At 71.1% G+C, this 230,686-nt stretch carries 196 protein-coding genes, 6 tRNA genes and 2 rRNA genes (1 of these 204 cut by a window edge); 152 read left to right on the forward strand and 52 right to left on the reverse strand.

Features of this window, described 5'->3' with window-relative positions:
• Positions 1–1,820: ribosomal RNA gene (locus LX12_RS00005) — 23S ribosomal RNA — on the forward strand; the annotation flags it as partial.
• A 96-nt stretch (positions 1,821–1,916) separates the two neighbouring features.
• Positions 1,917–2,033, forward strand: a 5S ribosomal RNA gene (gene rrf / locus LX12_RS00010).
• A 69-nt stretch (positions 2,034–2,102) separates the two neighbouring features.
• Here the strand turns inward: rrf and LX12_RS00015 are convergent.
• Entirely contained in the window at positions 2,103–2,678 is a 576-nt protein-coding gene (locus tag LX12_RS00015) for an NUDIX domain-containing protein (RefSeq protein WP_253652477.1), read from the reverse strand.
• Between the two features lie 18 nt (positions 2,679–2,696).
• Between LX12_RS00015 and nucS the strand changes: the two genes are divergently transcribed.
• Together nucS and LX12_RS00025 are read left to right on the forward strand one after the other, a co-directional pair.
• Entirely contained in the window at positions 2,697–3,380 is a 684-nt protein-coding gene (gene nucS / locus LX12_RS00020) for an endonuclease NucS (protein WP_253652478.1), read from the forward strand.
• 2 nt (positions 3,381–3,382) lie between these two features.
• Complete coding sequence (locus tag LX12_RS00025) at positions 3,383–3,670, forward strand: Rv1322 family protein (RefSeq protein WP_372504881.1); 288 nt, start codon at positions 3,383–3,385, stop codon at positions 3,668–3,670.
• A gap of 6 nt (positions 3,671–3,676) precedes the next feature.
• Here LX12_RS00025 and LX12_RS00030 read toward each other — a convergent pair whose 3' ends face one another.
• The gene (locus LX12_RS00030; protein WP_253652480.1) at positions 3,677–4,693 is read right to left on the reverse strand and encodes a hypothetical protein; all 1,017 of its coding nucleotides are present in this window, start codon (positions 4,691–4,693) and stop codon (positions 3,677–3,679) included.
• A gap of 54 nt (positions 4,694–4,747) precedes the next feature.
• Positions 4,748–5,233, reverse strand: coding sequence for a methylmalonyl-CoA epimerase (gene mce / locus LX12_RS00035; protein WP_253652481.1), 486 nt, complete (start codon positions 5,231–5,233; stop codon positions 4,748–4,750).
• 107 nt (positions 5,234–5,340) lie between these two features.
• Here mce and LX12_RS00040 point away from each other — a divergent pair, with 107 nt between their 5' ends.
• From LX12_RS00040 to LX12_RS00060, 5 genes are read left to right on the forward strand one after another with little or no spacing between them, the layout of a single operon-like run.
• Positions 5,341–6,528, forward strand: a complete 1,188-nt coding sequence (locus LX12_RS00040) for an acetyl-CoA C-acetyltransferase (protein ID WP_253652482.1) — start codon at positions 5,341–5,343, stop codon at positions 6,526–6,528.
• Between the two features lie 57 nt (positions 6,529–6,585).
• Positions 6,586–6,951, forward strand: coding sequence for a DUF3817 domain-containing protein (locus tag LX12_RS00045; protein ID WP_372504882.1), 366 nt, complete (start codon positions 6,586–6,588; stop codon positions 6,949–6,951).
• 10 nt (positions 6,952–6,961) lie between these two features.
• A complete protein-coding gene (locus tag LX12_RS00050; RefSeq protein ID WP_253652484.1) occupies positions 6,962–7,267 on the forward strand; it encodes an MTH1187 family thiamine-binding protein in 306 nt (101 codons plus the stop codon).
• Complete coding sequence (locus tag LX12_RS00055; RefSeq protein WP_253652485.1) at positions 7,264–8,529, forward strand: MFS transporter; 1,266 nt, start codon at positions 7,264–7,266, stop codon at positions 8,527–8,529. Before LX12_RS00050 ends, LX12_RS00055 begins: the two co-directional genes overlap by 4 nt.
• Before the next feature lie 50 nt (positions 8,530–8,579).
• Positions 8,580–9,497, forward strand: coding sequence for a tetratricopeptide repeat protein (locus LX12_RS00060; RefSeq protein WP_253653106.1), 918 nt, complete (start codon positions 8,580–8,582; stop codon positions 9,495–9,497).
• 15 nt (positions 9,498–9,512) lie between these two features.
• On the opposite strand, the gene glgB is transcribed toward LX12_RS00060, so the two are convergent.
• The 4 genes from glgB to LX12_RS00080 all read right to left on the reverse strand — a co-directional run bounded on the left by glgB (position 9,513) and on the right by LX12_RS00080 (position 17,268).
• Entirely contained in the window at positions 9,513–11,729 is a 2,217-nt protein-coding gene (gene glgB, locus LX12_RS00065) for a 1,4-alpha-glucan branching protein GlgB (RefSeq protein WP_253652486.1), read from the reverse strand.
• On the reverse strand, positions 11,726–13,744 hold the full coding sequence (locus tag LX12_RS00070; protein WP_253652487.1) for an alpha-1,4-glucan--maltose-1-phosphate maltosyltransferase: 2,019 nt from the start codon (positions 13,742–13,744) through the stop codon (positions 11,726–11,728). Before LX12_RS00070 ends, glgB begins: the two co-directional genes overlap by 4 nt.
• A gap of 120 nt (positions 13,745–13,864) precedes the next feature.
• Entirely contained in the window at positions 13,865–15,967 is a 2,103-nt protein-coding gene (locus LX12_RS00075; protein WP_253652488.1) for an ATP-dependent DNA helicase, read from the reverse strand.
• Entirely contained in the window at positions 15,964–17,268 is a 1,305-nt protein-coding gene (locus LX12_RS00080) for a nicotinate phosphoribosyltransferase (RefSeq protein ID WP_253653107.1), read from the reverse strand. Before LX12_RS00080 ends, LX12_RS00075 begins: the two co-directional genes overlap by 4 nt.
• A 38-nt stretch (positions 17,269–17,306) precedes the next feature.
• Between LX12_RS00080 and clpS the strand changes: the two genes are divergently transcribed.
• The 8 genes from clpS (at position 17,307) to LX12_RS00120 (ending at position 23,212) form a co-directional block, all read left to right on the forward strand.
• The gene (clpS, locus tag LX12_RS00085) at positions 17,307–17,687 is read left to right on the forward strand and encodes an ATP-dependent Clp protease adapter ClpS (protein WP_253653108.1); all 381 of its coding nucleotides are present in this window, start codon (positions 17,307–17,309) and stop codon (positions 17,685–17,687) included.
• A 3-nt stretch (positions 17,688–17,690) separates the two neighbouring features.
• Positions 17,691–18,275: an oxidative stress transcriptional regulator AosR gene (gene aosR, locus LX12_RS00090; protein WP_253652489.1), complete on the forward strand. Its 585-nt coding sequence runs from the start codon at positions 17,691–17,693 to the stop codon at positions 18,273–18,275.
• Positions 18,276–18,288: 13 nt separating this feature from the next.
• The gene (locus LX12_RS00095; protein WP_372504883.1) at positions 18,289–19,362 is read left to right on the forward strand and encodes a P1 family peptidase; all 1,074 of its coding nucleotides are present in this window, start codon (positions 18,289–18,291) and stop codon (positions 19,360–19,362) included.
• Between the two features lie 72 nt (positions 19,363–19,434).
• Positions 19,435–20,112, forward strand: a complete 678-nt coding sequence (locus tag LX12_RS00100; protein WP_372504884.1) for a rhomboid family intramembrane serine protease — start codon at positions 19,435–19,437, stop codon at positions 20,110–20,112.
• Positions 20,109–20,915: a glutamate racemase gene (gene murI / locus LX12_RS00105; protein ID WP_253652491.1), complete on the forward strand. Its 807-nt coding sequence runs from the start codon at positions 20,109–20,111 to the stop codon at positions 20,913–20,915. Before LX12_RS00100 ends, murI begins: the two co-directional genes overlap by 4 nt.
• 70 nt (positions 20,916–20,985) lie before the next feature.
• Complete coding sequence (locus LX12_RS00110) at positions 20,986–21,747, forward strand: cyclic nucleotide-degrading phosphodiesterase (RefSeq protein WP_253652492.1); 762 nt, start codon at positions 20,986–20,988, stop codon at positions 21,745–21,747.
• A 68-nt stretch (positions 21,748–21,815) separates the two neighbouring features.
• Positions 21,816–22,565 (forward strand): ribonuclease PH, encoded by a 750-nt coding sequence (rph, locus tag LX12_RS00115; protein ID WP_253652493.1) that lies wholly within the window; start codon positions 21,816–21,818, stop codon positions 22,563–22,565.
• Positions 22,562–23,212: a non-canonical purine NTP pyrophosphatase gene (locus LX12_RS00120; RefSeq protein ID WP_253652494.1), complete on the forward strand. Its 651-nt coding sequence runs from the start codon at positions 22,562–22,564 to the stop codon at positions 23,210–23,212. Before rph ends, LX12_RS00120 begins: the two co-directional genes overlap by 4 nt.
• A 19-nt stretch (positions 23,213–23,231) precedes the next feature.
• On the opposite strand, the gene LX12_RS00125 is transcribed toward LX12_RS00120, so the two are convergent.
• Positions 23,232–23,588 (reverse strand): DUF3817 domain-containing protein, encoded by a 357-nt coding sequence (locus LX12_RS00125; RefSeq protein WP_253652495.1) that lies wholly within the window; start codon positions 23,586–23,588, stop codon positions 23,232–23,234.
• A 31-nt stretch (positions 23,589–23,619) separates the two neighbouring features.
• Positions 23,620–24,033 (reverse strand): transcriptional regulator, encoded by a 414-nt coding sequence (locus tag LX12_RS00130; RefSeq protein WP_253652496.1) that lies wholly within the window; start codon positions 24,031–24,033, stop codon positions 23,620–23,622.
• Between the two features lie 60 nt (positions 24,034–24,093).
• On the opposite strand from LX12_RS00130, the gene LX12_RS00135 reads away from it, so the two are divergent.
• From LX12_RS00135 to LX12_RS00145, 3 genes are all read left to right on the forward strand, one after another.
• Positions 24,094–24,175 (forward strand) — tRNA-Leu (locus LX12_RS00135).
• A 148-nt stretch (positions 24,176–24,323) separates the two neighbouring features.
• Positions 24,324–25,820, forward strand: a complete 1,497-nt coding sequence (locus LX12_RS00140) for a flavin-containing monooxygenase (protein WP_253652497.1) — start codon at positions 24,324–24,326, stop codon at positions 25,818–25,820.
• 9 nt (positions 25,821–25,829) lie between these two features.
• Positions 25,830–26,729, forward strand: a complete 900-nt coding sequence (locus tag LX12_RS00145) for an alpha/beta fold hydrolase (protein ID WP_253652498.1) — start codon at positions 25,830–25,832, stop codon at positions 26,727–26,729.
• 18 nt (positions 26,730–26,747) lie between these two features.
• Here LX12_RS00145 and LX12_RS00150 read toward each other — a convergent pair whose 3' ends face one another.
• The 4 genes from LX12_RS00150 to LX12_RS00165 are packed head-to-tail and all read right to left on the reverse strand — an operon-like array spanning position 26,748 to position 29,989.
• Positions 26,748–27,068: a putative quinol monooxygenase gene (locus LX12_RS00150; protein WP_253652499.1), complete on the reverse strand. Its 321-nt coding sequence runs from the start codon at positions 27,066–27,068 to the stop codon at positions 26,748–26,750.
• A 49-nt stretch (positions 27,069–27,117) separates the two neighbouring features.
• Positions 27,118–28,143, reverse strand: a complete 1,026-nt coding sequence (locus tag LX12_RS00155) for an NAD(P)-dependent alcohol dehydrogenase (protein ID WP_253653110.1) — start codon at positions 28,141–28,143, stop codon at positions 27,118–27,120.
• Between the two features lie 41 nt (positions 28,144–28,184).
• Positions 28,185–28,952 (reverse strand): metal-sulfur cluster assembly factor, encoded by a 768-nt coding sequence (locus LX12_RS00160; RefSeq protein WP_253652500.1) that lies wholly within the window; start codon positions 28,950–28,952, stop codon positions 28,185–28,187.
• Entirely contained in the window at positions 28,949–29,989 is a 1,041-nt protein-coding gene (locus LX12_RS00165; RefSeq protein WP_253652501.1) for an amidohydrolase family protein, read from the reverse strand. The genes LX12_RS00160 and LX12_RS00165 overlap by 4 nt, the downstream gene beginning before the upstream one ends.
• A gap of 200 nt (positions 29,990–30,189) precedes the next feature.
• Here LX12_RS00165 and LX12_RS22120 point away from each other — a divergent pair, with 200 nt between their 5' ends.
• On the forward strand, positions 30,190–31,656 hold the full coding sequence (locus LX12_RS22120) for an AAA-type ATPase lid domain-containing protein (RefSeq protein WP_253652502.1): 1,467 nt from the start codon (positions 30,190–30,192) through the stop codon (positions 31,654–31,656).
• 64 nt (positions 31,657–31,720) lie between these two features.
• On the opposite strand, the gene LX12_RS00175 is transcribed toward LX12_RS22120, so the two are convergent.
• Complete coding sequence (locus LX12_RS00175) at positions 31,721–33,508, reverse strand: AMP-dependent synthetase/ligase (RefSeq protein WP_253652503.1); 1,788 nt, start codon at positions 33,506–33,508, stop codon at positions 31,721–31,723.
• A gap of 347 nt (positions 33,509–33,855) precedes the next feature.
• On the opposite strand from LX12_RS00175, the gene LX12_RS00180 reads away from it, so the two are divergent.
• From LX12_RS00180 to LX12_RS00190, 3 genes are all read left to right on the forward strand, one after another.
• Complete coding sequence (locus LX12_RS00180; RefSeq protein WP_253652504.1) at positions 33,856–35,550, forward strand: DEAD/DEAH box helicase; 1,695 nt, start codon at positions 33,856–33,858, stop codon at positions 35,548–35,550.
• Positions 35,551–35,682: 132 nt separating this feature from the next.
• Positions 35,683–36,018: a rhodanese-like domain-containing protein gene (locus tag LX12_RS00185; RefSeq protein ID WP_253652505.1), complete on the forward strand. Its 336-nt coding sequence runs from the start codon at positions 35,683–35,685 to the stop codon at positions 36,016–36,018.
• 175 nt (positions 36,019–36,193) lie between these two features.
• Positions 36,194–40,363, forward strand: a complete 4,170-nt coding sequence (locus LX12_RS00190) for a PDDEXK-like endonuclease domain-containing protein (protein WP_253652506.1) — start codon at positions 36,194–36,196, stop codon at positions 40,361–40,363.
• Positions 40,364–40,371: 8 nt separating this feature from the next.
• On the opposite strand, the gene LX12_RS00195 is transcribed toward LX12_RS00190, so the two are convergent.
• Positions 40,372–40,788 carry an HIT family protein gene (locus LX12_RS00195; protein ID WP_253652507.1) on the reverse strand — a complete coding sequence of 139 codons (417 nt, stop codon included), beginning with the start codon at positions 40,786–40,788 and terminating at the stop codon, positions 40,372–40,374.
• A gap of 850 nt (positions 40,789–41,638) precedes the next feature.
• Between LX12_RS00195 and LX12_RS00200 the strand changes: the two genes are divergently transcribed.
• Positions 41,639–50,857 (forward strand): type I polyketide synthase, encoded by a 9,219-nt coding sequence (locus LX12_RS00200; RefSeq protein WP_253652508.1) that lies wholly within the window; start codon positions 41,639–41,641, stop codon positions 50,855–50,857.
• A complete protein-coding gene (gene acpS, locus LX12_RS00205) occupies positions 50,854–51,255 on the forward strand; it encodes a holo-ACP synthase AcpS (RefSeq protein WP_253652509.1) in 402 nt (133 codons plus the stop codon). The genes LX12_RS00200 and acpS overlap by 4 nt, the downstream gene beginning before the upstream one ends.
• Before the next feature lie 17 nt (positions 51,256–51,272).
• On the opposite strand, the gene LX12_RS00210 is transcribed toward acpS, so the two are convergent.
• Together LX12_RS00210 and bcp are read right to left on the reverse strand one after the other, a co-directional pair.
• Complete coding sequence (locus LX12_RS00210; protein ID WP_253652510.1) at positions 51,273–51,899, reverse strand: TetR/AcrR family transcriptional regulator; 627 nt, start codon at positions 51,897–51,899, stop codon at positions 51,273–51,275.
• An 11-nt stretch (positions 51,900–51,910) separates the two neighbouring features.
• Entirely contained in the window at positions 51,911–52,381 is a 471-nt protein-coding gene (gene bcp, locus LX12_RS00215) for a thioredoxin-dependent thiol peroxidase (protein WP_253652511.1), read from the reverse strand.
• A gap of 185 nt (positions 52,382–52,566) precedes the next feature.
• On the opposite strand from bcp, the gene LX12_RS00220 reads away from it, so the two are divergent.
• A complete protein-coding gene (locus LX12_RS00220; protein WP_253652512.1) occupies positions 52,567–52,788 on the forward strand; it encodes a DUF3618 domain-containing protein in 222 nt (73 codons plus the stop codon).
• Between the two features lie 2 nt (positions 52,789–52,790).
• On the opposite strand, the gene LX12_RS00225 is transcribed toward LX12_RS00220, so the two are convergent.
• Positions 52,791–53,441: a TetR/AcrR family transcriptional regulator gene (locus LX12_RS00225; protein ID WP_253652513.1), complete on the reverse strand. Its 651-nt coding sequence runs from the start codon at positions 53,439–53,441 to the stop codon at positions 52,791–52,793.
• A gap of 118 nt (positions 53,442–53,559) precedes the next feature.
• Between LX12_RS00225 and LX12_RS00230 the strand changes: the two genes are divergently transcribed.
• The gene (locus LX12_RS00230) at positions 53,560–54,891 is read left to right on the forward strand and encodes a cytochrome P450 (protein WP_253652514.1); all 1,332 of its coding nucleotides are present in this window, start codon (positions 53,560–53,562) and stop codon (positions 54,889–54,891) included.
• On the opposite strand, the gene LX12_RS22325 is transcribed toward LX12_RS00230, so the two are convergent.
• Positions 54,837–56,093, reverse strand: coding sequence for a hypothetical protein (locus LX12_RS22325; RefSeq protein WP_253652515.1), 1,257 nt, complete (start codon positions 56,091–56,093; stop codon positions 54,837–54,839). The genes LX12_RS00230 and LX12_RS22325 overlap by 55 nt on opposite strands.
• 108 nt (positions 56,094–56,201) lie before the next feature.
• Here LX12_RS22325 and LX12_RS00240 point away from each other — a divergent pair.
• From LX12_RS00240 to LX12_RS00260, 5 genes are all read left to right on the forward strand, one after another.
• A tRNA-Lys gene (locus tag LX12_RS00240) sits at positions 56,202–56,274 on the forward strand.
• Between the two features lie 220 nt (positions 56,275–56,494).
• Positions 56,495–57,724: a L,D-transpeptidase gene (locus LX12_RS00245; RefSeq protein ID WP_253652516.1), complete on the forward strand. Its 1,230-nt coding sequence runs from the start codon at positions 56,495–56,497 to the stop codon at positions 57,722–57,724.
• 112 nt (positions 57,725–57,836) lie between these two features.
• Positions 57,837–58,979: an acyl-CoA dehydrogenase family protein gene (locus LX12_RS00250; protein WP_253652517.1), complete on the forward strand. Its 1,143-nt coding sequence runs from the start codon at positions 57,837–57,839 to the stop codon at positions 58,977–58,979.
• 68 nt (positions 58,980–59,047) lie between these two features.
• Positions 59,048–59,503, forward strand: coding sequence for a MarR family winged helix-turn-helix transcriptional regulator (locus tag LX12_RS00255; protein ID WP_253652518.1), 456 nt, complete (start codon positions 59,048–59,050; stop codon positions 59,501–59,503).
• A 40-nt stretch (positions 59,504–59,543) separates the two neighbouring features.
• The gene (locus LX12_RS00260; RefSeq protein ID WP_253652519.1) at positions 59,544–61,604 is read left to right on the forward strand and encodes an MMPL family transporter; all 2,061 of its coding nucleotides are present in this window, start codon (positions 59,544–59,546) and stop codon (positions 61,602–61,604) included.
• Positions 61,605–61,662: 58 nt separating this feature from the next.
• On the opposite strand, the gene LX12_RS00265 is transcribed toward LX12_RS00260, so the two are convergent.
• Both LX12_RS00265 and orn read right to left on the reverse strand, forming a co-directional pair.
• Positions 61,663–61,735 (reverse strand) — tRNA-His (locus LX12_RS00265).
• Positions 61,736–61,819: 84 nt separating this feature from the next.
• Complete coding sequence (orn, locus tag LX12_RS00270; protein WP_253652520.1) at positions 61,820–62,419, reverse strand: oligoribonuclease; 600 nt, start codon at positions 62,417–62,419, stop codon at positions 61,820–61,822.
• A 75-nt stretch (positions 62,420–62,494) separates the two neighbouring features.
• On the opposite strand from orn, the gene LX12_RS00275 reads away from it, so the two are divergent.
• Positions 62,495–64,069 carry a helicase HerA-like domain-containing protein gene (locus LX12_RS00275; protein WP_253652521.1) on the forward strand — a complete coding sequence of 525 codons (1,575 nt, stop codon included), beginning with the start codon at positions 62,495–62,497 and terminating at the stop codon, positions 64,067–64,069.
• 3 nt (positions 64,070–64,072) lie between these two features.
• Here the strand turns inward: LX12_RS00275 and cmrA are convergent, their stop codons facing one another.
• The 3 genes from cmrA to LX12_RS00290 are packed head-to-tail and all read right to left on the reverse strand — an operon-like array spanning position 64,073 to position 67,509.
• Entirely contained in the window at positions 64,073–64,876 is an 804-nt protein-coding gene (cmrA, locus tag LX12_RS00280; RefSeq protein ID WP_253652522.1) for a mycolate reductase, read from the reverse strand.
• A gap of 21 nt (positions 64,877–64,897) precedes the next feature.
• A complete protein-coding gene (locus LX12_RS00285; RefSeq protein ID WP_253652523.1) occupies positions 64,898–66,925 on the reverse strand; it encodes an NADPH-dependent 2,4-dienoyl-CoA reductase in 2,028 nt (675 codons plus the stop codon).
• Positions 66,922–67,509 carry a PadR family transcriptional regulator gene (locus LX12_RS00290; RefSeq protein ID WP_253652524.1) on the reverse strand — a complete coding sequence of 196 codons (588 nt, stop codon included), beginning with the start codon at positions 67,507–67,509 and terminating at the stop codon, positions 66,922–66,924. Before LX12_RS00290 ends, LX12_RS00285 begins: the two co-directional genes overlap by 4 nt.
• A gap of 81 nt (positions 67,510–67,590) precedes the next feature.
• Between LX12_RS00290 and LX12_RS00295 the strand changes: the two genes are divergently transcribed.
• Positions 67,591–68,130 (forward strand): DinB family protein, encoded by a 540-nt coding sequence (locus LX12_RS00295; RefSeq protein ID WP_253652525.1) that lies wholly within the window; start codon positions 67,591–67,593, stop codon positions 68,128–68,130.
• A gap of 49 nt (positions 68,131–68,179) precedes the next feature.
• Positions 68,180–68,779, forward strand: coding sequence for a DUF1707 SHOCT-like domain-containing protein (locus LX12_RS00300; RefSeq protein WP_253652526.1), 600 nt, complete (start codon positions 68,180–68,182; stop codon positions 68,777–68,779).
• A 12-nt stretch (positions 68,780–68,791) separates the two neighbouring features.
• Here the strand turns inward: LX12_RS00300 and LX12_RS00305 are convergent.
• Positions 68,792–68,865: transfer RNA gene (locus tag LX12_RS00305), tRNA-Arg, on the reverse strand.
• 134 nt (positions 68,866–68,999) lie between these two features.
• On the opposite strand from LX12_RS00305, the gene LX12_RS00310 reads away from it, so the two are divergent.
• The 5 genes from LX12_RS00310 to LX12_RS00330 all read left to right on the forward strand — a co-directional run bounded on the left by LX12_RS00310 (position 69,000) and on the right by LX12_RS00330 (position 78,727).
• On the forward strand, positions 69,000–71,039 hold the full coding sequence (locus LX12_RS00310) for a bifunctional copper resistance protein CopD/cytochrome c oxidase assembly protein (RefSeq protein ID WP_253652527.1): 2,040 nt from the start codon (positions 69,000–69,002) through the stop codon (positions 71,037–71,039).
• Positions 71,040–71,210: 171 nt separating this feature from the next.
• Positions 71,211–72,884: an energy-dependent translational throttle protein EttA gene (gene ettA / locus LX12_RS00315; protein WP_253652528.1), complete on the forward strand. Its 1,674-nt coding sequence runs from the start codon at positions 71,211–71,213 to the stop codon at positions 72,882–72,884.
• Positions 72,885–72,921: 37 nt separating this feature from the next.
• Positions 72,922–77,565 carry an NAD-glutamate dehydrogenase gene (locus LX12_RS00320; protein WP_253652529.1) on the forward strand — a complete coding sequence of 1,548 codons (4,644 nt, stop codon included), beginning with the start codon at positions 72,922–72,924 and terminating at the stop codon, positions 77,563–77,565.
• A complete protein-coding gene (locus tag LX12_RS00325; protein ID WP_253652530.1) occupies positions 77,562–78,014 on the forward strand; it encodes an acyl-CoA thioesterase in 453 nt (150 codons plus the stop codon). The genes LX12_RS00320 and LX12_RS00325 overlap by 4 nt, the downstream gene beginning before the upstream one ends.
• On the forward strand, positions 78,011–78,727 hold the full coding sequence (locus tag LX12_RS00330; protein ID WP_253652531.1) for a DUF8185 domain-containing protein: 717 nt from the start codon (positions 78,011–78,013) through the stop codon (positions 78,725–78,727). The genes LX12_RS00325 and LX12_RS00330 overlap by 4 nt, the downstream gene beginning before the upstream one ends.
• Positions 78,728–78,948: 221 nt before the next feature.
• Here the strand turns inward: LX12_RS00330 and LX12_RS00335 are convergent, their stop codons facing one another.
• Positions 78,949–80,559, reverse strand: a complete 1,611-nt coding sequence (locus LX12_RS00335) for a glycoside hydrolase family 13 protein (protein ID WP_372504911.1) — start codon at positions 80,557–80,559, stop codon at positions 78,949–78,951.
• A 224-nt stretch (positions 80,560–80,783) separates the two neighbouring features.
• A complete protein-coding gene (locus LX12_RS00340) occupies positions 80,784–81,179 on the reverse strand; it encodes a globin (RefSeq protein WP_372504885.1) in 396 nt (131 codons plus the stop codon).
• A 306-nt stretch (positions 81,180–81,485) separates the two neighbouring features.
• On the opposite strand from LX12_RS00340, the gene LX12_RS00345 reads away from it, so the two are divergent.
• The 3 genes from LX12_RS00345 (at position 81,486) to LX12_RS00355 (ending at position 82,856) form a co-directional block, all read left to right on the forward strand.
• Entirely contained in the window at positions 81,486–82,022 is a 537-nt protein-coding gene (locus tag LX12_RS00345; protein ID WP_253653111.1) for an HNH endonuclease, read from the forward strand.
• A 119-nt stretch (positions 82,023–82,141) separates the two neighbouring features.
• Positions 82,142–82,396: an aa3-type cytochrome oxidase subunit CtaJ gene (gene ctaJ, locus LX12_RS00350; RefSeq protein ID WP_253652534.1), complete on the forward strand. Its 255-nt coding sequence runs from the start codon at positions 82,142–82,144 to the stop codon at positions 82,394–82,396.
• Positions 82,383–82,856, forward strand: coding sequence for a DUF5130 domain-containing protein (locus LX12_RS00355; protein WP_253652535.1), 474 nt, complete (start codon positions 82,383–82,385; stop codon positions 82,854–82,856). Before ctaJ ends, LX12_RS00355 begins: the two co-directional genes overlap by 14 nt.
• Positions 82,857–82,928: 72 nt before the next feature.
• On the opposite strand, the gene pepN is transcribed toward LX12_RS00355, so the two are convergent.
• The gene (pepN, locus tag LX12_RS00360) at positions 82,929–85,514 is read right to left on the reverse strand and encodes an aminopeptidase N (protein WP_253652536.1); all 2,586 of its coding nucleotides are present in this window, start codon (positions 85,512–85,514) and stop codon (positions 82,929–82,931) included.
• Between the two features lie 165 nt (positions 85,515–85,679).
• On the opposite strand from pepN, the gene LX12_RS00365 reads away from it, so the two are divergent.
• From LX12_RS00365 to sthA, 5 genes are all read left to right on the forward strand, one after another.
• Entirely contained in the window at positions 85,680–86,324 is a 645-nt protein-coding gene (locus LX12_RS00365; protein WP_253652537.1) for a DsbA family protein, read from the forward strand.
• Positions 86,325–86,393: 69 nt separating this feature from the next.
• Positions 86,394–86,867: a ribose-5-phosphate isomerase gene (locus LX12_RS00370; protein WP_253653112.1), complete on the forward strand. Its 474-nt coding sequence runs from the start codon at positions 86,394–86,396 to the stop codon at positions 86,865–86,867.
• 25 nt (positions 86,868–86,892) lie between these two features.
• Entirely contained in the window at positions 86,893–87,687 is a 795-nt protein-coding gene (locus tag LX12_RS00375; protein ID WP_253652538.1) for an Fpg/Nei family DNA glycosylase, read from the forward strand.
• Between the two features lie 70 nt (positions 87,688–87,757).
• The gene (locus LX12_RS00380; protein ID WP_253652539.1) at positions 87,758–88,663 is read left to right on the forward strand and encodes a PE-PPE domain-containing protein; all 906 of its coding nucleotides are present in this window, start codon (positions 87,758–87,760) and stop codon (positions 88,661–88,663) included.
• 44 nt (positions 88,664–88,707) lie between these two features.
• Positions 88,708–90,141: a Si-specific NAD(P)(+) transhydrogenase gene (sthA, locus tag LX12_RS00385; RefSeq protein ID WP_253653113.1), complete on the forward strand. Its 1,434-nt coding sequence runs from the start codon at positions 88,708–88,710 to the stop codon at positions 90,139–90,141.
• 60 nt (positions 90,142–90,201) lie between these two features.
• Here the strand turns inward: sthA and LX12_RS00390 are convergent, their stop codons facing one another.
• Positions 90,202–90,906 (reverse strand): L,D-transpeptidase, encoded by a 705-nt coding sequence (locus tag LX12_RS00390; RefSeq protein ID WP_253652540.1) that lies wholly within the window; start codon positions 90,904–90,906, stop codon positions 90,202–90,204.
• A gap of 314 nt (positions 90,907–91,220) precedes the next feature.
• Here LX12_RS00390 and LX12_RS00395 point away from each other — a divergent pair.
• The 6 genes from LX12_RS00395 (at position 91,221) to clpX (ending at position 95,944) form a co-directional block, all read left to right on the forward strand.
• Positions 91,221–91,294: transfer RNA gene (locus tag LX12_RS00395), tRNA-Gly, on the forward strand.
• Between the two features lie 41 nt (positions 91,295–91,335).
• Positions 91,336–91,409: transfer RNA gene (locus LX12_RS00400), tRNA-Pro, on the forward strand.
• A gap of 97 nt (positions 91,410–91,506) precedes the next feature.
• Entirely contained in the window at positions 91,507–92,868 is a 1,362-nt protein-coding gene (tig, locus tag LX12_RS00405; protein ID WP_253652541.1) for a trigger factor, read from the forward strand.
• 151 nt (positions 92,869–93,019) lie between these two features.
• Positions 93,020–93,631, forward strand: a complete 612-nt coding sequence (locus LX12_RS00410; protein WP_372504886.1) for an ATP-dependent Clp protease proteolytic subunit — start codon at positions 93,020–93,022, stop codon at positions 93,629–93,631.
• A gap of 80 nt (positions 93,632–93,711) precedes the next feature.
• The gene (locus tag LX12_RS00415) at positions 93,712–94,377 is read left to right on the forward strand and encodes an ATP-dependent Clp protease proteolytic subunit (protein ID WP_253653115.1); all 666 of its coding nucleotides are present in this window, start codon (positions 93,712–93,714) and stop codon (positions 94,375–94,377) included.
• Between the two features lie 286 nt (positions 94,378–94,663).
• Positions 94,664–95,944, forward strand: coding sequence for an ATP-dependent Clp protease ATP-binding subunit ClpX (clpX, locus tag LX12_RS00420; RefSeq protein WP_253652542.1), 1,281 nt, complete (start codon positions 94,664–94,666; stop codon positions 95,942–95,944).
• A 3-nt stretch (positions 95,945–95,947) separates the two neighbouring features.
• Here the strand turns inward: clpX and fdhD are convergent, their stop codons facing one another.
• Together fdhD and LX12_RS00430 are read right to left on the reverse strand one after the other, a co-directional pair.
• Positions 95,948–96,757, reverse strand: a complete 810-nt coding sequence (gene fdhD / locus LX12_RS00425) for a formate dehydrogenase accessory sulfurtransferase FdhD (RefSeq protein WP_253652543.1) — start codon at positions 96,755–96,757, stop codon at positions 95,948–95,950.
• A complete protein-coding gene (locus LX12_RS00430; protein ID WP_253652544.1) occupies positions 96,757–99,120 on the reverse strand; it encodes an FdhF/YdeP family oxidoreductase in 2,364 nt (787 codons plus the stop codon). Before LX12_RS00430 ends, fdhD begins: the two co-directional genes overlap by 1 nt.
• 50 nt (positions 99,121–99,170) lie before the next feature.
• Here LX12_RS00430 and mobA point away from each other — a divergent pair, with 50 nt between their 5' ends.
• The 11 genes from mobA (at position 99,171) to proB (ending at position 112,539) form a co-directional block, all read left to right on the forward strand.
• Entirely contained in the window at positions 99,171–99,776 is a 606-nt protein-coding gene (gene mobA, locus LX12_RS00435) for a molybdenum cofactor guanylyltransferase (RefSeq protein WP_253652545.1), read from the forward strand.
• 45 nt (positions 99,777–99,821) lie between these two features.
• The gene (locus LX12_RS00440) at positions 99,822–102,470 is read left to right on the forward strand and encodes a valine--tRNA ligase (protein ID WP_253653116.1); all 2,649 of its coding nucleotides are present in this window, start codon (positions 99,822–99,824) and stop codon (positions 102,468–102,470) included.
• Positions 102,467–103,885 (forward strand): bifunctional tetrahydrofolate synthase/dihydrofolate synthase, encoded by a 1,419-nt coding sequence (gene folC, locus LX12_RS00445; RefSeq protein WP_253652546.1) that lies wholly within the window; start codon positions 102,467–102,469, stop codon positions 103,883–103,885. Before LX12_RS00440 ends, folC begins: the two co-directional genes overlap by 4 nt.
• Positions 103,882–104,322 (forward strand): DUF4233 domain-containing protein, encoded by a 441-nt coding sequence (locus LX12_RS00450; RefSeq protein WP_253652547.1) that lies wholly within the window; start codon positions 103,882–103,884, stop codon positions 104,320–104,322. The genes folC and LX12_RS00450 overlap by 4 nt, the downstream gene beginning before the upstream one ends.
• A gap of 115 nt (positions 104,323–104,437) precedes the next feature.
• Positions 104,438–104,854 carry a hypothetical protein gene (locus tag LX12_RS00455; protein ID WP_253652548.1) on the forward strand — a complete coding sequence of 139 codons (417 nt, stop codon included), beginning with the start codon at positions 104,438–104,440 and terminating at the stop codon, positions 104,852–104,854.
• A gap of 38 nt (positions 104,855–104,892) precedes the next feature.
• The gene (gene ndk, locus LX12_RS00460) at positions 104,893–105,306 is read left to right on the forward strand and encodes a nucleoside-diphosphate kinase (RefSeq protein WP_253652549.1); all 414 of its coding nucleotides are present in this window, start codon (positions 104,893–104,895) and stop codon (positions 105,304–105,306) included.
• Positions 105,307–105,701: 395 nt separating this feature from the next.
• Positions 105,702–108,944: a translation initiation factor IF-2 N-terminal domain-containing protein gene (locus tag LX12_RS00465; protein ID WP_253652550.1), complete on the forward strand. Its 3,243-nt coding sequence runs from the start codon at positions 105,702–105,704 to the stop codon at positions 108,942–108,944.
• A gap of 270 nt (positions 108,945–109,214) precedes the next feature.
• On the forward strand, positions 109,215–109,526 hold the full coding sequence (rplU, locus tag LX12_RS00470) for a 50S ribosomal protein L21 (RefSeq protein ID WP_253652551.1): 312 nt from the start codon (positions 109,215–109,217) through the stop codon (positions 109,524–109,526).
• Between the two features lie 36 nt (positions 109,527–109,562).
• A complete protein-coding gene (rpmA, locus tag LX12_RS00475; protein WP_253652552.1) occupies positions 109,563–109,826 on the forward strand; it encodes a 50S ribosomal protein L27 in 264 nt (87 codons plus the stop codon).
• 105 nt (positions 109,827–109,931) lie between these two features.
• A complete protein-coding gene (gene obgE, locus LX12_RS00480; RefSeq protein WP_253652553.1) occupies positions 109,932–111,413 on the forward strand; it encodes a GTPase ObgE in 1,482 nt (493 codons plus the stop codon).
• The gene (gene proB / locus LX12_RS00485) at positions 111,400–112,539 is read left to right on the forward strand and encodes a glutamate 5-kinase (RefSeq protein ID WP_253652554.1); all 1,140 of its coding nucleotides are present in this window, start codon (positions 111,400–111,402) and stop codon (positions 112,537–112,539) included. The genes obgE and proB overlap by 14 nt, the downstream gene beginning before the upstream one ends.
• Here proB and LX12_RS00490 read toward each other — a convergent pair.
• The 5 genes from LX12_RS00490 to ectA form a co-directional block, all read right to left on the reverse strand.
• Positions 112,492–113,472 (reverse strand): Sir2 family NAD-dependent protein deacetylase, encoded by a 981-nt coding sequence (locus tag LX12_RS00490; RefSeq protein ID WP_253652555.1) that lies wholly within the window; start codon positions 113,470–113,472, stop codon positions 112,492–112,494. The two genes, proB and LX12_RS00490, sit on opposite strands and share 48 nt — an antisense overlap.
• A gap of 489 nt (positions 113,473–113,961) precedes the next feature.
• Positions 113,962–114,879 (reverse strand): D-isomer specific 2-hydroxyacid dehydrogenase family protein, encoded by a 918-nt coding sequence (locus LX12_RS00495; RefSeq protein ID WP_253652556.1) that lies wholly within the window; start codon positions 114,877–114,879, stop codon positions 113,962–113,964.
• 13 nt (positions 114,880–114,892) lie between these two features.
• Entirely contained in the window at positions 114,893–115,291 is a 399-nt protein-coding gene (locus tag LX12_RS00500; RefSeq protein WP_253652557.1) for an ectoine synthase, read from the reverse strand.
• A 46-nt stretch (positions 115,292–115,337) separates the two neighbouring features.
• Positions 115,338–116,594, reverse strand: coding sequence for a diaminobutyrate--2-oxoglutarate transaminase (gene ectB, locus LX12_RS00505; protein ID WP_253652558.1), 1,257 nt, complete (start codon positions 116,592–116,594; stop codon positions 115,338–115,340).
• A 178-nt stretch (positions 116,595–116,772) separates the two neighbouring features.
• Positions 116,773–117,291, reverse strand: coding sequence for a diaminobutyrate acetyltransferase (gene ectA, locus LX12_RS00510; RefSeq protein WP_253652559.1), 519 nt, complete (start codon positions 117,289–117,291; stop codon positions 116,773–116,775).
• A 167-nt stretch (positions 117,292–117,458) separates the two neighbouring features.
• Here ectA and rsmD point away from each other — a divergent pair, with 167 nt between their 5' ends.
• The 30 genes from rsmD to LX12_RS00660 all read left to right on the forward strand — a co-directional run bounded on the left by rsmD (position 117,459) and on the right by LX12_RS00660 (position 148,691).
• On the forward strand, positions 117,459–118,016 hold the full coding sequence (rsmD, locus tag LX12_RS00515) for a 16S rRNA (guanine(966)-N(2))-methyltransferase RsmD (RefSeq protein ID WP_253652560.1): 558 nt from the start codon (positions 117,459–117,461) through the stop codon (positions 118,014–118,016).
• Between the two features lie 6 nt (positions 118,017–118,022).
• The gene (gene coaD, locus LX12_RS00520; RefSeq protein ID WP_253652561.1) at positions 118,023–118,496 is read left to right on the forward strand and encodes a pantetheine-phosphate adenylyltransferase; all 474 of its coding nucleotides are present in this window, start codon (positions 118,023–118,025) and stop codon (positions 118,494–118,496) included.
• 117 nt (positions 118,497–118,613) lie between these two features.
• Entirely contained in the window at positions 118,614–119,396 is a 783-nt protein-coding gene (locus LX12_RS00525; RefSeq protein ID WP_253652562.1) for a DivIVA domain-containing protein, read from the forward strand.
• A 119-nt stretch (positions 119,397–119,515) separates the two neighbouring features.
• Entirely contained in the window at positions 119,516–120,097 is a 582-nt protein-coding gene (locus LX12_RS00530; protein WP_253653117.1) for a YceD family protein, read from the forward strand.
• On the forward strand, positions 120,094–120,876 hold the full coding sequence (gene rnc / locus LX12_RS00535; protein WP_253652563.1) for a ribonuclease III: 783 nt from the start codon (positions 120,094–120,096) through the stop codon (positions 120,874–120,876). Before LX12_RS00530 ends, rnc begins: the two co-directional genes overlap by 4 nt.
• 1 nt (position 120,877) lies before the next feature.
• Positions 120,878–121,771, forward strand: coding sequence for a bifunctional DNA-formamidopyrimidine glycosylase/DNA-(apurinic or apyrimidinic site) lyase (gene mutM, locus LX12_RS00540; RefSeq protein ID WP_253652564.1), 894 nt, complete (start codon positions 120,878–120,880; stop codon positions 121,769–121,771).
• Positions 121,772–122,054: 283 nt separating this feature from the next.
• Positions 122,055–122,153, forward strand: a complete 99-nt coding sequence (locus LX12_RS22135; protein WP_253652565.1) for a potassium-transporting ATPase subunit F — start codon at positions 122,055–122,057, stop codon at positions 122,151–122,153.
• A 7-nt stretch (positions 122,154–122,160) separates the two neighbouring features.
• Positions 122,161–123,846: a potassium-transporting ATPase subunit KdpA gene (kdpA, locus tag LX12_RS00550; protein ID WP_253652566.1), complete on the forward strand. Its 1,686-nt coding sequence runs from the start codon at positions 122,161–122,163 to the stop codon at positions 123,844–123,846.
• Between the two features lie 41 nt (positions 123,847–123,887).
• Positions 123,888–125,927, forward strand: a complete 2,040-nt coding sequence (gene kdpB / locus LX12_RS00555; RefSeq protein WP_253653118.1) for a potassium-transporting ATPase subunit KdpB — start codon at positions 123,888–123,890, stop codon at positions 125,925–125,927.
• Entirely contained in the window at positions 125,927–126,556 is a 630-nt protein-coding gene (locus LX12_RS00560) for a potassium-transporting ATPase subunit C (RefSeq protein WP_253652567.1), read from the forward strand. Before kdpB ends, LX12_RS00560 begins: the two co-directional genes overlap by 1 nt.
• A 6-nt stretch (positions 126,557–126,562) precedes the next feature.
• Positions 126,563–129,250, forward strand: a complete 2,688-nt coding sequence (locus tag LX12_RS00565; RefSeq protein WP_372504887.1) for a DUF4118 domain-containing protein — start codon at positions 126,563–126,565, stop codon at positions 129,248–129,250.
• Complete coding sequence (locus tag LX12_RS00570) at positions 129,228–129,935, forward strand: response regulator (protein ID WP_308213947.1); 708 nt, start codon at positions 129,228–129,230, stop codon at positions 129,933–129,935. Before LX12_RS00565 ends, LX12_RS00570 begins: the two co-directional genes overlap by 23 nt.
• Before the next feature lie 58 nt (positions 129,936–129,993).
• Positions 129,994–130,428, forward strand: coding sequence for an OsmC family protein (locus LX12_RS00575; RefSeq protein ID WP_253652569.1), 435 nt, complete (start codon positions 129,994–129,996; stop codon positions 130,426–130,428).
• Positions 130,425–130,712 carry an acylphosphatase gene (locus tag LX12_RS00580; protein WP_253652570.1) on the forward strand — a complete coding sequence of 96 codons (288 nt, stop codon included), beginning with the start codon at positions 130,425–130,427 and terminating at the stop codon, positions 130,710–130,712. Before LX12_RS00575 ends, LX12_RS00580 begins: the two co-directional genes overlap by 4 nt.
• A gap of 63 nt (positions 130,713–130,775) precedes the next feature.
• Positions 130,776–134,390 (forward strand): chromosome segregation protein SMC, encoded by a 3,615-nt coding sequence (gene smc / locus LX12_RS00585; RefSeq protein ID WP_253652571.1) that lies wholly within the window; start codon positions 130,776–130,778, stop codon positions 134,388–134,390.
• 86 nt (positions 134,391–134,476) lie between these two features.
• Positions 134,477–135,901 carry a signal recognition particle-docking protein FtsY gene (gene ftsY, locus LX12_RS00590; RefSeq protein WP_253652572.1) on the forward strand — a complete coding sequence of 475 codons (1,425 nt, stop codon included), beginning with the start codon at positions 134,477–134,479 and terminating at the stop codon, positions 135,899–135,901.
• Positions 135,902–136,122: 221 nt separating this feature from the next.
• Positions 136,123–137,505, forward strand: coding sequence for an ammonium transporter (locus tag LX12_RS00595; RefSeq protein ID WP_253653120.1), 1,383 nt, complete (start codon positions 136,123–136,125; stop codon positions 137,503–137,505).
• Between the two features lie 4 nt (positions 137,506–137,509).
• Entirely contained in the window at positions 137,510–137,848 is a 339-nt protein-coding gene (locus LX12_RS00600) for a P-II family nitrogen regulator (RefSeq protein WP_253652573.1), read from the forward strand.
• A 15-nt stretch (positions 137,849–137,863) separates the two neighbouring features.
• Positions 137,864–140,428, forward strand: a complete 2,565-nt coding sequence (locus LX12_RS00605; protein ID WP_253652574.1) for a [protein-PII] uridylyltransferase — start codon at positions 137,864–137,866, stop codon at positions 140,426–140,428.
• Positions 140,429–140,465: 37 nt separating this feature from the next.
• Positions 140,466–142,013 carry a signal recognition particle protein gene (gene ffh, locus LX12_RS00610; protein ID WP_253652575.1) on the forward strand — a complete coding sequence of 516 codons (1,548 nt, stop codon included), beginning with the start codon at positions 140,466–140,468 and terminating at the stop codon, positions 142,011–142,013.
• Positions 142,014–142,024: 11 nt separating this feature from the next.
• Complete coding sequence (locus LX12_RS00615) at positions 142,025–143,110, forward strand: amidohydrolase family protein (RefSeq protein ID WP_253652576.1); 1,086 nt, start codon at positions 142,025–142,027, stop codon at positions 143,108–143,110.
• Between the two features lie 171 nt (positions 143,111–143,281).
• Positions 143,282–143,728, forward strand: a complete 447-nt coding sequence (gene rpsP, locus LX12_RS00620; protein WP_253652577.1) for a 30S ribosomal protein S16 — start codon at positions 143,282–143,284, stop codon at positions 143,726–143,728.
• On the forward strand, positions 143,725–143,967 hold the full coding sequence (locus LX12_RS00625) for an RNA-binding protein (RefSeq protein WP_253652578.1): 243 nt from the start codon (positions 143,725–143,727) through the stop codon (positions 143,965–143,967). Before rpsP ends, LX12_RS00625 begins: the two co-directional genes overlap by 4 nt.
• 14 nt (positions 143,968–143,981) lie before the next feature.
• A complete protein-coding gene (gene rimM, locus LX12_RS00630; protein WP_253652579.1) occupies positions 143,982–144,503 on the forward strand; it encodes a ribosome maturation factor RimM in 522 nt (173 codons plus the stop codon).
• Positions 144,504–144,544: 41 nt separating this feature from the next.
• Positions 144,545–145,255, forward strand: coding sequence for a tRNA (guanosine(37)-N1)-methyltransferase TrmD (gene trmD / locus LX12_RS00635; RefSeq protein ID WP_253653121.1), 711 nt, complete (start codon positions 144,545–144,547; stop codon positions 145,253–145,255).
• 9 nt (positions 145,256–145,264) lie between these two features.
• Entirely contained in the window at positions 145,265–146,128 is an 864-nt protein-coding gene (locus tag LX12_RS00640) for a hypothetical protein (RefSeq protein WP_253652580.1), read from the forward strand.
• A gap of 236 nt (positions 146,129–146,364) precedes the next feature.
• Positions 146,365–146,706, forward strand: a complete 342-nt coding sequence (gene rplS, locus LX12_RS00645; RefSeq protein ID WP_253652581.1) for a 50S ribosomal protein L19 — start codon at positions 146,365–146,367, stop codon at positions 146,704–146,706.
• A 69-nt stretch (positions 146,707–146,775) separates the two neighbouring features.
• On the forward strand, positions 146,776–147,657 hold the full coding sequence (lepB, locus tag LX12_RS00650; protein ID WP_253652582.1) for a signal peptidase I: 882 nt from the start codon (positions 146,776–146,778) through the stop codon (positions 147,655–147,657).
• Between the two features lie 50 nt (positions 147,658–147,707).
• Positions 147,708–148,358, forward strand: coding sequence for a ribonuclease HII (locus tag LX12_RS00655; protein ID WP_253652583.1), 651 nt, complete (start codon positions 147,708–147,710; stop codon positions 148,356–148,358).
• A 9-nt stretch (positions 148,359–148,367) separates the two neighbouring features.
• A complete protein-coding gene (locus LX12_RS00660; protein ID WP_253652584.1) occupies positions 148,368–148,691 on the forward strand; it encodes a DUF2469 domain-containing protein in 324 nt (107 codons plus the stop codon).
• On the opposite strand, the gene LX12_RS00665 is transcribed toward LX12_RS00660, so the two are convergent.
• Positions 148,657–150,405 carry an MFS transporter gene (locus LX12_RS00665; RefSeq protein WP_253652585.1) on the reverse strand — a complete coding sequence of 583 codons (1,749 nt, stop codon included), beginning with the start codon at positions 150,403–150,405 and terminating at the stop codon, positions 148,657–148,659. The genes LX12_RS00660 and LX12_RS00665 overlap by 35 nt on opposite strands.
• A 6-nt stretch (positions 150,406–150,411) precedes the next feature.
• Positions 150,412–151,836, reverse strand: coding sequence for a condensation domain-containing protein (locus LX12_RS00670; RefSeq protein ID WP_253652586.1), 1,425 nt, complete (start codon positions 151,834–151,836; stop codon positions 150,412–150,414).
• A 375-nt stretch (positions 151,837–152,211) separates the two neighbouring features.
• Between LX12_RS00670 and LX12_RS00675 the strand changes: the two genes are divergently transcribed.
• From LX12_RS00675 to LX12_RS00700, 6 genes are all read left to right on the forward strand, one after another.
• Positions 152,212–153,240: an alpha/beta hydrolase gene (locus LX12_RS00675; RefSeq protein WP_372504888.1), complete on the forward strand. Its 1,029-nt coding sequence runs from the start codon at positions 152,212–152,214 to the stop codon at positions 153,238–153,240.
• Positions 153,241–153,331: 91 nt separating this feature from the next.
• Positions 153,332–153,709 carry a YraN family protein gene (locus LX12_RS00680; RefSeq protein ID WP_253652587.1) on the forward strand — a complete coding sequence of 126 codons (378 nt, stop codon included), beginning with the start codon at positions 153,332–153,334 and terminating at the stop codon, positions 153,707–153,709.
• The gene (locus LX12_RS00685) at positions 153,706–155,226 is read left to right on the forward strand and encodes a YifB family Mg chelatase-like AAA ATPase (RefSeq protein ID WP_253652588.1); all 1,521 of its coding nucleotides are present in this window, start codon (positions 153,706–153,708) and stop codon (positions 155,224–155,226) included. Before LX12_RS00680 ends, LX12_RS00685 begins: the two co-directional genes overlap by 4 nt.
• Positions 155,223–156,416 (forward strand): DNA-processing protein DprA, encoded by a 1,194-nt coding sequence (gene dprA, locus LX12_RS00690; RefSeq protein WP_253652589.1) that lies wholly within the window; start codon positions 155,223–155,225, stop codon positions 156,414–156,416. The genes LX12_RS00685 and dprA overlap by 4 nt, the downstream gene beginning before the upstream one ends.
• A 59-nt stretch (positions 156,417–156,475) precedes the next feature.
• Positions 156,476–157,321 (forward strand): siderophore-interacting protein, encoded by an 846-nt coding sequence (locus LX12_RS00695; RefSeq protein ID WP_253652590.1) that lies wholly within the window; start codon positions 156,476–156,478, stop codon positions 157,319–157,321.
• 99 nt (positions 157,322–157,420) lie between these two features.
• Positions 157,421–158,314, forward strand: coding sequence for a tyrosine recombinase XerC (locus LX12_RS00700; RefSeq protein ID WP_253652591.1), 894 nt, complete (start codon positions 157,421–157,423; stop codon positions 158,312–158,314).
• A 22-nt stretch (positions 158,315–158,336) separates the two neighbouring features.
• On the opposite strand, the gene LX12_RS00705 is transcribed toward LX12_RS00700, so the two are convergent.
• Entirely contained in the window at positions 158,337–158,837 is a 501-nt protein-coding gene (locus tag LX12_RS00705; RefSeq protein ID WP_253652592.1) for a M23 family metallopeptidase, read from the reverse strand.
• Between the two features lie 275 nt (positions 158,838–159,112).
• On the opposite strand from LX12_RS00705, the gene rpsB reads away from it, so the two are divergent.
• The 5 genes from rpsB (at position 159,113) to LX12_RS00730 (ending at position 163,286) form a co-directional block, all read left to right on the forward strand.
• Positions 159,113–159,958, forward strand: coding sequence for a 30S ribosomal protein S2 (gene rpsB / locus LX12_RS00710; protein ID WP_253652593.1), 846 nt, complete (start codon positions 159,113–159,115; stop codon positions 159,956–159,958).
• Positions 159,959–160,041: 83 nt separating this feature from the next.
• Complete coding sequence (gene tsf / locus LX12_RS00715; RefSeq protein ID WP_253652594.1) at positions 160,042–160,866, forward strand: translation elongation factor Ts; 825 nt, start codon at positions 160,042–160,044, stop codon at positions 160,864–160,866.
• A 144-nt stretch (positions 160,867–161,010) separates the two neighbouring features.
• Positions 161,011–161,760, forward strand: a complete 750-nt coding sequence (pyrH, locus tag LX12_RS00720) for a UMP kinase (protein WP_253652595.1) — start codon at positions 161,011–161,013, stop codon at positions 161,758–161,760.
• A 63-nt stretch (positions 161,761–161,823) separates the two neighbouring features.
• Entirely contained in the window at positions 161,824–162,381 is a 558-nt protein-coding gene (gene frr / locus LX12_RS00725; protein ID WP_253652596.1) for a ribosome recycling factor, read from the forward strand.
• A gap of 23 nt (positions 162,382–162,404) precedes the next feature.
• A complete protein-coding gene (locus LX12_RS00730) occupies positions 162,405–163,286 on the forward strand; it encodes a phosphatidate cytidylyltransferase (protein ID WP_253653123.1) in 882 nt (293 codons plus the stop codon).
• A 37-nt stretch (positions 163,287–163,323) separates the two neighbouring features.
• On the opposite strand, the gene LX12_RS00735 is transcribed toward LX12_RS00730, so the two are convergent.
• Positions 163,324–163,683 carry a LapA family protein gene (locus LX12_RS00735; protein WP_253652597.1) on the reverse strand — a complete coding sequence of 120 codons (360 nt, stop codon included), beginning with the start codon at positions 163,681–163,683 and terminating at the stop codon, positions 163,324–163,326.
• A gap of 129 nt (positions 163,684–163,812) precedes the next feature.
• On the opposite strand from LX12_RS00735, the gene rlmN reads away from it, so the two are divergent.
• Entirely contained in the window at positions 163,813–164,922 is a 1,110-nt protein-coding gene (gene rlmN / locus LX12_RS00740) for a dual-specificity RNA methyltransferase RlmN (protein WP_253652598.1), read from the forward strand.
• Positions 164,923–164,962: 40 nt separating this feature from the next.
• On the opposite strand, the gene LX12_RS00745 is transcribed toward rlmN, so the two are convergent.
• Positions 164,963–165,256, reverse strand: coding sequence for a DUF2631 domain-containing protein (locus LX12_RS00745; RefSeq protein ID WP_253652599.1), 294 nt, complete (start codon positions 165,254–165,256; stop codon positions 164,963–164,965).
• Between the two features lie 144 nt (positions 165,257–165,400).
• Here LX12_RS00745 and dxr point away from each other — a divergent pair, with 144 nt between their 5' ends.
• The 9 genes from dxr to LX12_RS00790 all read left to right on the forward strand — a co-directional run bounded on the left by dxr (position 165,401) and on the right by LX12_RS00790 (position 176,607).
• Complete coding sequence (dxr, locus tag LX12_RS00750; RefSeq protein WP_253653124.1) at positions 165,401–166,570, forward strand: 1-deoxy-D-xylulose-5-phosphate reductoisomerase; 1,170 nt, start codon at positions 165,401–165,403, stop codon at positions 166,568–166,570.
• A 53-nt stretch (positions 166,571–166,623) separates the two neighbouring features.
• A complete protein-coding gene (locus tag LX12_RS00755; protein ID WP_253652600.1) occupies positions 166,624–167,838 on the forward strand; it encodes a M50 family metallopeptidase in 1,215 nt (404 codons plus the stop codon).
• 11 nt (positions 167,839–167,849) lie between these two features.
• Positions 167,850–169,031, forward strand: coding sequence for a flavodoxin-dependent (E)-4-hydroxy-3-methylbut-2-enyl-diphosphate synthase (ispG, locus tag LX12_RS00760; RefSeq protein ID WP_253652601.1), 1,182 nt, complete (start codon positions 167,850–167,852; stop codon positions 169,029–169,031).
• A gap of 87 nt (positions 169,032–169,118) precedes the next feature.
• Entirely contained in the window at positions 169,119–169,955 is an 837-nt protein-coding gene (locus LX12_RS00765; RefSeq protein ID WP_253652602.1) for a GNAT family N-acetyltransferase, read from the forward strand.
• Between the two features lie 81 nt (positions 169,956–170,036).
• Positions 170,037–171,878: a penicillin-binding transpeptidase domain-containing protein gene (locus tag LX12_RS00770; RefSeq protein ID WP_253652603.1), complete on the forward strand. Its 1,842-nt coding sequence runs from the start codon at positions 170,037–170,039 to the stop codon at positions 171,876–171,878.
• A 142-nt stretch (positions 171,879–172,020) separates the two neighbouring features.
• Positions 172,021–172,884, forward strand: a complete 864-nt coding sequence (gene map / locus LX12_RS00775) for a type I methionyl aminopeptidase (RefSeq protein WP_253652604.1) — start codon at positions 172,021–172,023, stop codon at positions 172,882–172,884.
• A gap of 4 nt (positions 172,885–172,888) precedes the next feature.
• Complete coding sequence (locus tag LX12_RS00780) at positions 172,889–174,436, forward strand: cobyric acid synthase (RefSeq protein WP_253652605.1); 1,548 nt, start codon at positions 172,889–172,891, stop codon at positions 174,434–174,436.
• 10 nt (positions 174,437–174,446) lie between these two features.
• The gene (locus LX12_RS00785) at positions 174,447–175,271 is read left to right on the forward strand and encodes an alpha/beta fold hydrolase (RefSeq protein WP_253652606.1); all 825 of its coding nucleotides are present in this window, start codon (positions 174,447–174,449) and stop codon (positions 175,269–175,271) included.
• 10 nt (positions 175,272–175,281) lie between these two features.
• A complete protein-coding gene (locus LX12_RS00790) occupies positions 175,282–176,607 on the forward strand; it encodes a carboxylesterase family protein (protein ID WP_253652607.1) in 1,326 nt (441 codons plus the stop codon).
• 9 nt (positions 176,608–176,616) lie between these two features.
• Here the strand turns inward: LX12_RS00790 and LX12_RS00795 are convergent, their stop codons facing one another.
• Together LX12_RS00795 and LX12_RS00800 are read right to left on the reverse strand one after the other, a co-directional pair.
• Positions 176,617–178,002 (reverse strand): mycothione reductase, encoded by a 1,386-nt coding sequence (locus LX12_RS00795; protein WP_253652608.1) that lies wholly within the window; start codon positions 178,000–178,002, stop codon positions 176,617–176,619.
• The gene (locus LX12_RS00800) at positions 177,999–179,084 is read right to left on the reverse strand and encodes an alpha/beta hydrolase (protein ID WP_372504889.1); all 1,086 of its coding nucleotides are present in this window, start codon (positions 179,082–179,084) and stop codon (positions 177,999–178,001) included. The genes LX12_RS00795 and LX12_RS00800 overlap by 4 nt, the downstream gene beginning before the upstream one ends.
• Positions 179,085–179,352: 268 nt before the next feature.
• Between LX12_RS00800 and mqo the strand changes: the two genes are divergently transcribed.
• The 7 genes from mqo (at position 179,353) to LX12_RS00835 (ending at position 188,366) form a co-directional block, all read left to right on the forward strand.
• On the forward strand, positions 179,353–180,897 hold the full coding sequence (gene mqo / locus LX12_RS00805; protein WP_253652609.1) for a malate dehydrogenase (quinone): 1,545 nt from the start codon (positions 179,353–179,355) through the stop codon (positions 180,895–180,897).
• A 14-nt stretch (positions 180,898–180,911) separates the two neighbouring features.
• Complete coding sequence (locus LX12_RS00810; protein WP_253652610.1) at positions 180,912–181,382, forward strand: GNAT family N-acetyltransferase; 471 nt, start codon at positions 180,912–180,914, stop codon at positions 181,380–181,382.
• The gene (locus tag LX12_RS00815) at positions 181,379–183,469 is read left to right on the forward strand and encodes a VWA domain-containing protein (protein ID WP_253652611.1); all 2,091 of its coding nucleotides are present in this window, start codon (positions 181,379–181,381) and stop codon (positions 183,467–183,469) included. The genes LX12_RS00810 and LX12_RS00815 overlap by 4 nt, the downstream gene beginning before the upstream one ends.
• Before the next feature lie 18 nt (positions 183,470–183,487).
• A complete protein-coding gene (cobO, locus tag LX12_RS00820) occupies positions 183,488–184,105 on the forward strand; it encodes a cob(I)yrinic acid a,c-diamide adenosyltransferase (RefSeq protein WP_253652612.1) in 618 nt (205 codons plus the stop codon).
• On the forward strand, positions 184,102–185,526 hold the full coding sequence (locus LX12_RS00825; RefSeq protein ID WP_253652613.1) for a cobyrinic acid a,c-diamide synthase CobB: 1,425 nt from the start codon (positions 184,102–184,104) through the stop codon (positions 185,524–185,526). Before cobO ends, LX12_RS00825 begins: the two co-directional genes overlap by 4 nt.
• Positions 185,523–186,782, forward strand: a complete 1,260-nt coding sequence (cobA, locus tag LX12_RS00830; protein WP_253652614.1) for a uroporphyrinogen-III C-methyltransferase — start codon at positions 185,523–185,525, stop codon at positions 186,780–186,782. The genes LX12_RS00825 and cobA overlap by 4 nt, the downstream gene beginning before the upstream one ends.
• Positions 186,783–186,935: 153 nt before the next feature.
• Positions 186,936–188,366, forward strand: a complete 1,431-nt coding sequence (locus LX12_RS00835; protein WP_253653126.1) for an MFS transporter — start codon at positions 186,936–186,938, stop codon at positions 188,364–188,366.
• On the opposite strand, the gene yaaA is transcribed toward LX12_RS00835, so the two are convergent.
• The gene (yaaA, locus tag LX12_RS00840) at positions 188,356–189,099 is read right to left on the reverse strand and encodes a peroxide stress protein YaaA (RefSeq protein WP_253652615.1); all 744 of its coding nucleotides are present in this window, start codon (positions 189,097–189,099) and stop codon (positions 188,356–188,358) included. The two genes, LX12_RS00835 and yaaA, sit on opposite strands and share 11 nt — an antisense overlap.
• A gap of 97 nt (positions 189,100–189,196) precedes the next feature.
• Here yaaA and LX12_RS00845 point away from each other — a divergent pair, with 97 nt between their 5' ends.
• Positions 189,197–190,918, forward strand: coding sequence for a proline--tRNA ligase (locus LX12_RS00845; RefSeq protein ID WP_253653127.1), 1,722 nt, complete (start codon positions 189,197–189,199; stop codon positions 190,916–190,918).
• A 6-nt stretch (positions 190,919–190,924) separates the two neighbouring features.
• On the opposite strand, the gene LX12_RS00850 is transcribed toward LX12_RS00845, so the two are convergent.
• Positions 190,925–191,359 carry a ferritin-like domain-containing protein gene (locus LX12_RS00850; RefSeq protein WP_253652616.1) on the reverse strand — a complete coding sequence of 145 codons (435 nt, stop codon included), beginning with the start codon at positions 191,357–191,359 and terminating at the stop codon, positions 190,925–190,927.
• Positions 191,356–191,904, reverse strand: a complete 549-nt coding sequence (locus tag LX12_RS00855) for a hypothetical protein (protein WP_253652617.1) — start codon at positions 191,902–191,904, stop codon at positions 191,356–191,358. Before LX12_RS00855 ends, LX12_RS00850 begins: the two co-directional genes overlap by 4 nt.
• Positions 191,905–192,115: 211 nt before the next feature.
• Between LX12_RS00855 and rimP the strand changes: the two genes are divergently transcribed.
• From rimP to truB, 10 genes are all read left to right on the forward strand, one after another.
• Positions 192,116–192,736: a ribosome maturation factor RimP gene (gene rimP, locus LX12_RS00860; protein WP_253652618.1), complete on the forward strand. Its 621-nt coding sequence runs from the start codon at positions 192,116–192,118 to the stop codon at positions 192,734–192,736.
• Positions 192,733–193,767, forward strand: a complete 1,035-nt coding sequence (nusA, locus tag LX12_RS00865; RefSeq protein WP_253652619.1) for a transcription termination factor NusA — start codon at positions 192,733–192,735, stop codon at positions 193,765–193,767. The genes rimP and nusA overlap by 4 nt, the downstream gene beginning before the upstream one ends.
• Before the next feature lie 63 nt (positions 193,768–193,830).
• A complete protein-coding gene (locus tag LX12_RS00870) occupies positions 193,831–194,214 on the forward strand; it encodes a YlxR family protein (protein WP_253652620.1) in 384 nt (127 codons plus the stop codon).
• A 103-nt stretch (positions 194,215–194,317) separates the two neighbouring features.
• A complete protein-coding gene (gene infB, locus LX12_RS00875; RefSeq protein WP_253652621.1) occupies positions 194,318–197,134 on the forward strand; it encodes a translation initiation factor IF-2 in 2,817 nt (938 codons plus the stop codon).
• A gap of 117 nt (positions 197,135–197,251) precedes the next feature.
• Complete coding sequence (gene rbfA / locus LX12_RS00880; RefSeq protein WP_253652622.1) at positions 197,252–197,758, forward strand: 30S ribosome-binding factor RbfA; 507 nt, start codon at positions 197,252–197,254, stop codon at positions 197,756–197,758.
• Positions 197,759–197,822: 64 nt separating this feature from the next.
• Positions 197,823–198,782 (forward strand): DHH family phosphoesterase, encoded by a 960-nt coding sequence (locus LX12_RS00885; protein ID WP_253652623.1) that lies wholly within the window; start codon positions 197,823–197,825, stop codon positions 198,780–198,782.
• Entirely contained in the window at positions 198,779–200,122 is a 1,344-nt protein-coding gene (locus LX12_RS00890) for an MATE family efflux transporter (RefSeq protein WP_308213948.1), read from the forward strand. Before LX12_RS00885 ends, LX12_RS00890 begins: the two co-directional genes overlap by 4 nt.
• Positions 200,123–200,132: 10 nt before the next feature.
• Positions 200,133–201,116, forward strand: coding sequence for a metallophosphoesterase family protein (locus LX12_RS00895; protein ID WP_253652624.1), 984 nt, complete (start codon positions 200,133–200,135; stop codon positions 201,114–201,116).
• Positions 201,113–201,766, forward strand: a complete 654-nt coding sequence (locus LX12_RS00900) for a 4'-phosphopantetheinyl transferase family protein (protein WP_308213949.1) — start codon at positions 201,113–201,115, stop codon at positions 201,764–201,766. The genes LX12_RS00895 and LX12_RS00900 overlap by 4 nt, the downstream gene beginning before the upstream one ends.
• Positions 201,763–202,683 carry a tRNA pseudouridine(55) synthase TruB gene (truB, locus tag LX12_RS00905; protein ID WP_253652625.1) on the forward strand — a complete coding sequence of 307 codons (921 nt, stop codon included), beginning with the start codon at positions 201,763–201,765 and terminating at the stop codon, positions 202,681–202,683. Before LX12_RS00900 ends, truB begins: the two co-directional genes overlap by 4 nt.
• 25 nt (positions 202,684–202,708) lie before the next feature.
• On the opposite strand, the gene LX12_RS00910 is transcribed toward truB, so the two are convergent.
• Entirely contained in the window at positions 202,709–203,446 is a 738-nt protein-coding gene (locus tag LX12_RS00910; RefSeq protein WP_372504890.1) for a metal-dependent transcriptional regulator, read from the reverse strand.
• A gap of 92 nt (positions 203,447–203,538) precedes the next feature.
• On the opposite strand from LX12_RS00910, the gene LX12_RS00915 reads away from it, so the two are divergent.
• The 5 genes from LX12_RS00915 (at position 203,539) to LX12_RS00935 (ending at position 211,599) form a co-directional block, all read left to right on the forward strand.
• A complete protein-coding gene (locus LX12_RS00915; RefSeq protein ID WP_253652626.1) occupies positions 203,539–204,516 on the forward strand; it encodes a bifunctional riboflavin kinase/FAD synthetase in 978 nt (325 codons plus the stop codon).
• Between the two features lie 146 nt (positions 204,517–204,662).
• Entirely contained in the window at positions 204,663–204,932 is a 270-nt protein-coding gene (rpsO, locus tag LX12_RS00920) for a 30S ribosomal protein S15 (protein WP_253652627.1), read from the forward strand.
• Positions 204,933–205,311: 379 nt separating this feature from the next.
• On the forward strand, positions 205,312–207,573 hold the full coding sequence (locus tag LX12_RS00925) for a polyribonucleotide nucleotidyltransferase (protein ID WP_253652628.1): 2,262 nt from the start codon (positions 205,312–205,314) through the stop codon (positions 207,571–207,573).
• Positions 207,570–208,892, forward strand: coding sequence for a M16 family metallopeptidase (locus tag LX12_RS00930; RefSeq protein ID WP_253653131.1), 1,323 nt, complete (start codon positions 207,570–207,572; stop codon positions 208,890–208,892). Before LX12_RS00925 ends, LX12_RS00930 begins: the two co-directional genes overlap by 4 nt.
• Positions 208,893–209,079: 187 nt before the next feature.
• Complete coding sequence (locus LX12_RS00935) at positions 209,080–211,599, forward strand: AMP-binding protein (protein WP_308213950.1); 2,520 nt, start codon at positions 209,080–209,082, stop codon at positions 211,597–211,599.
• A gap of 12 nt (positions 211,600–211,611) precedes the next feature.
• Here the strand turns inward: LX12_RS00935 and LX12_RS00940 are convergent, their stop codons facing one another.
• The gene (locus LX12_RS00940; protein WP_253652630.1) at positions 211,612–213,117 is read right to left on the reverse strand and encodes an amino acid permease; all 1,506 of its coding nucleotides are present in this window, start codon (positions 213,115–213,117) and stop codon (positions 211,612–211,614) included.
• A gap of 509 nt (positions 213,118–213,626) precedes the next feature.
• Here LX12_RS00940 and LX12_RS00945 point away from each other — a divergent pair.
• Entirely contained in the window at positions 213,627–215,108 is a 1,482-nt protein-coding gene (locus tag LX12_RS00945; RefSeq protein WP_372504912.1) for a DUF294 nucleotidyltransferase-like domain-containing protein, read from the forward strand.
• 5 nt (positions 215,109–215,113) lie between these two features.
• On the opposite strand, the gene ald is transcribed toward LX12_RS00945, so the two are convergent.
• Positions 215,114–216,214 (reverse strand): alanine dehydrogenase, encoded by a 1,101-nt coding sequence (ald, locus tag LX12_RS00950; protein ID WP_253652632.1) that lies wholly within the window; start codon positions 216,212–216,214, stop codon positions 215,114–215,116.
• A 151-nt stretch (positions 216,215–216,365) separates the two neighbouring features.
• Between ald and LX12_RS00955 the strand changes: the two genes are divergently transcribed.
• Entirely contained in the window at positions 216,366–216,857 is a 492-nt protein-coding gene (locus tag LX12_RS00955) for an Lrp/AsnC family transcriptional regulator (protein WP_253652633.1), read from the forward strand.
• Positions 216,858–216,859: 2 nt separating this feature from the next.
• Here the strand turns inward: LX12_RS00955 and LX12_RS00960 are convergent, their stop codons facing one another.
• Both LX12_RS00960 and LX12_RS00965 read right to left on the reverse strand, forming a co-directional pair.
• A complete protein-coding gene (locus LX12_RS00960) occupies positions 216,860–218,038 on the reverse strand; it encodes an NAD(P)/FAD-dependent oxidoreductase (RefSeq protein WP_253652634.1) in 1,179 nt (392 codons plus the stop codon).
• A complete protein-coding gene (locus LX12_RS00965; RefSeq protein ID WP_253652635.1) occupies positions 218,035–218,424 on the reverse strand; it encodes a bifunctional 3-phenylpropionate/cinnamic acid dioxygenase ferredoxin subunit in 390 nt (129 codons plus the stop codon). Before LX12_RS00965 ends, LX12_RS00960 begins: the two co-directional genes overlap by 4 nt.
• 122 nt (positions 218,425–218,546) lie before the next feature.
• Here LX12_RS00965 and LX12_RS00970 point away from each other — a divergent pair, with 122 nt between their 5' ends.
• The 10 genes from LX12_RS00970 (at position 218,547) to LX12_RS01015 (ending at position 230,618) form a co-directional block, all read left to right on the forward strand.
• Positions 218,547–219,320, forward strand: coding sequence for an IclR family transcriptional regulator (locus LX12_RS00970; protein ID WP_253652636.1), 774 nt, complete (start codon positions 218,547–218,549; stop codon positions 219,318–219,320).
• A 110-nt stretch (positions 219,321–219,430) separates the two neighbouring features.
• On the forward strand, positions 219,431–221,911 hold the full coding sequence (locus tag LX12_RS00975; RefSeq protein ID WP_253652637.1) for a GcvT family protein: 2,481 nt from the start codon (positions 219,431–219,433) through the stop codon (positions 221,909–221,911).
• A complete protein-coding gene (gene solA, locus LX12_RS00980) occupies positions 221,908–223,089 on the forward strand; it encodes an N-methyl-L-tryptophan oxidase (protein ID WP_253652638.1) in 1,182 nt (393 codons plus the stop codon). The genes LX12_RS00975 and solA overlap by 4 nt, the downstream gene beginning before the upstream one ends.
• The gene (locus tag LX12_RS00985; RefSeq protein WP_253652639.1) at positions 223,086–224,225 is read left to right on the forward strand and encodes an aromatic ring-hydroxylating oxygenase subunit alpha; all 1,140 of its coding nucleotides are present in this window, start codon (positions 223,086–223,088) and stop codon (positions 224,223–224,225) included. Before solA ends, LX12_RS00985 begins: the two co-directional genes overlap by 4 nt.
• 8 nt (positions 224,226–224,233) lie before the next feature.
• Positions 224,234–225,742 (forward strand): aldehyde dehydrogenase family protein, encoded by a 1,509-nt coding sequence (locus tag LX12_RS00990; protein ID WP_253653132.1) that lies wholly within the window; start codon positions 224,234–224,236, stop codon positions 225,740–225,742.
• Positions 225,739–227,289, forward strand: a complete 1,551-nt coding sequence (locus LX12_RS00995; protein ID WP_253652640.1) for an APC family permease — start codon at positions 225,739–225,741, stop codon at positions 227,287–227,289. Before LX12_RS00990 ends, LX12_RS00995 begins: the two co-directional genes overlap by 4 nt.
• Positions 227,290–227,293: 4 nt before the next feature.
• Positions 227,294–228,871 carry a GMC family oxidoreductase gene (locus LX12_RS01000; protein WP_253652641.1) on the forward strand — a complete coding sequence of 526 codons (1,578 nt, stop codon included), beginning with the start codon at positions 227,294–227,296 and terminating at the stop codon, positions 228,869–228,871.
• Between the two features lie 48 nt (positions 228,872–228,919).
• Positions 228,920–229,672: a 4-hydroxy-tetrahydrodipicolinate reductase gene (gene dapB, locus LX12_RS01005; protein WP_253652642.1), complete on the forward strand. Its 753-nt coding sequence runs from the start codon at positions 228,920–228,922 to the stop codon at positions 229,670–229,672.
• Positions 229,669–230,169, forward strand: a complete 501-nt coding sequence (locus tag LX12_RS01010) for a hypothetical protein (protein ID WP_372504913.1) — start codon at positions 229,669–229,671, stop codon at positions 230,167–230,169. The genes dapB and LX12_RS01010 overlap by 4 nt, the downstream gene beginning before the upstream one ends.
• Positions 230,166–230,618 (forward strand): flavodoxin family protein, encoded by a 453-nt coding sequence (locus LX12_RS01015; protein WP_253652644.1) that lies wholly within the window; start codon positions 230,166–230,168, stop codon positions 230,616–230,618. The genes LX12_RS01010 and LX12_RS01015 overlap by 4 nt, the downstream gene beginning before the upstream one ends.
• Before the next feature lie 7 nt (positions 230,619–230,625).
• Here LX12_RS01015 and LX12_RS01020 read toward each other — a convergent pair whose 3' ends face one another.
• Positions 230,626–230,686: the final stretch of a hypothetical protein gene (locus LX12_RS01020; RefSeq protein WP_253652645.1), read on the reverse strand. It continues 368 nt past the right edge of the window; the window shows 61 of its 429 coding nt (coding positions 369–429); its start codon lies off the right edge, out of view; the stop codon is at positions 230,626–230,628.

The raw sequence follows: 230,686 nt of genomic DNA on the forward strand, positions 1-230,686 counted from the left end.
TGGGTAGGGGAGCGTCCTGCATCCGTGGAAGCGCCGGAGTGATCCAGGTGTGGAGGGTGTGGGAGTGAGAATGCAGGCATGAGTAGCGAAAGAAGAGTGAGAAACTCTTCCGCCGGATGACCAAGGGTTCCTGGGCCAGGCTAATCCGCCCAGGGTGAGTCGGGACCTAAGGCGAGGCCGACAGGCGTAGTCGATGGACAACGGGTTGATATTCCCGTACCCGTGTTCGTAGCGTCCATGCTGAATCACATGTACTAACCATCCAAAACCACCGAGAAGACCTTCGGGTCTCGAGTGTGGGGCTGCATGGGACCTTGTGTGGTAGTAGGCAAGCGATGGGGTGACGCAGGAAGGTAGTGGGGCCAGTCAGTGGTTGTACTGGTGTAAGCCTGTAGGGCGAGACATAGGCAAATCCGTGTCTCATACGAGCCTGAGAGGTGATGCGTAGCCGTTTGAGGCGAATTCCATGATCCTATGCTGCCGAGAAAAGCCTCTAGCGAGTTGGAACACGGCCCGTACCCCAAACCAACACAGGTGGTCAGGTAGAGAATACTAAGGCGATCGAGAGAACTGTGGTTAAGGAACTCGGCAAAATGCCCCCGTAACTTCGGGAGAAGGGGGACCACTGCTGGTGACCCATGTACGTGGTGAGCTGGTGGTGGTCGCAGAGACCAGAGAGAAGCGACTGTTTACTAAAAACACAGGTCCGTGCGAAGTCGTAAGACGATGTATACGGACTGACGCCTGCCCGGTGCTGGAAGGTTAAGAGGACCGGTTAATCACTTCGGTGGTGAAGCTGAGAATTTAAGCCCCAGTAAACGGCGGTGGTAACTATAACCATCCTAAGGTAGCGAAATTCCTTGTCGGGTAAGTTCCGACCTGCACGAATGGCGTAACGACTTCTCTGCTGTCTCAACCACAGACTCGGCGAAATTGCAGTACGAGTAAAGATGCTCGTTACGCGCGGCAGGACGAAAAGACCCCGGGACCTTCACTATAGCTTGGTATTGGTGTTCGGTTCGGTTTGTGTAGGATAGGTGGGAGACTGTGAAACCCGCACGCCAGTGTGGGTGGAGTCGTTGTTGAAATACCACTCTGATCGTATTGGATACCTCAACCTCGGACCATGATCTGGTTCAGGGACAGTGCCTGGTGGGTAGTTTAACTGGGGCGGTTGCCTCCCAAAATGTAACGGAGGCGCCCAAAGGTTCCCTCAGCCTGGTTGGCAATCAGGTGTTGAGTGCAAGTGCACAAGGGAGCTTGACTGTGAGACGGACATGTCGAGCAGGGACGAAAGTCGGGACTAGTGATCCGGCACCGGCATGTGGAAGCGGTGTCGCTCAACGGATAAAAGGTACCCCGGGGATAACAGGCTGATCTTCCCCAAGAGTCCATATCGACGGGATGGTTTGGCACCTCGATGTCGGCTCGTCGCATCCTGGGGCTGGAGTAGGTCCCAAGGGTTGGGCTGTTCGCCCATTAAAGCGGCACGCGAGCTGGGTTTAGAACGTCGTGAGACAGTTCGGTCTCTATCCGCCGCGCGCGTAAGAAACTTGAGGAAACCTGTCCCTAGTACGAGAGGACCGGGACGGACGAACCTCTGGTGTGCCAGTTGTTCCACCAGGAGCACCGCTGGTTAGCTACGTTCGGAAGGGATAACCGCTGAAAGCATCTAAGCGGGAAGCCTGTTCCAAGATGAGGTTTCTCACCACCTTTGCGTGGTTAAGGCCCCCCACAGACCATGGGGTTGATAGGCCAGAACTGGAAGCCCAGTAATGGGTGCAGGTGACTGGTACTAATCGGCCGAGGACTTACAACAACAACAATCTATAAGGCGTGTTTCGCATCCACTGTGCAATATCTGAAACAACACACACGACGTGGTTGATAAACAAACCCGTGTGGTTTCACAGAGTTACGGCGGCCATAGCGGAGGGGAAACGCCCGGCCCCATTCCGAACCCGGAAGCTAAGCCCTCCAGCGCCGATGGTACTGCACCCTAACCAGTGTGGGAGAGTAGGACACCGCCGAACACAACATCCCACGATGCCCCCGCCTCACGGCGGGGGCATCGTGCTTTCTCGACCATTTCGCGTCGCGATTCACAGCCCGAGAGCCAGCAGGACGCCCCAGCCGGCGACCGATTGCGCGTCGACGATCCGACCGCCGACGATGCCGTCGAGGATCTCCTGCCTCGACCACCACGCCCACGTCATGTCGCCTTCGGTGACGTCCCGGGACTCGGCTCCGTCGGACAGATTCTCCGCGAGGACGATCGTCGTGCGCTGGGACGTGAAGCCCGGTGCGACGTCCAGGACGGCGAGGACACGGGTGGAGCCGGCCTCGAGCCCGGTCTCTTCCCGCAGTTCGCGACGTCCGGTCGCACGGGCGTCGGCGTCGTCGATATCGGCGGTGCCGGCGGGGAACTCCCACCGACGCGCGCCCAGCGGATACCGGTACTGCTCGACGAGACAGAAGCGCTCCTCGTTGTCGATGACCTGCCGAGCGATCACGACGACTCCCGGGGCGCGGTGGACGACCCCGTAGATGCCCTCGCTCCCGTCCCCCCGCCGCACGACGTCCTCGGTGACCGTCATCCACGCGTTCCGATACGTCTCTCGGCCGCGCACGCGTTGGACGTCGGCCGGGCGGGTGTCGCGTCGGGGTGCGGGTGTCACGCCACTAGGGTGACATCCGTGCGCTTGGTGATCGCGGAATGTCAGGTCGACTACGTGGGACGCCTGACGGCTCACCTGCCCCGGGCGAAACGGTTGCTGCTCATCAAGAACGACGGCTCGGTCAGCGTGCACGCCGACGATCGCGCCTACAAGCCGTTGAACTGGATGAGCCCGCCGTGTCGCCTCGTGGAGCATCCCGCTCCCGAGGACAGTGACGCGCACGCCCTGTGGGTCGTGACGAACAAGGCCGGCGAGGAGCTCCGCATCCTGCTCGGGGAGGTCGAGCACGACTCCGCCCATGACCTGGGCATCGATCCCGGACTGGTGAAGGACGGAGTCGAGGCCCATCTGCAGGAGCTGCTCGCCGAGCACGTCGAGACGTTCGGCCCCGGCTACACCCTCGTCCGCCGCGAGTACATGACAGCGATCGGTCCGGTCGACCTGCTCTGTCGGGACCCTGCCGGCGGCACGGTGGCGGTGGAGGTGAAGCGACGGGGGGAGATCGACGGCGTCGAACAACTGACCCGGTACCTCGAGCTGCTCAACCGGGACACGACCCTCGCCCCGGTGCAGGGGGTCTTCGCGGCGCAGATCATCAAGCCGCAGGCGCGCACGCTCGCCGAGGACCGTGGCATCCGCTGTGTGACCGTCGACTACGACGCCCTCCGGGGCATCGAGAGCACCGAGTTCCGGTTGTTCTAGGCATGCCCCGTCGCAACCGTCGCCCGAGCGTCGCCCCCCGAGGGCTCTCGGGCGGCATGGCACGGACCGAGCGTGGCCCCGACGGTCTCGACCGTGATCACCACGTCCGCACGATCACCGGGGACCGCGCGACGAAGCCCTACCGGTGTCCGGGCTGCAACCAGGTGATCACCCCGGGCACGGCCCACATCGTGGCGTGGCCCACCGACGACCGTGACGGCGACGACCGTCGGCACTGGCACACCGGGTGCTGGCGGGGACGGACGGCGCGGACCGGCTACCGCCGCTGAGGCCGTTCAGGACCGCGTGATCTGGGCGTCCTCCGACAGCCCCTTGTTCAGGAGGTCGGTGCTGTCCAGTTCGACGAGGTCCTCCTCGCCGTCGAGTTCGGCGAGCAGGCGGGGGAGTTCGTCGAGCTGCGAGCGCACCTCGGAGAGCTGCGCGAGCATGCGGCTGCGGAGCTGACGAGCGCTCTGGACGAGCTCGGCCGACCGCGTGACCCGCTCGGTCGCGAGGGAGTGCGAGCGTGCGAGGAGCCGGTCGGACTCGGCGCGGGCGTTGTCGATGAGCTCGCGTGCCGTCGCCTCCGACGACAGCTCCAACTCCTTGACCGCCTGTACCGCCTTGTCGCGGCGGGCGGCCATCGTGACGTCGAAGTCCTCCTGGGTCCGCTCGCGGTCCCGGCGGGCCTGCGCGTCGAGTTCCTCGGCCTCGGCGCGCGCGTTCGCGACGATCCGCTCGGCCTCCTTCTTCGCCGCGGCCATCGTCGACGCGTGCTCGGATTCCATGGCCGCGGTGCGCTCGGCGATGAACGTGGCGTTCTCGTCGTGGGCGGTGCGGGCGTCGGCCTCGAGCCGGGCCGCCTCGCCCCGCAGTCGCTGCGACTCGACCTTCGCCGCGGCCAGCTGCGCGTTGGCCTCCTCCGAGGCGTCCTCCCGCAGCTGCGCCGCCTCCTGGCGGGCGACGGACAGGATCTCGGCGGCCTCGGACTGGGCGTTGGCGCGCATCTCCGAGGCCTCGTCGGCCGCTAGCTGGAGCATCCGGGAGATGCGGTCGCTCATGCCCTGTGCGGTGGTCACCGGCACCGACAGCGAGTCGACCTCGCGACGGAGCTGCTCGATCTCGTCGCGCGCGTCGTCGAGGTGCTCGGCGAGCTCGCGGGCGTTGGCGGCCGCGGCATCACGGTCGGCGGCGATGACCCGCAACTCCGCGTCGGACCGGGCGAAGAACTCCGCCACCTGGTCGCGGTCGTACCCGCGCATGGCGATGGCGAACGGGAGTCCGTGCGATGAGCCCTGATCGTGTTCCGGCATGTCGCGTAGCTTACTTGGCCCGTCCGAGGCCGCGGCGGGTCCGCCGCGCGGCGATCAGTGCACGTCGGCGGGCGGTTCCACCAGCTCGAGCAGCACGCCACCCGCGTCCTTCGGGTGCACGAAATTGATGCGCGAACCCGCGGTGCCGCGGCGCGGCTCGGGGTACAGGACGCGCAGGCCCTTCGCGGTGAGCCGCGCGACGACCTCGTCGACGTCGGTCACCCGCACGGCCAGTTGCTGCAGCCCCGGGCCGTTGCGGTCGAGGAACTTCGCGATCGTCGACGACTCGTCGAGCGGGGCGAGCAACTGGATCTGGGCCGCGCGGGTCGCTCCGGCGTCGGCCGGGCCGACCATCGCCTCGACGACTCCCTGCTCGTCGTTCGTCTCCTGGTGCAGACAGACGAACCCGAGGGTGTCGGCGTACCACGCCTTCGCGGCGTCGAGGTCGGCGACGGCGATGCCGACGTGATCGATCGCGGTCACCAGATCGCCGAGGTCGGCGGTCGCGACGGAGGCGGGAGTGGATGCACTGGTCGACATGCTGTGACGGTATCCTAAGCACCGAGCGATCGCTCGGGCCGGGCTGAGCCCGCGGCCCGGTCACGCCGTCGCGCACCACACGCCGAACCAGAACGAAGAGGTCCCCCATGTCGTCGGTCATCGTCGCCGGAGCCCGCACACCCGTCGGTCGCCTCATGGGCGCATTCAAGGACACCAGCGCCGTCGACCTCGGTGCCACCGCCATCCGCGGTGCCCTCGACAAGGCGGGCGTCCCGGCGTCGGCGGTCGAGTACGTGATAATGGGGCAGGTCCTCACCGCGGGGGTCGGCCAGATGCCCGCCCGTCAGACCGCCATCAAGGCCGGGATCGGATGGGACGTCGCGGCCCTGACGATCAACAAGATGTGCCTGTCGGGGATCGACGCGATCGCACTGGCCGACCAGCTCATCCGTGCCGGCGAGTTCGACTGCATCGTCGCCGGGGGCCAGGAGTCGATGTCGCAGGCACCGCACCTGCTGCCCGGCAGCCGGGGCGGGTTCAAGTACGGCAACACCGAGTTGGTCGACCACATGGCCTTCGACGGTCTGTTCGACCCGTTCACCGACCAGCCGATGGGCGCGCTGACCGAACAGACCAACGACGTCATCACCTTCACCCGCGAGCAGCAGGACGAGTTCGCCGCGCGGTCCCACCAGCGCGCGGCCGCGGCGTGGAAGAACGGCGTCTTCGCCGACGAGGTCGTCCCGGTCAGCATCCCGCAGCGCAAGGGCGACCCCGTCGAGGTGACCGAGGACGAGGGCATCCGCGCGGACACCACCACCGACTCCCTCTCGCGTCTGCGTCCCGCGTTCCGCAAGGACGGCACCATCACCGCGGGCAACTCGTCGCAGATCTCCGACGGCGCCGCCGCGGTGGTCGTGATGAGCAAGGAGAAGGCGACCGAACTGGGCCTGAGCTGGCTCGCCGAGATCGGCGCGCACGGCGTCGTCGCCGGCCCCGACTCTTCCCTGCAGGCACAGCCGGCCAACGCCATCGAGAAGGCGTGCGCCCGCGCCGGCATCACGCCGTCCGACCTCGATCTCGTGGAGATCAACGAGGCCTTCGCCGCGGTCGGCCTGGCCTCCACCCAGCAGCTCGGCATCGACCCCGAGAAGGTCAACGTCAACGGCGGTGCCATCGCCATCGGCCACCCGATCGGCATCTCGGGCGCACGCATCGCCCTGCACCTGGCCCTGGAGCTGCAGCGCCGCGGGGGCGGCACCGGCGCGGCCGCGCTGTGCGGCGCCGGCGGACAGGGCGACGCCCTGATCCTCACGGTCCCCGCGCAGTCCTGACGTCCACGCCGTGACCTCTACTACCTGTAGTAGTAGGGGCGCGGTGCGTCGGGCACAATGGTCCCCATGAGTTCCGTCCTGGACCCCCGCATCGTCGCCCGCGTGTTCCGTGTCGTGGCGATCCTCGAGGCCATCTCCTGGTTGGCCCTGCTGATCGCGATGTACTTCAAGTGGGTCGAGGGCCACACCGAGGCCGTCGCGGTGCCGGGCATGGTCCACGGGATCGTCTTCGTCGTCTTCGTGGTCGTGTCGATCGTGACCGCGCGGGTGCTGCGCTGGACGGTGCCGACCACCCTGTGGGCGCTGTTCTCCAGCATCCCGCCGTTCGGCACCCTGGTCTTCGAGATCTGGGCGCAGCGCACCGGCCGCCTCGAGCGCGACGGTGACCGCGGTGCCGTTGCCAACCGCGCCGCATCCGTGTGACCGTTACCGGGTGATCGTCGCCTTCAGCCTCGCCCCGTCCGGAGGATCCGCGGTCGCCGACGACGGCAGCATGAGCGCCGCCGTCGCCGAGGCGGTGCGCGTGGTCCGCGCCTCCGGGGTCACGCATCAGACGACGGCGATGTTCACCTACCTCGAGGGCGACTGGGACGAGGTGATGGCCGTCGTCAAGGACGCGACCGACGCCGTGCTCGCGATCGCACCCCGGGTCTCGCTCGTCCTCAAGGCCGACATCCGACCCGGTCACGAGGACCAGTTGACCGCGAAGGTCCGCCGGGTCGACGAGCACCTGGCGTGACCGTGCCGGCGGGCGGCCGGTCGGAGGCGGGCGCGGCGGCCTCGCCGTCGATCCCGTGGGCGTCGCGTCGCCGCGCGGTGTCCACCGTCTTCTTCGTCAACGGGCTGCTGGCCGCGATGTGGGTCGCGCACATCCCCGTCATCTCCGACGCCACCGGTGTCGACCACGGCACGCTCGGAGCGTTGTTGCTGCTGCTCGGCGGATGCGCGTTCCTCGGGATGCAGGTGTGCGGTCCGATCATCGACCGTCACGGGTCGCGAGCCGTCATCCTCGTCGCGGCGGCGACTCTCGCCGTGGCCGCACTGCTGCCGGTCCTCGCGTCCACCACCTGGCAGTTGGCACTCGCGCTCGCGCTGTTCGGTCTCGCGAACGGCTCGATCGACGTGGGCATGAACGCCCACGCCGTCGTCGTCGAGCAGGACCGGGGACGCCCCGTCATGTCGTCGTTCCACGGTTTCTTCTCGCTCGGCGGACTCGTCGGGTCCGGGATCGTGGCCGTCGGACTGTTCCTCGGCGTCCCCGTCGTCCTCACGGTGGCGGTGGTCGCCGTCGGATCGGTCGTGGGCGTCGCCGTCATCCGCCCGTCGTTGACGCGCGGGCGGCACCGGACCGACGACGCGGGACGCGACCACGAGGCCGGGTCGCGCTTCCCGGCCGGGATCCGGGGACGGATCGTCCTCATGGCCGCGGTGGCGTTCGCGCTGATGCTCGCCGAGGGGACCGCCTACGACTGGAGTGCGCTGCACACGACCGAGCGCTTCGGCGTCGGTGACGGCGTGGGGGCGCTGGCGTTCGGGGCGTTCAGCGCGACGATGCTCGTCGGACGGTTCCTCGCCGACCGCGTCACGGCCCGGTTCGGGGCGGTCGCCGTGGTGCGCGGCGGTGCTGCGACCGCGGCGCTGGGGATGGCCGTCGTGATCGCGGCGCCCGCGCCGGCCGTCGGGATCCTCGGGTGGGCGGTGTTCGGTATCGGCGTGGCCGGCGGCGTCCCGCAGCTGTTCACCGCGGCCGGGAACGTGACCGCCCAGCCCAGTGGCCGGGTGATCTCGACGGTGGTCGGGTGCGGCTACCTGGGGATGCTCGCCGGGCCGGCGGTCGTCGGGTTCGTCAGCCGCGCGACCACATTGGGCACCGCGCTGTGGGTCGCGGTGGCCGCGATGGCGTTCGGCTGCGTGGCCGCGGGTGTGGTGCGCGCGGGCGGTGGTCGCGGTGCCCGGCGGCGTGGAGACACACCGGCGGTCCGTGCCAGACTGGACGCGTGAGCCGACCTCAGAACCGCGCGCAGGCAGGCGCGCTCGCCCGGGCCGCGGCCATGTCCGGGGCCGTCGACCTCTCCGGTCTCAAGGAACGCGCCGACGCCGAACGCTCGCGCGCCGCGGCGCCACCACGGACCCCCGCCGCCCCCGCGGGACAGGAGACGTCCGCCCCCGGCGCGGTCCCGCCGATCGTCGAGATCACCGAGGCGACGTTCGAGTCCGAGGTCATCGCCCGGTCCGACCAGGTGCTCGTCCTCGTCGACCTGTGGGCGACGTGGTGCGGACCCTGCAAGCAGCTCTCGCCGATCCTCGAGCGACTCGCCCAGCAGGCCGACGGCAGGTGGATCCTCGCGACCGTCGACGTCGACGCCAACCCGCGCATCGCGCAGGCGTTCGGCGTCCAGTCGATCCCGACCGTCGTCGCCATCGCCGCGGGCCAGCCCGTGTCGGCGTTCCAGGGCGTGCAGCCCGAGGCGCAGATCTCGGCGTGGATCGACGAGATCCTGGGCAAGGTGGGGGACCGCCTGACCGGTCTCCCGTCGACGGGTGAGGCGCCGGTGGAGGAACCCGGGGACCCGAGGATGGAGGCGGCCGGCGCGCTCCTCGACGAGGGTGACTTCGACGGTGCGCTCGAGGCCTATCGTGCGCTCGCGCAGGAGGATCCGTCGAACCTCGAGGCTGCCTCGGCCGCGCGCAACATCGAGTTCGTCGTCCGGGCGCGAGCCCACGACCCCGCCGTGGTCGACTCCGCGGCCCCGGGTGACGTCGACGCCGCGCTGGCCGCGGCCGACGTGCTGCTGCTGAACCAGCAGCCCGAGGACGCCTTCGACCGGATCATCGACGTCGTCCGGGTGACCTCGGGCGACGACCGCGCGCGGGCACGCGAACGCCTGCTGTCGTTGTTCGAGCTCTTCGACCCGGCCGAGACGTTCGTCGTCGCGGCACGCCGCAAGCTCGCCAGCGCGCTGTTCTGACCCGTCTGGGTGTCGTCAGACCTCCGGGACGAACCAGACCGCACCGTTGGCGGGCAACGTCATCCGTGCCGAGGCGGGACGTCCGTGCCACGACTCGTCGGCGGCGGTGACGGACCCGAGGTTGCCCTCTCCCGACCCGCTGTAGTGCGGGGAGTCGGTGTTGAGGATCTCGCGCCACACGCCCGCCTGTGGCAGGCCGATGCGGTAGTCGGTGCGGGTGGTCCCGGAGAAGTTGTAGACCGCGGCCAGGACGCTGCCGTCGCTGCCGAACCGCAGGAAGCTGATGACGTTGCCGGCGGTGTCGTTCGCGTCGATCCACGAGTAGCCGTTGGGCGTCGTGTCCTGGCTGTAGAGGGCGGGGGTGGCCCGGTAGACCGCGTTGAGATCGGCGACGAGCGCGGCGATGCCGGCGTGCAGCTCGCCCTCCCACCCCGAACGCTGATCCCAGTCGAGCGAGCGCGACTCCGACCACTCGCCGCTCTGTCCGAAGTCCTGGCCCATGAACAACAGCTGCTTGCCGGGGTGTGCCCACATGTAGGCCAACGCGACCCGGACGCCGGCGGCCTTGGTGCGGGAGTCGCCGGGCATCCGTGACCACAGCGTGCCCTTGCCGTGCACGACCTCGTCGTGACTGATGGGCAGGATGAAGTTCTCGCTCCAGGCGTACATCAGCGAGAACGTGATCTCGTGGTGGTGATGGCTGCGGTGCACCTGGTCCCGGCCGAGGTAGCCGAGGGTGTCGTGCATCCAGCCCATGTTCCACTTCATCGTGAAACCCAGTCCGCCGAGCGTGGTGTCGCGGGTGACGCCGGGCCACGACGTCGACTCCTCGGCGGCGGTGACGACGCCGGGGAACGTCTTGTGGACGGTGGCGTTCATCTCCTGCAGGAACTGGACCGCCTCGAGGTTCTCGCGGCCGCCGTGGACGTTCGGCGTCCAGCCGCCGTCGGGTCGGGAGTAGTCGAGGTAGAGCATCGACGCGACGGCGTCGACGCGCAGCCCGTCGATGTGGAACTGGTCGAACCAGTAGAGCGCGTTCGCGACGAGGAAGTTGCGGACCTCGTTGCGGCCGAAGTCGAAGACGTAGGTGCCCCAGTCGAGTTGCTCACCGCGCCGGGGGTCGGCGTGCTCGTAGAGCGGGCTGCCGTCGAACCGGGCCAGTGCCCATTCGTCCTTGGGGAAGTGGGCGGGCACCCAGTCGACGATGACGCCGATCCCGCGGGCGTGCAGCGTGTCGACGAAGGCCCGGAAGTCGTCGGGCGTACCGAATCTCGACGTCGGCGCGTAGTACGACGTGACCTGGTAGCCCCACGATCCACCGAAGGGGTGCTCGGCGACGGGCAGCAGCTCGACGTGCGTGTAGCCCATCTGCTCGACGTAGTCGCCGAGTTCGACGGCGAGCTGTCGGTAGTCGAGCCCCGTCCGCCACGACCCGAGGTGCACCTCGTAGACGCTCATCGGTTCGTCGGTCGGGACGAGCCCGGCCCGACGGGCGATCCAGTCGTCGTCGGCCCAGGCGTGCGTGGTGTCGTCGACGACCGACGCGGTCGCCGGGGGGACCTCGGTGCGCCGGGCCATCGGGTCGGCCTTTTCCCGCCACGCGCCGTCGCGGCCGGTGACGCGGAACTTGTACCGGGTGCCCACACCGACGTCGGGGACGAACACCTCCCAGACACCGCTCGACCCGAGTGACCGCATCGGCGTCGAGCGGCCCCGCCACCCGTCGAACGACCCGATCACGGTGACCCCGATGGCGTCGGGTGCCCACACCGAGAACGACGTCCCGGTGACCGTGCCGTCGGGGGTGTCGTAGCTGCGCAGGTGCGCGCCCAGGATGTCCCACAGGCGTTCGTGGCGTCCCTCGGCGAACAGGTGCAGGTCGAGTTCGCCGAGCGTCGGCAGGAAGCGGTAGCCGTCGGCGACGACGTACTCGGTCGTGGTGCCGTCCGGCCCGGGGTAGACGACGCGGTAGCGGTAGTCGATCAGGTCCACGATGTCGACGAGGCCGACGAAGACTCCGTCGGCCTGGTGCTCGAGCGGGTGGTCGACGCCACCGATCACCGCGGTCACCGACAGCGCGTCGGGCCGGATGGTCCGCAGGACGGTGCCCCCCGCGACGGGGTGCGCGCCGAGGACGGCGTGCGGGTCGTGGTGGGTGCCCGTCGCGAGGCGGTGCACGTCCGACCCGGGAACCCGTGGATCGGGGCGGTCCGTGCTGTCGGTCGTGGTCACCCCTGCACCTCCTCGGACGGCAGTCGGTACGACAGCCGGGTCGCTGTCGCGGCGTCGACGGGCGGCAGCGCGACGATGTGCGCGACCGCGCGCCACGGCTCCAGCCGGACGTAGTTCGCCTGGCCCCAGTGGAAGTGTTCGCCGGTGACCTCGTCGACACCGGAGAACCGGTCGTTCCAGTCCTGACCGATGGCCGGCATGTCCAGCCAGAGCGTGGACTCCTCGGCCCCGAACGGGTTGAGGTTCACGACGACCACGACGCGGTCGCCGGTCATCGGGTCGATCTTGGAGTAGGCGATGATCGCGTCGTTGTCGACGTGGTGGAACGTGATGTTCCGCAGCTGCTGCAGCGCGGGATGGCGACGCCGGATCAGGTTCAGCGCGGTCAACCAGGGCTCGAGCGACTCACCGCGCGACGACGCGGCCTTGAAGTCGCGGGGACGGAGCTCGTACTTCTCGGAGTCGAGGTACTCCTCGCTGCCCTCGCGCACCGGCTGCGACTCGTAGAGCTCGTAGCCCGAGTAGACGCCCCAGGTCGGCGACATCGTCGCGGCGAGTGCGGCGCGCAGTGCGAACATGCCCGGTCCGCCGGTCTGCAGGCTCGCGTGCAGGATGTCGGGGGTGTTGACGAAGAGGTTGGGACGTCCCTCGTCGGCGTGGTCGGCGATCTCCCGACCGAACTCGGTGAGCTCCCACTTGGCCGTCCGCCAGGTGAAGTAGGTGTAGCTCTGGGTGAACCCGAGCTTGGCGAGACCGTAGAGGCGCGCCGGGCGGGTGAACGCCTCGGAGAGGAACAGCACGTCGCGGTCGCGCTTCTTGACCTCGGCAATGAGCCACTCCCAGAAGTCCGGCGGCTTGGTGTGCGGGTTGTCGACCCGGAAGACCTTGACCCCCACCGACACCCAGTGCAGGACGACGGCGAGGACCGCGCGGTAGATGCCGGCACGGTCGTTGTCGAAGTTCAGCGGATAGATGTCCTGGTACTTCTTCGGCGGGTTCTCCGCGTAGGCGATGGTGCCGTCGGGCAGGACGGTGAACCACTCCGGGTGCTCACGCGCCCACGGGTGATCGGGTGCGCACTGCAGGGCGAGGTCGATCGCGACCTCCATGTCCAGTTCCCGTGCGCGCGAGAGGAACCAGCGGAAGTCCTCCAGGGTGCCCAGCTCGGGGTGGATCGCGTCGTGGCCGCCCTCGTCGGACCCGATGGCCCACGGCGACCCGGGGTCCGTCGGACCCGGCGTGAGCGTGTTGTTCGGACCCTTGCGGTTGACCTTCCCGATCGGGTGGATCGGCGGGAGGTAGACCACGTCGAAGCCCATGTCGGCGATGCGCGGCAGGTCGGCCGCGGCGGTCAGGAACGTGCCGTGGACGGGTCGGCCCTCGTCGTCCCAGCCGCCGGTCGAGCGGGGGAACATCTCGTACCAGGACCCGAAGAGTGCGCGGGGACGGTCGACCCAGACGCGGTGGGCGCGGCTCTTGGTGACGAGGTCGCGGACGGGGTGCGCACGCAGGACCGCCGCGACCTCGGGCGACAGCGCCGGCCGCACGCGGATGGCGAGGTCGCGGTCCTCGCGCAGCGCGGCGGCCGCGTCGTCGAGCAGTCGTCGGTCCGACGGGGGCACGCCGTCCGCGGCGCGGGTCAGCAGTCGCGCCCCGATCTCGAGGTCGTTGGCGAGCTCGGCGGCGTCCTGCCCGGCGTCGAGCTTCGTGGTGACCGCGTGGTGCCAGGTCGCGTACGGGTCGCTCCACGCGTCGATGCGGAACGTCCAGTAGCCGACGCCGGTCGGGACGAAACCCGCGTTGTACGTGTCGGGTTCGTGGGCACGCACCATCGGGGTCTCGATCGCCGACGCTCGACCGGGGCCGTCGACGTGCAGGGTCGCGGCGACGGCGTCGTGGCCCTCGCGCCAGACCGTCGCGCTCACCGGGACGAACTCGCCGACAACGGCTTTCGCGGCGAACTGCCCGCAGGTGATCACCGGGGCGACGTCGTCGATGCCGATTCGTCCGATCACGCGGGCGACCGCCTCTCTGCCGTCGAGGGGGTGCGGGGACCCGCACCTGCTCTGGAGACAACCGTAGGGGATCGGCGGGGTGAGTGGGGACGCCCGGGCCGGCGGGCTCGGGCGACGGTGTCAGACGGTGGAGCGGTCGCCGAGGCGGGACAGGGCTGCGCGCACGACGGCCGGGTCGGTGGTCTGCCAGTACGGCGGCAGCGAGGCGCGCAGGAACCCTCCGTAGCGCGCGGTGGCCAGGCGCGGGTCGAGCACCGCGATCACCCCGCGATCGCCGGTGCTGCGCAGCAGTCGACCGGTGCCCTGGGCGAGCAGCAGCGCGGCGTGGTGGGCGGCCACGGACAGGAAGCCGTTGCCGCCGCGCGCCGCGACGGCGCTCTGCCGGGCCACCAGCAGCGGGTCGTCGGGTCGGGGGAAGGGGATGCGGTCGATGAGCACGAGCGACAGCGACGGCCCGGGCACGTCCACGCCCTGCCACAGCGACAACGTGCCGAACAGGCAGGCGGCCTCGTCCTCGGCGAAGCGGGACACGAGCTGTCCGGTCGGCGCGTCGCCCTGGCACAGCACCGGCAGGGAGACCCGCTCGCGGACCGCGGCGGCCGCGTCCTTCGCGCCACGGGTGGAGGAGAACAGTCCCAGGGTGCGTCCGCCGGCGGCCTCGATGAGCGCGACCATCTCGTCGAGCGTCGCCGACGACATGCCCGACCGTCCGGGCGGGTCGAGGTGGGTCGCCACGTAGAGGATCCCCGACCGCGCGTGGTCGAACGGCGACCCGACGTCGAGTCCGGTCCAGCGGACCGACGCGCCGTCCGACGGGACGGCCCTGCCCGACGCGGTGAGGTCCGACAGCGCGTACACCGACTCGTCGGTACCGGCGGGGCCCGCCGATGCCGCCTGCGGAGGGACCGTCTCGACGGTGCTGCGGCCGGCCACCGGCAGTCCCCACGTCGCGGCGAGCGCGTCGAAGTTCCCGCCGATCGTGAGCGTGGCCGACGTCAGCACCACGGTCGCGTCGGCGAACAGCGACGAGCGGAGCAGCCCGCCGACAGACAGGGGAGCCACCCGCAGGACGCGCCGCCGGTCGTCCTTCGTGCTGTCCTCGTCGACCCAGACGACGTCGCGTCGCCGCGACTCGTCGGGGTCGTCGAAGGCTCCGAGGATGCGGACGGCCGTGTCATGGGCCTCGTCGAGGCCGGTGATCGCGGCCGAGCGCGCTGCAGCCGCGGTCGAGTCGGTGCCGGCCTGCGGGGGCCCGATCGCCGACCGGGCGCGCCAGAGCCGGTCGCGCACGGCGGCGAACACCGCGGCCGCGCCGTCGGGCAGCCTCGTCCAACGGCCGGGCGTGACCTCGTCGAGCAGGCGCTCGAGCAGCTCGCCCGCGCCGGCGACGTCGTCGGCGATCTCGTCGTCGACGAGCTTCCCGCAGCGGCGGGCGAGCATCCCGAGCGTCGCGGGGGCCATCTCGGCGGTCGCGACGGACGTGATCCGGTCGACCAGTTCGTGCGCCTCGTCGACCACCACCACGTCGTGCTCGGGCAGGACGTTGAAGCCGCTGATGGCGTCGATGGCGAGCATCGCGTGGTTGGTCACCACGACGTCGGCGTGGCCCGCCCGCCCCCGGGCCTTCTCGGCGAAGCAGTCGGCGCCGTACGTGCACGACGAGGCGCCGAGGCACTCGCGGGCCGACACGCTGACCTGCCGCCACGAGCGGTCGATGACCGCGGTCGGCAGGTCGTCCCGGTCGCCGGTCTCGGTGTCGCTCACCCACTCGCGCAGGCGGACGACCTCGCGACCGACGCGCGAGGAGGTGAACGGGTCGAACAGCTCGCCGGTCTCCTCCTGCGCCTCACCGGAGTGGATCTTGTTCAGACACACGTAGTTGGCGCGTCCCTTGAGGATCGCGAACACCGGTTCACGACCGAGGGGCTTCGTCAGGGCCTTCGCCAGCCGGGGGAGGTCGCGGTCGACGAGTTGGCGCTGCAGGGCGATCGTCGCGGTCGAGACCACCACCGTCGACCCGGACTCGACCGCGTGGCGGATCGCCGGGACGAGGTAGGCCAGGGACTTGCCGGTGCCGGTGCCCGCCTGCACCGCGAGGTGTTCGCCGGTGTCGATGGCGTTCGCCACCGCCGTCGCCATCGCGAGCTGGCCGTCGCGGCGGGTGCCGCCGAGCGCGGTGACGGCGTCGGCGAGGAGTTCGCCGACGCCCGGGATCGCGCTCACGGGAGGACGAAACGGGTCGGGACGGCCGGGTCGCCCGACGACAGACCGAGGCCCTCCCAGGGGAGACTGACGAGGGCGTCGGCGAGGTGCGCGCGTCCCTCTTCCAGGGTGGGCAGGTCGGCGACCGGCTCGCCGTCGCGGACCAGAGGGATCTGCAGCGGGCGGGCCGACAGCCCCGGGGTCGACGGTGGTTCGGCGTCGGCGGAGTAGACGATCTCCTCGACGATCGTTCCGGTGTCGCGAGCGGTGCGGACCGCCGCCTTCCGACCGCCCCGGGACTCCTTGTGGCTGGCGCGCTTGGCCACCCCGATGCCGTCGACCTCGACGAGCTTGTAGACCATCCCCGCCGTCGGTGCGCCGCTGCCGGTGACGAGCTGGGTGCCCACGCCGTAGGCGTCGACCGGCTCGGCCCGCAGCGCGGCGATCCCGTACTCGTCGAGGTCGCCGGAGACGACGATCCGTGTCGAGGTCGCGCCGAGGTCGTCGAGTTGGGCGCGGACCTGCCGTGCCAGCACACCGAGATCACCGCTGTCGATCCGGACACCGCCGAGACCCGTGCCCGCGACCTCGACCGCGGTGGCGACGCCGCGGGTGATGTCGTAGGTGTCGACGAGCAGTGTCGTGCCGACACCGAGCGCGTCGACCTGGGCGGCGAACGCCGCGCGCTCGTCGGGACCGTCGGGACCGGTGTGGGCGAGGGTGAACGAGTGTGCGCTGGTGCCCGCGCCGGGGACGCCGTACCGACGCGTCGCCTCCAGGTTGGAGGTCGACGCCATCCCCGCGAGGTACGCGGCCCGAGCCGACGCGACCGCAGCCGACTCGTGGGTCCGGCGCGACCCCATCTCGATGATGGGGCGTCCGGCGGCCGCGCTGACCATGCGCGCGGCGGCCGACGCGACCGCGCTGTCGTGGTTGAGGATCGACAGGACGAGCGTCTCCAACACGACCGCCTCGGCGAACGTGCCGCGGACGGTGAGCACCGGGGAGCCCGGGAAGAAGAGTTCCCCCTCGCGGTACCCGTCGATCGAGCCCGAGAAGCGGTAGTCGCCGAGCCAGGTGAGGGTGTCCGGCTCGAGGAACTCCTTGAGCGCGGCGAGCCGGTCGGCGTCGAACCGGAACCCCGCGAGGGCCTCCACCAGCCGACCGGTGCCCGCGACGACGCCGTACCGACGCCCGTCGGGCAGGCGCCGGGCGAACACCTCGAAGGTGCAGGGGCGCTGTGCCGTGCCGTCCCGCAGGGCCGCCGAGACCATCGTCAGCTCGTACCGGTCGGTGAACAGAGCCGTGTTGTCGATGCTCACCATCACCTACCCTTGTGGCCATGCGCGGACGGACGTCGATCGCAGACGCACGCACCGACCGACCCCGTGGGGCTCGCCCCCGGCGGTGGTGGTCGGGTGCCGTCGCGGTCGACGGTCGGCACGAATCTACCCCGGGCGGTGCGGCGGTCGCCGACCCCGACACGGCCGACGCGGACACCTCCGACGACCGCCCCTGGGTGACGATCGTCTGGGACGACCCGGTGAACCTGATGCGCTACGTCACCTACGTGTTCCAGAAGCTGTTCGGTTACTCGGAGACCAAGGCCGCGGAGCTGATGATGCAGGTGCACACCGAGGGCAAGGCCGTGGTGTCCAGCGGTGACCGCGACAAGGTGGAGATCGACGTGCGCAAGCTGCACGCGGCCGGCCTGTGGGCGACGATGCAGCGCGACGGCTGAACGGTGCAGAACTGGAAACGGCGCGGTCGCGGGGACTCGCTGCGCATCACGAGCCGCCTCGACGCCCACGAGAGCGAGCTCATCGCCTCGCTGGTCTCGTCGATGACCGAGTTGCTCGACGAGCGCGCCTCGACCGCCCCCGACGACGAGCTCGCCGCCATGACCGGGATCGCCGTCGGACACTCGTCGGCCCCGCAGGACGCCACGCTCGGCCGCCTCCTGCCGGACTTCCACCGGCCCGACCAGGACCGCCACCTCGCCGCCGACGCCGTCACCGGCGACCTCAACGGCGCACTGCGCAGCGTCCACGAACCCCACATCATCGAGGCCAAGTCGCGCGCGCTGCGCACCGTCCTCGACACGCTGCCCCAGGGCGGCGGCGACGTGACGCTGTCGCGGGCGCAGGCCGAGGAGTGGATGGCCGCGATCAACGACGTCCGGTTGGCGCTCGGCGCGATGCTGGGCGTCACCGAGACCACCCCCGACCACCTGCCGCCCGACGACCCGCAGGCGGCTCACCTCGACGTCTATCACTGGCTGACCGTCGTGCAGGAGTTGCTCGTCGTCGCGGTGATGGGCGCGCGGTGAGACCGACGTGCCGGTGAGCGGGATCGGGTCGATCACCGACGTGGCCGGCATCCGGGTCGGCCACGCACACCGTGTCGACGACGACGCCACCGTCGCCACCCCCGAGGCACCCGGGTCGGGATGGGCCACCGGCGTGACCGTGGTGACGCTGCCGGCGGGGTCGGTCGCCGCCGTCGACGTCCGCGGCGGCGGACCCGGGACGCGGGAGACCGACCTGCTGGACCCGGTCAACTCGGTGCAGACCGCCCACGCGATCGTGCTGACCGGTGGCAGCGCGTACGGACTGGCCGCCGCCGACGGCGTCATGGCGGGCCTCGAGGAGGCCGGCGTCGGCCTCCGCATGGACGACCGTGGGGGCGTGGTGCCCATCGTGCCGGGGGCGGTCGTGTTCGACCTGCCCGTCGGTGGGTGGCGCAACCGTCCCGATGCCGCGATGGGGGCCGCCGCGCTCGCCGCGGCGGGCACGGCCGTCGGGCGGGGTTCCGTCGGCGCGGGGACCGGTGCCCGCGCCGGGGTGCTCAAGGGCGGGGTCGGCACCGCGTCCACCACGGTCGATCTCGGCGACGGCGTCGCGGTGACGGTCGCGGCGATCATGGTGGCCAACCCCGTCGGCGACGTCGTCGACCCGGGGATGGGTCTGCCGTGGGACGCCTCGGCCGACGAGATGGCGGTGCACGGGCTGACGGCTCCCTCCGCGGCGCAGATCGCCGCGCTGGGCGAGCTGCGGGAGAAGGCGACCGTCCTCAACACCACCATCGGCGTCGTCGCGACCGACGCCCGTCTCGACCCCGCGGCCACCCGCCGCGTCGCCATGGCCGCCCACGACGGGATGGCCCACGCGATCCGGCCCGCGCACTCGCCCCTCGACGGCGACACCGTCTTCGCCGTCGCCACCGGCGCCGTCGAGCCCCCGGCGCACCCCGACGTCCCGGACGGGATGCACCCGGCGGTGCCGTCCATCGCGCGGATCGGCGCCGCGGCGGCGGTCGTGACGCGGCGAGCGATCGTGGATGCGGTCTTGTCGGCGACGGGCGTCGCCGGGATCCCCGCCCACCGCGACATCCTCGCCCCGGCGTCGCACGGCTGACCCGCCGTCACCGGCGGGGCCGGACCGTCGTGCTCGGTATCCTCGGGTGACCCGACACGAGGAGTGCAGGCCATGGTGTCCACCGGTGCGCCGCAGGGCGCCGTCCCACCGCTCGGCGGGGGTGCGGGCCCCCGGGTCGGCCCCGGCCGCGAGCCGCGCCGCGTGCTGTGGATCCGCTCGGCCGTGGTCATCGCACTGGTGATCGGGGTGCTCTACCTCGTCGAGGCGTTCGACGCGGCGTCGAGCAACCGTCTCGACGACGACGGGATCCACCCCCGCGACGCCGACCGGTGGTGGGGCGTCCTCACCTCGCCGTTCCTGCATGCCGGGTTCGACCACCTCACCTCCAATGCCGTCCCCGCCGCGGTCCTCGGCTTCCTGCTCCTGCTCGCCCGGCGGTTCGTCGTCACCACGCTGGTCGTGTGGGCGTTCTCGGGGATCGGGGTGTTCCTGTTCGGTCCCGGCAACTCGGTGACCATCGGCGCGTCCGGGATCATCTTCGGCTGGCTCGCCTTCCTGCTGGTGCGGGGACTGTTCAACCGCTCGCCCGCGCAGATCGGGATCGGCGTGCTGCTGCTCCTCGTCTACGGCTCCGTGCTGTGGGGGGTGATCCCGGGGCAGCCGCAGATCTCGTGGCAGGCGCACCTGTTCGGCGCGATTGGGGGAGTGGTCGCCGCATGGGCGCTGGCCGGGCGTGATCGTCGACGCCGCGCCACGACGCCGACACCCGTCGTCGAGCCCCGGCGGTGACCGGCGACCCGCGCCAGGACGCACCGATCGGCATCTTCGACTCCGGTGTCGGCGGGCTGACCGTCGCGCGGGCGATCGTCGACCAACTGCCCGACGAGGACATCGTCTATGTCGGCGACACGGCCAACGGCCCCTACGGCCCACTGCGCATCCCGGAGATCCGACGCCATGCACTGGCCGTCGGCGACGATCTCGTCGAGCGCGGCGTCAAGGTGATGGTGATCGCGTGCAACACGGCGTCGTCGGCGTGCCTGCGCGACGCCCGTGAGCGGTATCCGGTGCCGGTGGTCGAGGTGATCCTGCCCGCGGTACGACGTGCGGTCGCGACCACGCGCACCGGCCGGATCGGCGTCATCGGCACGGCCGCGACGATCGCCTCGCGCGCCTACGACGACGCGTTCGCCGCCGCCCGCGGCGTCGAGCTCACCACGGTCGCGTGCCCCCGCTTCGTCGACTTCGTCGAACGCGGCATCACCTCGGGTCGCCAGATCCTGGGCCTGGCACAGGGATATCTCGAACCCCTGCAGCAGGCCCGCGTCGACACCGTCGTCCTGGGCTGCACGCACTACCCCCTCCTGTCCGGGGTCATCCAGCTCGCGATGGGTGACGAGGTGACGCTCGTGTCGAGCGCCGAGGAGACCGCCAAGGACGTGCTGCGCGTGCTCACCGAACAGGACGCCCTGCGGCCGCACGACGGCCGGCCGGCGCGGCGCGACTTCACCGCCACCGGCGACCCCGACTCCTTCGCACGCCTCGCCGCCCGCTTCCTCGGGCCGGCTCTCGGCGCCGTGCACGCGGTGTGAGATCACGACGGGACATCGGACGCCGCGAGGCTCGTCGCTGTGGTCGTCGTCACGTGGCACAGTGAACGGCATGCGAGTGACCGTCCTGGGGAGCTCGGGGAGCGTCGTCGGCCCCGAGAGTGCGGCATCGGGGTATCTGCTCACCGTCGACGGTCACCAGCCGGTGGTCCTCGACTTCGGGCCGGGGGTGCTGGGGGCGTTGCAGCGCGTGCACGACCCCAACGACGTCACGGTGATGCTCAGTCACCTGCACGCCGACCACTGCCTGGACCTGCCCGGTCTGCTGGTGTGGCGGCGCTACCACCCGGTGCCGGCGTCGGTGAAGGTCGCGCTGTGGGGACCCGACGGCACGGGCACCCGTATCGGCGCCGCCTCGTCGGAGTACGCGGGGCAGGTCGACGACATCTCCGACACCTTCGACGTGCACCACTGGGCCGACGGCGACACCGTCGACATCGGTCCGCTCTCGGTGACACCGCATCGGGTGCTGCACCCGCCGGAGACCTACGGGTTGCGGATCGTCGGACCCGACGACCGGGTCCTGGCGTTCAGCGGGGACACCGCGGAGTGTGACGCCGTGGTCGACCTCGCCCGCGACGCCGACGTGTTCCTTTGCGAGGCGTCGTGGACCCATGCGCCCGACGAGCGTCCCCCGGGCCTGCACCTGTCGGGTACCGAGGCCGGCCGGATCGCGGCCCGCGCCGGCGCGAAGTCGCTGGTGCTGACCCACATCCCGCCGTGGACACCGGTCGAGGACGTCGTCGCCGAGGCGAAGGCGGAGTACGACGGCCCGCTGGACGTCGCCCGGCCCGGTCGCGTCTTCGGGATCTGAGGCACCCACCCCGACCCGTCGGCCCGACGGGCCCGCGGTGGAGGCGATCGCGTCGTTAGAGTGGCCGCGTGAGTAGACGAGCAGACGGACGCACCGACGACGAGATGCGGCCCATCCGCATCACCCGTGGATTCACCGACCACCCCGCCGGGTCGGTGCTCGTCGAGTTCGGCAGCACCCGCGTGATGTGCACCGCGAGCGTCGAGGAGGGTGTGCCGCGGTGGCGTCGCGGATCGGGGCTGGGTTGGTTGACCGCCGAGTACGCGATGCTGCCCGCCGCCACCCACACGCGGTCGCAGCGCGAGTCGGTCAAGGGCAAGGTCGGCGGCCGTACCCAGGAGATCAGCCGACTCATCGGCCGGTCGCTGCGCGCCTGCATCGACCTGGCGGCGCTGGGGGAGAACACGATCGCCCTCGACTGCGACGTCCTGCAGGCCGACGGCGGGACCCGGACCGCCGCGATCACCGGGGCCTACGTTGCCCTCGTCGACGCGGTCGCGCTGCTCAACGAACGCGGACTGCTCGCCGATCCGCAGCCGATCTCCTGTGCCATCGCCGCGGTCAGCGTGGGGGTGGTCGACGGGCGTGTCCGTCTCGACCTGCCCTACGAGGAGGACTCCCGCGCCGAGGTCGACATGAACGTCGTCGCCACCGACGCCGGCACCCTGGTGGAGATCCAGGGCACGGGCGAGGGCGCCACGTTCGCACGCGCGACGCTGGACAAGATGCTCGACATGGCGGCCATCGGCACCGAGCGGCTGTTCGAGGCGCAGCGCGAGGCACTCGGCGCGCCGTCGCCGGCCGCGCCCGGCGTGTGACCGGGCCGACCGCGACGACGCTGCTCGTCGCCAGTCGCAACGCCAAGAAGCTCACCGAGCTCCGGCGCCTGGTCGTCTCCGAGGGGATCGAGGACGTGACGGTGATCGGCCTCGACGAGGTGCCCGCCTTCCCCGAGACCCCGGAGACCGGCGCGACCTTCGAGGACAACGCGCTCGTGAAGGCGGTCGACGGGTGTGCCGCGACGGGTTTCGCCTGCCTCGCCGACGACTCGGGCCTCGAGGTGGATGCGCTGCGCGGGATGCCCGGCGTGCTCAGCGCCCGGTGGTCGGGCCGGCACGGCGACGACGAGGCCAACCTGCGCCTGCTGCTCGGCCAGATGTCCGACGTCCCCGAGGAGCGTCGCGGTGCCGCGTTCGTCTCGGCCTGCGCGCTGGTGACGCCGTCCGGCGGGCAGCACGTGGTGCGGGGCGAGTGGCGGGGCCGGATCGTCCGGGAACCGCTCGGGCACAACGGCTTCGGCTACGACCCGATCTTCGTCCCCTCCGACGACGCGATGTCGGGTGGTTCGGTCGCCGGCCGGACCGCCGCGCAACTCGCACCGGCCGAGAAGGACGCGATCAGTCACCGCTCCCGCGCGCTGGAGCAGCTGCTGCCGGTCCTGCGTGACCTCGGCGCGGGGGCCTGACGGGCGGCGACCGCGGGGGTCAGACGTCGAACTGGGCGCGGACCTCGCGGGTGCGGATGTGCTCTACGTAGAACGACAGGAACGGGATGGTGCCCGCGATGAGGGTGACCACCGTCTTGCCGATCGGCCACCGGACGCGGATGGACAGATCGATCGCCATGATCAGGTACACGAAGTAGACCCAGCCGTGCACGATCGGCACGAAGTCGAGCGAGTCGACGCCGAAGCCGTACTTGAGGATCAACTCGACGACGAGCAGCAGCAGCCACAGACCGGTCACCCACGCGAGCACGCGGTAACGCAGGAGAGCGCCGCGGATCTTGGACGCGGGCTGGGTCACGGGCTTGGCCGTCGTGACGGGATCGGTACTGCTCACACGAACTCCTGAATCGACTCGACGTCCGAGGTCACCGCGCGTCGCGCCGTGCCAGTTCGGACAGGTAGCGGTTGTACTCCGCGTGCGCGCGGTCCTCCGGCGACGCGTCGTCGTCGACCTCGTCGACCTTGTCGACCGCACCGGTCCGCGCCGCCGGCCGCGGGGGCAGGACGTCGGGACGGATCTCCGTCGCACCGCGGGTGGCGGGATCGAGTTTGGCGACCTCCTCGGGGTCGCTCTCCAACACCACGAACCGCCGGTAGGCGTAGACGACGAAGGCCGCGAACGCCGGCCACTGCAGCGCGTAGCCCAGGTTCTGGCCGGTACCGTCGGTCGACTCGAACCGGGTCCACTGCCACCAGGCGAGGCCCAGACAGGCCACGAACGCGACCACGACCAGCACGATGAGTGCCGGCCGGTGTCGGCGACGGTGCGGACTGCTCACGAGACGACGGTACCGCGCGGACGGATCCCGGCGGCCGACCGCTAGGGTGGCGCTGCACACGCGCGAGTGGCGGAACTGGCAGACGCGCTGGATTTAGGTTCCAGTGGGGCAACCCGTGGGAGTTCGAGTCTCCTCTCGCGCACTCCGCGACACCGTCACCGTCCGCGCGTCCACGGCTGTGTCCTTCCCCAACGTTCCCGGAGCACTGCGCCGGATCACACCTCACCGTGTCACGCTCACGCGGCGACGGCCGTCGACGGCGACGGCGGGCGAGAGGGGATCGGGTGTCGGTGACCGACGTCGAGGTCGTGATCGTGGGGGCCGGGTTGTCCGGCATCGGGGCGGCGCACCACGTCCGTGAGGCCGTCGGTGACAGCTTCGTCGTCCTCGAGTCCCGACGACGGATCGGTGGCACCTGGGACCTGTTCCGCTACCCGGGCGTGCGCTGCGACTCCGACATGCACAGCCTGAGCTACCGCCATCACCGCTGGACCGACTCCGACTCCATCGTCTCCGGTGACCGCATCCGCGAGTACATCGAGTCGAGCGCGCGCCGGGACGGCACGCTCGACCACATCCGGTTCGGTCACCGCGTCACCGGAGCCGACTTCGACTCCTCGACCGGCAGGTGGACCGTCACGGCGACCACCGAGGACGACCCCGAGCCGGTCGTCGTCCGCGCACGCTTCCTCTACCTGTGCACCGGCTATTACGACCACGCCCGCGGCCACGAACCGCACATCCCAGGACTCGACGACTTCGCCGGGCCGGTGGTGCACCCGCAGCACTGGCCGCAGGACCTCGACCTCACCGGCAAGCGGGTGGTGGTCGTCGGCAGCGGCGCCACCGCGATCACCGTCGTACCGGCACTGGCGCAGACCGCTGCGCACGTGACGATGCTGCAGCGGTCACCGACGTACGTGATGTCGTTCCCGAGTCGCGACGCCGCCGACGAGCGGCTCGCGCGACTCGTCGGACGCCGCACGGCGTCCGCGGTGACGCGAGTGAAGAACATCGCCATCGACACGGCGCTATACCAGGCCTGCCGTCGGTGGCCCGATCGCATGCGCGGCGTGATCCGGAAGGAGAACGCCGCCCAGCTCCCCGCCGACTTCGACCTCGACCGGCACTTCACGCCGCGCTACGACCCATGGGACCAGCGCATGTGTCTCGCGCCCGACGGAGACCTCTTCCGCGCTCTGTCGGACGGGTCCGCCTCGGTCGTCACCGACACCATCGACCACGTCCGCCCCGACGGCGTCGTCGTCTCCTCGGGGGAACTCGTCCCCGCCGACGTGGTCGTCACCGCGACGGGTCTGCAGATGCTCGCGTTCGGTCGCGTGACGCTGTCGGTCGACGGCGTCGAGACGCCTGTCTCCGAGACCCTCTCCTACAAGGGGATGATGCTGAGCGGCCTGCCGAACCTCGTGTTCACCATCGGGTACACGAACGCGTCGTGGACGTTGAAGGCCGATCTCGTCGGCGAGCACTTCCGACGCCTGGTGCGCCACATGCGGCGGCACGGCCACGACACCTTCGTGCCCGTGGCGCCGACGGGGGTGCGCAGGGAGCCGCTGCTCGACTGCCGGGCGAACTACATCGTCCGGTCGATCGACACCTTCCCGCGGGCCGGAGGACGCGCGCCCTGGCAGCTGGGGATGAACTACTACCACGACGTACTCATCCTGCGGCGCCGCCGCGTCGCCGATCCTGCGCTGCGATTCGGGCGGATCGCCCGCACCGAGCGGGCCGCGGTGGGGACCGAGGCGCAGGTGGCGGTCTCCTAAGCTGAGGCGATGACCAGCGAGCCCCGTCGGATCGACATCACGCTGCCGGAACTGCGAGTCGCGGCGCTGACCTGGGGCCCGCAGGACGGGCCGCTCGCGATCCTTGTGCACGGTTACCCCGACTCCGCGTGGTCGTGGCGGCACCTCGGGCCCGCGCTCGCCGACCGTGACTTCCGCGTCGTGGCACCGTTCAGCCGCGGGTACGCGCCCAGCGACATCCCCGACGACGGCGACTACCACGTCGGAGCGCTCATGCACGACGTGATCGGGGTGCACCGGGAGCTCGGCGGGAACGAGCAGGCCGTCCTGGTCGGCCACGACTGGGGTGCCGTCACCGCCAACGGGATAGCGGCGTGGCCGAGATCGCCGTTCCGGCGGGTGGTGTCGATGGCGGTGCCACCGGTGCCGGCGATGACCCGGTCCGTCGCGTCCCCGGCGGAGACCGTGCGGATGCTCGCCCGCCAGGCTCGGATGAGCTGGTACATGGCGTTCAACCAGGTGCCCCGCGTCGCCGAGTCGTCCCTCGACCGCCTCATACCGCGGCTGTGGCGCGACTGGTCCCCGGGGCACGACCCCAGCGGCGACCTCCCGCACGTCTTCGACTCGCTCCCCGACGCGGCACATCGTCGCGCGGCGCTCGGGTACTACCGCGCGCAGGTGCGCCCGCGTCGCCCGGCGGCGAGATACCGCGAGCTGCAGGATTTCTGGCTGAAAGGTCCGGTGGTCCCGATGCTCTACCTGCACGGTGCCGACGACGGCTGCATGCAGGTCGGCTACACGCGCGGTGTGCGCGACGTGCTGCCCGAGGGGAGTGCCGTCGAGATCGTCCCCGACGCAGGGCATTTCCTGCAGGTCGAACGACCCGAGGAGGTCAACCGACTGGTGCTCGACTTCCTCGGGTCGCCCTGACGCGGTGCCGGCGGGGACTCAGTCGACCTGCATCTCGCCCATCGGGCCCCATCCGTCGGCGCCGATCTTCTCGCTGATGATCTTCGGCGTGCGGGCCAGGTACTGCGGGAGTTCGTCGACAGCTTTCCTGAAGTGGTCGCTGCCCACGTGCGCCTCGGCGCCGTCGTCGGCGAACCCCTCGGTCAGCACGTACTCGTTCGGGTCGTCGAGGCTGCGGGCCCAGTCGAAGAAGAGGTTGCCCTCCTCGGCGCGGGTGCCGGCGGTGAACTCGGCGACCAGCGACGGCCACTCGTCGGCGTGCTCGGGCTTCACCGGGAACTTGACGACGATGAAGATCACTGTGGGGCTCCTTGCGGTTCGATGCGTGCGGGGTGGACGTCGGCCGTGATCACGGGGTGAGGATGGCGCGTCCGCGGACGTTGCCGGCCCCGAGATCGTCGATGGCCCTCTGGAAGTCGTCGAGCGGGTACTTCGCCGTGTGGAGCACCACCGACCCCCGGGCGGCCAACTGCATCAGATCACAGAGGTCGTTGTAGGAACCGACGAGGTTGCCGACGACGTTCTTCTCCTCGGAGATCAGGTCGATCGTGGGGACGTCGACGTTCTCGCCGTACCCGACGACGTGGTAGTCGCCGGCTCGGCGCGTCATCGCCAGACCCTCTGCGGTGGTGCCGTTCTCGCCGACGAAGTCGACGACGACCTCGGCGCCGTGCCCGCCGGTCAGCTCGAGCACCTGCTCGACCTGGCTGCCGTCGGCGACGACGCCCCGATCGGCGCCGATCGACTCCGCGAGCTTGAGAGCCTGCTCGTTGCGGTCCACGACGATCAGCTCGGCGGGCGTGAGCGCCTTGAGCACCTGGATGCCGATGTGGCCCAGACCGCCTGCGCCGATCACCACGCACCGGTCCCGGGGCGTCAGGCGCCTCGCCGCCTTGGCCGCCGCGTGGTAGGCGGTCAGGCCGGCGTCGGCGAGGGCCGCGACGTCCGCGGGTTCCAGGGCGTCGTCGATCTTCACGACGCTGCGGGCGGAGGTCTTGATGTAGTCCGCGTAGCCGCCGTGGGTGTCGATGCCCGGGAAGGCGTTGGCCTCGCAGTGCACGTCGTCCCCCGAGCGGCACGCCCGGCACAGGCCGCACGTGATGAGGGGATGGAGGATCACCTTGTCGCCCTCGGCGACGTGGGTGACCGCCGACCCGACGGCGTGCACCCAGCCCGCGTTCTCGTGTCCGATCGTGTACGGCAGTGCGACACCGGACTTCTCGGCCCACTGGCCCTCGAGGATGTGGATGTCGGTGCGGCACACCCCCGCTCCGCCGATCTTGACCACCACGTCGAACGGTCCTGTCGGTTCCGGCACGGGCAGCTCGGTCATCTCCAGGTCCTGGTGGTAGCCGACCACCTGGACGGCGCGCATCGTGGACATCGGTGTCTCCGGTTCTGTTCTGGGTGTCGGGGTCAGGAGCCGCGCACGGTGAGCGCGGTGAGCGGGACGAAGGTGGGGTCGGGGGGTTCGTCGGCGTAGCGCGTACCGAGGAGCCCTTTGCACCAGTGGGCGTTGCCGTCGATGGAGATCCGGGTGGAGCGCGCCCGACGCAGTGCGTGGGACACCGCGTCGGGCGCGTACCCGTTCCCGTCGGGATCGACGAGAACCAGATCGGACTCGGCCGTGCCCAGTCCGATCGCCCGGCGTCGACGGACCAGCGACCGCTTCGTGTCGTCGTCGGGGAGTCCGGTGAGCCGGACGTCGCCGAGGTCCGTCTCGGCGAGCGTCGGGTCGGCGCGCAGCAGCCCGGTGAGACAGCGCTCCATCGCCGCGGTGTGTGCCTTGCGGCGGAACGTCTCGCGGAGCTCCTCGAGGTCGGTGTCGGCCTCGTGGCGGAACGTGCCGCGGTAGCCGGCGTCGGCGGCGAGGCCGGCGTTGATGATGTCGGAGTCGTGGTGGTCGTCGAGTTCGACGGTCACGTCCGTCGTCCAGGGCAGACCGACGACGGCGTCCTTGGCGTCCGACGCCATCAGGTACGCGAAGTTGGGGGCGCAGAACGACGTCGGGAGTCGCAGGTGGACCTCGACGGCCCCCTCATCGCTCACGTCGATCGACCGCACGAACCCCAGATCGGTGATCGGTTCGTCGAGTTCGGGGTCGATGACGTGGTCGAGAACGCCACGCACGTCGGCGTGCCGCGCCTGGTCGAGCGACACCCGGTCGGTGGTGGGCGCACTCATGAGGCACCCACCATCTCGTCGGCGCCGCGCGGACCGGTGGCGGTCTCGTCGGCGTCCGGGAGCTGCAACTCCGCCGGCACCGGGATGTCGTAGAGCTTCGCGGCGTTCAGACCGAGGATCTTCTTCTTCTGTTCGGTCGTGATCGCCGGGTATTCGCTCAGCTCGTCGGGGATCTGGAAGTCGACGAACGTCTCCACCAGCCACCTCGGCGTCCACAACGCGTAATCGGACGAGAAGAAGATCCGGTCCTCGCCGAGCCAGTACAGGAGCTCGCCCATGATCTGCGCGAAGTACTTCGGGCGGGTGTGCATGAACGGGATGGCCACGGCCAGACCGGCGTAGACGTTCGGCTCCTGGGTGGCGATCCAGCAGAAGTCCTCGAGCCGGGGGAGACCGCAGTGCTCCACCACGAAGTTCAGGTCGGTGAAGTCCGAGGCGACGTGGTCGACGTCGGCGACGTCGAACGCATCCCGGTCGAGCGGGCGGATGGTGGGTCCCTTGTGCACGTGGATGTTGCGGATGCCGAGCTCCCGGCACTCCTGGAAGTAGCGGTAGGCCCACGGGTCGTCGAGTTTGTACCCGCGGGATTCGCCGTGCCACTCGGCGGTGTACAGCTTCACGCCCTTCAGCTGGTACTTCTCCGCGTCGCGCCGCAGCTGATCGAGGCCGGCCTCGCCGTTGCGCGGGTCGAAGTGGTGGTTGTAGGTCAGCTTGTCCGGGTGGGCGGCGGCGAGCTGCGACGCCTCCTCGGTCTGTCCGAATCCGCGGTGGTAGAACTCGCCGAGGTGGGCGGGCTGGAAGATCGCGTGGTCGACGTGACCGACCTCGAAGATGTCGTGCATCAGCCGCTCGCCGCCCTGGTAGAGGTACTCCTCGTAGCCCCACAGCTCCGACTCCGGCGACAGGTTGCGGTGGTAGTCGTAGAAGCAGTCGATGAACTGCTTGCCGTGGATGTTGCGCTGGTTCTCGGCGCGAGCATCCCAGAGCGCGATGTGCGCGTCGACGACGAAGTAGTCGGCGTCCGGTGTGTGATACATGTCGACCTCCCTGGTGCATGTGATGAGTGCCACACGTCTGAGAGCGACCGTAGGGAGCGTCGGACCCGTGATCGAGGGGGCGACCGTCTCAGTTTGAGACACCCTCTGACCTGCCGAGTCCGTCCGGATCCGGCATCAGGCACCCGTGCGGCGGCCGCGTGGACGGGTAACGTGGGTCACATCCGGGAGGGGTGATGGACGTGGCTCGACCGCCGGGATCTCGGCGCGACCTCGCGCGGCTCGGCGCGCCGTCCGGCGGGCGCCGTCTGCTCGCCTCGTGGCAGCGGTCGGCGGAGTACGGGGTCGCCGACGACGCGGTCACGCCCGCGTTCACCGGTACACACGACCTGGACTCGCTGTTCTGCGCATGCGGCACAGAGGTGCTCACCGACCTCTCGCACACGCTGTCGGGCGAGCCCGTCGGACTGATGCTGACCGACCCCGACGGTGTCGTCCTGCACCGGGCGAGCGGGGACACGTCTCTGCTCGGCGCACTCGACGACGTGCGCCTCGCGCCGGGGTTCGCCTACTCCGAACGCGAGGTCGGCACCAACGGACTGGGGCTGGCGCTCGCCGATCGTGCGCCGACCCTGGTGCGCGCGGAGGAGCACTACGCGCAGAACCTCAGCAGCTTCACCTGCGCCGCGGTCCCGGTGATCGACCCGGCGTCCGGGCGGGTGGAGGGTTGCGTCAACCTGACGACCTGGTCGCGGTCGTCGCCGGATCTGCTGCTGGCCCTGGCCCGGTCCGCGGCCGGGACCACCGCGGCCCTGATGGGCGCCCGGTCGACGGGCCGGCGGGCGCGGCGCACCCCGCGGGGGACGGTCATGCGCATCGACCTGCCGTGCCTCGAGCCCGGGGCGGGCACGCTGCGCGGGTTGTCGCCGCAGTGGTGCGCGGTGGTCGATCACGTCGAGCGCGGGCTGCGGGCCGGCCACGTCGTCGCCACGGTGGGTGAACGCGGGTCCGGTCGCGCCACCGCGCTGGCCCAGGCCGCGCGGCGCGTCCGCCCGCGAGACCGCATCCTGTCCGCTGCCCCGCCGGCGACCGGCGACGTCGTCACCTGGCTCGACCTGTGGCTGCCGGAGGTGGGCAAGGACCACACCGCGGTGATCGTCCGTGACGTCGACAGGCTGCCGGACTGGGTGGCGGTCCGGCTCGGCGACGTGCTGCGTCGCCGACCGGCGGGTGAGGTACCGGTGGTTCTCACCGCCGACCGCCTCGAAGACGTGCCGATGGCGTTGAGGTCGGCGATCGACGTCATCGTCGACGTTCCGCCGTTGCGGGACCGGCCCGACGACATCGTCCCGCTCGCAGCACATCTCGCGGAGTCGGCGCGGGGACGGCCGGTGCCCGTCCTGCCGGCCGCACAACGCGCACTGCAGTCCTACGACTGGCCCGGCAACGTCACCGAACTCGCCGACGTGGTCCGTGCGGCCGCGCTGCGGGGGGACCGTGTCGACGTGGGTTCCCTGCCGTCCGACGTCCTCGCCGGCGGCGGTCGACGCCTGTCCCGCATCGAGGCATTCGAGCGCGGCGAGATAGTGCGGGTCCTCGCGTCGGGGCCGCCCAGCATGGGCGACGCCGCGCGGACGCTGGGGATGAGCCGGGCGACCCTCTACCGCAAGATCTCCCACTACGGCATCACGACCGAGGTGGGTGCCTGACCAGGGTCATGGCACCCACCTCGTGGGGTCGTGCGTCACCGGGCGTCGTCCCGGTGGGAGGGGTCTACTTGGTGTAGAGCTTCTCGATCTCGGCGCCGTGCGCCTCGTGGATCACGTTGCGCTTCAGCTTCATCGTCGGCGTGATCTCACCGGACTCGATGGTGAAATCACTGTCGAGGATGGTGAACTTCTTGATCTGCTCCGCCTTGGACACCTTCGTGTTGGCCTGCTTGACCGCCTCGTCGATCTCCGCGCGGAGATCGTCGTTCTTCGCGAGGTCGGCGATCGAGGTGTCGGCGGGCAGCGAGTGGCGTTCCAGCCAGCCCGGCGCGGCCTCGGCGTCGAGGGTGATCAACGCGGCGATGAACGGCTTGTTGTCGCCGACGACGAGGCACTGGCTCACCATCGGGTGTGCGCGGATGGAGTCCTCGAGCGGGGCGGGGGAGACGTTCTTGCCGCCGGCGGTGACGATGAGCTCCTTCTTGCGGCCGGTGATCTTGAGGTAGTCGTCCTCGAGCGTGCCGATGTCGCCGGTGCGGAACCACTCACCGTCGAAGGTGTCCTTGGTGGCCTCCTCGTTGTGCCAGTACCCGGAGAACACCATGGGGCCCTTGAGGAGCACCTCGCCGTCGTCGGCGATCTTGACCGCGGCGCCCGCGACGGGCCGCCCGACCGTGCCGACACGCTGGGCCTCGGGCGAGTTCACCGTGACGGCGGCGGTCGTCTCGGTGAGGCCGTAGCCCTCGTACACCGGGATGCCGATGCCGCGGAAGAAGTGGCCGAGGCGCTCACCGAGCGGGGCGCCACCGGAGATCGCGTCCTCGCACTGTCCGCCGAGGGCCGCGCGCAGCTTGGAGTAGACGAGCTTGTCGAACACGGTGTGCTTGGCCTTCAGGACGAGACCGGCGCCGCCGGCGTCCAGCGCCCGTGAGTACTCGATGGCGGTGTCGGCCGCGCGGTCGAAGATCTTGCCCTTGCCCCCGTCGTGGGCCTTCTGCTTGGCGCTGTTGTAGACCTTCTCGAACACGCGCGGCACCGACAGGATGTAGCTGGGCTGAAACTTCTCGAAGTCGCTCAACAGGTTCGGGATGTCGTTGGTGTGGCCCAGCACCACGCCGCTCTCGATGGCGCCGACGGCCACCATGCGGGCGAACACGTGCGCGAGCGGCAGGAACAGCAGCGTCGAGCGCCCCTCGCCCATGACGTGCCCGAGGGTCTGCCGGACGCTCTCGCACTCGCCGAGGAAATTGGCGTGGGTCAGGGCCACGCCCTTGGGGTTGCCGGTGGTTCCCGACGTGTAGATCAGGGTCGCCATGTCCGAGGCGCTCATCCCCGCGCGGCGACGGTCGAGTTCGGCGTCGTCGACGTCGGCGCCGCGCTCGGCGAGGACACCGAGGACGTCGTCGTCGATGACGAGCGTCTCGCGCAGACCCGCGGCCTCGACGACCGCCGAGTGCTGCTCCTTCTGCTTCGTCGACTCGACCAGCAGCATCGTGGTGCCGGAGTCGGAGAGGATGTACTTCACCTGGTCCGACGCGGACGTCTCGTAGATCGCGACGGTCGCGCCCCCCGCGCGCCAGATCGCGTAGTCCAGGACGGTCCACTCGTAGCGGGTCGAGGACAGGATCGCGACGCGGTCGCCGGCGTCGACGCCGGACGCGATCAGACCCTTCGCGGTCGCGTCGACCTGATCGGCGAACTCCTTCGCGGTGACGTCGTTCCACCGGCCGTCGACGCGCCGCCGGAACAGCCGCAGCGAGCTGCGCTCCTCGCGCAGCCGGATCGGGCGGTCGACGATCGTGGTGTCGTCGTCCACGACGATCTCGTGGGGACTGGTCGCTGCTGCGGTCACGGGAGCCTCCGATCGTGAGTGGTCGTCCGCCCAGAAATCGGACAATCCGGTCCGGGCGACGATGTGACACAGATTACCCGCGCTCGGACACCGAGAACCGTAGCAACGGGTGATGGAACGGATCCGAGAGGGTGTGTCAGCCGGCACGCGCTCACGATGCGGGGTGGGAGGCCTCCGGCGACTAGAGTGCTCCGTGCAGGTCGGACACAGCTCACCGGGGGAACAGGGCACGGTCCGACGATTCGGATCGACGGCCGGGTGGCCGGGAACAGTGGTGGTGTGGCGTGGACGGCAGTGTGTCCGACGGGGCGAGAACAGACGACAGGGGCGGCGACGACGCCCCAGGCGTGACCTTCGCCGACCTCGACATCGCTTTCCCCGTCCTGCGGGCGCTCGAGGACGTCGGCTACGAGAGCCCGTCGCCCATCCAGGCCGAGACCATCCCGCCTCTGATGGCCGGTCGCGACGTCGTCGGCCTCGCCCAGACGGGTACCGGCAAGACCGCGGCGTTCGCCATCCCGGTGCTCTCCCGCATCACCGCCGAGGGCAAAGCGCCGAAGGCACTGGTGCTGGCGCCGACCCGCGAGCTCGCGCTGCAGGTGTCCGAGGCGTTCGGCAAGTACGCGGCGCACCAGCCCGACGTGCGGGTCCTGCCGATCTACGGCGGTCAGTCGTACAGCGTGCAGCTGTCCGGGCTGCGCCGCGGTGCGCAGATCGTGGTCGGCACGCCGGGCCGCATCATCGACCACCTCGACAAGGGCACCCTGGACCTCTCGCAGCTGGAGTTCCTCGTCCTCGACGAGGCCGACGAGATGTTGACGATGGGCTTCGCCGAGGACGTCGAGCGGATCCTCGCCGACACCCCGGACACCAAGCAGGTGGCCCTGTTCAGCGCGACGATGCCCAGCGGCATCCGACGGCTCGCGCAGAAGTACCTCGCGAACCCCGTCGAGATCACGGTGAAGGCCAAGACCGCGACCGCGCAGAACATCACGCAGCGCTACCTACAGGTGTCCCACCAGCGCAAGCTCGACGCGCTCACCCGTGTGCTCGAGGTCGAGTCGTTCGACGCGATGATCGTGTTCGTCCGCACCAAGTCCGCGACCGAGGAGCTCGCCGAGAAGCTGCGTGCCCGCGGGTTCTCGGCCGTCGCGATCAACGGTGACATCCCCCAGGCCCAGCGCGAGCGCACGATCGCGTCGCTGAAGAGCGGGTCGATCGACATCCTCGTGGCCACCGACGTGGCCGCGCGCGGACTCGACGTCGACCGCATCAGCCACGTCGTCAACTACGACATCCCGCACGACACCGAGTCCTACGTGCACCGCATCGGTCGCACCGGACGCGCCGGCCGGTCGGGGAACGCGCTGCTGTTCGTGTCCCCGCGGGAACGGCACATGCTGCGGTCCATCGAGCGCGCGACGCGACAGCCCCTCACCGAGATCGGTCTGCCCAGCGTCGACGACGTCAACGCGCAGCGCGTGGCGAAGTTCGGGGAGTCGATCACCGAGAACCTCGCCTCCGACCACCTGGCGACGTTCCGCAAGCTCGTCGAGGACTACGCCCGCGACAACGACGTGGCCATGGCCGACATCGCCGCCGCCCTCGCGCTGGAGACGCGCGACGGCGGGTTCTTCCTCACCCCCGACCCGCCCGCGGGGGACCGTCCGCAGCGTGGCGACCGTCCCGAGCGGCCACGCCGCGAGGGTCAGCCGCGGTTCGCGACCTATCGGATCGCGGTGGGGAAGCGGGACCGCGTGACGCCCGGCGCGATCGTCGGCGCGATCGCCAACGAGGGCGGTCTCACCCGTCAGGACTTCGGACACATCAGCATCCGCAACGAGTACAGCCTCGTCGAGCTGCCCGACGACCTGGGGCGCGAGACGCTCACCGCGTTGCGCTCGACGCGCATCAACAACAAGCCGATCAACATCGGACCCGACCAGGGGCCGCCCCGCCAGCGCTCGTCGGCGCGTGGTCACCGTGACGGGCCCGCCCGTCGAGGTGCGCCCAAGGTCGCGGGCCGCGGCGCACGGCGCTGATCGACGCGGTCCGTCCCTGGTCGGTCACGGCCGCGTAACACCGGGCACGCGTGGCACGACTCACCCACCGAAGACAGCTCGCATCCGCCGGTCGGGGCGAGGAGATCGGTACACGAGGATCGGTGAGTCCCCATGGGCATGGTGGATCGCATCTCGGCGACGGAAGCCGCCGAACACACGCAGCAGGGACAGGCGGTCGTGCTCGACACGCGTCCGCAGGTCGTCCGACACCAGGGCTCGCTGCCCGGTGCCGTCGTGGTCGAGCCGACCGAGCTCGTCGACGCCCTCGCCCCCACGTCGCCCCGCCGGATGGCCTGCATCGCCGGCCTGGACACGGAGATCGCCGTGGTGTCGGTGCGCGCCCAGGCGCGGCGGATCGCCGAGCAGATCGCGGGCCTGGGGTACACCAACGTGCGCTGGGTCGACGGCGGGTACCCGGCCTTCTGGTCCGCCCTGCACGCGCGCTGAGGGCCCCGACCGGCTGGACGTGTCCCGACACCACCGGGGTGAGCGCTCCGTGCGTTGCGTGTCCGACCAGGTCACCAGGTAGCGTTCTACCTACTCGGGTCGAGTGTCGACCTGAGGTTGACCTCGAGGGAGAGCGACGACCTCGACCGACGGTGGTGCGGGCGAAGAGGACCTGATGACCGAAGCGATGTCCGGGGACGACCGGCGGGGCCGTGTGCTCCGCCTGCTGCAGTTCCTGCACGAGCTCGTCGCGGCCCGGTCGACCGTGGTCCGCGACGTCGGCGACCACCCGTCGGTGCTGTGGTTGGGCGACGAGTGGAACCTCCCGGTGAAGGCCAAGGCGGCCCCCGGGTCGACGCTGGTAGAGATCCGCGCCGACGGTTCCGCGCCCGACGCCTACGCGCTGGCCGCGACGATGCTCGACGACCTCGCCGAGCGCCCGGAGTCCCTGGAACTCGTGCTGGCCGCGGGTCTGCTCACGGTGTCCGACGCCGAGGCCCCCGAGACCGAGCCCACCATCAACCAGCATCTGCTCACGCAGGCGGTCGTCGCCGACCACGACCACTCCGCCGGGGTCGTCACCGTCCGCCTCGTCGGCGACTCGGTGCCGCGCCTGCAGGACGGACTCCTGCTCGGAGGTGTCGACGGCTTCGACCTCGGCCGGTCCGCGGCCGTGTCGGACGCGCTCGCCGGTGTGCCGTCGATCGTCGCGGCCGGCGTCGACGACATCCTCGACACCTGGCGCACCACGGTCGCCGCCGACGTCGACGGTGTCTCGATCGCCGCGCGGCCCGCGCTGGTGCTGCGCGACCGCGGTTCGAGCGCGGTGCTGGCCTACTACGAGACGATGATGGCCGCACTGCGCGACGACGCGGACGTCCCGATCGGACTCGCGCAGCTCGTCGAACCGATCGAGGCCCCCGAACGACTCGAACGGCTTGCGGCCAGTGGCGCGATGAGCGCCGGCGAACTCGTCGAGGACGCGCTGTACCCGCTGCCGTCGAACGTCGAGCAGCGCGACATCCTCGCCCAGCTCGGGGTCGACTCCGGCGTCGTCGTCGAGGGCCCTCCGGGGACCGGCAAGACGCACACCATCGCCAACCTGATGTCGGCGCTGTTGGCCAAGGGTCAGCGGGTGCTCGTCGTCAGCGAGAAGGCGCAGGCCCTGCAGGTGCTGCGCGACAAGCTCCCGGCCGAGCTGCGGGAGCTCGCCGTTGCCATCACCGACGTCACCAAGGACGGATCCGCGTCCCTGGCCGAGAGCGTCGCGGCCATCGCGGCCCGCAAGGGCACCTTCTCCGAGCGCGTGGCGACGTCGGAGATCAAGAACCTGCGGTCCAAGCGCGACCAGGCCCGGGCCAAGCGGGAACAGATCCTGCGGGAGATCTGGCAGCTGCGAGAGTCCGAGACCGAGAAGCACGAGTGGGTCGCGCCCGGCTACAGCGGCACCGCCGCGCAGATCGTGCGCGCCTGCCAGGACGTCGCCGACCGGTACGACTGGCTGCCCGGCCCGCTCGACTCGGTGCTGCCCCCGCTCGACACCGACGAGATGACCCGTCTGCTCACCCTCCTGCGCGAGCGCGACGACTCGTGGGCGCAGCGACTCGGTCAGCGACTGCCCGACCTCGAGGACCACCTGCCCGACTCGGTGGCGCTGGAGACGATCAGCGCTCGCGTGCGGGCACAACCGCACGAGAAGATGACGGGAAACGGGTCGCTGCTGGCGATCCTCGCCGACGTCGACAGCGCACGCCTCACCGCGATCAAGGCGCAGTGCGACCGACTCGCCGCGGCGGTGCGCGAGGTGCGCAGCTTCGATGCGCCGATGCAGGACATGACCGAGCGCCTGCTCTCGGGATCGGCTGCGTATTTGTGGAACCGGGTCACCCAGATCTCCGCGGTCATCGACGAGGCGACCCGGCGCGACGCGGCGATCGGCACCCACGACGTCGTCGTCGAGCCGATCACCCCGGGCGCGGCGGACGTCTTCGCCGACGCCGCCGAGCACCTCCGCTCCGGCGGTACCTGGCGTGGTCGCTTCCGCAAGTCCCCCCAGCAGAGGGCCGTCGAGGCGCTCGGCGTCACGGCCACCGTGGACGGTCGCCCGCCGACCGACGCCGACTCGCTCCAGATGGTCGCCGACCACCTCCGTGTGCTCGAGAACGTGTCGACGGTTCAGACGGTGCTCGCCGACGTCGAGGTCGACGTCGACACCTCCGGGTCGCGGTCGGCGCAGCTGGGCCGACTGGTCTCCCTGGACGAGCAGCTCGGCTGGGTCTCGGAACTGCTGACCGGGCGCGACGCACTGATCCGGCGACTCGAGTCGATCAGCCCGGGTGGTCCGCGCCCGAAGAGCGTCGACGAGGTCGAGGAGGTCGCCCGTCAGACCGGTGCCATCGCCGCGACGAACGACGCCGTGCTGGCGCGCCGCGAGCTGGAGGAGGCCGCACGCAGCCTCGCCGCCGAGACCGACCAGGGGCCCTCGGAGGAGGCCGACGCCCTGGTCGCCGCGCTCACCGCGGGCGACATCGACGCCATCAAGGACGCGCGCCGGGCCTTCAGCGTCGCGCGCGCCCAGCGGGACCGACAGGGAGCGCTGGACCTGCTCGAGCTGCGCCTCAAGCAGAAGGCGCCGGGACTGCACCGGGCCCTCGTCGACACCGCACAGGACTCCGCCTGGGATGCACGTCTCCGCGATCTGGGGGACGCGTGGTCGTGGCGTCGCGCGTACTCGTGGGCGCAGGAGCGCAGCGATCCCGACCGTGAGTCGCGACTCGCGGCCGACCTCGACTCGGTCGAAGCCGACATCGCCCACTTCACCGCGGGCCTGGCCGCGGCGGCGGCGTGGCGCGAGTGCCTCGAACACATGACCGTCACGCAGGTGCAGGCGCTGCAGTCCTACCGGGACCACATCACCAACCTGGGCAAGGGATCCGGCAAGCACGCCGAGCGGTTCCGCACCGCGGCGCGGTCGGCGATGACGCAGGCGCAGGGGGCCGTGCCGGCGTGGATCATGCCCATCTCGCAGGTGCTCTCCTCGATCGCGCCGGAGCAGAACTCCTTCGACGTCGTGATCGTGGACGAGGCCTCGCAGGCCGACATCACGAGCCTCTTCCTGCTGTGGCTCGCTCCGCGCGTCATCGTCGTCGGTGACGACCGTCAGTGTGCGCCCGGTGGTTTCGGCGGTGCCGGCCTCGACGAGATCTTCGCCAAGCTCGACAGCTACCTGCAGGACGTGCCGCAGTACATGCGCGACAGCCTGACCCCCCGGTCGAGTCTGTTCTCGATGCTGCGCACCCGCTTCGGGCACGTGGTGCGCCTGCGGGAGCACTTCCGGTCGATGCCGGAGATCATCGAGTACTCCTCGCGCCAGTTCTACCCGGACTCCCCACTGGTCCCGGTGCGACAGTTCGGCGCCGACCGTCTGCCGCCGCTGCGGTCGGTGTACGTCCCGGACGCCGTCGCGACGGGGGAGGGGTCCGCACTCACCAACGTCGACGAGGCCGATGCCCTCGTCGCACAACTGGTCTCGTGCCTGCGCGACGAGCGGTACGCGGGTCTGACGTTCGGCGTGGTGGTCCTGCAGGGTCAGCGTCAGGTCGACGTGATCACCCAGAAGCTGCGCTCGGCGATCGGCGTCGAGGAGTGGCACGAACGTGCCCTGCGCGTCGGCACCCCGCCGGACTTCCAGGGCGACGAGCGCCATGTCGTCTTCCTGTCGATGGTGGTGTCGACCGACCGCAACCCGGTGTCGTTGACGCGCAGCGAGTCCCAGCGGCGGTTCAATGTGGCCGCGTCCCGGGCGATGGAACAGGTGTGGCTGTTCCACAGCGTGGGCTCCGACGACCTGCGTCCCAACGACCTGCGGTACTCGCTCCTGACCTACCTCGAGCGCACCCAGAACGCCCTCGTGGACCCGATGCCGGCCGACATCGGGACCACCGAACGCGCCGAGCCGTTCGAGAGCCTCTTCGAGCAGCGGATCTTCGGTGAGCTGCGGGACCGCGGCTACCACGTCGTGCCGAAGGTGTCGGTCAACAACCGCGTCATCGACCTCGTCGTCACCGGCGCCGACGGGCGGCTCGCCGTCGAGTGCGACGGCGACGAGTTCACCAGCACCCCCGAACAGGCCCGCGCCGACATGGAACGCGAACGCGAGCTCCGCCGCTGCGGCTGGCGTTTCTGGCGGGTCCGCGAGTCGGAGTACCTCCTCGATCCCGAGCGCGCCCTGGCCGGGCTGTGGGCCGAGCTCGAGACCCGGGGCGTGCGTCCCGGGACCGTCGGGGCGACCGACGGGGTCGCGGTCGCGCAGCCCTGGGAACCGATCGACCTCGGCGGCGACTGACCGAGGGTCTAGGACACGATCGCGGCCCGGATGGCCGCGGCGGTGGCGTCCGGATCCGGATCGCGACGGGTCACGAACCCCTTGGCGAACGACAGCCGGTCACCGTGATGGCGTGGCACGACGTGCATGTGGGTGTGGAACACCGTCTGGAAGGCCGCACGCCCGTCGTTGAGGACGAGGTTCACGCCGTCGGCGGCGATGGTCGACGCACGCAGCGCCGCCGCGACGCGACTCGCGCCGGCGAGCACCGCGGCGCCGTCGTCGGCGGGCAGGCCGGCGAGGTCGGGGGTGTGGCGCCGGGGGATGACCAGGGTGTGGCCCGGCTTCACGGGTCGGATGTCGAGGAACGCGACGACGTCGTCGTCGGCGTAGACCTGCCGGGACGGGGAGACACCGTCCACGATCGCGCAGAAGACGCAGTCCATGGGCGCCAGCCTATGGAGCGTGTCGTCCTCGTCCGGACGCGACCCGAGCCGCTGCAGCGTCAGCTGGATCTCCTCGACCAGTTCGCGGGTTCGCCTGATCCGAAGAACTCGCGCGGTTCTCGTGTCCCCGCGCCGTCTTCGGCGCGAACCAGCGAGTTCGCCGCGGGTTCACGCCCCCCGTGCTCGATCCGCTCACGCTGTCGATCCGCGTCGGTCACGTGGCTCCGCGCGGTGCTTCGCGCGAGTTCAGATGCTGAAGGCGGGCTGTGCCGGTCCCGCATGAATCCGCGCCGTTCTGACCGATCTGCAGCCACCCCCCGGACCCGCGCCGATCTCCGGAATCCGCGCGAGGCTCGGCGCTGGTCGGCGTGCACGCCCCGGTTCGCGCGACGCACCCGTCCGGACGCGACCGGACTGCATCACGATTCGATAACGAACGCGGTCGCACGTCGTGATGCGTCGCCCGGCGGTCCTCCGCCGCGCTGACCTGCGCGACCCCGTCCGGTGTCGACGGCGGTTGTCGTGGTCGCCGTTGTTACCCGTGGGGATACCGGCGGGTATACCCGTGGGTCACCTCAGAACATGAGGGATCCCTCATTTTCGTGTGCGACGATGACTCTCGTCCGCAGGCAGGGCACGTCGCGCCATCCCGACCGAGCGCCGCGCGAAGTCTCTGCCTGACAACGACTTCCGCCGTCCGCCGGCGGAGGGCCGCGGTGACGCACCGCATCTCGTCGTCGAGATGACCACCGGCCCGCCCCGACACCGATGTCGTCCCCCATCGCCGCGCGCCCGACGCCGTGGCGAGACGCCCGCCCCCGACGTCCCCCGACAGCCGAGGAGATCCCCTGTGACGGTCAACGAGTTCCGCAACGAGACCGAGGGCACGCCGTCCTCCCGCCACACCGACACCCTGATCGCGCGTCTGCGCGCGGGCACGCCGTACGCCGTGACCTTCGGGGGGCAGGGGACGCCGTGGTTGCCGGCGCTGGCGGAGCTGGTGATCGACGCCGAGCTCGACCACTCGCTCGCGCACACCGTCGACGCCGCCGAGCGTCTCGTGGCCCCGGTCGCCGGTGAGATCGACGCCGTGCGACCCGACGGGTTCGACCCGCTGGCCTGGGTGCACCGTCTCGCCGCCGACCGCACCGTGCCGTCGCCGACCGTCCTCGCCGGGGCGGCGCAGTCGGTCCCGGGCATCCTCCTCGCCCAGATCGCCGCGCTCGCGGCGCTGGCCAAGCAGGGCCTCGACACCGCCGAGATCGCGCCGACCGCGGTCGCCGGACACTCGCAGGGCATCCTCGCCGCCGACGTCGTCGCCGACGCGGGCGGGCGTGGCGCGCTGCTGGCGGTCGCGCACCTCATCGGCGCAGCGGGAGCGACCGTCGCGCGACGCACCGGCCTCGGGGCCACCGCCGACGGCGCCCCGATGGTGTCGGTCTCGAAGGTCGACCCGGCCCGGCTGGCCGCGATCCTCGACGAGCACCGCGCGTCCCTGGTCGGCGACGACGCGCTCATCGCGCCGGTGGTCGCCATCCGCAACGGCCGGCGGTCGGTCGCCGTCTCCGGCGCCCCGCGGCAGCTGCGCGCGATCGAACAGCGCTGCGCCGCGATCGCGGCCGCCGAGGCCGCCGAGCGCAAGGCCAAGACCACGGGCGGAGCGCCCTTCGCGCCCTCCTTCGACGCGATCGACGTCTCCATCGCGTTCCACCACCCGGCGCTCGCCGGTGCCGTCGACCTGGTCGCGGACTGGGCCGATCGCTGCGGCCTCGACGTCGCCTGGGCGCGCGGCCTCGCCGAGGCGATCCTCGTGGCGCCGTGCGACTGGGTCCGCAGCCTCGACGACGTCGCCGACGCCGGTGCCCGCTGGCTCCTGGACCTCGGCCCGTCGGACTCGGCGACCCGGCTGTCGGTGCCGAACGTCCGTGGACGCGGCATCGGCTGCATCCCCGCCAGCTCCCGCGGCGGCCAGCGCAACATCTTCGCTCCGGGCGGGGTGCCGTCGGTCCCGGCCCCGTGGAGCGTGCACGCCCCTGCCCTCGCCGAGCTGCCGGACGGGCGCACCGTCGTCGAGACGGCCTTCACCCGTCTGACGGGTCGCTCGCCGATGCTGCTCGCCGGCATGACCCCGACGACGGTGGACCCGGCGATCGTCGCCGCCGCGACCAACGCCGGCCACTGGGCCGAGCTCGCCGGTGGCGGACAGGTGACCGAGGCGATCCTCGCCGAGAACCTCGACCGCCTGCACACCCTCCTCGAGCCGGGCCGCCAGGCGCAGTTCAACGCGCTCTTCCTCGACCCGTACCTGTGGAAGCTGCAGCTCGGCGGCAAGCGTCTGGTGCAGAAGGCCCGCGCCGCCGGTGCGCCGATCGACGGTGTCGTCGTCTCGGCCGGCATCCCCGAACTCGACGACGCCGTCGCGCTGGTCGAGGAACTGGTCGACGCGGGGATCCCGTGGGTCGCCTTCAAGCCGGGCACCGTCGAGCAGATCCGCTCGGTGGTCCGCATCGCCGCCGAGGTGCCCGCGCACCCGGTCATCGTCCACATCGAGGGCGGCCGCGCCGGCGGTCACCACTCGTGGGAGGACCTCGACGACCTCGTACTCGCCACGTACGCCGAGCTGCGCGCCCGGCCCAACGCGGTCATCTGCGTCGGCGGTGGCATCGGCACACCCGAGCGGGCCGCCGACTACCTGACCGGACGCTGGTCGACCGCGCACGGCTTCCCGGCCATGCCCGTCGACGGCATCCTCCTCGGGACCGTCGCGATGGCCACCCTGGAGGCCACCACCTCGCCCGCGGTGAAGCAGCTGCTCGTCGACACGCCCGGATGCGACGCATGGATCGGCGCCGGTCACGCCCGGGACGGGATGGCCTCGGGCCGGAGCCAACTCGGCGCCGACATCCATGAGGTCGACAACGCCGCGTCGGCCTGTGGTCGCCTCCTCGACGCGGTCGCCGGCGACGCCGACGCCGTCGCCGAGCGCCGCGCGGAGATCGTCGCCGCGCTCGACGCCACCGCCAAGCCGTACTTCGGCGACGTCGCCGCGATGACCTACCGTCAGTGGCTTACCCGCTACGCCGACCTGGCGGTCGGCACCGATCCCGGCCCGGCGCCGGTCTGGGCCGACGTCACCTGGCGCGACCGTTTCCTGCAGATGCTGCAGCGCACCGAGGCGCGGATGCACCCGGCCGACCGCGGCGAGGTCGCGACGGCCTTCGCCGACGAGGCCGCCACCGACAACCCGCACGCGGCGATCGACGTGCTCGGCAGCCTCTACCCGGAGATCGACGCCGACGTGCTGCACCCGGCCGACGTCGCCTTCTTCCTCGGGCTGTGCCGCACCCCCGGCAAGCCCGTGAACTTCGTCCCCGTCGTCGACGCCGACGTGCGCCGCTGGTGGCGCAGCGACTCCCTGTGGCAGGCGCACGACGCCCGCTACGGTGCCGACGAGGTCTGCGTCATCCCCGGCCCCGTGGCGGTCGCCGGGATCACCGAGGTCGACGAGCCGGTCGGCGACCTGCTGAACCGCTTCGAGGCCCACCTGGCCGCCGAACTCGCCTCCCGCGGCGTCGACGCCACACCCGTACCGAGCCGTCGGGCCGGGATCGCAGGCCGCACCGGCGTTCTCGCGACGGTGCTGGCCGCCGACTCCGTCGAGTGGGCCGGACGCATGGTGCCGAACCCGATCGCACGTCTCGGCGACGTCGAGCGCTGGGCGTTCCTCGACGACGGCGACGACCGCGCCGAGCACGCCCCCACCGGCGCGACGCTGACCCGCGTCGACGGCGGTGTGGAGCTGGTGGTCCCGGTCGCGTCGACCACCGTCACCATCCCGATGCGCATCGACGCGTCCTTCGCCGACGGTGGTGCCCCGCGCGTCGAGCTCGACGCCGCGTCGGACGCGATGCGGACCATCCTGGCCGTCGCCGCGGGTGATCTCCCCGACGTGAACGACGGTGTCGCGACCACGACCGCCCTGTGGACGGCGCATCTCGCCGCCGACCACGCCGGGGTGACCGCACACGCTCTGCCGCAGCATCTCTCGGCGTCGACCCCCTCGGGCAGCGGTGGGTTCGCCGTCCCCGACGCGCTCGTCGGTCTCGCCTGGCCGGCTGTGTTCGCCGTCCTCGGCGCGGCACGCTCCCTCGACGGGCGCCCGGTCGTGGAAGGACTCCTCGATCTCGTCCACCTCGACCACGCCGTGTCCGCCGTCTCCGACCTGCCCCGCGTCGACACCGACGTCACCGTCACCGCCACGCAGCGGTCGGTGACCGACACCTCCGTCGGGCGCGTCGTCACCGTCGACGTCGAGATCGCCGGTCCGACCGGGGTCCTCGCGACCCTGACCGAGCGGTTCGCCATCCGCGGTCGCACCGGTGCCGGCGAGCTGACCGACCCGGTCCGCGCCGGCGGCGCCGTGGTCGACGAGCGGTCGGCCACGCGGGCCCTCGTGCGGACCACACGTGTCACCGCCCCCGCCCGCATGCACGGCTTCGCCGCAGTGTCGGGTGACCGCAACCCGATCCACACCGACCTGCGCGCAGCCCGTCTCGCCGGTCTCGGCGAGCCGATCGTGCACGGGATGTGGCTGTCGGCGATGGCCCAGCACGTGGTGACCGCGACAGACTCCGACCGCCCCGTCCCGGCCCCCCGCCCGCTGCTCGGCTGGACCGCCCGGTACCTGGGGATGGTCCGCACCGGCGACGAGGTGACCGTCCGCGTCGAGCGCGTCGGCCTGGACCAGGGTGCCGAGGTCGTCGAGGTCACGTGCTCGGTCGACGGCGACCTGGTCCTCGCGGCCACCGGCCGTCTCGCGGCGCCGCGCACCGTGTACGCCTTCCCCGGACAGGGCATCCAGAGCGCGGGCATGGGTCTCGCCGCCCGTGCCCGCTCGGCGGCCGCCCGCGACGTCTGGGACCGCGCCGACGCGCACACCCGTGCGGCACTGGGCTTCTCGATCCTCGCGGTCGTCCGCGACAACCCGACACGACTGGTCGCCCGGGGCACCACCTACACGCACCCCGACGGCGTGCTGTTCCTGACGCAGTTCACCCAGGTCGCGATGGCCACCCTCGGTGTCGCGCAGATCGCCGAGCTGCGCGAGTCCGGCGGCTTCGTCGAGGGCGCCATCACCTGCGGCCACTCGGTGGGCGAGTACAACGCGCTGGCCGCCTGCGCCGGGGTCCTCCCGCTCGAGGCGGTCCTGGAGGTCGTGTTCCAGCGCGGCGAGGCGATGCACCACCTCGTCCCGCGCGACGAGCTGGGGCGCAGCAACTACCGGCTCGCCGCCATCCGCCCGAGCCAGTTCGGTGTCGCCGACGACGAGGTCGTCGGATTCGTCGCCGACGTGTCCCGCGCCTGCGGTGAGTTCCTCGAGGTGGTCAACCTCAACCAGCGCGGCACCCAGTACGCCATCGCGGGCACGGTCCGTGGCCTGGAGAACCTCGAGGCCCACATCGAGCGTCGTCGGGCCGAGGTCGGCGGCAAGCGCGGCTTCATCCTGATCCCCGGCATCGACGTGCCGTTCCACTCCAGCGTCCTGCGTGACGGGGTGCCGGAGTTCCGGGCGCGTCTGCAGGAGCTGCTGCCGGAGTCCCTCGACCCCGACGTCCTCGTCGGGCGCTACATCCCGAACCTGGTCCCGCGTCCGTTCACGCTCGACCGCGAGTTCGTCAGCGAGATCGCCGATCTCGTGCCGTCGCAGCCGTTGGCCGACGTCCTCGACGACTGGGCCGCCGCCTCGGCCGACCGGTCGGCGCTGGCCCGGACGGTCCTGATCGAGCTGCTCGCATGGCAGTTCGCGAGCCCGGTCCGCTGGATCGAGACCCAGGACCTGTTGTTCGCCGGGCGTGAGACGGGCGGTCTCGGTGTGCAGCGGTTCGTCGAGGTCGGTGTCGCCACCGCCCCCACCCTCGCCGGGCTGGCCACGAACACGCTGAAGCTCGACGCGTTCGCGGGGTCGGCCGTGCAGGTGCTCAACGTCGAACGCGACAGCCAGGTGCTGCTCGCCCAGGACGAGGCGCCCGAGGAGGTCGACGAGCCGACCACCGCGGACGTCACCGACGCGCCGGCCGCCGCGCCCGCGGAGGTCGCCGCAGCACCCGCACCGGCGCCCGCCGCCGCGGCGGGCCCTCGCCCGGACGACATCGCGTTCACCCCGGCCGACGCCGTCCGTGCGGTCATCGCGCTGTGGACGAAGATGCGCCCGGACCAGATCGGGACCGCCGACACCATCGAGGCGCTGTGCGACGGTGTCTCGTCGCGCCGCAACCAGCTCCTCCTCGACGTCGGCGCCGAGCTGGGCCTCGGCGCGATCGACGGCGCGGCGGAGGCCGACATGGCCTCGCTCGCGTCGACCGTCGACGCCCTCGCCCGCGGCTACAAGCCGTTCGGGTCGGTTCTCACCGACGCCGTCGGCGACGCGTTGCGGAAGGTGTTGGGCCCCATCAACAAGCGGCCCGCGCACATCGAGGACCGGGTGTCCTCCGTGTGGCAGCTCGGCCCCGGGTGGGCGCGCCACACCACGGTCGCACTGGCCCTGGGCACCCGCGAGGGCGCGTCGGTGCGGGGCGGTGACCTCGGCGGGCTCGTCGACGGTGCCCTCGGGTCGGTCGACGCCCTCGACGCCGCGATCGACGCCGCCGTCGTCGCGGTCGGCGCCCAGCGCGGTGTCACGGTGAGCAAGCCGGCCGCCGAGTCCGGCGGTGGCGCGATGGTCGACGCCGCCGCGCTGGGTGCCCTCACCGAGCAGTTCACCGGGCGCAGTGGAGCGCTGGCGAGCGCGGCGCGGACGGTGCTGCGCAAGCTCGGGCTCGAGGACGACGTCACCGAGATCGACCCGGGCGCCGCCGACGAGGCCCGCGCGGCCCAGGTCCTGTCCGACCGTGTGTCGGCCGAACTCGGCGCCGACTGGCTGCGTGTCGTCACGCCGACGTTCGACGCACGGACCGCCGTGCTCGTCGACGACCGGTGGGCGAGTGCACGCGAGGACCTCGCGCGTCTGTGGCTGGCCGACGACCACGACCTCGACGCCGACTTCGAGACGGTCACCCGACGATTCGCCGGTGCGGGACACACCGTGGCCCAGCAGGCGACGTGGTGGCAGGGCAAGGCGCTCCACGTCGGTGACGGGGTGCGCGCCCGGGTCTACGCCCAGATCGCCCACCTCGCCGAGGATCCCACGCCCGGCACCTACTGCGACGAGGTCGCCGTCGTGACCGGTGCGTCGTCGGGCTCGATCGCCGCGGCGGTCGTCGGGCGTCTGCTCGCCGGGGGAGCGACCGTCGTCGCGACCACCTCCCGTCTGGACGGGACCCGTCTCGCGTTCTTCAAGCAGCTCTACCGCGAGCACGCCCGCGACGGGGCGGCCCTGTGGGTCGCGTCGGCGAACATGTACTCCTACACCGACGTCGACGACCTCGTGGAATGGATCGGGTCCGAGCAGTCGGAGACCGCGGGCGGTTCCACCACCCTGGTGAAGCCCGCACTGCGCCCGACGCTGCTGTTCCCGTTCGCCGCGCCGCGTGTCGCGGGTGACCTGTCCGACACGGGTCCCCGCGCGGAGCTGGAGATGAAGGTGCTGCTGTGGTCGGTCGAGCGTCTGATCGCCGGTCTCGGCGAGCTGGGCGCCGACCACGACATCGACGGCCGGGTGCACGTGGTGCTGCCGGGGTCGCCGAACCGCGGCATGTTCGGAGGTGACGGGGCCTACGGCGAGAGCAAGGCCGCCCTCGACGCCCTGGTCGCGCGGTGGTCGGCGGAGTCGTCGTGGAACACCCGCGTCACGCTGGCGCACGCGATCATCGGCTGGGTGCGCGGCACCGGGCTGATGGGGCACAACGACCCGATGGTCTCGGCGGTCGAGGCCGCCGGCGTGCGCACCTGGTCGACCACGGAGATGGCCGACGAGCTGCTCTCGCTGTGCGCCCCGGCCCGACGCGCCGCGGCGCGCACCGCGCCGATCGTCGCCGACCTCACGGCAGGACTCGGTGAGGCCGACCTCGACCTCGGGGCCCTGGCGTCGCAGACCCAGGCCACGGCCGACGACGAGGCCGCCGAGGACGCCGCTCCGGTGACGGTGCCGGCGCTGCCGGCACCGGCGCGCCCCGCGTCGGGAACGACCCCGTCGTGGCCCGAGGTGGCCGTCGACCCGGCCGACCTCGTCGTCATCGTCGGCGCCGGCGAGCTCGGCCCCTACGGCAGCGCACGCACACGGTTCGAGATGGAGGTCTCCGAACACCTCTCGGCGGCCGGTGTCCTCGAACTCGCCTGGAGCACAGGGCTGGTCCGCTGGGAGCAGACCCCGAAGCCGGGCTGGTACGACACCGAGACCGGCGACCCCGTCAGCGAGCACGAGATCGCCGACCGGTACCACGACACCGTGGTCGAGCGGTGCGGGATCCGTCGCTACGCCGACGACGGCGAGATGGTCGACAACGCGGCGCCGCTGCTGACCTCGGTCTACCTCGACGAGGACCTGACGTTCACCGTCGCGTCCGAGGAGGAGGCCCGGGCGTTCGCGGCGTCGGACGGGGAGCGGACCGCCGTGCGGGCGCTCGAGTCGGGCGACTGGGAGGTGACCCGTCGGGCGGGCACCGAGATCCGCGTCCCGCGCCGGTTCGCGTTGAGCCGCACCGTCGGTGGGCAGATCCCGACCGGGTTCGACCCGACCGTCTACGGCGTCTCCGCCGACATGGCGTCGTCGCTGGACCGCGTCGCGCTGTGGAATCTCGTCGCGACGGTCGACGCGTTCCTCGGCTCCGGTTTCGACCCCGCCGAGCTCATGCGGTGGGTGCACCCCGGCCTCGTCGCCAACACCCAGGGCACCGGCATGGGTGGCATGGAGTCCATGCGGTCGCTGTACATCGACACCCTGCTGGGGGAGTCGAAGGCGAACGACATCCTGCAGGAGGCGCTGCCGAACGTCATCGCCGCGCACGTCGTGCAGTCCTACGTCGGCAGCTACGGCGCGATGATCCACCCGGTCGCCGCGTGCGCCACCGCCGCGGTCTCCGTCGAGGAGGGTGTCGACAAGATCCGGCTCGGCAAGGCGCTGTTCGCGGTCGCCGGCGGCTTCGACGACCTGTCCATCGAGGGCATCGTCGGGTTCGGCGACATGTCGGCCACCGCCGACTCGGCGGCGATGGCCGCGCGCGGCATCGACCCCCGCCGGTTCTCGCGCGCCAACGACCGGCGACGGGGCGGCTTCGTCGAATCCCAGGGCGGTGGAACGGTTCTGCTGGCCCGAGGCGACGTCGCCGCCGACATGGGACTGCCGGTCCTCGGTGTCGTGGCGTGGGCGCAGAGCTTCGGCGACGGTGTCCACACGTCGATCCCGGCCCCGGGCATCGGTGCCCTCGGTGCCGCCCGCGGTCGGGCGGAGTCGCCGATGGCCCGCGCGCTGCGCGATCTCGGCGTGAGCGCCGACGACGTGGCGGTGGTGTCCAAGCACGACACCTCGACGAAGGCCAACGACCCCAACGAGGCCGACCTGCACGAGCGGGTGGCCGGTGCGCTGGGCCGCAACGACGGTGCACCCCTGTTCGTGGTGTCGCAGAAGTCGCTGACCGGGCACGCCAAGGGCGGCGCGGCGGCGTTCCAGCTGATCGGGCTCTGCCAGATGCTCCGCGACGGCGTCATCCCGCCCAACCGCAGCCTCGACTGCGTCGACGAGACGATGCGGGAACACCCGCACCTGGTGTGGGTGACCGAGGCCCTCGACCTCGGCGAGCGGTTCCCGCTGAAGGCGGGGCTGCTCACCAGCCTCGGGTTCGGCCACGTGTCCGGGCTCGTCGCGGTGGTGCACCCGGAGGCGTTCGTGGCGGCGCTCGACGCCGACCGCCGGGCGGCCTACCGGGAGGCCGCGGCGCAGCGGTCCCGCGAGGGTGCGCGCCGACGGCTCGAGGCGATGTGCGGCGGTGCGCCGATGTACCAGCGTCCGCCGAACCGCCGTCTCGGCGACGACGGACCGGACCCCGACCGCGAGGCGGCGATGCTCCTCGACGAGTCGGTGCGCCTCGACGCCGGCGGCGACTACCCGGCGATGTCGGGGTCGGCGCGACGATGAGCGTGCTCGGTGTCGGTATCGACATCGTGTCGGTGCCGGAGTTCGCCGAGCAGATGACGCAGGCGGGCACGACGTTCGCCGACCGGTTCACGGTCGGTGAGCGTCGTGACTCCGCGGCCGGGACCGGTGACGACGCACGGCATCTCGCGGCCCGCTGGGCCGCGAAGGAGGCCGTCGTGAAGGCGTGGTCGGTGAGCCGGTTCGCGTTGCCGCCGGCCATGGCCGCCGTCGAGCACAGCGACATCGAGGTCGTCACCGACGCGTGGGGTCGCCCGTCGATCCGGCTTTCGGGGACGATCGGGGAGCACCTGCGTGCCGCGCGGGTCCACATCTCGTTGACGCACGACGGGCCGTCCGCGGCCGCGGTCGCGGTGATCGAGGGACCCGACCCGGGCTGAGCGTGCGGGCGGGGGTGTCAGGCGGTCTCGGGGTCCTCGAGGAGCAGGTAGCCGGTCAGCATCCGCTTCAGCTCGGCGACGGTGCGGGCGTGGTCGTGCCCGTCCTGCACCGAGAAGCTGAGCAGCGAGTACGCGGTGTGGACGAGCACCTCCGACATCATCGTGCGCCGGGCCCGCTGGCTCGGGGTGAGCGGCGCGATGATGCGCGCGACCATCTCGGCCAGCGCCCGCTCGTGGACCATCGCGGTCGCACGGGTGGCCGGGGTCGACTGGACGGCGAGCCACACGGCCCGCCTCGACGGGTCGTCACGCCACAGCGACGCGAGGTGGTCGAGGAACTTCTCGAGCAGCCGCGGCCAGTCGAGCGACGGGATCTCCTCGCCGAACGCGCGCAGTGCGTCCTGCACACCCACCGCGTCCTGCCGGTCGAGTTCGCAGACGATCACGTACTTGTTCGCGAAGTACTGGTAGAGCGTCCCGATCGGCACGTCCGCGCGGGCCGCGATCTCCTCGCACGTCAACGACTCGAAGCCGACCTCGATGAGCAGCGACCGCGCCTCGACGAGCATCGCCTCGACGCGACGGCGACTGCGCTCCTGTGTCGGTCGCTTCCGGGGCACCAGGGGTGCCGTCGGGTCACCCATGGGCTCGGAGCTCAGATCGCGAGGTCGCGGCGCAGCTTGGCGACGTGGCCGGTGGCGCGGACGTTGTACTGCGCCACCTCGATGGTCCCGTCGGCGTCGACGAGGAACGTCGACCGGATGACGCCGGTGACGGTCTTGCCGTACATGGTCTTCTCGCCGAACGCACCCCACTCGGTGAGCACCGTCTTGTCCGGGTCGGACAGGAGCGGGAAGGTCAGCTCCTGCTCGTCGCGGAACTTCGCCAGCTTGGCGGGCTTGTCGGGGGAGATGCCGACGACGTCGATCCCCGCCCCGGACAGCTCGGCGAGGTTGTCGCGGAAGTCGCAGGCCTGCTTGGTGCATCCCGGCGTCGACGCCGCGGGGTAGAAGTAGACGACCACCTTGCGGCCGGCGTAGTCCGCGAGCGAGACGGGATTGCCGTCCGCGTCGGGCAGGGTGAAGGCCGGGGCGGTGTCACCGGGAGCGAGCCGTCGTGTCGTCACGCGTGACACGGTAGCCGAGCAGGGTGGCGCCGGTCGTGGCCGAGGACGGTCTCGGGCGACGGCTCGTGTCCCGTCACCGGGCGCGTGAACTACGGTTGCCTGAAGAGTGCCCGGCCGCCGTGCCGGCACGACCCGGAGCCGGGGCCGAACGCAGGCGTCGACCCGCCGACGACGATGGAGGACACGTGGCACGCGACCCCGACAGCATCGAGCGCGACATCGTCCGCGCCCGCGAGGATCTGGCCTCCACCCTGGACTCGCTCGCCGAGCGTGCGAACCCGCAGCGGCTCGCCGAGGACGCCAAGAACGGGGTCGTCGCCACCCTGAACACCCCCGCGGTGAAGTACCCGCTCATCGGGGTCGGGGTGCTCGTGCTCGCCCTGACGATCAAGAAGATCGTCAGCTGATCTCAGCGCGCGGTCCCCGTCCCCGGTGACCCCGCGCTCTCCGCGACGAAGAGCGCTTCCGTCGCCGCGACGGCACAGTCCGCGATGTCGCGCAGCGGTGCGTCGGCCTCGACCTGCGCCGCGATCAGCTCGCGCAGACCGCCGACGAGCAGAACCACCATCGGACGCGACGGCGGGCTGAACCCCTCACGGCGGAGGTCGTCGTTGTCGGCGAGGTCGCAGACCAGGTCGACGAAGCCCTCCCGCGTGGCGCGCTCGACGTCGCGTGCGCCCGATCGCAGGGTCGGGGCGTCGCGGATCCAGCTCAGCGTGATCGCCGGTTCCGCCGACGACCCCGCGATCCACGTCTCGATCCCCACGCGCACCTGCTCCCGCCAGGGCGCCGACCGGTCCACCACGCGGTAGATCAGGTCCATCTGCCCCTGGCTGACCATGGCCAGCATCGCGGCGAAGCACTGTTCCTTGTCGCCGAAGTGCTCGTAGAACGTTCGCCGCGACATGTGTGCGAGACGCACGATGTCGGCGACGGTCGTGTCGCGGAACCCGCGCTCGACGATGGACGTCGCGAGTGCGTCGACGATCCGACCGCGTACGTCGTCGGTGCGGGCGACCTCGCGCGGGGACGGAAGGGCGGTCGTCCCGTCGGGTGCCATGGCCGCGAGCGTATCCGCCGGTCTCCTCCCGGCCCGGACGACGACCGTCGACATCCGTGGTACGCATGCGTACCATCGTCGACACCGGCGACCGCCGAGCGCAGAGACGAGGGTTCCCATGAGCATTCCGACCACCGACCGTCCCGCCGCGCCGGCGACACCGCCGACCCCGCGGGTCCCCCGTGCGCTCGTCGCCGGCGCGACCGTGGTCAACCGCCGGGCCGGCCTGGAGTGGCTGCGTTCCCGACACGGCTCGGTGTTCACCGTCGACATCCCGGTGTTCGGGTCGACGGTGGTGGTCGCCGATCCGCTGCTGGCGCGCGACGTGTTCCGCGCCCCGACCGACGTCCTGGAGTCCGTCGAGCAGAACCTCGGACGGGTCCTCGGGCCGAACTCGATGTTCGCCCTCACCGGAGAGCGCCACCGGCGCGAGCGCAAGCTGCTCGCGCCGCCGTTCCACGGACGTCGCCTGCGCTCCTACGCCGACGTCATCGAGGCGTCGGCGCGGGCGGAGATGGCGACGTGGCCGACCGACCGCGAGTTCGCGACCATGCCGTCGTTCATGCGCATCACGCTGGACGTGATCATCAAGGCGGTCTTCGGTGCCCACGGCCCCGAGTTCGACCGGTTGCGGATCGTGTTGCCGCGCATGGTCGAACTGGGCTCGATGCTTGCCGTCGTGCCGCTGCCGCAACTGCCCGCGCTGGGTGACATGAGCCCCTGGGGGCGTCTGCGCCGCTGGCGGCGCGAGTACGACGCCATCGTCGGCCGCCTCATCGCCGCGGCACAGGCCGCCGACGATCTCGACGAGCGCGACGACGTGCTCTCCATGATGGTGGCGAGTCGCTACGACGACGGCAGCCCCATGACCCGGGACGAGATCGCCGACGAACTGCTCACCATGCTCTCCGCAGGGCACGAGACGACCGCCACGACCCTCGCCTGGGCCGTCGAGCGGATCTCCCGCCATCCGGCACTGCTCGACCGGCTCGTGGCCGAACGTGCCGCCGGCGAGAGCGCACTGCTCGAGGCGACGATCCTCGAGGTGCAGCGCGCGCGACCGGTGATCGACGTGACGTTCCGTGACGTCGTCGCCACCGAGGTGCACCTCGGCGACTGGACCGTCCGCCGCGGTCAGTCGGTGATGGTGGGGATCGGGCTGATCCACTCGGACCCGTCCGTGTGGCCGGACCCGGAGCGTTTCGACCCCGACCGATTCCTAGGCACCCGACCGGATCTCACCGAGTGGATCCCGTTCGGCGGCGGCGCCCGGCGGTGCATCGGTGCCGCCTTCGCGTCGATGGAGCTGCAGGTCGTCCTGCAGACGCTGCTCGACGAGGTCGTCGTGGTGCCGACGTCGCGTCGGGGGGAACGGTGGCGGCCCCGCGGCGTCGCCTACGCCCCGGCGCGCGGCGGTCGGGTGCGGGTGAGAAGGCGGCGCAACGCCTGACGCAGGCGGTCCCACAGACCCGGCGACGGCCGCGGCGGTGCGCCCGGACCGGGTCCGGGCGCCGGCGCGACCGGGGTCACGCCCGAGCCCGCCGTCCAGCGCAGCGACCCGTGCTCGAAGTCCTGGCGACGTCCGTCGCCGTCGGCGTACTCGTCGGACACGGGCCAGCCGAGGTCGCCGGCCTGCGCGCCGAGAAGCGCGTACCGGGCACCGATCGCGCCGTGTGTCCAGTGGCCCGACCGGGATCCGTTCTGTCGGAACAGGACACCGCCGAGGAACGGTTGCACGCCGCCGCCGTCGACCACGGTGTGGGGACCGGCGGGGTAGCCCAGGGGGCCGCGTTCGAAGCCGAGGGCGGCCCACGCCTCGAAGAGGCCGTCGTGGGGGATCGGCTGCGCGTGCACGCGGCCGTCCGGCGTCCGGGGCATCGTCGGTGACCAGTAGACGTGGGCGTGCTCGAACTCGGCGAAGCGGCCGAGGCCGTCGGGGCAGACGATCTCGCCGGGGGTGATACGGCGGCCGATCCAGGCGGCGGCGATCCGCGCCGCCTCGTCGATCTCGTTCGGCGCCGGCGGACCGCCGATCCCACACGCTGCCGCGAACTGCTCGGCGCTCAGCCCGTCCGCGGAGTTCATGTCGCAGTTGCCGAACGGTGGTGCGCCCTCGGGCAGTCCGCCGCCCCAGCCCTGCCCGTCGGTGTACTGGTGCGCGATCTGCCCGGGCAGATCCGGGTTGCTGCCGTAACCCGCCCCGATCACGCGCAGTCCCGGCGGGCGCGTACGCCACATCGAGGCGAAGTCCGCCGCGTTGGCGTACCCGATCACCCGGCGGGCGTTCCCGCCGCAGTAGGCGACGAGATCCCAGTAGGTGCGGTTGATCCAGTCCGACGCGTCGCCGGCCGGGTTGCCACCGGACTCCACGTCGAGCATGAGCACCACGCGTGGGTGCAGCCCGCCGTTGCGGTCGACCTGGTCCCGGAGCGTCGCCGCCGTCTCCTGCCAGTTCGGGCGGACGTAGCAGTAGACGATCCCGACGGTGAGACGTCCGGAGTCCAGCGATCGACGCACCCACGAGTAGTTCCGGGGAAAGTTCGGATCGCGGAAGGTCCCGTCGTTCGCCCGGATCGACAGGATCGGGTACGGATACGTGTCGTCCACGGGCGGTTGGTAGTACGAGACGTCGGCGAAGAGGGTGTCGGTCATCGCGTCCCACTGTGCCCGGCGGCTCCGACGGTGTCCCGATCCACCCGCCCACCACGGGATTTCTCGACCCGCCGGTCGACCTGTTAATGTCTCTTCTCGCGCCACCGCGCGCCATTAGCTCAATTGGCAGAGCAGCTGACTCTTAATCAGCGGGTTCGGGGTTCGAGTCCCTGATGGCGCACAGAACGAGAGCCCCCGTCGCGACCGTCCCGGTCCGGCGGGGGCTCTCGTCGTCGGGAAGCCGTACCGCGGGCGTGCCGTGACCTCGACGTGACCGCGGGTCTCGTACACTGATGCGGTCTGCCTGCGGGGGTCGGGCGTGAGGCCGCGATGTGCGTCATCCGCGGTCGAGGGGCGCAGCGGCGCGCACGAGTCGGTGAACAGATGTATTCGGGAGTGCAATGGTGTTCGGACGTTCGGGTCGACGTGTCTCGTGGTCGGTGGCGGCGGTCGCGCTCGTCGCCGTGATCGCGACAGCGTGTTCGGCGGGGACCGCGACCCCGACCTACAGCGACAAGGTCGCCAGCAACCTCGGTTTCGACGATCTGCTGCGTCCGGTCATCTCCGTCACCGGGTTCGCCGGGGCGCCGCTCACCGACCGCTCGGCCGGCGTGCAGCCCGGGGCGCCCCTGAAGGTCACCGCGCAGTCGGGGACGCTGACCGACGTCCGCATCCCGAAGGCCGACGGCGCCGGGAACGTGGCCGGCACCTACAACGCCGACCGCACGACGTGGACCTCCACCGAGCCCCTGGGCTACGGCACCACCTACACGCTGTCCGCCGACGCCCGCGGCATCGCGGGCGCATCCGCGACGCAGATGTCGTTCACGACGCGCTCGCCGAACAACCTGACCGACGCCTACCTGTTGCCGGAGAACAACTCCACCGTGGGCATCGGACAGCCGGTCGCGATCCGCTTCGACGAGCCGATCACCGACCGCAAGGCCGCGCAGGACGCCATCACCGTCCGCACCGACCCGCCCGTCGAGGGCGCCTTCTACTGGCTCAGCGACAGTGAGCTGCGGTGGCGGCCGCAGAACTTCTGGAAGCCCGGCACCAAGGTCCACGTCGACGTCAACACCTACGGGATCGACCTCGGTGACGGGGTGTTCGGTCAGCAGAACAAGACGCTCGACTTCACCATCGGGCGCGCGCTGATCGCCACCGGTGACGACAACACGAAGCAGGTGTCGGTCGCGATCGACGGCAAGGTCGTCCGGACCATGCCGGTGTCGTTCGGCAAGGACAGCTCGCCGACGAACCCCGGCACCTACATCGTCGGAGATCGAGTCCCGAGCATCATCATGGACTCGTCGACCTACGGCGTCCCGGTGAACTCGCCCGGCGGGTACCGCGAGACCGTCTACTTCGACTCGCAACTCTCGTACAGCGGCATCTATCTGCACTCCGCGCCGTGGTCGATCGGAGATCAGGGCAACACCAACGTGAGCAACGGCTGCCTCAACGTGAGCCCGGAGAACGCCGAGTGGTTCATGAACACGGCGCTGCGCGGCGACATCGTGATCGTGAAGAACACGATCGGTCCGGTCCTGCCCGGCACCGACGGCCTGGGAGACTGGAACATCCCCTGGGACGTGTGGAAGAAGGGCAACGCGGGCGGCAGCGCCTGACGGGATCCACCACACTGCCATCGGCCAGTGTTACGCTCCGCGTTGACACGATGGCCGGGGTGATCGGCCGTCCCAGGTGGCGCGCCGCGCCCGAGGAAAGGCAGTTCCCCCGATGGCACCTCGTTCCCCGTGGATGACCGACGACCTCGACGACCTGCGCCGCATGGTGCGGGCGTTCATGGAGAAGTCGGTCGCGCCGAACGTCGACAAATACGTCGACCAGCACCACGTCGACCGTGACCTGTGGAACGCGGCCGGCGAGCTCGGCCTGCTGTGCATGTCCATCCCGGAGGAGTACGGCGGCGGCGGTGGCACCTTCGCGCACGAGTCGGTGCTCATCGAGGAGCAGGCGCGCATCGGTGACTCGTCGTGGGGCGTGAGCCTGCACAACGGCATCATCGCCCATTACCTGCTGGCCTACGGGTCCGAGGAGCAGAAGCGGACGTGGCTGCCGAAGATGGCCTCGGGCGAGGTGGTCGGTGCGATCGCCATGACCGAGCCGGGCACCGGATCGGACCTGCAGAACGTCAAGACCAAGGCGATCCGCGACGGTGACGACTACGTCATCGACGGCTCGAAGACGTTCATCACCAACGGTTCCCAGGCCGACCTGATCATCGTCGTGGTCAAGACCGACACGTCCGAGGGTGCCAAGGGCATCTCGCTCGTCCTCGTCGAGGGTGACCGAGAGGGCTTCCGTCGCGGGCGGGTCCTGGACAAGATCGGTCAGCGCGGGCAGGACACGTCGGAGCTGTTCTTCGACGGGGTGCGGGTGCCCACCTCGAACCTCCTCGGCGCGGAGGAGGGTCAGGGCTTCATCCAGCTGATGCAGCAGCTGCCGCAGGAGCGGTTGATTATCGCGGTCGCATCGATCGCCGGCATGGAGGCCGCCATCGACCACACCCTGCGCTACACCAAGGAGCGACAGGCGTTCGGGCGCCCCGTCTTCGGGTTCCAGAACACCAAGTTCAAGCTCGCGGAAGCGGCCACCGAGACCCGCATCGGACGCGTCTTCGTCGACGACTGCATCGTCAAGCACCTCGACGGTCAGCTCGACATCCCGACCGTCGCGATGGCCAAGTGGTGGACCACCGACCGCGCGATGACTGTCCTCGACGAGTGTGTGCAGCTGTTCGGCGGCTACGGCTACATGAGCGAGTACCCCGTCGGTCGCATGTGGGCCGACGCGCGCGTGCAGAAGATCTACGCCGGCACCAACGAGATCATGAAGGAGATCATCGCCCGGTCGCTCTGACGACGACGATCCGACAGGCGTCTGTGATGGGGGTTCCCCCCATCACAGGCGCCTGTTATCGTTAAGGCGTGTCACGGTCCGGACCGCGGTGGACAGACGAGGACATCGCCCGTCTCCCGGCCTGGACGCTGGTGCAGGCCTACCACCCGGTCGCTCGGCGGTTCCATGAGATCTTTGCCGCCGAGCAACTGACGCCGGTCCAGTTCGGAGTCCTGATCCAGCTCGAGGCGACGCCGGGCATCTCGCAGGCCCAGCTCGCGCGCAAGATCCTCGTCCGCCAACAGAGCATGGCCGAACTGGTGTCGGGACTCGTCGAACGAGGGCTTCTCGCACGGGATCTCGACGCGCGGCGGGGTCGCACGGTACCCATCGTCCTCACCGACGCCGGGCGTGATCTCGTCCTCCGTGCAGCCGACGCGGTGGCCGAGTTCAACCGGGCCACCGAGTTGGGCCTCACCGAGGCCGAGGCCCGCAGCCTCAACGTGTTGCTGCACAAGGTGATCGACGCGTCCCGTCGGTGGTGACGCGCGGTCGCCGGTGCCCGCCGGAGACCGAGGAGAAGTCATGGCCGCTCTCGCACGATTCGTCACGTCCCACCGGTGGTGGGTCGTCGCCGCCTGGATCGTACTGACCGCGCTGGGCGGGTTCGGGGCGTCGAAGGCGGTCTCCGCGCTCAGCTACGACTTCGGTCTGCCCGGTCAGCGGGGATACGAGACGAACGTCGACATCGTCGAGCAGTTCGGGTCCGGCGGTGCCAACGCACCGATCCTGCTGGTGGCCGACGGGAAGGACCGTCGGCTCACCGCGGCCGACGGTACGGCCGTGGCCCGCGCTGCCGGTCAGGCCGCACCGGGCGCCCGGGTGACCTCCTTCGCCGAGAACCCGCAGCTGCTGTCACGCAGCGGGACAACGGGAGTCGTGCTGGTCTACCCGACACCCCGCGGGGGAGCCGAACCGTACGTGGCGGCCACCGCCGCTCTCGAGACGGCGGCCAGGTCCGTGTCGTCGTCGACGGGTGTCGCGGTCACGGTGACCGGTGCCGACGCGCTCGCCAGTGGTGGGGAGTCCGGCGGCGTGGACATCCTGGCCGAGACGGTCTTCGGCGGCGTCGGAGCTCTCGTCGTGCTGGCGTTGGTGTTCGGATCGTTCCTGGCGCTCATGCCGCTCATGGTGGCTGCCGCGTCGATCCTCACGACGTTCCTCATCCTGTGGGGCCTCACCGCCGTCACCGAAGTGTCGTTCATCGTGCAGTACCTGCTCGCGCTGATCGGACTCGGTGTCGCCATCGACTACGCGCTGCTCGTCGTCACCCGGTGGCGCGAGGCGCGCGGGGAGGGCCTCGACGACGTCGCCGCCGTCCACGAGGCGATGACGACCGCAGGGCGCTCCGTGCTCTTCTCCGGCCTGACGGTGGCCGTGAGCCTCGCGGCGCTGATCGCGCTGCCCGTCCCGTTCCTGCGCAGCATCGGCTTCACCGGACTGCTGATCCCCCTGCTCAGCGTCGCGGTGTCGCTCACCCTGCTCCCCGCTCTGCTGGTGTTGGTCGGGCGACGCCTCGAGTGGCCCCACCGACGCGGGACGAGCCCCGACAGCCGGTTGTGGCGCCGGGTCGGGACCGTGGTGGTCCGGCACCGATGGGTCTCGGCTGCGGCCGCGCTGGCGGTCCTCGTCGTGCTCGCGATCCCGGTGTTCTCCCTGAATCTCGCCGACCCCACGAACGACTCGCTGGCGTCCCGCGGCGGACCCGCCGGTGCGGCGATCGGTGCCGTCGAGGACTCCGGTCTCGGCGCCGGACTGACCAAGCCGATCGAGGTCGTCACCGATCGTCCCGCCGTCCTCGCGCAGCGTCTCGCCGACGTGCCGGGGGTCGCCGGTGTGGTCGCGCCGGACGGCTGGCGCTCGGGTGCGACACACGTCGTCGACGTCTGGACGACGGCCGACGTCTCCACGTCCGCCGGTGCCGACGCGGTGGCACGCGTCCGATCGGCGGCGGAGGCCGACGGGGCGCGGGTCGGTGGTGTCGCCGTCCAGAACGCCGATTTCATCGACGCGGTCTACGGCAACGCCTGGTGGGTGCTGCTGGTGATCGTCGTGGTGACCTTCGCCCTGCTCGCCCGGGCGCTGCGATCGATCGTCCTGCCGCTCAAGGCGTTGCTGCTCAACGTCATGTCGCTCGGCGCGGCCTACGGCATCACGGTGTTCATCTGGCAGGACGGCTTCGGCACGGAACTCCTCTTCGACCAGCAGTCGTCGGGGGCCATCACGCTGTGGATCCCGATCGCGGTGTTCGCGTTCCTGTTCGGGCTGTCGATGGACTACGAGGTGTTCCTGCTGAGTCGCATTCGCGAGGAGCGCGATGCGGGCGCGGACACCGACACGGCGACCGTCACGGGGGTGACGCGGACGGGCCGGTTGGTCACCTCGGCCGCGATCATCCTGTTCCTCGCGTTCATCTCGCTGTCCCGGGTCCCGACCACCGACGTGAAGATCCTCGCCACCGCGTTGGCGCTCGGCATCCTGATCGACGCGACGATCGTCCGCGGTGTCCTCGCGCCGGCACTCGTGGCCGCTCTCGGTCGGGCGAACTGGTGGGCGCCGTGGCGACGGGAGCGTACGACGTCCTGAGAAGGCGTGTCCCGAGACGACGATGGCCCCCTCCGGGTGGGAGGGGGCCATCGGTCGGGGTGGATGACGGGACTCGAACCCGCGACAGCCAGGATCACAACCTGGTGCTCTACCAACTGAACTACATCCACCATGGGCCCCGATTGCTCGGAACCAGGGTCACACTCTATCCGCAGTCGCCTCGACAAGACCAATCGGTTGTCGGCTGCGGTGTGTCAGGCCTCGCCGAGGTCGCGCACGACCTGTTCGATCTGCGACGTGTCCGGTCCGGGCGGCGCGACGAAGACGGTCTCCCGGTAGTACCGGAGCTCCCGGATCGATTCGCGGATGTCGGCCAGTGCGCGGTGGGCCAGTCCCTTCTCGGGCTGACCGAAGTAGATCTTGGGGTACCAGCGCCGCGACAGCTCCTTGATCGAGCTGACGTCGATCATCCGGTAGTGCAGGTAGGCGTCCAGCGTCGGCATGTCGCGGGCGATGAAGCCGCGGTCGGTCGCGATCGAGTTGCCGGCCAGCGGCGCGGACCCCGACGACGTCACGTGCTCCCGGATGTAGTCGAGGACCATCTTCTCGGCCTCGGCGAGCGTCACGGTGGACTGACGGACCTCGGTCGTCAGACCGGAGTGGGAGTGCATCTTCTTCACCACGTCGGGCATGGCGTCGAGGTCGGCGTCGTCGGCGTGGATCACGACGTCGACGCCCTCACCGAGGATGGTGAGGTCGCTGTCGGTGACCAGCGCCGCGATCTCGATCAGTTTGTCCGAGTCGAGCCGCAGGCCGGTCATCTCACAGTCGATCCACACCAGTTTGTCCTGCACCCGACAACCTTAGCGGGCCGATAGGGTTGTCCCCGGTCGACCAGGTGCGCACCACGAGGGACGGGGACGAGGCGGATGACGCAGGCAGACGGCTCAGGGCAGCGCAGCGCGGCGCAGGAGATCGCGGCGGGCTACGCCGTCGACGGGGCGGCGCTGCAGCTCGGCGCGGTGCGCGTGGACGGTGTCGTCGACGCCGGTGCCCAGGTCCGGATCCCGCTGGCGATGATGAACCGCCACGGCCTCGTCGCCGGGGCGACCGGTACCGGCAAGACCAAGACGCTGCAGGTGATCGCCGAGCAGCTCTCCACCGCGGGCGTACCCGTCGTCCTGGCCGACATCAAGGGCGACCTGTCGGGGCTGAGCCGTCCCGGCGAGCCGTCGGAGCGGATCAGCAAACGCGTCGCGGAGATCGGCGACGACTGGGCGCCCGCCGGCCACCCGTGCGAGTTCGTGTCGCTCGGGACCGGCGGGGTCGGTGTGCCCATCCGCGCGACGGTCACCTCCTTCGGGCCGATCCTGCTGAGCAAGGTGTTGGGGCTCAACGACACCCAGGAGTCGACGCTGCGGCTGATCTTCCACTGGGCGGACACCCGCGGTCTGGCGCTGCTCGACCTCAAGGACCTCCGGGCGGTCATCACGCACCTCACCGGCGATGAGGGCAAGGCCGACCTCGCCGAACTCGGCGGGGTGTCGAAGGCGACCGCCGGGGTCATCCTGCGGTCGCTCACGACGTTGGAGGCCGACGGCGGCGACACGTTCTTTGGTGAGACCGAGATCGAGCCCGCTGACCTGCTGCGCACCACCCCCGACGGGGCGGGGATCATCACGTTGTTCGAACTCGGCGACCAGGCCGCGCGGCCCGTGCTGTTCTCCACGTTCCTGATGTGGATCCTCGCCGACCTGTTCGGGTTCCTCCCCGAGATCGGCGACACCGACAAGCCGAAGCTCGTGTTCATCTTCGACGAGGCGCACCTGCTGTTCAGCGACTCGTCGAAGGCGTTCGTCGAGCAGGTCGAGCAGACGGTGAAGCTCATCCGATCGAAGGGTGTCGGGGTGTTCTTCTGCTCGCAGTTGCCCACCGACATCCCGAACCAGGTGTTGTCGCAGCTCGGCGCCCGGATCCAGCACGCCCTGCGCGCGTTCACCCCTGATGATCAGAAAGCGCTGTCGAAGACGGTGAAGACCTACCCGACGTCGACTGCCTACGACCTCGAGAAGGCGTTGACCTCGTTGGGCATCGGCGAGGCGATCGTGACCGTGCTCTCCGAGCGTGGGGCTCCGACGCCGGTCGCGTGGACCGTCGTGCGACCTCCGCGGTCACTGATGGCGGGCATCGGCGCCGAGGCGATGACCACCGCGGCGACGGCGAGCCCGCTGCACGCGAAATACGCGGAGACCATCGACCGCGAATCGGCGTACGAGAAGCTCAACGCCAAGGTTCTCGCACCCGCCGACACGCCCGCGCCCCCGGAGGCGCCTGCCCCGCCGGCGCCCGCCCCCGAGGCGCCCAAGGCCGGCGGCAAGCCCGAACCCGGTGTCGTGCAGGAGATCCTGGGGAACCCGGCGGTGAAGAGCTTCATGCGGTCGGCCGGGAGCGCGCTCGGCCGCGAGATCACCCGGTCGCTGTTCGGGACCGGGCGTCGCCGGTAACCCTCAGCCGCCGAGCTTCTTGTAGAACCCGCCGACGATCGGCGCGACGATCGCGCGCGGGGTGTAGCCGCCGGCCACCGACATCGCCTTCGACAGCGCGCCGGGGACGACGCGCATCTTGTTGCGCGCCAACGCGTCCAGGCTGAGGCGGGCGACGCCCTCGCTGTCGTCCCAGAGGAACCCGGGAACCATCTTGTCGACGATGCTCGCATCCTCGGGCGAGGGCTCCTCGGTGCGCACCGGGCCCGGCGCCAGCAGCGTCACGTGCACGCCCGCCGAGGCGACCTCGCCGCGGATCGACTCGCTGAAGGTGTTCACGAACGCCTTCGACGCCGCGTAGGTCGCGTTGTTCGGGATCGGCATGTTGCCCGCCGCCGACCCGACCATGAGGATGCCGCCGGACCCGCGCTGCACCATCTGCGGGAGGACGGCGAGCGTCAGGTCGTGCACGGCGGTCACGTTGAGGCGGACCTGGGCGCGCTCGTAGTCGGCGTCGAGGTCGACCAGCGGGCCGAACGTCGCGATGCCGGCGTTGTTGCAGAGCAGCGCGATCTCCCGCGCGGCGAACTCGGCGCACAGCACCTCGACGGCGGCGGGATCGGACAGGTCGCTCGCGCGGACCTCGACGTCGACGCCGTGGGCGGCGCGGAGTTCACCGGCGGTCTTCTCCAGGATCTCGCCGCGGCGGGCGACCAGGATCAGGGAGTAGCCCCGCCGGGCGAGTTCCCGGGCCAGGGCATCACCGATGCCGGACGACGCGCCCGTGACGACGGCGCGGTTGGACTGCGACGGTGCGGTCAGTGCCATGGCGCCGATCGTAACGGGGGACTACAGCGCCGCGGCGACCTCGGTGCCCTGGCGGATTGCGCGCTTGGCGTCGAGTTCCGCGGCGACGTCGGCCCCGCCGATGACGTGCGTCGCGACGCCGGCGACGGTCAGCGGGTCGACGAGATCGCGGACCGACTCCTGGCCTGCGCACACCACCACGGTGTCGACCTCGAGCACGCGGGGCTCCCGGTCGGAGTCGGGAAAGCTGAGGTGCACGCCCGCGTCGTCGATCCGGTCGTACCGGGCGCCGGAGATCTGCTCGACGCCCTTCATCTTGACCGTCGCGCGGTGCACCCACCCGGTGGTCTTGCCCAGCGACTTCCCCTGCGATCCGGGCTTGCGCTGCACGAGATAGACCGTGCGGGTGGCGGCCGTCGGGCGTGGCTTCGTGACGAACCCGGGGGTGTCGAGGTCGTCGGTGACACCCCACTCCTGGTCCCACTCCTTGGCGTCGAGGGTGGGCGAGTCGGTGACGGTGAGGAACTCGGTGAGATCGAACCCGATGCCGCCCGCACCGATCACCGCGACGCGATCACCGATCTCGCGGTCACCGAGGACGGCGTCGGCGTAGGTCATCACCGACGGGTGGTCGATCCCGGGGATGTCGGGCACACGCGGGGTCACACCGGTCGCGATCACGACGTCGTCGAACTTCTCCGCGACGAGACGATCGGCGTCGACGCGGGTGTCGAGGTGGACGGTCACGCCGAGCACCTCGAGACGGCGGGTGAAGTACCGGATCGTCTCGGAGAACTCCTCCTTACCGGGAATCCGTGCGGCGATGGCGAACTGGCCACCGATCGCCGGGCCGGCGTCGAAGAGGGTGACGCGGTGCCCGCGCTCGGCGGCGGACACCGCCGCGGACAAGCCTGCGGGGCCGGCGCCGATCACCGCGACCCGACGGGCGGTGCGGGTGGGGGAGAGGACCAGCGTGGTCTCGCGACCCGCCTGCGGGTTGACCAGGCAGGAGACCTTCTTGCCGACGAAGGCGTGGTCGAGGCAGGCCTGATTGCAGCCGATGCACGTGTTGATCTCGTCGGCCCGACCGGCCTGCGCCTTGGCCGGGAGGTGCGGGTCGGCCAGGAGCGGCCGCGCCATCGACACGGCGTCGACACGACCCCGGCTCAGGACCTCCTCGGCGACGTCGGGGGTGTTGATGCGGTTCGAGGCGATCAGCGGGATCGTCACCTCGTCGCGCAGACGCTCCGTGAACCGGACGAACGCCGCACGCGGGACCGATGTCGCGATGGTGGGCACCTTCGCCTCGTGCCATCCGATGTCGGTGTTGATCGCGCTGACGCCGTGCGCCTCGAGAGTCCGTGCCAGCAGGGCGATCTCGTCCCAGGTCTGACCACCCTCGACGAGGTCGGCGATGGACTGCCGCATGATGATCGGGTAGTCGGCCCCGACCCGGGAACGGATCTCGTCGACGATCGCCACGACGATGCGCTGCCGGTTCTCCGTCGAGCCACCCCACCGGTCGGTGCGTCGGTTCGTCCTGGGGCACAGGAAGGTGTTGAGCAGGTATCCCTCGCCGCCCATGATCTCCACCGCGTCGTATCCGGCGTCGCGGGCCAGGACCGCGGTGCGTCCGTAGGACCGGATGACGTGACGGATCATCGCGTCGGTCATCTTGATCGGTCGGAACGGATGGATCGGCGACTTCTCCCACTCCACCGACCACTTGTACGGCGTGTAGCCGTACCGGCCCGCGTGCAGGATCTGCATCGCGATGTGGCCGCCCTGCGCGTGCACGGCGGCGGTGGCGCGACGGTGCCGACGCGCGTCGAAGCGGTTGGTGAGTTTGGCGCCGAACGGCAGCAGCAGTCCGGTCCGTGTGGGCGCGATACCGCCGGTGATGATCAACCCGACGCCGCCCCGGGCCCGCTCCGCGTAGTAGGCGGCGAGACGCTTCCCGTCGAAGAACCGCTCCTCGAGGCCGGTGTGCATCGAGCCCATGACGATGCGGTTGCGGATGGTCATGTCGCCGATGGACAAGGGCTGGAACAGGTTCGGGTACTCGGTCATCGTCCTGCCTTCGCTGTGGTGGGTAGGGGCTGGGGTTCGTCGGTCGCGATCTCGGCGTCCAGGGCGTCGATGACCTCGTCGCACCAGTCGATGAGGCCCTCCTCGATCCGGATGCCGCCCTGCAGGACGAGGCGTTGGTGCAGGCGGCGTCCCCGGGTGGCCGTCGACGGGGTCAGGTCGGTGTCGGCGAAGCGCCGGTACAGCGAGAGCCGCTCACGATGTGCGTCACGGTGGCGACGGAATTCGGCGACGAGGTCGCGCAGGTCGCCGTGTTCGGCTGCGCGCAGGCGCACGCTCAGTTCGTCCCGCAGGCGGGGGACCGGTGCCGGGTCGGAGATCCACGCGCGCAACGCGTCTCGCCCGGCGGCCGACAGCGTGTAGACCTTCTTGTCCGGCCGGCCGTCCTGCGCCACGTCCTCCATCTCGACGAGACCGTCGACGTGCAGCTTTTTCAGCGTGCGATAGATCTGCTGGTGCGTCGCCGACCAGAAATATCCGATGGAGCGCGCGAACTGACGGCCGATCTCGTATCCCGTGCCGGGACGTTCGGCGAGCGACACCATGATCGCGTGCTCGAGGGCCATGACAGGACGGTAATACGCAACGACGCACTGTGCAACAAAGTGCATATAAACCGCTCAGCGTGACTGCTTAGGCTGCCGGGCATGACGGACCCTGAGGTGCCCGGTCGCGATGAACCGCCGTTCGACGCCGACGAGGTCACGACGCTGCGAACATTCCTGGCCTATCAGCGCGCGACCTTCGCCTGGAAGTGCGAGGGACTCGACGCGGCGGGTCTGGCCACGACCGTCGCCGCGTCGTCGATGACCCTCGGCGGCATGCTGAAGCACCTCGCCTTCGTCGAGACGCAGTGGGTCGTGCATCGGATGGCCGGCGATGACTGGCCGGAGCCGTGGGCGTCGGTCGACTGGGACGCCGATCCCGACTGGGACTGGAATTCCGCGGCCGACGACAGCCCCGAGGAGCTGTGGGCGATGTGGCGTGATGCAGTCGGTCTCGCCGACGACATCATCTCGGCGGTGCTCGCCGATAGAGGTATCGAGGCGATCGCGCGTCATCCGCGGGGAGACGGGGCGCTGGTCTCCCTGCGGTGGCTGCTGGTGCACCTGATCGAGGAGTACGCGCGACACAACGGCCACGCCGACCTCATCCGCGAGGCGATCGACGGGCGAGTCGGGGAGTGACCCACCTCTGACGGATGCCCGATTAGTCCGATCCCCCTACCCTGACGCCATGGCCGGACACCCCGACGACGCCACCCGTGTGGGCAACCCGGAGCGCGAACGCGCGATCGCCCATCTCAACGACGCCTTCGCCCAGGGGTACCTCGACGTCGCGGAGTTCGAGGAACGGTCGGAACGCGTCTACGCCTCGCGGACGAGAGGCGACCTTCGCGGCGTGCTGGAGCACTTTCCGATCGCGGGGGCGCTGTTCCCCGACGCCACGGTGATGACCGCCGGCTCGATGACGCCGTCCGCGGTGCCGACGCGGCCGGTCGAGCTGGAGGCGAACTGGGACACGGTGCGGCGCAAAGGGGTGTGGGACGCGCCGGCGAGCCTCCTGCTCACCGGGACGATGGGCACGATCGATCTCGACTTCACCTCGGCGGTGCTCGCCGGCCCCGTCACCACGGTGCAACTCCAGGTCTCGACCTCGACGATCAAGATCCGCGTCGGCCCCGATCACGCGGTGCGTACCTCGGGCCTGGCGCGCAGCGGGTGGTCGACCCTGAAGGACAAGGCGGGGGAGCCGACGCGTCCGGGCGGGCCGGTCGTCGAGCTGACCGGGTCGATGTCGGCGATGTCGGGCCTGACGCTGCGCCGCACCGCCTGAACGATCTGCGGGTGCCCCCGGCAGGACTCGAACCTGCGACCTAGGGATTAGAAGGCCCTTGCTCTATCCACCTGAGCTACGGAGGCGCGCGGCAAGTGTATCGGTGCGCTCCCGACGCGCTGTTCCCGCGACACCGGTCGACTCCCGCGACTGTGATCGCAGTCGCGGGAGTGGATCACCGTCGCGGGAGAGCCCGGTATGCGCAGATAAACTCGGCTGCATGACAGCTCTCGCACCCGACTCCCTCGACCTGCGCCGCAGCGCGGCGGGGGCCGTGGCGTGGGCGATCGGGTGGGCGACCGTCGCCGTCGCGGTGATCGTGACGGCGGTGTCCGCGTCGACCGCGGTGGAGCTCGCCGGGATCCCCGATCCGGGGTGGATCACCACCTACGGGATCGCGGCCGACCAGGGGATCGGAGAGGTCGCGGCCGCGTTCGCGGTCGGGTCGGCGCTCTTCGCGGCGTTCTTCGTCCCACCGCAGTCCGACGGCGTCCTCGACGTCGGGGGGTATCGCGCGATGCGATGGGCCGCGGTCTCCTCCCTCGTGTGGGCGGTCGCGTCGGTGGTGATGATCCCGCTGTCCCTGTCGAACGTGTCGGGACTCCCGCTGTCCGAGACACTGGCCCCCGGGCGATGGGCCGACGCGCTCGACCAGGTCGCCGACGCCCGCTCGTGGATGTGGACCGCGATCCTCGCGATCGTCGCCGCCATCGTGGCGCGGGTCGGCCTGCGCTGGTGGACGACCCTGGTCGCGCTCGCCGTGGCCGTGCTCAGCCTCATGCCGCTCGCGCTGAGCGGTCACTCGTCGGCCGGTGGGGACCACGATCTGGCGACGAACAGTCTGATCCTGCACATCGTCGGCGCGTCGGTCTGGATGGGCGGACTGTTCGCCGTCCTCGCATACGCCCGTGGCAGCGGCGGGTACGGCGCACTCGCCGTGCAGCGCTTCTCCCGGGTCGCGCTGTGGTGCATCGTCATCGTCGGTGCCAGCGGGGTCGTCAACGCGTTGATCCGCGTGCACCTCGACGAGCTGTTCACCACCACCTACGGCCGGGTGGTCCTCCTCAAGGTGCTCGCGCTGGTGGTTCTCGGCGGACTCGGCGCAATACATCGACGACGGACCGTCTCCGCGCTGACCGCCGACCCACAGGACCGCGGCGCCTTCATCCGCTTCGCCCTGGTGGAGCTGGGTGTGTTCGCCGCGACGTTCGGACTCGCGGTCGGCCTCGCGCGGACCCCGCCGCCCGCCCGTGACACGTCGTCGATCTCGGTGCAGGCCGTGGAGCTCGGTTACGACCTGCCCGGCAAGCCGACGCTCGAGACCATCGCGACCTTCTGGCGGCCGGACCTGATCCTCGGCCTGGCCGCGATCGTCCTCGGGGTCACCTACCTGCGCGGCGTGGTGCGGCTGCGACGCCGCGGCGACGAGTGGCCGGTCGGCCGGACCATCTCGTTCACGCTGGGCGCGGTCCTGCTGCTGGTCACGACGTCCTCGGGCCTGGGTGCCTACTCGGCGGCGATGTTCAGCGTCCACATGATCGCCCACATGATGATGTCGATGCTGATCCCGGTGCTGCTGGTGCTGGGCGGTCCGGTCACCCTGGCGCTGCGGGCGTTGTCGCCGGCCGGGGCATCGGCGCCTCCGGGGCCGCGGGAGTGGATCCTCGCCGCGGTCCACAGCCCGGTCTCGCGGTTCCTCACCCACCCACTGGTCGCGTTCCTGCAGTTCGTGGGCAGCTTCTACGTCCTGTACTTCAGTGGACTCCTCGACGCCGTCGCGACCTATCACGCGGCGCACATCCTGATGAACATCCACTTCCTGCTCAGCGGGTACCTCTTCTACTGGGTCGTCATCGGGATCGACCCGTCACCGCGTCAGGTGCAGCCGCTGGTCAAGGTCGCGATGGTGTTCGCCGCCCTGCCGTTCCACGCGTTCTTCGGCGTGATCCTGATGTCGCAGAACACGGTGATCGCCCAGCAGTGGTTCCGCAGCCTGGCGCTGCCGTGGAACACGGACCTGCTGGCCGACCAGCGCACGGGCGGAGCCATCGCCTGGGCCGCCGGTGAGGTGCCGCTCGTCATCGTGCTGATCGCACTGTTCATCCAGTGGACCCGGCACGACCAGCGCATCGCCCGCCGCATCGACCGTCGCGCCGACCGCGACCACGACGCCGAGCTGACCGAGTACAACGCCATGTTGGCCGGCCTCGCGGGACGACCCGGCGTGACCGCGGACAGCCGCCCCGACACCGACCGCTGACGTTCCCGTCGCCCGGCCGACGGCCGGGGACCGACCGCTAAGGTTGGTGACGACCTCCGCCGCGTCGGCACGGGCGGCGCCGCACCCCGGCGCGCCGGTCGCAGCGACGACGGCAGACCCTCGACCACATCGCGCGAGCACCATCACCGCGCACGGAAGGACGAAGACACCATGGCCGAATTCATCTACACCATGAAGAAGGTGCGGAAGGCGCACGGCGACAAGGTCATCCTCGACGACGTCACCATGTCGTTCTACCCCGGCGCCAAGATCGGCGTCGTCGGCCCGAACGGCGCCGGCAAGTCGTCGATCCTGAAGATCATGGCCGGCATCGACCAGCCGTCGAACGGCGAGGCCTTCCTCGACCCGAACGCCACCGTCGGCATCCTCATGCAGGAGCCGGAGCTCGACGAGAACAAGACCGTCCGACAGAACGTCGAGGACGGGCTGGGGCAGGTCAAGAGGGATCTCGACCGGTTCAACGAGATCGCCGAGCAGCTCGCCACCGACTACACCGACGAGCTCATGGAGGAGATGGGGCAGCTTCAGGAGAAGCTCGACCACGCCGACGCCTGGGATCTGGACTCCCAGCTCGAGCAGGCGATGGACGCGCTGCGCTGCCCGCCTGCCGACGAGCCCGTCACGCACCTGTCCGGTGGTGAGAAGCGCCGCGTCGCGCTGTGCCGACTGCTGCTGTCCAGCCCCGACCTGCTGCTCCTCGACGAGCCGACCAACCACCTCGACGCCGAGAGCGTGCTGTGGCTCGAGCAGTTCCTCGCGACCTACCCCGGTGCGGTGCTCGCCGTCACCCACGACCGGTACTTCCTCGACCACGTCGCCGGCTGGATCTGCGAGGTCGACCGCGGCAAGCTCCACCCCTACGAGGGCAACTACTCCACGTACCTGGAGAAGAAGGCCGAGCGCCTCGAGGTGCAGGGCAAGAAGGACCAGAAGCTGCAGCGGCGCCTCAAGCAGGAGCTGGAGTGGGTGCGCTCGGGTGCCAAGGCCCGCCAGACCAAGAACAAGGCGCGTCTGGCCCGCTACGACGAGATGGCCGCCGAGGCCGACAAGATGCGCAAGCTCGACTTCGAGGAGATCCAGATCCCGACGCCGCCGCGCCTGGGCGACGTCGTGGTCGAGGTGAAGAACCTCGACAAGGGCTTCGACGGCCGCGTGCTCATCAAGGACCTGTCGTTCACGTTGCCCCGCAACGGGATCGTCGGCGTGATCGGCCCGAACGGCGTCGGCAAGACGACGCTGTTCAAGACGATCGTCGGCCTGGAGCAGCCCGACTCGGGCAGCGTCCGCGTCGGCGAGACCGTGAAGCTCAGCTACGTCGACCAGAACCGCGCCAACATCGACCCGAAGAAGAACGTGTGGGAGGTCGTGTCCGACGGACTCGACTACATCGAGGTCGGCCAGAACGAGATGCCGTCGCGCGCCTACGTGAGCGCGTTCGGGTTCAAGGGACCCGACCAGCAGAAGAAGGCCGAGGTGCTCTCCGGTGGTGAGCGCAACCGCCTGAACCTCGCGCTGACGCTGAAGGAGGGCGGCAACCTGATCCTCCTCGACGAGCCGACCAACGACCTCGACGTCGAGACCCTCGGGTCGCTGGAGAACGCGCTCGACTCGTTCCCCGGCTGCGCGGTGGTCATCAGCCACGACCGGTGGTTCCTCGACCGCACCTGCACCCACATCCTGGCGTGGGAGGGCAACGTGTCGGAGGGCCAGTGGTTCTGGTTCGAGGGCAACTTCGAGGGCTACGAGAAGAACAAGGTGGAGCGGCTCGGGCCGGAGGCGGCCCGTCCGCACGCCGTCACCCACCGCAAGCTGACCCGGGACTGACCCGGTGAGCCGCGCGGCGGGGGAGGCAGGTCCGACGGTGGTCTCTCCCGCGGAGGTCGCGCGGAGCTACGACGCGCGCGCTTCCCGCCGCGCGGAGTCCTCGACCCGGTTCGACGCCGACCGTGTGCGTGCGCACCTCGCGGTCGCGCAGACGCGGGCGCGGGGCGAGGTCCTCGTCGACACCGCCGAGATCCCCGGCGGGGGACTGGCGGTGCTCGCGGTCGCCGACGACCAGCCCCTGCTCGTCGAGGCGGCCGTCGGGGCCGTCGAACGCGCCGGGTTCACCGTCGGCCGGGTCGATCACCCGATCCTCCGGGTCGATCGGGACGACACCGGAGCCATCACCGGTGTCACCGCCGACGACGGGTCGGCCGGTGACGGGGGTACCCGGGAGTCGTGGATGTGCCTCGAGGTCGACGGCGCCGACACCGACGACGCCGCGGCTCTGCGCGCCGCCACCGAGACCGTCATCGCCCGCGTGGTCGCGGTCCACGCCGACGCCGAGGCGATGTGGTCCGTCGTCGACGAGGCGATCGAGGCCCTCGACGGCGAGGAGCGTGACCTGCTGGTGTGGTTGCGCGACAGGCACTTCCACCCCATCGGGCTGGTGGCGGCCACCGGCGATGACTGGGACCGCGGGCTGGGGGTCTTCGCCGACACCGACCTCCCGCGTCCTCCGTTCGTCGCCGACGCGGGCGTCTCCGTCGGGCGGATGCACCTGCCCGCCGGGGTTCATCGGACGGAGTACCCGACGGTCGTCACCATCGGGACGGGGCGGCGCCGCGACGCCGTCGTCGGGGTGTTCTCCACCGCGGGCGTCACCGCCGACGTGACCACGGTGCCGGTGGTCCGAGAGATCGTCGCGACCACCCTGCGCCATGCCGGCACCGACGCGGACGCCTACTCGGGCGCGACGATGATCGAACTGCTGCAGAACCATCCCCGCACCGATCTGTTCTCGGCGGATCCGGAACTCCTCGCGCGCGATCTCTCCGATGCGCTGGAGGCCGTCACCGCCCGTGAGGTGCGGGTGTTCCTCCGGGCCGACCCGCGATCGGCGATCGTGTCGGCGCAGATCCACCTGCCGCGGGACCGCTACACCACACGGCTGCGGGCGACCATGCAGGACCATCTCGCACGTCGGCTCGGTGGTCGCGACGCGGAGTACTCCGCGCGGATCACCGACGCGCCGCTGGCGGCCATCCACGTCCTGATGCGCACCGAGACCGTTGAGGACATCACCCCCGCGGCGCCCGGCACCGTCACCGACCTCGACGGCGACCTGCGCTCGGCGATCCAGGCCGATCTCGCCGAGGCGGCGCGCAGTTGGGACGAACAACTCTGCGCCGTCGCGACATCCGACGACACCGACCTCGACGCGTCGACCGCGGCGGCCTACGCGGCTGTGCTGTCGCAGGCGTACAAGGATCAGCGGGAGCCGCGCACGGCGCTGGCCGACGCCGCCGTGCTCTCGGCGTTGGAGCCCGGTGGTTTCGACGTCCGACTGGCCCGTCACGCCGACATCGAGCACCGCTGGACCTTCGACCTCTACCTCTGCGGACGGTCCGCGTCGTTGACCGCCGTGCTGCCGATGATCCAGAGCCTCGGCGTCGAGGTGCTCGACGAGCAGCCGCTCTCCGTCACCCGACCCGACGGGATCGACTGCTGGATCTACGAGTTCACGCTGCAACCCGCGGGCGGGGTGAGCCTGCCCGCGGATGCCGGCGACGATCTCGGGCACCGCTTCACCGACGCGTTCTCCCACCTGTGGTCGGGGATCGCCGAGGTCGACGAGTTCAACGAACTCGTCATCCGCACGCGGCTGGACTGGCGTTCCATCGTCATGCTGCGCGCCTACGCGCACTACCTCCGGCAGTGCGGGTTCGCCTACAGCTCCCGGCGCATCGCGTCGGTCCTCGGCGACCACGCCGAGTTGGCCGAGGCGTTGATCGACGTCGTCGAGACGTCCTTCCACCCCGACAGGGCCGACGACGCCGCCCGGGACGCCGCGCTCGACCGTGTCGCTCGGCTCTCGGGTGACGTGATGAGCCTCGACGCCGACCGGATCGTCTCGGCCTTCGTCGACCTGGTGCGTGCGACCGTACGCACCAACTTCTTCACCGAGGGCGTGCTCCGCCGCTCGCTGGCGATCAAGCTGCTCCCCGAGGCGATCCCGCAGGCACCGCAACCCCGTCCGCACCGGGAGATCTACGTCTACTCGCCGCGCGTCGAGGGTGTGCACCTGCGGTTCGGCGCCGTCGCCCGCGGCGGCATCCGGTGGTCGGACCGGGCGGAGGACTTCCGCACCGAGATCCTCGGGCTCGTCAAGGCGCAGGCGGTGAAGAACGCGGTCATCGTCCCCGTCGGGGCGAAGGGCGGGTTCGTCGTGCGGCGGCCCCCGGTGCCCACCGGCGACGCCGCCACCGACCGCGAGGCCACCCGTGCCGCCGGGGTGGCCTGCTACCGCGAGTTCATCTCGGCGCTGCTGGATCTCACCGACGACGTCGCACCCGACGGCGGTGTCCGGCCCGCGCCCGGGCTGGTCCGCCGCGACGGTGACGACACCTACCTGGTGGTCGCGGCGGACAAGGGCACCGCGGCGTTCTCGGACATCGCCAACGAGGTCGCCGCCGACCACGGCTTCTGGCTCGGCGACGCGTTCGCGTCCGGAGGGTCGGTCGGGTACGACCACAAGGCGATGGGCATCACCGCCCGCGGCGCCTGGGAGTCGGTCCGTCGCCACTTCCTCGAACTCGACCTCGACATCGACGTCGACGACTTCACCGTCGTGGGTGTCGGTGACATGAGCGGCGATGTGTTCGGCAACGGGATGCTGTTGTCGGACCACATCGGGCTGGTCGCCGCCTTCGACCACCGGCACGTCTTCGTCGACCCCACACCCGACCGCGCCCGGGCCACCGAACAGCGTCGACGGCTGTTCGCGATGCCGCGGTCGTCGTGGGCCGACTACGACACCGACGCCATCTCGGAGGGCGGGGGTGTGTGGTCCCGCGAGACCAAGGCGATCCCGATCAGCGCGCCGATGCGGGCCGCGCTCGGGATCGACGACGGCGTCGAGTCGCTCAGTCCGCCCGAGCTCATCACCGCGATCCTCTGTGCGCCCGTCGATCTCCTGTGGAACGGGGGCATCGGGACGTACGTGAAGGCGTCGACCGAGAGCCACGCGGACGTCGGGGACAAGGCGAACGACGCCATCCGCGTCGACGCGCCGCAGGTGCGCGCCCGTGTGATCGGCGAGGGCGGCAACCTCGGGGTCACCGAGCGGGGCCGTGTCGAGTTCGATCTCCACGGCGGCCGGATCAACAGCGACGCGTTGGACAACTCCGCCGGCGTGGACTGCTCGGACCACGAGGTCAACATCAAGATCCTGCTCGACGCCGCGGTCGCGGCCGGCGACCTCGACGCGTTCGAGCGCAACGAGCTGCTGGCGTCGATGACCGACGAGGTCGCGCGACTGGTGTTGGGCGACAACATCGCCCAGAACACCGCACTCGGGATCGCGCGGTCGCAGAGCGCGCCGATGGCCGAGGTGCACGTCCGTCTGCTGCGTCACCTGGCGCGTGAGCACGGCGTCGACCTCGAGCTGGAGGTGCTGCCCACCGCCCGCACCCTCACCCGTCGCGGACCCGACCGCGACCGGGTCGGGCTCACCTCACCCGAACTCGCCACCACGATGGCCCACGTGAAACTCGCCGTGAAATCCGAGCTGTTGCACGGGGATCTGCCCGACAACGACGTCTTCGAGCAGCGGCTCGCACGCTACTTCCCGGTGCCGCTGCGGGAGCGTTTCGCCGACGGGATCCGGCGTCACCGACTGCGCCGCGAGATCGTCGCCACCACGCTCGTCAACGACGTCGTCGACTGCGCCGGGCCCGAGCACGTCTTCTCGTTGACCGAGGGGTCCGGTGCGTCGGAGACCGATGCCGTGCGCGCGTTCGTGGTCGTGTCGGAGATCTTCGGTCTGGACGCCCTGTGGCGAGACGTCGTCGACGCACAGGCGCCTGCCGCGGCCGTCGACGCCATGGTGATCCGGTGGCGTCGCCTGCTGTTCCGGGCCTCGCGCTGGATGCTCGCGACGCGTCCCCAACCGCTCGCCGTGTCCGCGGAGGTGACCCGCTACGGGCAGCGCGTCGCGAACCTCCTGCCACAGGTCGACGGGTGGCTGGGTGACCGGTCGCGACACGAGATCGACGCCGTCGCAGCCGAACTCACCGAGTTCGGCGCCAGTGGTCCGGTGGTCGCGGCGGCCGCCGGCTGTCTGCACTGGTTCTGCCTGCTCGACATCGTCGACGCCGCGGAGATCGCCGACCGCGACGAGCGCGAGGTCGGGGAGCTCTACTTCGCGATCATGGAGTACCTCGGTGTGGAACAACTGCTCTCGGCCGTCTCCGACCTCGACTCCGGCGATCGTTGGCAGTCGCTGGCGCGTCTCGCCCTGCGTGACGACCTGTTCGCGGTGATGCGGTCGATCACCCTGACCGTGCTGGAACTCGGCGAACCCGACGAGAGTGCCGCCGAGAAGATCGAGGAGTGGCGGATGCACACCGCGACGAGGCTGACGCGCGCGCAGGCCACGTTGGAGGAGATCGACGCCTCCGGCCACCACGACCTCGCGACGCTGTCCGTGGCGGCGCGCGCGTTGCGGAGCATGATCCGATGACCGAGCCGGGGTTCACCGCGTCGGTGCCGGTGCGATGGTCGGACATGGACGTCTTCGCCCACGTCAATCATGCGCGCATGGTCACGCTGCTCGAGGAGGCGCGGATCCCGTGGCTGTTCGAGCCCGGTCGGCCGACGCGAGAGATGCGGCTGGGGTGTCTCGTCGCCGATCTGCACGTCCGCTACCAGGGTCAGGTCCGCCACGAGGACACGCCGCTGCAGGTCACGATGTTCACCACCGCCGTCCGCGCGGTCGACTTCACCGTCGGCTACGAGGTGCGCCGTCGTGACGAGGAGTCAACGGTGAAACCCGCGGTCGTGGCGTCGACGCAACTGGTCGCGTTCGACGTCGACACGCAGGCACCGCGTCGCATGACCGACGACGAGAAGCAGTACCTGCGGGAGTTCCTGAGGCCCGACGCGAAGGTCCCCGGCGGGCGGGGCCGATGATCGACCTGCCCGACCTCGCCGACCGCTACGACCTGTCGGCGTTCGTGTCCCGCGCGCGGGTGCTGGACGAGACCGCCGTGATCCGCTTCCGCCGCCGCCCCGACGGGGCTGTCGGGGTGTGGGTGCGCACACCGTTCGACGTCCTCGCGACCCGATCGGTGCGGATCGGCGTCGACGATCCCGACGTCGTCCTCGACGCGGCCACCCTGCAGAGCGCGTTGCGCACGCCGTCGGCACCGCGGTCGCCTTTCGACGGCCCGTCGGGACCCGCCCGCATCGACCCCGGGTTCTCGATGCCGAGCGCGTGGGACGGCGGGGCGTTGCCGCCCGACGCCGGCTTCGTCCACATCGACGACGTGCCCGCGCGGACGGTCGTCGGGCTGTCGCGGGACGGCGCCGAGGTGGCGCGGACCGAGGGCGGACCGCAGGGTCCGCCGCCGTCGCTGCTCGATCAGACGGTGCTCGACGTCAGCGCCGCAGGGCTGGACGGCGGCGGCGTCGAGGTGCCGATGCGCGCGGTGTTCGCGGTGACGGCCATGGGTTTCGTCATCGACGCGGCCGGCCGGATGGTGACGTCGACGACCCCGATCGACGCGATCGACGCCGACGAGCCGGTCCGGGTGCGCGCCACACCGACCTGGGCCCGTCTCGACGCCCGCTTCGGGTCGGTGTACTTCCGCCGCGCACCGTCGATCCCGCTCACCCCGATCTGACCGGGACCCCGAGACCCCTCGCCGAGCGTGCACCAGATGCCGCCGACCGTGCCACAACACCTCGCCGACCGTGCCGAAACACTTCGCCGACCGTCCGCTCTCGTGCTCGGCCGACGTCTTCTGCACGCTCGACGGCACTTTTCGGCACGGTCGGCGGGGTCGAGCACGCGAGGCGAGGTGACGCCGTGTGCTCAGGTCGGTGGGGTCCGAGACCCGCTGCGTCAGACGAGCCAGGCGGCGGCGTTGGCGGGGAGCCTGCCGTCGACCAGCGGTGCGCTCGAGAGCAGCACCTCACCACCGGGCAGCCCGACGGGTGCGTCGGTGGTGTTCAGGGCGCAGACCAGGCGGCCGACCGACCGTCGGAAGGCCAGGCAGCCGGGGGGCGCCCCGTACCACTCGACCTCCTCGCCGGCGAACTCCGGCCGGGTGCGGCGCAGCTCGATCGCGAGGCGATGCAGCGACAACGTCGAGTCGACGTCCTCCAACTGGGCCTCCGCGGTGAGGTCTGCCCACCCCTCCGGCATCGGCAGCCACGTGTCGGCCGAGTCGCTGAACCCGTAGGGCGGTGTGTCACCGGTCCACGGAACCGGGATGCGGCACCCGTCGCGACCACGGTTCGTGTGCCCCGACCGCTCCCACACCGGATCCTGCAGTGCCGAGTCCGGCAGGTCGACGTTCGGCATGCCCAGTTCGGAGCCGTTGTAGAGGAACACCGTGCCCGGCAGCGCGAGCTCGACGAGCACCATCGCACGCGCGCGGTCCCGACCGACGTCCTCGGTCGTGCCCTCGGCGTAGCGGCTGACCTCCCGCTCGACGTCGTGGTTCGACAGCGTCCAGGTCGGCACCCCCTGCACGGAGTCGACGGCTTTCAGCGAGTTCTCGATCGCGTCGCGCACCGACTCGGCGGTGAAGTCGGCCTCGGCCAGGCGGAAGTTGAAGCCGAGGTGCAGCTCGTCGGGACGGACGTACTCGGCGAAGCGCTTGTTGTCGCGCACCCAGATCTCGCCAACGGTCACCGCGTCGGGGTACTCGTCCATCACCGTGCGGATCCGCTTGTGGATCGCGTGGACGCCCGGGTTGTTGAAGCGCGGGTCGTCGTCGTCGTTGATCAGCAGCCCGGTCTGCAGCTCCTCGGGCATGTCGGGCAGGCCCGGAGGCTTGGCCATCCCGTGGGCGACGTCGATGCGGAAGCCGTCGACGCCACGGTCCAGCCAGAACCGGAGGGTGGTGGCGAGGTCCTCGAAGACCTCGTCGTTCTCCCAGTTCAGATCGGGTTGCTCGGCCGCGAAGATGTGGAGGTACCACTGGCCGGGCGTGCCGTCGGGCTCGGTGACGCGGGTCCATGCGGGACCGCCGAAGATGCTCGGCCAGTTGTTGGGCGGTTCGTCACCGTTCTCGCCGCGTCCGTCGCGGAAGATGTAGCGCTCCCGTTCCCGGCTGCCCGGCTCGGCGGCGAGTGCCTCGACGAACCACGGGTGCTGATCACTGGTGTGGTTGGGCACCAGGTCCATCGTCACCTTGATGTCCCGGGCGTGCGCCTCCTCGATGAGCGCGTCGAGGGCGCCGATGCCGCCGAAGAGCGGATCGATGTCCCGGGGATCGGAGACGTCGTAGCCGTGGTCGGCCATGGGGGAGCGCATGACGGGGCTGATCCAGAGTGCGTCCACGCCGAGGAGCTCCAGATACCCCAGCTTGTCGACGACGCCGGGCAGGTCCCCGACGCCGTCGCCGTCGCTGTCGGAGAAGGAGCGCGGGTAGATCTGGTAGAACACCGCGGTCGCCCACCAGGGCTTCGCGGCGTCACCCCCGTCGGCAGGCGTCGGGTCGGCGATCGTCGACGGCGCGTCGGGCGCGTCGGGGCTGTCCGGGGATCCGTCGGCGACGGAGACGTCCGGTGACTCGTCGTTCACGACGCCCATCTTGCCTCACCCGTCGCAGATGCCCGGGTGTCCACACGCGCGTGGCGTGGTGGCCCTCACAGACAGCCGGCGCGGGTGTCCTGCACCTCATCGGCTGTGCCCGTTGCGAATTGGCGGGCCGAGGACGCGCGCGAGCGTCAGAGCGGGCTGTTCACCATCGACTGCGCGGCCATCTCCATGTAGTCGACGAGCGCCCGACGGTGGTCGGCGTCGAGGCGGTCGTCGCCGATCGACGCGATCGCGGTGTGCATGCACCGCAACCACGCGTCCCGTTCCATCACGCCGATGCGGAACGGCTGGTGTCGCATCCGCAGCCGCGGGTGACCGCGTTCGTCGGAGTAGGTGCGGGGGCCACCCCAGTACTGCTCGAGGAACATCCGCAGTCGGCGCTCGGCGCCCTCGAGGTCGTCCTCGGGGTAGAGCGGGCGGAGGATCTCGTCGCGGGCCACCTCGGCGTAGAAGCGCCGGGTGAGGTCGGCGAAGGTGTCGGCCCCGCCGACCGCGTCGTAGAACGTCTCGCTGGCCTCGGTCACGCCACCAGTGTCCCGCATCGACCGCGCGGCGCGGTCGGGCGCCCACGTCGCCCGACGGTCACCGGGGCGTCACCGCACGGACACCCGCGTCACCTCCCCGACGGCGTGTCCCCCCGCATAAAGCCATGCGCAGGCGCGACGAACGTGGTGCACTGGTGCGGGCGAGGGCATCGACACCCTCGGACGCTCGGAGGACGGATGGCGCGCACGCGGTCGCAGCAGTCGGAGGTCGTGACCCCGATCGTCGGCGGCGCACGCCATCCCACCGACCCCGTCTCCACCCCGGACGCGCCGCAGCGCGCCGACATGGGCCGCGGCGGCGCGGTCTGGGGCAAGCACCGGGTCCTGCTCCTCAACGCCACCTATGAGCCGCTGACCGCCATATCCATCCGACGGGCGGTCGTGCTGGTGCTCCGCGAGCGCGCCGACGTCGTCCACACCGACGAGCGCGGGCCGGCGATCCACTCCGCCGACGTCTCCATGCCCGTGCCGTCGGTGATACGGCTGCGCACCTACGTCCGCGTGCCCTACCGCGCGAAGATCCCGATGACCCGCGCCGCGCTCATGCACCGCGACCGTTTCCGCTGCGGGTACTGCGGGGCGAAGGCCGACACGATCGACCACGTCGTGCCACGCAGCCGCGGCGGGGCGCACAACTGGGAGAACTGCGTCGCGTGCTGCGCCTCGTGCAACCACCGGAAGGCCGACCGCCTGCTGTCGGAGCTCGGGTGGACCCTGCGCACCGCGCTCACGCCGCCCAAGGGCCGCCACTGGCGGTTGCTCGCCACGGTCAAGGAGATCGACCCGTCGTGGTCGCAGTACATCGACGTCGGCGCCGCCTGACGTCGCTCCCGACGACGCGTGCTCGGAGCCAACGACACGGCGTCGTACCCGGCTGGGCCACGGCGGTGCGGTTCGGATAGGTTTTCCCCGAACACTCCCGGAGAAGGGTCTCGAGGCTGATGGAAGATCTCATCATCGCAATCGGGCTGCCCGTGACGATCATCTGCATCATCGCGGTCGTCCTGTGCGTCCTGTCCATGGCGTGGGCCTTCGGGTCGGGGCACAAGCCCACCGTCCGCTACACCCTGGACAAGGAGTGGGATCGTGAGCCGCTGCTGTTCAGCGCGGTCGACGTCGCCCCGGTCGCCCCGCCGGCGCATCACGAGCCGTCCACCGACGAGCTGACCGGAGGTTCCGCACATGGCAAGTGGTGAGATCAAGCCGGTCGTCACCGACCCCGACGCGTTGCCGCTGGGCCACGTCGTCACCACCAGTGGGCGCATCTCCGCCGCCCGCACACCCGGCTCGGCCCCGGAGACACCGCCGTTCGACCGCGACGAGCTCGTCGCGCTCGACGAGGCGCTGTCGAACGCCACCGAGCTCGCCATGGTCCGGTTCTCGGTCTACATCGGCGACCTCGGCGGCGATCCCGTCGCCAAGGCGGGGGAGATCCTGCCGCAGGTGCCCGAGCCCGAGCACGCCGCGCTGATCGCCGTCTCGCCGAACAGCAAGGACGTGGTGGTCGTCTCGGGGCGGCAGGTCGCCGACCGCATCAACGACCGGGTCGCCCAGCTCGGGGTGACGGCCGCGATCGCCGGTTTCCGCGAGAACGATCTCATCGACGGGGTGATCGCCGCTCTGCGCGTCATGGCCACCGCGGTGGCCCGCTCCTGATCCCAGGCCCACACGTCCCGCCGTCCGGCGCCCGACCTCTCCGGTCGGGCGCCGGACGCGTTCGTGGGGCGGTCAGCCCTCGCCGCGGTCCGCCCGGCGGATGCGCAGGGACCGGGCGACGGTGTCCCGGCCCTCGAGGACCAGACGCCGCAGCGCCGGCGGGTGGTCGCCCGTGAGGAACTCGTCGGCGCGGGACAGCGCGTCGTCGTCGATCGCCCACTGCGGGTACAGGCCGATGACCACGCTCTGCGCGACCTCGCTCGAGCGCCGACGCCACACGTCGGCGACAGCGTCGAAGTACTTCTCGACGTAGGGCTCCAGCAGGTGCTCCTGTCCGGGGCGTGCGAAGCCCGCGATGATCGCGCGGCCCACCGTGTTCGACAGCGAGTCGTCGGTGACGACGCGGTCCCAGGCGTTCTTCTTCGCCTCGGCGAGAGGCCGCGCGGCGCGGGCGGTCTCCGCCTTGCGCGCACCCGCGGCGGTGTTGTCGCGCTGCGCCTCGGCGTCGATGACCGGCGTGCTGTCCGGGTCCTCGTCGACGGCGCCTGCCGTCGCCAGTGCGGTCAGGACCGACCACCGCAGGTCGGTGTCCACGACGAGCCCCGGCAGGCCGACCGACGCGGGGTCGTCGCCGTCGAGCAGGGACCGCAGCACCGCGACGACGTCGTCGTCCACCAGGCCCGACAGGAGGGCGCCGACGAACGCCAGCTGGTGGTCGGAGCCGGCCTCGGCGTCGCGCGCCAGCTCCAGCATCCGTCGGCTGAACCGCGGCCACCCGGTCCCCACGGCCCACTCGGGGTCGGCGTACCGGTCGATCGCGGTCTGCGCCTGCATCAGGACCCGCTGCACGACCGCGATCTCGGTCTCGGCCCCGATGCCGCGCAGGACCAGCTCCACGAAGTCGCGTGGGCGCATCGTGGCGGCGCGGGTCTGTTCCCATGCCGCCGACCACACCAGCGTGCGGGGCAACGACTCGGTGATGTCGGCGATGCGCTCGGTGGCGACCCGCCACGAGTCGTCGTCGAATCCGATGGTGCAGTAGGTCAGGTCGTCGTCGTTGAGCAGCACCAGCGCGCCCCGCGGGACGCCGACGAGGTCGGGCACGTCCGTCCGTTCGCCCTCCACGTCGAGCTCGACACGGTGGGCGCGCACCAGCTTCCCGTCCTCGTCGTCGTAGACACCGATCGCGATCCGGTGCATCCGGGTCTCGCCGGCGCCGGGTTCCGCGCCGGTCTGCACGACGGTGAACGACGAGAACGCGCCGGAGTCGTCGACGGTGAACTCCGGGCGCAGACCCGTGATCCCGGTGGTGCGCAGCCAGGTGTCACCCCAGTCCGACAGGTCCCGGCCCGACGACCGTTCGAGCGCCCCGACGAGATCGGCGAAGGTGGCGTTGCCGAACCGGTGGGCCGTGAAGTAGTCGCGCAGACCGGCGAGGAAGTCCTCGAGGCCGACGTAGGCGACGAGCTGCTTGAGGACCGATGCGCCCTTGGCGTAGGTGATGCCGTCGAAGTTGACCTCCACCGCGGCGATGTCGGGGATGTCCGCGGCGACGGGGTGGGTCGAGGGCAACTGGTCCTGGCGGTAGGCCCACGACTTGTCCACGGTGGCGAACGTGGTCCAGGCGGTCGTGTACTCGGTCGCCTCGGACTGGCAGAGCACGGAGGCGAAGGTCGCGAAGGACTCGTTGAGCCACAGGTCATCCCACCACCGCATGGTGACGAGGTCGCCGAACCACATGTGCGCCATCTCGTGGAGGATGGTCTCCGCCCGGCGTTCGTAGAGGGCCTTGGTCACCTTCGACCGGAAGACGTAGTCCTCGAGATAGGTGACCGCCCCGGCGTTCTCCATCGCGCCGGCGTTGAACTCGGGCACGAACAGCTGGTCGTACTTGCCGAACGCGTAGGGCACACCGAAGTTCCGGTGGTAGAACTCGAACCCCTGCTTGGTCTCGGTGAACACCCGCTCGGGGTCCATGTGCTCGGACAGCGATGCGCGGCAGTAGATCCCGAGCGGGATGGTCCCGTGATCGTCGCTGTAGGTGTCCTCCCACCGTGCGTAGGGACCGGCGATCAGCGCGACCAGGTAGGTGCTCATCGGCTCGGTGGGGCGGAAGCGATGCACGCCCGGCTCGGAGGCGAGTGTCTCGACCGGTGCGGCGTTGGTGATCACCTGCCAGTCCTGCGGCGCCGTGACGCCGATCGTGAAGGTGGACTTGAGGTCCGGCTGGTCGAAGCAGGCGAACATGCGCTTGGCGTCGGCCGTCTCGAACTGCGAGTAGAGGTACACCGCGCCGTCCGAGGGGTCGACGAAGCGGTGCAAACCCTCGCCGGTGTTCGAGTACAGGCACCGCGCGACGACGGTCAGCTCGTTCTGTGCGGCCAGATCGGGGAGGTCGATGCCGTGTTCGGGGTCGTACCCGGAGACGTCGAGTTCGGTGCCGTTCAGCGTCGCCGACTCGACGGAGTCGGCCACGAGGTCGATGAACGTCGACGCGCCCGCGGTCGCGTCGAACGTCACCGTCGTCGTGGACGCGAACGTCCGCTCACCGGGTCCGCCGGAGCCGTCGGTGAGGTCGAGGTCGACGGCGTACCCGGTGACGGTGATCGTCTGGGCACGCTCGACGGCGGCGTCGCGGGTGAGATTGGGTGCGGTCACGGCGGATCCCCTTCGAGGGTGTCGGTGGTGGTTCACACTTACCCCATCACCGGTGCGAGTGGTCGCGCGGAGCGGCACGGGAATGCCGACGACCGCCCCCGGTTGTATCCCGATGGACCTGTAGGACCCCGACGGCGCCGTGTGAGCGCAGACGAGGAGACATCCATGACCGCCACCGACACCGCACCGTCCGCGTCGGACGCGTCGACGCGCGACCGCGTCGACTTCTGGCTCGACCCCCTGTGCCCCTGGTGCTGGATCACCTCACGCTGGATCCTCGAGGTCGAGAAGGTCCGCGACGTCGACGTGAACTTCCACATCATGAGCCTGGCCGTGCTCAACGAGGGCAAGGACATCCCGGCCGAGTACGCCGAGCGGTTGAAGCCGGCGTGGCGACCCGTCCGCGTGCTGCAGGCCGCGGTGGACGCCCACGGTCACGAGGTCCTCGACCCGCTGTACACCGCGATGGGCACCCAGATCCACAACCGTGGCGTGTCCGACTACGACGCCGCGATCGCGGCGGCGCTGGCCGACGCCGGGCTGCCCACCGATCTCGCCTCCGCCGCGGACTCCGACGAGTACGACGAGGCCATCCGGAAGAGCCACCACGAGGGCATGGACAAGGTCGGCGACGACGTCGGTACCCCCACAATCCACATCAACGACGTCGCCTTCTTCGGCCCCGTGCTCTCGCGGATCCCGCGCGGCGAGGACGCGGGCCGGGTGTGGGACGGCGCCGTTGCGCTGGCGAGCTACCCGCACTTCTTCGAGCTCAAGCGCAGCCGCGACGAGGACCCGCAGTTCGACTGAGGCAGACGCTCCCGGCGGGCCGCTGACCAGGCGGTCGCGGCCCGCGGGGCACCTGTCATGCTGGTCGCCATGCGCGTCTACCTGGGTGCCGACCACGCCGGCTTCGAGTTGAAGAACACCATCGCCGACCACCTGCGGTCCGCGGGTCATGACGTCGTCGACTGCGGTGCGCACGTCTACGACGCCGCCGACGACTACCCCGCCTTCTGCATCGCCGCGGCCCAGCGGACCGTCGCCGACCCGGGCAGCCTCGGGATCGTCCTCGGCGGGAGCGGCAACGGTGAGCAGATCGCGGCGAACAAGGTCCCGGGTGCGCGGTGTGCGCTGGCCTGGAGCGTCGAAACCGCCCAGCTCGCCCGGCAGCACAACAACGCCCAGCTGATGGGTATCGGCGGCCGGATGCACTCCACCGAGGAGGCGTTGGCCATCGTGGACGCGTTCCTCGCCACCCCGTGGTCGGAGGAGCCGCGCCACCAGCGTCGCATCGACATCCTGGCGGAGTACGAGACCACCCACGAGGCCCCCGCGGTCCCCGAGAGCTGACCCGGGGCGGGGGAGAGGAGGACCGATGCCCGAGGGGCACACCGTCCATCGTCTCGCCCGCCTGCACACGCGCCGCTTCCGCAACACCCCGGTCCGGGTCTCGAGTCCGCAGGGCCGGTTCGTGGCCGAGGCCGAGCGCCTGGACGGCCAGGTCTTCGCCCGCGCCGAGGCGTGGGGCAAGCACCTGGTGCACGAGTACGCCTCGGGCGACATGGTGCACGTCCACCTCGGGCTCTACGGCAAGTTCAGCGACGTCCCCGCACCGATGGACCCGCCCGTGGGCCAGGTCCGGATGCGCATCGAGAGCGACACGCGCGGAGTGGATCTCCGCGGACCGACCGCCTGCGAGTACTTCACCCCGGCGGACCTCGACGCGCTCGTCGCGCGTCTCGGGCCGGACCCGCTGCGACCCGACGCCGACCCCGATCGCGCCTTCGCCCGGATCCACCGGTCGAAGCGGGCGTTGGGCTCGATGCTGATGGACCAGAAGGTGATCGCCGGCGTGGGCAACGTCTACCGCGCCGAGGTGTTGTTCCGACACGGCGTGCACCCGATGCGCCCCGGCACCGACGTCGACGAGGCCGTGTGGCAGGACATGTGGGACGACATCGTCGAGCTCATGGCCGTCGGGGTGCGCAAGGGCAAGATCATCACCATCCGCCCCCAGGACGACCACGGGCCACGTGGCCTGCGCGGTCGGCCCCGCAGCTACGTCTACCGCCGTCGTGGTGAACCGTGTCGCATCTGCGGGACGACGGTCCTCGGCGAGGTGATGGAGGGCCGGAACCTGTTCTGGTGCCCCACCTGTCAACCCGACTGAGCCCCAGCGCTCACCGGTCCGCCAGGGAGTTCTTGCCGTTCTCACACGATCGGGGCGCACCATGGTGGGCATGGAGACGGTGACCGTGCTGGTGGTCGGCGGTACCGGGGAGGCCACGCCGACCGATCCGCCGCAGCCGGTGCGCGGTCTCCTCCGGTGCGTCGTCGACGATCTCGACGCCCGCTTCGACGCCCGGTGGGTCGCCTATCCCGCCAGCTACGGCCCGGTCCCCGTCCCGGACGGACCGAGTTTCGCCGACAGTGTGGCCGCCGGTGTGAGGTCCCTGCGCGCGGCGATCGCCGCGACACACGGCCCATGGGCGGTGATCGGCTACTCGCAGGGCTGTGTGGTCATCCGAGAAGCACTGGCCGACAACCCGTCTCGACCGCCTGTGGCGATCGGGCTCGTCGCCGACCCGCACCAGCCGGCCGGCTGCGTCCGCGAATGCGACGGCCACGGCGTGGCCGGACCCGGCCGACCGCTGCCCGACGTCCCGACGATGTGGATCGGCGACCGCGACGACGTCATCTGCAACGCCAGCCCCGACTCGCTGGTCCGCGACGTCGCCGACCTCACACGGTCGCTCACGACGACACACCCCGGCGCGTGGGTGTCGACGATGCTGCGGGCGATCCGCACCGGCGCGATGCAGAACGCACGGTCGACGTCGTTCCGGCCGGCCCAGTGGCGTCGCGACATGACCCGTCTCGCGACCGCGGCCCGCGAGGTACGCGGATATCTGCCGTGCAGCCTGCGGATCGGGCCGATCACCCTGCGCAACCCGACAGGGGGTCGACACGTCGCCTACGCCACCGACCGTAGCGACGACGCCGCAGCGCTCACCGGCTGCGCCGCGCTGGCCGCCTGGCTCCAGGTCGTCGCGACCGTGCATCTCGGACCGCTCGACACGACGACGTTTGCGCCGTCGTCATCTGCTCGACACGCGGATGGACCGGTGCTGGGCGACACTGGGTGAGCCGCCGCCCGGTGGCGTCGGGCGTCGACCAACGGAGCGTGACCGTGGACCACTACGACCTCCTCGTCATCGGCTCGGGGCCGGCGGGCCAGAAGGCCGCCATCGCGGCGGCGAAGCTGGGCAAGCGCGCAGCGGTCGTGGAACGCCGGGACATGGTCGGCGGAGTCTGCATCAACACGGGCACGGTGCCGTCGAAGACGATGCGCGAGGCGGTCATGTACCTGACCGGTCTGAACCAGCGCGAGCTCTACGGTCAGTCCTACCGCCTGAAGTCCGACATCACCGTCGCCGACCTCTCTGCCCGGACACATCACGTGATCGGCAAGGAGATCGACGTCATCCAGAACCAGTTGGCGCGCAACCGGGTCGCGCTGCTGATCGGCAGTGCGACGTTCGTCGACGACCACCAGATCGCCGTCCACGGACCCGACGGGGACCACACGACCGTCAAGGCCGACCACGTCGTCATCGCGGTCGGCACGCGCCCCGCCCGCCCGTCCACCGTCGACTTCGACGGCGCGACGATCGTCGACTCCGACCAGATCCTCGGCATGGACCATGTGCCGCAGTCGATGGTGGTCGTGGGCGCCGGTGTCATCGGCATCGAGTACGCGTCGATGTTCGCGGCGCTGGGCACCAAGGTGACCGTCGTCGAACGACGACACACCATGCTCGACTTCTGCGACCGCGAGATCATCGAGGCGCTGCAGTACCAGTTGCGCGAGCGCGGTGTCACCTTCCGGTTCTCCGAGTCGGTGAAGACCGTCGAGAAGCACGCCGGTGGGACGCTGACGATTCTCGAGTCGGGCAAGAAGATCCCGGCCGACACGGTTCTCTACTCCGCCGGTCGGCAGGGCGTGACCGACGAGTTGAACGCCGCCGCAGCGGGTCTCGAGGCCGACGACCGCGGTCGGCTGGCGGTCGACGAACACTTCCGGACCTCGGTCGAGCACATCTACGCGGTCGGTGACGTGATCGGGTTCCCCGCGTTGGCGGCGACGTCGATGGAGCAGGGGAGGCGCGCCGCCTACCACGCGTTCGGTGAGCCGGTCGGCAACGGCGAGGGCATCCAGCCGATCGGGATCTACTCCATCCCCGAGGTGTCCTACGTCGGTCGCACCGAGGAGGAACTCACCGCGGACGGCGTGCCCTTCGAGGTGGGGGTGGCCCGGTACCGCGAGCTCGCCCGCGGGGCGATCATGGGGGACTCGTACGGCATGTTGAAGCTGCTCGTCCACGCGACCGACCGGACCCTGCTGGGCGTGCACGTCTTCGGCAGCAACGCGGCCGAACTCGTCCACATCGGACAGACGGTGATGGGGTGCGGGGGAACCGTCGACTACCTCGTCGACGCCGTCTTCAACTACCCGACCCTCGCGGAGGGGTACAAGGTGGCCGCACTCGACGCGGTGAACAAGATGCGCGCGATCAGCCGGGTGACCGGCTCGGGTGCCGCGCACGAACTGGGCACCCAATGACACATCCCCCGCCGGCCGGTGGCCGACGGGGGATGCGGGAGTGGTCGAACGTGGTGCGGGTCAGCTGCCCTGCACGTACTGACCGCCGACGGTGCCGCGGACCACGATCGGAGTCCCCTCGGGGAAGTTCTCGAAGGCCCACTTGGCGTTCTCGGTGCTGACGTTGATGCAGCCGTGGCTGACGTTGGTCTTGCCCTGCTGGGCGACCGACCACGGGGCGGCGTGCAGGAAGATGCCGTCCCAGCTCATGCGGATCGCGTACTCGACGTAGGTGCGGTAGCCACCGGGGGAGTCGACCGGGACGCCGTACGTGGACGAGTCCATGTACATGTCGCGGTACTTCTCCTTGGTGAAGTACGTGCCGTTCGGGGTCGGGTGCGCGTTCGACCCCATCGAGATCGGGATGTCCTTGCGCGCGATCTTGCCGTCGTGCCACACGGTCATCGTGTGGGTGGCGTCGTCGGCGAGGGCCACCCAGCCGGTCTTCGTCGGCACCGGGGGAGCCGGGTCGGCCGGGGCCGGCGCGGGCTCGGTGCTCGGCGGCGCCGCGGGAGCCGGGGCCGGAGCCGTCGACGACGGCGGCAGGAACGGCTTCAGGAAGTCGGGCGCGGGGACGCCGGGCAGACCGGGGATGGTCGGCGGCGGCGACGCGGGAACTGCCCCGGCGGTCGCGGGGATCGCGAACAGCGCGATGGCTGCACCGGCGACGACCGTGACGAGACGGGTGCGGGTGGCACCCCGGCGGGAGTTCGAGGGAGTCGGCACGAGTTCGGACCTGACCTTCGGTGTCGGTGCCCTGTGGGCATGAACGGTGGCGGTGAGGAGACGGCGATTTCTGCGCGAGACCCCCGCCGCGCGTCGTCATCGTCGCATGAGCGGACCGTCTGTCCAACACGGACACCCGCGACGTTGTGACCTGTGCCAACGCGTGTGACTGGTGTGACTGCTGGGACGTCGGATCGCGGGTGGCCGCGCGGGACCGGCGGCGGGAGACGGCAGATTCGGCCCGCCGACGCGCGCACGGTAGAGTCGCCGCTGCACGCGACGCCGGGGGCGATCCCGCCCGACGTGGTGTGCGCGCGGGTGTAGCTCAATGGTAGAGCCCCAGTCTTCCAAACTGGCTACGCGGGTTCGATTCCCGTCACCCGCTCCACCGCTCCCGTCGCGGAGTGGCGGTGGCGTCGTCACCGAGACCGGGATGTGGCGCAGCTTGGTAGCGCATCCGCTTTGGGAGCGGAGGGTCGCAGGTTCAAATCCTGTCATCCCGACCGCAGAACGGTGGCCGACCGGCCGCCGCGATCGCGGCGGCGCGCGACAACCGCGTCACCCACACCGACCCGGTCCACAGCAAGGAGTCACACAGTCGTGAAGAGCACCGTCGAGCAGCTGAGCCCGACGCGGGTGAAACTCAACGTCGAGGTCCCGTTCGAGGAACTCGAGGGTGACTTCGCCCGCGCCTACAAGTCGCTCGCGCAGCAGATCCGCATCCCCGGCTTCCGCCCGGGCAAGGCCCCGGCCAAGCTCATCGAGGCCCGCGTCGGTCGCGACTCGGTGCTCGCGCAGGTCGTCAACGACGCCCTGCCCGGCAAGTACTCGCAGGCGATCGCCGAGACCGAGACCAACCCGATCGGGCAGCCCGAGATCGATCTCGCCGAACTCGAGTACGGCAAGTCGATCACCTTCACCGCCGAGGTCGACGTCCGTCCGGAGATCACCCTGCCCGAGTACTCGACGATCACCGTCGAGGTCGAGCCGGTCGATGTCGACGACGCCGCCGTCGACGAGCAGTTCGAGGCGTTGCGTGCGCGGTTCGGCACCCTCACCGGTGTCGAGCGGGCCGCAAAGGACGGCGACTTCGTCTCCATCGACCTGTCGGCCACCGTGAACGGCGAGCCCGTCGAGGAGGCCTCCACCACGGGCCTGTCGCACGAGGTCGGCTCCGGTCAGCTCATCGACGGACTCGACGAGGCGCTCGTCGGCATGTCCGCCGGTGAGGACAAGACCTTCACCACCACGCTCGTCGCCGGTGAGCACAACGGCGAGGAGGCGGAGGTCACCGTCACCCTCAACTCGGTGAAGGAGCGCGAGCTCCCCGAGGCCGACGACGAGTTCGCCCAGATGGCCAGCGAGTTCGACACCGTCGACGAGCTGCGCGCCGACCTGCGCGAGCGCGTCGGCCGGTCGAAGCGCGCGGAGCAGGCGACCACCGTCCGCGACAAGGTGCTCGAGAAGCTGCTCGAGTCCGTCGAGATCCCGGTGCCGGAGAAGGTCGTCGAGGCCGAGGCCGACGGTCAGATGCACCAGGTGATCCACGCCTTCGACCACGACGACGCCAAGGTCGACGAGTTCCTCACCGCGCAGGGCACCACCCGCGAGGAGTGGGAGTCCGAGGCCCGCTCGGCCGCGGAGACGTCGGTGAAGACCCAGCTCCTGCTCGACGCGATCGCCGAGCAGCAGGAGACGACCGTCGGCCAGGACGAGCTGACCCAGCAGATCATCTTCCAGGCGCAGCGGTACGGCATGCAGCCGCAGGAGTTCATCCAGCAGCTGCAGCAGGCCGACCAGCTCGGCGCGATCTACGCCGACATCCGTCGCAGCAAGGCCCTCGCCGGCATCGTCGGGCTGGTCACCGTCACCGACACCACCGGTGCGACCGTCGACACCTCGGAGTTCTTCGGCACCGGTGAGTCCGACGGGGACGCGTCGACCACGGGTGACGACGACTGACACGACTCCACGGCGGACATCGCTCCGCTGTCAGCGAATGCGGGTGGCACCGGGGACCGGTGGCCACCCGCATTCGTTAGTGTCGGTGGAGCACCCGAGCAGCGGACCCGCCTTTCGGGTCCGCGCACAAGTCCCGGAGAAAGTAGGAAGCGTGACCGACCCGAAGAACCTCCTGACCGCGACGGGTTCGCCGATCACCGCGAGCTCGGGCGTGGCAGGCCTGAACCTCAGCGACTCGGTCTTCGAGCGCCTGCTGCGCGAGCGGATCATCTTCCTCGGCACCCAGGTCGACGACGACATCGCGAACCGCCTCTGCGCGCAGATCCTCCTGCTCTCGGCGGAGGACAGCACCAAGGACATCAACCTCTACATCAACTCGCCGGGCGGCTCGGTGACCGCCGGCATGGCCATCTTCGACACCATGCAGCTGGCCCAGTGCGACGTCGCGACCTACGCGATGGGCATGGCCGCGTCGATGGGGCAGTTCCTGCTCGCCGCCGGTGCCAAGGGCAAGCGCCACGCGCTGCCGCACGCGCGGATCATGATGCACCAGCCGTCGGCCGGCATCGGTGGCACCGCCGCCGACATCGCCATCCAGGCGGAGCAGTTCGCGCTGACGAAGAAGGAGATGAACCGGCTCAACGCCGAGTTCACCGGGCAGCCGCTGGAGAAGATCGAGGCCGACGCCGACCGCGACAAGTGGTTCACCGCGGAGGCGGCCAAGGAATACGGGTTCGTCGACCACGTCATCACGCGTCCCTGACGCGTCCCGCAGTCCACCGCCCCCTGCCCGCGGCCTCCCGCGCCGCAACCCATCGCTTCGGAGAGAGAGAACCCGTGACCATGTTCGGTTCGTCCAGCCAGACCCCGTCGGGTCTCGCGCCCGCGGGCGCGCAGAGCCGGTACATCCTGCCCTCGTTCATCGAGCACACGCCCAACGGCATGCGGGAGTACAACCCCTACGCCAAGCTGTTCGAGGAGCGCATCGTCTTCCTCGGGACGCCGATCGACGAGACCGTCGCGAACGACATCATGGCGCAGCTGCTGGTCCTGGAGTCCCAGGATCCCGACCGCGACATCATCATGTACGTCAACTCGCCCGGCGGCAGCGTCCCGGCGATGCTCGCGATCTACGACACCATGCAGTACGTCCACTGCGACATCGCGACCGTCTGCCTCGGTGAGGCCGCGTCCGCGGCGGCGATCCTGCTGGCCGGCGGGACGCCGGGCAAGCGCGCCGCGCTGCCCAACGCCACCGTGCTGATCCACCAGCCGCGCACCGGTGGCGCCTACCAGGGTCAGGTCTCCGACCTCGAGATCCAGGCCGCCGAGATCGAGCGCATCCGCCGCCGCCTCGACGACATCCTGGGCTCGCACACCGGGCAGGACGCCGACAAGATCCGTCGGGACACCGACCGCGACAACATCCTCACCGCGGCCCAGGCCAAGGAGTACGGGATCATCGACGAGGTGTTCGAGTACCGCAAGAAGTCGGCTCGCGCGAGCTGATCGGCGACGACACGCCCGGGCGCACGGATGCGCCGGGCGTGCTCGCGCAGGGGCGATCCTGTACGTCCGGGCCGCGGGCCCGAACACACAGGTCGTGACACCACTCCCGGCCACATCGGCGACGTCGTCGTCACCGGGACGGGGCGTACGGACACGGCGCCCCGACATGGTGGTTATCGGTCGAAGTTCGGACCACCCGCGGGTACGGTCGGGGATACTGACCACCGGGTCGGTCCGCCCGTCGTGAGCACTCGCGACGGTGCACGAGGAAGAGGTACAGCACACGATGGCGCGAATCGGTGACGGCGGCGACCTGCTGAAGTGCTCGTTCTGCGGGAAGAGTCAGAAGCAGGTCAAGAAGCTCATCGCGGGCCCCGGCGTGTACATCTGCGACGAGTGCATCGACCTCTGCAACGAGATCATCGAGGAGGAACTCGCCGAGTCGAGCGAGGTCAAGCTCGACGAGCTCCCCAAGCCCTCGGAGATCCGGGACTTCCTCGAGAACTACGTCATCGGGCAGGACACGGCGAAGCGCACCCTCGCGGTCGCGGTCTACAACCACTACAAGCGGATCCAGGCGGGCGACCGCAAGGACGTCCGCGGTGGCGAGGCCGTCGAGCTCGCGAAGTCGAACATCCTCATGCTCGGCCCGACCGGCTGCGGCAAGACCTACCTCGCGCAGACCCTGGCCAAGATGCTCAACGTCCCGTTCGCCATCGCCGACGCGACCGCGCTCACCGAGGCAGGCTATGTCGGTGAGGACGTCGAGAACATCCTCCTCAAGCTCATCCAGGCCGCCGACTACGACGTGAAGCGCGCCGAGACCGGCATCATCTACATCGACGAGGTCGACAAGATCGCCCGCAAGAGCGAGAACCCGTCGATCACCCGCGACGTCAGCGGCGAGGGCGTGCAACAGGCACTGCTGAAGATCCTCGAGGGCACGCAGGCGTCGGTCCCGCCGCAGGGCGGCCGCAAGCACCCGCATCAGGAGTTCATCCAGATCGACACGACCAACGTGTTGTTCATCGTCGCGGGCGCGTTCGCCGGGCTGGAGAAGATCGTCTCCGATCGGATCGGCAAGCGCGGCATCGGATTCGGCACCGAGGTCGCGAAGAAGAACGACGACGAGATGACCGACGCGTTCGCCGAGGTCATGCCCGAAGACCTGATCAAGTTCGGGCTCATCCCCGAGTTCATCGGCCGTCTGCCGGTCGTCGCGTCGGTGACCAACCTCGACAAGGAGTCGTTGGTCTCCATCCTCTCGACCCCGAAGAACGCGCTGGTCAAGCAGTACGTGCGTCTGTTCGAGATGGACGGCGTCGAGCTGGAGTTCAGCACCGACGCGCTCGAGGCGGTCGCCGACCAGGCCATCCACCGCGGGACCGGCGCCCGCGGGCTGCGCGCCATCATGGAGGAGGTCCTCCTCCCGGTCATGTACGACATCCCCAGCCGTGACGACGTCGCCAAGGTGGTCGTCACCGGGGAGACCGTGCGCGACAACGTCCTGCCGACGATCGTCCCGCGTAAGCCGCGCCGCGACGAGCGTCGCGACAAGACCGCCTGAGGCTCAGACCACCCGGTCCCCGCCGGCGTAGACGTTCATGGATTCGCCGCGCAGGAACCCGACCACGGTCATGCCCAGTTCCTGGCCGAGGGACACCGCGAGCGACGACGGCGCGGACACCGCGGCGATGATCGGGACGCCGGCCATCCCCGCCTTCTGCACCAGCTCGAACGACACCCGGCTCGACACCATCAGCACGGTGTCGCGCAGGGGCAGCAGGTTCTCGCGGACCGCCCACCCGATCACCTTGTCGACGGCGTTGTGGCGGCCGACGTCCTCCCGCGCGACGAGCAGCGTCCCGTCGGTGCGGAAGAGCGCCGCGCCGTGGATCCCGCCGGTCGTCGCGAAGGTCGCCTGCGCGGCCCGGAGTGCGTCCGGCAGCGCGGCCAGCACATCGATCCCGACGCGACACCCGTCGGCGGTCAGGTCCCAGGGGATCGTCGTGCGGATCCGATCGATCTCACTGGTCCCGCACACGCCGCACGCCGAGGTTGTCGCGAAGGACCTCGGCGTCACCTCGCGCGGCGGCACCGTCGCGACGTCGAGCACGTTGTAGGTGTTGCGCCCCTGCTCGTCGACGCCGTCGCAGTACCGGACCGACGAGATCTCGTCGGGGCCGGTGATGATTCCCTCCGCCAACAGGAACCCGTGGACCAGGTCGACGTCGGACCCGGGCGTGCGCATCGTGACGGTCAGCGGTGTCCCGCCGACCCGCATCTCCAACGGCTCCTCGACGGCGAGGGTGTCGGCGCGCGTCGACTCGCCCGTCGGACGGATCCGGCGGACGCGTGCTCGGGTGGTGACGCGTCCCATCAGGCGGCGACGAGCCGCACGGTGATGCCCTTCGACACCGGCGTGTTCGACTTCGCGGCGACGAAGTCCAGCGGCACCAGCGGGTTGGTCTCGGGGTAGTAGGCGGCGGCGTTGCCCGGCGGGGTGGGGTAGGAGACGACGACGAAGTCGTCGACACGCCGCTCCTCGACGCCGGAGTCCGTCTCGAACTCGGAGATGATCGAGACCCGCTGTCCCGCAGCGAGACCCATCGCCTCGATGTCCGACGGATTCACCATGACCACACGCCGGTTGCCCTTGATCCCGCGGTAACGGTCGTCGTGGCCGTAGATGGTGGTGTTGTACTGGTCGTGGCTGCGCAGGGTCTGCATGATCAGCCGTCCCGGTGGCGTCGGCAGCCAGACCAGGTCGTTCGTCGTGATCTGCGCTCGGCCCGACTCGGTGGGGAACTCGCGGGCATCGCGCGGCGGGTGGGGCAGCAGGAACCCGTCGGGCTGGCGGACGCGGGTGTTGAAGTCCTCGCAGCCCGGGACGATGCGGGACACGTGGTCGCGGATGCGGTCGTAGTCGGCGGCGAGGCCCAGCCAGTCGACCGGGTGGTCGGCGCCGAACATGACGTCCGCGAGTTCGCAGACGATCCCCACCTCGCTGCGCATCTGATCGCTCGACGGGCGCAGCGACCCGCGCGACAGGTGCACCGATCCCATGGAGTCCTCGACCGAGACCTGCTGCTTCTTTCCGCCGCGGATGTCGCGGTCGGTGCGGCCGAGTGTCGGCAGGATGAGATTCGTCGTGCCGGTGTGCAGGTGCGACGCGTTCAACTTCGTGCTGACCTGCACGGTGAGCCGGCACTTCTCCAGCGCGGCGCGGGTCGCGTCGGTGTCGGGGGTGGCCGACAGGAAGTTGCCGCCCATCGACATGAACACGTCGACCTTGCCGTCGCGCATCGCGCGGATCGAGTCGACGACGTCCCAGCCGTGGTCGCGGGGGCTCGTGATCCCCATCTCGTCGTCGAGGGCGGACAGGAACGACTCGGGCATCTGTTCCCAGATGCCCATCGTGCGGTCGCCCTGCACGTTGGAGTGGCCGCGAACGGGGCAGACGCCCGCACCGGGCTTGCCGATCATCCCGCGCAGCAGCAGCGCGTTCGACACCTCCTCGATGGTCGCGACCGCGTGCTTGTGCTGGGTCAGACCCATCGCCCAGCAGACGATGGTGCGCTCCGAGCGCTCCCACAGCCGCGCGAACGTCTCGAGCTGCTCCATCGTCAGACCGGTCGCCTCGAGCACCTCGTCGAGGTCGGTCTGCTCGACGGCCGCGAGGTAGTCGTCGAGGCCGTCGCAGTACTCGGTGAGGAACTCGTGGTCGAACACCGTTCCAGGAGCACGCTTCTCGTCACGCAGCAGCAGCGCGGCCAGCCCCCGGAACAGCGCCATGTCGCCGCCGAGGCGGACCTGCAGGAACTCGTCGGCGATGTCGGTGCCGTCGGAGAGGATGTCGCCGACGCGCTGCGGGTCGCGGAAGCGCATCAGCCCGGCCTCGGGCATCGGGTTGACCGCGACGATGGTGGCGCCGTTGCGCTTGGCGTCGCCCAGGATGGACAGCATCCGTGGGTGGTTGGTGCCCGGGTTCTGACCGGCGATGACGATCAGGTCGGCGTTCTCGATGTCGAGGACCGTGACCGAGCCCTTGCCGATGCCGATCGTCGTCGACAGCGCGTGACCGGACGACTCGTGGCACATGTTCGAGCAGTCGGGCAGGTTGTTCGTACCCATAGATCGCGCGAACAGCTGGTACACGAACGCGGCCTCGTTGCTGGTCCGGCCCGAGGTGTAGAAGACCGCGCGGTCGGGGTCGTCGAGTCCGGTCAGCTCGTCGGCGATCATCCGGTACGCCGAGTCCCAGTCGATCGGTTCGTAGTGCGTCGCGCCCTCCCGCAGGATCACCGGGTGGGTGATGCGGCCCTGCTGGGACAGCCAGTACTCGCTGCGCTCGCGCAGAGCGGACACCGGGTGGGTGGCGAAGAACTCCGGGGTGACCGTGCGACGGGTCGCCTCCTCCGCCACGGCCTTCGCGCCGTTCTCGCAGAACTCGGCCGGCTTGCGACCGCCGGGCTTCTCCGGCCACGCGCAGCCCGGGCAGTCGAACCCGTGGCGCTGGTTGAGCTCCAGGAACGTCTTGGCGGTGCGGAACGGACCCATCTGGGTGAACCCGCGCTGCATCGAGACGGCCACCGCGGGGATGCCGGCGGCGTAGGTCTTGACGTGGTGGACCGACGTCTCCTCCGGTTCGGCGACCGTCGTCTCGGGCGCGGTGGGGCGTGGCGGGGTGGCGGGGGAGTAGCCGTCCCCGGGGATGTCCTGCCGAGAACCGGTTGTCGTCATGTTCCCCATAGTGGCCCCGCGCACCGGCCCCGTCACGCGATACTCGACCGATGTCGCACCCACTGGCCGCCCTCGTCCTCGCCGGAGGCGCCTCGCGCCGGATGGGAGAGGACAAAGCCGCACTCGACCTGGGCGGACAGCCCATGCTCACGCGCATCGTGACCGAACTGCGACGACGCTGCGATCCGATCACGGTTGTCGCGGCGGCGGACTCGCCGGCCTACCGGGCCTTCTCGGGTGACACCGATCTCGTGTGGGTCACCGACGAGGACCCCGGGACGGGACCGCTCGGCGCGCTGGCGGCGGGACTCACCGACGCCGCGGCGCGGGGTCTGTCGGCGGTCTTCGTGTGCGCCACCGACATGCCGCTGCTGCGCGCCGAGCTGGTCGACGAGCTCGCCGCCGGACTCGGCGCCGACGACGAGGCCGTGATCGCCGTCGACGCGCAGCGGCAGCACCCGCTCGCCGCGATCTACCGCTCGTCGTGCGCCGGGCGGCTCACCGAACTCGTCGCCGGGGGCGAGCGTCGACTGCTCGCCGCGCTCGACGAGATGGTCGTGCACCGTGTCGGCGTGAGCGACCCGTCCTGGCTGACCAACGTCAACGCGCCCGAGGACGTGCACCGGCTGCGTCTGGACAAGATCGCCATTCCCTAGACTCGAGCGGTGAGTTCGTCCCCCGAGACCGCCGGAAACCCCCGGATCGCTGAGAACGCGACACCCGACGGCCCCGCGCTGCCCACGAGCTGGGAGCCCGGCGCCCACGAGGCCCGGATCTACCAGAGCTGGGTCGACAGCGGCTGTTTCACCGCCGACCCCGACAGCGGCAAGCCGCCGTTCTCGATCGTCATCCCGCCGCCGAACGTGAACGGCTCCCTGCACATGGGACACGCGTTCGAGCACGTCCTCATGGACGCGCTGAGCCGCCGACGCCGCATGCAGGGCTACGAGGTGCTGTGGCTGCCGGGCATGGACCACGCCGCGATCGCGATGCAGGCCATGGTCGAGAAGCGTCTGACCGCCGAGGGGACGGATCGCCACGCCCTCGGCCGCGAACGCTTCCTGGCCCGTGTGTGGGAGGCCAAGGAGGAGATCAGCGGCGACATCGGCGCCCAGATGCGACGCCTGGGCGACGGAGTCGACTGGTCGCGCGAACGGTTCACGATGGACGAGGGACTGTCCCGTGCGGTCCACACCGTGTTCAAGCGCATGTACGACGACGGCCTCATCTACCGGGCCGAGCGGCTCGTCAACTGGTCGCCGGTGCTGCAGACCGCGATCAGCGACATCGAGGTCTCCTACAGCGACATCGAGGGCGAGCTCGTCAGCTTCCGCTACGGCTCGCTCGACGACGCCGAGCCGCACATCGTCGTCGCGACCACGCGTCTGGAGACGATGCTCGGCGACACCGCCATCGCCGTGCACCCCGACGACGACCGCTACCGCGACCTCGTCGGCACCGAGCTGCCGCACCCGTTCCTCGAGCGCACCGTCCCCGTCGTCGCCGACGAGCACGTCGACCCCGAGTTCGGCACCGGCGCGGTGAAGATCACCCCGGCGCACGACCCGAACGACTTCGCCATCGGGCAGCGGCACGGCCTGCCGATGCCCACGATCATGGACGCGACCGGTCGGATCGCCGACACCGGGACGCAGTTCGACGGTCTCGACCGCTTCGAGGCGCGGGTCGCCGTCCGGGAGGCGTTGGCCGAGCAGGGCCGGATCGTGAAAGAGGTCCGCCCGTACGTGCACAGCGTCGGACACTCCGAGCGCAGCGGCGAGCCGATCGAGCCGCGTCTGAGCATGCAGTGGTGGGTGCGGGTGGAGTCGTTGGCGAAGGCCGCCGGCGACGCGGTGCGCGACGGGTCGACGCAGATCCACCCGGCGTCGATGGAGTCGCGCTGGTTCGCCTGGGTCGACGACATGCACGACTGGTGCATCTCGCGGCAGCTGTGGTGGGGCCACCGGATCCCGATCTGGTACGGACCCGACGGCGACGTCGTGTGCGTCGGACCCGACGAGCAGCCGCCGGTCGGCTACGAGCAGGACCCCGACGTCCTCGACACGTGGTTCTCCTCGGGCCTGTGGCCGTTCTCCACGCTCGGGTGGCCCGACGACACCACCGATCTGCGGACCTTCTATCCGACGAGCGTCCTCGTCACCGGCTACGACATCCTGTTCTTCTGGGTCGCCCGGATGATGATGTTCGGCACCTACGTCGGGACGTCGCTCGACTTCGACGCGCCGGTGCCGTTCCGACACCTGTTCCTGCACGGCCTCGTCCGCGACGAGCACGGCCGGAAGATGTCGAAGTCGAAGGGCAACGGCATCGACCCGCTCGACTGGGTCGACCGCTACGGCGCCGACGCCCTGCGCTTCACGCTGGCACGCGGCGCCCGTCCGGGTGCGGACCTGTCGGTGGGGGAGACCAACGCCCAGGACAGCCGCAACTTCGCCACGAAGCTGTTCAACGCGACCCGCTTCGCGCTCATGAACGGCGCTCGCGTGGGCGAGATCCCGGCCGACGCCGACCTCACCGACGCCGACCGGTGGATCCTGCGCCGCCTCGACGAGGTGCTCGCCGAGGCCGACGCCGGGTTCGAGTCGTACGAGTTCTCGCGGGCCTGTGAGGCGCTCTACCACTTCGCGTGGGACGAGTTCTGCGACTGGTACCTCGAGCTGTCGAAGGTGCAGGTGTCCGGCGCCGCGGCGCAGACCACCGCGCTCGTCCTGGGTCGTGTGCTCGACGCCCTGCTGCGCGCGCTGCACCCGGTCATGCCGTTCGTCACCGAGGTGTTGTGGACGGCGCTCACGGGTCAGGGCACGGTGACGCTGGCCGCGTGGCCGCAGGCGTCGGGTGTCCGGGACGGCGCGGATTCCGCTGCGGCCGAACGCATCTCGTCGGTCCAGCATCTGGTCACCGAAATCCGTCGCTTCCGCAGCGACCAGGGCCTGCCGCCGGGCAAGCGTGTCCCCGCCGACATCGACGGTCTCGACGCGGCGGGGCTCGCGGCCCTGCGGCCCTACGTCGACACCCTCGCGCGTCTCGACCCGCGCGGCGACGACTTCTCCGCCACCGCGACCCTCGAGGTGCGTGTGGGGGCGCAGACCGTCCGCGTCGCCGTCGACACCTCCGGTGCCGTCGACGTCGAGGCCGAGAAGCGCCGTCTCGCCAAGGATCTCGCCGCCGCCGAGAAGGAGAGGGACCAGACGCGCGGGAAGCTCGACAACGAGCAGTTCCTCGGCAAGGCGCCCGATCACGTCGTCGCGCGCATCCGCGAGCGGAACACGATCGCGCTCGACGAGATCGAGCGGTTGAGCGCCGCGCTGGCGGCGCTGGGCGCGTCGTGACCGAGCCGTCGTCGGTCCCGACGCCCGAGGACCTCGCGGAGTTCGCCGACGTCGAGACCGAACTCGACACGCGGTGGCCGGAGACACGGATCGAGCCGTCGCTCAGCAGGATCGCCGCGCTGATGGACCTGCTCGGGTCACCGCAGCGCGGCTACGCGTCGATCCACATCGCGGGGACCAACGGCAAGACGTCGGTGACCCGCATGATCGACGCGCTCCTCACCGCGCTGCACCGCCGGACCGGCCGGATCACCAGCCCGCACCTGCAGCTCGCGACCGAACGCATCGCCGTCGACGGACGGCCGATCACGCCACGGCAGTACGTCGACGCGTTCCGCGATCTCGAGCCGTACGTGACGATGGTCGACGACTCGTCGGTCGCCGAGGGCGGCCCGCGGATGAGCAAGTTCGAGGTGCTGACCGCGATGGCCTACGCCGTGTTCGCCGAGGCCCCCGTAGACGTCGCCGTGGTGGAGACGGGCATGGGCGGCACGTGGGACGCGACCAACGTCATCGAGCCGTCGGTCGCGGTCGTCACGCCGATCGCGATGGACCACGCCGACTACCTCGGCGACACGCTGACCAAGGTGGCGGGGGAGAAGGCCGGGATCATCAAGCCCGCCGTCGACGACCTCGTCCCGGTCGACCCGATCGCGATCCTCGCGACCCAGGAGCCGGAGGCGGCGGCGGTGCTGATGGCGCGGGTCGCCGAGACCGACGTCGTCGTGGCGCGGCAGGACTCGGAGTTCCGGGTCCTCGAGCGCCGCACGGCCGTCGGCGGGCAGATGGTCACGCTGCAGGGGCTCGGCGGGGTGTACGACGAGGTGTTCCTGCCGCTGCACGGCGCCCACCAGGCGTCGAACGCCGTGCTGGCCCTCGCCGCGGTGGAGGCGTTCTTCGGTGCCGGGGCCGACCGGCAGCTCGACGTCGACGCCGTCCGAGCGGGATTCGCGTCGGTGACCGTGCCGGGCCGGCTCGAGCGTGTGCGCAGCGCGCCCGCGGTGTTCCTCGACGCGGCGCACAACCCGCACGGCGCGGCGGCGCTCGCGCGCGGCCTGACCGAGGAGTTCGACTTCCGGCGCCTCGTCGGCGTCGTCGGGGTGATGGGCGACAAGGACGTGCTCGGGATGCTCACCGCCCTCGAACCCGTTCTCGACGAGGTGATCGTCACGAACAACGGCTCGCCCCGCGCACTCGACGCCGACACCCTCGGGGATCTCGCGGCGACGGTGTTCGGCGAGGACCGCGTCCAGGTGCGGGAGTTCCTGCCCGACGCCGTCGAGGCGGCGGTCATCGCCGCCGAGGACGTCGACGACGAGTCCGACGCCGGGCTGTCCGGTGTGGGGGTCGTGATCACCGGCTCGGTGGTCACCGCCGGTGCGGCCCGCACCCTGTTCGGGAAGGACCCCGCATGACCGAGCCGGCCCCCCGCTTCTCGCCGCCGACCACCGACCCCTGGCGGGGGTTGCGGGGCGTCATGGCGGGGACGTTGATCCTCGAGGCGATCGTGGTGCTGCTGGCGCTGCCCATCGTCGCCAAGGTCGGCGGCGGGCTGACCGCGGTCTCGACCACATACCTGCTCGTGGTCACCGTCGCGATGATCCTCGGCGCCGGCCTGCAGGGCCGCTCGTGGGCCCTGGGCTACGACCTCCTGCTGCAGGTCGTCCTCCTCGCCGGGTTCGCCGTGCACTGGTCGATCGGCGCTGTCGGCATCGTGTTCGGGCTCGTGTGGCTCTACATCCTCTACATCAAGCGTGACGTCGCGAAGCGGATGGCGGAGGGACGGCTGCCCGGCCAGGTCCGCCTCGACGACCACGGACCGTCGCCGTCGGCAGACGTGTCCGATTCGTGACCTCCCGGGCCGCGCGAGCGGATGACGGCACCGCCCCCGCCTGACACCATCACGGGCGACCCCCGCACATGCGAGCGGCCGGGGTCGTCGAACGATCGAGAGGACACGTCACCCCATGCAGTCGGCGCGCACCATCACCGCCCTCGTCCGCACCGCCGGAGTCGCCGCAGCGGCCTCCGCGATCGTCGCGGCCGGCCTCGGAGCCGGGACGGCCGGCGCCGAGGAATCGGTGGTCGTGGTCCCGCCGGGGCCGCCGGTCCCCGTGTCGTCGCAGGAGTACTCCTACATCGCGACGCATGACCTCACCGTCCGGGCGAAGTCGATCGACCTCGCTCGGTTCGTCGCCGACATCCCGGTGCCCGAGCAGTACCGCGCGGCCAACCTCGCGCTCGCGGCACGCTTCGACGCGACCGTCGACTCCGCGCTCACCTCGCCGGGCGGCTGCGTGCAGCTCGTCGTCGACCCGCGGGCGAAGGACGGGAACCTCTTCAACTACGGCTTCTTCCCGGTCGCTGGGGAGTTCTGCGACTGAGTCACGGCACGTCCATCCGTGCCCGCTAGGGTGTCGCCGTGACTGAACGGACTCTGGTTCTCATCAAGCCCGACGGTGTCGCCCGTGGCCTCGTCGGCGAGATCATCTCCCGCATCGAGCGCAAGGGACTGCGCATCGTCGCCCTCGACCTGCGCACCGCGACCGACGAGGTGGCCCGCGGCCACTACGCCGAACACGAGGACAAGCCGTTCTTCGGCTCGCTGCTCGAGTTCATCACCTCCGGCCCGCTGGTGGCCGCGGTCCTGGAGGGTCCGCGTGCCATCGCGGCCTTCCGTCAGCTCGCCGGCGGCACCGACCCCGTCGAGAAGGCGGCGACCGGCAGCATCCGCGCCGACCTGGCGCTGGAGACGCAGAACAACCTGGTGCACGGTTCCGACTCGCCCGAGTCCGCGCAGCGCGAGATCGCGCTGTGGTTCCCCGGCCTGACCTGATCGCACCCGCCACCCGCCACCCGCCACCCGCACACGGCCCGCCCGGACACGCGTCCCGGCGGGCCGTGTCGTATCTCGACCATGCGCCGGGTGATGTGACGTGTGTGGGATACTCGCAGTGTCGTCGACGACACATCGTCGACCGACACGGTGATCAGCCCAGTTCACCGCGGACCACCGGGCACCGCGGCAGCCGCCGCCCACACTCCGGTGTGGCACCCGGGGTCGGCAGGTCTGGCATCGCCACCACCAGGTGTCGCACGGAGACCGGAGCAACCCCCGATCGCCTGCGACGCGAGACCACACATACTCGGTCGCCCCGGGGCGCACCGACACACAGCAGAACCCTCGCGCGGCCGCGTCCGACGATGCGCCCGAGGGTCGAGGAGAAACACGTGGCCGACACAGGCACGCCGGACGACCGCACCGATGCGTCCCCGGCGCAGGAGTTCCCGCACAAGATGAGGGTGCACGCCCTCGCGCGCATGATCGGGCTGACCAGTCGCGAGGTGCTCGCGCACCTCGCAGAGCTGGGCATCAGCGCCCGCAGCCCGCAGTCCAGCATCGATCGCAGCGCTGCTGTCGCCGTCCGCGACGCGCAGGCAGCGCGGTCGGGCGACACCCCGGCCGAGGTGCCCGCCGAGACATCGGCCGCCGACACCACAGGTGCCGCCAACACCACGGAGTCCGGCGACGCCGCGGCACCTGCCGCCGACGACGCCGCGGCACCTGCCGCCGGCGACGCCGCGGCACCTGCCGCCGGCGACGCCGCGGCACCTGCCGCCGACGACGCACCGTCGCTCTTCTCCGCCGCGACCACCGAGGAGGCGGTCACCCCGGCGGCCGCCGCCGACACCGGGGTCTCACCGCTCTTCCTCCCGCCGCCGGATCCCGAGGAGGTCCGTCGCGCCCGTCGGCGTCGTCCCGCGGCCGACAAGACTCCGGAGGAGTCCGCCGAAACGCCGGCCGACGACACCCGTACGGCATCCGGCGAGGAGACGGCGACCGACAGCGGAGCCGGGGGCGGTACCCCCGACAGCGGCGCCGACTCCTCCGACGGTGACGACGACTCCGGCTCCGGTGGGGGCCGGCGGCGTCGTCGCGGACGGCGTGGCCGTGGTCGGGGCCGGGGCGACCAGAACGACGGTGACTCGTCGGGTGACGCGTCCGACGATGCCGCGGCCCGGGACACCGACGCGGGGCAGGCCGCCGACAAGGAATCCTCGACGAAGGACCAGTCCGAGAAGAAGTCCGGTGACACGGACTCGGGCGGCAAGGACTCCAGCGGCAAGGACGCCAAGGACAAGGACGCCAAGGACAAGGACGGTGCGGACACGGACGGCGGGGACACCGAGTCCGACGACGCCTCCGACGACTCCGACGACGACACCTCGTCGGGCAGTCGTCGTCGGCGGCGTCGTCGTCGCCGCAAGGGCGGCGGGGACGCCGAGGACGGCTCCGGTGAGGACGATCCGCCGAACACCGTGGTCCACGAACGGGAGCCGCGGAACAAGTCCCGCGCCCGCGACCGCGACGAGGTGCAGGGCATCTCCGGGTCGACGCGTCTCGAGGCCAAGCGGCAGCGTCGACGCGACGGGCGGGACGCGGGCCGACGCCGCCCGCCGATCCTGACCGAGTCCGAGTTCCTCGCCCGCCGCGAGTCCGTGGACCGCGTGATGGTGGTCCGCGAGCGGTCGGCGAACACGACCCTGGCCGCGGACGGTGCCGACGACGCCGCGCCGACCGAGGACTACACGCAGGTGGCGGTGCTCGAGGACGGCGTGCTGGTCGAGCACTTCGTCACGACGTCGACCTCGTCGTCGATGGTCGGCAACATCTTCCTGGGCCGCGTGCAGAACGTGCTGCCGGGGATGGAGGCGGCGTTCGTCGACATCGGCCGCGGACGCAACGGCGTCCTCTACGCCGGCGAGGTCAACTGGGACGCCGCGGGACTGGACGGCGGCAGTCGCAAGATCGAACAGGCCCTCAAGCCCGGTGACACCGTCGTCGTGCAGGTGAGCAAGGACCCGGTCGGTCACAAGGGCGCGCGCCTCACCACGCAGATCTCGCTGGCCGGCCGCTACCTGGTCTACGTGCCGGGCGGATCGTCGACCGGCATCTCGCGCAAGCTGCCCGACACCGAGCGCAAGCGACTCAAGCAGATCCTCGGCAAGGTGGTCCCCGCCGACGCCGGCGTGATCATCCGCACCGCCTCCGAGGGGGTCAGCGAAGAGGACCTCGCGGCCGACATCGAGCGGCTCAAGGCGCAGTGGGAGAGCATCGAGTCCGCCGCGGCGTCCGCGACGGGCAAGGGCGGCAAGGGCTCCGGCTCGTCGTCGCCGAAGGTGCTCTACTCCGAGCCCGACCTGCTGGTGAAGGTCGTACGCGACCTGTTCAACGAGGACTTCTCGACGCTCGTCGTCGACGGCGACGGCGCGTGGGAGCAGGTCCACGGGTACGTGCAGTCGGTGGCGCCGGATCTCGTCGACCGCCTCAGCCGGTTCGAGAAGCCGCACGCCGACGCCCCCGACGCCTTCAGCGTGCACCGCATCGACGAGCAGCTCGCGAAGGCGCTGGAGCGCAAGGTCTGGCTGCCGTCGGGCGGGACGCTCATCATCGAGCACACCGAGGCGATGACCGTCGTCGACGTCAACACCGGGAAGTTCACCGGCTCCGGGGGCAACCTCGAGGAGACGGTGACCCGCAACAACCTCGAGGCCGCCGAGGAGATCGTCCGGCAGATGCGTCTGCGGGACATCGGCGGGATGATCATCGTCGACTTCATCGACATGGTCCTCGAGTCCAACCGCGACCTGGTCCTGCGGCGTCTGACCGAGGCGCTCTCCCGTGACCGCACCCGCCACCAGGTGTCCGAGGTCACGTCGCTGGGCCTGGTGCAGATGACGCGCAAGCGACTCGGTACCGGGCTGCTCGAGGCGTTCTCGTCGCCGTGCACGTGCTGCAACGGTCGCGGGATCGTCGTCCACGCGAACCCGGTCGAGGTGACCGGCGCCGGCGGCGACGACTCGGGCAAGGAATCGGGCGGCAAGCGGTCACGCCGGTCGGGGCGCAAGAAGTCCGACGGCGGGTCGTCGGAGCAGTCGGAGTCGGCGAAGGCGGCGAAGCCCGCCGAGCACCCGATGTTCAAGGCGATGGCCGGTCACGGTTCCGACGGCGCGGCTGCGGACGGCACGACCACCGAGGAGGCGACCTCGGCCGAGACCGAGACCGAGACCGCCCGCGAGGTGTCGGCGCCCGAACCGGTCGTCGAGGCCCCCGCGACCGAGGCGCCGGCAGCGGCCGAGGCGGACACCGCCCCGGTCGAGACCCCGGCAGCCGACGTCCCCACATCCGACGCGCTCGCATCCGACGCCCCCGCACCCGACGGTGTGGCGGGCGAGCCGGCCGAGGCGGCTCCCAAGCGCCGTCGCCGCGCCGCGCGTCGTCCGGCCGCGGCACCGGTCGGCGGGTCGGAGCCCGTTGCCGGGACGGCGGACGCACTGGCAGTCGAGGTCGCGCACACGCCGACCACCACGGTGGCCACGCAGCCGTCGTCCGACACCCCCGTGGTGGCGGTGCGCCGCACGGCCCGTCGGCGGGCCGCGGGTCGGCCCGCGGGACCGCCCGTCGACGAGTGACCGCGGCGACGTCGGGGAGCGTGTCGTCCCAGCGGGTCGCGGTTTGACCCGGTCGTCGGCACTCCCGTAACCTCGACAGGTCGCCTCGACGCGAGTCGGACGGTGCTGTGCGGAACCTGCCGCTGCGGCGCCCCGCCGGACCGAGGCATCACCGACCACCCCGGTCGTCGCGCGCGAGCGCAGGCCCGGGGTGGACGTACCCCGACATGCACGATGCCGGCGCACCCGCGCGGGCGAACGAACACGACAGTGAGAAGGTGAGTTGTCGCGATGGCAACGTACGCGATCGTCAAGACCGGCGGGAAGCAGTACAAGGTCGCCGAGGGCGACCTGGTCAAGGTCGAGAAGATCGAGGGCGCCGTCGGCGACACCGTCTCGCTCCCCGTGGCGCTCCTGGTCGACGGTGCGTCGCTGACCACCGACGCCGACGCTCTGGCCACGGCGTCGGTCACCGGTGAGGTCGTCGAGCACGTCAAGGGCCCGAAGATCCGGATCCACAAGTTCAAGAACAAGACCGGCTACCACAAGCGCCAGGGCCACCGTCAGCGTCTGACGGTGCTCAAGGTCACCGGCATCAAGTAGCCCACCGAACCCCGACGTCTCGAGAGGACCGACGACATGGCACACAAGAAGGGCGCGTCCAGCTCGCGCAACGGTCGTGATTCCAACGCCCAGCGCCTCGGCGTGAAGCGGTTCGGCGGCCAGCAGGTCAACGCCGGCGAGATCCTGGTCCGCCAGCGCGGCACCCACTTCCACCCCGGCGTGAACGTCGGCCGCGGCGGCGACGACACCCTCTTCGCCCTGGAGACCGGTGAGGTCGCCTTCGGCACCAAGCGCGGTCGCAAGACCGTCAACATCGTCCCGGCGCCCGCGCAGGCCTGACCGCGCGGCGTCGTACGACGCACGTCCACCAGGGGCGGGCAGGTCCTCGAGACCCTGCCCGCCCCTGGTTTTTCTCCCGACCACCCCCGGCACAGAGGACCCAGCATGTCGCGATTCGTCGACCGCGTGACGATCCACGCCGCGGCGGGCAACGGCGGCCACGGGTGCTCGTCGGTCCACCGTGAGAAGTTCAAGCCGCTCGGCGGCCCCGACGGGGGCAACGGCGGCAACGGCGGAGACGTGATCCTGCGGGTGGACCCGCAGGTGCACACGCTGCTCGACTTCCACTTCCGTCCGCACGCGCGCGGCCAGAACGGCAAGCCCGGCGCCGGCTCGAACCGCGACGGCGGCCACGGCGAGTCGCTGGTGCTGCCCGTCCCCGACGGCACCGTCGTCCTGGACGAGCGCGGCCGCATCCTGGCCGACCTCGTCGGGGCCGGAGCGGAGTTCGTTGCGGCGAAGGGTGGTCGCGGGGGACTGGGCAACGCCGCACTCGCGTCCAAGGCGCGCAAGGCGCCCGGGTTCGCCCTGCTCGGTGAGGAGGGGGAGACCCGCGAGCTCGTCCTCGAGCTGAAGTCCGTCGCGGACGTCGGCCTGGTCGGGTTCCCGTCGGCGGGCAAGTCGTCGCTGGTCTCGGTGCTGTCCGCGGCCAAGCCGAAGATCGCCGACTACCCGTTCACCACGCTCGCGCCCAACCTCGGTGTTGTCACCGCGGGTGCGCGTGTGTTCACCATCGCCGACGTCCCCGGTCTGATCCCCGGCGCCTCGCAGGGCCGCGGCCTCGGGCTCGACTTCCTGCGCCACCTCGAACGCTGCGCGGTGCTCGCCCACGTGGTCGACTGCGCCACGCTCGAGCCGGGCCGCGACCCGATCTCCGACATCGACGCCCTCGAGGCCGAGCTCGCGGCCTACACCCCGGCGCTCTCGGCCGACCACGGCCTGCAGGATCTGGCCGACCGACCGCGGGTCGTCATCCTGAACAAGATCGACGTCCCGGAGGCGGCAGATCTGGCCGAGATGGTCACCCCCGACCTGGAGGAGCGCGGCTGGCCTGTGTTCACGATCTCCGCGGTGGGCCACGTCGGGCTCGACCGGTTGCGGTTCGCGTTGGCGGAGAAGGTCGCCGAGCACCGCGCGGCCACACCGGCACCCGTCGCGCGGCGCCCGGTCATCCGTCCCGTCGCGGTCGACGAGTCCGGGTTCTCGGTCGTGCCGGACCCGGCCACGCCGGGCGGCTTCATCGTCCGCGGGACCCGGCCGGAACGATGGATCAAGCAGACCGCCTTCGACAACGACGAGGCCGTCGGGTACCTCGCCGATCGCCTCAACCGACTGGGGGTCGAGGACGAACTCGTCCGCCAGGGTGCCGAGCCGGGTGCTCCGGTGACCATCGGTGACGTCACCTTCGACTGGGAGCCGACGCTGCCCAGCGGCGACGCCGTTCCGATCACGGGGCGCGGCACCGACATACGCCTGGACCGCACCGACCGCGTCGGCGCCGCCGACCGCAAGATCGCCCGCAAGGCGCGCCGCCACCACGCCGACGACCTGTCCGACGACGTCGGGGACGCCGATGGGGACGACTGACGCGACGACCGGCCACGAGCCGGCGATCTCGACCGTCCGTCGGGAGATCGCCGGTGCGCGCAGCATCGTCGTCAAGATCGGGTCGTCGGCGCTGACCGACCTGCATGCCGGTCTCGCCGTCGACCGCCTCGACCGGCTCGCCGACGCCCTCGAGTCGCGGATGGCCGCCGGCACCGACGTCATCGTCGTGTCCTCCGGGGCGATCGGTGCGGGACTCGCCCCGCTGGGTCTGCGACGACGCCCCACCGATCTCGCCACCAAGCAGGCGGCGGCGAGCGTGGGGCAACTCGCACTGGCGCACGCCTGGGGGACGTCGTTCGCGCGGCACGGTCGGACGGTGGGGCAGGTCCTGCTGACCGCCCACGACATCTCCCGCCGCTCGCACCACGCCAACGCCCAGCGCACCCTCGACCGCCTGCGGTCGCTGGGTGCGGTCGCGGTGGTCAACGAGAACGACACCGTCGCCACCGACGAGATCCGCTTCGGCGACAACGACCGTCTGGCCGCCCTGGTCGCGCACCTGGCCGGCGCGCAGGCACTGGTGCTGCTGTCCGACGTCGACGGCCTCTACGACGGTGATCCCCGCAAGGGTGGGGCAACCCTGATCCGGGAGGTCGGCGGCCCGGAGGACCTCGACGGCGTGGTCGCCGGGTCGGGGGGAGCGCTCGGCACCGGCGGCATGGCGTCGAAGCTGTCCGCGGCCCGACTCGCAGCGGACGCCGGGGTGCCGGTGTTGCTGGCCGCGGCCGAGAGCGCCGCGGCCGCACTGGGTTCCGCCGACGTCGGGACCGCCTTCGCCGCCCGTCCGGCTCGGATGAGCGCGCGGCGGTTCTGGGTGCGGCACGCCGCCGAGACCCGCGGACGGCTCACCGTCGACGACGGCGCGGCCGCGGCCATCGCGCGGCGGGCGTCGTTGTTGCCGGCGGGTGTCGTGGCCGTCGACGGGACGTTCGGGGCGGGCGACGTCGTGGAGATCGTGGGCACCGACGGTGCGCTGCGCGCCCGCGGCGTCACCGCCTACGACGCCGACGAGGTCGGTCAGATGGTCGGCCGCTCGACGTCGTCGCTGCCGGAGGGGTTACGACGCGCGGTGGTGCACGCCGACGACCTCGTCGCCGCGCGCTGACGGAGTCGGTGCGCCATCGTCGCCGCGCGCTGACGCAGTCGGTGCGTCGGCCTCGACCCGGGCCACGAGGCGCTCGAGGACGTCGGCGCACCGGTGGTCGATCTTGAGCGTCGCGCAGTCGTCCCCGCGGGTGGCCCCGCGGTTGACGATGACGACGGGGATGCCGCGCCGCCGGGCGTGCCGGACGAAGCGCAGCCCCGACATCACGGTCAGGCTCGACCCCAGGACGAGGAGGGCCTCGGCGGCGTCGACCATCGCGTACGCGTCGGCGACGACGGGACGCGGCACGCTCTCGCCGAAGTAGACGATGGCCGGCTTGAGCGGGCCGCCGCAGGCGGGGCAGTCGATCATGTGGAAGTCGCGGGTGTCGTCGACGACGACATCGGCGTCGGGTGCGACGTCGAGCGCACCCCTGGACCGCACGCGCTCGGTGAACGCGACGTTGAGGGGGTCGAGCACCTGCGCCAGACCGTGCCGCGAGATCTGCCAGCCGCAGTCGAGGCAGCAGACGCGGCCGTAGCACCCGTGCAACTCCAGCACCGGTCGGGACCCGGCCTTGGTGTGCAACATGTCGATGTTCTGGGTGATGACACCGCGGACGAGCCCGTGGCGCTGCAGGGTCGCGACGGCACGGTGGCCGGCGTTCGGCGTGGCGGCGTCGAGGTGACGCCACCCGAGGTGGTTGCGCGCCCAGTAGTGCCGACGGAAGTCCGCCGAGGCGAGGAACGCGTCGATCGTCATCGGGGTCCGGGGGGCCGCGCCGGGGCTGCGGTAGTCCGGGATGCCGGAGTCGGTCGATATGCCGGCGCCGGTGAGCACGACCGCACGACGACCCGTGAGGAGACCGTGTGCCTGGTCGACGCGTGCGTCGAGGTCCTCGTCGACGGGCGTCGGATCACCCGGGGTCCAGGCGACCTGCAGGCGTGTGCGCATCGTCTCCAGGGTACCGAGCACCACGACGCGCGGTGTGTCCGTGTTTGTGTAGCTCGAATGGGGGAATCACCACAGTGGATCGCCAGGGGATTCGCTGTCGTGGGGGCGAAGGTGATCTGCTGTATCCGGGACGGGGTGTCCACGAGAAGAGTGCAGTGCGCAGAACGAAGAACGCGACCGTCGCCGCGTATCGGTCCCACGACCGGACGTGGTGGGTCGGGCGGGTCGATCCCGCGGTCCTGGGCGATGCCGCCCGCGAGAACGACTCCCTGGACGGGGACTGGCGACGACGCGGTGTACCCGTGTCGTCCGCCGACATCCGCCCGCCGCTGGTGGTGATCCACGACCCGGGCGGCAGGTTCCGGCCGGGCTGCTCGACGAACTCCCACTTCGACGCCCACGACCGGGCACACACCGATCCGCACGCGGACTGCGCGCACGGTCGAGCGCTCGACCACATCGTCGCCGTCATGCAGGACGGCGAGGGCGTCAGTAGCGACTGTCCGGGCCGACCGTCGACAGCATCTCCGCACCGGAGCGGAAGCGACGCAGGTTCTCGGCGATCCACGGTGCGAGGGTCCGCGTCAGCCCGGACGACGGGTTGGCGACGTGCGGGGTCACGATGATCCTCGGGTCGTGCAGGATGGGGTCGTCGGGTGACGGCGGTTCGGGGTCGGTGACGTCGAGGGCGGCGCCGGCGATCGAGCCCGATCGGACGGCGTCGAGCAGGGCCGCCTGATCGACGAGCGTCCCGCGGGCGACGTTGACCACCCACGCGTGCGTCGGCAGGGCCGCCAGCGCCGCGACGCCGACCATGTGTCGCGTCTCCGCCGTCGACGGCGCAGCGACGACGACGTGGTCGACCCGGCCCCACACCTCGGCGAGCCTGTCGGCGGGAAGCGTCTGCGCGGCGCCGTCCACGGGCCGACCCGAGCGGTTCACCGCCACCACCTGCGCGCCGCACGCACGCAGACGCGGGATGAGGGACCGCGCGATCCCACCCGCCCCGAGGATGCCGACGGTCGACCCGTGCAGGGAGCGGACCGCGGTGTCGATGGGCTCTTTGTCCCAGCCGTCGCGGACGGCCTCGGGGACGCGGCGCAGACCGGCCAGCAGCAGCGCCAGAGCGTGTTCGGCGACGTTCTCGGCGTAGAAGCCCGACGCGTTCGTCCACACGCGGGCGTCGTCGATGATCCCGGCGTCGATGAACGCCTCGATCCCGGCCAGACGCAACGCCACCCACCGGACCGAGTCGGGCAGAGGCGGGAAGTCCTCGTGTCCGCCGAGCCACACCAGCACCTCGGCGTCGTCGAGGTCGACGAGGCGACCACCGGCGCCGGAGACGGCCGCGGCGATGTGCTCGTCGACCTCGGGCGCGATCGCGACGCGGGTCCCGTCGGTGCTCACGCGGCCGCCGCGATCAGTCGTCGACCGTGACCAGCGGGTAGACGCCGTTCTCGTCGTGCGTCTCGTTGCCGACGACGGGCGGGTTGAACACGCAGTACATGCGCAGCTCGGTGTCGGCGAAGACGGTGTGGCGGTCGTGCTTGTCGAGCAGGTACATCGTGCCCGGGCCGAGGGGGTACTCCTCGCCGGTCTCCCGGTCGAGCAGGCGACCGGTCCCCGAGATCAGCCAGACGGCCTCGATGTGGTTGGCGTAGTGGAACTCGTTCTCCGTACCCGCCTTGATGACCGTCTCGTGGTAGGAGAACCCGACCTTGTCACCGCCCAGGATGATCCGCTTGGACCGCCAGTTGCCGTTCTCGGCAACGATGTCGCGGTCGGTGTCGGTGATCTCGTCGAGGGTGCGGACGATCAAGGCGAACTCCTGTCGTGTCGGTGGTGGGGGACGTGCGGACGGATCGCTAGGAGACGACCTGGGCGGTCGCCTCGGCGAGGATGTCGAGGCCCTGGTCGAGTTCGTCGTCGGTGATGGTCAGCGGCGGCAGCAGCTTCACAACCTGGTCCTCCGGACCCGACGTCTCGGCGAGCAGGTGCCGGTCGAAGGCGAGCTGACAGACCTTGCCGGCGTGCTCGGGCGTGTCGAACACGAGGCCCTGGGCCATGCCGCGACCACGGGTCGACACGCCCTCGTGCTCGTCGGCGAGTCGGGCGAAGACGTCGTGGATCTTCTGGCCCTTGCGGATGGTCTCCTTCTCGAACGTGTCGTCGCCCCAGAAGTGGTCGACCGCGGTCTTCGCGGTGACGAACGCGGGGTTGTTGCCGCGGAACGTGCCGTTGTGCTCGGCCGGGCCCCAGATGTCGTGTTCACGCTTGAACAGCGTCAGAGCCATCGGCAGTCCATAGCCGCCGATCGACTTCGACAGCGTCACGATGTCGGGGGTGATCCCGGCGATCTCGAACGAGAAGAACGGGCCGGTGCGTCCGACGCCCATCTGGACGTCGTCGATGATCAGCAGGATCCCGTGGCGCTGGCACAGGTCGGCCAGGCCGCGCAACCACTCGGCGCGGGCGACGTTGACGCCGCCCTCACCCTGCACGGTCTCGACGATGACGCCGGCCGGCTTGTTGAAGCCACTGCCCGAGTCGGTGAGGATCCGCTCCATCCAGCCGAAGTCCTCGACGCAGCCGTCGAAGTAGTCGTCGAAGGGCATCGGGGTGGTGTGCACCAACGGGATGCCCGCGCCGGCGCGCTTCATCGAGTTGCCGGTGACCGACAGGGCGCCGAGCGTCATGCCGTGGAACCCGTTGGTGAAGTTCATGATCGCCTCGCGGCCGGTCACCTTGCGCGCGAGCTTGAGCGCCGCCTCGACCGTGTTGGTGCCCGTCGGACCGGGGAACATCACCTTGTAGTCCAGACCTCGCGGCGTGAGGATCTTGTCGGTGAAGCTCTGCAGGAACTCGCCCTTGGCGACGGTCATCATGTCGAGGCCGTGGGTGATCCCGTCGCGCGACATGTACTCGAGGAGGGCTTCCTTGAGCACCGGATGGTTGTGCCCGTAGTTGAGCGCACCCGCCCCGGCGAAGAAGTCGAGGTATCGCGTGCCCTCGCGGTCGGTCAACCACGACCCCGAGGCCGTGTCGAACACAGCGGGCCAGCCTCGGCTGTAGCTGCGGACCTCGGACTCACGGTCGGCGAAGATGTCGTCGGGAAAGCTCATCGGGGTTCCTCACTCGGGGTTCGGGACTCGGGCATCAGAACTGATCGCGCATCCACCACATTCCCGAGCGCCTGCGCTCGCGGGACCTGGCGGGACAGAGGTGTCCGCGCACGCGTGACGCGATGCGCGGGGGTCTGCGCGTCCGTACTGCAGGGGACGGACGCGGTCACCGTGGGCCTCAGCCGCGGGGCGCGATGGTGTAGAGGTCCTCGGGCTCGTGGGAGTCCGGGAAGTCCTCCGGCGCGAAGTAGTCGCGGCGGGTGATGGTCATGCCACGCTTCTCGGCGAACGAGGTGAACAGCGCCTGCGATGCCTCGTTGTCCGGGCTGATCGTGGTCTGCATGCGGGTGATCGCGTCCTCTTCGACGCGGTCCATCAGTGCGTTCAGCATGCGGCCGGCCAAGCCGAGGCCGCGCTGGTCGGCGTCGACGGCGACCTGCCACACCATGACGGTGTCGGGAGCCTGCGGACGGACGTACCCGGTGACGAAACCCACCACCCGGCCGTCGACCTCGGCGACCACCGTGGTGCGTGCGTAGTCCTGGCACCACAGCACGTAGGCGTAACTCGAGTTCAGGTCCAGGACCTTCGAGTCACGGGCGATCTCCCACAGCCGCACCCCGTCGGAGACGTCGGGGAGGCGAAACGTGACTTCCGGTGTCGTGGTCACTGAGGCGCCCATCTGTGCGGTTGGCATGGCACCAGCAAAGTTAACAACGGGTCACAGCGATGTCACCCGAGCTGGGGGAGAAGGCGGCTGCCCTCTCGGTAAAGGGGCAGTATATGGGGTCCGTGTGAGCCCTGTCACGGCGCACACCCGACGCCACCTGCGACGACGGGATCGTGGCGGGGAAGAATCGCGGCATGAGGATCATCGCGGGGGTCGCGGGCGGGCGTCTGGTCACCGCGCCGCCGGCCGGCACGCGACCCACGACCGACCGGGTGCGCGAGTCGCTGTTCGCGATGCTCGAGACCCGGATGGACCTCGACGGAGTGCGGGTGCTCGACCTCTATGCGGGTTCCGGGGCGCTCGCCCTCGAGGCGGTGTCGCGCGGGGCGGGCCACGCGACCCTCGTCGACTCCGACGCGAAGGCGGTGGCCGTCATCCGCGCCAACGCCCGCATCGTGGGTGCCGGCCCCGACGTCGTGACCGTGGTGCGGCGACGGGCCGACGCCTTCCTGCAGGCCGCGGCCGGCGACCCGTTCGACCTCGTGTTCTGCGACCCGCCGTACGACCTGCCCGCCGAGGTGGTCGATGGCCACGCGGCGCGTCTGGTCGAGAACGGCTGGCTGGCCCCGCGGGCGACCGTGGTGGTGGAGAGGTCTGCGCGCTCGCCCGCAACGACGTGGCCGGACGGTCTGGACGGCGACGGCGACCGCCGCTACGGCGACACCCGCGTGGAGTTCGCGCTGCTAGCGTGATCGGCCATGACGACAGCGGTGTGTCCCGGTTCGTTCGACCCGATCACCAGCGGCCATCTGTTCGTCGTGGAGCGCTGCGTCGAGCGCTTCGACGAGGTCGTCGTGCTGGTCACGGTGAACCCGTCGAAGAAGGGGATGTTCGACGTCGACCGGCGCGTCGCGCTCATCGAGGAGTGCACGGCACACCTGCCGGGCGTGCGCGTCGACTCCTGCGAGGGTCTGCTCGTCGACTACCTGACCCGGCGCGGCCTGACCACGATGGTCAAGGGTCTGCGCGGGCCCGTCGACTTCCAGTACGAGACCCCGATGGCCCAGATGAACCGCGAGCTCGCCGGTGTCGAGACGCTGTTCCTCCTCGGCGACCCCCGGCACGCCCACGTGTCCAGCTCGCTGGTGAAGGAGGTCGCCCGCCTGGGCGGCGACGTGAGCCCGTATGTCCCCGCGCCGGTCGCGGCAGCCATCGCCGACACGCTGCGCTGACCGACACACCCCGCCGCCTCCCGCGAAACTCGAGTCACAGACGGCACACTGTTCACACAGACACCACCAATCCCATCGCGGGTGGTGCGTCGACAGCCCGGACGAAGTGAGGTAGCCGTGTACCGCGTGTTCGAAGCTCTGGACGAACTGGGCGCCATCGTCGAGGAGGCGCGCGGCGTCCCGATGACGGCGGGATGCGTCGTCCCACGGGGTGACGTGCTCGAGCTCCTCGACGACGTCAAGGACGCCATCCCCGCCGAACTCGACGACGCGCAGGACGTGCTCGACCAGCGCGACAAGCTCGTCGGCGACGCCCGTGAGCACGCCGACACCACCGTCGCCGAGGCGACGTCGCAGGCCGACGCGATGGTGTCGCACGCCCGCGCCGAGGCCGACCGCATCCTGTCCGAGGCGAAGTCGCACGCCGACCGCATGGTCGCCGAGGCGCAGGCGCACGCCACCGACCTGATGGCCGACGCCACCGAGGAGGCCAAGCGGACCGCCGCCGGCGCCGCCCGCGAGTTCGAGGCGGTCACCGGGCGCGCCCGCGCCGAGGCCGCCCGCATGATCGAGTCGGGCAACGCCTCCTACGAGAAGTCCGTCGCCGAGGGCATCGCCGAGCAGCAGCGACTGGTCTCCGAGACCGAGGTCGTCGCGGCCGCGAAGTCCGAGGCCGACCGCATCATCGACGCCGCCCACGCCGAGTCCGACCGTCTGCGCGGCGAGTGCGACGTCTACGTCGACAACAAGCTCGCCGACTTCGAGGAGGTGCTCACCACCACGATGCGGTCGGTGAGCCGCGGTCGGCAGCAGCTGCGTACCGGCGCCGGCGTCCACGACTACGCCGACCACGCCGTGGACCTGCACGATCGCGAGTACCCGCACGGCGTCGCCGTCTGAGCGACGGCCCGACCGGACGCGTCTCGTCCTGTCGGTGATGCCGGGCGTGTGACGGGTGGGATGACCCCGCGAGTTCACGTATCGTTTCGCGCGTGTCCGACCAGCGAACCAGTTCGACGATGTCCCCCTTCGTCCTCGACATCCGGTCCCTCGGACGGCGCGCCGGGACGATGACCCAGGTGCACCGCACGGTGTCCTGTGACCACGCCATCGGGCTCGATCTGATCGGGATCCCCGCCGAGAGCGACATCGACCTCGACCTGAAGCTCGAGGCCGTGACCGAGGGTGTCCTCGTCACCGGCACGGTGAGCGGTGAGACCGCGGGGCAGTGCGCACGGTGCCTGGAGCCGCTCGGCGGGACGGTGACGGTGTTCCTCACCGAGCTCTACGCCTACCCCGACAGCACCACCGACCAGACGTCGGACGCCGACGACATCCACCGCATCAGCGACGACCACATCGACCTCGAGCAGGCCGTCATCGACGCCGTCGCCCTCGACCTGCCGATGGCGCCGTTGTGTCGGCCCGACTGCGCCGGCCTGTGCTCGGAGTGCGGCGTCCGCCTCGACGCCGCCGGCCCCGACCACGGCCACGAGGTCATCGACCCGCGCTGGGCCGCGCTCAAGGACCTCGCGACCGCCGACGGCCCCGGCGAGACGGGGGACGACACGGCGGGGGACGGGCCGGGGAGCGGTCGATGACCGACGTCGACGGTCGCACGGGCTCGCCGGCGCTCATCGCGGACCCGGCGCCGTTGCTCGCGGCCCTCGACGTGACCATCGCGCCCGACCTGCTGGTGCTCGCGCTCACCCACCGCTCGTACGCCTACGAGAACGGCGGCCTGCCCACCAACGAGCGGCTCGAGTTCCTCGGGGACTCGGTGCTCGGGGTCGTGGTGACCGAGCAGCTCTACCTCGACCACCCCGAGCGGCCCGAGGGTGAGCTCGCCAAGATCCGGGCGAGCGTGGTCAACATGTACGCCCTCGCCGACATCGCCCGTGGGCTGGGGGAGGGCGGCCTCGGCCGTCACATCCTGCTCGGTCGGGGTGAGGAGATGACCGGTGGTCGGGACAAGGCGAGCATCCTCGCCGACGGCATGGAGTCGATCCTCGGCGCGGTCTACCTCGACCACGGCTTCGAGGTCGCCCGCAGGGTCGTCCGCGCGTTGTTCGCCGAGTCCCTGGGCCGCGCCGCGGTCGCCGGCGCCGGGCTGGACTGGAAGACCTCGCTGCAGGAGCTGACCGCGGCGCGCGGACTCGGCGTGCCGTCGTACCGCATCACCTCGACCGGACCCGACCACGACAAGGTGTTCTCGGCGGTCGCCGTAGTCGGGGGCGAGGGCCACGGCGAGGGCTCGGGTCGGACGAAGAAGGAAGCCGAACAGAAGGCGGCCGCGGCGGCCTACGCCACGTTGACCGCCGACGCCGCCCCGGCCACGCCGGCCGTCGCCACGGGCGACTTCCCCGCGCCTCCCGCCTGAGGTGCCCGAGCTCCCCGAGGTCGAGGTGGTCCGGCGTGGGCTCGACGCGCACGTCGTCGGGCACGTGGTCGAGTCCGTCGCGATCGGTCATCCGCGGGCGGTGCGACGGCACCTCGCCGGCGCGACCGACCTCGCCGACGCCCTCACCGGCACCCGGATCGTCGCCGCGCGTCGACGTGGCAAGTATCTCTGGCTCGACGTCGCCGACGCGGCGACGTCCGCAGACGCACCCGGCGACATGGCCGTGGTCGTCCACCTCGGCATGAGCGGCCAGATGCTCGTCACCGACCCCGAGACGCCCGACCCGAAGCACCTGCACATCCGCGTCGGCCTCGACGACGGTCGCGAACTGCGATTCGTCGACCAGCGGACCTTCGGGGGTTGGTTCCTCGACGAACTCGTCGCACCGGCCGACGGTGGCACCGACACCGTGCCCGCATCGATCGCGCACATCGCCCGCGACCCGTTCGACCCCGCCTTCGACCGACGACAGGTCGTTACGACGTGGCGCGGCAAACACACCGAGATCAAGCGCGCCCTGCTCGACCAGACCGTCGTCAGCGGTGTCGGCAACATCTACGCCGACGAGTCCCTGTGGCGCAGCAGGATCCACGGCGCGCGGATGACCGACGCCCTCGGTCCCCGGGTGCTGGGCCGTCTGCTCGACGCCGCACGCGAGGTGATGGAGCAGGCGCTGGCGCAGGGCGGCACGTCGTTCGACGCGCTCTACGTGAACGTCAACGGCGCCTCGGGCTACTTCGACCGCTCACTGGACGCGTACGGCCGCGAGGGTCAGCCGTGTCCCCGGTGCGGAACCCCGATCCGGCGTGAGCAGTTCATGAACCGCAGCTCGTTCAGCTGCCCGCGGTGCCAGATCCGTCCGCGCGGCGCCTGATCGCACACCCGAGCACTCGTTCGCCTGGCGAAGGATAGCGTGCGCGGCGTCTCACCGCCCGTGAAGATCTCGTCAAGAACCCAGGTCACGGCGTCGAAAGCGCGTTAACGGCGCGGTGACGGCCCACTCGGACCGGCAGCATCGCCGATGCGAGCCGCCCGCCCCGGGTGGCCCTGTCCCCAGGAGTGACCGACGTGGCGGATTTCGCCTTCGTGGCAACGATCCTCGTGCTCTTCGCGCTGTGCGCGCTGACCCTGCGGGCCGTGGCGTCCCGGGTGTCGCGGTGACCCTCACCGGCACCATCACCGTCGTGGTGCTCGTCGTCGCCGCGGCCCTAGTGCTCTACCTCGTCGCCGCCCTCGTGTTCCCGGAGAGGTTCTGACACCGCTGTGAATCCCGCACTCGCCGCCACCCTCCAGGTCGGGGTGGTGGTCCTGATCCTCGCCCTGGCCTACGTGCCGCTGGGCGATTACATGGCCCGTGTCCTCACCTCGCCGCGACACCTGCGCGTGGAGAAGGTGCTGTACCGCGTCGTCCGCGTGGACGCCTCGCGACCGCAGACCTGGGTCGGCTACACCGCCGCGGTCCTCGGGTTCTCGCTCGTCGGCGTGCTGTTCCTCTATGCGCTGCAACGACTCCAGGCCGTCCTGCCGATGTCGGGCGGACGCCCGGACGTGCCGAGTGCGATGGCGTTCAACACCGCCGTCTCGTTCGTCACGAACACCAACTGGCAGTCCTACAGCCCCGAGGCCGTGATGGGGAACCTCGTGCAGGCCGGCGGGCTCGCCGTGCAGAACTTCCTCTCCGCGGCCGTCGGCATCGCCGTCGCTGTCGCACTCATCCGCGGGATCGTCGCGAAGACCGGAGGGGACGAGCTCGGCAACTTCTGGGTCGACCTCGTCCGCGCGACCCTGCGCATCCTGCTGCCGCTCTCGGTGCTGTTCGCCGTCCTGTTCCTCACCCAGGGTGTGGTCCAGTCGTTCCACTCCGGCTTCGACTTCACCAACCTCGACGGGTCGCAGGGACACGCGGTGGTGGGGCCCTTCGCGTCCCAGGAGGCCATCAAGGAACTCGGGACCAACGGCGGTGGATCGCTGGCCACGAACAGTGCGCACCCCTTCGAGAACCCGACGCCGCTGAGCAACATCGCGCAGATCATCGCCATCCTCCTCATCCCGATCTGCCTGACGCGCACCTACTCGACGCTGGTGCAGGACCGCCGTCAGGGTCTGACCATCCTCGGCGTCATGACGGCTCTGCTCGTCGTGATCTTCGCGATCACCGCGTCTTTCGAGGAGCACACCACCGGCGTCGCCGCCCGTGCGGCCGGCGCGATGATGGAGGGCAAGGAGCAGCGGTTCGGCATCCCGGCATCGGTGCTCTACGCCGTCGCCACCACCGGCACGTCGACCGGCGCGGTGAACTCCCAGCACGACAGCTTCTCGGCCGCCGGTGGTGGGGCGCTGATCTGGAACATGCTGCTCGGGGAGGTCGCGCCCGGCGGTGTCGGCACCGGCCTCTACGGCATCCTCGTGCTCGCGGTCATCGCCGTGTTCGTCGGCGGGCTGCTCGTCGGTCGCACACCGACGTTCCTGGGCAAGAAGATCGGCCAGCGCGAGATCACAATGGCGGCGTTGTCGATCCTGGTCATGCCTGCGCTGGTCCTAGTCGGCACGGGCATCACGATGACCCTCGCGTCGACGACAGGGTTCCAGGGCAACAGCGGCGACCCCGGGTCGCCCCAATCGGTGCACGGCTACTCGGAGGTGCTGTACGCCTTCGCCTCCGCGGCCAACAACAACGGCAGCGCGTTCGGCGGTCTCACCGTCACCAGCGACTGGTTCCAGACGTCCCTGGCCGTGGCGATGCTCCTGGGCCGCTTCCTGCCGATCGTGTTCACGCTCGCGCTCGCCGGACTGCTGGCGCGCCAGCGCCCCTCGCCGCCGTCGACGGCGACCCTGCCCACCCACGGGCTCCTGTTCGGCGGACTGCTCTTCGGCACCGTGGTGCTCGTCGCCGGACTCACCTTCTTCCCCGCGCTCGCGCTGGGACCGATCGCGGAGGCGATGCAGTGACCGTCACCGAACTCCCCGAGACCTCCTCTGCCCCGGCCGACCTGGCCGGGCACGGTTCCTTCTCGCCGCGGTCGCTGGTGACCGCGCTGCCGGATGCGGTCCGGGCGCTGACACCGCGCAAGCAGGTCCGCAACCCGGTCATGTTCGTCGTGTTCGTCGGCTCGATCGTCACCACGATCCTGGCGATCGTGCGACCGTCCGTGTTCGCCTGGGCCATCGCGTTCTGGCTGTGGTTCACCGTGGTGTTCGCCAACCTCGCGACGGCGGTCGCCGAGGGCCGCGGGAAGGCCCAGGCCGAGAGCCTGCGGAAGGTGAAGCGCGACACCGTCGCCCGCAAGCTCGGGTCCGACGGGTCGATCGTCGAGGTGTCCGGTTCCGACCTCACCATCGGCGACCGCATCGTCGTCGAGGCCGGCGAGACCATCGCCGGCGACGGCGACGTCGTGGAGGGCATCGCGACCGTCGACGAGTCGGCCATCACCGGCGAGTCCGCGCCCGTCGTCCGCGAGTCCGGCGGAGACCGCTGCGCGGTGACCGGCGGCACCGTCGTGCTCTCCGACCGCATCGTCGTGCAGATCACCACCAAGCCCGGGGAGTCGTTCGTCGACCGGATGATCGCCCTGGTGGAGGGTGCCTCGCGGAAGAAGACGCCCAACGAGATCGCGCTCGACATCCTGCTGGCGAGCCTGACGATCATCTTCCTGCTCGCGGTGGTCGCGATCGGCCCGGTGCAGCAGTACGGCGGACAGACACCCGACCCGATCAAGCTGATCGCGCTGCTCGTCTGCCTCATCCCGACCACCATCGGCGCGCTGCTGTCGTCCATCGGCATCGCGGGCATGGACCGGCTGGTGCAGCGCAACGTCCTGGCGATGTCGGGACGCGCGGTGGAGGCCGCCGGCGACATCGACACCCTGCTCATGGACAAGACGGGCACCATCACGTTCGGTAACCGTCGCGCCACCGCGGTGGTCCCGGCGCCCGACGTCTCCGTCGACGAGATCGCCCTGGCCGCATGCCGATCGAGCCTCGGCGACGACACCCCCGAGGGACGCAGCATCGTCGAGTTCTGCGCCGAGACCCACGGCGTGGACGTCGAGGCGATCCGCCCGGCGCCGGGCTCGGCGACGCTGGTGCCGTTCACAGCGCAGACGCGTATGAGCGGACTGGACCTCGCCGACGGAACGGCCCTGCGCAAGGGTGCCGCCGACGCGGTGATCTCCTGGGCCCGCTCGACCGGGTCCACCGTCCCGGACGCGGTCTCCGACCAGGTCGACGCGATCGCCACCGGCGGTGGTACCCCGCTCGTCGTCGGTGAACGCCGCGGCGATGACGCCGTGCGGGTGCTCGGTGTCATCGCCCTGTCCGACGTCGTGAAACCCGGTATGGCGCAGCGGTTCGCGCAACTGCGCGCGATGGGCATCCGCACGGTGATGGTCACCGGTGACAACCCGCGCACCGCGGCGGCCATCGCCGCCGAGGCCGGCGTCGACGACGTCATCTCCGAGGCGACGCCGGAGGACAAGCTCGAGGTGATCCGCGCCGAGCAGGCCGACGGCAAGCTCGTCGCGATGACCGGCGACGGGACCAACGACGCGCCCGCGCTCGCGCAGGCCGACGTGGGCCTGGCGATGAACACGGGCACGTCGGCCGCGAAGGAGGCCGGCAACATGGTCGATCTCGACTCCGACCCGACCAAGCTCATCGACGTGGTGGCGATCGGCAAGCAGCTGCTCATCACCCGCGGCGCGTTGACGACGTTCTCGCTCGCCAACGACCTGGCGAAGTACTTCGCGATCCTGCCCGCCCTGTTCAGCGGCATCTACCCGCAGCTCGACGGGCTCAACATCATGCGGCTGCACTCGGCGCAGTCGGCGATCACCTCGGCGGTGGTGTTCAACGCGCTGATCATCATCGCGCTGATCCCGCTGTCCCTGCGGGGTGTCGCCTACCGGCCGTCGTCGGCGTCGCGACTGCTCGGCCGCAACCTGCTCGTCTACGGCGTCGGCGGTGTCATCTCGCCGTTCGTGGGCATCTGGCTCATCGATCTCGTCGTCCGATTCATCCCGGGAATGGGGTAGTGGTGCTCGTCGTCAAGCAGGTCCTCCGTCAGGCGGTCGTCGGTCTCGCGGTGCTCGTCGCGCTCACCGTCGTCGTCGGGATCGCCTATCCCGCCGTCGTGTGGGGCGTCGCGCGGATCGCGCCGGGCGGCCCCGAGGGGTCGCGCGTCACCGACCGCGCCGGCTGCGAGGTCGGGTCGGCGCTGCTCGGCATCGACCCCCGCCCCGCGCGCGGTGCACCCGATCCCTATCTGCACGCGCGCGTCGTCGGGTCCGACGACGACCCGTTCGCCCCGGGTGACGCGTCGGCGTCGGCGGCGAGCCAGCAGGGTCCGTCCAGCGAGAAGCTGGCGCGGTGGATCCAGACCCGTCGCGCCGACATCGCCGCCCGCGAGGGGGTGTCGCCCGACCGTGTCCCGGTCGACGCGGTGACCGGGTCCGGGTCAGGACTGGACCCCGACATCAGCCCGGCCTACGCCGCCGTCCAGGTGCCGCGCATCGCCCGGGTCACCGGCAAGACCCAGGATCAGGTGCGTGCCGTGATCGCCGCCAACACCGACGGGCGTCAGCTGGGCTTCCTGGGGCAACCGACGGTGAACGTCCTGGGTGTGAACCGGGGGCTCGGCCTGACCGCGGGCAGGTGCGGGTAGCGCGGCATGAGTGACACAGCGGAAGATCAGGCGGTGTCCGCACCGACCGCATCGTCACGGGACGCCGACCGGCGCGGGACGCTGCAGATCTTCCTCGGCTGCGCCCCCGGCGTCGGCAAGACCTACGAGATGCTCGCGCAGGCGAAGACGCTGCTCGTCGAGGGCTCCGACGTCGTCGCCGCGATCGTCGAGACGCACGGTCGCAGCGCGACCGCCCAGATGGCCGACGGGATCGAGACCGTCCCGACCCGACCGGTGGAGCACCGCGGCACCGTGCTCCACGAACTCGACGTCGACGCGGTCCTGGCCCGCGACCCCGACGTGGTGCTCGTCGACGAGCTGGCGCACAGCAACCCGCCGGGGATGCGGAACGCCAAGCGGTGGGAGGACATCCGCGACCTGCTCGACGCCGGGATCGACGTGCTGTCCACGGTGAACATCCAGCACCTGGAGAGCCTCAACGACGTCGTCGCCGAGATCACCGGCGTCACGCAGCGCGAGACCGTTCCCGACGAGGTCGTCCGCGCGGCCGACTCGATCGAGTTGGTCGACATCGCACCCGAGGCGTTGCGACGCCGTCTCGCCGCGGGCAAGGTCTACAAGGGCGACCGCATCCAGGGTGCGCTGGTGAACTACTTCCGTCAGGGCAACCTGACGGCGCTGCGCGAGCTGGCACTGCTGTGGCTCGCCGACCGGGTCGACGACTCCCTCGCGGACTACCGGGCCCAGAACGCGATCACCGCGACGTGGGAGACCCGGGAACGCGTGGTCGTCGCGATCACCGGTGGCCCCGAGTCGGCGACGCTGCTGCGGCGCGCCAGCCGTATCGCGTCGCGCTCGAGCGCGGAGCTCATCGCGGTGCACGTCGTCCGCGGCGACGGTCTCCTCGACCGCCTGTCGGGGGAACTGCCCTCGCTGAAGGACCTCGCCGAGGGGTTCGGTGCGCGCATCCACACCGCCGTCGGCGACGACATCGCCGAGACCCTCCTCGACTTCGCGCGCGGAGTGAACGCGACCCAGCTGGTGCTCGGCACGTCGCGGCGGTCCCGGTGGGAGCGGTTGCTGTCGGAGGGCACCGGGGCCGCCGTGGTGCGCATGTCGGGCAAGATCGACGTGCACATGGTCACCCACGACCAGGCCCCGCGCCGCAATCCGCTCGACATCCGGCAGAGTCGTTTCCGCCGCCCGCTGACGTGGGTGTTCGCGGTGCTCGTGCCGTCCGCCGCGGCTGTGGTCATGTACTTCGCCGACGCGTGGATGGGATTCGCGACCGAGACCGCGGTCTTCTTCCTCGTGGTGCTCGCGATCTCGCTCCTCGGAGGCGTCGCGCCGGCGGCGCTGACCGCGATCGTCTCCGGCCTGCTGCTGAACTACTTCTTCACCGACCCCCGGTACAGCTTCACCATCGACAACACCGAGAACGCCTCGACGATCCTCGTGATGCTGGTGGTGGCGATCGCGGTCGCGGCCCTGGTCGACTCCGCGTCGCGGCGTCGTCGGGAGGCGTCGCGGGCGGCGGCCGAGGCCGAACTGCTCACGACGTTCGCCGGTGCGGTCCTGTCGGGGACGAGCCCGAGCACCCTTCTCGAGCTGGTGCGCGACACCTTCGGGCAGACGTCGGTGTCGGTGGTCCGACTGGCCGGCGATTCCGTCCCCGTCGTGGAGAACGCGGTCGGGACCGACCCCGCCACCCGGCCCGGGGACGCCGACACGGTGTGCACCGTCGCGTCGGGGGAGTACGCGATGCTGCTGTGCGGGCCCTCGCCGACGGGCCGTGACCGGCGTGTGCTGACGGCCGTCGCGACCCAGGCCGCCGGTGTGGTGGAACGTCGCCGGCTCGCCGAGGCCGCGTCGGAGGCGCGGGCCCTGGCCGAGACCGACAGGCTCCGCCGAGCACTGCTCTCGGCGGTCAGCCACGACCTGCGGACCCCGCTCGCGGCGGTGAAGGCCGCCGCCTCCAGTCTGCGCAGCACCGACGTCTCGTTCTCCCCGGAGGACACCGCGGAACTGCTCGCGACGATCGAGGAGTCGACGGATCACCTCACCGCCATCGTCGGCAACCTGCTCGACTCCTCGCGCCTCGCCGCGGGCGTCGTGCGCCCGCAGATGCGCCACGTGTACCTCGGCGAGGTGGTCGGACGGGTGTTGGTGGGCATGGCCAGCTACGCGACGACCGCCACCGACCGGGTCCGCGTCGAGGGCGGCCACGTCCTCGTCTGGGCCGATCCGGTGTTGCTGGAACGAGTTCTGGCGAACCTCGTCGACAACGCGCTGCGCCACTCCGGCGACGCGACGGTGACGGTCCGCGCCGAACCGGACGAGCCGAGCGGCGGGGGCGACGACACGACGACGAGCGCCTCGCGTCGGGTGCGGGTGCTCGTCGTGGACCACGGCGTCGGCATCGACGAGGGCGACCGCGCCGCGGTGCTCGCGGCCTTCCACCGCCTCGGCGACCAGAACGCGAGTTCCGGTGTGGGGCTGGGCCTGTCGGTGGCGTCGGGGTTCACCGAGGCGATGGGCGGGCAGCTCGAGGTCGTCGAGACGCCGGGCGGCGGGTCCACCATGGTGGTCGACCTGCCCGCCGACGCGACCACCGACCCCACCGCCGAGGACGGTGGGGCGGACGACTCCGACGGGACACTCGGGTCCCCCCGGCGAGAGGATGTGCAGGGTGTCGCAACCACCGGCCCCTGACCCCGTGCGCGTGCTCGTCGTCGACGACGAGCCGCAGATCCTGCGTGCCCTGCGGATCAACCTGCGCGCGCGAGGGTTCGAGGTCACGACCGCGTCGACCGGTGCCGGCGCGTTGCGGGCCGCGGCCCAGACCGACCCGCAGGTCGTCATCCTCGATCTCGGGCTCCCCGACATGGACGGCATGGCCGTGCTGTCCGGCCTGCGCGGCTGGACGACGGTGCCGGTCATCGTCCTGTCCGCGCGGGTGGACTCCGCGGACAAGGTCGATGCTCTCGACGCCGGCGCCGACGACTACGTCACCAAGCCGTTCGGCATGGAGGAGTTGCTCGCCCGCCTGCGGGCCGCCGTCCGGCGCGCGGCTGCCCCGGCACCGGGCGCCGAGGTGCCGGTCGTGGACGCCGGGTCGTTCGTCGTGGACCTGACGGCCAAGATCGTCACGCGCGACGGCGAACCGGTGCACCTGACCCCGACCGAGTGGGGCGTGCTGGAGATGCTGGTGCGCAACGAGGGCAAGCTCGTCGGGCAGCGGGAACTGCTGCACGAGGTGTGGGGACCCTCGTACCACTCTCAGACCCATTATCTCCGTGTGTATCTCGCGGGTCTGCGTCGCAAGCTGGAACCGGACCCCGCCCGCCCGCGGCATCTCCTCACCGAGGCGGGCATGGGGTATCGCTTCGTGCGCTGAGGGCGGACGCGCCCGGAGTGCCGGAATCGCCGCCCCGAGGACCGTGTTGACTGCTGGCATGAGCGCAGAGAACACCGCACCCGCCGCCACCGAGCTCTGGGTGGAGCGGACCGGCACCCGTCGCTACGTCGGGCACAGTTCGCGCGGGGCCACCGTCGAGGTCGGCTCGGTCGACGTCGACGGCGTGTTCACCCCCGGCGAACTGTTGAAGATCGCCCTCGCCGCGTGCACGGGCATGAGCTCCGACGCGACCCTCGCCCGTCGCCTCGGGGACGACTACGCCGCGACCGTGCGCGTCTCCGGGGACGCCGACCGCGAGAACGAGGTGTACCCGCACCTGCAGGAGTCCCTCGAGCTCGACCTGTCGGACCTCGACGCGGCAGCCCTCGACCGGCTGCTCACCGTGGTACGCCGCTCCGTCGACGCCAGCTGCACCGTCGGCCGCACCCTGAAGGCCGGCACGACCGTCGACCTCGACATCCCCACGCCGTGACCACGCCGGCCGGGTCCACCCGCCTCACCGCCTGGGTGCACGGACACGTCCAGGGCGTCGGGTTCCGCTGGTGGACGCGCTCACGGGCGCTGGAACTCGGACTGACCGGGTACGCGGCCAACCAGGCCGACGGTCGGGTGCTCGTCGTCGCCGAGGGCACGCCCGACGCGACCGCCCGGCTCCTGGAACTGCTGCGGGGCGGTGAGACGCCGGGGCACGTCGACCTCGTCGTCGACGACACCGCGCCCGCGACCGGCGAGTTCACCGGGTTCGTCGAACGCTGACGCCCACCGCGGTGTCGCGCGGCGTTCACCCTGTGGTCGCCCGTGCGATTACCCTCTACCGTCGTGCACCTGAAGAGCCTGACGTTGAAGGGGTTCAAGTCCTTCGCGTCGGCCACGACCCTCCGGTTCGAACCGGGGATCACCTGCGTCGTCGGCCCCAACGGCTCCGGGAAGTCGAACGTCGTCGACGCGCTCAGTTGGGTGATGGGGGAGCAGGGCGCAAAGGCCCTGCGCGGCGGGAAGATGGAGGACGTCATCTTCGCCGGCACCTCCGGTCGCGCCCCGCTGGGCCGGGCCGAGGTGACACTGACCATCGACAACGCCGACGGCGCCCTCCCCATCGACTACTCCGAGGTCTCGGTGACGCGGCGCATGTTCCGCGACGGAGCCGGTGAGTACGAGATCAACGGCAGCACATGCCGCCTCATGGACGTGCAGGAGCTGCTCAGCGACTCCGGCATCGGGCGCGAGATGCACGTCATCGTCGGCCAGGGGCGGCTCTCGGCGATCCTCGAGTCCCGTCCCGAGGACCGCCGCGCCTTCATCGAGGAGGCCGCCGGCGTCCTCAAGCACCGCAAGCGCAAAGAGAAGGCCGTCCGCAAGCTCGAGTCCATGCAGGCCAACCTGGCCCGGCTGACCGATCTCACCGACGAGCTGCGTCGCCAGCTCAAGCCGCTCGGCCGGCAGGCCGAGGTGGCCCGGCGCGCGGCCACCGTCCAGGCCGACCTGCGCGACGCGCGACTGCGCCTCGCCGCCGACGACCTCGTCACCCTGCGGGCGTCCCGCGCCGACCGGGACGCCGTCGAGGCGCAGATCCGAGAACGCTCCGACGCCGTCGCCGCCGCGCTCGACGCCGCGACCGCCGAGATGACCGGCCACGAGGAGAAGGTCGCCGCGATCGCGCCCGCCGCGCAGGCCGCCGCGGCGAGCTGGTTCCGACTGTCCGCACTCGCCGAACGCATCGACGCGACACGCCGGGTGGCCGCGGAACGGTCCCGGCACCTCGCCGAGCCGGTGGTCGTCGAGGCGGGTCGCGACCCCGACGAGCTCGACGCCGCGGCACAGGCGGCCGCCGAGGACGAGGCCATCCGCACCGAGGCCGTCGAGGAGGCGCAGGACACGCTCGAGTCGGCACGGGCGGCCCTGCAGGCCGCCGAGTCGGTCGCGAGCGAGGCCGAGCGCGCCCACCTGGCCGCGGTGCGTGCCGTCGCCGACCGTCGCGAGGGTCTCGTCCGGCTGGAGGGTCAGGTGACCACTCTCGCCGCGCGGGTCGAGTCGGCCGAGGCCGAGGACACGCGGCTGTCGGAGGCGATCGTCGAGGCCGCCCAGCGCGCCGACGAGGCGCAGCGCGAGTTCGACGCGGTGCAGGCGCGGGTGCCGGAGCTCGACGCAACCGAGAAGGGTCTCGACGAGCACCACGAACGGACCGTCGCCGCGCTCGACGCCGCGAACGCCCGCGTCACCGAACTGCAGGCCGCCGAACGCGCCGCCGAACAGCAGGTGGCGTCGCTCACGGCGCGCATCGACGCACTCTCGACGGGCCTGAGTCGTCGCGACGGCGGCGCCTGGCTCCTCGCCGACGGCCATGGCATCGACGGGCTGCGCGGTGCGCTGGCCGACGTGCTGCGGATCGAACCCGGGTACGAGACCGCGGTCGCCGCCGCACTCGGCCCGGCCGAGGACGCCGTCGCCGCGACCGACCACGGGGCCGCGCACACGGCGCTGCGCCGGCTGAAGGAGGCCGACGCGGGCCGGGCCGTTCTCGTCGTGGGTGGACTCCCGCGGCACCGTCCGGCGCGGACGGTGACCCTGCCGGTCGGGGCCCGATGGATCGCCGACCTCGTCCGCGCCCCCGACGACGTGCAGGGCGCGATGGACCTCGTCCTCGCGCAGACGGTCGTCGCCGACGACCTCGACGTCGCGACACGGATCGCCCGCGACGCCGCGGACGCCGGTGACCGGCTGCTCGTGGTCACCCGCGACGGCGACGTGGTGGGGCCAGGGTGGCTCAGCGGTGGCTCGGACCGACGCCCGTCCGCTCTCGAGCTGCAGGCCGAGATCGACTCCGCCGAGGCGGATCTCGTCATCGCGCGGCACCGCTGCGAGGAGCTGTCCGCGGCACTGTCGGGTGCTCTCGCCGACCAGGAGGCCCGCCGACTGGCCGCCGACGACGCGGTCACCGCGCTGCACGAGTCCGACGCGGCGGTCGGTGCCGTCTACGAGCAACTCGCCCGCCTGGGTCAGGCGGTGCGCGCCGCGCACGGCGAGGCCGAGCGCCTGTCGGTGCGTCGCGCCGCGGTCGAGTCGAACCGGGCGACCGCCGTCGCCGAGCTCGCCGAGATGGAGCGCCGTCTGCAGGCCGCGAACGTCGACCCCGACGACACCGTGACCGACACCGGCGCCGACGCCGAGCGCGCGGCTGCGGCTGCGGCCGTCGCCGACGCGCGGTCGGAGGAGACCGACGCGCGCCTGGCGCTGCGGACGGCCGAGGAGCGGCTCGCCTCCGTCCGCGGTCGCGCCGACCAGCTGCGTCGCTCGGCCGCAGCCGAGCGCGAGTCCCGAGCCCGCGCCGAACGGCAGAACGCCGCGCGTGCCCGCGCCGCCGAGGTGGCCGCCGCCGTGGTCGCGGCGTGCGACGCGATCGACGGTCGCCTCCGCGGGTCGGTCTCCGCCGCCCAGGACATCCGCGACCGGCTCGAGGCCGCGCGCACGCAGCGGTCCACGCAACTCGACGTCGCCCGCCGCCGCGTCGCCGAGCTGACGACCGAGCTGGCCGGTCTGCGCGAGGAACTCCACGCCGACGAGGTCGCCCGTGCCCAGCTCGCCCTGCGCGTCGAGCAGCTCGAGGCGCAGATCATGGAGACGTGGTCCATCGGCCCCGACGACCTCGTCGCCGAGTACGGACCCGACGTGCCGCTGCCGCCGAGCGCGCTGGAGATCGCCGAGTACGAGCAGGCCAAGGAGCGGGGCGAGATCGTCGTCGCGCCCGCGCCCCTGCCGTACGACCGGGCCACGCAGGAGCGCCGCGCGAAGACGGCGCAGAAGGACCTCACCGCCCTGGGCAAGGTGAACCCGTTGGCGCTCGAGGAGTTCGCCGCCCTGGAGGAGCGCTACACGTTCCTCTCCACCCAGCTCGAGGACGTGCGCAACGCCCGCCGCGACCTGCTCGACGTCGTCGCCGAGGTCGACGAGACGATCCTGCGCGTCTTCACCGAGGCCTACGCCGATGTCGAGCGGGAGTTCGTCGAGGTGTTCCGCACGCTGTTCCCCGGCGGCGAGGGCCGGCTGATCCTCACCGACCCGGGTGACATGCTCACGACCGGCATCGAGGTGGAGGCCCGCCCGCCGGGCAAGAAGGTCAAGCGCCTGTCGCTGCTGTCCGGTGGCGAGAAGTCGCTCACCGCGATCGCGATGCTCGTCGCGATCTTCCGGGCCCGGCCGTCCCCCTTCTATGTGATGGACGAGGTCGAGGCCGCCCTCGACGACACCAACCTGCGGCGGTTGATCCGACTCTTCGAGCAGCTCCGCGAGCGGTCGCAGCTCATCGTCATCACGCACCAGAAGCCGACGATGGAGATCGCCGACGCGCTCTACGGCGTCAGCATGCAGGGCGACGGCATCACCACCGTCATCTCCCAGCGCCTGCGTGGCGTCGACACGGGTGTCGCGGTCCGGTGACCGACACGGGTGTGGCGGTCCGGTGACCGACACGGGTGTCGCGGCCCGCTGACGCCGCACCCCCGCCGCGGTGACACCATGAACGGGTGAGCACCGAACTGATCGTCGTGATCGCGGTCGCGGTCGTCGCGGTCCTCCTCGTCGCCCTCGTCGTCGGCCTCGTCATCGGTCGACGTCGTCGGATCTCGCTGCGGGAGGCCGACACCGACACCACCCCGCGCCAGGTGGACCGATCCGGGTCCTACCAGGCCGGCGGCGGTTTCTCCTTCACCCAGGGCGGTACCGCCACCGACGAGGACCCGACCCCGCCGCCGACCGGTGACGCCACCGACCTGCTGCCCGAGCGCACCGACACCGACGGGCAGCCGCGTGTCGGCGACGACGCGGCGATACCGCGAGACGCTCCGAAGCGCTCGTTCACCGATCTGTCCCTCCCCGACGCCGACGTCCCCGTCGACCCCACGCCCCCCGTCACGCAGCCGGTTCCGGAGACGCCGCCGGTGGTCGAGCGGCCGTCGGCACCCGACGAGGTCGTCGTGCCGGACGACGCGGCGTCCCTCGACGAGCGGGTGCCGCAGCGCGACGTCATCGAGCCCGTCGAGGGACGTCTCACGCGCCTGCGCGGACGACTCGCCCGCTCCCAGTCGACGTTCGGCAAGGGCGTCCTCGGACTTCTCGGCGGCGGTGACCTCGACGAGGAGTCGTGGGAGGAGGTCGAGGACATCCTGCTCTCGGCCGACCTGGGGTCGACGACGACGACGGCCATCGTCGAGCGTCTGCGCACCGGGCTGGCCGAGTCGTCGGTGCGGACCGCCGCCGGCGCCCGCGAGGTGCTGCGCACCGTCCTCGTCGACGAACTCCTGCCCGGCATGGACCGCTCGATCCGCGCGCTGCCGCACGCCGAGACGCCCGCCGTGCTGCTCGTCGTCGGGGTGAACGGCACCGGCAAGACCACGACCGTGGGCAAGTTGGCCCGCGTGCTCGTCGCCGACGGTCGCCGGGTCCTGCTCGGTGCGGCCGACACGTTCCGCGCCGCCGCCGCCGACCAGTTGCAGACCTGGGGTGAGCGCGTCGGTGCGACCACCGTGCGCGGCAAGGAGGGGGCGGACCCGGCGTCGGTGGCCTTCGAGGCCGTGGCGAGTGGGGTCGCCGACGGCGTCGACGTCGTCGTCGTGGACACCGCGGGACGTCTGCACACCAAGACCGGTCTCATGGACGAGCTGGGCAAGGTGAAGCGCGTCGTGGAGAAGAAGGCCACCGTCGACGAGGTGCTGCTCGTCCTCGACGCGACGACCGGCCAGAACGGGCTCACCCAGGCCAAGGTGTTCGGCGACGTCGTCGACATCACGGGCGTGGTCCTCACCAAGCTCGACGGCACCGCGAAGGGCGGCATCGTGTTCCGCGTCCAGCGCGAACTCGGCGTGCCGGTGAAGCTGGTCGGGCTGGGGGAGGGTGCCGACGACCTCGCGCCGTTCGAACCGGGCGCCTTCGTCGACGCCCTGCTCGGCTGAACCGCACGCCTGCGGCACTCGCTGATTAGCCGCCCGAACGGGTTTCGTGACCTGCGACGATACATGGACGTCATCTGGTCGGCCGTTCCGTTCACACCCGAGAAACATGGGGTAGCCACCACCGAAACATGCGGATAGCAACCTCCTTGCAGATCGAAGCCGGATGACCCGCCTCGGGACAGCCGGTGTGACACGAGGAGGAATTGGTGGCTTACCCCGCAATGGGTGTCCCGGATGCCGGAGACACCGCCTGGATGCTCGCGAGCTCTGCGCTCGTGTTGCTGATGACCCCAGGTCTGGCGTTCTTCTACGGCGGCATGGTGCGCGCCAAGAACGTCCTCAACATGATCATGATGAGCGTCTCGTCCATGGGCATCGTCACCGTGTTGTGGGCGCTGTACGGCTTCTCGTTCGCGTTCGGCGAGGACAAGGGCGGCGTGATCGGTGACCCCGGTCAGTACTTCGGGCTCAAGGGCGTCATCAGCGGGAACGGCGCGGCCGCCGTCGCCGCAGACGCCGCCACCGGCACGGAGGCATCCGACGCGGTCAACATCCCGCTGTTCGGCACCCTGCCGCTGTCGGTGTTCGTCATGTTCCAGCTGATGTTCGCCATCATCACCGTCGCGCTGGTCTCCGGTGCCGTCGCCGACCGCATGAAGTTCAGCGCGTGGGCCGCCTTCACCGTCCTCTGGTCGACGATCGTGTACTTCCCCGTCGCGCACTGGGTGTTCGCCTTCGACGGCTACACCGGTGAGCACGGCGGGTGGATCGCCAACAAGCTCAAGGCGATCGACTTCGCCGGTGGTACCGCGGTCCACATCAACGCCGGTGTCGCGGGCCTCGTGCTGGCCATCCTCCTCGGCAAGCGCCGCGGCTGGCCGCAGACGCCGATGCGCCCGCACAACCTGCCCTTCGTCATGCTCGGCGCCGGACTGCTGTGGTTCGGCTGGTACGGCTTCAACGCCGGGTCGGCCACCTCGTCCAACGGCACCGCGGGAACCACGTTCCTCACCACCACCGTCGCGACCGCCGCGGCCATGCTCGCCTGGCTGGTCGTCGAGGTCATCCGCGACGGCAAGGCCACCTCGCTCGGTGGCGCCTCCGGCGTCGTCGCCGGCCTGGTCGCGATCACGCCGTCCTGTTCGTCGGTCAACGTGCTCGGCGCGCTCGTCATCGGTGTCGTCGCCGGAGCGATCTGTGCGCTCGCGGTCGGCCTGAAGTTCAAGCTCGGCTTCGACGACTCGCTCGACGTCGTGGGCGTCCACCTCGTCGGTGGTCTCATCGGCACGCTGCTCGTCGGCCTGGTCGCCACGCACCAGGCACCCGCAGCGGTCGACGGCCTCTTCTACGGCGGCGGGTTCGACCAGCTGTGGCGTCAGGCGGTCGGCGCGTTCTCCGTGCTCGCCTACTCGGCGGTCGGAACTGCCATAATCGGGCTGATCATCAAGTTCACCATCGGCCTGCGGATCGATCCCGAAGCAGAGGCCGAGGGTGCCGACGAGTCGCAGCACGCGGAGTCCGCGTACGACTTCGCCGCACTCGGCGGGACCTCGGGAACCAGCGCGTTGAGCCAGAGCGGTCTCGCTCTCGGCAAGGAGGGATGAGCAAGTGAAACTGGTCACAGCAATCGTCAAGCCGTTCACACTCGAGGACGTCAAGACCGGACTCGAGCAGGCCGGTGTGCTCGGCATGACGGTCAGCGAGGTCCAGGGCTACGGCCGGCAGAAGGGCCACACCGAGGTCTACCGCGGCGCGGAGTACTCGGTGGACTTCGTCCCCAAGGTCCGTGTCGAGGTGGTCGTCGACGACGCCGCCGTCGACAAGGTCGTCGACGTGATCGTCGAGGCCGCCCGGACCGGCAAGATCGGCGACGGCAAGGTGTGGGTGTCCCCGGTGGACTCGGTCGTGCGCGTGCGCACGGGCGAGCGCGGCGCAGACGCGCTGTAAGAGGCACCGACACCCGTGCCGTTCGTCACCTCCGGTGGCGCCGGATCGACCGGCGACGACGACACGACAGGCCCCGGCCCCGGCTCCACGCCGGGATCGGGGCCTGTCCCGTCCTCGGCCGCGTCCGATCTCGTCGCCGCACGCCGACAACTCCTCGCCCACAGCGACGCCGCGCAGCGCGACGACGCCGCCGGGCTGCGGCAGGTCCTCGTCGACCTCCACGACTTCTGGCTCACCACGAAGGGCGCCGAACTCGGCATCCGCCCCGACAGCGGGTTCGCGATCGTAGCGGTCGGCGGGCTGGGCCGACAGGAGTTGCTGCCGCACTCCGACCTCGACCTGATCCTCCTGCACGACGACATGGACCCCGCGCGGGTCGCCGAGGTCGCCGACGGCCTCTGGTACCCGCTGTGGGACGCCCACATCAAGCTCGACCACAGCGTCCGCACGGTGTCGCAGGCACTGCAGGTCGCCTCCCAGGACATGAGCGCGGCGCTCGGGCTGCTCGAGGCCCGACACATCGCCGGCGACGAGTCGCTGTCGGCGCTGCTCATCTCCGGTGTGCGCCGGCAGTGGCGCACCGACATCCGCACCCGCTTCCCGCAGCTCGTCGAGTCCGCCCGCGACCGGTGGCGGCGCAGCGGCGACATCGCGCACCGCGCCGAGCCGGACCTGAAGAACGGGCGCGGCGGCCTCCGGGACGTGCAGATGCTGGGCGCACTCGCCGCCGCCCAGCTCACCGACGGGATGGGCACGCTGCGTCCGGACTCGCCCGGCGCAGGACTGCAGACCGCCTACGGTCGACTGCTCGACATCCGGACCGAACTGCACCGCATCGCCGGTCGACCGCGCGAGCAGCTGCGCGCGCAGGACGCCGACGAGATCGGTGCCGCATTGCGCATCGGCGACCGCTTCGACCTCGCCCGCGTCATCAGCGACAGCGCCCGCACCATCGGCTACTCGGTCGACGTCGGTCTGCGGACCGCGGGCAACGCCCTGCCGCGCCGCGGACTGGCCAAGCTGCGGCGATCGCCGGTCCGTCGCCCCCTCGACGAGGGTGTCGTCGAGCACGCCGGCGAGGTGGTGTTGGCGCGCAACGCGATCCCCAGCAAGGATCCGGGACTGATCCTGCGGGTCGCGGCCGCCTCGGCCCGCACCGGTCTGCCCATGAGTGCCTCGACGCTCGCCCGACTCGCCGACCACGCACCCGAGCTCCGCGAGCCGTGGCCCGCCGAGGCCCTCAGCGACCTGCTGGTCCTGCTCGGGACGGGACGCCACATGGTCGCGCCGATCGAGGCGCTCGACCGGACCGGACTGTGGGGGAGGTTGCTGCCGGAGTGGGGTGCGGTGCGCGACCTCCCGCCTCGGGACCCGGTGCACACGTGGACCGTCGACCGGCATCTCGTCGGGACCGCGGTGTACGCCTCCACCATGACCACCCGGGTGTCCCGGCCCGACCTGCTGGTCCTCGGGGCGCTGCTGCACGATCTGGGCAAGGGTCGCGGTGCCGACCACAGCGTCGTCGGCGCCGAGCTCGCCACCCAGATCGGGAACCGGTTCGGGTTGTGGCCGCAGGACGTCGCGACGCTCTCGGCGATGGTCCGTCACCACCTGCTCCTCCCCGTCACCGCCACCCGCCGCGACCCCGACGACCCCGCGACCACGCAGTTCGTCGTCGACACGCTCGGCGGTGACCGGGTGCTGCTCGAACTGCTCGCCGCCCTGGCCGAGGCGGACTCGCTGGCGACCGGGCCCGGTGTGTGGGGCGACTGGAAGTCCTCGCTCGTCTCCGAACTGGTCCGGCGCTGCCTGCGCGTGATGGACGGGGAGGAACTGCACCGGCCCGACCCGCTCACCGACGAGCAGCGAGCCCGGGCCGAGGCCGGGGGAGTGCACGTCGACATCGCATCCGTCCCCGGCTCGCACACGCGGGTGGTGACCGTGATCGCCCCGGACGGTCCCGGCCTGCTGTCCACGACGTCGGGTGTGTTGGCGCTCAACGGGTTGCGCTGTCACACCGCGATGGTGCAGTCCCACGCGGGCAGCGTCGTCAACACCTTCCGGGTCATCCCGGCCTTCGGCGACCCGCCCGACCCCGGCCTGCTCCGCCAGCAGGTGCTCCAGGCGACGGCGGGCACCCTCGACGTCATCCGCCGTCTCGACAAGCGGGAGGCCGAGTCACCGGTGCCGGTGGCGTCGCCACCCGAGGACGGCACACCGGTGGCCGTCCCGGCCCTGTTCGCGATGGCCCCGCCGCGCGTGTTGTGGATCGACGCCGACCCGACGGCCGGCAGCGGCCCGGTGCTCGAACTGCGTGCCGCCGACCGCATCGGTCTGCTGTCGCGGGTCTCGGCGGTGCTCGAACGACATGGTGTCGACATCGTGTGGGCGATGGTCGAGACACTCGGCGGGACGGTCGTCGACACGTTCTGTCTACGCCTGCCCGACGACTCCCCGGCGCGGCGGTCGGAGCTCGCCGACGCCGTGATCGCGGTGGTGCCCCCACCCGAGCCGCCGCGTGAGACCGAGACCCCGGCACCCACCGCGGACAGCGCCCGCGGCGGTGTGCCCGGCGCCTGACACCGACACCGTCGCACCGTCGAATACGCTGGTGGTCATGTTCGATTCCCTGTCCGACCGGTTGACCGGTGCCCTCAAGGACCTGCGCGGCAAGGGCAAGCTGTCCGACGCCGACATCGACCGGACCTGCCGGGAGATCCGTCTGGCCCTGCTCGACGCCGACGTCTCGCTGCAGGTGGTGCGCGGGTTCATCGCGCGCATCAAGGAGCGCGCGAAGGGCTCCGAGGTCTCGGGGGCACTCAACCCGGCCCAGCAGATCGTCAAGATCGTCAACGAGGAGCTCATCGCGGTCCTCGGCGGCGAGACGCGGCGCATCGCCTACGCCAAGACGCCGCCGACGGTCATCATGCTGGCCGGCCTGCAGGGCGCGGGCAAGACGACCCTCGCGGGCAAGCTCGCCGCCTGGTTGATCAAGCAGGGCCACACCCCGATCCTCGTCGCGTGTGACCTCCAGCGCCCCGGTGCCGTGGACCAGTTGAAGGTCGTCGGTGAGCGGGCCGGGACGCCGGTGTTCGCGCCGCATCCCGGCACCTCCGTCGGGGGCGAGGGTGTCCTCGGCGTCAGCGCGGCCGACCCGATCGGGGTGGCCCGCGACGGCATCGAGCACGCCCGTGCGCGCCAGCACGACGTCGTCATCGTCGACACCGCCGGTCGCCTCGGCATCGACGCCGAACTCATGGCGCAGGCCAAGGGGATCCGCGACGCCGTCTCGCCCGACGAGGTGCTCTTCGTCGTCGACGCGATGATCGGTCAGGACGCCGTCACCACCGCCGAGGCCTTCGCCGAGGGCGTCGACTTCACCGGTGTCGTGCTGACCAAGCTCGACGGCGACGCCCGTGGTGGTGCCGCGCTGTCGGTGCGGGAGATCACCGGCCGCCCGATCATGTTCGCGTCGTCGGGCGAGAAGCTCGAGGACTTCGACGTCTTCCACCCCGACCGGATGGCCAGCCGCATCCTGGGCATGGGCGACGTGCTCTCGCTCATCGAGCAGGCCGAGGAGCACTGGGACGCCGAGCAGGCCGAGGCCGCCGCGGCGAAGATCACCCAGGGCGAGCTGACCCTCGAGGACTTCCTCGAGCAGATGCTGATGATCCGCAAGATGGGTCCGATCGGGAACCTGCTCGGCATGCTGCCCGGCGCCGGCCAGATGAAGGACGCCCTCGCGCAGGTCGACGACAAACAGCTCGACCGGGTGCAGGCCATCATCCGCGGCATGACGCCCGCCGAGCGCGACAACCCGAAGATCATCAACGCCTCCCGGCGCCTGCGGATCGCCAACGGGTCGGGCGTCAGCGTCAGCGAGGTCAACCAGCTCGTCGACCGGTTCTTCGAGGCCCGCAAGATGATGGCCCAGATGTCGGGTCGGATGGGCATGCCGGGTGGCAACCGTCGCTCCAACCGCAAGAAGGGCGGCAAGAAGGGGAAGAAGGGCGGCCGCGGTCCGACGCCACCGAAGATGCGCGGTGGGATGCCGGGCATGCCCGCCGGCTTCCCCGACCTGTCGAACATGCCCGCCGGGCTGGACCAGCTGCCCCCGGGCCTCGAGGGCATCGACCTGTCGAGCCTGCAGCCGAAGAAGCGCTGACGCACCCCGACATGACGGGTCCGATCGCGCCGCCGCTGCACGTCCGCGGGCGCGACGCGTTGACCGGTGAACCGGTCGAGCTGTGGACCGACGGCGAGGTCATCCGCCACGACCCGGTTCCCGGTGCCGTCACCGTCGCCGACGACGGATGGGTCCTGCCGGGTTTCGTCGACGCCCACAACCACGTCGGCATCGCGCCGGGGCTCGGGGTGACGATCGGGCAGGCACGGGAGTTCGCGCTCGCCGACGCCCGCGCGGGTGCCCTGCTCATCCGCGAGGTCGGGTCGCCGGTCGACACCCATCCGCTCGACGACGACCCCCGCTGCCCGCGGTTCCTGCGGGCCGGACGACACATCGCGCGGCCCAAGCGGTACCTGCGCGACTACGGCGTCGAGCTCGACGACCCCGACTCGCTCGCCGACGAGGTCCGTCGTCAGGCCCGCGCCGGCGACGGCTGGGTCAAGCTCGTCGGGGACTGGATCGACCGCGAGGTCGGGGACCTCGCCCCGCTGTGGACCGACGACCAGGTCGCCGCGGCGGTCGTGGCGGCCCACGACGAGGGTGCGCGGATCACCGCCCACGTCTTCGGCACCGATGCCCTGCACGGGCTCATCGCCGCGGGCATCGACTGCATCGAACACGGCACCGGACTCACCGACGACCTGATCGCGCAGATGGCCGACCGCGGCATCGCGCTCGTCCCGACCCTGATCCAGGTCGACAACTTCCCCGGCATCGCCGACTCGGCCGACCGGTTCCCGACCTACGCCGCCCACATGCGCGCGCTGCACGCCGGCGCCCCGGGGGTCGTCGAGGCCGCCGCCGAGGCAGGGGTGCCCGTCTTCACCGGCACCGACGCCGGCGGGTTCGTCGAACACGGTCGCATCGTCGACGAGATCGTCGCGCTGGCAGGGATCGGCCTCGACGCCACGCGGGTGCTGCGGGCGGCGACCGTGCAGGCGCGCGCCTGGTTGTCGGCGGGTGCTCTCGCCGACGGTGACCGCGCCGACCTGCTGGTCCTCGGCGACGACCCGCGCGCCGACCTCGACGTGCTGCGGTCACCGGCGGCGGTCGTCGTCGGTGGCGCGGTGCTCTGAGCACGCAGCCGACGATTTCGGGGGCGGGTGGGGACTCTGGCACAATGGTCCGCCGGTACGTCGGACCCGGTCATGTGCCGCCCGACGGTCACGCCGCACCAACCGCGAAACCGGGCCCACCACACCAGGTGGGTCGCTGAATCGCGCTGTGACCACAGAGAAGAGAGACCCATGGCAGTCAAGATCAAGCTCACGCGACTCGGCAAGATCCGCAACCCCCAGTACCGCGTGGTCGTCGCCGACGCCCGCACCCGCCGGGACGGTCGCGCCATCGAGACGATCGGCAAGTACCACCCGAAGGAAGAGCCGAGCCTGATCGAGATCGACTCCGAGCGCGCGCAGTACTGGCTCGGCGTCGGCGCACAGCCGACCGAGCCGGTGCAGGCCCTGCTGAAGATCACCGGTGACTGGCAGAAGTTCAAGGGCCTGCCGGGCGCCGAGGGCACGCTGAAGGCCAAGGAGCCCAAGCCCAGCAAGCTCGACCTGTTCAACGCCGCCCTCGCGTCGGCCGACAGCGAGCCCGCGGGCGAGGCCACCACCCCGAAGAAGCGCGCGCCGAAGAAGGCCGACGCCGACGCCACCGCCGAGGAGACCCCGGCCACCGAGGCCGCCGAGTGAGTGCTGTCGTCGCCGACGCCGTCGAGCACCTGGTGCGCGGCATCGTCGCCAACCCCGACGACGTCCGGGTGGAGTACATCACCGGCCGTCGCGGCCGGATGGTCGAGGTGCACGTCAACCCCGAGGACCTCGGCAAGGTGATCGGTCGGGGTGGTCGCACGGCGACCGCCCTGCGGACCCTCGTCGGCGGGATCGGTGGCCGCGGCGTCCGCCTGGACATCGTCGACACCGACCGCTGAGGTCCACACCGCCGATGGATCTCGCGGTCGGTCGGATCGTGAAGTCGCACGGGGTGCGCGGTGAGGTCGTCGTCGACGTCCGCACCGACGACCCCGACGCCCGTTTCGCCCCGGGCACCGTCCTGCGCGGCAAGTTGCCGCGCGGGGCGGGGGAGCGCAGCTTCGGTGTGGTCGCCGCACGCGACCACGGCGACCGTCTGCTCGTCCGGCTCGAGGGCGTGGACGACCGGACCGCCGCCGACGACCTGCGCGGTGTCCTGCTCGTCGTCGACGCCGACTCCGTCGACTCCGGCGACGACCCCGACGAGTTCTACGACCACGAGATCATCGGTGTCCCCGTGCGCACGGTCGCCGGGGACGAGGTCGGCACCCTCGCCGACGTGCTGCACCTGCCCGGCGGTGACACGCTCGTCGTCGCCGTCGGTGAGGGCGACGCCCGCCGCGAGGTGTTGGTGCCGTTCGTGGCGGAGATGGTGCCGACCGTGACCACGGAGGTCGTCGAGATCGACCCGCCCGACGGCCTGCTCGACCTGTGACCACCGCGACGGGGTCACCGGCAGGAGGGGAGGGACCGCGCCTGCGGCTCGACGTCGTGTCGATCTTCCCCGACTACCTCGAACCGTTGCGCCTGTCGCTGCCGGGCCGGGCCGCCGAGCGCGGGATAGTCTCGCTCGCCGTCCACGACCTGCGGGACTGGACCCACGACGTCCACCGCGCCGTCGACGACTCGCCCTACGGCGGGGGTCCCGGGATGGTGATGAAGCCCGAGATCTGGGGGCCGTGCCTCGACGACGTCTGCCCCGACGACGCGATCCTCGTCGTCCCCACCCCGGCCGGCGTGCCGTTCACCCAGGCGATCGCCGAGGAGCTGTCCGCCGCAACGCATCTCGTGTTCGCGTGCGGGCGGTACGAGGGGATCGACCAACGCGTCGTCGACGACGCCGCGCGGCGCGTCCGGGTCCTCGAACTGTCGATCGGCGACTACGTGCTCATCGGTGGCGAGGTCGCCACCATGGTCATGGTGGAGGCGATCGTCCGTCTCGTCGACGGCGTCCTCGGCAACGCCGAGTCCCACCGGCAGGACTCGTTCTCCGACGGCCTCCTCGAGGCGCCCGCCTACACCCGGCCGCAGACCTGGCGCGGGCTGTCGGTGCCCGACGTCCTGCGCGGGGGCGACCACGCGGCCATCCTCGCGTGGCGACGCGAACAGTCCCTGGCCCGCACCCGCGATCGACGACCCGACCTGCTCGCCGGGGAACCGGACACCGACCACGGATCACGGGGATAACCTCAGCGGGTGCACCACTGGTACACCCACGACATCGTGGCGGGCGGCAAGCTGCCGCTGCTGCTGTTCTTCGCCGGCTTCGTCGGCGGGTTCATCGCGACCCGGGTCAGCGTGCGGCTCATCCGCGCCGACGTGAAGTGGTGGTTCCGCAACGTCAGCGCCGGACAGACCCACGTGCACCACATGGTGTTCGGGGTGGTGCTGTCGCTGGTGTCCGGCGTCTGGATCGTCGCGATCTCGATGACCGCGACGCAGGCGCAGCTGTCCTGGCTGGCGTGTGCGTTCGGCGTCGGGGCGGCGCTCATCCTCGACGAGTTCGCCCTCATCTTCTATCTGCGCGACGTGTATTGGGCCGAGGAGGGGCGTGCGTCGGTGGACGCCGTCTTCGCGATGGTCGGGGCCACCGGCATGGCGTTGCTCGGTTTCCGACCCCTCGAGCTCATCAGCGTCTCCGACGCCTTCGACGACAGTTGGACCGAGACCCTCATCACCGTCGCCTTCGGCCTGGTGGGGCTGCTCGTCGCCGCGGTCGTGGTGGCCAAGGGCAAGCCGTGGACGGCGTTGATCGGCATCTTCGTGTTCCCGGTGCTGCTGATCGGTGCCATCCGCCTCGCCGACCCCGCGTCGCCGTGGGCGCGGTGGCGTTACACGTCGCGGCCGAAGCGGATGCACCGCGCGATCCGACGCGAGCGTCGGCAACGGCGCCCGCTGGTGCGGGCGAAGATCTTCCTGCAGGACCTCATGGCCGGCAGCCCGGACGTCGCCCACGCGATCGAGGCCGCCGAGACCGAACTCGACCGGGTGGTCCACCCGGCACCGGCACCCGACCCCGCCGGGCCGCGATCGTCGGTGCTGCTCTCCGGTCCGCGCTGACCCCGTGGGCTGACCCCGCGGGCGATTTCCGCAGCGGAGGGGGCCTCTGGCACAATGGTCGGGTTGCCGCTCGACGGTCGCATGCCGGTGTCGTCTCGACACCCGCGCCGGATGTCCGATCCGGTCCGACGAGCGGTCGCCCACGACTGGAGCACGAACCGGCGTCGGAGCACATCGCCTGCGGTGTGCGCGCCGGGTCCTCTGTTCACGCCCTGTACGCAGATTGGAACCGACCGATGAACACGCTGGACTCCCTCGACCAGAAGTCGCTGCGCGACGACATCCCCGACTTCCGCCCCGGCGACACGCTCGACGTGCACGTCAAGGTCATCGAGGGCTCGAAGGAGCGCGTCCAGGTGTTCAAGGGCGTCGTGATCCGTCGTCAGGGCGGCGGGATCCGTGAGACGTTCACCGTCCGCAAGGTCTCCTTCGGCGTCGGTGTCGAGCGCACCTTCCCGGTGCACAGCCCCACCATCGCCAAGATCGACGTGGTCACCCGCGGTGACGTCCGCCGCGCCAAGCTCTACTACCTGCGTGATCTGCGCGGCAAGGCCGCCAAGATCAAGGAGAAGCGCTGACGCTCTCCCGTGTCGCCGCGACGTGTGCCGTCGCGGCGACCACGGCCTGCGCTCGACTAGGCTGACGCGGTGCCCGACACTCCTCGCCACGGACGGCCCGACCCGGATCCCCCGCTCGACGACGAGTCGCGGTACGACCCGCAGTCCGCGCCCGGTGAAGGCGATGCCGACGAGACGGACGAGAAGCCGTGGCGCACGACCGGGCCCCGGCGTGAGGGCCGCGGTCGGTCCGCGCTGCGGGAGACCGCCATCATCATCGTCAGCGTCCTGGTCCTCACCTGGGTGCTGCAGACGTTCGTCGGCCGCCAGTACGTGATCCCCTCGGAGTCGATGGAGAACACCCTCCACGGCTGCACGGGGTGCACCAACGACCGCATCGTCATCGACAAGCTCACCTACCGCTTCGACGACCCGAAACCCGGCGACGTCGTCGTGTTCAAGGCGCCGACGGCGTCGTGGGACGAGGGGTGGACCTCACCGCGCTCGAGCAACACCGTCGTCCGCGGTCTGCAGGATGCGCTGTCCTGGTTCGGGTTCGCCCCGCCCGACGAGAACGACCTCGTCAAGCGCGTCATCGCGACCGGGGGTCAGACGGTGCAGTGCCGCAACGCCGACCGCAAGGGCGTGACGGTGAACGGCAAGGCCCTGACCGAGCGCTACATCGACAAGGCCCTGCAACAGCAGGACGCCGGCATCAACCCCGGTCTCGACGCGGGCGGCACCGGCACGCTGTCCAGCTGTCTCGGACCGGATTTCGGACCGATCACCGTTCCCCAGGGCAACCTGTGGGTGATGGGGGACAACCGGGGCAACTCCGCCGACTCCCGCTATCACATCACCGACGAACTGCAGGGCACCGTCCCCATCTCCGACGTCCGAGGCAAGGTGCGCTTCATCATCTATCCGTTCTCCCGGATCGGTGGTGTCGGCTCCTTCGACCCACAGCGGTGACCGGCGCTCTCCCGGGCGCGCGCTCCCGGCGCTGGCCGCCGCGACCGCCCGTGCGACGCGCGGCGAGTCTCCGCACCTACGAGTTCGCCCTGACCAACAGCGGACTGGGCCCGGTGGCCGGTGTCGACGAGGCCGGCCGCGGCGCCTGCGCGGGACCGCTCGTGGTCGCGGCCTGCATCCTGCGGCCCACCCAACCGGTCTCGCTGTCCGAGCTCGACGACTCGAAGAAGCACACCGCCGCGATGCGGGAGACCCTGTACCGCTCGGTGTTGCGGCACGCCGTCGCGAGCAGCGTGGTCGTGATCGACGCCGAGGAGGTCGACCGGATCGGCATCCACGTCGCCAACATCGAGGGGATGCGCCGGGCGATCGCGACGTTGTCGGTCCGTCCCGGATACGTTCTCTCCGACGGGTTCCGGGTCCCCGGGTTGACCGTGCCGTCGTTGCCGGTGATCGGCGGCGACGGGGCGGCGGCGTGCATCGCGGCGGCGAGCATCCTGGCCAAGGTGACCCGCGACCGCATCATGGTCGAGATGGACGCCGCACTGCCGGGATACGAGTTCGCGGTGCACAAGGGGTACAGCACCGAGCTGCACATGTCCTGCATCGACCGCCTCGGGCCGTCCCCGCAGCACCGCATGTCGTACCGCAACGTGCGTGAGCGCGTGCGTCCGGGATCCGCGCAGGACCGCACTGGTTAGGCTGAGCGCATGAGTGCGGAGGATCTCGAGAAGTACGAGACCGAGATGGAGCTGTCGCTGTACCGCGAGTACAAGGACGTGGTCGGCCAGTTCACCTACGTGGTCGAGACCGAGCGTCGCTTCTACCTCGCCAACAGCGTCGAGATGGTGCCCCGCAACGCCGACGGTGAGGTCTACTTCGAGGTGCGGATGTCCGACGCCTGGGTGTGGGACATGTACCGGCCCGCACGGTTCGTCAAACAGGTCCGCGTGATCACGTTCAAGGACGTCAACATCGAGGAACTCGAGTCGTCGGAGCTCAGGCTGCCCGAGGACGGGGACCTGCCGGGCTGACCGGCTCGGCCGGTGTCCGCCGCAGGGCGAGACACGCCGCCGCGAGCACAAGCGCCGTCGCGGCGATCGTCCACAGCGTCGTGGTGAACGCGGCGAGGAACGCGCGGGCCGCCGCGTGGTCTGCCGCGTCCCGCAGCGCGGGACCCGCGGTCGCCAGCACCCGGGCTCGCGGACCGGTGCCCGCATCGCGGGTGGAGCAGCCGGGCGGGGCCACCTCGGGCCGCGTGGACGACAGCTGCCGTCGGGCGCAGTCGGTGAACGACCCGACGACGAACGGCGCCACCTCGGTCGGCACGGGCGTGGTGCGCAACGACGCGGTCAGGCGTTCTCCCGACTGCGTGGCCGCCGACGGGGCCGCGCCGGCCACCTGCGCGAAGAAGAACACCCCCACCACCGCCAGGCCGACCGATGCACCGATCTGCTGCACCGTCGGGACCATCCCCGACGCCGAGCCGACGGTCTGCTCGGTGGTGCCGGACACGATGGTCGCCTGCAGCGGCGCCACGAACAGTCCGACGCCGACGCCCCCGAGCACCAGTGCCGGGATCAGGGGCGGCAGGTCCAACGCAGCCGACGACGGGTCGAGCAGGGCGGCCGTCCACGCGACGGCCACGGCGAAGACGGCCATCCCGAGCGCCAGGGTGCGCGCACCCAGGCGCGGCACGATCAGCGACGACCCGACCGACCCGGCAGCGGCACCGAGCGCGAACGGCAGCGTGATGAGTCCCGTGCGCAGCGCCGAGTAGCCCAGGCCGAACTGCGCGGTCACCGACATCGCGAAGAAGAACGCGCCGAAGACCCCGAAGAACGCGATCGACAGCACGCATCCGACCGCGAAGGCGCGGCTGCGGAACAGGTCCACGCGCAGCAGTGGCTGCCCGCCCCGGTCCAGCAGTGACCTCTCGTGCACGAGGAATGTCGCGACCAGGATCACCGCGGCGCCCATGAGCACCCAGGTCCAGGCGGGCCATCCCTTCTCCCGGCCGACGGCGAGCGGGTAGATGAGGGCGAACAGGCCGGACGACGACAGGACGGCGCCGCGGAGGTCGAGCGGGACGTCGCGGACGGCGCGCATCACCGGCAGACACCGCCACGCCACGAGGCAGGCGATCACGCCGAAGGGCATGTTCACGAGGAAGACGACCCGCCAGCCGAGCCCGGCCACGTCGGCCGAGATGAGTGCACCGCCGACCACCGGGCCGCAGATCGCGGCGATGCCCGCCGTCGCGCCGTAGACGCCGAACACGAGCGGGTGCCGCGCCCGGGGGAACATCGTCGCGATCACCGCGATGGTCTGCGCCGACGCACAGGCGGCGCTCACGCCCTGCACCCCCCGCAGCACGATCAGCTCGGTGGGGCCGGTCGCCGTGCCGCACAGGACGGACGCGATCGTGAACGCGGCCAGGGCCCCGACGAACATGCGGTGTCGCCCGACGCGTTCACCGAGTCGCGACCCGGCCATCAGCGTGCAGGCGAACGCCAGGGTGTAGACGGTGAGCACCAGCAGCTGGTCCGACGACGTCGCCGCGAGATCACGGGCGAGGTCGGGCAGTGCGATGTTGACGATGGTGGTGTCCACCATCTGCATGAACACCGCGATGAGGCACGCCGCGAACGCCGCCCACGCGATCGCCGGTCGGGGATGGATGGCCGCCCCGACCGGCGGGGTGACCACCGACGTGTCGGATGCCGTGCGTGTCGGCGAGTCCGCCACGTCGGCTCAGCGCGTCAGCGAGGCCAGCGACGGCGCGTGGTCGCCGGCGGAGGCGATCGCGCGGAACATGTCGGAGAACCGGGCGACGTAGTGGTCGATCGACTCCGCGGCGGTGGCGGTGTCCGGGTAGAGCAGGGTCATGACGGTGTACTCGGGGAACCGGTTGACCCAGAGGTACACCTCCTCCGACGACCCGCGGTTGCCGAAGACACCGCCGTTGATGTGGTCGAACATCTGCGCGCCGGGCAGCTTGCGGACGTCGATGAAACTCACCATCGGCACGACCCAGCCGTCGGGGACGACGATGCCGGAGTCGGCGGGGATCAACTCGACCACGCGGTGCAGCGACACCTCCGACAGCGACTTCCCGGCGTCGAAGGACTGCTGTGTCCGGCCCACGAGCGAGGCGAAGGTGTCGTCGTTCTCGAAGTCGGTGGTGACCGGGATGAGGTTGGTGAACCAGCCGACGGAGTTGAACTCCTCCGGGGTGCTGCGGGTGTTCTTCGGCGTGAAACCGAGGTACCGCGAGGCGCCGGTGATCTCGTGGGCGACCATCCCGGCGACGGTCAGGACACCGGCGGTGAAGCCGGCGCGGTTGGCCTTGCAGGCGGCGTCGAAGCGGTCGGCCCCGGGGCCGTCGAGGAGTTGCACGGTCAGGATCCGGCTGCGGGTGTAGCCGTCCTCGGCGACGCCGAGGTCGAGCGGGAAGCGGGGCAGCGTCCCGCCGTTCGCGGAGAGCAGGGACAGCCACCGGGCGACCCGCTCGTCGGACAGGTCGAGCTCGGCGCCGGCGTCGCGCTCGCGGACGCAGTAGTCGAGGTAGCTGCCCGCCGGAGCGAGGGCGGGGGCGGATCCCGAGACCGCGCTGCCGTAGAGGGCGATGAGGTCGACGCACGACAGCGCCTGCGAGACACCGTCGGAGTTGAGGTGGTCGACCGCGAAGTAGACGGTGAAGCTCTCGTCGTGCTCGATCACCCCGACGGTGAAGCAGTCCCAGTGGAACGGCCCCGGCGTCGTCTGCTGCACGTGGGCGAGGATCGCGGCGCTGTCGGCGAAGTCACCGTGATCGGTGGGGGCGAACTCGACCGACTCGGCGTCCATCAGATGGCGGGTGACGACGTGGTCGTCGTCGATCGCGAACCAGCTGCGGAAGGTGTCGTGCCGGCGGAGGAAACCGTTCACGGTGCGGGTCATCGCCTCGACGTCGAGGTGCCCGCCGATGTCGAAGGAGATGAGGCACAGCCGGGAGAAGCGGAAGCCCGCGTTCTCGTTGCGGCGTGCGGCGCGCAGGTAGGACTGCTGCTGGTAGGACGGCGGCACGGCGGTCGCGGGAGCGGCGGCGGCCGCGTCGATCGCGGCCGGTGTCGCGTGCCAGGTGGTGACCCGGCCCGGCGCCGGCGTCCACTCGTCGATCAGCCCGAAATTGATCATGTCCATCCCCTCTGACGCGGGTGCCCGCGCCTGTCCCCGGCACCGGTCTCGCCCTCGACCCACGGGGTCGCCGACGCACCACGACGTGTGTCTCACCCGTACACACCCAATCGGACAATGCCGACGAGAGCGCGTGTGTCACAACAGGTGTTGAGACGTGACCGCCCCCACACCTACGGGAAGGTAACCCGGACACCTGAGCAGAGGCAACTTCCGACGGACAGTGCCACAAGTGGTGCTGTGACCTGCACAGCGGATGCTGTGACCTGCATTACCGTGGGGTAGGGTCGCCTGCGCACCACGGGCCGCACGTCGCCCGCGGCGGCCGCCGGAGCCGGTCCACACCGTGATCGTCCCGGCGCGGGGATCGAGGGGATGGGCGGGGTGACCGGGCGACAGGCGACGGCGGGACGCGGCACGACAGGAGCCGTCGGTGCAGTCGTCGTCCTCCTTCTCGCGGCGTTGGCGGCGACGGTGTCCCCGGCGTCCGCGCAGTCCGCCGCGACCATCGCCTCCGAGCGACCCGGCGTCCGCGGGACCCTGGCCCTGACCGTCGCCTCGCCGGCGATGCGTGCGCCGATGCGCGTCGACGTGATCCCCCCTCGGGACCCCTCCGTCCCCCATCCGACCGTCTATCTCCTCAACGGCGCTCAGGGTGGACTCAACGGCAGCAGCTGGCTCGACCAGACCGACGTCGTCGACTTCTTCGCCGGCAAGAACGCCACCGTCGTGATCCCGGTGGGCGGTCAGGCCAGCTACTTCGCCGACTGGCGGGCCGACGACCCCGTCCTGGGCCATCAGAAGTGGGCGACGTTCCTGACGAAGGAGCTGCCGCCGCTGATGGACGCCCGTTTCGGCGGCGACGGGCGCAACGCGCTCGCCGGGATCTCCATGGCGGGCACGTCCGTCCTCCAGCTGGCGATCGAGGCACCCGGTCTCTACCGCGCCGTCGGCTCCTACAGTGGCTGCGCCCAGACGTCCGACCTCGTCGGACAGGCCTACGTCCGACTGACCGTCGCCCGCGGTGGCGGGAACGCCGACAACATGTACGGCCCCGTCGACGACCCGGCCTGGGTCCGCAACGACCCCTACGTCAACGCCGAGAAGCTGCGCGGCACGGCGCTCTACATCTCCGCGGCCACCGGTGCACCCGGCCCCTACGACCGCATCGACGGGCCCGGGATCGACGGGAACGTCGCGGAACTGGTGTCGCGCATCGGCGTCGGCGCCGTCATCGAGAGCTCGGTACGACGGTGCACGGTCGCGCTGCAGGCCAAGCTCGACCGTCTCGGCATCCCGGCGACGTTCTCGCTGCCGCCGGCCGGGACGCACAGCTGGCCGTACTGGCAGGACAGCCTGCACCGCTCGTGGCCGCTGTTCGCCCGAGCGCTCGCGACGGGCTGACGCTCCCCAGTTCGCCCCGCCTCCACACATGGGGCGCCGGGGCGCGGTCGTCAGCCCCCGGGCGACGGTCCCGGCGACCAGAGTGGCCGACGTGGAGGACAGCGCACGGCCAGCGAGCCGACAACTGATCGGCCGCCGGGGCGAGGACGCCGCGGCGGACCACCTGCTGCACCAGGGCTTCTCGGTGCTGGAGCGGAACTGGCGGTGCCGCTGGGGCGAGCTGGACATCATCGCCGCCGACGGTCCCGCCCTCGTCGTGGTCGAGGTGAAGACCCGCACCGGCGACCGCTTCGGTAGCCCGGCCGAGGCGGTGACCCCGGCCAAGTACCGGCGACTCCGTCGTCTCGCGGGCCTGTGGCTCGACGGACAGTCCCGGGGCTTCGCCGCCGTCCGCTTCGACGTCGTCGCCGTCCTGCTCGACCTGCGTACCGACGCGGTCGCGGTGACCCACATCCGGGGGATCTCGTGAGCGGCCTGGGGCGCGCCCGGTCGGCCGCGGTGGTCGGCGTGTCGGGGACCCCGGTCGAGATCGAGTCGTTCGTGAACCAGGGGCTCCCCGCGGTCGCGCTGGTGGGTCTGGCCGACGCGTCGCTCCGCGAGGCCAAGGACCGTGTGCGTGCGGCGGTCAGCAACTCGGGGTGCAAGTGGCCCGACGGCCGCGTCGTGCTGAACCTGTCGCCGGCGACGATGCCCAAGAGCGGATCGTCCTACGACCTCGCGATCGCGGTCGCGGTCCTCGCGGCGAGTGACGCCGTGCCCACGGCCCTGCTCGACGAATGCCTCCTCCTCGGCGAACTGGCGCTCGACGGGCGGGTCCGGCCCGTGCACGGTGTCCTGCCGTCGGTGATGGCGGCGGTCGAGGAGGGGCTGACGCGGGTCGTCGTGCCCCGCGGCAACGCCGCCGAGGCGGCGCTGGTGCCCGGGGTGGAGATCGGGGCGGTCGGTCACCTGCGGGAGGTGGTCGCGTGGTTGGAGGGCAAGGCCGTCCTCGACACAGTCGGCGACCCGGTGCCCGCCGCGACGGCGTCGTCCGCCGACACCGTCGACATGGCCGACGTGGTCGGCCAGGAGGAGGCCCGTCACGCGCTCGAGATCGCCGCCGCCGGTGGGCATCACGTGTTCATGAGCGGTCCGCCGGGCATCGGCAAGACGATGCTCGCGCGCCGTCTGCCGGGGATCCTGCCGCCGCTGACCGAGTCGGAGGCCCTCGAGGCCACGGTGATCCACTCCGTGGCCGGCACGTTGCCGGTCGGCGGACCGCTGCTCGTCGAGCCACCGTTCATCGCGCCGCACCACTCGACCTCGCACACCGCCCTCGTCGGCGGGGGCACCGGGATGGCCCGGCCGGGCGCGGTGTCCCGCGCGCACCGTGGGGTGCTGTTCCTCGACGAGTGTGCCGAGATGGGGGTGAAGGCACTCGAGTCGCTGCGCACGCCACTGGAGGACGGGCAGACCCGGGTGTGGCGGCGCGACGGAGTCGCGACGCTGCCCGCACGCTTCCTGCTCGTCCTCGCGGCGAACCCGTGCCCGTGTGCACCGGCGCAGGACGTCGACTGCGTGTGCACCGCGCAGGTGCGGCGCCGCTACCTCGGCAAGCTGTCGGGGCCGCTCATGGACCGCGTCGACCTCCGGGTCCGCATGGACCCGCCCGGCACCGCGGCGTTGACCGGCGGGCCCGGTGAGTCGAGCGCCGACATCCGGGCGCGCGTCGTCGCCGCCCGGGAGGCGGCGAGGGAGCGGTGGGCCGACCACGGATGGGCGACCAACGCCGAGGTGCCCGGGTCGGCACTGCGCACGCGATACGCGTTGCCGTCCACCGTCACCCGGCCCATCGGGCTCTACCTGCGAGACGGACGAGTCACCGCGCGAGGGGCGGACCGGGCCCTGCGGTTGGCGTGGACACTGAACGACCTGCGCGGTGGGGTCACCCCGACGCAGGACGAGGTCGCCCAGGCGCTGATGTTCCGCGACCGGGAGCGCGTGTGAGCGCCCCTGCGCCCGGGGCCGGCACCCGGCGGCTGCACGCGTGGGCCTACCTGTCCCGCGTCGCCGAGCCGCCTGCGGCCGGGGTCGCCCGCCTGGTCGAGGAGCTCGGTGTCGAGGAGGCGGCCGCGGCGATCCGCACACGTGTCGTGCCGCCGGCGCATCGCGGCGTGCTGCGCTCGACGGCGGCCCGCTGCGAGACCGATTGTGCCGCCGACGATCTCGTCACCATCGATCGTCTGGGCGGTCGGCTCGTGACGCCGGACGACGACGAGTGGCCCGGGTGGGCGCTGCACGCGCTGGACACCGCCGACACGGCGGCGCGCGGCGGGCCGCCGCTCGCGCTCTGGGTCCGGGGGCCCGCGCATCTCGCCGACCTGGCCGACGGAGCGGTGGCCGTGGTGGGATCCCGGGCCGCGACGGCCTACGGCACACGCATGGCCTCGACGGTCGCCGCCGGTGCCGTCGAGCGGGGCAGGGCGGTGGTGTCCGGCGGGGCCTACGGGATCGACGGGGCCGCGCACCGGCGCGCACTCGCCGACGCGGGGAGCACGATCGCGGTCCTGGCCTGCGGCCTCGACATCGACTACCCGACCGACCACGGCGCGTTGTTCGCCGAGATCGCCCGCACCGGTGCGGTGGTCAGCGAGTACGCACCCGGCACCACCGCAGCTCGCCACCGGTTCCTCGCCCGCAACCGACTCGTCGTCGCACTGTCGGCGGCGGTGGTCGTGGTGGAGGCGGGACGGCGCAGCGGGGCGAACAACACGGCGGCCTGGGCGAGGATCGTCGGCCGACCACTCGGTGCCGTTCCCGGGCCCGCGACGTCGGCCATGTCGGTGGGATGTCACGCGTTGATCGCGGACGGCTACGCGCAACTCGTCGACGGCGCCGCGGCCGTCGAGCGCCTTATCGCCCCGGATGGCGGGGGCGACTCCGCGAACCCCCGCACCACCGTCGACGACCTCGACCCGGTCGTCGCGCGGGTGCGGGAGGCCATCCCCGCCGCCGGACGTGCCGGCGTCGCGGAGATCGCGTTCTCGGCAGGGGTCGACGCGGGCACCACGCGATCGGCGTTGGCGACACTGGACATGCTGGGCCTGGTCGACGGGGACGGGTCGGGGTGGGCGTTGGCCCGGACCCGCCCGGCGCGCGCCGGGGAGGGAGGTGCGGGACAGCGCCGTCTGCTCTGACGGTGGCCCGCGCGGCGTGACCGGTTAGGCTTACCTAACATCCGGTGTACGCTGTCGCCATGGCCAAGCGACTGAACACCATGGAGGTCCGTCGGACCGAATGGATCACCCCGCACATGGTGCGCGTCCATCTCGGCGGTCCCGGCTTCGCCGACTTCGCGGCGACCGACGACACCGACGCCTACGTGAAGTTCATCTTCGGCGTCCCCGGCGTCGTCTACCCCGAGCCGTTCGACCTCGACCGCATCCGTACGGAGTTCGCGCCCACGGAGCAGCCGGTCCTGCGGACCTACACCGTGCGGTCGGTCGACGACGAGCGTGGCGAGATCGCCGTCGATTTCGTCGTCCACGGGGACACCGGTGTCGCCGGACCGTGGGCCGCGTCGGTGCAACCGGGGGAGACCGTGCGCTTCCTGGGTCCGGGCAGCGGGTATCGCCCCGATCCCGAGGCGCCATGGCACCTGCTCGCCTCCGACGAGGCCGGGCTCCCGGCGCTCGCGGCCGCGCTGGCCGCGCTGCCCGACGACGCGACCGCCCAGGCCTTCATCGAGGTCGCGGGTCCCGAGGACGAGATCGCGCTCACCGCGCCGTCGCGGGCCACCATCACCTGGGTGCACCGCGGGGCCGGGTCGGACGTCGCCGACGACTCGATCGCCGGGGACAACGCGCCTCTGGTCGACGCGGTCCGACGTGCTCCCTGGCTGCCGGGCGAGCCGCAGGTCTTCATCCACGGCGAGGCCCAGGCCGTCATGCACGGCCTGCGCCCCTACGTGCGCAAGGAACGCGGGGTGAGCGCCCGACGCGCGTCGATCTCCGGGTACTGGCGTCGCGGCCGCACCGAGGAGGGCTTCCGGCAGTGGAAGGCCGACCTGCGTCGTGCCGAGGAGGCCGTCCCGGCGGTCTGACACCGCCGATCACGGGCGGCGTCGGGCATCAGGCGTCGCTTCGGTCACGACAGGCGCGTCACACGCGACACACGCGTCCCGTCGGCGCAGGGTGGTCCCATGCACGACGCCGGACGACTGGCCGACTTCGAGGCCTTCTTGCGCCACGAGAAGGGGCACAGCGAGCACACCGTGCGCGCCTACTGCGCCGACGTCCGCTCGCTGGTCGCGTTCGCCGGGTCCCGGGCGGTGTCGGCCGGCGACATCGATCTCGACCTCCTCCGCGCCTGGCTGGCGCAGACGGCGCGGCGCGGCGCGGCGCGCACGACGATCGCCCGCCACGTCTCGTCGGCGAAGACGTTCTGCGCGTGGGCGGTTCGCGAGGGTGTGCTCGCGGGCGACCCGTCCCTGCGGTTGCAGGCGCCGCGCGCCCATCGCACGTTGCCCCCCGTGCTCACCGCCGACCAGGCCGCCGCGGTGGCGACCCGCCCCGTTCCCGATGGCTCGCCGATCGCCGTGAGGGACGCAGCCCTCGTGGAGGTCCTCTACGGCACCGGGATCCGCGTCGGCGAACTCTGTGGCCTCGACCTCGACGACGTCGACGACGACCGTCGGGTGCTGCGGGTGATCGGCAAGGGCGACAAGGAACGCAGCGTCCCGTTCGGCGTCCCCGCCGCCGACGCGCTCGCGCGCTGGCGTCGGGACGGCCGACCGTCGCTGGCGACCGGGGAATCGGGTCGGGCCCTGTTCCTCGGTGTCCGGGGCCGACGCCTCGACCAGCGAGCGGCCCGTCGTGTCGTGCACGAGGCGGTCGCCGGCGTCGACGGCGCCCCCGACATCGGCCCCCACGGGCTGCGGCACTCGGCGGCGACGCATCTGCTCGAGGGAGGTGCCGACCTGCGTGTGGTGCAGGAACTCCTGGGCCACTCGTCGCTGGCCACCACGCAGCTCTACACCCATGTGGGTGTCGACCGCCTGCGCGCGGTCCACCGACAGGCGCACCCCCGGGCGTAGACGCGTCGGCCGGTGTGTCCCGTCACCCGTCCCCGACGGGCAGCAGCCGGACACGCACGGCGCCGACGAGCGCGCGGGGGTCGAGGTAGACGGCCGATCGTCCGGTGCCGCGCCGGGCTCCCCAGTGCAGGCACGACGTCGCGCACCCCGGGTGACCGGGGAGCAGCGTCCCGATCGGCGAGCCCCGGGCGACCACCGCGCCGGCGCTGACGGTCGGTTCGACCGGCTCGTAGGTGGTCACGATGCCGTCGGCGTGGAGGATCGACACCACCTGCTTGTCCGCGACGGTGCCGGCGAACCGCACCGTGCCCGCCCCGGCGGCCAGCACGGCGCCGGTCCCGACGAGGTCGACGCCGCGGTGACCGGCCAGCCAGCGTTGCACGGGCGGGTCGAACCCGCGGGACACCGCGGGGCGGGGGAGCATCGGCCAGCCGTACCCGCCGGGGATGCGCGCGTGAGCGTCCGCCGCCGGGACCAGCGACGACAGGACCAGGACCACGACGACCCGCACGACACCCGACATCCCCACCTCCATGGGACGCAGGCGTGCCCGGTGCGGTTCCACACGGATTTCGTCGGGCGGGCGGGCCGTGACTACACTGGCCGACGCACTCCGCCCCCGGGTGGGGTGACTTCGCACGCCCGGACCCCGGCTGCGCACCCTCGCGGGCTCGCGCACCGACACCACCGGCCAGGCGGTCCCGGATCCCTCACGGAGCCGGGTTCTGACCGGCCCGGGCGTCAGGGTCGGCCGCATCCCGCGTCCGACGACCAACTGCACACGAGAGAAGACACGACATGGCTGTCGTCACCATGAAGCAGCTGCTGGACAGCGGCGCCCACTTCGGCCACCAGACGCGACGGTGGAACCCGAAGATGAAGCGGTTCATCTTCACCGACCGCAACGGCATCTACATCATCGATCTGCAGCAGACGCTGACCTACATCGATCGCGCCTACGAGTTCGTCAAGGAGACCGTCGCCCACGGCGGCACCATCCTGTTCGTCGGCACCAAGAAGCAGGCGCAGGAGTCGATCGCCAGCGAGGCGACCCGCGTCGGCATGCCGTACGTCAACCAGCGGTGGCTGGGCGGCATGCTCACCAACTTCTCCACCGTCCACAAGCGTCTCCAGCGCCTCAAGGAGCTCGAGACCATGGAGCAGACCGGTGGCTTCGAGGGTCGCACCAAGAAGGAAATCCTCATGCTGACGCGTGAGATGACGAAGCTCGACCGCACCCTCGGCGGCATCCGCGACATGGCCAAGGTGCCCTCGGCCATCTGGGTCGTCGACACCAACAAGGAGCACATCGCCGTCGGCGAGGCGCGCAAGCTCAACATCCCGGTCATCGCCATCCTCGACACCAACTGCGATCCCGATCTCGTCGACTACCCGATCCCGGGCAACGACGACGCGATCCGCAGCGCGGCCCTGCTGACCCGCGTGGTCGCGTCGGCCGTCGCCGAGGGTGTGCAGGCGCGTGCCGGCCAGTCGACCGACGCCGACGCCAAGCCCGAGGCGGGCGCCGGTGAGCCGCTGGCCGAGTGGGAGCAGGAGCTCCTCACGCAGGCGTCCGCCCCCGCGGGTGACGCCCCGGCCGCCGAGGCCCCTGCCGCGGGCGAGGCCCCGACCGCGCAGGCCTGATCCACACCGTCAGCGGTGCCCGTCCCGCCGGGGAGATCCGGCTGGACGGGCACCGCCACATCTGAGAAGGAGGCTCGCCACCGATGGCGAACTACACCGCAGCCGACGTCAAGCGGCTCCGTGAGCTGACCGGCTCGGGGATGCTGGACTGCAAGAACGCCCTGGCCAACAACGACGGTGACTTCGACAAGGCCGTCGAGGAGCTCCGCATCAAGGGCGCGAAGGACGTCGGCAAGCGCGCCGAGCGCTCCACCGCCGAGGGTCTCGTCGCCGCCCGTGACGGCGTCATGGTCGAGATCAACAGCGAGACCGACTTCGTCGCCAAGAACGCCGAGTTCCAGGCCCTCGCCGACAAGATCGTCGACGCCGCGATCGCGTCGAAGGCGACCGACCTCGACTCCCTGTCGGCCGCGCAGGTCGACGGCCAGACCGTCGCCGACGCCGTCGCCGCCCTGTCGGCGAAGATCGGCGAGAAGCTCGAGCTGCGTCGCGTCGTGTCCTACGACGGCAACGTCGCGAGCTACCTACACAAGCGCGCCTCGGATCTCCCGCCCGCCGTCGGTGTGCTCGTCGAGTACACCGGTGACGGCCCGGAGGCCGCCGAGGCCGCCCGTGGTGCCGCGATGCAGGTCGCCGCGCTGAAGGCCAAGTACGCGACCCGCGAGGAGGTGCCCGCCGACATCGTCGAGAACGAGCGGCGCATCGCCGAGCAGACCGCCCGCGAGGAGGGCAAGCCCGAGCAGGCGCTGCCCAAGATCGTCGAGGGTCGGGTCAACGGCTTCTACAAGGACGTCGTGCTCATCGACCAGCCGTCGGTGCAGGACTCCAAGAAGACCGTCAAGGCGCTGCTCGACGAGGCCGGTGTCACCATCACCCGCTTCGAGCGCTTCGAGGTCGGCCAGGCCTGAGTCCACACGGACACACGGACCCCGGGACCATCACGGTCCCGGGGTCCGTTTGCGTCGGGGGCATGGCAGACCCCGCGCACCACATAGGATTGCTTCCGGCGACCACCCGGCCGCGTCGCCACCGGACATCGTGAGGAGTGGCGAGTGACCGACGGTTCTGCCCCGACAGCCGACACGACGGACACGGCACGACCGGGGTTCTCCCGTGTGGTGCTCAAGCTCGGCGGCGAGATGTTCGGGGGTGGGAAGGTCGGACTCGACCCGGACGTGGTGTCCACGGTCGCCGCACAGATCGCCGAGGTCGTGCGCACCGGCGTGCAGGTCGCGGTGGTCATCGGCGGCGGCAACTTCTTCCGCGGGGCGGAACTGCAGCAGCGCGGGCTCGAGCGCTCCCGGTCGGACTACATGGGCATGCTCGGGACGGTCATGAACTGTCTTGCGCTGCAGGACTTCCTGGAGAAGCAGGGGATCGTGACGCGTGTGCAGACCGCCATCACCATGGGCCAGGTCGCCGAGCCGTACATCCCGCTGCGCGCGCAGCGACACCTCGAGAAGGGCCGGGTGGTCATCTTCGGCGCCGGCATGGGCATGCCGTACTTCTCCACCGACACCACCGCCGCGCAGCGCGCGCTGGAGATCAAGGCCGAGGTGGTGCTGATGGCCAAGGCCGTCGACGGCGTCTACAGCGCCGACCCGCGGACCGATCCCGACGCCACGCTCTTCCGCGAGATCAGCCACCGCGAGGTGCTGGAGAAGGGGCTCGCCGTCGCCGACTCGACGGCGTTCAGCCTCTGCATGGACAACAAGATGCCGATCCTGGTCTTCAACCTGCTGCAGGAGGGCAACATCGCCCGCGCGGTGGCGGGTGAGAAGATCGGGACACTGGTCATGTGAGCGCCGCGTACCCGCGCCCACCGCGCACCACGACCGTGTCCACCGACGACGAAGGGCGAGACCGTGATCGATGAAGCACTCTTCGACGCCGAGGAGAAGATGGAGAAGGCGGTGAGCGTCGCCCGCGACGACATGGGGTCGGTGCGCACCGGCCGCGCGAACCCGTCGATGTTCAACCGCATCGTGATCGACTACTACGGCGCGATGACGCCGATCACGCAGGTGTCGTCGATCAACACGCCCGAGGCGCGCCTGGTGGTCATCAAGCCGTACGAGGCGTCGTCGTTGGGCGCGATCGAGACCGCCATCCGCAACTCCGATCTCGGCGTGAACCCCACCAACGACGGGTCGCTGATCCGCGTGGCCATCCCGCAGCTCACCGAGGAGCGCCGTCGCGAACTGGTCAAGCAGGTCAAGTCCAAGGGCGAGGACGCGAAGATCTCGATCCGCAACGTCCGGCGCAAGGCGCTCGACGAGCTCAAGCGGATCCAGAAGGACGGCGAGGCCGGCGAGGACGAGGTGACCCGCGCCGAGAAGGACCTCGACAAGACCACCGCGGGCTACGTCGCGCAGGTCGACGAGCTCGTCAAGAACAAAGAGAACGAACTGCTGGAGGTGTGAGCACCGGCGGCGAGGGCGTGGAGATGACCGACGAGGCGGCGGGTCCGCAGGCGACGTCGACGACGGGCGACGAGCCCGCGCCCAAGAAGTCCCGTGCGGGCCGGAACCTGCCCGCGGCGTTCGCCGTCGGCGGGTCGCTCGGTGTCGGGGTCATCCTGGTCCTCGTCTTCGCCCCGCTGGTGTGGATCCCGGTCGTCGCGGTGTCGTTGGCCGTCGCGACCTGGGAGGTCGTGAAGCGGGTCCGCGACGGCGGCTACGACGTCGGCGTCGTGCCGTTGCTCGTCGGTGGCCAGGCCATCATGTGGTTCGCGTGGCCGTACGGCCCGACCGGGGCGCTGGTCGCGTTCGTCGCGACCGTGTTGGTCGCCATGGTGTGGAAGCTGCTCAGCAACGGCCGCACGACAGCCCCGGAGAACTACCTGCGTGACCTGGCGGTCACCGTGCTGGTGCTCGCGTGGCTGCCCCTGTTCGCGTCGTTCGCGATCGTCATGGTCACGCAGGACCACGGGTGGGCCCGCGTCCTGACCCTGATGATCGTGGTGGTCTGTTCCGACGTCGGCGGCTACACGGCGGGAGTGCTGTTCGGCCGGCACCCGATGGTCCCGGCGATCAGCCCGAAGAAGTCCTGGGAGGGGATGGGCGGATCGCTCGTCTTCGGCACCGTGGGATCGGTGCTGCTCGTGGCGTTCCTGCTCGACGCGCAGTGGTGGATCGGCCTCGCGCTGGGACCGGTCCTCGTGATCTGCGCGACCCTCGGCGACCTCGTCGAGTCCCAGGTCAAGCGCGACCTGGGCATCAAGGACATGGGCACGCTGCTGCCCGGGCACGGCGGCATCATGGATCGTCTCGACTCGATCCTGCCGTGCGCGTTCGTCGTGTGGGCGGTCCTCGCGGCGCTGCTGTAGGCCGCCCCGAGGGCGATCCCCCGAGGCGGCCGGAGCGTCAGGCCTTGCGGACCGCGCGGCGCACCTGGAACATCCGCGCACCGCCGACGACGGCGGTGATCAGTGCCCCGGCGATGGCCGCGATGAGCAGGCTGACGCCCTGGGGCAGGTTCACCTTCCAGAAGAACAGCTGGATCTGCTGCTGGTCGAGGTTCTGCACGATGAACACGAGCAGCAGGATCAGCACGATCGCGCCGACGATGATGCCGACCCACGCCGACTTCGTCCGCGTGTGCTTCACCTCGGCGAGGGCCTGCTTCACGTCGGTCTGCCTGCCGTGCTCGTCGTGGGCGGGCGGCGGACCGTCGGTGGGCGCGAGCGGGTCGGGGTCCGAGGCGGAGGACTTCGGGTTCGTCATGGCTGACATCATCCCCCGTGCCGCACCCGACGTGGTGCCCTCGCGCGCGGACGGTGAGGAGATCGTGACCAGGGGTCCGTCGCCGATGACGATTGGATTTCCGGCCGCGGGTGCGGGACCGTTGTGGACGTGTCCGGTCCTGCTCTGCCCCTGGTCTTCGACGCGCCCAAGCGCGGGCGTCCGCCGACGCACCTGGCCGACCTCGACCGTGCGGGGCGCCGCGCGGCGGTCGAGGCGCTCGGCCTGCCCGGTTTCCGCGCCGATCAGCTCGCCCGCCAGTACTACGGGCGACTGTGCGCCGACCCGGCCGAGATGACCGACCTGCCCGCCGCCGTACGGGAGAAGGTGGCGCAGACGCTGTTCCCGACCCTCATGACGCCGGTCCGTCACATCGCCTGCGACGACGGCACCACCCGCAAGACGCTGTGGCGGCTGCACGACGGGACGATGCTCGAGTCGGTACTCATGGGCTACTCCGACCGCACCACGGTGTGCGTGTCGAGTCAGGCCGGCTGCGGCATGGCGTGCCCGTTCTGCGCGACCGGCCAGGGCGGTCTCGACCGCAACCTGTCGACCGCGGAGATCGTCGACCAGGTCCGGGCCGCGGCCCGGGCGGTCGCCGACGGCGAGCTCGCCGGTGCGCGCCGTCTCTCGAACGTCGTGTTCATGGGCATGGGGGAGCCGCTGGCGAACTACGCCCGCGTCCGCGACGCCGTGCACCGGATCACCGCGCCAGCGCCCGAGGGACTCGGGATCTCCCAGCGGTCGGTGACGGTGTCCACGGTGGGTCTGGCGCCGGCGATCCGTCGGCTCGCCGACGAGAAGATGCAGGTCCGGCTGGCCGTGTCGCTGCACACCCCGGACGACGAACTGCGCGACACCCTGGTCCCGGTCAACAACCGCTGGTCGGTGGACGAGGTGCTCACGGCGGCGCGGTACTACGCCGACGTCTCCGGGCGGCGCGTGTCCATCGAGTACGCGCTGATCCGGGACGTCAACGACCAGCCGTGGCGGGCGGATCTCCTCGCGAAGCGGCTCCGTCACCGTCTCGGCCACCTCGCGCACGTCAACGTCATTCCGCTGAACCCCACGCCGGGCAGCGAGTGGGACGCCGCCCCGAAGGCCGTCGAGCGGGAGTTCGTCCGGCGCGTCAACGACGGTGGCGTGGCCTGCACGGTCCGCGACACCCGCGGACAGGAGATCGCCGCCGCCTGCGGTCAGCTCGCCGCGGAGGGCTGAACCGCCGTCACCGACGACGGTCAGGCCTGACGGGCGACGGTCAGTTCCGCCACTTGCCGCGCGAGAGAACCAGGTCGCGGACGAGGATCGCCCACAGCAGCGCGGTGATGGCGATGAGCCAGATGTCCTCGACGTGACCCTTGTGGTTGCCGATGATCATCGCCAGCAGGATGAGGCCGGAGATCCAGCCGCCCACACGCATCGCCGTCTTCGACTCGCCGTGCCAACCGAAGCGGGCGGACGGGGCGTCGGTCGGTTCGCGCTGCCAGCCGGTGTCGACGACCTCCAGCTCGTGCGAGTGCTTGTCGGTCTGGGCGATCTCGGTGTCGGCCACGGATCCTCCTGGCTGGGCGCACCGGCACGGGGCGCGGCGTCAACGATGGCGTGTAGTAGGTGCCAGCATATCGGGGGCACAATGACCGTCGTGGCATCACCCCCGCGCCCCGCGCCGCAGCCCGACACGCACGCCCGCACCCGGGTGGTGATCCTCGGGTCGACCGGGTCGATCGGGGTGCAGGCCCTCGAGGTCGTCGCCGAGCACCCCGACCGTTTCGAGGTCGTCGCGCTGGCCGCCGGCGGGGCCGACCCGCAGGCCGTCGCCGACCAGATGGCGGCCACGGGTGTCACCTCGGACCGTGTCGCGATCGCCGATCCCGCCGCGGCCCGTCGACTCGACGACCTGCTCGCCGACGGTCCGCTCGCCGCGGGACCGGTCCGCTCCGGCGACGACGCCCTCGTCGACCTGGTCGGGTCCGTCGAGTCCGACGTGGTGCTCAACGGCGTCGTGGGGTCGCGGGGCCTGCGGCCGACGCTCGCGGCGCTGGCGACCGACGCCCGGCTCGCCCTGGCCAACAAGGAGTCCCTCGTCGCGGGAGGGTCGCTGGTGCTGGCGGCGGCGTCGCCCGGGCAGATCGTCCCCGTCGACTCCGAGCACTCGGCGATCGCCCAGTGCCTGCGGGGCGGGTCCGCCGACGAGGTCGACCGCCTGGTGCTCACCGCCTCCGGCGGTCCCTTCCGCGGATGGAGCGCCGCCGACGTCGCGACGGTGACGCCCGAGCAGGCCGGGAGGCACCCGACCTGGTCGATGGGGCCGATGATCACGCTGAACTCGGCGACGCTGGTGAACAAGGCGCTCGAGGTGATCGAGGCGCATCTGCTGTTCGACGTCCCCTACGACCGGATCGACGTCACCGTGCACCCGCAGTCGATCGTCCACTCGATGGTGACGTTCGTCGACGGTGCGACCATCGCCAAGGCGTCGCCGCCGTCGATGAAACTGCCCATCGCGCTGGCGCTGGGATGGCCCGACCGGGTCCCCGGGTCGTCGACGGCGTGTGACTTCTCCCTCGCCGCGCAGTGGACCTTCGAGCCCGTCGACGCCGCGGTCTTCCCGGCGATCGACGTCGCCCGCGCCGCCGGCACCCGCGGTGGGTCGCTGACCTGCGTGTTCAACGCCGCGAACGAGGTCGCCGCGCAGGCGTTCCTCGACGGCGCGATCGGTTTCCCGCGGATCGTCGGGATCGTGTCCGACGTGCTGGAACGCGCCGACGAGTGGTCGCGCGAACCGGGTACCGTGGACGACGTCCTCGCCGCCGACGCCTGGGCGCGTCGCAGCGCGGAGGACCTGGTGGCAGCGTCGTCCCGCTGACCACGCCGCATCGGGCGGCACATGATCCGACGGGTTGAGGAGGGCACGGGCAGGTGGGCTTCGTCATCGGCGTGATCGTGTTCGCGCTGGGGTTGCTGCTCTCCATCGCGTGGCACGAGTGCGGGCACATGTGGGCCGCGCAGCGCACCGGGATGGTCGTGCGGCGCTACTTCGTCGGCTTCGGTCCGACGCTCTGGTCGACCCGACGCGGCGGCACCGAGTACGGCGTGAAGGCGATCCCGCTCGGCGGCTTCTGCGACATCGCCGGGATGACCACCTACGACGAGATCGCCCCCGAGCACGCCGACCGCGCGATGTTCCGCCAGAAGGCGTGGAAGCGCCTCGTAGTGCTGGCCGCGGGTCCCGCGCAGAACTTCATCCTCGGCTTCGTCCTCATCGTCATCCTCGCGATCGGCTGGGGGCTGCCGAATCTGAACCCGCCACCGGCGCCCGCGCAGGTCGCCGAGACCTCGTGTGTCTCGGCCACGGTCGCCGGGGACGGCTCCAGCGCGCCGTGCGTCGGCACCGGTCCCGCGGCCGCCGCCGGACTGCAGCCGGGCGACGTCATCGTCTCGGTCAACGGGGCGAACGTCACCACCGCCGCACAGATGACGCCGCTCGTGCGCTACTCGACCGGTCCGCTGGACCTGCAGGTCCGCCGCGACGGTGTCGTCCGCCAGGTGCAGGTCACGCCGCAGACCGTCACCTACGAGGCCGGCACGGGCACCGGCCTGAAGGAACCGCTGACGTTCCGCCAGATCGGCATCGCCTACCCGCAGCAGACGCACAGGGACTTCACCCTCGCCGGTGCCGTCCCCGGGGCGGTCGTGTTCACCGGCCAGCTGGCGCACGCCACCTGGGACGCGCTGATCTCCCTGCCGCAGAAGGTCGGTGCCCTGTGGACCGCCGTCACCGGCGGCGAGCGTGCCATGGACACCCCCGTCAGCGTCTACGGTGCCACCGTGCTCGGTGGCGACGCGGCCGAGGCCGGGCAGTGGCAGTCTCTGGTGCTGCTGCTGGTCAGCATCAACTTCTTCCTCGGCCTGTTCAACCTCGTCCCGCTGCTCCCGCTCGACGGCGGCCACATGGCGATCGTCGGCTACGAGAAGCTGCGTGACGCCGTCCGCCGTCGGCTGGGCAAGCCGCGCGGGGGTCCCGTCGACTACCTCAAGCTCATGCCCGCCACCTACGCGGTCCTCGCGGTGATGGGCTGCTACATGGTGCTGACCCTCACCGCCGACATCGTCAACCCGCTCAAAGTCTTCTAGAAGGAGACCAGATGACCTCCGAATCCTCTGCTCCCACGGTCGGTCTCGGCATGCCCGCGCCGCCCCCGCCGGTGCTGGCGCCGCGCCGCAAGACCCGCCAGATCATGGTCGGCTCCGTCGGCGTCGGCAGCGACCACCCGATCTCGGTGCAGTCGATGACCACCACCAAGACCCACGACATCAACGCCACGCTGCAGCAGATCGCCCAGTTGACGGCGAGCGGCTGCGACATCGTGCGGGTGGCCTGCCCGCGCCAAGAGGACGCCGACGCGCTGGCGACGATCGCGTCGAAGAGCCAGATCCCGGTCATCGCCGACATCCACTTCCAGCCGCGGTACATCTTCGCCGCCATCGACGCCGGCTGCGCCGCGGTCCGGGTGAACCCCGGCAACATCAAGGAGTTCGACGGCCGCGTGAAGGACGTCGCCCTCGCGGCCAAGGACGCGGGCATCCCCATCCGCATCGGCGTCAACGCCGGCTCCCTCGACCCGCGACTGCTCGCCAAGTACGGACGCGCGACGCCGGAGGCGCTCGTCGAGTCCGCGCTGTGGGAGGCGAGCCTGTTCGAGGAACACGGCTACGGCGACATCAAGATCTCGGTCAAGCACAACGACCCCGTGATCATGGTCGAGGCGTACCGCCAGCTCGCGGCGCAGAGCGACTACCCGCTGCACCTCGGCGTGACCGAGGCCGGTCCCGCGTTCCAGGGGACGATCAAGTCCGCGGTGGCGTTCGGATCACTGCTGGCCGACGGCATCGGCGACACCATCCGCGTGTCCCTGTCGGCGCCGCCCGCCGAGGAGGTGAAGGTCGGCGACCAGATCCTGCAGTCGCTCAACCTCCGTCCGCGCAAGCTGGAGATCGTCTCGTGCCCGTCGTGCGGGCGCGCGCAGGTCGACGTCTACTCGCTCGCCGACCAGGTCACCGCCGGCCTCGAGGGGATGGACGTGCCGCTGCGCGTGGCGGTCATGGGTTGCGTCGTCAACGGTCCCGGCGAGGCCCGCGACGCCGACCTCGGTGTGGCGTCGGGCAACGGCAAGGGACAGATCTTCGTCAAGGGTGAGGTCATCAAGACCGTGCCCGAGGCGCAGATCGTCGAGACCTTGATCGAGGAAGCTCTTCGCATCGCCGAGGAAACAGGGGACACTGGCGAGGGGACCACCAGCGGGTCGCCGGTCGTCAGCGTCGGGTAGACGTCGGCACGACCGGTGCCGGGGCGGTCCCGTTCCCGCCCCGCCGCCCGGTGAGGACGGTCCCGCCGACCCCGGGCAGGAGTGACGGTGCTGAAGCTCGTGGGCGACAAACCGCTGGGCGCGCGTGACGCGCAGGCGGTCTCGCGCGCCCTGGAGACGGATCCCGTCGCCATGTGCATGGTCGCCGCCCGCGTCGAGGAGCACGGTGTGTCGCCGCGGATGCTCGGCGGCGAACTCTGGACCGCCGGCGACCCCGAGACCTCGCTCTGCTTCTCGGGCGCCAACCTCATCCCGCTGCTCGGCGACGCCGCCGACATCGCGGGGTTCGCGGCGCGTGCCACCCGGTCCCCGCGGCACTGCTCGTCGGTGGTGGGTCGCGCCGAGTACGTGATGCCGTTCTGGGAGCACGCCCGCGAGCACTGGGGTCCGGCGCGGGAGGTGCGCGAGCACCAGCCCCTGCTGGCCATGTCGGGTCCACCGGTCATCGCACCGGATCCCCGGGTGCGCCGCGTGCGGCTGGCCGAGATCGACGCCTATCTGCCCGCCGCGGTCGAGATGTTCCGCGGCGAGGTGGGCGTCGACCCCTGCGCCGGGGACGGCGGTCGGTCCTATCGCCGGCGGATCGCGGCGCTCATCTCGGCCGGTCGCGCCTTCGCCCGTTTCGAGGACGGCGAAGTCGTGTTCAAGGCGGAGATCGGGTCGATGTCGTCACGGGTCGGACAGATCCAGGGGGTGTGGGTCGCCGAGCACAAGCGCGGCCGGGGCCTCGGTGCCGCCGGTACCGCGGCGGTCGTCTCCGCGATCGCGGCGCAGGGCCGCGTCTCCAGCCTGTACGTGAACGACTTCAACTCCCCGGCGCGGCAGGTCTACCAGCGGGTGGGCCTCACCGAGGTCGGCACCTTCGCGACGATCCTCGTCGACTGACCGCTCTCACGCATTTCACAGGTCGCCGCCCTGCGTGGCACCCGTGCCCGTCGAGTCGGGCGCCCTAGCATCGCAGGCGCGATGGACAGCTCTGGGTACGGACGAGTGCGACGACGACTTCTCGTGGTGATGGTGGCCGCGGTCGCCGCCGTGCCGGTGATCGTCGCCTGCGGCTCGGCCGACGACGGTCCGCGCGCCGCCGCGTCGTCGTTCCTGGCCGTGGTCGCATCGCGTGACCTCGACGGCGCCGCCGGGCGTACCGACTCACCGGATGCCGCGCGCACCGACCTGGCGGCCGCCTGGAGCGGACTGCAGGCGACGGGAGTGCGGACGGAGGTCGGACGCAGTCGCGTCGATGCCGACACCGCGACCGTCGACGTGAAGTGGTCCTGGGCACTGCCGCGTGACCAGACCTGGTCCTACGACGGGCGCCTGGACATGGCGCGCAGCGACAGCGGCTGGCGGGTGCGCTGGACGTCGACCGATCTCCATCCCGATCTGGGTGCGACGCAACGGATGTCGCTGCAGACGATCCAGGCCCCGGTCGGTTCGGTGAACGAGTCCGACGGCTCGTCGGTGCTCGTCCCCGGCTCAGTGTACCGGATCGGGCTGAACGCGCAGGAGGCGGCGCAGACCGGCTCCGCCGCCGACTCCGCCTCGCAGCTGACCGACGTGCTGCGCCGGTTCGACCCGACCCTCGACCCGCAGGCGATCGCCGAGGAGTCCACGGCGACCTCCGGTGTGTACGCCGTGGAGACGCTGCGGCGCGACCAGTACGACCAGGTCAGCGACCTCCTCGCCGCCATCCCGGGGGTGAGTTCCGCCGATCAGGCCGACCTGGTGCCGACCGACCCCACGTTCGCGCCCGACCTGATGACCCAGATCAAGAAGCAGGTCGCCTCCGACCTCGACGGCAAGGCCGGCTGGCGTGTGGTTTCCCTGAACCCCAACGGCGCGACCGCGGGTGTCCTCGCCGAGGTCGACCCCGCGCCGTCGCCCTCGGTCGCCATAAGCCTGTCGCGCGAGGTGCAGACCGCGGCGCAGCAGGCCGTCGACACCGCGACGCGGTACAAGACCATGATGGTCGTCGTCCAACCGTCGACCGGACGCATCCTCGCGATCGCTCAGAACCCGTTGGCCGACAAGGACGGACCGCTCGCCACCATCGGCCAGTACCCACCCGGCTCGACCTTCAAGATGGTCACCTCGGCCGCCGCGATCGGCAGCGGCCTGGCGAGGCCGTCGACGATGGTCGGCTGCCCGGGCACCGTCACGATCGGTCCCCGCACCATCCCGAACTACGACGAGTTCGCGCTCGGCACGGTGCCGATGCAGACCGCGTTCGCGAAGTCGTGCAACACGACCTTCGCCAAGCTCGCGAGCGAGATGGGGCCGTCGGATCTCGCCGCCGCGGCGGCGAAGATGGGCATCGGACCCCACTACGACATCCCGGGGATCCCGGTCGACTCCGGGTCGGTCCCGATCGCGCCCGACCTGATCCAGCGCACCGAGGACGGGTTCGGCCAGGGCAAGGTGCTCACGAGTCCGTTCGGACTGGCCATGGTCGCCGCCACCGTCGCCCACGGCTCGACGCCCGTCCCGCAGCTGATCCTCGACCGCGCGACCACCGTCACCGGTCCGCACCCGGCGATCGAGCCCGCGGTCGTCGCGCAGCTGCGGCCGATGATGCGCCAGGTCGTCGTCGACGGCACCGCCGACCGCATCAAGGACCAGGGCGAGGTCTTCGGCAAGACCGGTGAGGCCGAGGTCCCCGGTGGCTCGCACGCGTGGTTCGCAGGCTACCGGGGTGACCTCGCCTTCGCGACGCTCATGGTGCTCGGGGCGAGCTCCGACAACGCCGTCGCCGTCACCCGTGACTTCTTCGAGGACCTGCCCCCGGACTTCCTCGCCGACCCGCGGTAGAGCCCGCGCCGCGGCCCGCGACCTCCGCCGAGCGTGCAGAAAACACCCGCCGAGCGTGCGGAAAGCCACCGCCGAGCGTGCGGAAAATGCATGCCGAGCGTGCGGAAAATGCATGCCGAGCGTGCGCGATAGGCTTGTCGCCATGTCCGTCCGCACCGCCCTGGCGCCGGGTGAGGTGTCGCCGACCCTCCCGGTCCCGTCGTCCATCCCGCGCCCCGAGTACGCCTGGCGTCCCACGGCGAACGAGGGCAACGAGCCCTGGGTGCAGACACCGGAGACCATCGAGAAGATGCGCGTCGCCGGGCGGATCGCCGCCGACGCGCTCGCCGAGGCGGGCAGGGCCGTCGCCCCCGGCGTGACCACCGACCAGCTCGACCGGATCGCCCACGAGTACATGGTCGACCACGGTGCGTACCCGTCCACGCTGGGCTACCGCGGGTTCCCGAAGTCGTGCTGCACCTCGCTCAACGAGGTGATCTGCCACGGCATCCCGGACTCGACGGTCATCCAGGACGGCGACATCGTCAACATCGACGTCACCGCCTACATCGACGGCGTGCACGGGGACACCAACGCGACGTTCCTCGCCGGCGACGTCAGCCAGGAGCACCGCGACCTCGTCGAGCGGACCCACACGGCCACCATGCGCGCCATCAAGGCCGTGCGGGCCGGCCGCGAGCTCAACGTCGTCGGCCGTGTCATCGAGTCCTACGCGAACCGGTTCGGCTACAGCGTCGTCCGCGACTTCACCGGGCACGGCATCGGGGAGACGTTCCACAACGGACTCGTCGTCCTCCACTACGACCAGCCGAACGTCGACACCGTCCTCGAGCCCGGGATGGTCTTCACCATCGAGCCGATGATCAACCTCGGTGGACTCCCGTACGAGATCTGGGACGACGGCTGGACGGTCGTCACCCGTGACCGGAAGTGGACGGCGCAGTTCGAGCACACGCTCGTCGTCACCGAGGACGGCGCGGAGATCCTCACGCTGCCCTCGGAGTAGTCGGGTGCGGGGCGCGATCCTCGTGGGCGGCACCACGTCCGACGCGGGCAAGAGTCTCGTCGTGGCCGGGCTGTGCCGGTCGCTGGCCCGGCGTGGGGTGTCCGTGGCGCCGTTCAAGGCGCAGAACATGTCCAACAACTCGGTCGTCACCGCCGACGGCGGTGAGATCGGCCGCGCGCAGGGGATGCAGGCGCAGGCCTGCGGCCTCGAACCGTCGACCCGGTTCAACCCCGTGCTGCTCAAGCCCGGCAGCGACCGCCGGTCGGCGGTCGTGGTGCGCGGGCGTCCCGACGGCTGGATCGGCGCCGCCGACTACCACGAACGCCGGGCGGCACTGGCCGCCGTGGTGCAGGACGAGCTGTCCGCGCTGCGCGCCGATTTCGACGTCGTGGTCTGTGAGGGGGCGGGGTCGGTCGCCGAGATCAACCTGCGCGACACCGACATCGCCAACATGGGGCTCGCACAGGCCGCCGACATCGGCGTGCTGCTCGTCGGTGACATCGACCGCGGGGGAGTGCTGGCGCACCTGCTCGGCACGATGGCCGCACTCTCCGACGACGACCAGCGCCGTGTCGCCGGGTTCGTCGTCAACAAGTTCCGCGGCGCCCGGTCGATCCTGCAGCCCGGGCTCGACACCCTCGCCGAGCGCACCGGGCGCCCCATCCTCGGTGTGCTGCCGTATCTCGACGACCTGTGGCTCGACGCGGAGGACTCCCTGTCGTCGCCGATCGGCCGACCGGTCGGGCCGTCGACCCCGTCGGTCGGACGGGATCGTCTGTCGGTGGCGGCGATCCGTCTGCCGCGGCTGTCGAACTCGACCGACCTCGAGGCGCTGGCCTGCGAACCCGGGGTCGACGTCCGCTGGGTCGACGACATCGCCAGCGTCACCACGGCCGACCTCGCGGTGCTGCCCGGGACCCGCGCCACCGTCGACGACCTCGCGTGGGTGCGGTCGCGGGGACTCGACGACGCCCTGCGCGAGCGGGCCCGGGCCCGACGACCGATCATCGGCATCTGCGGCGGCTATCAGATGCTGGGGGAGACCATCGTCGACGGCGTCGAGTCCCGTCGGGCCGGGGGCGGCGCACGCGTCGTCGACGGGCTCGGGATCCTCGACCTCACGGTCCGGTTCGAGGCGGAGAAGACGGTGCGACCGGTGACCGGCACCTGGGGTGACCACCGCGTGCAGGGCTATGAGATCCACCACGGCCGCGTGGTCGACAACGGCCACCGGCCGCTCCTGACCGACGACGAGCACGGACCGGAAGGCAGTGTGGGCGACGCCGTCTGGGGCACCCACTGGCACGGACTGCTCGCGAACGACGCAGCCCGCCGGGCGCTGCTCGTCGAGGTCGCGACGGCCGCCGAACGCGCCGACTTCCGCGTCGCGCCGGACACCGACGTCGAGGCGGCGCGTGTGTCGCAGCTCGACCGTCTCGCCGACGCCGTCGACGAACACCTCGACACGGCCGCCGTCGAGGCGATCATCACCGACGGCCCACCGGCGACGGCGTCGGTCGTCCGCACCACCGTCGCACCGTCACCGACGTAGGCTCGTCGCGATGGACGTCCAGACCCAGACCGTCGCCGTCGGCGACCTCGAGTTCACCGTCCGTACCTGCGGCCCCGCGACCGCACCGGCGGTGCTCCTCCTGCACGGATTCCCCAACGACGGAACGTGTTACGACGCGGTCGTAGCGCGCCTGCACGAGTCCGGACTGCGGACGATCGTGCCCGACCAGCGGGGCTACTCACCCGGCGCACGGCCGACCGACGTCGACGCCTACCGCGTCGAGCACCTCGTGACCGACGCCGTCGGGATCCTCGACGCCCTCGGCGTCCACCACGCGCTCGCCGTCGGACACGACTGGGGTGCGCTGGTGGCCTGGCACCTGGCGGGCAGGCACCCGGACCGGCTCACCGGGCTGGTCGTCGCGAGCGTCGGCCACCCGTCGGCGATCGCGGCGTCCCTGGCCCAGGACGACGACCAGCGCCGGCGGTCGTCGTACATCCCCGGCTTCATCGACGCGTCCGCGGAGGACCGTCTGCTCGCCGACGACGGGAAGGCGCTGCGCGATCTCGTCCCCGATGACTCGGTGCTGCCGCTCCTGGAGCGGCCCGCGCTCACCGGCGCCCTGAACTGGTACCGCGCGAACTTCACCGGCGACATCGCGGGGAACCTGGCGTGCCCACCGATCGAGGTGCCGACCACGATGGTGTGGAGCGACGGCGACCCCGCGCTCGGTCGCGGACAGGCCGAGGCCAGCGGTCGGTACGTCTACTCCGACTACCGGTTCTCCGAGCTGCACGGCGTCGACCACTGGGTCCCGCAGAACGCCGCGCCCTCGCTGGCGAGTGAGATCGCCCTGCGGTCGGCGACGTGGTGACGGGACCGCGATGACGACGTCCGACACCGCAACCCGCGTCGTCACGACCGCGGCCGGGCGGTTCCGCGGTCGGGTCGCTGACGGGGTCCTGCACGCCTCGGGCATCCGCTATGCCCAGGCTGCCCGGTTCGCGCCGAGTCGGCCCGTCCCGACGCCGGACGACGTCGTCGACGCGACCCGGCCCGGACCCGCCTGTCCGCAGATCGTCTCCCGGCTCGCGTCGGTCACCGGGCCGGTCGCCGACGACCTCGAGCAGTCGGAGGACTGCCTGGTGCTGTCGGTGTTCGCCCCGGACGGTGCACCCGAGGGGTCGCTCCCGGTGCTCGTGTGGATCCACGGTGGTGCCTACGTGTCCGGCGGTGGGGAGGCCGTCGTGCACGACTTCTCCGCGATGGTCGCCGAGCAGGACGTGGTGGTCGTCAGCGTCACCTACCGGCTCGGCATCCTCGGCTTCCTGCCGATCGACGGTGTCGCACCGGCCAACCTCGGCCTCGGCGACATGCTCGCGGCGTTGCGCTGGGTCCGGCGGTCGATCGCGCCGTTCGGCGGGGACCCGGGGAGGGTCACCGCGATGGGCCACTCGGCCGGTGCGGACGCGATCCGCGCGATGCTGGGTGTCGCCGAGACGGCCGATCTGTTGTCCGGGGTCATCCTGCAGAGCGGACCGTTCGCGATGCGCGCCGACGTCGACGACATGACAGCGGCGATGTCCCACGCCGCGTCGGAGGCACTCGGCGACGACCCGCGCGGCCTCCCGGTCGACGACGTCCTGCAGGCGCATGTCGCCGCACTCGCCGCGGCACAGGGTCATCGCGGCGCCGGGGTCGCGTACGGGCCGGTGTACGGACACGACCCCCTGCCGGACGTCGGCTCCGCGACGCGACAACGCGCCGCCGTCGCGCCGCGGATCCCGGTGCTCGTCGGCTGGGCCGCCGACGACGGGTCGCCCTACGTCGATCTGGTCCCGCCACTCGCGCGGGTCGCGGCGCTCCCCGTGGTGGGGCGGGTCGCGCGTGCGGTCATCGTCCGCGGGATCACCCGTCGGGTGTTCTCCGGTCCGGCACGCCGACTGGCCGACGCGCATCGCGACGCCGGGGGTCGGGCACAGACCTACCGGTTCACCTGGCGCGCCCCGGGGTTCGCCGCCGGCGCCTGCCACAGCGTCGAACTGCCGTTCCTCATGGGGTCACCCGACGCGTGGTCGCGGGCGCCGATGCTCGGCGACGACCCGCGGTCGGCTCTCGCGCAGCACGGACCGGCGATGCGCGCCCGCTGGGCGGCCTTCGCGCGGGACGGGATCCCCGACGACGCGGGCGAGCACGTCGAGATCCCCTGACCGGCGGCGTCAGATGTCGAGGCCGAGCAGCGCGTTCTCGAGCACCTCGGGCATCGCGGGGTGGATCCAGTACTGGCCGCGGGCCATCGTGTGCGCGTCGAGTCCGAACGACATCGCCTGGATGACCGGCTGGATCACCGTCGGCGCCTGCGGGCCGAGGATGTGGCACCCGACGATGCGACCGGTGCCGCGTTCGGCGATCACCTTGCACAGCCCGGTGGTGTCCTCCATCGCCCAGCCGTAGGCGACGTCGCCGTAGGCCTGCACCTTCACGGTGATGTCGATGCCCTGCTCGCGCGCCTGCGCCTCGGTCAGTCCGACCGCCGCGATCTGCGGGTGCGTGAACACCGCCGACGGCACCACGTCGTGGGGGAACGTGCCGAGATCGTCGGCGTCCCATCCGCGGTGCAGGTTCGTCTGCACGACACGGGCCTCGGCGTTGGCCACGTGCTTGAGCTGGTAGGGCGAGCTGACGTCGCCGAGCGTCCACACGTTCTCCGCGGCGGTGCGGCCGTGGCTGTCGCACTCGACGCGGCCGGCGTCGTCGAGTCCGACGCCGATGGTGTCGAGGGCGAGCCGGTCCCCGTTCGGCTGCCGGCCGGTCGCGACGAGGATGGCGTCGCCGGTCACCGACGACCCGTCGGAGAGCTCGACGATCACCTCACCCTCGTCGGCGAGACGGACCCGGCTGACCTCGACGCCGGTCCGGACGTCGTGGCGGCCGCGGGCTATCTCGGTGAACCGTTCGGCCACGTCCGAGTCGTGCGCGCGCAGCAGGTGGTCGCCGCGCACGACCATCGTGACGTGCGATCCCAGCGACCCGAAGACGTGCGCCATCTCGGCCGCGATGTACCCACCGCCGACGACGACGAGCCGTCCGGGGAACTGCGCGAGACGCATGATGTCGTCGTTGGTGTGGTAGCGCACACCGGATTCGGCGATGGCGGGCGGGATGACCGGTCGCGACCCGGCCGCGATCACCACACGTCGGGCCACGACCTCGGTCCCGTCGTCGGCTACGAGCCGGTACCCGTCGTCGGTCCGGCCGTCGAACCGGACGTGCGACCGCACGACGGTCACGTTGTCGCACCGGTCCTCGCGGTACTCGAGGCCGCCCTGCGAGATCGGGTCGATGCGACCGAACACGCGGGTGACGATGTCGCGCCAGCGCACGCCCTCGAGACGGGAGTCGACCCCGTAGCGCGACGACTCGGCGATCGTCGCCGCGACCTCACCGGCGTAGACGAACATCTTGGACGGGATGCAGCCGACGTTGAGGCAGGTGCCGCCGAAGGTGCCCTCGTCGGCGATCACCACCGACCAGTCGTCGAAGGACGGGTCGACGATCGAGTTGCCGCTGCCCGAGCCGATCACGGCGAGGTCGACGACGGTCATGGGGTGACTCCTGAGGGGTCGGATCCGGCGGCCGGTGCGTGCACCGATCGCCGTGCGGACAGGGTGGGTGTCGCCGCGGTGAGCCACCGCGACAGTTCGGCATAGGCGATGTCGCGGGCCGGGGTCCGCGAGAGGAAGACGTCATGGCGTGCGCCGGGGACCGGTACGACGGTGACGCGGTCGCCGAGGCATCCGCTCCACCGCGCGATCTGCTCGACGTCGAGGACGGCGTCGACGGTGTCGATCTCGGTGCGGTACGGGCCGCCGAGCAGCGACCGGTCCGAGCGCAGCACGAGCGACGGGACGCCGACGTCGAGCCCGCGGTGCAGCGTGGCGTGACCGCGGCGGACCGCCGAGAGGAACCCGAAGGTCACCGGGAACCCGCCGAGCGGCTTGAGATCGAGGTCGTACTCCCACTCGCCGTGCGCCGAGGCGTGCAGGCTCTCGCCGTACCCGCCCGGGAGTCGTTGCGGGAGTGGTCGGGTCGGGGCGATGCGCGCGAGGGCGTGGACGATCCAGGTGCCCCACGACCGCAGCGCCGGGGCGCCCTGCAGGTCGAACCAGGGGCTGTTGAGGACGAGACCCGTGACGCGTTCGTGCCGGACCGGATCGGTCCGGCGCAGACGGTCCAGCCACAGCGGCGTGATGATGCCGCCCGTCGAGTGCGCCGCGACGACGACGGCCGCCCCGCCCGTGACCTCGTCGACGATGTCGAGGGCCGCGTCCAGCTCGGCGTCGTAGGCGGCGAGATCGGTGATGTGGTGCGGGGTGTGGCCGGGCCGCCGCGACCGACCGCACTTGCGCAGGTCGAGGGCGAAGAAGTCGAACCCGGCGGCGGCGAAGGCCTCGGCGAGCGGGGCCTGGAAGAAGTAGTCGGTGAAGCCGTGGACGTAGAGCACCGCGGCGCGCGGGCCCTCGGGGACGGTGTCGGGGCGATGACGCACGAGCGTCGCGACGATCGGCGCCTCGCCGTCGGGGTCCGCGCCGAGGTCGATCGTGGTGCAGGTGAAGCCGTCGCCGAGGATGTCGGGAGACCACTCGGTCGCCGGCGCGGCGGTCGGGGTGCGGTCGCTGCGGGGCACGACGCCGACTCTAGACGCCGCGACGACGCGGACCGGCCGACCTGCGGCAGGACCGCGGGACGTGACCCATCCCACCTGCGGGATGGGCCACACGGTCTTTGGCCTGTGACGGGGGTCAGGTGGACAATGGGTCCACAACCGTCCCCGACCGGGGGCGGGAGCCGACCGCCTGGTGACGGCGCGGGATGACCGCGCCGGGCGCGGCGGTTGGACTCGACGACGCAGGGCGGCACGGCGAGGTGCCGTCATCGAGCGACAGGGGTATCCCATGGCCGGCTACACCGCAGACACGACGACCGACGTCGTCCTCATCGGGGCGGGCATCATGAGCGCGACGCTCGGGGCGCTCATCCGACAGCTGCAGCCCGACTGGTCGATCGCGGTGTACGAGCGCCTCGACGCCGCCGCCGCGGAGAGCAGTGACCCGTGGAACAACGCCGGCACCGGGCACTCCGCGCTGTGCGAGCTCAACTACACCCCGCAGAACTCCGACGGGGGCGTGGACATCGCCAAGGCCCTGACGATCAACGAGCAGTTCCAGGTCTCGCGCCAGTTCTGGGCGCACTCCATCGAGAAGGGGCTGCTGGACACCCCGGCGGAGTTCATCAACCCGATCCCGCACGTCAGCTTCTGCCACGGCGACGACGGCGTCGACTACCTCCGCAAGCGCTACGACGCGCTCGCCTCGCAGCCGCTGTTCGCCGACATGGAGTACATCGGTGACGACGCCGAGTTCGAGCGTCGCCTCCCGCTCATGTCCGCCGGTCGCGACTTCTCCGACCCGGTCGCGCTGAACTGGTACACCAACGGCACCGACGTCGACTTCGGTGCCCTCACCCAGAAGCTGCTGAACATCGTCGCCGAGGGCGGCACGGTCAACTTCGGCCATCAGGTGACCAACCTGTCGCAGCAGAAGGACAAGAGCTGGGTCGTGAAGGTCCAGAACCTGCGCACCAAGCGCAAGACCACCGTCCGCGCGAAGTTCGTCTTCGTCGGCGCCGGTGGCGGCGCGTTGCACCTGCTGCAGAAGTCGGGCATCCCCGAGGCCCGGCAGTTCGGCGGCTTCCCCGTCTCCGGGGCGTTCTTCCGGTGCACCAACCCCGACCTCGTCGACGAGCACAAGGCCAAGGTGTACGGCCGTGCCGCGGTCGGCGCGCCGCCCATGTCGGTGCCCCACCTCGACACCCGCGTGATCAACCACAAGCCGGGCCTGCTGTTCGGCCCCTACGCCGGGTGGTCGCCGAAGTTCCTCAAGGAGGGCAGCAACACCGACCTCCTCACGTCGGTGACACCGTTCAACGCCTTCCCGATGGCCAGCATCGCGCCCAAGGAGTTCGGCCTGCTGAAGTACCTCATCAGCGAACTCACCGCCGGACCGGCTGACCGCGTCGAGACGCTGCGGGAGTTCGTCCCCCGCGCCGTCGGGTCCGACTGGGAGCTCATCACCGCGGGCCAGCGCGTGCAGGTCATCCGCAAGAAGAGCGCGTTCAACGCCGACCTCGAGTTCGGCACCGCGGTGGTCAACTCGGCCGACGGCACGATCGCCGGCCTGCTCGGCGCGTCCCCGGGCGCGTCGACCGCGGTCCCGGCCATGCTCGACGTCCTCGAGAAGTGCTTCCCGTCGCAGTTCGACGCGTGGAAGCCGCGGCTGACCGACATGATCCCGTCGTTCGGGCGGAAGCTGAACACCGAGCCGGACCTGTTCCGTGAGGTGTTCGAGTGGAGCGGCCGGGTGCTCGGCCTCACCGACACCCCCGCCGACGACTCCGTCCGCGAGGGCGAGCGGGAGATGGCGGCACCCTCGGCCGTGTGACAGCCTTGGGACCCATGACCGCCACCGCGTCGCTGCACCGCAGTTGGGCCCTCGATCTCGACACGACCACGCTGTACAAGATCCTGAAGTTGCGGGTCGACGTGTTCGTCGTGGAGCAGTCGTGCCCGTACGCGGAGCTCGATGGCCGGGACCTGGCGCAGGACACCCGTCACCTGTGGCTCGAGGAGGACGGCCAGGTGGTCTGCACGCTGCGCCTGCTCGAGGAGCACGACGACGGCAAGTCGTTCCGCATCGGGCGGCTGTGCACCGAACGCGGGCACCGCGGGCAGGGGCACACCACCCGCCTGCTGCGCACGGCTCTGGCCGAGGTCGGATCGCACGCCTGCCGCATCGACGCGCAGACCTACCTGGTCGACATGTACGCCAAGCACGGGTTCGCCCCGGAGGGACCGGAGTACCTGCTCGACGGCATCCCCCACGTGCCGATGCGGCGCGGCGGCGGGGAGCCCTGGCAGCCGGCGTGACAGCGACCTCGACGACCGCTCCCGCCCAGCACGACCCGCCGATCGGCTTCCCGTTCAGCGCGGTCGTCGGACAGGACCAGCTCAAGCTCGCACTGATCCTGTGCGCCGTCGCGCCCGAGATCGGGGGCGTCCTCATCCGCGGGGAGAAGGGCACGGCGAAATCGACCGTGGTGCGGGCGCTCGCCCCACTGCTCCCGCGGGACGGGGGGACCGGTCGCCCGGGACGCATGGTCGACCTGCCGATCGGCGCCACCGACGACCGCGTCGTCGGGTCTCTCGACGTGCAGCGCATCCTCGCCGACGGCGAGACCGCGTTCACGCCCGGTCTCCTGGCCGACGCCGACGGCGGGGTGCTCTACATCGACGAGGTGAACCTCCTCGCCGACCACCTCGTGGACCTGCTGCTCGACGCGGCCGCGATGGGGCGGGTGACCGTCGAGCGCGACGCCGTCTCCCGGTCCTACCCGTCGCGGTTCGTGCTCGTCGGGACCATGAACCCGGAGGAGGGGGAGCTGCGCCCGCAGCTGCTCGACCGGTTCGGCCTCGCGGTCGCCGTCGCCGCCTCGCGGGATGTCGACGACCGGGTCGAGGTGGTCACCCGGCGCATGGACTTCGACGCCGACCCCGTCGCGTTCGCCGACCGGTGGCGCGACGCGGACGACGCTGTCGCCGAGGCCATCTCGCGTGCGCGCCGGGCCATCGCCGGGGTGAACACCCCGCGGGCCGAACTGCGCCGGATCGCCGGCGCGTGCACGGCCCTCGGCGTCGACGGGCTCCGCGCGGACATCGTCGTCGCCCGCACCGCGCGCGCCCACGCCGCGCTGCGCGGTGCGACCGAGGTCGACGCCGCCGACATCCGCGTCGCCCTCGAACTCGCCGCACCGCACCGGCGGCGCCGCGACCCGTTCGACGACGCCGACCTGTCCGACGAGGATCTCGAGGCCGCCCTGCAGGCCGGCGACGACGCCGCGCGGACGACGCCGCCCGACCCCCCGTCCGCGGTCGGCGGTGAGGGCACCGACGAGACCACCGACGGCGCACCGCGACCCCCGGGCACCGGCACCGGCGACGGTCCCGACGACGACGGTCCCGACGGGAACGGTCCCGGAGACGGTGGACCCGACGGCGACGGTCCCCGGGGCGGCGGTCCCGACGGGCCGGGTGCCGGCGCGCCCGACCACGGCGCGACCCCCGGCCCCACGGGCTCGGACGACGCGCAGCACACGGCCTCGCCGCAGGGAGCTTCGTCGCGCACGGGTCCGCTGCCCGTCGACACCGCATCGGCACCGTTGCGGCCCACCGTGTCCCGGTCGGTGCGGGCGGCCGGCGTCGGTGACGGCGATCCCGGTCGGCGGTCGGCGGCCTGGAGTCGACGCGGCGCGACGGTCGGTCACCGCGACTACGACGGCACCGGCGTGCACGTCACCGCGAGCATCCTGACCGCCGTCGGCGACCCCGCGACGCGCACGGGCCGCGTCGGCGGCGACCGACTGCGCCTGGCGCCGGCCCACCTGCGGTCGCCGCTGCGCATCGGCCGCGAGGGCAACCTCGTCGTGTTCTGCGTCGACCTGTCCGGGTCGATGACCGCGCGCCGCCGGCTCGACGCCGTCGGGACCGCGTGTGCCTCCCTGCTGCGGGACTCCTACCAGCGGCGCGACCGGGTCGCGGTCGTCGCCGCACGCGGCACCGGGGCCGAGGTCGTGGTCCCCCCGACACGGTCGGCCTTCATCGCCGGTCGCCGTCTGTCCGGGGCCCGCACCGGCGGTCGGACCCCGCTCGCCGAGGGGCTCCTGACGTCGCTGGGGGTGATCGACCGGGCGCGGCTCACGGACACCCGCCGTCGGCCGCTGCTCGTCGTCGTCACCGACGGCCGTGCGACCGCCGGTGCGGACGCGCCGCGACGAGCCGTCGACGCCGCGGGCCGGATCCGTACGCGCGGGGTCGACGCGGTCGTCCTGGACTGCGAGACCGGCGTCGTACGGCTCGGCATGGCCCGCACGCTGGCCACCCACCTCGACGCCACCTGGATGCCGCTGGCGGAGATCACCGGTGACGCCGTCACGGGTATCGTCCGCTCGGCCGCCTGAGCGGCAGGAGGAGGAGAGATGCCGCAGGGAGTCCCCGCGACCGTCCCCGACGACGGGCTCACCACACGCCAGCGCCGCAACACCGCGGTGCTCGCCGTCCACACCGGTGACGGCAAGGGCAAGTCGACCGCGGCGTTCGGGATGGCCATGCGGGCGTGGAACGCCGGGATGGACATCGGCGTCTTCCAGTTCGTCAAGAACGCGAAGTGGAAGGTGGGGGAGGAGACCGCGATGCGCGCCCTCGGCGACCTGCACACCACGACGGGTACGGGCGGTCCCGTCGAGTGGCAGAAGATGGGATCCGGCTGGTCGTGGATCCGTCGCGACGACGGCGCCGAGGCCGACCACGCCGAGCAGGCCCGCGCCGGCTGGACCGAGATCGCGCGCCGCATCGCGCAGGAACGCCACGACTTCTACGTGCTCGACGAGTTCACCTACCCGCTGGGGTGGGGTTGGATCGACGTCGACGAGGTGCTCGACGTGCTCGCGAACCGCCCCGGCAAGCAGCACGTCGTCATCACCGGCCGCCGAGCCCCGGCGGCGCTCGTCGAGGCCGCCGACCTCGTGACCGAGATGACCAAGACCAAGCACCCCATGGACGCCGGCCGCAAGGGGCAGAGGGGGATCGAGTGGTGACCCCCACTCCCGCGATCGTCATCGCCGCACCCGCGTCGGGGAGCGGGAAGACCACCGTCGCAACCGGTCTCATCGGTGCGCTCGCCGCGGCCGGACACCGTGTGGCGCCGTTCAAGGTCGGGCCCGACTTCATCGACCCCGGCTACCACGCCGTCGCCGCGCACCGCCCCGGACGCAACCTGGACCCGAACCTCGTCGGTGCGGATCGTGTCCCCGCGCTGTTCGCCGCCGGCTGTGCCGACGCCGACATCGCCGTCGTCGAGGGCGTGATGGGCCTGTTCGACGGGCGCATCACCGACGAGCCCGAGGGGCCGGACGACATCGCCCACGGATCCACCGCGCACGTGGCCGCCCTGCTCGGCGCCCCGGTCGTCGTCGTGATCGACGCCGCGGGGCACGGCCAGACGCTCGCCGCGATCCTGCACGGGCTCCGCGGTTTCGATCCCCGCGTCGACATCTGCGGCGTGATCCTCAACCGTGTCGGGTCCCCGCGTCACGAGCAGGTGCTGCGCGCCGCCTGCGACCGCGTCGGACTGCCGGTGTTCGCGGTGCTGCGTCGCGCCCCCGAACTCGCGGTCCCCTCACGGCATCTCGGTCTCATCCCGGCCGTGGAGCACGGTCACGCCGCGCGGGTCGCGGTCGACGCGATGGCCGGACTGCTCACCGCGTCGGCCGATCTCCCCGCGATCGTGGCGGCCGCCCGAGGACGCCGGATGCCCGACGCGACACCGTGGTCCGCCGCCGACGAGATCGCCGACGCACGGACGCGATCGGGTCTGACGGCACCCGACCGCCCGGTGACCGTCGCCGTCGCCGGGGGAGCGGCGTTCACCTTCGGCTACGCCGAACACGCCGAGCTGCTCGCCGCGGCGGGCGCGCAGGTGCACACCGTCGACCCGCTGCGCGACGCGGACCTCCCGGCCGACACCTCGGCCCTCGTTGTCGGGGGTGGGTTCCCCGAGGAACACGTCCACGAGCTGGCCGCGAACCACGGGCTGCTCGACGCCGTGCGCGGCCACGCCCGCGCGGGACGGCCGATCGCCGCCGAGTGCGCGGGTCTGCTGTACCTCGCCCGCGACCTCGACGGGCACCGGATGGCCGACGTCGTCCCCGTCTCCGGGCACTTCGGGCCGTCGCTGACGTTGGGGTACCGCGACGCCGTCGCGCCCACCGATTCGGTGCTGCACACCGTCGGCGACCGCGTCACCGGCCACGAGTTCCACCGCAGCACCGTCACCGCCGTCGGGGACGCCACTCCGGCGTGGCGGTGGCGTCGCGGGGACGTCGCCGTGGCCGACGGTGTGGTCGCCGGGTCGGTGCACGCGTCGTACCTGCACACACATCCGGCGGGCGTCCCCGGGTCGATCGCGCGCCTCGTCGACCGTGCGGCCGCCGCGCTGCCCGCGGGGGTCGCCCGATGACCCCGCGCGACCCGGTCACCGGGCCGCGCGGCGGCGACGCGCACTACCTCGTCGGTCTCGACCTGCGCGGCCGCCGGGTCGTCCTCATCGGGGGCGGCTCGGTGGTGTCCCGACGACTGGGCACGCTGGTGGCCGCCGGCGCCGACGTCCACGTGATCGCGCTGGAGACGACGCCCACCGTCGAGTCGTTCCCCGGGATCACCGTCGAGACCCGCGCCTACCGGCACGGTGACCTCGAGGGGGCCTGGTACGCGCTGGCCTGCACCGACGACCCCGACGTCAACGCGGCGGTGGTCGCCGAGGCGGAGGAACGGCACATCTTCTGCGTCCGCGCCGACGATGCGAGTCGGGGGTCGGCGGCCACGCCGGCGACCGTCCACCACGCGCAGCTGACCGTCGGGGTGCTGGCCTCCGGCGACCACCGGCGGTCGGCCCGGATCCGCGGTGAGATCGCCGACGCCCTGCTCGACGGGACACTGGGCACCCCGAGCCGCGGGTCGCACCCCGCCGGGGTCGCCCTCGTCGGCGGCGGACCCGGCGACCCGGATCTCATCACCGTCCGCGGACGACGCCTGCTGGCCGCGGCCGACGTCGTCGTCGCCGACCGTCTCGCGCCGCCGGCCCTGCTCGCCGAACTCGCCCCGTGGGTGCAGGTCATCGACGCGGCCAAGGTGCCCTACGGCCGGGCGATGAAGCAGGAGGCCATCAACGCCGCGCTGGTCGAGCACGCGTCGGCGGGCAAGTTCGTCGTGCGACTCAAGGGCGGCGACCCGTACGTCTACGGCCGCGGGTACGAGGAGGTCGTCGCCTGCGTCGAGGCGGGGGTGCCGGTCACCGTCGTGCCGGGCATCTCGAGCCCCATCGCCGCACCCGCGGCCGCGGGCATCCCTGTCACGCACCGCGGTGTCGCGCACGAGATCGTCATCGTCTCCGGACACATCCCGCCCGACCACCCCGACTCCCTCGTCGACTGGGACGCCCTCGGTCGGCTGCGCGGGACCGTCGTGCTGATGATGGCGGTCGAGCGACTCGACGTCTTCGCCGACGCGCTGATGGCCGGCGGCCGGGACGCGTCCACCCCGGTCTCGGTGATCGAGAACGGCTCGATGCCCGGGCAGCGGCGCCTCACCAGCGACCTCGCCTCGGTCGGGGCCGACGCCCGCGCCGCGGGGGTGCGACCCCCGGCGATCGTGGTCGTCGGCGAGGTCGCGGCGTTCGACGCGCTGACCGGTTCGCTGGGCCGCGTCTCGTCGTGACCCGTGAGACCGCCCACGTGGGCTCGTCGGCGATTACGCCCCGGCGTGCGGCGTTCGGTAGCGTCGGGAACCGTGTCCACCCTCTCCCCGACGTCAGCGGCCGACGGCGGCGCGACACGCGTCTTCGGGTGGCCCATCGTGGTCCTCGGCGGGATGCAGCTGCTCGTCGTGCTCGACGGCACGGTCGCCGCGCTCGCGCTGCCCCGCATCCGTGACGCCCTGGACCTCACCGAGTCGGGCGCGAATTGGATCATCACGGCCTATGTGATCGCCTTCGGCGGGCTCATGCTCCTCGGTGGTCGGCTCGGGGACACCTTCGGTCGCAAACGCATGTTCATCGGGGGTGTCGCCGCCTTCACGCTGACGTCCCTGCTCTGCGGACTGGCGTGGGACGAGCCGAGCCTGGTGATCGGCCGTGCGCTGCAGGGTGCCGCCGCCGCTGTCGCCGCGCCGACGGCCATGGCCCTGGTGACCACCACCTACGCGCCCGGTCAGCCACGCAGTCGCGCCTTCGCGGTGTGGGCCGCGATGAGCGCGGTGGGGTCGGTCGCCGGACTCATCGCCGGCGGTGCGCTCACCGAGATCTCCTGGCGTCTGGTCTTCCTCATCAACGTCCCGATCGGCGTGCTCATCGTGCTCGGCGCCGTCGCGGTGCTCGGGGAGTCCCAGGGCGAGCGCCTGCCGCTCGACGTGCCCGGTGCCGTCTCGGCCACGCTCGGCGCCTCGCTGCTCGTGTTCGCCGTCAACGAGGGTCCCGGCGGGTGGGGTCGGCCCGTCGTGTGGATCCCGGGGCTGCTCGCGGTGATCGCCTGGATCACCTTCGTCGTCGTCGAGCGTCGTGCCCGGCACCCGATCATCCCGTTCAGCCTCTTCCGCAGCGTCAGCCGCGTGGCCGCGCTCGCGTCGATCCTGCTCGCGGGCGCCATCCTCATGTGCATGGCGGTGTACATCGCGCTGTTCCTGCAGGGGATCATCGAGTACTCGCCGCTGCAGAGCGGACTGGCCGTGGTGCCGTTCGCGTTCGGGCTGGGGTTCGCCGCCCTCGTCGCGTCGAAGGCCGCGCTGTGGATCCAGTGTCGCTGGCTGGTCATGGTGGGCGGCGTCTGCATCATCGCCGGCTGCCTCTGGGCGGCACACATCGCGACGGCGTCACCGTCCTACTTCCCGGCCATCTTCATCCCGGTGATCGTCATCGGGTTCGGCGTGGGCGCCGCGTCGGTCCCGCTCACCCTGGGTGCGGTCGCGGGGGTCGGCGCGAACGAGGTCGGACCCATCACCGCGATGGTGCAGGTCGCCCAGAACCTCGGCGGCGGCATCGGACTGGTCATCGTCGGGGCGTTCGTCACCTCGCGCACGCTGTCGCTCGGGGGTGTGACCGGGCCCGTCGAGGACATGACCCCGCCCCAGCTCGACGCCCTCGCCAGCGGCTACGGCCTGGCGTTCCTCTGCGCCGCCGGGATCGCCGTCGTCACCGGCGTCGTCGTGTTCTTCATGCGCTTCACCCCGCAGGAGGTCGCCGAGGGTCAGCTCGCGACCAAGGCCGCCAACGAGGGCGACGCGGCCGAGCAGCCCGTCAGCTCGTGACGACCGTCAGCGCCGTGGGGGAGTCGACCTCCACACGCTGACCACCGTCGGCGATCACCGCCGCGAGACCCTCGACGTCGCGCACCGTACGTCGGGTCGTCACCAGGCTCCGCGCGACGAGCCCCTTGTGATGCTTGTTGAAGTGGCTCACCACCGACCGCGACCCGTCGGGGGCCTCGTGCACGACGTCGACGCGGACCGCGTCGCGGATCGGGCCCAGCGCGCGGTAGCCGCCGGAACGGAGATCCACGACCACCTCGTCGTCGAGGGCCGCGAGTGTCGGTGTCAGGACCGGCTTCCACCGCGACGCCAACGTCCCCATCCCCGCCAGCTTCGACCCCGCCGACAGGCGGTACGCCGGGATCGGGTCGTCGGCGCGCACCACCCCGAACAGGGCCGAGCCGACGGCCAACCGCTCGGACGCCTTGCGCCTGCCCGCCCGGGTCAACCCGCGGTGGTCCAGCGCGTCGTAGAGGACACCGGTGTAGCGCTCGATCGCCGGACGGGTCGGGGAGGCGAACAGCGCGGCGTTGCGCTCGATCTCGTCGAGCTGCGACCGCCCGATCCCCAACGCGGCGACGCTCGCCTCGACGTCGCCGGCCAGCGCGACGAGCGCGTCGGCGATCTCCCGACGGACCTCGGTCAGCTCCGGGAACGACAGCGCGTCGAGGTCGAGGGGCGCCCCGGAACCGCCGTCGGACTTGGTCTCGGAGGGCGGCAACACGATGAGCACGAGGGCACACGCTAACAACCCGGCCGCCCGGCGCCGTCGGCTGCGGTGTCGGGCGGACCCCGTCGTCGCACTAGGCTGGCCGATCGTGATCACCCGCATGTCGAGCCTGTTCCTGCGCACCCTGCGCGACGACCCCGCCGACGCCGAGGTCCCCAGCCACAAGCTCCTCGTGCGCGCCGGCTACGTGCGCCGCGTGGCGCCGGGAGTCTACAGCTGGCTGCCGCTGGGACTGCGCGTGCTGCGCCGCGTCGAACAGATCGTCCGCGAGGAGATGGACGCCATCGGCGGGCAGGAGATCCTGCTGCCCGCCCTGCTGCCCAAGGAGGCCTACGAGGCCACCGGACGCTGGACCGACTACGGCCCGAACATGTTCCGGCTGACCGACCGCAAGGGCGTGCAGATGGGACTCGGTCCCACGCACGAGGAGTTCTTCGCGCAGCTGGTGAAGAGCGAGTACTCGTCCTACAAGGACCTGCCGGTCACGCTGTACCAGATCCAGACGAAGTACCGCGACGAGGAACGCCCCCGCGCCGGCATCCTGCGCGGCCGCGAGTTCGTCATGAAGGACTCCTACAGCTTCGACCTCGACGACGCCGGGGCGAAGGCGTCCTACGCGGCGCACCGCGAGGCCTACCAACGGATCTTCGGCCGCCTCGGCGTCCGGTACGTCATCGTCGCCGCGACGTCGGGAGCCATGGGCGGCAGCGCCTCCGAGGAGTTCCTCGCCGAGAGCGAGGTCGGCGAGGACACGTTCGTGCGGTGCCCCGACTCCGGCTACGCCGCCAACGTCGAGGCCGTGGTCACCCCGGCGCCCCCGGCACGCCCGGTCGACGGCCTGCCCGAGGCCGTCGTCCACGACACCGAGAACACACCCACCATCGCGACCCTGGTCGACTGGGCCAACGAAGCGCTCGACCGCACGGTGACCGCCGCGGACACCCTCAAGAACGTCATGGTGAAGGTCACCGCGCCCGGCGGCACACCGGAGATCGTGGGCATCGGTGTCCCGGGTGACCGCGAGGTCGACATGAAGCGCCTCGAGGCGTCGTTCGAGCCCGGCACTGTCGACCTGCTCGAGGAGTCGGACTTCGCCGCCAACCCGTTCCTGGTGAAGGGCTACATCGGTCCGCGTGGTCTGCAGGCCAACGGGGTGCGCTACCTCGTCGACCCCCGTGTCGTCGACGGCACCGCGTGGATCACCGGCGCCGACGAGCCCGGCAAGCACGTGGTCGACCTCGTGGCCGGCCGCGACTTCACCCCCGACGGCACCGTCGAGGCCGCCGAGGTGCGCGACGGCGACGCCTCTCCCGACGGCATGGGCACGCTCGTCAGCGCGCGTGGCATCGAGATCGGGCACATCTTCGCGCTCGGCCAGAAGTACACGGACGCGTTCGAGGTCGACGTCCTCGGCGAGAACGGTGCCCCGGTCCGCCTCATCCAGGGGTCCTACGGCATCGGTGTGTCGCGCATGGTCGCGGTCGTCGCCGAGCAGACCCATGACGAGAAGGGTCTGTGCTGGCCCGCGGCGATCGCGCCCTTCGACGTGCATGTCGTCATCGCGAACACCAAGGACACCACCCTGGTCGACGGCGCACAGCAGGTCGCCGCCGCCCTCGAGGCGGCGGGCCGCAGCGTCCTGCTCGACGACCGGAAGGCCTCGCCCGGGGTGAAGTTCAAGGACGCCGAGCTCATCGGCGTCCCGCTGATCGTCGTCGTCGGACGTGGCTGGGCGAACGGTCTCGTCGAGGTCCGTCGACGTGCCTCCGGCGAGGTCACCGAGGTCGGTGTCGACGATCTCGTCGCGGGTCTCGACGCCTAGCCGCGGTCAGGACGCGGTGCCCGGGAGCGCCACCGTCGACGGTGACACCTGCAGCACCAGACGCCAGCGCGCGGCGCGCACCGCCGCGGCCGACAGCGCGTCCACCCCGACCCGCCGGACGGCGTCGGAATCGGCCTTCTCGAGCAGCACCCGGTAGGCGCGGGTGCAGTCCTCCTCCGCGGCGAGCATCGCACGGACGGCGGAGACGGGATCGCTGACGGCGACGGGCAGCACGTACCCGACGGCGGCCTCGGGCGGTGTCGCTCCGGCGGAGGTCATGAGCCGGGCGAGCTCGTCGCGGCGTGCACGGTGATCGGCGGTGTACTCGTCGACGGTGTCGCGCCGGGTCGTCGCCGCGTAGGCCACCGCGATGCCGTAGGCGAAGATCGCGGCGTTCTCCGTGTCGACGGCGGTGCCCAGGGCGTCGGTGGAGGAACTCATCCGAGCTGCACCTCCACCAGCGTCGTCAACGACGCCGCGATCGACCCCAGCAGACCCGCGCGGTACCCGTCGGAGGTCACCGCGAGATCCGCCGACGCCGTGCGGGCACCGGAGAGTCGGCCCCGCAGTGCGTCGACGGTCGCCACCACCGGGGCCGCCGGGCCGGACGGGGTGACCGAGGAGGGCGGAGACGCGCTCGGCACGAGGTCGGCGGACAGCCGGCTGACCTCGTCGGTCAGCGACCGGGCGTGGACGTCGCGCTCGTCGGCGATCACCCGGAGGGCGGCGGCGCGGTCCGGGGTCTGCACGGCCAGCGCGCGGGCGGCGACCGCGTCCTCGCCGGCGGCGCGGGCGAGCGGCGCCAGCTGCTGCGCGGTCCGGGTCGCCGCGTCGGGGCCGGAGGACGTCGAGCATCCGGCGAACACCGCGCCGGTCCCGACCACCCCGAGGACCGCGGCGCCGCGGACGAGCGCCTGGCGTCGGGTCAACGCCGACGACACGGGCGGGGAGAGGGAGGTCACGTCGGACGTCGTGCGCGGGGCCACGGTCGACCATCGTGCCAGGTGCCCGGGCGGAGTCGCGCACAGCCGCGGCCGTGTCCCGTCGTCCTGCGGCCGGCGGCGATCGCGGGCGGTCAAAGGCGGCCCTCGGAGCGGGTAAACTCCGTCGGGCGCATCACCTCCCGGTGCTCGGGTGACCGGGCCGCGAGGGGTGCACCACGGCGAGGCGACAACTGCAGACGAGGAGGTACCGGTCATGGCGGGCGACGGTCGGACCGAGCGCGACGCGCGGTCCTCATCGACGGCACGGGATCCCCGGACGCAGGGTGTCGGCGACGCGATCGCCACGGTCGTCGGGCCCCTCGTCGAGGCACATGGTCTGGACCTCGAACGTGTCGAGGAGTCCGGGTCGGGGGACTCCACCGTCGTCCGCGTCGTCGTCGACGCCGACGCCGGCACCGATCTCGACGACCTCGCCGAGCTGAGCCGGGAACTGTCGACAGCGCTCGACGGCGCCGACCCCGACCCGCTGGGCGATCGCCGGTACACCCTTGAGGTGACGTCCCCCGGCGTCGACCGTCCACTCACCGCGCCGCGGCACTGGCGACGCGCGCAGGGCCGCAAGGTGACCGCGACCCTGCGCACCGCGAGCGGTCCCGACGAGCGCGTCGCCGGGCGCGTGGGACGCCTCGACGAGGCCGCGGGCACCGTCGACGTCGTCGTCCCCGGCAGACGCGGGACGTGGGACGTCCGCTCGCTCCCGCTGGCCGACATCACCGCGGCCGTCGTCGGCGTCGACTTCTCGTCACCCGGCCCGGCCGAACTCGAACTCTGTGGCATCGACGGCGCGGATGCGCGCCGGGAAGGCAACCGATGAACATCGACATCGGCGCTCTGCGCATGATCGAGGCCGACAAGGGCATCCCGATCGACACCGTCATCACCGCGATCGAGACCGCCCTGATCACGGCGTACCGCCACACCGACGGCTTCGCGCCGCACGCCCGCATCGACGTCAACCGCAAGACCGGCGAGGTCCGGGTCATGGCGCAGACGCTCGACGAGGACGGCACCGTCATCAGCGAGTGGGACGACACCCCCGAGGGGTTCGGTCGCATCGCCGCGACGACCGCCCGCCAGGTGATCCTGCAGCGTCTGCGGGACGCCGAGAACGAGAAGAGCTTCGGCGAGTACGTCACCCACGAGGGTGAGATCGTCGGCGGTGTCGTGCAGCAGGACTCCCGCGCGAATGCCCGCGGTCTGGTCGTCGTCCGCATCGGCAGCGAGGCGACGGGCGCCGAGGGGATCCTCCCGCCCGCCGAGCAGGTCCCCGGCGAGAGCTACCGCCACGGTGACCGCATCAAGTGCTACGTCGTCGGGGTCACCCGCGGCACCCGCGGCCCGCAGATCACCCTGAGCCGCACCCATCCCAACCTCGTGCGCAAGCTGTTCTCCCTCGAGGTCCCCGAGATCGGCGACGGGTCCGTCGAGATCGTCGCGGTGGCGCGTGAGGCCGGCCACCGGTCGAAGATCGCCGTGCACACCGGTGTCGCGGGTCTCAACGCCAAGGGCGCGTGCATCGGCCCGATGGGCCAGCGCGTCCGCAACGTCATGAGCGAGCTGGCGGGGGAGAAGATCGACATCATCGACTACTCCACCGACCCGGCGGTGTTCGTCGGCAACGCGTTGTCCCCGTCGAAGGTGGTGTCGGTGACAGTCGTGGACCAGGCGGCCAAGGCCGCGCGCGTCGTCGTCCCCGACTACCAGCTGTCGCTCGCGATCGGCAAGGAGGGCCAGAACGCGCGCCTGGCCGCCCGCCTCACCGGGTGGCGCATCGACATCCGCTCGGACGCCGAGGCGCGTCCGGCCGACGGTGCCGACGCGACCGCCCCGTCGGCAGGGGCGTGACGACACGCGGGGAGCTCGGGTCGGTCGGACACATCGGATTTGCGACGGGCGGTAGACTGCTCGATGGTTGACAGAGCGCTGACGACCTCCGGCCCCGTGCGAACGTGTGTCGGGTGCCGACAGCGCGCCGCGGTCACCGAACTCATTCGGTTCGCTGCGGTGGTGTCCGCTGATCCGACCACCGAGTCCGTCCCCGCGACGGTCACCCTCGATCGTGCGTCGGGTCTCGCAGGGCGAGGTGCCTGGCTCCATCCCGACCGCGGTTGTCTGCGGTCGGCGGTGCGGCGCCGGGTCTTCGCCCACGCGTTGCGGACACCCGACGTGCGGGTGGACGAGTCGGCTCTCGGAGACGAGATCGACGCGCTGCTCGCAGACCGCGAGGGACGACCGACCACCGACGGTGGTCGGAGAGGGTCGAGGGCAACCCGCCCACGACAGGACAGGTAGCAGAAGACATGAGCACACCGTGAAGTTCCCACGATGAGCACGTTTCGGACGTAATCCGAGGCCGTAGCGGGCAGCCCGCTCGGCCTCACCAGTGAGGAGAGCAGTGGCAGGCAAGGCCCGCGTGCACGAGTTGGCCAAAGAACTCGGTGTCACCAGCAAGGAAGTCCTGGCTCGTCTGAGCGAGCAGGGCGAGTTCGTCAAATCGGCGTCGTCGACGGTGGAGGCCCCCGTCGCGCGCCGTCTGCGGGAGTCGTTCCCGTCAGCAGGTTCGAAGTCCGACGGCGCCGCGAAGAACGGTGGCGGCGCCCCGGCGCGCACGCCGTCCTCGGCCGCGCCGAAGCCCGGCGCGACCCCCGGCCCGAAGCCGGGCGCGCCGAAGCCGGCCGCCCCGACCCCGGCGGCCCCGGCCGCGCCCGCGGCCCCCACCCCGGCCGCCGCGTCCACACCGCCGGCGGCCCCCGCCGCGCCGGCAGCCCCTGCCGCGCCGAAGAACGACGGCCCGACCCCGGGTCCGCAGACCCCCGCGGCCCCGGCGGCCGCCGCGACACCGGCCCCGCCGCAGGCTCCCGGTCCGCGTCCGGCCCGTCCCGGTCCGAAGCCCGGCCCGCGCACCCCGCGTGTCGGCAACAACCCGTTCTCGTCGACGCCCGCACCGCGTCCCGCGCCCCGTCCGGCGCCGGGGCAGCAGGGCGGCGGCACGGCCCGTCCCGGTGCCCGGCCCGCGGCCGGCCCCGGCGGACCGCGTCCGGCGCCCGGCAAGGGCGGTCCCCGTCCCAGTCCCGGCAGCATGCCCCCGCGCCCGAACCCGGGTGCCATGCCGGCACGCGCAGCCCGTCCGGGTCCCGGCGGTGCCGCAGGTCGCGGCCGTCCCGGTGGTCCCGGTGGCCGTCCCGGCGGCGGCGGTGGTGGGTACCGCGGTGGCGGCGCCCCGACGGCCTCGCCCGGGGGTCCTCCCGGCGGTTTCCGCGGTCGTGGTGGCGGCGGCGGTCGTGGTCGCGGCGGTGCCGCGGGTGCGTTCGGTCGTCCCGGTGGCGCACCGCGTCGTGGTCGCAAGTCGAAGCGGGCGAAGCGCGCCGAATACGAGTCGATGCAGGCGCCCGCCGTCGGCGGCGTCCGTCTGCCCCGCGGCAACGGTGAGACCATCCGTCTCGCCCGTGGTGCCTCGCTGTCGGACTTCGCCGACAAGATCGACGCCAACCCGGCAGCCCTGGTCCAGGCGTTGTTCAACCTCGGCGAGATGGTCACGGCGACCGAGTCGGTCAACGACGAGACGCTGGAGCTGCTCGGCGGCGAGATGAACTACGTCGTCCAGGTCGTCAGCCCGGAGGACGAGGACCGCGAGCTGCTCGACAGCTTCGACCTGACCTACGGCGAGGACGAGGGCGGCGAGGAGGACCTCGAGCAGCGTCCGCCGGTGGTCACCGTCATGGGTCACGTCGACCACGGCAAGACCCGACTGCTGGACACGATCCGCAAGGCCAACGTCCGCGAGGGCGAGGCCGGCGGCATCACCCAGCACATCGGTGCCTACCAGGTCGACACCGACCTCAATGGCGAGCACCGTCTCATCACCTTCATCGACACCCCGGGTCACGAGGCGTTCACCGCCATGCGTGCCCGTGGTGCGAAGGCGACGGACATCGCGATCCTCGTGGTCGCCGCCGACGACGGCGTCATGCCGCAGACGGTGGAGGCGCTCAACCACGCGCAGGCGGCCGACGTGCCGATCGTGGTGGCGGTCAACAAGATCGACAAGGAGGGCGCCGACCCGGCGAAGATCCGCGGTCAGCTCACCGAGTACGGGCTCGTCCCCGAGGAGTACGGCGGCGACAGCATGTTCGTCGACATCTCGGCACGCGAGGGCACGAACATCGACGCCCTGCTCGAGGCCGTGCTGCTCACCGCGGACGCCTCGCTCGACCTGCGCGCCAACCCGGACATGGACGCCCAGGGTGTCGCCATCGAGGCACACCTCGACCGCGGTCGCGGTCCGGTGGCGACCGTGCTGGTCCAGCGCGGCACGCTCAAGGTGGGCGACTCGATCGTCGCCGGCGACGCCTACGGTCGTGTCCGACGCATGGTCGACGAGCACGGCGACGACGTCGCCGAGGCCACCCCGTCGCGTCCGGTGCAGGTCGTCGGTTTCACCTCGGTGCCCGGCGCCGGCGACAACCTGCTCGTCGTCGACGAGGACCGCATCGCCCGGCAGATCGCCGACCGCCGCAACGCGCGCAAGCGCAACGCGATGGCCGCCCGCAGCCGTAAGCGCATCAGCCTCGACGACCTCGACGCCGCGCTGAAGGAGACGTCGCAGCTCAACCTCATCCTCAAGGGCGACAACTCCGGAACGGTGGAGGCCCTCGAGGAGGCGCTGCTCAACATCGATATCGGCGACGAGGTGCAGCTGCGCGTCATCGACCGCGGTGTCGGTGGCGTCACCGAGACCAACGTCAACCTGGCGACGGCCTCCGACGCGATCATCGTCGGGTTCAACGTCCGCGCGGAGGGCAAGGCCACCGAGCTGGCCAACCGCGAGGGTGTCGACATCCGGTACTACACGGTGATCTACCAGGCGATCGAGGAGATCGAGAACGCCCTCAAGGGCATGCTCAAGCCGATCTACGAGGAGGTCGAGCTCGGGCGTGCGGAGATCCGCGCGATCTTCCGGTCGTCGAAGGTCGGCAACATCGCCGGTTGCCTCGTGCAGTCGGGGATCATGCGCCGCAACGCCAAGGCCCGGCTCCTGCGCGACAACGTGGTGGTGGCGGACAACCTCACCATCTCGTCGCTCAAGCGGGAGAAGGACGACGCGACCGAGGTCCGCGAGGGCTACGAATGCGGTCTCACCCTGACGTACAGCGACATCAAGGTCGACGACGTCATCGAGACCTACGAGCTGCAGGAGAAGGCCCGCACGTAGGCCGCATGGGGCCGCGCCCCACTGCAGACAGGTTCACGCACCCGGCGCCCGGGCACCCGAGAGATCAGGTGTCCGGGCGTCGGGCTCCCCGGGCAGGGGTGAGGAAGGAGATCCACCATGGCCGATCCGGCCCGCGCGCAGCGTCTCGCCAAGCGCATCTCGTCCATCGTCGCCTCGGCGATCGGCGGGGAGATCAAGGACCCGCGGCTCGCGCACGTGACCGTCACCGACACGACCGTCACCGCGGATCTGCACGACGCGACGATCTACTACACGGTGATGGGCGCGTCGATCGACGACGACCCGGACTACGAGGCCGCCGCGGCGGGACTCGCGCGTGCCACCGGTGTCCTGCGGTCCAAGGTCGGCGCCGGGACCGGGGTGCGCTTCACCCCGACCCTGCGGTTCGTCCTCGACACCGTCCCCGACGCGGCGCGGGAGATGGAGGAACTCGTCGCCCGGGCCCGGGCCCAGGACGAGCTGGTCGCGCGGAGGGCCGCGGAGGCCGTGCCCGCCGGCGACGCGGACCCGTACAAGACCGACGATCGATCCGATCACGACGACGATGACGCCGATCGGGACGAGCCCCGGGGCTACGATGGGCACCGTTCCTCGGCGCCCTGAGCGCCGCGACGCCGGTGTCGGACATCCCGGCGTCGGGACGGACACGACGCGAGGGGAGGTGGCGGTGACCGACGGCTCCGACGACCGCAGGCGCATCGTCGACGTCCTGCGCGACGCCTCCGCCGTCACACTGTTCACCCACGTCCGGCCCGACGCCGACACCATGGGGTCGGCGCTGGCACTCGCGGTCGCACTCGACCGCAACGGGGTCGACGTGGAGGTCGGCGTCCCCGGCGCGCTCCCTGTGCCCGATGCCCTCACACGGCTGCCCGGGGCGAAGATGGTCGTCCCCTCCGACCAGATCGCCGGCCACCGCGTCGCCGTCGCGCTCGACTGCGCGAGCGTGGGACGTCTCGAGGACCTACAGGACGTGTTCACCCGGGCGGAGACCCGCGTCGTGATCGACCACCACGCGTCGAACACCGGTTTCGGTGACCTCGACCTCGTCGACGCCGAGGCCGACTGCACCGCCGAACTCGTCCTCGCGGTCCTCGACGACCTCGACGCGGAGATCGACGCGGACGTCGCCACCTGCCTCTACGCCGGCCTCGTCACCGACACCGGGTCGTTCCGGTGGGCCCGGCCGGGATCGCACGCGATCGCCGCCCGACTGCTCGCCGCCGGGGTCGACGGACCCGCGTGGACACGCACCCTCCTCGACACCCACCGGTTCGGCTGGCTCGCCATGGTCGCCGACGCCCTCCGGTCGGCCGTCCTGGTCCCCGAGGCGTTCGGCGGAAACGGGCTGGTCTACGCCTGCGTCGACCACACCTGGCGCGACGCGATCGGCTGGGACGAGGCCGAGAGCGTGATCGACCTGGTCCGCACCATCGGCGACGCCGACGTCGCGGTGGTGTTCAAGGAGTCCGACCCGGGCACGTGGACGGTGTCGATGCGCTCGCGCTCGGCGACCGACCTGGTCCCGATCGCCCGGGCACACGGCGGGGGCGGGCACCCGCACGCCGCCGGCTTCGGCTTCACCGGTGCCGTCGAGGACGTCGTCGCAGCGTTCTCCGCCGCGTGAGCGAGACTGACACCGCGTACTCCTCGATCGGCCGACTCGCCCTCTCGGCGCTCGTCGTCCTCATCGCCGAGCCGCTGTACCTCATGGAGGACCTCGCCGTCGTCGGACGGCTCGGCACCGAGCCGTTGGCGGCGCTCGGTGTGGGGACGGTCGTCCTCGGCGTGGTCAGCACCCAGCTGACGTTCCTCTCCTACGGCACGACGGCCCGGTCCGCCCGGTGGTTCGGTCGCGGCGACCGTGCCGCCGCCGTCGGTGAGGGCGTGTCCGCCTCGTGGCTCGCGGTCGGTGTCGGACTGGTGATCGTGGCGGTCGTCGCCACCCTCGCCGGGCCGATCGTGCGACTCGTCGCGTCCGACGGCGCTGTCGCCGACGAGGCCGCGGGGTGGCTGCGGATCGCCGTCTGCGGGGTGCCGCTGATCCTGCTGAGCATGGCCGGCAACGGGTGGATGCGCGGTGTCCGCGACACCCGTCGGCCCGTGGTCTACGTGGCGACCGGGTTGGGGCTCAGCGCGGTGCTGTGCCCGCTGCTCGTGCACGGGCTGCTCGGTGCACCGCACCTCGGGCTGCACGGCAGCGCGGTCGCCAACGTGATCGGGCAGTCCCTGGCCGGGCTGCTGTTCGCGTTGCGGCTCGCGCGGGAGACCCGGCAGTCGGGGTCGCCCGTCTCCCCGTGGCCGGTGGCGTCCGTCATCCGCGCACAGCTCACGCTCGCCCGTGACCTCGTCGTCCGCAGCCTGTCGTTCCAGGTCTGCTTCCTGTCGGCGGCCGCGGTCGCCGCCCGGTTCGGGGTGGCCGCCCTGGCCGCGCACCAGGTCGTCCTCCAGCTCTGGAACTTCCTGTCGCTGCTGCTCGACGCCCTGGCGATCGCCGCGCAGGCGCTCGTCGGGGCCGCGCTCGGAGCCGGTACGGCGTCGTCCGCGCGGGTCGTCGCCCGGCGGGTCACCGTCGTCTCGGTGGCCGTCGCCGCGATTGCGCTGTCGGTGCTCGCGGTCGCCCGGACACCCATCGCCGGGATCTTCACCGACGACCCCGACGTGCTCGACGCCTCGGCGACGCCGTGGTGGTTCCTCGTCGGCATGCTGCCCGTCGCGGGCGTCGTCTTCGCCCTCGACGGCGTGCTCCTCGGATCGGGGGACGCCGCCTACCTGCGCACCACGACGGTCGGGAGCGCCCTCGTCGGGTTCCTGCCGATGATCTGGGCGTCGCTGGCCTTCGACTGGGGCCTCGCCGGCATCTGGACGGGGCTCGCCGCGTTCATGGTCCTGCGGCTCGTCGCGGTCACCGCGCGACTCGTGTCGGGGCGGTGGACGCGGATCGAGCTGTCCGGCGTCGGCCGATAGCATCGAGCGAATGGCCACTCTCTGGGCGATCAGTGATCTGCACGTCAGCCACAAGGGCAACGACGAGATCCTCGACCGCATCGCGCCGGAGACGTCGGAGGACTGGCTCATCGTCGCCGGCGACGTCGCCGAACGCACCGACGACATCGCCGACACCCTGCGCCGACTGAAGATGCGCTTCTCCACGGTCGTCTGGGTGCCCGGCAACCACGAGCTGTACACGACGGCGAAGGACCCGCTGCAGATCCACGGCGTCGCCCGCTACGACTACCTCGTCCAGGTCTGCCGCGACATTGGGGTGGTGACGCCCGAGGACATCTACCCGCTGTTCGACCCCGGTGACGGGTCACCGCCCGTGCGTGTCGTGCCCATGTTCCTGCTGTACGACTACACCTTTCGACCGCCGGGGACGACCACGGCGCTCGCGGCCCTGGCCGTCGCGCGGGAGAACAACGTCGTGGCGACCGACGAGTTCCTGCTCTCGCCCGAGCCCTACGGCACCCGGGACGCGTGGGGGAGGGCGCGCATCGCCGCCACCCGCGAGCGCCTCGACGCACTCGACCCGAGTGAGAAGACGGTGTTGATCAACCACTGGCCGCTGCGGCGCGAGCCGACGGACGCGCTCATGTACCCGGAGTTCGCCCTGTGGTGCGGGAGCGAGCTGACCGACGACTGGCACACGCGGTACAACGCGGCGTGCTGCGTGTACGGCCACCTGCACATCCCACGGACCACCTGGTACGACGACATCCGCTTCGAGGAGGTGTCGGTCGGATACCCCCGCGAGTGGAAGCGGCGTGGTCTGCCCGAGCCGCTGCTGCGGCGGATCGCCCCCGACGACGGGACACGCCCCGAGGACCTGCCCGAGCACGGGGCGCGCTTCCACCTCCCGCCGGACTACCGGGAACGGGCGAAGGAGTTCACCGAGCGTGTCGCCCGGCAACGGGAACTGCGGGCGAGGGCCCGCGCGGAGCGTGGGGAGGGGAGTCGGTGATCGAGGACGTGGTCGGACCCGGCGTCGTGGCCGCCGAGGCGTTCGGCGACCCGGCCGACGCCGCGCTGATGCCCGGTGAGGAGTCGATCGTCGCGCGGGCGGTCGACAAACGGCGGTCGGAGTTCACGACCGTGCGGACGCTGGCGCGTCGCGCTCTCACACACCTGGGGGAGGATCCCGTACCGATCCTGCGTGGTGAGAAGGGCGAACCGCTGTGGCCGCGGGGGATCGTCGGCAGCCTCACCCACTGCGACGGCTACCGGGCCGCGGTGGTCGCACACAAACTGCGGGTCCGGTCGGTCGGCATCGACGCCGAGCCCCACGGCCCGCTGCCCGACGGGGTGCTCGACCACGTCAGCATCGCCGAGGAGCGCGCGGTCCTGGCCGACCGTGACGACACCCTGCACTGGGACCGGATCCTGTTCTGCGCCAAGGAGGCCACCTACAAGGCCTGGTTCCCGCTCACCGGGCGGTGGCTCGGGTTCGAGGACGCCCACATCACCGTGGACCGCACCGACGACACCTCCGGCACCTTCGCCTCCCGACTGCTCGTCGACGGGTCGACGACCGACGGCGGTCCGCCGCTGACGGGCTTCGAGGGCTCGTGGCGGGTCGCCGACGGCATCATCGTCACCTCGATCACGCTGTGAGCGGCCGGGACAGGCGCGCCGACGCCGGTGCGGTCATTGCGGCCGGACTCGTCCTGGTCGACAAGCCGGCGGGCATCACCAGCCACGACGTGGTGGCGCGGTGCCGGAAGGCGTTCTCCACCCGCAAGGTCGGGCACGCGGGCACCCTCGATCCGATGGCGACCGGCGTGCTGGTGATCGGCGTGGAACGCGCCACCAAACTCCTCGGGCTGCTGTCGCTGACCACGAAGTCCTACACCGCCACCATCCGCCTCGGTGCCGGCAGCGACACCGACGACGCCGACGGCACGCTGGGCGACCGCGCCGACGTGACCCACCTCGACCGGGAGGCCGTCGTCTCGGCGACGCGCGCGTTCGTCGGCGACATCGATCAGGTGCCGGCGAGGGTCAGTGCGATCAAGGTCGACGGACGCCGCGCCCACGCTCTCATGCGCGAGGGCGTGGACGTCGAGCTGCCGTCGCGGCGGGTCACCGTGTCCCGGTTCGACGTCCTCGACACGCGCGCGACCGACGGCTGGTTCGACGTCGACGTCGAGGTCGACTGCTCGTCGGGGACCTACATCCGTTCGCTGGCACGGGATCTCGGGGCGGCGCTCGGCGTCGGCGGACATCTGACGGTGCTGCGACGCACCGCCGTCGGCCCGTTCACGATCGACCGTGCCGTCCCCCTCGACGCGCTCGAGGAGGACCCACGGATGTCGCTGGCCATCGACGACGCGATCGCTGTCGCGTTCGAGCACCGCACCATCGACGACGAGCAGGCGGAGTCCATCAGTCAGGGCCGCTGGCTCGAGCCGATCGGGATGTCCGGCGTCCACGCGGCGGTCACCGCCGACGGACGGGTCATCGCCCTGCTGCAGGAGAAGGGCCGACGTGCGGCGTCGGTGATGGTGGTGCGCCCGGCGACGCTGCGCTGAGCGGTGTCGTCCGTGACGGCGACCTTCAGGACCCCTCGGTCTCCACCCAGATCGCGCGCGTCGCGATGTCGCCGAGGTCGATGACGTCTCCCTCGTCGACCCGGACCGCGACCGTGCCGGCGAACGGTCGCTGCTCGACGACGGCGATGTGCCGGTCCAGCGAGATCCCCACCGAGTCGAAGTAGCGCAGCATGGCCGGGTCGGTGTCGGCGATGCGCGCGACCCGACCGCCGGACTCCGGCCCGAACTCCGCGAGCTGGCGGGCCGTGGTCCGGGGCACCTCGCCGTCGGGGGCGGGGATCGGGTCGCCGTGCGGATCGCGCGTCGGGTGGCCGAGCTTGGCGTCGAGCCGGTCGATCATCCGGTCGGACATGGCGTGTTCGAGCACCTCGGCCTCGTCGTGGACCTCGTCCCACCCGTAGCCCAGCTCGCGCACCAGGAAGGTCTCGATCAACCGGTGTCGGCGCACCATCAGCACCGCGGCCGCGCGGCCCCTGTCGGTGAGGGTGACGGCGCCGTACCGGGCGTGCGACACCAGGTCCTGGTCGGCGAGCTTGCGCACCGCCTCCGACACCGTCGACGGCGAGACGGCGAGCTTCTCCGCGAGGAGCTTGGTGGTGACCTTCGCCTCCGACCACTCCTGCGCGGTCCAGATGATCTTGAGGTAGTCCTGCGCGACGGTGGACAGCTCCGTCACCGGCACGACGGTCGCCGGGCCTGCGAACACGCCGCCGGGGTCTGCGCGGCCATCGGTCGAGGACACGTGTCCGAGCCTATTGCACGTCCTCGACACGCCCGACGGGCGACGAGCCGACGGGAGTTCCCCGCCCGATGGTCGGCCCGTAGGCTTGGGTCGTGCTGCGATGGCGAGGGCTGGAGGACATCCCTGCGGGCTGGGGTCGCTGCGTCGTCACGATCGGTGTCTTCGACGGCGTGCACCGCGGGCACGCGCAACTCATCGCCACCGCCACCGCCGCGGCCCGCAAGCGCGGTGTCCCGGCGGTGCTCATGACCTTCGACCCGCACCCCGCGGAGGTGGTGCGCCCCGGCACGCACCCGCCGCAGCTGTCGACGTTGACCCGTCGGGCCGAGCTGGCGGAGGAACTCGGGATCGACGTCTTCTGCGTCATGCCGTTCACGCCGGTGCTCGCCTCGCAGTCGCCGAAGGACTTCGCCCACGAGGTCCTCGTCGAGGGGCTCCACGCCGCAGATGTGGTGGTCGGCGCCAATTTCACCTTCGGCAAGAAGGCCGCCGGCACCGTCGAGGTCCTCGCCGACCTCGGGCGCACGTTCGGGTTCGAGGTGCAGGCCGTGTCGCTGCTCGGTGACGGGACCGACGAGTCCCGACCGGCGGTCACCTTCTCCTCCACCTACATCCGGTCCTGCGTCGCCGCGGGTGACGTCGAGGCGGCTGCCGAGGCGCTGGGCCGACCGCACCGTGTCGAGGGCGTGGTCGTCCGCGGCGACGGGCGTGGTCGGGAGATGGGCTACCCCACGGCGAACGTGGCGCCACCGATGTACTCCGCCATCCCCGCCGACGGCGTCTACGCCGCATGGTTCACCGTGCTCGGTGCCGGGCCGGTGGTCGGGCAGGTCGTGCCAGGGGAGAGCTATCAGGCCGCGGTGTCCGTCGGGTCGAACCCGACGTTCTCCGGCCGCACCCGCACGGTCGAGGCGTTCGTCCTCGACACCCACGCCGACCTGTACGGCCAGCACGTCGCCGTCGACTTCGTCCGTCGCATCCGCGGGATGGAGAAGTTCGACTCGATGGAGTCGCTCATCGAGCAGATGGACCGCGACGTCGAGGTCGCCCGCGAGGCCCTCGCACCCTGATCCGCGCGCGATTTGGGCGGCGGGTCCGGCCGCGGGTATCCTGACCGGTCGGTGTTGCTGCGGTCCGCGGCGGCGCACCACCTGTCCCCGCCCCGGTGGGCGCGACAGGTCTCCACCAGCGCGGTACCGAACAGAAGAGGTACACCATGGCTCTGACCACGGAGCAGAAGAAGTCGATCCTGTCCGAGTACGGACTGCACGAGACTGACACCGGCTCGCCGGAGGCGCAGATCGCGCTGCTCACCAAGCGCATCAGCGACCTGACCGAGCACCTCAAGTTCCACAAGCACGACCACCACAGCCGTCGCGGCCTGCTGCTGCTCGTCGGTCGTCGTCGTCGTCTGCTGAAGTACGTCGCCTCGGTCGACATCCAGCGCTACCGGTCGCTGATCGAGCGCCTCGGCCTGCGCCGCTGACCTCACACGCCCCGCACCTCGCGGGGTGAGCATGCACGGATCCTCGGGTCCCCGGTGGTAGTCTCGCCGGGGACCCGATCTCGTGAGGGGTTCGTCCGCGCGGTACACGTTCGGGCGATCGGTCTTCGGTAGTGGCTGCCGGAACAACTCTGCTCCGGCTGCTTCGATCGACGGCCGTCGCCACGTGACCGACCCGGCCGCCGTCCGGTGCGTGCGCGCACCGGGGCCACGGACATGTCGTCCGCAGTGTCGCCGGGCTCCGCACCGCCGTCTCCTCGCACCCATCGGACCCACGTCGTCCGCCGTCACGGCGACGACGTCACCGCTGCGCGCCGCGCATCGCCGCCGCGCACCTCGATCGAGAGGATCTCCACCACCCATGACCGACGTGACCAACGCCCCGGCCGACGATCTCGACTACGACGACGAGATCACCGAGGCGACCGCCGTCATCGACAACGGCGAGTTCGGCACCCGTTCCATCCGCTTCGAGACCGGGCGCCTCGCGCAGCAGGCCGCCGGCTCGGTCGTCGCCTACCTCGACGACGAGACGATGCTGCTGTCGGCGACCACCGCCGGCAAGCACCCCAAGGACCAGTTCGACTTCTTCCCGCTCACCGTCGACGTCGAGGAGCGTATGTACGCCGCGGGCCGCATCCCGGGCTCGTTCTTCCGTCGTGAGGGCCGCCCGTCGACCGACGCGATCCTCACCTGCCGTCTCATCGACCGCCCGCTGCGCCCGTCGTTCGTCGACGGTCTCCGCAACGAGATCCAGGTCGTCGTGACCGTCCTCAGCCTCGACCCGAAGGACCTCTACGACGTCGTCGCGATCAACGCGGCCTCGGCGTCGACGCAGCTCGCCGGACTGCCCTTCTCGGGCCCGGTCGGTGGCGTGCGCGTCGCCCTGATCCCGACCGAGTCCAACCGGGCCGGCCAGTGGGTCGCGTTCCCGACCGTCGAGCAGCTCGAGGGCGCCGTCTTCGACATGGTCGTCGCCGGCCGCATCGTCGGTGACGACGTCGCGATCATGATGGTCGAGGCCGAGGCGACCGAGAACGTCATCGAGCTCGTCGCCGGTGGTGCGCAGGCGCCGACCGAGGCGATCGTCGCCGAGGGCCTCGAGGCCGCCAAGCCCTTCATCCGCTCGCTCTGCGTGGCGCAGCAGCAGCTCGCCGAGTCGGCCGCGAAGGAGACCGGTGAGTTCCCGCTCTTCCCGCCGTACCAGTCGGATGTCTACGACGCCGTCGAGTCGGGCGCGAAGGACCGCCTGTCGGAGATCCTGACGATCGCCGGCAAGGCCGAGCGTGACGACGCCACCGACGCTCTCAAGGCCGACGTCCTCGACTCCCTCGGTGGGCAGTTCGAGGGTCGCGAGAAGGAGATCGGTGCCGCCTACCGGTCGCTGACGAAGAAGCTGGTCCGCCAGCGCATCCTCACCGACCACTTCCGCATCGACGGTCGCGGCATCACCGACATCCGGTCGCTGTCGGCCGAGGTCGCCGTCATCCCGCGCGCCCACGGCAGCTCGCTGTTCGAGCGCGGCGAGACCCAGATCATGGGTGTCACCACGCTGGACATGGTGAAGATGGCGCAGCAGATCGACTCGCTCGGACCGGAGACGTCCAAGCGCTACATGCACCACTACAACTTCCCGCCGTACTCGACCGGTGAGACCGGTCGTGTGGGCTCGCCGAAGCGTCGCGAGATCGGCCACGGCGCACTGGCCGAGCGCGCCCTGATGCCGGTGCTGCCGAGCGTCGACGAGTTCCCCTACGCCATCCGTCAGGTGTCGGAGGCGTTGGGCTCCAACGGTTCCACGTCGATGGGCTCGGTCTGCGCATCGACCATGTCGCTGCTCAACGCCGGCGTCCCGCTGAAGGCGCCGGTCGCGGGCATCGCCATGGGCCTGGTCTCCGACGAGGTCGACGGCCAGACCCGCTACGTCGCGCTCACCGACATCCTCGGTGCCGAGGACGCGTTCGGCGACATGGACTTCAAGGTCGCCGGCACGAAGGACTTCGTGACCGCGCTGCAGCTCGACACCAAGCTCGACGGCATCCCGTCGCAGGTGCTCGCCGGTGCGCTGAGCCAGGCAAAGGACGCCCGGACCACCATCCTCGAGGTGATGGCCGAGGCGATCGACGAGCCCGACGAGATGAGCCCGTACGCCCCGCGCGTCACCACCGTGAAGGTGCCGGTCGACAAGATCGGCGAGCTGATCGGCCCGAAGGGCAAGAACATCAACGCCATCACCGAGGAGACCGGCGCCAACATCTCCATCGAGGACGACGGCACGGTGTTCGTCGGTGCCACCGACGGTGTCAGCGCGCAGGCCGCGATCGACCGCATCAACGCGATCGCGAACCCGCAGCTGCCCAAGGTCGGGGAGCGCTTCCTGGGCACGGTCGTCAAGACCACCGCCTTCGGCGCGTTCGTGTCGCTGCTCCCGGGTCGTGACGGCCTCGTGCACATCTCGAAGCTGGGGCAGGGCAAGCGGATCAACAAGGTGGAGGACGTCGTCAACGTCGGCAGCAAGATCCGTGTCGAGATCGCCGACATCGACGACCGCGGCAAGATCAGCCTGGTCCCCGTCGCCGACGCCCCCGCCGAGGGTGCCGACGCGCCCGTGGCCGCCGGCTGACACTGACCGGAACACGTACCCCGCAGCCCACCGGCGGCGCTGTCTCACGCAGCGTCCTGCCCGGTGGGCTGCGGGTCGTCACGGAGCATGTCCCCGGCGTGCGATCGGTCTCGATCGGCGTCTGGGTCGGCGTCGGATCACGGGACGAGACACCGGGTCTCGCCGGTGCGGCGCACTTCCTGGAACACCTGCTGTTCAAGAAGACACCCACGCGGACCGCGGCGTCGATCGCCCGCGAACTCGACGCGGTGGGAGGTGAGCTCAACGCGTTCACCAGCAAGGAACACACCTGCTTCTACGCGCACGTCCTCGACGACCACGCAGCCATGGCCGTCGACGTCCTCGCCGATGTCGTGGTGCGCGGTGAGTGCGCGGCCGCCGACGTCGAGGTCGAGCGCGAGGTGGTCCTCGAGGAGATGGCCATGCGCGACGACGACCACGAGGACCTGCTCGCCGACGCGTTCATGACCGCCGTCTTCGGCGACGCCCCGATCGGTCGACCGGTGATCGGTACCCCCGAGGTCGTCGGATCGCTGTCGGCGCACCGCATCCGGGGCTTCCACACCCGTCGCTACACGCCGGACCGCATGGTGGTCGCGGTGGCCGGCAACATCACCCACCGCGAGGTGGTGTCGCTGGTGCGCCGCGCGTTCGGTCCCCATCTCGACCCGGACGCGACGACCGCCGCACCGCGTCGTCGCACGCGGCCCGCGCGCGCTGTCGGGGCCGCACAGATCGTCGACCGCGACAGCGAGCAGACCCACCTCATGATCGGCATGCCCACCGGCGGTGTCGACGACCCCGACCTCCCGGCGCTCTCCGTGCTGAACGCTGCGGTCGGTGGCGGGTTGAGTTCCCGGCTGTTCCAACAGATCCGGGAGGAACGCGGTCTCGCCTACTCGGTGTACTCGTCGCTCGACACGTTCAGCGACGTCGGCACGTTCTCGGTCTACGCGGGGTGCAACCCCGAGCGCGCGGGCGAGGTGACGAACGTGGTCACCCAGATCCTCGCCGACATCGCCGAGAACGGCATCGACCGCGACGAGATCACCCGCGCCCGGGGCTCCCTGCGGGGGTCGATGCTGCTGGGACTCGAGGACACCGGATCTCGGATGCACCGGCTCGGTCTCGGCGAGATCGACCACGGCCGGTACCGCACGGTCGCCTCGTCGCTGCGTCGCATCGACGGTGTCCGGCCCGTGCACGTCTCGGCGGTCGCGCGGAAGGTTCTCACGCACCGTCCGTCCCTGGCGGTCGTCGGTCCCTACCGGCGAGAGAAGGACCTCCCCGCGGAGCTGCGCACCCTCGTCGATCACTGACCCGTAGCCGGTTCGTCCCGACCTGTACGCTGGACATCGGTCCGGGGGAGGACCACCGTGACGGGTCATCTCGTGGGGGGATAATTTGTCTGAACGTACTGCTGTCCTGTCGACGTCGCGACATCGGGCCGGGCGTCGGTCAGCGAATCGCCGTGCCGCTCGGCGACCTGCATCGATTGCCGAGGCGGTGGCTCGGAATGCGGCCGTGCGGCCGGACCATGCCGTCGTCGTGACCGAATCGGCCTCCATCACGTCGGGCGAGCTGTTCGATCGTGCGATGTGGCTCCTTCCGGCGGTCGCCGACCGTGCCGGTCCGGCTCGGACGCCGATGGCGGTCGAGATGGACGGTTCGATCGAGTCGATTGTCGCGTGCGTGGCCGTGTTGATGTCCACGGCGCCGCTCGTCCCCGTGGACAGACACCAGCCCTTGGCACGCCGCTCGCTCATCCTCGAGTCGACCGGGGCCACAGTTCTCGATCACTTCGATCTGTCGGCGAGGTGCACAGCCGCCGACGATGAACGCTCGTCGTCTCCCGTGAATCTCTCACCGCCTGAGCCGAAACCCGACGATGTCGCGATGATCGTGATGACATCGGGTTCGTCGGGCACCCCGAAGGGCGTGCTCCTCAGTCATCGGATGTGCCTGGAGAAGGCCACCGACGTCGTCGATTCCATGAATCTGATGTCGACCGACCGGCTCGGGGTCGCGCTTCCTCTGGGGTTCGGCGCCGGCATCAACTCGCTGCTCGCCGGTCTGGTGGCCGGCGCGCGAACCCTGTGCAGAGATCCGCGATCGAGCGGCCCCGTGTCCCTGCGCGCCTGGCTGCGCGATCAGCGGGCGACGACGCTGCACTGCTCGCCGACCCTCGGCAGGGCCATCGCTCATGCAGGCGTCGCCGACCCGGCGGCCGCCGACCTGGCTGACCTGCGGGTGGTCGTCTACTACGGCGAGCCTCTCGACAGCGAAGACCTTCGCGTCACGCGAACGCACCTCGCGCCTGGGGCGTCTGTCGTGAACTGGTACGCGTGTACCGAGTGCGGTGTGGTGGCCAATCGGTCGTTCCCGCCGGGTGAAGACGTGTCGGATGGGAGGCTCGCCACCGGACGTGCGCTGTCGCGACGTCGCGTGATGATCGTCGACGATGCCGGTGGGCAGATGACGGACGGCGAGGTCGGCGAGATCGTGGTCAGCGGTGGCGCCATGGCGCTCGGGTATCTCGGAGATCAGACACTGTCGACGCTTCGCACCGCCGACGGGACGGTGTGGTACCGCACCGGTGACCGCGGTCGCCTCGACGAGCAGAACGAGTTGCGCGTCGTCGGCCGAATCGGCTCGGCTGTGAAGATCCGTGGTTATCTCGTCGAACCGGGCGAGGTGTGCTCTGCACTCCGCAGGGTTCCCGGGGTGGCCGATGCCCATGTCGAGGGGACCACTCACCGTGGTCGGGCCGGACTGGTCGCGCATGTCGCACTGGATCGGGCCGCAGCGTCACCGGTCGATGCTCATGGAATTCGCATCGGTCTCCGTTCGCTCCTGCCGGACTGGATGGTTCCAGGTGGTGTGATCGTCTACGACTCGCTGCCGCGCACCGACCGCGGGAAGATCGACCGTGGACGACTTCGTCAGCCTGACGAGGTCGTCCATCCCGCCCCTGCCCGTCCCGCTCGACCGCTCGACACCTCCGACCTCGCAGTGCTGGCCGTACACGAGATGGTGCGATCGGTCATGGGCCGCGACGACATGCAGATCGACGACGATCTCATCGACATGGGTGCGGACTCGCTGGCCCTGAGCACGATCCTGGCGCAGGTCGATGCGCATTTCCATGTGCAGATCGACGTCGCGCGTGTCGCTGCGAATCCGTCGATCGCGGTCATCGCTGCCGTCGCCCGCGATGAGGTCTCAGCCGATGCGGGCAGGCGTCGGGGCATGTCGGTGCTCGTGCCTCTGCGCGCCGACGGCGCCGGTACCCCTCTGTTCATGGTCGCCGGGGCAGGTGCCCCGGCCGTGTCACTGATCCCGACCACTCGAGGCCTCGCGCCGGGCCGCCCCGTCTACGGACTGCAAGCCTGGGGGCTCGAGAACCGTGGCCGGCCGGACCGTTCGGTGCGAGCGATCGCGCGGCGGAACATCGCCGCGATACGCGCGGTCGCCCCCTCAGGACCGTACCTGCTCGCCGGTCACTCGATGGGTGCCCACATCGTGTGGGAGATGGCAGGACAGCTCCGCGAGGCAGGGGAGAGCGTCGAGGCGGTCGTGTTGATCGACCCGCGTCTGTCCGCCGAGATGGTCCGTCACCTCAGCGGCCGTCCGGAGCTCGGTCCGTCGACAGCTGACGATGTGATCACACCGGAGTTGCACACCGGGCCGCCTCTGGAGGCGAGTCTGTGGCGACTGGTCGCCATACGACTGAAGATGGCGGTGGCCGGTCTGGTGCAGTTCGATCCACTGACCCAGTGGCTGCTGTTCTACAACCTCGGGATGGCAACTCTCGCACGTCACCGACCTCGGGCACTCGATGTGCCCACGGTGGTACTGCGAACGGCCGACAACCCACTCGGACGAGAGCATTGGTCGCTGATGGCTCGTGGCCCGCTGCACATCACCGAGGTTCCTGGCGGACACACCGATCTACTGCGCGAGCCGTACGTGTCCTCGGTCGCGCGAAGCATCGACGCAGGACTCGCCGCGGTCGGCGTCCAGTGACGGAGAGCCGCGTCAGCCAGTGACGCGGGCCCTGTGCTCGGCCTCGGCCTCGGCCCACGCCGACCGGATGCGGCCGCCGGTGTGCTCGACGACGTTGCCGCGGATGCAGTACCACCCGATGGTCAGCGCGGCCGCGATGACGGGGATGCCGACGACGACGACCCAGAAGTCGACCTGTCCGCCCTCGTGGTCGAGGTATCCCGAGATGGCGAGGCCGATGATCACCGCGGCCAGGAAGACCAGCCCGGCGATGCTCGCCCACGGATAGAGCGGTGCCTGGAACGAACTGCGGGGGATGATCCCCTTGTTCACCAGCGAGCGGAGTTTCAGCTGGCAGGCGAAGATCGTGCCCCACGTGAAGACGATGCCGATCGACGCCGCCTCCAGGGCGATGTCGAAGGCGCGGCCGGGAACCGTCGCGTTGAGGACGACGCCCAGCACGTAGACGACGCTGGTCATCGCGATGCCGGCCCACGGGACGCCACCACCGCTCATCTTCGTCGTGAAACCCGGTGCCTGCTTGCTCATCCCGAGGCTGCGCAGCACACGACCGGTCGAGTAGAGACCGGAGTTCAGGCTCGACATGGCGGCGACGATGAGGACCACCTGGATGACGTCGCCCATCCACCCGAACCCGAGCGCCTGGAACACGGTGACGAACGGGCTGGTGCCCGACGTGTACGAGGTCGTCGGCAGCATCGCGCACAGCAGCAGGATCGACCCGATGTAGAACACCGCGATCCGGAAGATGACCGCGTTGACCGCCCGCGGGACCTCCTTCTCGGCGTCCTCCATCTCGCCGGCCGCAACACCGACCATCTCGATCGCGGCGTACGCGAAGACGACACCCGACATGACCAGGATCGGTCCGTACCAGTTGTAGGGGTCCATGGTGGGCCAGAACCCGCCCGGGTTGCTCCACAGGTTCGAAAAGCCGGCCTGGTGGTCGCCGACGTGGACCGCGCCGATCACCACGACGAGCCCCACGACGAGGAACAGCACGATCGCGCCTACCTTCAGGATCGACGCCCAGAACTCGAACTCACCGAATGCCTTCGCGCTGAGCAGGTTCACCGCGAGCACCACCACGAGGGCGATGAGTGCCGACGCCCAGTTCGGCATCGACGGGAACTTGTCGCGGACGTAGACGCCGACGGCCGACAGCTCGGCGACGCCGGTGAGCGCCCAGTTGAGCCAGTACATCCAGCCGGTGACGTAGGCGGCCTTCTCGCCGAAGAACTCGCGCATGTAGGAGACGAACGCGCCGCTGGTGGAGCGGTGCAGCACGAGCTCGCCCAACGCCCGCATGAGGAAGTAGGCGACGACGCCGGCGACCGCGTAGCTCACCAGGAGTGCGGGGCCGTTGCTGTTCAGGCGCGACGCGGACCCGAGGAACAGGCCGGTGCCGATGGCCCCGCCGATCGCGATCATCTGCACCTGTCGGCGACCGAGTGACTGCTTGTACCCGACCGTCTCCGCGTCGAGATGCGCTGTTGCCGAGGAGGTGTCCGAACTCATGAGGTGTGAGTATGCGCACACGGCGTTTCGTCGATGTTGCCGGGGCACGCCTGCGATGTTGCCCGACCGGACATCTCGTACAAGGCGGACAGGCGACCTGCGGCGCGTCGGCCCGGTCGGTGTGTCACGATCGGCCCATGACCGACGTCGCGGAGTTCCTCGGGCGCCATCCGCCGTTCGACGCGGTCCCGGTCGACCAGCTCGAGCGGCTCGCCTCGACGGTGTCGCGGCGTCGGTTCGCCGCCGGTGAGGTGATCGTCGACGGCTTCGCCGAGCGCATCACCGTGCTCACGGTCGTCGTGTCGGGCCAGGTCGGTCTCTGGAACCGTCGCGTCGACGCCCCGCACGGCCTGCCGGACGAGGATCCCGACGAGGTGCTCGGGGTGGGCGGGGTCTTCGGGTACCTGTCGTTGCTGACCCAGGAGCTCTCGGGCCCACGGGCCGTCGCGTTGAAGGACAGCACCGTCGCGACGCTGCCGAGTGACTCGGTGCAGGCGGTGTTCTCGACGATGGCCGGCGCACGCTTCCTCGCCGGCAAGCTGCAGACGCCGCGCAAGGTGGTCAGCACGCCCGCGCGCGGCGGCACCGTGGACGAGTTGATCCGCACGACGCCGGTGGTCGGCACCCCCGACATGACCGTCGCCGAGGCGGCCCGCGTGATGACCGACCGGGGGCGCGACCACATCGTGGTGCCCGGCGGCGACGGGGCACTGGGCATCCTCACCGACGCCGACATCCGCTCGCGGCTGGTCGCCCACGGTCGGGACGCGACGACCCCGGTGCGCGAGGTGATGACGCCGCGGGCGCGCAGCGTGGTCACCGGGACCCCGGCGACCGAGGGGCTCCTGCAGATCCTCGAGCACGACCTGAGCTGCCTGCCGGTCGTCGACCCGGCAGGTCGACTGCTCGGCGTCGTCGGACCGGGCGACTTCGTCGCCGCGCCGGGCGGGGCGACGGTCGGGTTGCGCACCCAGATCTCGCGATCCGGGTCGGTCACGGAGTTGGCCGAACAGGCGCAGCGGGCACCGTGGGTCCTCGCCGACCTGGTCCGTCGTGGTCAGCCGTCCCACGAGGTGACGGCGGTGCTCTCCCTCATCCACGACGCGACGGTCCGGCGGGCGCTGGAACTCGCTCTCGGCGAGGCGCCGACGATCGACGGCGATCGGTTGACCTGGTTGTCGCTGGGGTCGAACGCGCGTCGCGAGGCGGTCCTCAGCTCCGACGTCGACAGTGCGGTCGCCTTCGACGACGAACTCACCGATCCCGACGAGAACGCCGCGTACCGGGCGGTGTTCGCGCGCGTCGACGACATCCTGCGTGACTGCGGGCTGGCGATCGACCCGAACGGCGCGATCGCGTCGTCGCCCTTGTTCGCCCGCACCCACGCCCACTGGCGTGCAGCGGCGGGGGAGTGGCTCCGGGCCCCGCTGGAGAACAAGGGCATGATCATGACGTCGTTGATGCTGGACGGTCGTCCCATCTGGGGTGACCGGGGGCTGTCGGAGGTGACGCGGGTCTTCTCCGACCTGCGGTCGCATCCCTCGACGTTGCGTCTGCTCCTCGCGGAGTCGTTGTCGCACAAGGCCCGTATCCGCTCGACCCGGGACGTCCTGGCCCGCCGCGGCGGGACGTTCGACATCAAGACCCACGCGCTGACGCCGCTGGTCAACATCGCGCGGTGGGCTGCGCTGTCGGTGGAGTCGACCGAACTCGACACGCGGTCACGGTTGCAGGCGGCCGCCGGCAGCCTCATGCTCACCGACGACAACGCCCGCACGCTGATCGAGGTGTTCGACGTCCTGCAGAAGGTGCGGATCTCCTACCAGGTGGCTCAACTCGACCGGGCCGAGCACGTGGGCGACGTGATCACGATGCGTCGCCTGTCACCGCTCGACCGCGGTCTCGTCGGCCAGGCGGTGCGGGAGATCGCGGGCATCCAGCGGCGCATGGCGAACATGGCGCACTATGCGCCGCTGGTGCCCGAGGACTGACCGCCTCAGACCGCGGCGACCGGGAGGTCGAGCGCCTCGCCGACCGAGGCGGAGTACAGCTGCCCCTCGTGCGTCGAGAGCCCCGCCGCGAGACCGGGGTCCGCGGCGCAGGCCGCCTCCCAGCCCTGGTCGGCGAGCGCGATCACGTGGGGCAGCGTCGCCCCGGTGAGTGCCCACGTCGACGTCCGCGCGACCGAGCCGGGCATGTTCGCGACGCAGTAGAAGACGGAGTCGTGGACGGTGAAGACCGGGTCGTCGTGCGTGGTGGGACGCGAGTCCTCGAAGCAGCCGCCCTGGTCGATCGCGATGTCGACGAGCACCGAGCCCGGCTTCATCTGGGCCACCAGCGAGTTGGGCACGACGACAGGCGCTTTGGCCCCGGGGACGAGGACGGCGCCGATGACGAGGTCGGCGCGGACGACGGCCTCCTGCAGTGCGAGCGCGGTGCTGTACCGGGTGTGGACGCGCCCGCCGAAGCGGGCGTCGATCGCCCGCAGCTTGGTGACGTCGAGATCGAAGACGGTGACCTGGGCGCCCATGCCCATGGCGATCGTCGCGGCGTGGACGCCGCTGACGCCACCGCCGATCACGACGACCTCGGCGGGCTCGGTGCCGGGGACGCCGCCCATCAGCACACCGCGGCCACCTGCCGAGCGCATCAGGTGGTAGGCCCCGACCTGCGGTGCGAGACGACCCGCGACCTCGCTCATCGGGGCCAGCAACGGCAGGCTGCCGTCCGGGGCGCTGACCGTCTCGTAGGCGATCGAGGTGATGCCCGACGACAGCAGGGCGTCGGTGCAGGGGCGGCTCGCGGCGAGGTGCAGGTAGGTGAACAGAGTCTGGCCGGCCCGCATGCGGCCGTACTCCTCGGCGATCGGCTCCTTCACCTTGAGCACGAGGTCCGACTGCTCCCAGACGGCGTCGGCGCCGGAGATGATCTGCGCACCGGCCTCCTTGAAGTCGGTGTCGTGGATGGACGAGCCCTCGCCCGCACCCGCCTCGACGACGACCTCGTGGCCGCGGCGGGTCAACTCGGTGACGCCGGCCGGGGTGATCGCCACCCGGTACTCGTTGTTCTTGACCTCACGGGGCACTCCCACGCGCATCGTCCGCCTCCTCCAGCTGTGTCGTCGACGCCCGAGATCGGTGCGCCAGTGCGTTCAAGCGTGAAGGGTGTTCGGAACACTGGCAACAGTACTGAAGAGTATTCTCCAACTAGCCGCTGAGCGATCTGATTCTTCGGTATCGTCGAACGTCATGAGTACCCCACCGAACGATCTTCGGCCGTCGGGGCCGGTCGAGCTCGACGACGTCGACCGCGAGCTGGTCCGGTTGCTGCGGGGGGACGGGCGCATGGCCAATCGCGAGCTCGCCGAGCGCGTCGGGATCGCCCCGTCGACCTGTCACGGGCGGGTTCGGCGTCTGGTCGAGACGGGGGTGATCCGCGGGTTCTTCGCCGACATCGACCCCGCTGCGGTCGGGCGGACGCTGCGCGCGATGGTGGCGGTGAGCCTGCAGTCCGACGCGCGGGGGCAGATCCGTCACTTCGTCGGCCAGATCCGCGGACGCGACGAGATCATCGACGTCTTCTTCCTGGCCGGGACCGACGACTACCTGCTCCACGTCGCCGTGCCCGACACGCAGGCGCTGCGCGAGTTCGTCGAGACCCTGAACTCCCGGCCCGAGGTGGCGGGCACGACGACGTCGCTGGTGTTCGAGCACGTCCGCGCGGCCGCGCCGGTGTTCTGACGTCAGACCCGCACGGCGCTCGACCGCCTGTCCATGGTCTTGCGCAGCCGTGTGAACGGGCGCGGCATGTCGACGGCGACCACGGCGTCGGGGCTGTCGGGATCCCCGACGACCGCCACGAACGCGTCATCGTCGATCGATCCCTCGACGACCGTCGGGTCGGCATCGCGGGGCATCGCCCCGCAGATCTGGATCCGACGACCGTGCTGCTCACTCCAGACATACGGCGTGCGCGGCGCCGGCACCGGGTGGCCCGCGATGGCGTGGGCGACGGTGCGGGCGGACTCGATGGCCGCCGACCAGTGCTGGTGCGTGGCCGCGGTGCCGGTGACCGGATCGACGGTGCGCGCACAGTCGCCCGCCGCCCAGACCGCCGGCATCGAGGTCGCACCGGATGCGTCGGTGACGAACCCGCCGTCGACGTCGATCGGCGAGCCGTGGGCCCACGCGGTCTCGGCGGCCGCGCCGACCCCGACCACCACGACGTCGGCGGTTATCGCGCGACCGTCGGCGAGACGGACCGCTCGCACACGACCGTCGACGGAGTGGAACCCGTCGAGATCCACGTCGACCAGGACGTCGACGCCGGCGCGACGATGCAGGTCGAGCGCCCACGACGCCAGCCGCGACCCGAGCACCGCGGCACCGGGGTCGGGTGCGCGTTCCACGATGGTCACCCGCCGGCCCATCGCGGCCGCCGTCGACGCGATCTCCGCGCCGATGAACCCGGCACCGACGACGACGACGTCCTGCGCGCCGCGCAGGTCCTGCGCGAGTCGGCGGGCGTCGTCGAGCGTGCGCAGCGAGTGGACACCGGACAGGTCGTCGCCGGGCAGCCGCCTCGCGCGGGCGCCGGTCGCGAGAACCACTGCGCGCGCGGCCAGATCACCGGTCTCGGTGTGGACCACCGGCCCCTGGGGAGTCGACGAGAGCCCGGTGGCGCAGACGCCGAGACGCCAGTCGAAGCCGTCGGCCTCACCGGGCGTGAGCAGGGTCGACCACCCGGGGTCGGGTGCGGGGGACGCGTCGGTACCGGTGAGCATCTCCTTCGACAGCGGAGGCCTGTCGTAGGGGAGCCAGGGTTCCGCGCCGACCAGCGTGATCGGTTCGGTGACCCCGAGTGACCGCAGGGTGCGCGCGACGGTGAGACCGGCGAGGGACGCCCCGACGATCCCGATCACGCCGCGTCGGACGCGGCGTCGGCGCCGCCCGTCCAGACGCTCACGAGGCCGTCGACGACCTGGACGGCGTGGGTCGCGATCGGCTGCGTGGCCGGCGGTCCCATCGCGGCGCCGGTGCGCAGGTCGAAGCACGCCTCGTGCAGGGGGCACTCGACGGCGCAGTCCTCGACCCACCCCGCCGACAGCGAGGTGTCCTGGTGCGAGCAGGTGTCGTCGACGGCGAAGACACCGTCCTCGGTGAGGACGACCATGATCGGCGGGCGTCCGTCGAGCTCCACGCGTATCGGGGTGTCGACGACGAGGTCGTCGAGCGCGGCGACCGCCACGAACGCGCCGAAGTCGTCGGCGGATGTCTCGGGTCGGGTGGTGTACTCGCTCAGCGTCATGACCGTCTCCCATCGTGTTGCGTTCCACGCAACGCTGCGCGTATTGCGCAACACTGTCGCAGCGGCGGCCGAGCGCGTCAAGTGACGGTCGGGCGAGTCGCGCGATCTACAGTGACGAGGACATGACGAAACGCGACGTACCGCCCGCATCGGTCCAGTCCGTGGACCGGGCCCTCGAGGTCCTCGAGATCCTCGGCCGCGACGGGGAGGGCGGCGTGTCCGACATCGCCGACGCCCTCGGCGTCCACAAGTCGACGGTGTCGCGGTTGGTCTCGGTCCTCGAGTCGCGGGGGTTCGTCGAGCAGATCAGCGATCGCGGGAAGTACCGACTGGGCTTCACGGTGGTCCGTCTCGCCGGCGCCACGATGTCGCGACGGGACCTGGGTCGGGAGAGTCGGGACATCTGCGAGCCGCTCGCCGACACGGTGGGTGAGACGGTGAACCTCGCCGTCCTCGACGCCGGTCGCGCCGTGAACGTCACCGAGGCGAACGGTGGCGCCGGGATCGCGCTGCGCACGTTCGTCGGCCAGAGCTGCCCCGCGCACGCCACCTCCAGCGGGAAGGTGCTGCTCGCGGGACTTCCCGAGCATCGCCTGCACCCGTTCCTCGTCGTCGACCTGGAGCGCTTCACGCCCTCCACGATCGTCAGCGCGGACGTCCTGCGCGAAGAGCTCGACGGCGTGCGTGAGCGCGGGTGGGCGGCGGCCCGCGACGAGCTCGAGGACGGGCTAACCGCCGTCGCAGCTCCCGTGCGCGACCACACCGGTGACGTCGTGGCGGCGTTGAGCATCTCCGGGCCGTCCTTCCGGATGAGCCCTGATCGTCTTCCGGATCTGTCGCATCAGGCCATCGCCGCAGCGCAGGCCGTGAGCGTCCGCCTCGGTCACACCGGCTGATCCGCGCGCCGGATTGACGCGGTGGCCCACGGGCCCCATCCTGTTGCGTGTTGAGCAACCCGTTGCGGTCTCAGCAACAATCCAGGACGACACGGGCAGGTGGGTGATCCATGGGCGGCGAGCAGCACGGCCCTCGCGTGGTGGTGATCGGTGCGGGCATCGTGGGCACCTCCCTCGCCGACGAACTCGTCGCGCGGGGCCTGGGCGACGTCACGGTGGTGGACCGGGGGCCGCTGCCCGCCGCGGGCGGGTCGAGCAGTCACGCGCCCGGCCTCGTCTTCGCGACGAACGCATCGCGGACGCTCTCGGACCTCGCCGCCGCGACGATCACCAAGTTCCGGGGTCTCTCGACGCCGGATGCGCTGTGCTTCAACGCCGTCGGCGGACTCGAGGTCGCCACCACACCCGAACGGCTGGCCGAACTGCACCGCAAGGCGGGATGGGCCGCGTCGTGGGGAAGGCGTGCGGAGGTCGTCGACACCGCCGACTGTGTCCGACTGCACCCGTTGCTGGACCCCGCCACCGTCCTCGGCGGTCTCCACACGCCCGACGACGGTCTCGCCGACGCCCTGACCTGCATCGCGGTGCAGCGCAGGCGCGCCGAGGCCGGCGGTGCGCGCTTCCTCGCCGACACACAGGTGCTCGACGTCCTCACCGTCGGTGACCGGGTGGTCGGTGTCCGGACCGACGCCGGTGTCCTCGACGCGGACGTGGTCGTCTCCTGTGGCGGGTTCTGGGGCGCGGAACTCGGCGAGCTGGTCGGGCTCACCGTCCCGCTCGTCGCGATGGGTCACGAATACGTCACCACGACAGCGGTTCCCGCTGCTGCACCCTTCGCCGATCCGAGGACCGGCCACGCCGCCGCGACGCTGCCGATCCTCCGCCACCAAAACGCGGACCTCTACTACCGCCAGCACGGCGACCGCATCGGCATCGGGTACTACGGCCACGATCCCGTCGTCGTCGACATGACCTCGCTGTACGACGACACCGCCGACCAACCCATGCCCTCGATGCTCCCGTTCTCGGCGAGCGGGTTCCGCGCCGCCTGGGACGAGTCGCAGCGCGTCCTGCCAGGGCTGCGCGACGCCGCGATCGCCGACGGGTTCACCGGCATCTTCTCCTTCACGCCGGACGGCGGGCCCATGCTCGGCCCGCACCCCGGCCTGGACGGGTTCTGGGTCGCCGAGGCGATCTGGGTGACCCAGTCCGCCGGCGCCGCCGCGGCCATCGCCGACTGGGTGGTCACCGGTGCACCCGGCATCGACGTCTCCGGCTGTGACGTGAACCGTTTCGCCCCGGCCGAACTCGATCGCGACGCCGTCGTGGCACGGTCGTCGCGTGCGTTCGTCGAGGTGTACGACATCATCCACCCGCGTGCAGTCCCCGCCGAGGCGCGGGATCTGCGGCTCTCGGCGCTGCACGACGACCACGTCGCGCGGGGTGCGTCGTTCGGTGTCTCCCACGGGTGCGAACGGCCGCTGTGGTTCGCGGCGAACCGGTCTCTCACGGAACGGTTCCCGATCGACGCCCCCGGCATGCCCGAGTGGTACACGCGCGGCTGGTCGCCGATCGCCCTCGCCGAGGCCGTCGCGACCCGCGAGGTCGGCGGACTCTTCGACATGAGTTCGCTGACGCGGGTGGAGATCTCGGGCCCGGACGCGGTCGCGACCCTCGCGCCGCTGATCACGCGCGACCCCGACCGCCCGGTCGGGTCGGTGGTGTACGCACTCATGCTCGACGAGACCGGCGGCGTCCTCAGCGACGTCACCGTCGCGCGGGTCGACCACGACCGACTCGTGGTGGGCGTCAACGGACCGCTCGACGTCGCACGTCTGTCCCACGCGGCCCGCCACGCGCGGGCCCGGGGCGCGACCGTCGACGTGCGCGAGATCACCGACGAGACATGCTGTGTCGCGGTGTGGGGTCCGCGTGCACTCGACATCGTCGCCCCACTCACCGACCTCGACGTCAGCCCGTCGGGTCTGCGGTACTACCGCTGCGCCGACGCGGTCGTCGCCGGGGTGCAGGCGTCGTTGACGCGGGTGTCCTACGTCGGTGAGTTCGGCTGGGAGATCACGACCTCCGCGTCCGACGGATCGCGGTTGGCCGCCGCTCTCGGCGAGAACGCCGAACGCGTGGGCGCGGTGTGGGGTGGTCGCGCGGCGATGGACTGCCTGCGGATCGAGAAGGGGTACCGGTCGTGGGGGACCGACATGACCCGCACCGACTCCCCACACGAGGCGGGTGTGGCCTTCGCCGTGGCCAAGGACCACGAGTTCGTCGGACGCGCCGCCGTCGCGGAGCGACCCGTCGTTCGACAGCTGCACACACTGGTCGCCGACGACCGCGACACCGTCCTGCTCGAGTCGGAACCCCTGCGCCACAGAGGGTCCGACGTCGGCTACGTCACGTCGGCGGCCTGGTCTCCCGCGGTCGGCGCCACCGTCGCGTACGCGTGGGGGCCGGCCGACCTCCGACCCGGTGACGCCGTCACCGCCGAGTGGTTCGGGCAGGAGCGATCACTCCGCGTCGCGCCGCCCGTCACCGTCGACCCCGAGAACCTCCGACTGAAGGGTGTGTATCGATGAGCCGGGAACGTGTGATCGTCGTCGGACTCGGTGGCATGGGTTCGGCGGCGGCGTATCACCTCGCCACGCGTGGAGCCGACGTCGTCGGACTCGAGCGGTTCCAGCCCGCCCATGCCCGCGGGTCCTCCCACGGCGGGTCCCGCATCATTCGTCAGGCCTACTTCGAGGACCCGGCCTACGTGCCGCTGCTGCTGCGCGCCTACGAGTTGTGGGAGCAGCTCGGCTCCGACAGCGCACGGGAGGTCCACCGCATCACCGGCGGCGTCTTCGCCGGACCCGAGTCGTCCACCACGGTCGCCGGGTCGCTGCGCGCTGCGCGGGAGTACGGCCTCGCGCATGACGTGCTGTCCGCCGACGAGATCGCCGCCCATCTTCCCGGATTCGCGCCGGCCGCCGACCAGATCGGCGTGTACGAACACCGGGCCGGGTTCGCCCGCCCGGAGGAGACCGTCCGCGCACACATCGAGCTCGCCGAGCGGGCGGGTGCGGATCTGCGCTTCGGCGTCGAGGTGCTCGACTGGGCCGACACGGGCGACGCCGTGCAGGTGACCACCGATCAGGGCGTCCTCCACGGTGACCGGCTCGTCGTCTGCCCGGGTGCCTGGGCGCCGGAGATGCTGGCGGACCTGCAGACCGGGATCCGGATCGAGCGCCAGGTCATGTACTGGTTCGACCTCGCCCCGGACGCGCCGTCGATGGACGACGCACCCGTCTACATCCACGAGACCGCCGCGGGCGAACAGATCTACGGGTTCCCGGCGATCGACGGCCCGGGTGGCGGCGTCAAGACGGCGTTCTTCCGCAAGGGCGTCGACTGCTCACCGGACACCATCGACCGGACCGTCCACCCCGAGGAGGCGCAGGCGATGCTGGAGCGCGTCCGTGCGCTCCTCCCGGGTGTGGGGTCGAGCGACGACGCGTCGGCCTGCATGCTGCACGCCGCGACATGCATGTACTCGACGACACCCGACCACGATTTCGTCATCGCGGAGCACCCGCGGCATGCGCGGGTCGCCGTGGCGTGCGGATTCTCCGGCCACGGGTTCAAGTTCGTGCCGGTGGTGGGCGAGATCCTCGCCGACCTCGTGCTCGACGGCGCGACCCGGCACCCGATCGGCATCTTCGACCCGAGCCGGCCCGCGCTGGCCGCACAGACAGCAGGAGTGGGCATCGCATGACCGCGGAGACGACCGTCGCCCACGACGGGGCACAGACCGAGACACTCGTCCTCACGCTGCCGGGATCGACCTACACCGATCCGACCGTCTTCGCCCGGGAGACCGACCGGATCTTCGGTCGGCGGTGGATGTGTGCGGTCCGTGTCGCCGACGTCGCCGCGACCGGCCGGTTCGCGACCGTCGAGATCGGCGGGGAGAGCATCCTCGTCGTCCGCGGTCGCGATCAGGTGCTGCGGGCGTTCCTCAACGCGTGCCGTCACCGCGGTGCCCTGGTGTGCACCGAGGAGTCCGGTGCCGTGCGTCGGAACCTGCAGTGCCCCTACCACGCTTGGACCTACGGACTCGACGGTGCGCTCGTCGCCGCCCCCAACCTGTCGAGCCTCGGCGACATCGACCGCACGCGGTACGGGCTCGTCCCCGTCGCGTCGCGGGAGTGGTTGGGCTATCTGTGGATCTGCCTCGCCGACGACCCACCGTCGTTCGAGGACAGCGTGATCGGCGCGGTGACCGATCGTCTCGGCGATGCCGCGATGATCGACCGCTGGGACGTCGCGGGTCTCGCCCTGGCACACCGGGAGATCTACGAGGTGGCGGCGAACTGGAAGCTCATCGTCGAGAACTTCATGGAGTGCTACCACTGTGCGACGATCCACCCGGAGTTGACCGAGGTGCTGCCCGAGTTCGCCGACGGTCTCGCCGCGCAGTACTACGTCGGACACGGTGCCGAGTTCGCCTCGGACGTCGACGGGTTCACGGTCGACGGATCCGCCGGCGCCGCGGCGCTGCCGTCACTCGATCCCGAGCACGACCGTCGGTACTACGCGATCACGATCAACCCCACCGTGTTCGTCAACCTCGTGCCCGACCACGTGATCGTGCATCGGATGTTCCCGCGCGCAGCAGATCGCACGTCCGTGGTCTGCGACTGGCTCTACGCACCGGACGTGGTCGCCTCCGGTCACGACGTGTCGGCCGGCGTCGAGCTGTTCCACCGCGTCAATCAGCAGGATTTCGACGCCTGCGAGCGGACGCAGCCGGGGATGTCGTCCCGGGCCTACCGCGACGGCGGCGTCCTGGTCCCGGCCGAACACCACATCGCGCAATTTCACGATTGGGTGAGCGAGATGACCGCCTAGGGGCAAAGATCGAGTTCGTGGACGATCTGTACATCGACGGGACGTGGCGCGCCGGCGCATCCGGGCGCACCCGGCCGGTTATCGACCCGGCCGACGGCAGCACCATCGTCGAGGTCGCCGAGGCCGACCCGTCCGACGTCCGCGACGCGATCGTCGCCGCGCGTCGCGCGTTCGACGACTCGTCCTGGCCCGCGACGCCGGTCGCCGAACGATCGGCACTGCTGCGTCGCGTCGCCGATCTGCTGCAGCGGGACAAGGAGAGCCTCGCCGAGACCGAGACCCGCGACACCGGCAAGACCCTGGCGGAGAGCCGCATCGACATCGACGACGTCACCGCCGTCTTCCGCTACTACGCCGACCTCGTCACCACGGTCGGCGATCGTGTGGTCGACGTCGGCGACCCCGCTGTCGTCAGCAGGGTGGTCCGCGAACCCATCGGCGTGTGCGTCCTGATCGCACCGTGGAACTACCCGCTGCTGCAGATCTCCTGGAAGGTCGCGCCCGCCCTCGCGGCCGGCGCGACGATGGTGATGAAACCCAGCGAGGTCACCCCGCTGACGACCATTGCGTTCACCCGGCTGCTCGTCGAGGCCGGGGTGCCGCCCGGCGTGGTCAACCTCGTGCTCGGAGCAGGGCGGGATCTCTCCGACCCGCTCAACGACGACCCCGACGTCGACCTCATCTCGTTCACCGGCGGCCTCGCGACCGGGCAGATCATCGCGGCCACGGCCGCGAAACACGTCACGCGGGTCCTGGTCGAGCTGGGCGGCAAGAACCCGCATGTCGTCTTCGCCGACGCCTGCGAGACCGCCGACCAGTTCGAGGCCACCGTGGACCAGGTGGTGACCGGGGTCTTCCTGCACTCCGGCCAGGTCTGCTCGGCCGGAACACGTCTCATCGTCGAGGAGAGCGTCGCCGACCGACTCGTCGCCGCCGTCGCCGACCGCGCCGACCGCATCGTCGTCGGTCCCGGATCCGACCCCGCCAGTCGCACAGGACCGTTGGTCTCACAGCAGCAGTTGGACAAGATCGTCGACCACGTCGCGTCGGGGCAGGCCGAGGGAGCACGGCTCGTGACCGGCGGACGTCGACTCGACGACCCCGACCGGGACGACCCGCGCCTGGCCCAGGGGTACTTCTACGCCCCGACGGTGTTCGACCACTGCGACCGTTCGATGCGGATCGTCCAGGACGAGACGTTCGGCCCGATCCTCACCGTCGAACGGTTCACCACCGAGCAGCAGGCGCTCGAGCTCGCCAACGACACCCGCTACGGCCTGGCCGGCGGTGTCAGGACGGCCGATCCCGCGCGCGCGGAACGGTTCGCGCGCGGGATGCGCCACGGCACCGTGTGGATCAACGACTTCGGCTACTACACCCCCGCCGCGGAGTGGGGTGGCTACGGGCGGTCCGGCAACGGGCGCGAACTCGGCCCGTCCGGGCTGGCCGAATACCAGGAGACCAAACACATCTGGAACAACACCGCGGCACCGACGGCAGGATGGTTCGAGCCATGACACAGACCGCCCCCGACACCGGGATGGAGCATTTCGGCTACAAGGAGAGTCTCGACCGCAGCATCGGCAAGTTCGCCAGCTTCGCCGCCGGCGTCAGCTACATCTCGATCCTCACGGGCACCTTCCAGCTCTTCTACTTCGGGTTCGGCACCGCCGGGGCCGCGTACCTCTGGAGCTGGCCCATCGTCTTCGTCGGACAGCTGGCCGTCGCACTGTGCTTCATGGAGCTCGCCGCGAAGTACCCGATCGCCGGATCGGTCTACAACTGGGCGAAGATCCTCGGCAACAAGGTCGTCGGCTGGTTCTCGGGCTGGATGATGCTCACGGCGTCGATCGTGACGATGTCGGCGGTCGTGCTGGCCATCGACTCGACGTTGCCGAAGATCTGGGGTGGGTTCCGCCTGATCGGATCCGACGACCTGTCGGTGGTTTCCCCGTCGAACGCGGTCCTGCTCGGCTCGATCCTCGTGCTCGTCACCACGGCCATCAACGCCTTCGGTGTCCGGTTGATGGCCCTCATCAACAGTGCGGGTGTGTTCATCGAACTCATCGCGGCCGTGTTGATCGCGGTGATCCTGGCGTTCAACGTGCAGCGGACGCCGGCGGTGTTCTTCTCGACCAACGGTTACGGCGCGGGGGAGAGCGGCGGCTGGCTGGGCGCGTTCCTCATCGCCTCGTTGGCGTCGGGGTACGTGATGTACGGCTTCGACACCGCGTCCTCGCTCGGCGAGGAGACCGTCAACCCGCGCAAGACCGCACCGTCGGCGATCCTGCGAGCGATCCTGGCGTCGTTCGTGATCGGGGGCGCGATCCTGGTGTTCGCGATCCTCGCCGCCCCCAACTTGTCCGATCCTGCGCTCGGCCAGCAGGGCGGGCTGCAGCAGATCGTGCTCGACGTCATGTACGGGCCGGTCGGGAAGATCTTCCTCATCTGCATCGTGGTCGCGGTCTTCGTCTGCACGCTCGCCGTGCACACGGCCGCCATCCGGCTCACGTTCGCCATGGCGCGCGACAACGCGCTGCCGTTCGGGGAGTCACTGGCGAGGGTCCACCCGAAGACGCAGACCCCGGTCATCCCGTCGGTCCTCATCGGGGTCCTGTCGATCCTCATCCTGGTCATCAACATCAACCAGCCCACCATTTTCCTGCTGCTGACGTCGGTGGCCATCATCATGATCTACATCGCGTACCTCATGGTCACCGTGCCGTTGTTGCTCAAGCGTTTCCGCGGCCAGTGGCCGCCGGCGGACCTGAAGTCCGGCGGGTACTTCACGATGGGCCGCTGGGGCCTGCCGGTGAACATCCTCGCTGTGCTGTGGGGCGTCGGGATGGCGATCAACCTCGCCTGGCCGCGCACCGCCGTCTACGGTGCGCCCTGGTACAACACCTGGGCTGCGTTCATCTACATAGGCGTCATCGGTGGCGTCGGACTGATCTGGTACTTCGCGGTCGGCAGCCGCGGGATGGGGACGCTCCGATCCCACGCGTCGGAGACCAAGGCCGATGCCGTTGCCGCCGAACCGTTCCCCGGACCCGAGGGAGTCTGACCACATGGCTGATCCGTTGACCGACACCACCGTCACCGCCGGGGAGTTCGACTACGTCATCCTCGGTGGGGGCACGGCCGGATGTGTTCTCGCGGCACGGCTCTCGGAGGACCCGTCGGTGTCGGTCCTCCTCCTCGAGGCGGGCCCCAGCGACGTCGACGACCCTGCGGTGCTGATCCTCAGCGACTGGATGCACCTGCTCGACTCCGGATACGACTGGGACTACCCGATCGAGCCGCAGGAGCGGGGCAACAGCTTCATGCGCCACGCCCGCGCCAAGGTGCTCGGTGGGTGTTCGTCGCACAACTCCTGCATCGCCTTCTGGCCGCCGACCGAGTATCTCGACGAGTGGGAGCAGATGGGACTCACCGGGTGGGGGTCCGCCGCGGTGCACCCGTTGACCCGTCGTCTGGAGAACAACGACGCCCCCGGTGACCACGGACACGACGGGCCCGTCCGGTTGCGCGACGTCCCGCCGCTGGACCCCTGCGGTGCTGCGCTTCTCGAGGCCGCCGCGGCGGTCGGCCTGCCCACCGTGGGGTTCAACCGCGGTGAGACGGTCCGCAACGGCGCCGGGTGGTTCCAGATCAACGCGGGTGAGGACGGCAAGCGCATGTCGACCTCACACGCCTACCTGCACCCCATCATGGGCCGGCGACCCAACCTCGAGATCCGCACGGGCTGCTGGGTCCAGGAGATCGTGTTCGACGGCACCACGGCGACCGGAGCCCGCTACCAGCGACCGGACCTGACCGGCTTCGACGTCGTCGGTGCGCGACGAGAGGTCATCGTGACCGCCGGTGCCATCGACACCCCGAAGCTGCTGATGCTGTCCGGCATCGGACCGGCGGAACAACTGCGGCAGTTCGGCATCGACGTCCGCGTCGACCTGCCGGGTGTCGGGGAGAACCTAGACGACCACGTCGAGGGCCTCGTGTTCTGGGAGGCGTCGCAGCCGATGGTCACCAGCTCGAGCCAGTGGTGGGAGATCGGGGTGTTCGCGACCACCGAGCCCGACCTGCCGCTGCCCGACGTGATGATGCACTACGGGAGCGTCCCGTTCGACATGAACACCCTGCGGTGGGGGTACCCGACCACCGACAACGGGTTCTGTCTCACCCCGAACGTCACGCAGGGCCGTTCACGCGGGACGGTGAAGTTGCGCAGTCGCGACTTCCGCGACCGCGCCCGCGTCGACCCGCGGTACTTCACCGACCCCGACCACCACGACGAGCGGGTGATGACCGCGGGCATCCGCCTGGCGCGGGAGATCGCCGAGCAGGACGCGCTGAAGGGCTGGATCGCCCGCGAACTCGCGCCCGGGCCCGACGCCGTCACCGACGACGATCTCGTCGACTACATGCACAAGACGCACAACACCGTCTATCACCCCGCGGCGACCGCTCGGATGGGCGTCGACGGCGACCCGATGGCTGTTCTCGACCCGCAGCTGCGGGTACGAGGGACGCAGCGTCTGCGTGTGGTCGACGCGTCGGCGATGCCCAAGCTGCCCACGGTCAACCCCAACATCACGGTCATGACCATGGCCGAGAAGTGCGCCGACCTCATCCGCGGCGCCTGACGCCTCCCGCCCGGCCGGCCGTCGTCCGGCGTGGGGGATCATGGACCCATGAGTGAGCGGATCCGGGTCGGTGTGTTCGGCAGCGACGGCAAGGTGGGGCAGGCCATCGTCGACGCGGTCGAGGCCGCCGACGACCTCGAGTTCACCGTCGGCGTCGACAAGGGTGACAACCGCTCCGCGCTGGTCGAGTCGGGCACGCAGGTCGTCGTCGACTTCACCCACCCGTCGGTGGTGATGGACAACCTCGAGTTCCTCGTCGGAAACGGCATCCACGCCGTCGTCGGCACGACCGGGTTCGACGACGAGCGTCTCGCGCAGGTGCGGTCATGGCTCGAGGCATCGCCGGGAACCGGGGTGTTGATCGCTCCCAATTTCGCGATCGGCGCCGTGCTGTCGATGCGGTTTGCGGCGGCCGCTGCACGCTTCTACGACTCCGTCGAGGTGATCGAGCTACACCACCCGCACAAGGCGGATGCGCCGTCGGGCACCGCCTACCGCACCGCGCGGATGATCGCCGAGGCCCGCGCGGAGGCCGGTAGCAAGCCCATGCCCGACGCCACGTCGGAGGAACTCGACGGTGCCCGCGGCGCGGACGTCGACGGTGTGCGGGTTCATTCGGTGCGCGTCGCAGGGCTCGTCGCCCACCAGGAGGTGCTGCTCGGTACCCAGGGGGAGACCCTCACCATCCGTCACGACTCGATCGACCGCACGTCGTTCGCGCCGGGTGTCCTCCTCGGGGTACGGGAGATCGGGTCGCGACCCGGGCTCACCGTGGGTCTCGACGACCTGCTGGACCTCTGATCGCCGTGGCCCGCAGGGACTTCTACACCCGCGACGCGCGACCGATCGTCGTGACCATCGTCGTGATCCTCGTGTTGCTGGCGGTCTACATCGTGTTGCTGGGTGTCCGCGGGGTGCAGCTCATCCAGGACGGGGGAGTGGTCGGGACCGGACTCGGCATCGGCGTCCTGATCCTCCCGCTGCTCGGGATCTGGATGGCCGTCACGACCGTGCGGGCGGGCATCACCCATCAGCGCCTCGCCCGGCGTGCCCGGGAGGAGGGCCGCGAACTCGACGTGGCCGACCTGCCCCGACGGCCGTCCGGACGGATCGAGCGCGACGCCGCCGACGACCTCTTCGCGCAGGTGCGCACCGAGTGGGAAGCCGATCCCGAGAACTGGCGCAACACCTACCGCATCGCCCGCGCCTACGACTACGCCGGCGACCGGACCCGCGCGCGCCAGATGATGAAACGCGCTGTGGAACAGGAGAAGACGGAGCGGCAGGGCTCGGCGTGACCCGCCTCCTGATCGTCCACCACACGCCGTCGCCGCACTGTCAGGCCATGCTCGAAGCCGTGGTGTCCGGGGCGAGCGACCCCGAGATCGAGGGTGTCGAGGTGATTCGTCGCCCGGCGCTCACGGTGTCACCGGTCGACATGCTGGAGGCCGACGGGTACCTGCTGGGTACGCCGGCGAACCTCGGCTACATCAGCGGCGCCCTGAAGCACGCATTCGATGTCTCCTACTACCAACTGCTCGACGCCACCCGCGGGCGCCCGTTCGGTGTGTACCTCCACGGCAACGAGGGAACCGAAGGCGCCGAACGGGCCATCGAGTCCATCACGACAGGCCTCGGGTGGTCGCGTGTCGGCCAGACGGTGGTGGTGTCCGGGGCGCCGTCGAAGACCGACACGGAGGCCTGCTGGGAACTCGGGGCGACCGTCGCGGCGCAGCTGATGGGCTGAGCGGGGCTCACGAGAGCATGTTCCCGCCGGCGCCGCCGAGTGCGCCGATCGCGATCTGGGACGCGGCC

Source organism: Williamsia serinedens, assembly GCF_024171725.1.
In the GTDB taxonomy this organism is placed as follows: domain Bacteria; phylum Actinomycetota; class Actinomycetes; order Mycobacteriales; family Mycobacteriaceae; genus Williamsia_A; species Williamsia_A serinedens.

Excerpts from the sequence above, each read along its gene's own strand:
- LX12_RS00025 (WP_372504881.1), top strand. The coding sequence starts at position 3,383 with ATGCCCCGTCGCAACCGTCGCCCGAGCGTCGCCCCCCGAGGGCTCTCG.
- LX12_RS00030 (WP_253652480.1), bottom strand. The coding sequence starts at position 4,693 with ATGCCGGAACACGATCAGGGCTCATCGCACGGACTCCCGTTCGCCATC.
- mce (WP_253652481.1), bottom strand. The coding sequence starts at position 5,233 with ATGTCGACCAGTGCATCCACTCCCGCCTCCGTCGCGACCGCCGACCTC.
- LX12_RS00040 (WP_253652482.1), top strand. The coding sequence starts at position 5,341 with ATGTCGTCGGTCATCGTCGCCGGAGCCCGCACACCCGTCGGTCGCCTC.
- LX12_RS00045 (WP_372504882.1), top strand. The coding sequence starts at position 6,586 with ATGGTCCCCATGAGTTCCGTCCTGGACCCCCGCATCGTCGCCCGCGTG.
- LX12_RS00060 (WP_253653106.1), top strand. The coding sequence starts at position 8,580 with ATGTCCGGGGCCGTCGACCTCTCCGGTCTCAAGGAACGCGCCGACGCC.
- LX12_RS00100 (WP_372504884.1), top strand. The coding sequence starts at position 19,435 with ATGGTGTCCACCGGTGCGCCGCAGGGCGCCGTCCCACCGCTCGGCGGG.
- LX12_RS00110 (WP_253652492.1), top strand. The coding sequence starts at position 20,986 with ATGCGAGTGACCGTCCTGGGGAGCTCGGGGAGCGTCGTCGGCCCCGAG.
- LX12_RS00145 (WP_253652498.1), top strand. The coding sequence starts at position 25,830 with ATGACCAGCGAGCCCCGTCGGATCGACATCACGCTGCCGGAACTGCGA.
- LX12_RS00155 (WP_253653110.1), bottom strand. The coding sequence starts at position 28,143 with ATGCGCGCCGTCCAGGTGGTCGGCTACCACCAGGACCTGGAGATGACC.
- LX12_RS00160 (WP_253652500.1), bottom strand. The coding sequence starts at position 28,952 with ATGAGTGCGCCCACCACCGACCGGGTGTCGCTCGACCAGGCGCGGCAC.
- LX12_RS00165 (WP_253652501.1), bottom strand. The coding sequence starts at position 29,989 with ATGTATCACACACCGGACGCCGACTACTTCGTCGTCGACGCGCACATC.
- LX12_RS00185 (WP_253652505.1), top strand. The coding sequence starts at position 35,683 with ATGGGCATGGTGGATCGCATCTCGGCGACGGAAGCCGCCGAACACACG.
- LX12_RS00190 (WP_253652506.1), top strand. The coding sequence starts at position 36,194 with ATGACCGAAGCGATGTCCGGGGACGACCGGCGGGGCCGTGTGCTCCGC.
- LX12_RS00195 (WP_253652507.1), bottom strand. The coding sequence starts at position 40,788 with ATGGACTGCGTCTTCTGCGCGATCGTGGACGGTGTCTCCCCGTCCCGG.
- acpS (WP_253652509.1), top strand. The coding sequence starts at position 50,854 with ATGAGCGTGCTCGGTGTCGGTATCGACATCGTGTCGGTGCCGGAGTTC.
- LX12_RS00210 (WP_253652510.1), bottom strand. The coding sequence starts at position 51,899 with ATGGGTGACCCGACGGCACCCCTGGTGCCCCGGAAGCGACCGACACAG.
- LX12_RS00225 (WP_253652513.1), bottom strand. The coding sequence starts at position 53,441 with ATGGCACCCGACGGGACGACCGCCCTTCCGTCCCCGCGCGAGGTCGCC.
- LX12_RS00230 (WP_253652514.1), top strand. The coding sequence starts at position 53,560 with ATGAGCATTCCGACCACCGACCGTCCCGCCGCGCCGGCGACACCGCCG.
- LX12_RS22325 (WP_253652515.1), bottom strand. The coding sequence starts at position 56,093 with ATGACCGACACCCTCTTCGCCGACGTCTCGTACTACCAACCGCCCGTG.
- LX12_RS00245 (WP_253652516.1), top strand. The coding sequence starts at position 56,495 with ATGGTGTTCGGACGTTCGGGTCGACGTGTCTCGTGGTCGGTGGCGGCG.
- LX12_RS00250 (WP_253652517.1), top strand. The coding sequence starts at position 57,837 with ATGGCACCTCGTTCCCCGTGGATGACCGACGACCTCGACGACCTGCGC.
- LX12_RS00260 (WP_253652519.1), top strand. The coding sequence starts at position 59,544 with ATGGCCGCTCTCGCACGATTCGTCACGTCCCACCGGTGGTGGGTCGTC.
- LX12_RS00275 (WP_253652521.1), top strand. The coding sequence starts at position 62,495 with ATGACGCAGGCAGACGGCTCAGGGCAGCGCAGCGCGGCGCAGGAGATC.
- cmrA (WP_253652522.1), bottom strand. The coding sequence starts at position 64,876 with ATGGCACTGACCGCACCGTCGCAGTCCAACCGCGCCGTCGTCACGGGC.
- LX12_RS00285 (WP_253652523.1), bottom strand. The coding sequence starts at position 66,925 with ATGACCGAGTACCCGAACCTGTTCCAGCCCTTGTCCATCGGCGACATG.
- LX12_RS00290 (WP_253652524.1), bottom strand. The coding sequence starts at position 67,509 with ATGGCCCTCGAGCACGCGATCATGGTGTCGCTCGCCGAACGTCCCGGC.
- LX12_RS00295 (WP_253652525.1), top strand. The coding sequence starts at position 67,591 with ATGACGGACCCTGAGGTGCCCGGTCGCGATGAACCGCCGTTCGACGCC.
- LX12_RS00300 (WP_253652526.1), top strand. The coding sequence starts at position 68,180 with ATGGCCGGACACCCCGACGACGCCACCCGTGTGGGCAACCCGGAGCGC.
- LX12_RS00310 (WP_253652527.1), top strand. The coding sequence starts at position 69,000 with ATGACAGCTCTCGCACCCGACTCCCTCGACCTGCGCCGCAGCGCGGCG.
- ettA (WP_253652528.1), top strand. The coding sequence starts at position 71,211 with ATGGCCGAATTCATCTACACCATGAAGAAGGTGCGGAAGGCGCACGGC.
- LX12_RS00325 (WP_253652530.1), top strand. The coding sequence starts at position 77,562 with ATGACCGAGCCGGGGTTCACCGCGTCGGTGCCGGTGCGATGGTCGGAC.
- LX12_RS00330 (WP_253652531.1), top strand. The coding sequence starts at position 78,011 with ATGATCGACCTGCCCGACCTCGCCGACCGCTACGACCTGTCGGCGTTC.
- LX12_RS00345 (WP_253653111.1), top strand. The coding sequence starts at position 81,486 with ATGGGCCGCGGCGGCGCGGTCTGGGGCAAGCACCGGGTCCTGCTCCTC.
- ctaJ (WP_253652534.1), top strand. The coding sequence starts at position 82,142 with ATGGAAGATCTCATCATCGCAATCGGGCTGCCCGTGACGATCATCTGC.
- LX12_RS00355 (WP_253652535.1), top strand. The coding sequence starts at position 82,383 with ATGGCAAGTGGTGAGATCAAGCCGGTCGTCACCGACCCCGACGCGTTG.
- LX12_RS00365 (WP_253652537.1), top strand. The coding sequence starts at position 85,680 with ATGACCGCCACCGACACCGCACCGTCCGCGTCGGACGCGTCGACGCGC.
- LX12_RS00370 (WP_253653112.1), top strand. The coding sequence starts at position 86,394 with ATGCGCGTCTACCTGGGTGCCGACCACGCCGGCTTCGAGTTGAAGAAC.
- LX12_RS00375 (WP_253652538.1), top strand. The coding sequence starts at position 86,893 with ATGCCCGAGGGGCACACCGTCCATCGTCTCGCCCGCCTGCACACGCGC.
- LX12_RS00380 (WP_253652539.1), top strand. The coding sequence starts at position 87,758 with ATGGAGACGGTGACCGTGCTGGTGGTCGGCGGTACCGGGGAGGCCACG.
- LX12_RS00415 (WP_253653115.1), top strand. The coding sequence starts at position 93,712 with ATGTTCGGTTCGTCCAGCCAGACCCCGTCGGGTCTCGCGCCCGCGGGC.
- clpX (WP_253652542.1), top strand. The coding sequence starts at position 94,664 with ATGGCGCGAATCGGTGACGGCGGCGACCTGCTGAAGTGCTCGTTCTGC.
- fdhD (WP_253652543.1), bottom strand. The coding sequence starts at position 96,757 with ATGGGACGCGTCACCACCCGAGCACGCGTCCGCCGGATCCGTCCGACG.
- LX12_RS00430 (WP_253652544.1), bottom strand. The coding sequence starts at position 99,120 with ATGACGACAACCGGTTCTCGGCAGGACATCCCCGGGGACGGCTACTCC.
- mobA (WP_253652545.1), top strand. The coding sequence starts at position 99,171 with ATGTCGCACCCACTGGCCGCCCTCGTCCTCGCCGGAGGCGCCTCGCGC.
- LX12_RS00450 (WP_253652547.1), top strand. The coding sequence starts at position 103,882 with ATGACCGAGCCGGCCCCCCGCTTCTCGCCGCCGACCACCGACCCCTGG.
- LX12_RS00455 (WP_253652548.1), top strand. The coding sequence starts at position 104,438 with ATGCAGTCGGCGCGCACCATCACCGCCCTCGTCCGCACCGCCGGAGTC.
- rplU (WP_253652551.1), top strand. The coding sequence starts at position 109,215 with ATGGCAACGTACGCGATCGTCAAGACCGGCGGGAAGCAGTACAAGGTC.
- rpmA (WP_253652552.1), top strand. The coding sequence starts at position 109,563 with ATGGCACACAAGAAGGGCGCGTCCAGCTCGCGCAACGGTCGTGATTCC.
- obgE (WP_253652553.1), top strand. The coding sequence starts at position 109,932 with ATGTCGCGATTCGTCGACCGCGTGACGATCCACGCCGCGGCGGGCAAC.
- proB (WP_253652554.1), top strand. The coding sequence starts at position 111,400 with ATGGGGACGACTGACGCGACGACCGGCCACGAGCCGGCGATCTCGACC.
- LX12_RS00490 (WP_253652555.1), bottom strand. The coding sequence starts at position 113,472 with ATGCGCACACGCCTGCAGGTCGCCTGGACCCCGGGTGATCCGACGCCC.
- ectB (WP_253652558.1), bottom strand. The coding sequence starts at position 116,594 with ATGAGCTTTCCCGACGACATCTTCGCCGACCGTGAGTCCGAGGTCCGC.
- ectA (WP_253652559.1), bottom strand. The coding sequence starts at position 117,291 with ATGCCAACCGCACAGATGGGCGCCTCAGTGACCACGACACCGGAAGTC.
- rsmD (WP_253652560.1), top strand. The coding sequence starts at position 117,459 with ATGAGGATCATCGCGGGGGTCGCGGGCGGGCGTCTGGTCACCGCGCCG.
- coaD (WP_253652561.1), top strand. The coding sequence starts at position 118,023 with ATGACGACAGCGGTGTGTCCCGGTTCGTTCGACCCGATCACCAGCGGC.
- LX12_RS00530 (WP_253653117.1), top strand. The coding sequence starts at position 119,516 with ATGTCCCCCTTCGTCCTCGACATCCGGTCCCTCGGACGGCGCGCCGGG.
- rnc (WP_253652563.1), top strand. The coding sequence starts at position 120,094 with ATGACCGACGTCGACGGTCGCACGGGCTCGCCGGCGCTCATCGCGGAC.
- LX12_RS00565 (WP_372504887.1), top strand. The coding sequence starts at position 126,563 with ATGAGTGACACAGCGGAAGATCAGGCGGTGTCCGCACCGACCGCATCG.
- LX12_RS00575 (WP_253652569.1), top strand. The coding sequence starts at position 129,994 with ATGAGCGCAGAGAACACCGCACCCGCCGCCACCGAGCTCTGGGTGGAG.
- LX12_RS00595 (WP_253653120.1), top strand. The coding sequence starts at position 136,123 with ATGGGTGTCCCGGATGCCGGAGACACCGCCTGGATGCTCGCGAGCTCT.
- ffh (WP_253652575.1), top strand. The coding sequence starts at position 140,466 with ATGTTCGATTCCCTGTCCGACCGGTTGACCGGTGCCCTCAAGGACCTG.
- LX12_RS00615 (WP_253652576.1), top strand. The coding sequence starts at position 142,025 with ATGACGGGTCCGATCGCGCCGCCGCTGCACGTCCGCGGGCGCGACGCG.
- rpsP (WP_253652577.1), top strand. The coding sequence starts at position 143,282 with ATGGCAGTCAAGATCAAGCTCACGCGACTCGGCAAGATCCGCAACCCC.
- rimM (WP_253652579.1), top strand. The coding sequence starts at position 143,982 with ATGGATCTCGCGGTCGGTCGGATCGTGAAGTCGCACGGGGTGCGCGGT.
- rplS (WP_253652581.1), top strand. The coding sequence starts at position 146,365 with ATGAACACGCTGGACTCCCTCGACCAGAAGTCGCTGCGCGACGACATC.
- LX12_RS00660 (WP_253652584.1), top strand. The coding sequence starts at position 148,368 with ATGAGTGCGGAGGATCTCGAGAAGTACGAGACCGAGATGGAGCTGTCG.
- LX12_RS00670 (WP_253652586.1), bottom strand. The coding sequence starts at position 151,836 with ATGATCAATTTCGGGCTGATCGACGAGTGGACGCCGGCGCCGGGCCGG.
- LX12_RS00675 (WP_372504888.1), top strand. The coding sequence starts at position 152,212 with ATGGGCGGGGTGACCGGGCGACAGGCGACGGCGGGACGCGGCACGACA.
- LX12_RS00695 (WP_253652590.1), top strand. The coding sequence starts at position 156,476 with ATGGCCAAGCGACTGAACACCATGGAGGTCCGTCGGACCGAATGGATC.
- LX12_RS00700 (WP_253652591.1), top strand. The coding sequence starts at position 157,421 with ATGCACGACGCCGGACGACTGGCCGACTTCGAGGCCTTCTTGCGCCAC.
- LX12_RS00705 (WP_253652592.1), bottom strand. The coding sequence starts at position 158,837 with ATGTCGGGTGTCGTGCGGGTCGTCGTGGTCCTGGTCCTGTCGTCGCTG.
- rpsB (WP_253652593.1), top strand. The coding sequence starts at position 159,113 with ATGGCTGTCGTCACCATGAAGCAGCTGCTGGACAGCGGCGCCCACTTC.
- tsf (WP_253652594.1), top strand. The coding sequence starts at position 160,042 with ATGGCGAACTACACCGCAGCCGACGTCAAGCGGCTCCGTGAGCTGACC.
- LX12_RS00730 (WP_253653123.1), top strand. The coding sequence starts at position 162,405 with ATGACCGACGAGGCGGCGGGTCCGCAGGCGACGTCGACGACGGGCGAC.
- LX12_RS00735 (WP_253652597.1), bottom strand. The coding sequence starts at position 163,683 with ATGACGAACCCGAAGTCCTCCGCCTCGGACCCCGACCCGCTCGCGCCC.
- ispG (WP_253652601.1), top strand. The coding sequence starts at position 167,850 with ATGACCTCCGAATCCTCTGCTCCCACGGTCGGTCTCGGCATGCCCGCG.
- LX12_RS00770 (WP_253652603.1), top strand. The coding sequence starts at position 170,037 with ATGGACAGCTCTGGGTACGGACGAGTGCGACGACGACTTCTCGTGGTG.
- map (WP_253652604.1), top strand. The coding sequence starts at position 172,021 with ATGTCCGTCCGCACCGCCCTGGCGCCGGGTGAGGTGTCGCCGACCCTC.
- LX12_RS00785 (WP_253652606.1), top strand. The coding sequence starts at position 174,447 with ATGGACGTCCAGACCCAGACCGTCGCCGTCGGCGACCTCGAGTTCACC.
- LX12_RS00790 (WP_253652607.1), top strand. The coding sequence starts at position 175,282 with ATGACGACGTCCGACACCGCAACCCGCGTCGTCACGACCGCGGCCGGG.
- LX12_RS00795 (WP_253652608.1), bottom strand. The coding sequence starts at position 178,002 with ATGACCGTCGTCGACCTCGCCGTGATCGGCTCGGGCAGCGGCAACTCG.
- mqo (WP_253652609.1), top strand. The coding sequence starts at position 179,353 with ATGGCCGGCTACACCGCAGACACGACGACCGACGTCGTCCTCATCGGG.
- LX12_RS00810 (WP_253652610.1), top strand. The coding sequence starts at position 180,912 with ATGACCGCCACCGCGTCGCTGCACCGCAGTTGGGCCCTCGATCTCGAC.
- cobO (WP_253652612.1), top strand. The coding sequence starts at position 183,488 with ATGCCGCAGGGAGTCCCCGCGACCGTCCCCGACGACGGGCTCACCACA.
- cobA (WP_253652614.1), top strand. The coding sequence starts at position 185,523 with ATGACCCCGCGCGACCCGGTCACCGGGCCGCGCGGCGGCGACGCGCAC.
- LX12_RS00835 (WP_253653126.1), top strand. The coding sequence starts at position 186,936 with ATGCAGCTGCTCGTCGTGCTCGACGGCACGGTCGCCGCGCTCGCGCTG.
- LX12_RS00845 (WP_253653127.1), top strand. The coding sequence starts at position 189,197 with ATGTCGAGCCTGTTCCTGCGCACCCTGCGCGACGACCCCGCCGACGCC.
- LX12_RS00850 (WP_253652616.1), bottom strand. The coding sequence starts at position 191,359 with ATGAGTTCCTCCACCGACGCCCTGGGCACCGCCGTCGACACGGAGAAC.
- rimP (WP_253652618.1), top strand. The coding sequence starts at position 192,116 with ATGGCGGGCGACGGTCGGACCGAGCGCGACGCGCGGTCCTCATCGACG.
- nusA (WP_253652619.1), top strand. The coding sequence starts at position 192,733 with ATGAACATCGACATCGGCGCTCTGCGCATGATCGAGGCCGACAAGGGC.
- LX12_RS00870 (WP_253652620.1), top strand. The coding sequence starts at position 193,831 with ATGGTTGACAGAGCGCTGACGACCTCCGGCCCCGTGCGAACGTGTGTC.
- rbfA (WP_253652622.1), top strand. The coding sequence starts at position 197,252 with ATGGCCGATCCGGCCCGCGCGCAGCGTCTCGCCAAGCGCATCTCGTCC.
- LX12_RS00895 (WP_253652624.1), top strand. The coding sequence starts at position 200,133 with ATGGCCACTCTCTGGGCGATCAGTGATCTGCACGTCAGCCACAAGGGC.
- rpsO (WP_253652627.1), top strand. The coding sequence starts at position 204,663 with ATGGCTCTGACCACGGAGCAGAAGAAGTCGATCCTGTCCGAGTACGGA.
- LX12_RS00925 (WP_253652628.1), top strand. The coding sequence starts at position 205,312 with ATGACCGACGTGACCAACGCCCCGGCCGACGATCTCGACTACGACGAC.
- LX12_RS00940 (WP_253652630.1), bottom strand. The coding sequence starts at position 213,117 with ATGAGTTCGGACACCTCCTCGGCAACAGCGCATCTCGACGCGGAGACG.
- LX12_RS00945 (WP_372504912.1), top strand. The coding sequence starts at position 213,627 with ATGGCCGGCGCACGCTTCCTCGCCGGCAAGCTGCAGACGCCGCGCAAG.
- ald (WP_253652632.1), bottom strand. The coding sequence starts at position 216,214 with ATGCGCGTGGGAGTGCCCCGTGAGGTCAAGAACAACGAGTACCGGGTG.
- LX12_RS00955 (WP_253652633.1), top strand. The coding sequence starts at position 216,366 with ATGAGTACCCCACCGAACGATCTTCGGCCGTCGGGGCCGGTCGAGCTC.
- LX12_RS00965 (WP_253652635.1), bottom strand. The coding sequence starts at position 218,424 with ATGACGCTGAGCGAGTACACCACCCGACCCGAGACATCCGCCGACGAC.
- LX12_RS00970 (WP_253652636.1), top strand. The coding sequence starts at position 218,547 with ATGACGAAACGCGACGTACCGCCCGCATCGGTCCAGTCCGTGGACCGG.
- LX12_RS00975 (WP_253652637.1), top strand. The coding sequence starts at position 219,431 with ATGGGCGGCGAGCAGCACGGCCCTCGCGTGGTGGTGATCGGTGCGGGC.
- solA (WP_253652638.1), top strand. The coding sequence starts at position 221,908 with ATGAGCCGGGAACGTGTGATCGTCGTCGGACTCGGTGGCATGGGTTCG.
- LX12_RS00985 (WP_253652639.1), top strand. The coding sequence starts at position 223,086 with ATGACCGCGGAGACGACCGTCGCCCACGACGGGGCACAGACCGAGACA.
- LX12_RS00995 (WP_253652640.1), top strand. The coding sequence starts at position 225,739 with ATGACACAGACCGCCCCCGACACCGGGATGGAGCATTTCGGCTACAAG.
- LX12_RS01000 (WP_253652641.1), top strand. The coding sequence starts at position 227,294 with ATGGCTGATCCGTTGACCGACACCACCGTCACCGCCGGGGAGTTCGAC.
- dapB (WP_253652642.1), top strand. The coding sequence starts at position 228,920 with ATGAGTGAGCGGATCCGGGTCGGTGTGTTCGGCAGCGACGGCAAGGTG.